This window comes from Stappia sp. (assembly GCF_048268045.1).
Taxonomy (GTDB): domain Bacteria; phylum Pseudomonadota; class Alphaproteobacteria; order Rhizobiales; family Stappiaceae; genus Stappia.
Map to the genome: position 1 here is coordinate 55,742 of NZ_JBLWWG010000006.1, position 225,033 is coordinate 280,774.

A 225,033-nucleotide genomic window follows, 5' to 3' on the forward strand; every position below is an offset into this window, starting at 1 on the left:
CGAGCCGACCTGCAGACCGGTGATGGTGATCACCGGAACCATCGTGTTCTTCAGCGCGTGGCGGAAGTTGATGCTGCGCCGGCTGAGGCCGCGGGCGCGGGCGAACTTGATGTAGTCGGTGCGGATCACCTCGAGCATCTCGGAGCGGACGAGACGCATGATCAGCGTCATCTGGAACAGGCCGAGGGTGATCGAGGGCAGGATCAGCGCCTTGATGCCGCTCCATGTGAGCAGGCCCGTACTCCACCAGCCGAGCTGGACGACATCCCCGCGCCCGAAACTCGGTAGCCATTGCAGCGTCACCGAGAAGACGAAGATCAGCAGGATGCCGATGAAGAAGGTTGGCAGCGAGATGCCTATGAGGGAGACCGACAGGAACAGCTTGGACAGCAGGCTGTTGCGGTTGAGGCCGGTGTAGACGCCCATTGGAATGCCGACCACCAGCGCGAAGATCGCCGACATCATCGACAGCTCCAGCGTCGCCGGCAGGCGGCGGCCGATCAGCTCGGAGACCGGTTGGCGGAACTGGTAGGAGGTGCCGAAGTCGAACTGCGCGGCGGAGACGATGAAACGGCCGAACTGGACGATCACCGGATCGTTGAGGCCAAGCCGCTCGCGCAGCGCCTCGCGTTGCTCGGGAGTCGTCTCGATGCCCACCATCTGGTTCACCGGATCGCCGACGAAGCGGAACAGGGTGAAGGAGATGAGGGCCACCGTGATCATCACCAGAATGGCCTGGATGAGGCGGCGAATTGTGAAGGCAAGCATGGGGTGAGACGTCCTGCGCCAGGAGCTCGTCAGTCACGGCGACCGCGAAGGATGCGATCATCCGTATGAACGGCCCGACGGGTTTCCGCCGGGCCGCAGTCGGTGCGACGCGGGGCCGCTTACTTCTTCACCACCCAGCGGAAGATGAACTGGTTGTCGGCGCGCTGGACGAGCGACAGCTTGTCCGAAACGCCCCAGGCCAGGCTCTGCTGGTGCAGCGGGATGTGCGACACCTCGTTGTGGAGAATGGTGAAGGCCTGCGCGATCAGGTCGTCGCGCTTGGTCTTGTCGTTCTCCTTGAGGATCTCGGCGGCGAGCGCGTCGACTTCCTTGCTGCAGTAGCCGCCGAGGTTGAACGGGCCACCCTTGCCCTTCTCGTCGCGGCAGCCGGTGATGTTGTGCAGCACGTTCCAGCTGTCGAACGAGCTGGGCGTCCAGCCGAGCAGGTAGAAGGAGGTGTTATAGTTGTTGGATGCCAGCACCTTGGCGAAATACTGCGCCTTCGGCTGGGCGTTCAGGTTGATCTTGACACCGACGCGGGCAAGGAAGGCCGCGACCGTCTGGCAGATCGCCTCGTCGTTGACGTAGCGGTCGTTCGGGCAGTCCATGGTGACGGAGAAACCGTCGGGATAGCCGGCCTCGGCGAGCAGCTTCTTCGAGGCTTCCGGGTCGTAGGGATAGCGCTCGAACTCGTCGGAGCGGGAATAGAGCAGCGGCGAGATCAGCAGCGACGTCGGGTTCGACATGCCACGCATGACCTTGTCGCGGATCGCGTCCATGTTGATCGCCTGGTAGAACGCCTTGCGCACGCGCACGTCCTTGAAGGGGTTCTTGCCCTTGACGTTCGAGTCGGTCAGCTCGTCGCGATGCTGGTCCATGCCGAGGAAGATGGTGCGCAGCTCCGGCCCGGTCATGGCGCTGGTGGTGGCGTTCGACTCAACGCGCTGCACGTCCTGCACCGGGATCGGATAGACCATGTCGAGCTCGCCGCTCAGCAGGGCGGCGACGCGGGTCGCATCGGAGGCGATCGGCGTGAACTCGACGCGGTCGATGTTGCCCTGGTTCTGGTCCCACCAGTTGTCGTTGCGCTCGTAGATCGTGCGGATGCCCGGCTCGTGGCTGACCAGCTTGTAGGGGCCGGTGCCGTTGGCGTGGAGCGTGGCGAAGTTCGGCGTGGTGTCGGAGGCGGAGTTGACCTTGACCGCGTCATGCTCCTCCGTCCACTCCTTGTCCATGATGTACCAGGTGTCCCATTCGTAGTGGAGAATGGGGTTGGGTCCCGGCAGGAGGAAGTCGACGGTATAGTCGTCGATCTTCTCGACCTTCACGTCCGCATTGATGCGGCTGGTCAGGTCCGAGCCCTCGGAGCGCACGCGATCGGCGGAGAAAACCACGTCATCGGCGTTGAAGTCGTTGCCGTTGTGGAACTTCACGCCCTTGCGCAGGTGGAAGCGCCAGCGATTCGGCTCCATGATCTCCCAGCTCTCGGCCAGCGCCGGCTCGATCGCCAGGTCCGGTCCGCGACGGGTCAGTCCCTCGTAGATGTTGCCCTGGGAGCTGAGCGTGAAGGTCTCGTTCAGCGAATAGGGATCGAGCTGGTTCAGCGTTCCCTGGAAGGCGAAACGAAGCGTTTCGGCGGAGGCCGCCGATGTCATCAGCGAAACGGCCAGCGCTGCCGCGGCTGTAAACTTCAGTATGCGCATGTAGTCCCCTCTCGATGTCTTTCAGACATTCTATGGTGCAACCCCGGTCCGTGGTGCGACCGCTGATCCGCGGCGCGGCGTCGATGCGCCGAACCTGCATTTTGGCAGGAAGGCGACCGGTTTGCCGCATCGATACCGACGCCTTTCGTTCGGGCGCCGGATGTCACCCTGAAGACCCATCTAATCAAGCTCCGCCGCCGCCGTCCAGCACCGCATTGTGGATATTTGCGATGGTGGCGTGAGAAGCCTAACGCTTGGGTTTTGTTGCCCTCTTGCGGAAACCCTACCGGGCGAGGTCGCCGATCAGCCTGGCGACGAAGTCTTCCCCTGCGGCAAGTTGGGCGATGTCGATGAACTCGTCGGGCTGATGCGCCTGGTCAATGGAGCCGGGGCCGCAGACGACGGTCGACAGGCCGCGGGCCTGGAACTGGCCGGCTTCCGTTCCATAGACCACCATGTGCACGCCGTTGTCGCCGGTCAGGCGGCGTACGAGCCGTTCTGCGGGACCGTCGCTCTCCTGGCTCAGCGGCGGAACGTCGGCGAGCCGCTCGACGGCGATGCCGGCGTCCGGGTGCACGGCCTTCATTGCCGGCACGATGTCGCGGGTGAGGAAATCGTCGAGGCGTTCGAGCCACATCTCCAGATTCTCGCCGGGCACCGTGCGGATGTCGGTCATGAAGCTGCAGGAGCGGGAGACGATGTTGGCGGCGGTGCCGCCCTCGACGAGGCCGCAGTGCAGCGTGGTGAAGGGCGGGTCCATGTCGAGCGCGGGATCGGCCGCGGCCTGGTTGGCGCGGGTCTGGTCGTCGAGCCAGGTGATGACGCGGGCGGCGGCGGCGACCGCCGAGACGCCGCGGTCCCACTGGCTCGAGTGCACCGAGTGGCCGGTCGCCGTCACCTTGATCAGCGCCGTTCCCTTGTGGGCGGTGATGACCTGCATCATGCTCGGTTCGCCGACGACCACCATCTCCGGACGCGGGCCGTCGGCCAGCATCGCATCGATCATCGGTGGCGCGCCGAGGCAGCCGACCTCCTCGTCATAGGACAGGGCGATGTGCACCGGGCGCTTGAGACCGGCGGCGACCATGTCCGGCACGGCGGCGAGCGCCACGGCGGCGAAGCCCTTCATGTCGCAGGCACCCCGGCCATAGAGACGGCCGCCGTCCTCCCACAGGGCGAAGGGGTCGCGCGACCACGCCTGTCCTTCCACCGGGACCACGTCGGTATGGGCGGAAAGCACCGTGCCGCCGTCGACGGCCGGGCCGACCACGGCATGGAGCGAGGCCTTCTGCCCGGTTTCGTCGAGAACGCGGCGGGAGGCGATGCCATGGCCGGCGAGATAGTCCTCGACGAAGGCGATCAGGTCGAGGTTGCTGCTGCTCGAGACGGTCGGGAAGGCGACGAGACGCGCGAGCATCTCGCGCGCCGAATAGCGGGTGGCCATGGGCATGATCCGTATCAGCTTGCGCCCTGGGTGGCGCGGGAGAGGGTGTCGGTGAAACCGGCGGGCGGGTCGAGTGCGAAGACGTGCAGCGGATCCTTGCGGCCGCGGATCGCGATCTCCGCTTCCCCTTCTGGATCGCATGTGTAGCCGGCCGCTTTCAAGACGTCCTGAGAGACGACGAGGGCGCGGCCGAGGTCCTTGGAGGCGGTTTCCAGCCGGCTGGCGGTGTTGACCACGTCGCCAAGGGCGGTGATGCGCGCCGAGGCGCCCTTGTTGTCGACAGCGCCGATTCGGCCGAGAATCACCGAGCCGCAGTGCAGCCCCATTCCGATCCGCAGCGGCGCCTCGAGTTGCGGCTTCAGCTCCGCGTTGAGCCTTTCCATGCTCTCGGCGATGGCGTTGACGGCGGCGAGCGCGTTGCGGGCGCCGGCCTGCAGCCCGTCGTTCATGCCGAAGACGGCCATCACGCCGTCGCCGATGAACTTGTCGACATAGCCGCCGCAGGCCTCGATGGCGCGCGCCGTCTCGCCGAGATAGCGGTTGAGCAGGAAGACAACGTCGTACGACAGGCGGTTTTCGGCCATGCCGGTGAAGTTGCGCAGGTCGACGAAGAGGATCGCGACCGGTTGCTCGACGCCCCAGTGGTAGGCGTCGGCGCTCGTCCCGCTCACGCGGCCGACGCCGCGCGCGGGCACCAGCGGCTGCACCACGAGCGGCGCGGTCGGGCGGATCTGGCAGGCGAGGCGGACGCTTTCGTCGGCGCCGATGCGCTGCAGCACGCGCGCCTCGGTCGTGGACGGGGTGGGCAGCGTATCGGCGCCGTCGAGGATGCGCGTGCGGCAGGTGGAGCAGCGGGCGCGTCCGCCGCAGACGTCCGCATGGGGGATGCCGTTCATGCGGCTGATTTCCAGCAGCGTCGGCCCGGGCACCACCTTGAGCACCCGGCCGCCGGGATAGGTGATCTCGATGGTGTTGCGGATGCGGCGGATGAGGATGCGAATCAGGATGACGGCGAGTGTCGCGGCCAGCAGGCCCAGGAACCCGTTGCGCAGGGCGCCGATCAGCGGGTCGGACCAGGAGGTCATCTCGCGGTTCAGCGGGAAGGGCACGTTCTCCGTCAGCTTCAGCCGCCGCGCGGCGCCGATCCAGCCGAGCGTGGCGAGCGCCGGCACGAGTACGGCGAAGGCGGCCATCGCCGGCATGAAGCGGCGGTAGCTGGGATAGGTGCGCAGCCAGAAGTGCAGGCCGATCATCGCGTGGGTCCACACGATCAGCATCAGCAGCGTCTGGTTGAAGGCGACGCCCGGCCACAGCACGGTCAGCGTGTTGCGGTAGCTGTCGTCATAGCCGAACATGTCGTTGAGCGCGCCGGTTCCCATCACATGCGGGATCAGCAGGTAGGGCACCGACAGGCCGAGAAGCAGCTGCGCCCATTGCCACAGCGGCAGGCGGAAGGTGCGCCTGCGGGCGGTTTTCCACAACGCCAGAGCGACATGGACGACGAGCGCGGCGATGAGCACGACCTCGCCGAGCGGATTGCGCCAGATTGCGAGAAAGACGACGCGTCCGGCCTCCATCGCTTCGAGCGAGTAAAGGCCGAGCATGTGGTTGAGGAAATGGGTCAGGGCGAAGCTGAACAGCGTCAGCCCGCTCCACAGACGCAGCTTCTGGCGCAGCGGCGCGCCGTCGGGTGTGGCGCGGGTGGCGCGGGTGGCGCGCTTGTCCGGCGCCTTGCGGGTGTTGTCCTGCGTGCCTTGGCCTGTCATCCCGGTCTCCCTGCCGGCGGGTGCGCCGCCGCCGTCCCGCAATCGCAAGCTTGACCGAACGGCTGTCGTCTCGCCATCCTGAAGTTGCCCGGGACGGCGAAAGGGCCGTTTGCGCGAAAGGGAACGCAATGTCTGCGACGCTCTACGGAATTGCCAATTGCGACAAGGTGAAGAAGGCGCGGGCCTTTCTCGACGAGGCCGGCGTCGCCTACGTCTTCCACGACTACCGCAAGGCCGGTGTCGATGCCGCCCTGGTGGCGCGGTTCTGCGACGCCTTCGGCTGGGAGGCCGTCGTCAACACCCGCGGCACCACCTGGCGCAAGCTTTCCGAGGAGGTGCGTGCCGGCGTTGTCGACGAGACCAGCACCATCGCCGTTCTCGTCGACAATCCCTCGGCCATCAAGCGCCCTATCCTGGAAGCCGGTCACCAGTGGCTGATCGGCTTCGATCCCGCGTCCTGGTCGGCGCTCGGTTGAGGCCTCCCGTCGCGCGGGCGGGTGCCTGAGGCTCCTCAGGGCTTCCAGATCCGCGCCATGTCGAAGGCGGCGATGTCCTGCAGCAGCTCGACGAAGCCGCGGGCGGCGTGGTCGAGCGAGGCCTCGCCCTTGGCGGGGCTGGCGGCGGCGGCGTTGCCGACCGTTCCCGCCGGGTTGAGGTCCTGTGCCTTCCAGCCGAACTGGGCCGGGCCGTGCGCGCGCAGATGCTTGAAATCCTTGATGAAGTCTGTCTGGCTCGAAGGGAAGTCCGCGGCCCGCTGCATCTTCACCAGATCGGGGCGCAGGTGCAGCATGATCGAGGTCTCGATGTCGCCGCCGTGGATGCCGTAGGTGAATTCCTCTGCCGGGAACAGGCCGTGCGGCTGGCCGAATCGCGACCAGCCGGTCGCCGTCACCAGCATGTCGAACTTCACCCGCAGCTCGCGCGCGACGATGTCGATCAGCGGCACGTTGCCGCCGTGGGAGGTCACCAGCACCAGCTTGCGCACGCCGGCGCGGTGCACGCTCTCGCCGATTTCCTCCCAGGCCCGCGTCGCCGTCTCCCAGGAGAGCGTCAGCGTGCCGGGGGAGGAGATGTGCTCGTTGGACTTGCCGATCGCCTGCACCGGCAGAAACGTCACCGGCAGGCCGTGCGGAAGCAGTTCCAGAACGCGGGCGATCTGGCCTTCGGCGATGCAGGTGTCGGTGAAGACAGGCAGATGCGGCCCGTGCTGCTCGATCGCGGCGACCGGCAGCACGGCGACCCAGTCCGAGGTGTCCGCCGTGGCGAAATCATGGGCGCTCATTTCGTGCCAGAAGCGGCGGGGCAGGTCGGTCATGATGGTCACTCGTCAAAAATCGGGTGGCGCGCCCGATCGATGCCGGGCGCGGGAGAGGTTGCGCCGACCATAGCGCCGGCGTGGCCTGTCGTCACCGGGCCAATCGAGGCTTTCGGAAAAACTCGGCAGGCGGACGCCCGCGCTGCCCGGGCACGGCGTGTCAGAGCGCCTCCAGGAAGCGCTTTGCAGCGGCGCCGTGCTCGTGGCGCAGGCGGGCGACATCCATGTTGAGCGGGGCGGCGTCGGCCACCTTCCAGTCGCCGCCGACCATGACGCGGTCGGCCGAATGGGCGCCGCAGAGGATCAGCGCGGCGAGCGGATCGCCGGCGCCGGAGAAGCGCAGCTCGTCGAGCTTGTAGAAGGCAAGGTCGGCCTGCCTGCCCGGCTCGATCACGCCGATGTCCTTGCGCCCCAGACAGCGGGCCGAACCCTCCGTCGCCCAGCGGTAGGTGTCCTGATGGGTGATGCTGGCCGCGTCATAGGTTAGCCGGTTCAGCATCAGCGCGTGGCGCAGGCTTTCCATCAGGTTGGAATTGTCGTTGGAGGCTGAGCCGTCGACTCCGAGACCGACCGGACAGCCCGCCGCCTCGAGCTCCCTGGTGCGGCACTGGCCGGAGGCCAGCGTCATGTTGGACGTCGGGCAATGGCAGACGCCGACGCAGGCGTGGCCGAGCCGGCGTATCTCGTCGTCGTTGAAATGGATGCCATGGGCGAGCCAGACGCGCTCGTTGAGCCAGCCGCATTCCTCCAGATAGTCGACAGGACGGCACTGGAAGTGGTGCAGGCAATAGTCGTCCTCGTCGATGGTCTCGCCGAGATGGGTGTGCAGCCGGCAGTCGAAGCGTTCCGCCAGCGCCACGCTCTCGCGCATCAGCCGCTTGGTCACGGTGAAGGGCGCGCATGGAGCGAGGGCGACCTGGATCATGGCGCCGTGCGAGGTGTCATGGTAGCGCGACAACACCCGCTCGCAGTCGGCCAGGATGGTGTCCTCGTCCTGCACCACCGTGTCCGGCGGCAGGCCGCCGTCCTTCTGGCTGAGGTTCATGGAGCCGCGCGTTACCGTCATGCGGATGCCGAGGCGGGTGGCTTCCTCGACCTGGATGTCGATGGCGTTCTCGAGCCCGTCCGGAAACAGGTAGTGGTGGTCGGCCGCGGTCGTGCAGCCCGACATGAGGAGTTCCGTCAAGGCCAGCCGCGTGCCGAGGCGGAAGGTCTCCGGCGTCACGTTGCGCGCCCAGATCGGATAGAGCGACGTCAGCCAGGGAAAGAGTTCCTTGTTGATCGCGCTCGGATGCGCCCGGGTCAGCGTCTGGAAGAAGTGGTGGTGGGTGTTGACGAGGCCGGGAATGACGACGTGGGAAGAGGCGTCGAATGTGTCGTCGACGGGGGCGGAGGGCGCTGCCCCATCGGGCAGGCATTCGGCGATGCGGCCGTCCTCGACGACGATGCCGCCTCCGGCGTTTTCGGCCAGGATTGCGAGCGGGGACTTGATCCAGGTGCGCATGTGTCGGGTCCTGTTGGCTGGTCGACCTGCAGGCTTGGCTAGCGGTTTCCTCGACCGCCCGAGTTCCGCACAGGGGAAAACCTCATTTTCGAGCTGGGTTCAGACGCGCTCGCGTCTGGTTCAGGCGTGTCCGCCGCCTGCCCGGCCAGCCTAGCAGAGGCGGCGGGCAGGCGGCAACGCGCGCGCTCAACCGGCGGCCAGCACCTCGACCTCGACGAGGAACTCGGGGCGCGTGAAGCCTTCGACGATCATCAGCGTCGAGGCCGGCGGCGGGTTTGCGACGACCATGTCACGCACCTTCATGTAGCCCGCCATGTGCTCGCGGCTGGTCACATAGGCGTTGATGCGCACGATGTCGGTGAAGGACATGCCGGCTTCGGAGAGAAGCTTGCCGACGTTCTCGAAGCAGATCCTGGTCTGGCTTTCGACATCGGGCGGGATTTGGAGTGCGTTGTCGATGCCAAGCTGGCCGGAGCACACCAGAAGCCTGGCCCCCGCGGGCACCTCGACGGCATGGCTGTAGCGGGCAAACGGGGCGGCGATCGACGTCGGTGTCACAGGCCTGTTCATATGTCTCCTCGGGCGGTTTGCGGAACGGGCGGCGCGCCCTCCCGCTTCGAAGCGCCTATCCAAACGCAGGTTGGGGCGAATGAAAAGGCCGTGCCGGATTTTCCGTTGGGGCAGTTGGCGTGACGCGGAAACGGGCGTCGGGAAAACGGTCTTGCCGCTTTTTTGTGCTGCGATCCTGGGCTAATGTTCGCGCTGGTCCGGGGGCGGGCACGAACCCTTCCCCGGAGGGGAGGGCGCGGGCTGGCATGTCACTTGCTTTCGTGGACTCCCTGACGGGCAGCCGCGTCGTCGGCGGACGAAATGTCCGCGCACGACCGGGCGATCCGGCATGGCGACAAAGGCGACCGGGCGGCGCGATGCGCGACCGGGCGGACGAGACACATCTTGCGGAGGCGGACAGCGAAATGCGGACGGATCGAATGACAGGACTTGCCGGCAGGCTCGGCGCTCTCGCGGGCGGCACGGCGCTTGCCCTCGCACTTGGCGGCGTCACCGGCGCGGCGGCGCAGGAGAGCGTCACCTTCGGCACCAACTGGCTCGCCCAGGCCGAGCACGGCGGCTTCTACCAGGCCATCGCCGACGGCACCTATGCCGCCTGTGGCCTCGACGTTTCGATCGTTCCCGGCGGTCCGCAGGTCAACAACCGCGCGCTGCTGCTCGCGGGCAAGATCGATTTCCAGATGGGCGGCAACATGCTCCAGGCGTTCTACGCCAAGCGCGAGGGCATTCCGGTTGTGGTAGTGAGCGCCATCTTCCAGAAGGAGCCGCAGGTCATCATCACCCATCCGGGCAAGTATGAGAGCTTCGAGGCGATGGCCGGCAAGGCGCCGCTGCTCATCGGCGACAACGGCTTTGCCTCCTACTACCAGTGGATGATCTCCGAGTACGGGTTCACCGTCGACCAGCGCAAGCCCTACACCTTCAACCCGGCGCCCTTCCTGGCCGATCCGGCAGCCGGACAGCAGGGCTATGCCTCCTCCGAGCCCTATGCGATCCAGCGCGAGGGCGGCTTCATGCCGGACATCTACCTGCTTGCCGATTACGGCTTCAGCACCTACGCGACCACCATCGAGGTGATGGCCGACACGGTCGCCAACCGCCCCGAGGTGGTGCAGTGCTTCGTCGACGGCTCGGCGATCGGCTGGACCAATTATCTCTATGGCGACAACAGCGCCGCCAACGAGATGATCATGAAGGCCAACCCGGAAATGACGGCCGATCAGATCGCCTTCTCCATCGACAAGATGAAGGAATTCGGCATTGTCGATTCCGGCGATTCGGAGACGATGGGCATCGGCGCCATGACCGATGAGCGCCATGCCGACTTCTACGCCAAGATGGTCGCCGCCGGCGTCGTCGAGGCCGGCATCGACATCAAGGACACCTACACGCTGGACTTCGTCAACAAGGGCGTGGGCCTCGACGTGAAGAAGAAGCTCACGGGCAAGTGAGCGCGCCGACACTGAACGAGAATGACCGCCTGCCGGGGACATCCCCGGCGGGCCTCCTGCCGGGTGAGGCGGCCAATGCGGCCGCCGGCCTTCCGAGAACCGTCGAAAACGGAGCCCGCATGCCGGCGCCGATTGTGTCAATCGACCATGTGTCGAAAACCTTTTCCAATGCCACCGTCGCGCTGAAGGACATGACGCTCGACATCGGTCAGGGGCAGTTCGTCAGCCTGCTGGGCCCCTCGGGCTGCGGCAAGTCGACAGCCCTCAGGATCATCGCCGGGCTTTCCAGTCCGACGTCCGGCCGGCTGAATTGGCCCGACGCCGCACGGCCGGGCGAGCGGCGCAAGGGGGGCGAGGATCACGAGATCAGCTTCGTCTTCCAGGAGCCGACGCTGATGCCCTGGGCGACGGTCTTCGGCAACGTGCACCTGCCGCTGAAGCTCAAGGGGCGTTCCGCCGCCTCGGCGCGGGCCGAGGTGATGGAGGCGCTCGACATGGTCGGGCTCGCCGATTTCGCCGACAGCTATCCGCGTGAACTGTCCGGCGGCATGAAGATGCGCGTCTCCATCGCCCGCGCGCTCGTCACCAAGCCGAAGCTGCTGCTGATGGATGAGCCCTTCGCGGCGCTGGACGAGATCACCCGCTTCCGCCTCAACAACGATCTGCTGCGGCTTTGGGGCGAGTTCGGCTGGACGGTGATCTTCGTGACCCATTCGGTCTTCGAGAGCGTCTATCTGTCCAACCGCATCGTCGTCATGGCGGCCCGCCCCGGGCGGGTGGTTGCCGATCTGGCCGTCGATGCGCCTTATCCGCGCGACGAGGAATTCCGCACCTCGCACGCCTATTCCGACCATTGCCGCCTCGCGTCCGACGCGCTGCACGCGGCAATGGGCGCAGACCATGCCGACGCGTGAGCGGCGGCCGATCGGGAATGACCGCATGAGCGCTGCCCTGGATACTCCCTCCGCCGCCCCCTCGGACACGGTGCCGCTCGATCCGCTCGAGCTGCGCAAGGCGCGGATGGCGCGTTTCGAGAAGATCGCCCGCTGGATCCTTCCGGTCATCGTCATGCTGGCGACGATCGGCCTCTGGCAGTGGTACGTCGATGCCTACAAGGTGCCGCATTACATCCTGCCGGGTCCCGACCGGGTGGTGACGGCGCTGGTGCAGGACTGGCCGACGCTGTGGCCGGCACTCCTGGTCACGATCGGCATCACCATGGGCGCGCTGTTCATCGCCACGGTCGGCGGCGTCGGGCTCGCGGTGCTTTTTGCCCAGTCGAAATGGGTGGAGATGTCGTTCTTCCCCTATGCGATCATCCTGCAGGTGACGCCGGTGATCGTCATCGCGCCGCTGATCTTCATCTATGTGCCGTCGAAGCTTGCCGGGCTTCTCATCTGCGCCTGGATCGTCGCCTTCTTCCCGATCCTGTCGAACACGACGCTGGGGCTGAACTCGGCGGACCACAACCTGCGCAACCTGTTCCAGCTCTACGGGGCGACGCGCTGGCAGACGCTGCGCTATCTGCGCCTGCCGGCCGCGCTTCCCTATTTTCTCGGCGGGCTCAGGATCGCGGGTGGCCTGTCGCTGATCGGCGCCATCGTGGCCGAGTTCGTCGCCGGCACCGGCGGCATCGGTTCGGGCCTTGCCTTCCGCATTCTGGAGGCAAGCTACCGGCTCAACATTCCGCGCATGTTCGCCGCCATCCTGCTGATCTCGGCAACCGGCATCGTCATCTTCGCCTGCCTCAGCGTGCTGTCGCACCTGATGCTTCGGAGCTGGCATGAGAGCGCAATCAAGCGAGACAGCTGATCCATGACAGCATTTCAGGAGCTGACGATCCCGGAAGGGGCCTTCGCGCTCGTCAACGCGACGGTTCCGACGGCGTTGACCGGCGGCACGATCAACCATTGCGGCGACGGGCTCGGCCGGGCCGCGCTCCTGGTCGAGCGTGGCGAGGTCGTCGCGGTGACGCCGGATGCGGCGCTTCTCGGGCGCGACGAGCTGCCGCGCGTCGATCTTGACGGCGGGCTGGTCCTGCCCGGGTTCGTCGACATGCACACCCATCTCGACAAGGGCCACATCTGGCCGCGCAGGCCCAATCCGGACGGCAGCTTCGCGGGCGCGCTGCAGGCCGTCGGCGAGGACCGTCCGGCGCGCTGGAGCGCCGACGACCTGCGCCGGCGCATGGAGTTCGCCCTGCATTGCGCGCTTGCCCATGGCACGGTGATGCTGCGCACCCATCTCGACAGCATCGCGCCACAGGACGCCATTTCCTGGCCGGTGTTCGCCGAACTGCGGCGCGACTGGGCCGACCGGATCGACCTGCAGGCCTCGGCGCTCTTCGGCGTCGACTGCCTGCTCGATCCCGCCTTCCTGCCCTCCATCGCCGACCGCGTTGCGTCGGCCGGCGGGGTGCTCGGCGCGGTCACCTATATGGTCGACGGCCTGCAGGAGCATATCGACGCGCTGTTTTCGGCCGCCGAGGCGCGCGGTCTCGATCTAGACTTCCATGTCGACGAGACCGGCGATCCTTCGGCCCGTTCGCTGGCGATGATCGCCGAGACCGCGCTGAGGCGCCGGTTTCCCGGTCGCATCGTCTGCGGTCACTGCTGTTCGATCGCGCGCCAGGAGAGCGGGGAGGCGGAGCGCACGCTCGATCTCGTCGCCAGGGCGGGCATCGGCGTTGTGACGCTGCCGATGTGCAACATGTACCTTCAGGACCGGGTCGCCGGGCGCACGCCGCGCTGGCGCGGCGTGACGCTGCTGCACGAGATGAAGGCGCGCGGCATTCCCGTCGCCGTCGCCTCTGACAACACCCGCGATCCGTTCTACGCTTACGGCGATCTCGACATGGTCGAGGTGTTCACCCAGGCGATGCGCATCCTGCATCTCGACCATCCGGTCGGCGACTGGATCCGCACCGTCACCGCGACGCCGGCGGAGCTTCTCGGCGATCCGACGCGCGGACGCATCGACGCGGGCCTTCCGGCCGATCTCGTGCTGTTCGCCGCGCGTGACTGGAACGAGCTCTGCGCCCGCCCGCAAGGCCCTCGCCGCGTGCTCAGGGCGGGCAGGGAAATATCCCGGGAGTTGCCCGACTACCGGGAACTCGACGATCTGATGGAGCAGACCCATGTTTGACATCGCCGCGCTGAAAGCGGATCTCGACGGCCTCGCGATCGAGGACAACGCGCAGATCGTGCGGCAGAAGAGCCGCGACTTCTTCTGGTATTCGCCGGTGCTGAAGCGCCAGCTCGAGGATGTCACCGGCGACATCGTCGTCACCGCCCGCAGCGAGGCGGAGGTGATCCGCGTGCTCGCCGCCTGCTACGCGCGCGACATCCCGGTGACGACCCGCGGCGCCGGCACCGGCAATTACGGTCAGGCGATGCCGCTGTCGGGCGGCGTCGTGCTCAATCTGGCCGAGCTCAACAGGATCGTGGAGGTCGGCACCGGCTACGTCCGCGCCGAGGCCGGGGCGATCATCTCGGCCATCGATGACGCGACGCGCGCCAGCGGCCAGGAACTGCGCATGCATCCCTCGACCTACCGCACGGCGACCGTCGGCGGCTTCGTCGCCGGCGGCTCGGGCGGCATCGGCTCGATCAACTGGGGAGGCCTGCGCGACTTCGGCAACATCCTGTCGCTGAAGGTGGTGACGATGGAGGCGGAGCCGCGGGTGCTGACGCTTTCCGGCGCGGACCTGCACAAGGTCAGCCATGCCTATGGCACCAACGGCGTCATCACCGAGGTGACCATGCCGCTGACGGCGGCCTATGACTGGGTCGACGTGCTCGTCGCCTTCGACGATTTCGCCGGCTCGGCCCGCTTCGCCGATGCGCTGGGCAACCAGGACGGGATTCTCACCAAGGAGATCGCGCCGATCGCCGCGCCGATCCCGCACACCTACTTCCTGCGGCACCGCAAGTTCCTGCGCTCGGACCAGTCGGTGTGCGCCGTCATGGTGGCCCCCTTCGCCATGGACGCCTTTGCCGCCTTCACCGCGCGCCAGGACGCGGCGAGCATTGTCTATCGTTCCGACACCGCGAGCGAGGAGGAGAGCAAGGGGCTTCCGCCGGTCTGCGAGCTGACGTGGAACCACACCACCTTGCGCGGGCTCAGGGTCGATCCCTCGATCACCTATCTCCAGGTGCTCTATCCCTTCCCCAACCATGTGCAGAAGGCGGTGCAGCTTGCCGAGCTCTTCGGCGACGAGGTGATGGGCCATCTGGAATTCGTGCGCTTCGACGGCCGGATCACCTGCTTCGGCCTGCCGATCGTGCGCTACACCTCCGAGGAGCGGCTCAACGAGATCATCCGCATCCACGAGGAGCACGGCTGCCCGATCTTCAACCCGCACCGCTACACGCTGGAGGAAGGCGGGATGAAGCAGACCGATTCGGTACAGCTCGCGTTCAAGCAGGAGGCGGATCCCAAGGGACTGCTCAATCCGGGCAAGATGATCGCCTGGGAGAACCCGGACTTCGACTTCTCGTCGAACCAGACGTTCCTGTTCCCGGGGCTGGCGCGCTAGGCAGCCGGAATGCGCGTCCTCCTCATCCATGCCCATCCGGTTGAGACGAGCCTGTCGGCGGCGCTGCGCGAGCAGTGCGTGCGCTCGCTCGTCGCCGCCGGGCACGAGGTGGAGGAACTCGACCTCAACGCCCGCGGCTTCGATCCGGTGCTGAGCCGCGAGGAGCGGCTTTGCTACCACGACACCACGGCGAACCGGAAGAACGTGGAGGCGGAGGTCGAGCAGTTGCTCAGGGCCGAGGCGCTGGTGCTTGTCTATCCGGTGTGGAACTACGGGTTCCCGGCGATCCTGAAGGGCTATTTCGACCGGGTGTTCCTGCCGGGCGTTTCCTTTCGGCTGGAGAACGGCAAGGTGGTCGCGAACCTGCGCCACATCCGCAGGCTCGTCGCGGTGACCACCTATGGCGGCTCGCGGTTCCGCGCCTTTCTTGCCGGGGATCCGCCGCGCAAGATCGTCTGCCGGGTGCTGCGCGCGCTCGTCGCGCGGACCGCGCGGCTGTCCTATCTCGCCCTCTATGACCTCAATCGCGCCGACGACGCGCGCCGCGCCGCCTTTCTTGCTCGCGTCGGCGCGAAACTGAAGGACCTTTGATGCGCGTTCTCTTGATCTTCTGCCACCCGTCCAGCGACAGTTTCGGCGCGGCATTGGCCGCGACCGTGCGCGCGGCGCTCGACGAGGCCGGTCACGAGGTGCGCTTCACGGATCTCTACCGCGCGAACTTCCATCCCGCCCTCGGCGAGGCCGAATGGCGGCGCTACGAAAACGCGGAGCTGAACCGGCTCGGCATCGAAGGCCATGTCGAGGACATCGAGTGGGCCCAGTCGCTGGTTTTTGTCTATCCCACCTGGTGGTACGGGCTGCCGGCGATGCTGAAGGGCTATCTGGACCGGGTCTGGGTGCCGCATGTGACCTTCACGATGCCGACCGAGACGACCTCCATGCGCCCGCGCATGCAGCACATCCGCAAGATCGCGGTGGTGACGACCTGCGGCGCGACCTGGTGGCTGTCGAAGCTTGTCGGCGAGCCCGGCCGCAAGACCGTCCTGCGCGGCATTCGCGCGCTGTGCGCACCGTTCTGCCGCACCCGCTATCTTGCGCATTACAAGATGGACAGTTCGACGCCGGAAAGCCGCAAGGCCTATCTGGAAAAGGTGCGTCGGACGATGGCGCGCTGGTAGGAACGGGTTCGTTTCACCCAATGCGAAGCCGCCTGAAAACCTTTGCTTGGCGGCGGGCGATGCCGCAAAATGATGCGCGAGCGCAGGAATTCGGCCAGCCGGCAAGCCGAAGTCATGTCGTGTCATCAAGCGTTCATTTGCCGGCATTAGAAAGCCGATCATGGCGTTCAACCACAAGAAAAGCGTGACGTTTCGTCTTTCCCAGGCGGCAAAGGCCCATCGTTCGCGCGCTGGCACTCACCTCTCCCGGATCGGCCTCCATCCGGGGCAGGAAGCCGTGCTCAAGGTTCTGTTCGAGATGGACGGACAGACCATGAGCCAGCTTGCCGCAGCCCTTTCCGTGCAACCGCCGACGGTCACGAAGATGGTGACCCGGCTTTCGGCCCAGGGGTTCCTGCGCCGGGCTTCGTCCGAGACCGACGGGCGGCTGGCGCGGGTGTTTCTCACCGACGAAGGTCGCGGTCTGGTCGATACCATCGACAAGGCATGGAAGCGGCTGGAGCGCGAGGCGCTGGCGGGCATGGACGACAAGGACCGCAAGAAGCTGCGCAAGCTTCTGCGCCAGGTCGAGAAAAACCTCGGTTCCCGCTCCGCCGATGATGCTGAACTCGACGCCGAGGACGCGGCCGAATAGGCGCATGCGGGACCCCGTTCCCGGGCGAAACGCGCGCGAGGGCCGAGAGCTCTCCCCGCACCGGCCGCTGCGCGCGCTGGCCCGTTCCTGACCCTGCCCCCTTCTTGACGAGGCCGATTGACGAGGCCGACATCGGCCCCGCGCTCGGCGCACCTTTGCGGCGCCCGGCCGCTCTCGTCTCGCCCCACCTCAGCCCCTACATACATTCCCCCCGCGGGGCGTCCGGTCACCCGAAATCAGCCGGATGCCAGTCCCGTCAGATGCAGTGTGAGGCCGGCGAGCGCGCTTGTTGCGACCACGGTGGCGACGCCGCGTTTCAGGGCGAAGAGCAGCACCGCCGCAAGGATCGCCAGTACCAGGGCCGCACCGTCCAGGCTTGTCGGGTCGGGCAGGTCGAGCCGAAGCGGGCCGAGGTCGACCGGCATTCGGCGGACGAAGAGGACGTTGGTCGCGAACCACAGGGCGAGATCGAGGATCGTGCCGACCACGGCCGCCGTGATCGCCGCCAGCGCGCCGGCCATCCAGCGCACCCGGTGCAGCCGCTCCACATGCGGAGCGGCGAAGAGCACGAACAGGAAACTCGGGGCGAAGGTGACCCAGGTGGTCATGGCGGCGGCAAGGATGCCGCCGGCGAGTGAGCGGTCGGCGAAGACCTCGCGCCAGCCGCCGAGGAAGCCGACGAATTGCGTCACGAGAATCAGCGGACCGGGCGTGGTTTCGGCCAACCCCAGCCCATCGAGCATTTCACTGGCGCTGAGCCAGCCCTTCGCCTCGACGGCGACCTGGGCCATGTAGCTGAGCAGCGCATAGGCGCCGCCGAAGCTCACCAGCGCCATGGTGGAGAAGAAGCCGGCAATGTCGACGAGCGCATTGTCGGGGGAAAGCAGCAGCGCGGCGAGGGCCACCGGCATTGCCCAGAGCGCGATGCCAAGGGCAAGCCCGCCAAGACCGAGCCCCGTGCGGGGGGCCGGTTCCGCGGACGGTGAGGCGGAGGGAGCCCGCGTCCGCGGGCCAAGCAGCGCGCCAGCCAGGGCGGCTGCGGCGATCACCAGCGGGAACGGCAGGTCGAACAGGCGCAGGGCGAGAAACGCCAGTCCGGCGACGGCCCAGGCAAAGGGCGAGGCGAGGGCGCGCTTTGACAGGCGCATCAAGGCCTGGACGATGATCGCCAGCACACCCGCCTTGACGCCGAAGAACAGGCTCTCGATCAGCGGCGCGCCGCCGAAGCCGACATAGACGAGGGACAGGGCAAGCATGAGCAGCGCGCCCGGCAGGATGAACAGCAGCCCGCTCACCAGGCCGCCGCGCAGGCCGCCGGTCAGCCAGCCGCAATAGGTCGCGAGCTGTTGCGCCTCGGGTCCGGGAAGCAGCATGCAGAAGTTGAGCGCGCGCAGAAAACGTTCTTCGCTGATCCGTCCGCCCTCGTCGACGAATTCGCGGTGAAGCAGCGCGATCTGCGCGGCGGGGCCGCCGAAGGAGAGAAGTCCGACGCGCAGGGCCCGCCGGGCAAGCCAGGAGAGATCGTCGGGCGGTGTTGCGGAGGTGGCGGTCGCCATTTCACGGTCCTGGATGGCGCGCCTCGGCGCGGGTTGAACGCAGCGCATAGCCGACCTGCATTTCCGTACCATGACAAGCCGTGCGATTGCGGAGACACTCAAATCGATTTAATACGACAAATCGCAGCGGTCGACGGCAGGCGGAAGGCGAGGGAGGATCCCTGGGCGTTCGCGCCGCGCAAGATGCGGGCCGGGCCGGCATTGCAGCCGACGGCGCGCGCGATCCTGACATTCGCAGGCCGGGCGTTTTAAGGCCGGACGTTCTAGGGAAGGTTCTCGCGCTTGGATGCCCCCAACAAGACAGACGGCGGACGCCTCGGCATGATCCCCGAAAGGTTCGTCGGCATCGCGCTGATTTCCTTCGCGTTCCTGTGTTTCTCCGGTCTCGATGCGACGGCAAAGTTTCTTGGTCGCACGCTGCCGGCCGAACAGATCGTGTGGATGCGTTTCGTCACCCATGTCCTCTATGCGACGGTGCTGTTCCGGCTCTGGTCGAACATGCACGTCTTCCGCAGCCGGCGGTGGGGTCTGCAGATCCTGCGGGCGCTGTGCCTGCTCGGCTCGACGCTCTTCAATTTCTTCGCCGTGCGCTACCTGCAGCTTTCCGAGACGGTCTCGATTATGTTCGCCGCGCCTTTCGTGGTGACGGCGCTGGCCGGGCCGCTGCTGAACGAATGGGCGGGGCTGCGGCGCTGGATGGCGGTGATCGTCGGCTTCATCGGCGTGCTTGTGGTGACGCGGCCGGGCGTTGGCGGGCTCAACTGGGCAGCGCTCCTGTCGGTCTGCTCAATGCTGAGCTATGCGCTCTATGCGCTGTTGACGCGCATGCTTGCGCAAACGGATTCGGCGATGGGCATGCTGGTCATTTCCGGCGTCATTGCCTCGCTCGCCATGACGCCTTTCGGCATCGCCTCATGGACGGCGCCGCCCGATGCGCTGAGCTGGGTGCTGCTGCTGTCGACCGGCGCCTGGGGCGGCATCGGTCATTTCGCGCTGATCCGCGCGCATGTGTTGGCGCCGGCCTCCGTGCTGGCACCCTTCATGTACACACAGCTCGTGTGGATGATCGCGCTCGGCTATCTGGTCTTTGCCGATGTTCCGACCGTCTATACGCTGATCGGTGCGTCGATCGTGGTCGCCTCGGGCCTCTATATCCTCAACCGGGAGCGGAAGGTGGCGAAGACCGGACCGGCGCTCGCCGATACCGGCATCCACGACGACTGAGCCGTCCGCCGGCCGGACGGACGAGCGGACACTTGTGCGCGCAGGCGATCTGCGGGACCCTTCTGGACAGGCGAGCGGACGCGAGGATGGACGGCTCGACGCGGAAACCGGACGACATGACGGACAAGAGCGCGGATACGGCTGGCGACGGCGGGCCCCTCGGCGGGGAGGCGGGCCCGGAAGCGGATCCGAAGACCGGCGCGGCGGCGGCCGGCCGTCGTCTGACGCTTGGCGATCTGGCGCTGGCGCTCGGCGTTTCCACGGCGACGGTGTCGCTGGCGCTGCGCGACAGCCCGCTTGTCGCCGAGGCGACGGCGACGCGCATCAAGGAACATGCCCGCAAGGTCGGCTACATCTACAACCGGTCGGCGGCGGCGCTGCGCACCGCGCGCTCCAACATGATCGGCATTGCCGTCCACGACATTCTCAATCCCTATTTCGCCGAGGTGTTCAGCGCGCTTGAGGACGAGCTCGGCCGCGAGCGCCAGGTCGTGCTGATCTGCAACCACCGTGACGACGTGCGCCGGCAGCGCGATTTCGTCGACACATTGATGCAGCACCGGATCGACGGGCTGGTGCTGTGCGCCTCCGTCGGCACCGCGCCGCAGGAGATCCGCGCGCTGGTCGAGGCGGGGGTGCCGGTGACACTGATCTGCCGGGACGTGCAAGGCGCGGGCGCGCCGGTGGTGCGCGGCGACGATCTCGCCGGCGGACGCATGCTCACCGAGCACTTCCTGGCTCAGGGGCACCGGCAGATCGCCATGGTCGGCGGGCGCAGGGCCAGCTCGGCCGGCCATGAGCGCAATCTCGGCTGGAAGCAGGCGCTGGAGGCCGCCGGCCTCGATCCGGAGACGCAGATCGATATTCCCGAGCTGATGACCCAGGCCGACGGGCGCGACGTGGTGCCGGCGCTGCTGTCGGCGCGCCCGCGCCCCTCCGCGGTCTTCGCCTTCAACGATCTCGTCGCCTACGGCATCCTGTCGGCTCTGCGCCGGCAGGGGGTCGAGCCGGGCGCGGAGATGGCGCTTGCCGGGTATGACGACACCGACGGGGCGGCAAGCCGCACGCCGTCTCTGACCTCCGTGTGGAACAGCCCGGACGAGATCGGCCGCCAGGCGGCGGAGCTGATGCTGCGCCAGATCGGCGGTGAGCGGGTTGGCGAGGAGCGCCGGCTGATCCTGCCGGAGTTGCGCATTCGCGAGAGCTCGCCGCCGCCGCCTTCCGCCGTCTAGTGTCCTTCACCCTTCAACATCACACCCACGACAAACCACTCAGAAAGGGATCCCTCATGGCGCTTGCCGACATTCTCATGCTCGGTCGCATGCTGCCGGTCGTCGAAGAGACGCTTGCCAGCCGGTTCACCGTCCACAAGGTCGGCCGCGATGAGGTCGCCTCCCTCGATCCGGGCCTTGCCGCGCGGATCGCGGGGGTTGCCTGCGGCGCGCATGTCCCGGTCGACGCGCCGCTGATCGACCGGTTGCCGAAGCTTGAGATCGTCGCCAACTTCGGCGTCGGTTACGACAGCGTCGACGCCGCCCATTGCGCCTCGAAGGGCATCTGCGTCACCAACACGCCGGACGTCCTGTCGGAAGAGGTCGCCGATACGGCGCTCGGCCTGCTGCTGATGACGGCGCGCGAGCTCTCGGCCGCCGAGCGCTACCTGCGCGCCGGCAACTGGGTGGGCAAGGGTCCCTATCCGCTGACCGCCGGCACGCTGCGCGGGCGCAAGCTCGGCATCCTCGGTCTCGGGCGCATCGGCAAGGCGATCGCGCGCCGCGCCGAGGCTTTCGGCATGGAGATCCACTACCACGGACGCAGCCGGCAGGCGGATGTCGCCTATCCCTATCACCCGACTCTGGCGGGCATGGCCGAGGCCTGCGACACGCTGATGGTGGTGGCGCCGGGCGGCGCGTCGACGCGCGGCATCGTCGACGCCGGGGTGCTGAAGGCGCTCGGGCCGCAGGGCATCGTCATCAATGTCGGGCGCGGCACGGTGATCGACGAGCCGGCGCTGGTCGCGGCGCTGGCCGACGGCACGATCCTGTCGGCCGGGCTCGATGTCTTCGCCGAGGAACCGAAGGTTCCGCAGGCGCTCATCGACATGGAACGCGTCGTGCTGCTGCCGCATGTGGGATCGGCCTCGCGCCACACCCGCGATGCCATGGGCCGGCTCTGCGCGGAGAACCTGATCTCCTGGTTCGAGACAGGCCAGCCGGTGACGCCGGTCGCCGAAACCCCCTTCGAGCGGAAAGTCTGAACAAGCTTAACGGAGTGTTAAGGCGTCCCTTGCACACTGGCAATCTGCGAGCGCGCCTCCTGCGCGCCCGCCTTGTCAGGAGGGTACGTCATGCGACAGGATGCGAGGGAACGGCTCGGCAGGGTCGGCGCGGTCTTGTCCTTTGCGCTGTTCTCGCTGCTTTTCTTCGGCACGGCGGTCACCTTCTCGGGGCCGCTTGAGCGCTCGGTTGCCGGATCGTGGCACCTCCTCGACGAGGTGAGCGGCAAGGGCTGTCGTCTTGAGCTGCGCACCGCCGTCCATCCGGCGGCCGTCTCCGCGCCGGCGTTTCGCGTCGATGCCGGCAATTGTCGCGGCGTCTTGCCGGGTGCCGCGGACATCGCCGCCTGGAAGGCGCTTCCCGAAGGCGGCCTGTTGCTCGTCTCCGGGGCCGGCGACACGGTCGCCGCCTTCGACGTGGGCGAGCTGGACGGGTTGATCTCGGTCGCGCCGAGCGGTGTGTTCCTGCTTTTGACGCCCGAGCATCCGATGGCGCTTTCGGCGCTCATTCCGGCAGCCAGCCCGCGTATGTGACCAAAAGAGGCGGTCCGGGCGCGATCACCGCGCCCGGCCTTTGCCGCCGTCAGGGCGTTTGCGTGCCGAGGAATTCCTCCATGCGCTTCAGCGCGCGGGAGATGTTCTCCGCCGAATTGGCGTAGGACAGGCGGATATACCCTTCCCCGAGAATGCCGAAGTCCGGCCCGCCGATCACCGCCACGCCGGCCTTTTCCAGCAGCGCGCCGGCAAGCGGCTTCGCCTTCCAGCCCGTCTCCTTGATGTTGGGGAAGGCGTAGAAGGCGCCCATCGGCTCGCGCGCGGAGACGCCTGGCAGCGCGTTCAGCCCCGTGACCACCAGCTTCCGCCGCTTGTCGAACTCGGCCATCATCTGCGTCACCGCGTCCTGCGGCCCGGTGAGCGCGGCAAGGCCGGCGAACTGCGCCGGCGCATTGACGCAGGACCAGCAGTTGACGGCGAGCTTGCGCGCCTTGTCGAGCAGCGCCTGTGGCCACACGGCATAGCCGAGCCGCCAGCCGGTCATGGCATAGGTCTTGGACCAGCCGTCGAGCAGGATCAGCCGGTCGCGGATCTCCTCGTAACCGTAGAGCGAGCAGTGCTGCGCGCCCTCATAGGTCATCTGTCCGTAGATCTCGTCGGAGAGGATGGCGATGTCGGGTCGTCCGGCGAGGCCGGCGACGAGCTTGTCGATCTCGGCCTTGGGGGTGACGCCGCCGGTCGGGTTCGCCGGCGAGTTGAGGATCACGAGCCGGGTGTTCGGCGTCAGCAGCGAGAGCGTCTCCTCGGCGGAGAAGGCGAAGTCGTTCTCCTCGCGGATGGGGATCGGCACCGGGTTGGCGCCGGTGAACTCGATCATCGAGCGGTAGATCGGGAAACCGGGATCGGGATAGAGGATGTCGGCGCCGGGTTCGCCGAACATCAGGATCGCCATGAACATGGTGACCTTGCCGCCCGGCACGATCACCACCTTGCCCGGGTCGACGGGCGCGCCGGTGCGTTTTTCCACGTCGGCGGCGACGGCCTCGCGCAGCGGCAGGATGCCGGTTGCCGGCGTGTAGCCGTGCTCGCCGTCGCGCAGCGCCTTCACCGCCGCCTCGACGATGTGGTCGGGCGTGCGGAAATCGGGCTGGCCGATGCCCAGATTGATGATGTCGCGGCCCTGGCCGGCAAGCTCGGTCGCCCGCGCCAGCACGGCGAAGGCGTTCTCCTCGCCGATTCGGGTGAAGGCCTCGATGGTTTTCAGCATTGTTCCTCCCGCCGGACGCGCGATGCCGTCGCGCGACCCGGATTTGATCGTGATATCGTCTTTCGTGTTTTAGCCGGGCACGCGGGCGTGCGAAACTCCCCGCGCGCCGCCTGATGGCGGCGGACGCGCGAAAGAGGAGGAACAGCCCGGATGCCGGAGGAAATCGCCGTCGTTCATGTGGATACGCCCGTGGGCATCCTCGAGGTCGCCGAGCGCGACGGGGCGGTCGTACGTGTTGGCTGGGGGCGCAGCCGCGCGCCGGACGAGACAGCGCTGCTGGGCGAGGCGGTGCGCCAGCTTCATGCCTATTTCGATGGTGCGCTGAAGAGTTTCGACCTGCCGCTGAAGCCCGCGGGCAGCGCCTTTCAGCGGCAGGTCTATGACGAGATGCTGGCCATTCCCTATGGCGAGACACGCACCTACGGCGAGATTGCCAAGCGGCTTTCCACCCACGGCCAGCCCATCGGCCAGGCGTGCGGCGCCAATCCGATCCCGGTGATCATACCCTGCCACCGGATCCTCTCGGTCACCGGCCTTGGCGGCTATTCCGGGCGTGGCGGGCACGACACCAAGATCGCCCTGCTGCGGCTCGAGGGCGGCTATCCCTTCCTTGTCTAGGCGTCGCGCGCCGGCGCCTTTCCCAAGCGCTTTGCCAAGCGGCGAAGTTTTCTGTAGTCCGGTGGGCAAGACACCCCATATCCTCGGGCAACGGCCGCTTCCGCGCACAGGCTGCGGGCGGCACCCCCAGGTCGAACACGTTCAGGCAGGCCAATGACCCTTTCCCAGGACAACAAGATCCCCGTCACCGTGCTGACCGGCTATCTCGGTGCCGGCAAGACGACGCTTCTCAACCGTATCCTCACCGAGGCGCACGGCCGCCGCTACGCGGTCATCGTCAATGAGTTTGGCGAGATCGGCATCGACAATGATCTTCTCGTCGAATCGGACGAGGAAATCTTCGAGATGAACAACGGCTGCATCTGTTGCACCGTGCGTGGCGATCTGATCCGCACCGTCGAGAACCTGATGAAGCGCAAGGGCTCCTTCGACGCGATCCTGGTCGAGACGACCGGCGTCGCCGATCCGGCTCCCGTCGCCCAGACCTTCTTCATGGACGACGATGTGCGCGCCAACGCCAAGCTCGACGCGGTCGTCGCCGTCGTCGATTGCCGCCACGTGCTGCAGCGTCTCAAGGATACCGAGGAGGCGGAGGACCAGATCGCCTTCGCCGACGTGATCGTGCTCAACAAGACCGACCTCGTCACCGCTGACGAGCTGAAGGCGGTGGAGACACGGATCAACACCATCAACCCCTATGCGGTGCTGCATCGGGCGGAGCGCTGCAATGTGCCGCTCGACGCCGTGTTGAACCGGGGGTCCTTCGACCTCGAGCGCATCCTCTCGCTCGACCCGCACTTCCTCGCGGAGGACGACCACGATCACGTCTGCGGCCCCGATTGCGACCACGATCACGATCATGGCCACGACCATCATCACGATCATGGCCATCACCACCATGACCACGATCATCATCACGACCACGATGCGCCGCATTCGGTGAAGAGCGTGTCGATGACGACCGGCGAGCTTGATCCGGAAGTGTTCTTCCAGTGGATCGGCGCGGTCACCCAGACACAAGGGCCGAACATCCTGCGCCTCAAGGGCATCATGGCGTTCAAGGGCGATCCGCAGCGCTATGTGGTGCAGGGCGTGCACATGATCATCGAGGGCGATCACCAGCGCGACTGGAAGGACGGCGAGGAGCGCCGCAGCCGTCTCGTCGTGATCGGCCGCGAGCTCGATTTCGAGGCGCTGGAAACCGGCTTCAAGGCCTGCGAGGCCGACTGAGCATGGTGACGGTCGCTCCCCTCGATCCGGGGTCCTATGTTGTTTCCGCGAGCTTCCTGAACGACACGCCCGCCTTTGCGCTGGGCGACGGCACCGTGGTGCTGCTGGGCGCGGAGGGCGAGAAGCGGGTGCAGGTTCATGGCGGCGGGCTTCTCGCCGCCGCGCGCACGCAGCCGGGCGATGCGCTGGTCACCGGCGGCGATGACGGAAAGGTTTGCCGACTTACTGCCGAGGGCGTCGTCGAGATCGTCGCCGATCTTCCGCGCAAGTGGATCGATCTGGTCGCCTGCGGACCGCAGGGCGCGGTCGGCTTCGCCGCCGGTCGGGTTGCCTATGTGGTTGCCGGTGCGGGCGCGCCGAAGGAGTTCCCGCAGGGGCGCGCCGTCGGCGGCATCGCCTTCGCGCCCAAGGGGCTTCGCCTTGCCATCGCCCGTTACGACGGGGCAACGCTGGTCTGGGTCAACGCCAGCGGCGCGCCGCAGGACCTCGAGTGGAAAGGCGCGCACACCGGCGCCGCCTTTTCGCCGGATGGCAAGTATCTGGTCACCACCATGCAGGAGAACGCGCTGCACGGCTGGCGGCTTGCCGACGGGCAGGACATGCGCATGACCGGCTATCCGTCGAAGGTGAAGTCGATGAGCTGGTCGGCGCGCGGCCGCTATCTGGCAACCTCGGGGGCCAATGCCGCGATCTGCTGGCCGTTCTTCGGCAAGACCGGCCCGATGGGCCAGCAGCCGCTGCAGCTCGGGGCACGCTCCGACCAGATCGTCACCCAGGTCGCCTGTCATCCCGGCGAGGAGGTGGCGGCCATCGGCTATCAGGATGGCATGGTTCTGGCGGTTCGCTTCGGCGACGCCCAGGAAGTGCTGCTTCGCCGGCCGGGGGCCGGTCCGATCAGTTCCTTGTGCTGGGACAAGGGCGGCCTGCGCCTCGTCTATGGCAGCGAGGCGGGCGAGGCGGGTGTCATCTCGCTTTAGGGCGAAGGCATCGAAGAGGGCGAAAGAGGAGAGGAACAGCGGCATGATCGGACGAAGTGTCTTGATCCTCGTCGCGCTCCTCGGCGGGGCGACGACCTCGCAGCTTCCCGAATTCGCGCAGCAGTACCGGCAGCGTCTTGGCGGGGCGATCGATGCGCTTTCGCAGGTGGTCGACGAATTTCGCGAGGATGCGCGGGCCAACGGCCTGAGCGCCGACGAGGCGGTGATGGTGCTGTCGAGCGCGTCCGACCGCCTTGTGCGGGCGCGGGGCGAGCGCATGGGCCATACCATGGCGCGGCTTTCGCGCCTGGAGACCCAGCGCGCGGCGTTCAATTCCGCCGGCCCCTTCGCGCGGCTCGCGGTGCTTGGCGAGAACATCGATCCGGATCTCGCCCGGGCCACCCTTTCGGATTTCGAGCCCGCCGTGCCGGTCACCTCGGAAGGGGCGATTTCAGCTGGCGGCGGGTTTCTCACCGTGCTCTTCGGAGGCGGTCTCATGGGACGGGCAGTGCGGCGCAGACGTCGCTCGGCATGATGCGGCGCGCTTTTCGGCGGCCGCGATCGGGAGGTGTGAATGGACACGCTCAGCAGGATGCGCTGCTTCCTGAAGGTCGTCGACGCGGGCGGCTTCTCGGCGGCGGCGCGCGAACTCGGACGGTCCAAGGCGCTGGTCTCCAAATATGTGAGCGAGCTGGAAGACGAGCTTGGCGCGCGGCTCTTGAACCGGACGACGCGGCAGATCTCGATGACCGAGGTCGGCCACGCCTTCTACAAGGAGGCGAACGACATCCTGACCCGGATCGACGATCTCAAGGCCTCGGTGCAGAACACGCATCAGGCCGCGCGCGGTACGCTCAGGGTGTCCGCGCCGCGCTCGATGGGCGATGACTTCATCAACCCGGCGGTGATCGCCTTTCTGGAGAGGGAGCCGGAGATTTCCGTCGACCTTCGGCTCGAGGACCGCTTCGTCGATCTGGTGGAGGAAGGCTTCGACGCGGCGATCCGGGTGTCGGAACTCACCGATTCAAGCCTGATCGCCCGCAAGCTCGCGCCGCTGCGCACCGTGGTCTGCGCTTCGCCGGAGGCCATCGCGCATTTCGGCGAGCCGCATCATCCGCAGGATCTGGCGGAGCGTCCCTGCATCATCGACAACAACTACCGCTTCCGCAACAACTGGCAGTTCGAGGGCGAGGCCGGCCGGTTTTCGGTGCCGGTCACGGGCCGGGTCGAGGTCAATTCGGCCCAGGCGGCGCGTCTTGCCGCTCTGCACGGGCTGGGGTTCCTGCGCACGCCCTATCCCTTCGTTCACTCCGACATCGTCGAGGGGCGTCTGGTCGAGGTGCTGCCGGGCACCCACCCGGACGGCCAGGCGATCCACGTGGTCTATCCGCACCGCCGGCATCTTTCCGGCAAGGTGCGCGCCTTCGTGGACTTTCTCTCCGAATGGTTCGCCGAGAAGCGGCGCGAGGGCCAGATCTGCTGAGCCGGTCGGCCCGCGGCGCTTCGCCCGGGCCTCTTCAGTCGCGTCGTGCGGTCAGCCGTTCTTCCGCAATGCTGTCGGCGACAGCCTGGGTCGGCGTGTCGGTCGCGTCGGCGCGCTCGAAGATATGGGCCAGCGTCGCGCCGATGGCGACCACCTTGTCGCGCACCAGCCTGTCGTCGCCGCCGGGGCTGGCCAGCGCGATGGAGATCACGCCGCCGGCGTTGATCGCGTAGTCGGGCGCGTAGAGCACGCCGCGGGCGCGCAGCGCCGCGTCATGGCGCGGTTCGGCAAGCTGGTTGTTGGCGGCGCCGGCGATGACGGGAGCGCCCAGCTCGGCGATTGTCCGGTCGTTCAGCCCGGCGCCGAGGGCGCAGGGGGCGAAGACATCGGCGGCGACGGCATGGGCCTCGTCGGTGGCGCAGGCGGTGGCGCCGAACTCGGTGACGGCCCGTTCCACCGCCGGAGCGTGGATGTCGGCGACAACGAGCTTGGCGCCGGCCTCGTGCAGACGGCGGGCGACATCCATCCCAACATGACCGAGGCCCTGGACGCAGACCGTGCGGCCCTTGAGATCCTGTGTGCCGAAGCGGTGGCCGAAGGCGGCGCGGATGCCGACGAAGACGCCGAGGGCGGTGTAAGGCGAGGGGTCGCCGAGGCCGGTGGCTCTGGTGCCGCGCACATGGGCGGTGCGGGTTGCGACCTGCTCCATGTCCGCGGCCGTGATGCCGACATCCTCCGCCGTGACGTAGTGACCGCCGAGACGGTCGACGGCGTTGCCGAAGGCCGCGAAGAGCGCGGACGTCTTGTCCTTGCGCGGGTCGGCGAGGATCACGGCCTTGCCGCCACCGAGGTCAAGGCCGGCGAGCGCGTTCTTATAGGTCATGCCGCGCGACAGGCGCAGCGCATCGGTGAGCGCGTCGGCGTCGCTGGCATAGGTCCACATGCGGCAACCGCCAAGCGCCGGGCCGAGGCGGGTCGAATGGACCGCGATGATCGTCCTCAGTCCCGACGCCGCGTCGAAGCCGTGGACGATCTGTTCGTGGCCATCGAATTCCGGGTGATCGAAGACACCGGCGAAAGTCGCCGCGACCTTCGGCGAGAGCGGAGCGTTCATCGTTTCCTCCTCGGGATCTTTTCCTCGCGGATGGCCGCCGGCTCGCGGGGCGAGCTTGTCCCCGGGGGCGCACGGGCTCCTCTGCGCCCGCTTTCGGCGCATCCGCCAATCTCAGGGAAGGATGCGCCAGGTTGTCCGGAATTTGCATTTTTTCGATCCGGAAATCGCACAAGAATTGTTCGTTCTGTTTCGAAATTGTCGAGATTGTCGCGATTTTGTTTCTTGTCTCGCGGCCTGTCCGGCTTCGCCTTGCTGTCGCCGCGAAGAGGGAGAATATGCGCAGGACTGGAGCGTGATCGGTCGGGAAGGGTGGCGAGAATGTTGCGTTGGGTCTCAGGAGCGCTTGTTCTGACGGCGTTGGGCGCGGGCAGTGCGGCGGCGCATCCGCATGTCTTCGTCGAGGCGCGCTCCGAACTCGTCTTCGACGGGGACAAGCGGCTTTCGGCGGTCCGTCACGTCTGGCAGTTCGATGAGGCGTTCACCGCCTTTGCGGTGCAGGGGCTGGATGCGGATGGCGACGGCAAGCTGACCCGCGAGGAGCTGCAGCCGCTGGCGCAGATCAACGTCGAGAGCCTGTCGGAATACGACTTCTTCACCTATCTGACGCAGGGCAAGGCTACGGCGGTCGCTTTCGGCGAGCCGCAGGAATACTGGCTCGACTTCTACGGTGGCCGGCTGACCCTTTTCTACACGCTGCCGCTGGCCAAGCCGCTGGTGATGGACGCCAACACCATCACGCTCGAGGTCTTCGATCCGAGCTATTTCGTCGCCTTCGAGATGTCGCAGGAAGATCCCTTCGAGATGGTCGCGGCGCCGTCCACCTGCTCCCTCGACTTCAAGCCGCCGCCGCCGCTCGATCCGCAGACGGCGACGACGCTGGCGCAGATCCCGGCCAGCGAGCGCGAGATTTCACCCGACCTGATGCAGGTGACGGAGACGCTTTCCAACAGCGCCACTGTGGCCTGCAAGTGAGAGAGAGCCTGCCCTCATGAGATCCTTCAAGCTGCGCGATGTGGCGGTGGCGGTCGCGCTTCTCGCCGTTTTCACCCTGGCGCTGCCGTCCGGCGCGGCGCTGGCGGCGCCTTCGCCCTTCGGCGTCGGTCTGCCGGAGCAAAGCATTGGCCCATCCGGGGTTTTCTCCGGCTTCTTCATGTGGGTTGCGGCCCAGCAGACGGCCTTTTATTCGGCGCTGACGGCGGCAATCAAGGAGATGAAGGCCGACGGCACCGCCGGCTGGTGGCTGATGGGGCTCTCCTTCGCCTACGGCGTCTTCCATGCGGCCGGACCCGGCCACGGCAAGGCGGTGATCTCCTCCTATATTCTGGCCAATGGCGAGACGCTGAAGCGGGGAATTCTGCTGTCCTTCGCCTCGGCGCTGGCCCAGGCGGTGACAGCGATCGTCCTGATAGGGCTGGCCTCGATCCTGCTGCGCATGACCTCCATCGCCATCACTGAAACGACGCGCTGGTTCGAGCTCGGCTCCTATTTCGCCGTCATGCTGCTCGGCGTCTGGCTCGTCTGGCGAAAGATCGTCAGGCCGATGATCCCGGTCCGCCGTCCGGTGGCGCTCGGCGCCCAGGTCGCCTGTGCCGTCGACCACCATCACGCGCACTCTCACGATCACGGCCACAGCCACAGCCACGATCACGCGCATCACGGCCACGATCATGCCCATGACGATCATAGCGGCCACGATCATGGCGGGCATAACCACCACGACCACGCCGGTCATGGCCATGGTCACGCAGCGGAGGACGCCTGCCCGAGTTGCGGTCATGTTCACGCGCCGCCGCCCGAGATGCTGGAGGGCCGGTTCTCGCTCGCCCGCGCCTGGTCGGTGATCCTGGCGGTCGGGCTGCGCCCCTGTACCGGTGCGCTGGTGGTGCTGGTCTTCGCGATTTCGCAGGGTCTCTGGCTCGCTGGCGTCGGCGCCACCCTGGCGATGGCGGTGGGAACGGGCGTGACGGTCTCGGCGCTGGCGACGCTGGCGGTGATGGCCAAGGGCGCGGCGCTCCGGATCGCCGGCGGCGGCGGAGCCCATCGGGTTCACCGTTTCGCCGAGGCGGCCGGCGCGCTCCTCGTTCTGTTCCTTGGCACGTCGCTCTTCGTCGCGGCCGTCGGCTGGGGCTGAGGGCTCCCGGTCGGCTGAACAGGCAACCGCAAGATCAGGCGGCCGCCGCCCTGCGGGCCGTCCTCTGCTCGCGGTGAATGACGTAGAGCCCGGCCGCGACGGTCAGGCCGATGCCGGCTGCGGCGATGCCGTCCGGCAGGTCGCGGAAAATGAGCCAGCCGATCAGCGTCGCGAAGGGGATTTCCAGATACTGCATGGGGGCGAGCGTCGCTGCCGGCGCCAGCCGCAGCGACCACGTCATCAGCAGGTGGGCGACCGTGCCGAGCACGCCGATGGCGAGCAGCAGTGCCAGGCTCCTCGGGGTCGTGGCGAGCTCGTCGAGCGCTCCCGAAAGGCCGGTTTCCCAGCCGAGCGCGCCGGCAACCGCGATGGACGGACCCAGGATCAGAACGGCGACGACGCCGCTCACCGCCTGGAGGGCGATCGGGTCGGTGGCCTTGGCGACCTGCCGGGTCACGAGCATGAACAGCGCGAAGGCGGCGGCCACGGCCAGCGGCAGCAGCGCGGGGGCGCCGACCTCCGCGTAGTTCGGCCGGATGACCAGCAACACGCCGATGAAGCCGACGAGGCAGGCGCCCAGCCTGTAGGGGCCGACATCCTCGCCGAGAACGAACTTGCCGAGCAGCAGCATCATGAACGGCATGACGAAGGCGATCGCGATCGCATCGGCCAGCGGCAGGAAGCGCAGCGACAGGAACATGGCGGCGATGCCGATGATGTGCAGCACGGTGCGCAACACGGTCAGGCGGAAGGTGCGCGGGGGCATGGCGAGGCTGAGCCGGCTCGCCCAGGCGAGCGGCACCAGGATCACGGCCTGCATGAGGAAGCGGGCGAGGATCATGAGCCCGAGCGGCAGCGTCTCGCCCAGGATCTTGGCGACGGAATCGCCAAGCGGGGCAAGGATGCAGAAGCCGAGCATGAGCAGCATGCCGACAAGCGGCCGATCGGAAATCATCCTGTCACCTTAGGTGCACGGCGAGCGCAAGGAAAGCCTCCAGGTTGTACCCCGGTTGCATGTCGCGGCCGCTGGCGATGCGCGGGGTTGGTCACCGCGCCGAAAAGGCGGAGTTTCAGGCGGGGGGAACCGGCTGCCCGTCGCGGCCGAGCTCGATGGGCTCGCCATGCGGTGTGGCGGCCGCCGCACGCTCCCACGCCTGCCTGCGGGCCGAAAGGCGGTCGGGCGTGGTCACCGAGCGGGCGGTGACGATGCGCTCCAGCGCCACCAGCCAGTGGCTGTAGTAGCTGTCGCCGCAATCGGGATCGCCGGCTGCCTGCGCCTCGCGGATCGCGGCGGAGAGCGTTTCGGCCCATTCGCTCCAGGTGAACAGCCCCTGCTCGTTGAGAGAGACGGCCAGTGCAAAGGCGCGGGCCTCCCAGGGGGCGCTGAAAACCGGTTCGCCCTCGCGGCGGGGCAGGTTGGCGAAGAGTGTCTCGGGCGGATGGTTCACGGGCGCTTCGCTTTCAGGCATGGACAAGATAGGCCTCCCAGAGGTCGGCGCGAACGGACAGGGAAGGGTCGGTGTCCTCTCCCCAGATCTCGGGTCCGTCGAAGGCGACGCCATAGAGCCAGGTCGGGTTCTCGCCGGTGCCGGCGGCGTTGCTGTCGGGAAAGACATGGGCTCCGTGCACCGCCTCGATGACGCCGACATGGCCGCGCAGGTAGCGGGGAATGCGGGTGTGGCCTTGCGGGTGCATGTTGCGGGCGCGTACCCGGTCGCCGACGGCAAAGCGGGCCGGAGCTTGCGGCTCGCGCTCGCTCGGGCCGCCTTTGGCCAGCGCGGCGGCGACGGCCTCGGCGGCGAGAACGCGCTGCGTCGGCCGGCTCGCGTGCAGGCTGCGGCCGGCGTCGATCTCGTCGCGACGCACGAGATCCCGTTCGGCAAGCAGCTTTTCCAGGCCCGCCAGCCAGATCTCGTAGTAGCTGAAGGAGAGGTAGTCGACCGGCGGCAGGCTCTCACGCGCGAACCGCGAGGCATCGAGGCTCCATTCGCCGGTGGCGCCCATGGCAAGCGTCACGGCGAGTGCCCGCCGCTCCCATTCGGCATGAAAGACCGGCTCGTTGGCTTCCGGCACGACCGGGCCGAAGCTCATCATGCCGCCGAGGTCCTGCGCACCGTTCATCGCGCGGCCTCCCCGGGCTGCAGCGCCATGCCGGTGCCGATCATGCTGTCGCGGGTGACAAGCGCTGCAAGCGCTTCCTCGCTCCAGCCCTCGGTGCCCTCGGGGCGCATGGGAATGACGAGGTAGCGGATCTCGGCGGTCGAATCCCAGACGCGGATTCCCGTCTCGTCGGGCAGGGCGACGCCGAAATCGTCCAGAACGCCCCGCGGATCACGTACCACCTTGGCCCGGTAGGGGGCGGACTTGTACCAGACCGGCGGCAGGCCGAGCACCGACCACGGGTAGCAGGAGCACAGGGTGCAGACGACCATGTTGTGTTCCTGCGGCGTGTTCTCGACCGCGACCATGTGCTCGCCCTGGCGGCCGGTGTAGCCGAGCGAGGCGATGGCCGCCGTGGCGTCGCGGCGAAGCCAGTCGAGGAACTCCGGATCGCTCCAGGCCCGTGCGACCACATGAGCACCATTGTGCGGCCCGACCTTGGTCTCATAGGTCTCGATCAGCACGTCGAGCGCCTTGGGATCGACGTAGCCCTTTTCGACCAGGATCGATTCCAGCGCTCGCACACGGGCATCGGTGGGCGAGATCTCCGACCCGTGGTCGTGGTCATGGTCGTGAGAATGATTGTGCGAATCATGTGCCATGGGCGGCCTCTTGCGTTGGGGCGGCGGTGCGGGCCGCCGGCGTGTCATTCGGCGGCGGCTTGCGTGTTTGCCTGCGCCATGCGTCGGCGCAGCGCGTCGCCGAAGGCGGCGAACAGCCGCGAGGAGGCGGCGTCGCTGCCGACCCAGTATTCGGGGTGCCACTGGGTGGCGATGGCAAAGCCGGAGGCGCCGGCCACCGACACGGCCTCGACCGTGCCGTCGTCCGCGGTCGCCTCGACGACGAGGCCCGGCGCGAGCCGGCCGATCGCCTGACGGTGCAGCGAGTTCACCTCGACGCGCGCATCGCCGAGGATATCGGCGAGCCGGCCTCCGGCGCGCACCTCGACGTGATGGGCGAGGGCGAAGCGTGTGTCCTGGTCGCCCTCCGCCGGGGCGCGGTGATCCTGCCGGCCCTCGAGCTCCTGCACCTCGGCGACGAGGGTGCCGCCAAGGGCGACGTTCGTTTCCTGAAGCCCCCGGCAGATGGCGAAGAACGGCAGGCCGCGCTCGAGCGTGCGACGGATCAGCGGCAGCGTCGTGGTGTCGCGACGCTGGTCGTAAGGGCCGTTCCTGTCGCTCGAATCGCCGCCATAGAGCGCCGGATGGACATTGGAGCGCGATCCCGTGAGAAGAACGCCATCGACCCTGTCCAGGACGGCGTCCAGATCGATCGCGGGGCCGAGCGAGGGCAGCAGCAGGGGCATTGCGCCCGCGCCCTGTACCACCGCCTCGAGGTAGGAGGAGGGCGCTGCGTGCCAGACGTAGCCGTCGACTTCCTTCACGTCGCAACTGACGAGAACAACGGGTGCGGACATGGGAACTCCTGTGGAGCCGGTATCTTGCGTCGCGTCTGGCCGACCTGCAGCGTCACGCAAGCGATGAGATTGCGGAGATTAGCGAACGGGACGATCTTGTCCACCGCCGCGCCTCGAAGACGATGCGGGGACGTGCATTTTCCCGCTCCGGTAGCGGCGCGAAAAAACTCGCCCCGGCGGCCGGTGGCCTTGTGTCGTCGGGGTATATGCGGTTTATATCACGGTCAAAGTGTCTTTTTGCGAAAGGCGCTTGGCAATGTCGCGCGACAGCGGTTGCCGACATGAATTCGAGAGTTGAGGATCTCGACAATTCCCAAGGGAGGGGACACATGGATCGTCGTTCATTTATCAAGAAGGCTGGTCTCGCGGGTGTTGGCGCCGGCGCCGCCACGCTTGCCGCGCCGGCCATCGCGCAGGGCAACCAGACCTGGCGCATGGTTACGACCTGGCCGAAGAACTTCCCCGGCCTCGGCGTCGGCGCACAGCGCCTCGCGGACCGCATCACCGCCGCGTCCGGCGGCCGGCTGACCGTGCAGGTCTATTCCGCCGGCGAGCTGGTGCCGCCGCTGCAGTCGCTCGACGCGGTCATCGACGGCTCGGCCGAGATGAGCCATGGCGCCGCCTACTACTGGCAGAACAAGAGCCCGGCGCTGTCGTTCTTCACCGGCGTTCCCTATGGCATGACCTCGCGCGAGCTGACGGCGTGGGTGCGCTACATGGGCGGCCAGGAGATCTGGGACGAGATCTACGACCAGTTCGGCGTGCAGGGCTTCCTGTCGGGCGACACCGGCACCCAGGCGGGCGGCTGGTTCCGCGACGAACTCAAGGGGCTTGAGTCGGTCAAGGGCCTGCGGTTCCGTACACCGGGCCTCGGCGGCCGGGTGTGGGAGAAGCTCGGCGCCACCGTGACCAACATGGCCGCCGGCGAGATCTTCCAGGCGCTGCAGTCGGGCACGCTGGACGCGGCCGAGTTCGTCGGCCCGTACAACGATCTGGCGCTCGGCTTCTACCAGGTGGCGAAGAACTACTACTTCCCGAGCTTCGTCGAGCCGGGCCTTGCCACCGAGCTCGTCGTCGACAAGGCCAAGTACCAGGCCCTGCCGTCCGACCTGCAGGCGATCGTCAAGGACGCGTGCCAGGCCGAGTACGACCAGGTCGCCTCGGACTTCTACGCCAACGATCCGCGCGCGCTGAAGACGCTGGTCGACGACCATGGCGTGATCGTGCGTCAGTTCCCCGACGACATCATGGAAGCGGGCGCCAAGGCGGCCGAGGAGATCCTGATGTCGCTGCGCGATTCGGACGATGCGCTGACCAAGAAGACGACCGAGAGCTTCATCGAGGCGCTCAACATCCTGCGCACCCGCACCGAGGGCACCGACGGCGCCTTCGTCGAGGCCCGCAAGAAGTACTTCAAGATCTGAGGTCTCATCCGGCCCGCACGCGGGCCTGGAAACGGAAAACCCCGGCCGCGAGGCCGGGGTTTTTTGTTGGGTGCGTCGTCCGTCCGTGGCGCCAGGGCGTACCCCGACGCCGGGGGCGTTCAGCTATAGATCGCGCGGGGAAGCCAGGTGGCGATCTCCGGGAACATGAACATGATCGCGATGGCGAGCATCTGCAGCAGCACGAAGGGCAGGACGCCCTTGTAGATCATTGCCGTCGACACCGAGTGGGGCGCGACGCCGCGCAGGTAGAACAGCGCGAAGCCGAAGGGCGGCGTCAGGAACGATGTCTGCAGGTTGACGCCGACCAGGATGCCGAGCCAGACCGGATCGACGTCGAGCGCCAGCAGGATCGGCGCGGTGATCGGGATCACGATGAAGATGATCTCGAAGGTGTCGAGGATGAAGCCCAGCAGGAACATGATGAGCATCACCACCGCGACGGCGGCGAGCGTGCCGCCGGGCAGGTTCGACAGGAACTCGTGCACCAGGTTGTCGCCGCCCATCAGGCGGAAGACGATGGAGAACACCGAGGCGCCGAACAGGATGATGAACACCATGCAGGTGATCGTCGCCGTGGCGGTCGCCGTCTCGCGCAGGACCGAGAAGGACAGCCGCCAGCGTGCCGCCGCCAGCACCGTCGCGCCGACAGCGCCGACGGACGCCGCTTCCGTCGGCGTCGCGACGCCGCCGAGGATCGAGCCGAGGACGGCGAGGATCAGCAGCAGCGGGGGCAGCAGAGCGACGACGATCTCGCCGAGCAGCTCCGACTTTTCCTCCGGCGGAACCGGGGTCGCGGGGCACGATTGCGGATCGACGATCGCCTTGAACACGGTGTAGGCGAGATAGAGGCCGACGAGCAGCATGCCCGGCAGGATCGCGCCGGCGAAGAGATCGCCGACGGAGACCGGAACCGGTGCGAAATTGCCCTTGGCCATCTGCACCTGGGCATTGATGCCCGAGAGCATGTCGCCCATGAAGATCAGCACGGTCGAGGGCGGGATGATCTGACCGAGCGTGCCGGACGCACAGATGACGCCGGTGGCAAGGCGCGGGTCGTAGTTGGCCCGCAGCATCGCCGGCAGCGAGATCAGGCCCATGGTGACGACGGTTGCGCCGACGACGCCGGTGGAGGCGGCCAGCATCGCGCCGACGATGATCACCGACATGCCGAGGCCGCCGCGCATGTTGCCGAACAGCTTGCCCATGGTGAGCAGGAGCTGCTCGGCGATCTTCGAGCGCTCGAGCATCACGCCCATGAAGATGAACAGCGGCACGGCGACCAGCACCTCGTTGGTCATGTAGCCGATGTAGCGGTTGGCGAGGCTGCCGAAGTTGGACGGGTCGAAGACGCCGAACCACATGCCGAGCGCGCCGAACAGCAGCGACACGCCGGCGAGCGTGAAGGCGACCGGGAAGCCGAGCAGCAGAAAGCCGATGATGCCGAAGAACATGAGCCCCGAAAGGAGCTCGCCGATAAGGACAGGATCCATCAGGCTTCCGCTCCCTGCTTGAGGATGCCGGGGGTCTCGTAGCGCAGCCGCTCCGGCAGCATCTCCTCGTTCCCGGTGAGCACCAGCACGGAGCGAAACACCATGGCGAGGCCCTGAAGCGCGACGAGGGCGGCGAAGGCGATGATGAAGCTCTTCAGCACGAACAGGCCGGGCATTCCGCCGACATTGGCCGAGGCCTCATGCAGGCGCCAGGAGCGGCTGACGAAGGGCCAAGCGTAGCTGTAGACCACATAGGTGAACGGGAAGAGGAAGAGGAACACGCCGATGAAGTCGACGATCGCTTTCCGCCGCACGGTGGCGGGGCGGTAGAAGATGTCGACGCGGACATGGTCGTTTCGCAACAGGGCGAAACCGGCGACGGCAGTGAACATCGCCCCATTCAGCCAGACGTAGAGATCCTGCATCCAGACGAAGCTCGTGGCGAAGACATAGCGCTGGACCACGACAGTGAAGCAGATCACGACGATGGCCAGTGACAACCACGAAAAGATGGCGCCGATCAGGGCGTTGAGCCCGCAAATGGCGCGTACGGCAAAGGCAAGCGCGCGCACGGGATCAGGCCCGTTCACGCGTCGAACGACGCGCTTTCTCGAGTTTCATCACAGACCCTCTTTGCATTTCCCCCGGAAGGATGCCGGCGTTTTCACCGTTTCACCCAATTCCTCATTGTTGACGGCGAGTTGCTTAGCAGCTTTGGCGCGAATGCAAAAGCAAAGGCGACGGAATGCCTGCTGAAATTGCGGGCGCTGCGCGGTGTTTTCAGGCCCGCCGCCGGCGCGACAACCGGCGGTGGCGCGGGGCACTTTCGCCCCTTCCGGGCGCCTGTCGTGTTGCCTGAGAGGCAGCTTTCATTGCCTCGCTCCGGTGGAATTCGATTGACGGGGCGGGGGCTTGGGCATGAACCTCGGCAGGTCCGGCGTCGCGATGCGCCGGCAGGGAGGGGAATTTCACATGGCACGCAACACGGTCACGCTGGACGACAAATACGATCTCGACAAGGAGCGCGTTTTCCTGTCGGGGACGCAGGCGCTGATCCGGCTGACACTGATGCAGAAGGCGCGCGACCGGCTCGCCGGGCTGAACACGGCCGGCTATGTCAGCGGATACCGCGGCTCGCCGCTCGGCGCTCTCGATCAGCAGTTCCAGAAGGCCGCGCGGGTGCTTGCGCCGGCCGATGTCGTCTTCCGGCCGGGAATCAACGAGGACCTGGCGGCGACGGCGCTGTGGGGCACGCAGCAGGCGCAGATGCGCGGCGAGGGGCGTTTCGACGGCGTTTTCGGGATCTGGTACGGCAAGGGACCCGGCGTCGACCGCTCGGGCGATGCCTTCCGTCATGCCAATCTGGCCGGCACCTCGCCCCATGGCGGCGTGCTGGCGCTGATGGGCGACGATCATACCTGCGAGAGTTCGACCACGGCGCATCAGTCGGAATTCGCCCTCGTCGACGCGATGATGCCGATCCTCAACCCGGCCGGCGTGCAGGAGATCCTCGACTTCGGTCTCTTCGGCTGGGCGCTTTCGCGCTACGCCGGGGTCTGGGCCGGGCTGAAGCTGGTCAAGGACAATGTCGAATCAACCGCCTCCATCGAGGGTCATGGCGACCGGGTGCGCCCGGTGCTGCCCGACTTTCCCTTTCCCCCCGGCGGCGTCCATATCCGGCCCTCCGATCATCCGCTGACGCAGGAAGCAAGGCTGCATGAGGTCAAGCTGCCGGCGGCGCGGGCCTTCATCGACGCCAATCCGCTCGACAAGCTGGTGCTTTCCGGCGGCCGCCGGCCGCGCATCGGCATCGTTTCCACCGGCAAGAGCTTCCTTGACGTGCTGGAGGCGCTCGAACATCTGGGCATCGACGAGGTGGATGCCGCCGATTTCGGCCTGGCGCTGGTGAAGATCGGCTGCACCTGGCCGCTGTCCGCCTCGCGCATGCGCGACTTCGCCCGCGGCCTGGAACTGGTCATCGTGGTGGAGGAAAAGCGCGGGCTGATCGAGCCGCAGCTCAAGGAGATCCTCTACGGCCTGAGCGACGCGCCGGCGATCGTCGGCAAGACGGACGAGCACGGCGAGGTGCTGTTTCGCGCCCCCGCGGCACTGGAGCCGGTGGACATCGCGCTGGCCATCGGCCGACGCCTGAAGGAGCGGTTTCCCTCGGAGCGCCTGGCCGCGCGCGTCGCCGAGCTTTCGTCGCGCCGCCAGAAACTCGCCGAGACCCAGGATGTCGCCGTTCGCAGCCCGTATTTCTGCGCCGGCTGCCCGCACAACTCGTCGACGCGGGTGCCCGAGGGAAGTCGCGCCTATGCCGGCATCGGCTGCCACTACATGGTCCAGTGGATGGACCGGTCCACCGAGGGCTACACGCAGATGGGCGGCGAGGGCGCCAACTGGATCGGCGAGGCGCCCTTTTCGCGCACCGGCCACGTCTTCCAGAACCTCGGCGACGGCACCTACAATCATTCGGGTGCGCTGGCGATCCGCGCGGCCAAGGCCGCCGGCGTCAATGTCACCTACAAGATCCTCTACAACGATGCGGTGGCAATGACCGGTGGTCAGGCCCATGACGGAGGACTGAAGGTTGACGAGATCGCCCGGCAGGTCGCCGCCGAAGGCGCGAGACGGGTCGTTGTCGTCACCGACGAACCGGGAAAATACCCGGTTGCGACCGCCTGGCCTTCCGGGACGTCGATCCATCATCGTGACGAACTCATCGAGGTCGAGCGGGAACTGGCAAAGGAGCCGGGCCTGACCGTGCTTCTGTACGACCAGACCTGTGCGGCGGAGAAGCGCCGGCGGCGCAAGCGCGGCCTCTTCCCCGACCCGGACGAGCGGATTGTCGTCAACGAACTGGTTTGCGAGGGCTGCGGCGATTGCGGCGTGCAATCGAACTGTGTGGCGGTGCAGCCGCTGGAAACCGAGTGGGGGCGCAAGCGCACCATCGACCAGTCGTCCTGCAACAAGGATTATTCCTGCGTGAAGGGCTTCTGCCCCTCCTTCGTCAGCGTGCGCGGTGGCGTGCTCAAGGGCCGCACGGCGCTGCCGCCGAAGGCTCCGGAGGTGCCGCAGCCCGCGATCGAGCCGCTGACGCGGACCTATGCGGCGATGATCACCGGCGTCGGCGGCACCGGTGTCGTGACCGTCGGCGCGGTGATCGGCATGGCCGCCCATCTCGATGGGCTCGGCTGCGGCATCATCGACATGGCGGGGCTGGCCCAGAAGGGCGGCGCGGTGACGAGCCACCTGAAGCTGGCGCCGCGCCCGGAGGACATTTCCGCCATCCGCGTCGGTCCGGGTAGTGCCGACCTGGTGCTTGGCTGCGACATCGTCGTCGCCGGTTCCGCCAAGGTGCTTGGCGCCATGCGCCCGGAAACGGCGCTGGCGGTGATCAATACACATGAGACCCTGCCGGGCGATTTCACCAAGAACCCGGACTTCAGCCTGCCCGGACGACGGCTCGTCGCCGCCATTTCGGCCGCCGCCGGCGAGGGGCGAAGCCACTTCCTCGACGCCACGGAGATCGCGGAGGCACTGTTTGGCGATGCCATCGCCGCGAACATGTTCCTGCTCGGCTACGCCTGGCAGCTTGGCGGGGTGCCGCTGAGCCTGGAGGCGCTCGAGGAGGCGATCCGCCTGAACAAGGTGTCGGTGGAGATGAATCTTTCCGCCTTCGCCTGGGGCCGCGCCGCGGCTGTCGACCCGGCTTGTGTCGATACCGCCCGGCCGAAGCTGCCGGAGGGCCTGCCGCACCGCCGCCTGTCGGAGGGGTTGGAGGAGATCGTCGCGCGTCGGGAGGCGTTCCTGGCCGACTATCAGAACGCGGCCTACGCCAGGCGGTACGGCGAACGTATCGCGCAGCTTCGCCAGCGGGCGGATGGTCTTGGAGAGACCGGGACGGCGATTGCTGAAACCGCGGCGCGCCAGCTCTTCCGGATGATGGCGATCAAGGATGAATACGAGGTCGGGAGGCTTCATTCGGCCCCGGCGTTCGAGGCGCAGCTTGCCGAGACCTTCTCCAGTTACGAGAAGCTGGAGTTCCATCTCGCCCCGCCGCTGTTCTCGCGCCCCGACAAGCGCACGGGTCGGCCGGCCAAGCGTCGCTTTGGTCCGTGGGTCCGTCCGCTGTTCCGCTTTCTCGCCTTCGCGCGCGGCCTGCGGGGCACGGCCTTCGACGTGTTCGGGCGCACGCAGGAGCGAAAGATGGAACGGGCGCTGCGCGATGAATACGAGGCCATCGTCGATGAGGTGGCGGCGAGCGTGACCGCCGAAAATGCCGAGGCGGCACTGGCGTTGCTGGCCTATCCGGAGCGGATCCGCGGCTTCGGCCCGGTCCGCGCGGAAGGGGCGAAGCTGGCGCAGGCCAAGCTGCCCGGGCTTGTCGCAGCGTATCGGTCGGCGCGCAAGTCGTCGGATCTCGCGGCTGCCGAGTGAGGAGAATCCGCAAGATCGTTGCGGTCCGGACGCTGTTCCGGGCCGCATCTTCTCATGACTTGGCGTGCGATACCGGAGGTTGTCTCAGGATTGTATTTTGAAATTACGTGCATTTAACAGTGTAATTCGGCTACGCTCGCCGGGGTTTCCAGGGAGGACGACCGATGAGTGCAGTGCGCATCATTGTCTGTGCTGTTGTTTTTGTTGTGGGGATGACGGCGCTTGCCAGCGCCCATGGCGGCGGATGTCGCAAGGACAGCCCGCCGGGCAAGTGCTGCCACGCCGGCTCCAAGCCTTATCATTGCCATTGATCGCGGGAGCTTGCCTTGGCGGCGGTCAGCCGCCCCAGTCGACCTGGGTCGTCAGCATGTAGCCCGAGCCGTAAATGGTGCGGATCAGCGGCGGCTCGTCAGGGCGCGTCAGTTTCTTGCGGATGCGGGAGATGCGCACGTCGATTGCCCGGTCAAGAGTGTCATCGCGTCCGCCATGCTCGAGCAGATAGTCGCGCGAAAGCACGCGCTTGGGCGCGCGCAGCAAAGCGCCGAGGAGTGTCGCCTCGCCGGTCGACAGGAAGGTCTCCTCGCCCTCCGGAGAAACCAGGCGGTGCGAGCCGGGCTCGAAACGCCATCCGGCAAAGCGGGCGATGTCGAGCGGCTCCGCGTCTCCGGCGGTTGGAGACGCCGTGGCGCTGCGGCGCAGCAGCGAGCGCACCCGGGCGACGATCTCGCGCGGATCGAAGGGCTTCACCACATAGTCGTCGGCGCCGAATTCCAGCCCCATGATCCGGTCGGAGGCATGGCTGCGCGCGGAAAGCACGAGGATGGGGACCGGGCCGGTGGCGCGGATGCGGTTGATCGCCTCGAGGCCGTCCATGTCCGGCAGGCCGAGATCGAGGATCACGGCGGCCGGCGAGGCCGTGTCGAGGGCGGCCAGCGCCGTGTCGGCATTGGCGAAGGCGGCGGTGCGGAACCGGTAGCCGGAAAGGGTTTCCGCCAGCAGGCTGCGGATGTCGGCCTCGTCCTCGACGATGAAGATGAGGGGCTCGGCGGTTGTCGTGTCCTGCGCGGCTGTCGTCATCGGGACAGGATCTCGCTCATGGTGCGGGCAAGCAAGCCCGCAGCGAAGGGTTTCGACAGGATCGGGCAGTCGGGGAGCGGCGCGCCGCCGTCGGTGCCATCGCGATAGCCGCTCATCAGCGCGATCGGCAGGCCGGGCCGTGCGGCGCGGATCTTCTCCGCCAGCACCAGCCCGCTCATCTGGCCGGGCATCACCACGTCGCTCAGCACGGCGCGGATATCGCCGACCTCGGCGACGAGTTCGAGCGCGTCGTCGGCCTCGCCGGTGACGAGGACGGAATAGCCGAGGACGCAGAGCTGGTCGCGCACCACGTCGGCGACGGCGGCGTCGTCTTCCACCAGCAAGACCAGTTCGCCGTTGCCGTGGCGCGTGCCCTGTGTCTCGTCGGCACCGTCGGCCACGGCCGCGTCGGCTGTGACGGGCAGCAGCACGCGGATCTCCGTGCCGTGGCCGCTTCGGCTTTCGATCGACACGCAGCCTCCCGAGCGGCGCGCAAATCCGTAGACGGTGGGAAGGCCGAGGCCGCTTCCCGTGCCGAAGGGCTTGGTCGAGAAGAACGGGTCAAAGGCCTGCCGGCGGACGTCCTCGCTCATGCCGGCGCCGGTGTCGCAGACCAGGATGCGGGCGTATCGCCCGGGCGCGATGCCGAGCGATGCGGTTTTGGCCGGGGAAATCTCGTCCTCCTCCAGGCGGACAAGGATCGTTCCGCCGGAGGGCATGGCATCGCGGGCGTTGAGAACGAGATTGACGAGCGCGTTCTCGAACTCGGACGGGTCGACCCGTACGGGTGGATCGGCGTCTCCGGTCTCCAGCGAAAAGGTGATGCCGCGCGGCAGCGAGCCGGAGAGCAGCCCTTCCATGTTGGCGAGAAGGGCGGCAAGGCGAACCGGCTTGCTGTCGGCGGCGGTCCCCTTCGCGAAGGCGAGCAGGCGGCGGGTCAGGTCGGCGCCGCGTTGGGCCGCCTGGAGGATCGGGTCGATGTGGCCGGAGAGATCCGGCATCGCGGGAATATCGGCCTTGCGCCGCAGGCTGAGCACGTTGCCGATGATGATGGTCAGCAGGTTGTTGAAGTCATGGGCGAGCCCGCCGGAGAGCTGGCCGACGGCCTCCATGCGCTGGGCCTGGGCAAGCGCTGTCTCGGAGCGTTTCTGCTCCGTCACGTCGAGCGAGAGAACGAAGCAGCCGAGTGTCCGACCGTCGGCGGTGCGGTCGGGGATCAGGGTTGAGCGCATGTGCGCGATACGGCCGGTCGCGCGGTTGCGCGCGTATTCGTAGGAAACCGCCTGGCCGGTGAAGGCCCTGGCGATATGCGGTTCCAGCTCGGGATAAAGCTCGGGGCCGATGATATCGGCGACCGGGCGCCCGACCAGGGATTCCACCGTCTGGTCGAACCACTTGGCATAGCGGCGGTTGGCGAAGCGGTAGACCGGGCCGGGGCCGACATAGGCAATGAGCGCGGGCACGCTGTCGGTGACCAGACGCAGCCAGTCCTCGCTCTGGCGCAACTGGCGGGTGCGTTCGGCGACGGTGCGTTCGAGGTTCGCCTGATGTTCGCGCTCGCGGGTGATGTCGGTGTAGGTGGTAACGAAGCCGCCGGTCGGCAGCGGTGCGCCCGTGACGAGAACCACCTGGCCGTCCGGGCGCACCCGCTCGAAGGAATGCGGCTCGAACAGCCGCGCCCGCTCGACGCGGCGGGCGATCATCTCGGCGATGTCGCCGTCGCCGTATTCGCCGCGCGCGGCATTGACCTCGAGAAAGGCGGACAGCGGCGCGCCGCGGTGAGCGAGGTGCATGGGGAATTCCAGCATCTCGAAGAGCTGACGGTTCCACGCCACGAGCTGAAGCTGCGCGTCGAAGACCGAAAACCCCTGATTGATGTGATCGAGCGCGGCCTGGAGGAGGTCCAGGCGGTCCCGGTAGAGATCACCGCTGGTCATGACGGGGAGTGTATGCAAAGCGCGGCGGCTGTCGAACGAAAAGGCGGCAACCTGGCGGGGTGCGCTGAAACAATTCGAAACAGTTCGCACATATTGGCGCAACGTCGCCGCAATAGCGTTTCCTCAAGCGCATGACCAGCGTCAATCGCGAGCAAGTCCCGTCGATACAATCGATGCTTGTTCGCGGAGGAGGGCGGTGGTCAGATAAGCGCACAGAATGACGAGACCCCGAAAAATCGGGGCGTCCAGAGGGGAAGAAACGCAATGGCAGGGTCGCCCGTCACCGAGCGCCTCGGTGAGGACACCTTTCCGAAAATTCTCCTGCGCAACGCCAGTGTCTTCGCGGACCGTCCGGCAATGCGGGAGAAGGATTTCGGAATCTGGCAGGTGTGGACATGGGCCGAGGTGCTGGAGGAAATCCGCGCCTTTTCCATCGGACTTCGCGATATCGGCTTCGCCCGCGGCGACAGGATCGCCATCATCGGCGCGAATCGGCCGCGGCTCTACTGGGCCATGGTCGCGGCGCAGTCGCTGGGCGGCGTGCCCGTCCCGCTCTATTCGGACTCCGTCGCCGAGGAGATGGCCTTCGTGCTCGAGCACGCCGAGGTCCGCTTCGCCTGCGTCGAGGACCAGGAGCAGGTCGACAAGGTCCTTTCCATGTCGCAGAGCCTGCCCCGCCTCGAACATGTCGTCTACGACGAGCCCCGCGGCCTTCGCGACTACGACCACGCCCGGCTGCATTCCTTCGAGGAGCTGCAGAAGGCGGGCAGGGCGACGCTGGCCGACGACGCCGGCAGGGAAGCCGCCTGGCTCGAGGATATCGCCGCCGCACAGGGCCGCGACATCGCCGTCATGCTCTACACCTCCGGCACCACCGGCCGTCCCAAGGGGGTGATGCTCTCCTTCGACAATCTGGTCATCTCGGCGCGCAACGGAAACGCCTTCGATCGCCTCGACGAGACGGAGGAAACGCTCGCCTACCTGCCGATGGCCTGGATTGGCGACCACGTCTTCTCGCTGGCCCAGGCCTATACGGCCGGGTATTGCGTCAACTGCCCGGAAAGCCTGGAGACGGTGTTGTCCGACCGGCGCGAGATCGCGCCGACCTATTTCTTCGCGCCGCCGCGCGTCTTCGAGGGCCTGCTCACCCACATCATGGTGCGCATGGAGGACGCCAGCCGCCTCAAGAAGCGCATGTTCGACTACTTCATGGGGGTGGCGCGCCGGGTCGGCGAGAAGATCCTCAACGGCGAGAGCGTGGCGACCACGGACCGGCTGCTCTACGGGCTCGGCGAGATCCTGGTCTACGGGCCGCTGAAGAACCAGATGGGCTTCACCCGCATGAAGGTCGGCTACACCGCCGGTGAGGCGATCGGGCCGGAGATCTTCCGCTTCTACCGGGCGCTGGGCCTGAACCTGAAGCAGCTCTACGGCCAGACGGAAGCCAGCGTCTACATCACGATGCAGCCGGACGGCGAGATCCATGGCGACACGGTGGGCACGCCGGCGACCGGCGTGGAGCTGAAGATCGCCGACAACGGCGAGGTGCTCTACCGCTCGCCGGGCGTCTTCGTCGGCTACTACAAGAACGACGAAGCAACGCGCGCGACCAAGACCGAGGACGGCTGGGTGCTGACGGGCGACGCGGGCTTCATCGCCGACAACGGTCACCTCAAGATCATCGACAGGGCGAAGGACGTCGGCAAGCTGTCCGACGGGGCCTTGTTTGCGCCGAAATACATCGAGAACAAACTCAAGTTCTTTCCCAATATCAAGGAAGTGGTGGCCTTCGGCGACGGTCGCGACTTCTGCGGGGTCTTCGTCAACATCGACCTGACCTCGGTCGGCTCCTGGGCGGAGCGGAACAACGTCAATTATGCCTCCTATCAGGAGCTGGCCGCCCATCCGCATGTCTACGAGATGGTGCGCGAGCATGTCGACCAGGTGAACCGGGATCTCGCCGGCGAGCCGATGATGGCGGGGTCGCAGGTCAAGCGTTTCCTGATCCTGCACAAGGAGCTCGACGCCGACGACGGCGAGCTGACGCGGACCCAGAAGGTGCGCCGCTCCTTCATCGCCGAGCGCTACGCGCCGCTGATCGAGGCGCTCTACGACGGCTCCACTTCGAAGCACGTGCGCACCGAGGTCACCTATGAGGACGGGCGCAAGGGTGGCATCGAGGCGACCGTCGAGATCCGCGACATGACGCTCTATCCGGTGACGCCGGGCGGGATGAAGGAGGCCGCGGAATGAACGCCCCAGTCGATCCGGCACGCATGGCCGGCTCCCCTTCCGGCGTCCGGCGCGGCGACGTGCTGCTGGCGGTGGACAGTGTCTCGCTCTCCTTCGGCGGCGTGAAGGCGATCACCAATATTTCCTTCGATATCCGCAAGGGAGAGGTGCGCGCAATCATCGGCCCGAATGGTGCGGGCAAGACGTCGATGCTCAATGTCATCAACGGCTTCTACCATCCCCAGGAAGGCACGATCACCTGGCGCGGCGAGGTGCGGCGCAAGATGAAGCCCTATGAGGCGGCAAGCCAGGGCATCGCCCGCACCTTCCAGAATGTCGCCCTGTTCAAGGGCATGACGACGCTCGACAACATCATGACCGGGCGCGGCCTGAAGATGCGCAGCAACTTCTTCTGGCAGTGCCTGTACTGGGGGCCGGCGCTGAAGGAGGAGATCGAGCATCGCCGCAAGGTGGAGGAGATCATTGACTTCCTCGAGATCCAGGCGATCCGCAAGACGCCGGTTGGGCGGCTGCCCTACGGGTTGCAGAAGCGGGTCGAGCTTGCCCGCGCGCTTGCCATGGAGCCGGAGCTGCTGCTGCTCGACGAGCCGATGGCGGGCATGAATCTGGAGGAGAAGGAGGACATGAGCCGCTTCATCCTCGACGTCAACCAGCAGTTCGGCACGACAATCGCGCTCATCGAGCACGACATGGGGGTGGTCATGGATCTGTCCGACCGGGTCGTGGTGCTCGACTATGGCCGCAAGATCGCCGACGGGCCTCCCGAGGAGGTGCAGTCGAACCAGGATGTGATCGACGCGTATCTCGGGGGGGCGCATTAATGGACATGCTCTACAACATATTCATCGACCCCTTCGTGCAGATGGTCGGCGCTCCGGACTTTCTGATCCAGGTGGTCTGGGAAGGCTTCGTCGCCGGCGTGCTCTACGCCCTGATCGCGCTCGGTTTCGTGCTGATCTACAAGGCTTCGGGCGTCTTCAACTTCGCGCAGGGCATCATGGTCGTGTTCGCCGGCCTATCCCTGGTCGGCCTCCACGAGAAGGGGGTGCCGGCCTGGCTGGCGCTGATCCTGGCGATCGGCATCATGGCGATCCTCGCCGTGTGCATCGAGAAGTTCGTCATGCGGCCGCTGGTCGGACAGCCGGACATCATCCTGCTGATGGCGACCATCGGCATGACCTACTTCCTGATTGGTCTTGGCGAGGTCATCTTCGGCGGCGAGCCGAAGCAGATGATCACCTCCGAGCTCGGCCTGCCGACCGGCTCGACCGCCTTCGAGATAGGTGATCGCGGGCTCGTCATCCTCCAGCACATCGACATCGCTGCCGCGGTCATCGCGCTGCTGATGGTCGGCAGCCTCGCTGTCTTCTTCAACCGCACCCGTATCGGCCGCGCCCTGCGCGCTGTCGCCGACGACCATACGGCGGCCCTGTCGGTCGGCATCTCGCTCAATCAGATCTGGGCGATCGTCTGGTTCGCCGCCGGCATCGTCGCACTCGCCACCGGTATCATGTGGGGCGCACGCTCGGACGTCTCCTTCGCACTCGAGATCGTGGCGCTGAAGGCCCTTCCGGTGCTGATCCTGGGCGGTTTCACCTCGATCCCGGGTGCCATCATCGGCGGGCTGATCATCGGTATCGGCGAGAAGGTCGGAGAGATCTACTGGGGTGGCCTGGTAGGGGGCGGTATCGAGAGCTGGCTCGCCTATGTGATCGCGCTGCTCGTCCTGCTGTTCCGGCCGCAGGGCCTGTTCGGCGAAAAAATCATCGAGCGGATCTGAGGAGCACGTCATGTTCTATCGTGAAGCCGGCCAGTACAAGACGACCTACGCGGCCGACCAGCAGATCTTCCCGATCCGCCAGGACCGCATCGGCGTTGCCGTCATCCTCGTCCTCGCGCTTCTTCTGCCGATGGTGGCGAGCGAGTTCGTGCTCTCCGCTGTCGCCATTCCCTTCCTGGTCCTGGCGCTGGCGACCATCGGTCTCAATATCCTGACGGGCTATGCAGGCCAACTGTCGCTGGGTACCGGCGCCTTCATGGGGGTCGGCGCGTACAGTTGCTACAAGCTGGTGACCATCTTCCCCGAGGTGAATGTCGTCGTTCACATCCTTCTGTCGGGGACCTTCGCCGCCGCCGCGGGTGTCGTTTTCGGCCTGCCGTCGCTGCGCATCAAGGGCCTCTATCTCGCGGTGACGACACTTGCGGCGCAGTTCTTCCTCGAGTGGTGCTTCATCCGCATCCCGTGGCTCTACAACTACAATTCCTCCGGCGCGATCGAGGTGCCAGGGCGCGAGATCATGGGCACGCTGATCACCGGCCCGGCGGCTGGCGCCGGCGCCCGCTACTACGTGGTCCTGGCGATCGTCGTGGTGATGACGCTGCTCCTGAAGAACCTGATCCGCGGGCGCATCGGCCGGCAGTGGATGATGATCCGCGACATGGACATTGCCGCCGAGCTGATGGGCGTTCGGCCGCTGATCGCCAAGCTCTCGGCATTTGCCGTGTCGTCCTATGTGTGCGGCGTCGCCGGCGCGATGTTCGTGTTCTTCTATCTTGGGGCCTCGGAACCGGCGGTGTTCTCGATCACCCTGTCGTTCCAGGTTCTGTTCATGGCGATCATCGGGGGCCTCGGCTCGCTGGTGGGATCCTTCTTCGGCGCGGCGTTCATCTGGATCCTGCCGATCCTGCTGCGCGTCGGCTTGCCGGCGCTCGGCGTCGACGTGGCCGCCGAGACCGTCTTTCAGGGCGCGCAGATGACCATCGGTGCGCTCATCATCTTCTTCCTGATCGTCGAACCGCACGGGCTGGCCCGGCTGTGGGCGATCGGAAAGGAGAAACTCAGGGTCTGGCCGTTCCCGTACGCGTGATCAGGGAGGATCCGCGGGGAGGGTGACCCTCAGACAGGCCATCGGGGCGCAAGCCGGACCCAGGTCCGGATGGCGAGACCCCCGGGGCAAGGCTCCGCAAGGGGCGCGAATGGGAGGAAAGACATGCGCATGAGAACTCTCCTGGCGGGATCGGTCCTGGTGGGCCTGGCGGCGTCCTTCGCTGCTCCGGCCGTCGCCGAGGATTCCGTCTACATCCAGCTGCCGACCTATCGGACCGGCCCCTATGCCGGATCGGGCATCCACATCGCCAACGGCATGTCCGACTACCTGGCGATGGTCAACGAGCGCGACGGCGGTGTGAACGGCGTCAAGATCGCCTTCGACGAGTGCGAGACCGGCTACGACACGCAGAAGGGCGTGGAGTGCTACGAGCAGGCCAAGGCCAAGAACACGCTGGTGTTCAATCCGTGGTCGACCGGCATCACGCTGCAGGTCATCCCGAAGTCGTCGGTCGACAAGATCCCGGTTCTGTCGATGGCTTACGGCCTCTCCGCGGCGGCCGACGGCAACACCTTCCCGTGGGTCTTCAATCCGCCGGATACCTACTGGGACGGGCTCTCGGCAATCGTCAAGTATATCGGCGAGCAGGAAGGGGGCATGGACAAGCTCAAGGGCAAGAAGATCGGCTACATCTTCCTTGACGCAGGCTATGGGCGCGAGCCGATCCCCCTGCTCGACAACCTCGCCCAGAAGTATGGCTTCGAGGTGCTGCAGTACCCGGTACCGGGCAAGGAGATGCAGAACCAGTCCTCGCAGTGGCTCTCGATCCGTCGCGACCGTCCCGATTATGTCGTGATGTGGGGCTGGGGCGCCATGAACCCGACCGCCATCAAGGAGGCGGTGAAGAACCGCTTCGACATGTCGAAGTTCATCGGCGTGTGGTGGGCCGGCGGCGATGAGGACGCACGGGCTGGCGGCACGGGCACCAAGGGCTACAAGTCGGTCAGCTTCAACAATGTCGGTGCCGACTATCCGGCGATCCAGGACATCAAGAAGCTGGTGGTCGACGCGGGCAAGTCGCAGACCCCGCCGAGCACGCTTGGCGAGAACCTCTACAACCGCGGTGTCGTCAACGCGGTCTACATGGTCGAGGCGATCCGCACCGCCCAGGAGATGACCGGCAAGAAGGTGATCAATGCCGAGGACATGCGCGTCGGCCTGGAGAACCTGAAGATCGACGAGGCACGCCTGGAGGCCATCGGCCTGAAGGGCATGATCGCGCCGCTGGAGATCACCTGCGCCAACCACTCCGGTCACCACCCGCTGTTCATCCAGGAATGGGACGGCGAGAAGTGGGTCCCGGCGACCGACTGGTTCTCGCCGATGACCGAAGAGGTGACGCCGATCCTGATGCAGGCCTCAAAGGACTATGCCACGTCCAACGCGCCGTGGCCGGCGCGCGCGGATGCCTGCCCGGCGAAGTGATCGCAGCGGCATCAATGCAAGAACCCCGGCCCGCGGCGACAGCCGCGGACCGGCAGCAGACCCGCCGGCCCGAGCCTGGAAAAGCCCGGGCCGGCCCGCCCAACGACCAGCGCCGGAAGAGTGACATGGACGCCACCGCACGACAGAGCGAAACGGCCGCTTCGACGATCCTCGCCGTGAACAACATCGAGGTCATCTACAACCACGTGATCCTCGTTCTGAAGGGCGTCTCGCTGACCGTGCCGGAGGGCGGCATCGTTGCGCTTTTGGGTGCGAACGGCGCCGGCAAGACGACGACGCTCAAGGCCGTGTCGAGCCTGCTGCAGGCCGAGCGCGGCGACGTGACCAAGGGGTCGATCACCTTCAAGGGCGAACAGGTGCAGGCGTTGTCGCCGAGCGACCTGGTGCGCCGCGGCTGCATTCAGGTCATGGAGGGGCGGCATTGCTTCGGCCACCTGACCATCGAGGAAAACCTCCTGACGGGAGCCTTTACCCGGCGTGACGGCGACGCGGCGGTGCGCGCCAGCCTGGAGAAGGTCTATGCCTATTTCCCCCGCCTCAGGGAGCGCCGCTCCAGTCAGGCGGGCTACACCTCCGGCGGCGAGCAGCAGATGTGCGCGATCGGTCGCGCGCTGATGAGCCGTCCGAGCATGATCCTGCTTGACGAGCCGTCGATGGGCCTTGCCCCGCAGCTGGTCGAGGAGATCTTCGAGATCGTGCGCGAGCTGAACCAGAAGGAGGGGGTTTCCTTCCTGCTGGCCGAGCAGAACACCAATGTCGCGCTGCGCTATGCCACCTACGGATACATTCTGGAGTCCGGGCGCATCGTGCTCGATGGCGAGGCGAAGGCGCTGCGGGAGAACGAGGACGTGAAGGAATTCTACCTCGGCGTCGGTGGCGAGGGGCGCAGATCCTTCCGAAACGTGAAGCACTACAAGCGTCGCAAGCGCTGGCTGGCGTGATGTCGGCACGGCAATGGCGGCCTTGCCGCTGCGCATTCAAAGCAAGGGTTGAGCCATGAGCGAGCGGTATTTTGACGAGCTTGAGGTCCGTGATCCTGACGAGCGCGAGGCGGATCTGTTTCAGCGCCTGCCCGACCAGATCGCAAGGGCGGTGGAGTTCGCCGCCGGCTGGGCCGGTCATCTCGGCAAGATCGAGCCGGGCGCGGTGCGCGACCGGGCGGCGCTGGCGCGCCTTCCGGTGCTGCACAAGTCCGAGCTGATGAGCGCACAGAGGGATGAGCCGCCCTTCGGCGGTTTCGCCGCCGGCAAAGTGTCGCAGATGAACCGCATCTTCATGTCGCCCGGACCGATCTGGGAGCCGCAGGGCGAGGGCGCCGACCCGTGGAACGCGGGGCGGGCGTTTCATGCCGCCGGCTTCAGGCCGGGCGACATCGTCCACAACGCGCTGTCCTATCACCTGACACCGGGCGGGTTCATCCTCGACCACGGCGCCCGCGCGGCAGGCTGCGCGGTGTTTCCCGCCGGCGTCGGGAACACGGAAATGCAGGTGGAGGCGATCGAGACGCTGAAGCCGACAGGCTACGCGGGAACGCCGGACTACCTCAAGGTGTTGCTCGACAAGGCGCAGGAACTCGGCCGCGACGCCTCCTCCCTTCGCAAGGCGCTGGTCTCGGGCGGTGCATTGTTTCCAAGCCTCAGGGCGGAATACGCGGCGCGCGGGGTCAAGGTTCTGCAGGCCTATGCGACCGCGGACCTGGGCGTCATCGCCTATGAGAGCGCGGCGGACGAGGGCATGATCGTCAACGAAGGGGTGATCGTGGAAATCGTGCGTCCGGGCACGGATACGCCGGTGCCCGTTGGCGAGGTCGGCGAACTCGTCGTCACCAACTTCAGCCGCAGCTACCCGCTGATCCGCTTCGGCACCGGCGATCTTTCGGCCGTGCTGCCGGGCCGCTCGTCCTGCGGGCGCACCAACATGCGCCTCAAGGGCTGGATGGGGCGGGCCGACCAGCGCACCAAGATCAAGGGCATGTTCGTCGACCCGCAGCAGGTCGCCCAGATCCTGCTGCGCCATCCGGAGGTGGCGCGGGCTCGGCTGATCGTCGAGCGCCGGCAGGAGCAGGACGTGATGCGGCTTGCCTATGAAACCGATGCCCGGGCGGAGGGGCTCGACGACGCGCTGAAGGCGACCATGCGCGAGATCACCAAGCTGTCCGGCTCGGTCGAGCGGATCGCGCCGGGTGAGCTTCCCAACGACGGCAAGGTGATTTCCGACGAGCGTTCCTACGACGCCTGAGGCACTGGCGTGCGCCTGCCTGTGAATGCGCGTGTCGCCAGGTGTTGCGACACCCACCGGTTTCGTCCTATGCAGGAAGTGCGCGATACCGGCGCGGGGAAATTGCAGGCGCAGCTCCATGACCACGCTCGACAGCCCGGAGAACGAGGCCTTCATCCTTCTGGTTGAGGACGATCCGGATGATGTGCGCCTTATCGAGATGGCGCTCAAGGCCTCATCGGTGCCGGTGAGGATCAACACCGTCGAGGATGGCGCGGATGCTCTGGCGTTTCTGGACGCGCAGGGCGACGCTCTTCCCGATCTCGTGCTTCTCGACCTCAATTTGCCGGTGATGAGCGGAACGGAGTTTCTCGGCAAGCTTCGGGCCCACACAAACCTCAGCGCCCTTCCTGTCTGCGTGTTCACGACCGCCGACGATGCGGTGACGATACGCCGTGCCTACGCGGCCGGCGCCAATGCCGTGGTCACCAAGGCCGACAGCCTTGCCGGCATGAGCGAGGTGCTCAACACCATCGTCGAGTTCTGGTTCAAGGTGGCCGAGCGCTACCGGCACGTGTGATCGTGCCTGCTTCGGCCTGGACCTCCTACAGATAGAAGATATCGTCCTCGGCGGTCGCATCCGGCTCCGCTGCGCGCGGCGGCTCTTCCTCGACCGGCTTGGCCGTGCCCTTCGGCACGCGGAGCTTCGCCCTGGCCGGCGCGGCGCCAAGCACCGCTTCCACATGCGACTTCAGGCTCTTCAGCGAGAAGGGCTTGGCCAGCACGGAATGCGCGTCGAGATCCGCGGCAAGCTTGAGAAGCTCCAGGTCGACATCGGCGCAGGAAACGATCACCGGAGTCACCGCCAGGCGCAGACGCTCGTCCGCCCTGAGACGCTTGAGGAAGCGCATGCCCTCCAGGCGCGGCTGCCGCCACTCGAGCAGCACCAGATCAAAGCCCTGGGCTTCAAGAAGGCGCTCGCCAGCCTTGACGCCGGCTGCCTCCTCGACGTGCCCGAAGCCGAGACGCTCGAGCATTTCGCGGATGAGACGGCGCGCCGGAGCGCTTTCCTCGATGAGAAGGATCCTGTGTTTCCGCAAGGTTCCACCAAACTACGTAAATGCATTCACCGCCGGATATACGCCCCGGCCGACTCAAAAAAACACGCGCCGCGCGCCAGGCAACAAATAGTCTTTCCGGCTAAATTCCGGGTTAAGGGCGTGATGCAAATTACATCGTAATTAATGCCAATATTTTTGGCTGCGTCATTGCGCCGCGTGTCGAGGCGATCCTGTCGGCCCGGCCTTGCGTATGAAAAGTTCAGCAAGACCATGTGGACGCAGAGGTGCGTCTGCCTTAAGTGCGGCGAGACGACGGCGTCGGCGTTTTCGAGCCGCAAGCGACCAGGAGCGACACGGAAGATCATGAACGCGGACAGCACTACCCAGGCCGGGACCGAAACTGGAGACGACACGAGGGCGCGCGAGATGGGCCGGATCAGGCTTCCCGCCGCGCATCCGCCGGTCAAGGCCGGTCGCATCGGTGTGCTTCTCGTCAATCTCGGCACGCCGGACGGCACCGATTTCCGCTCCATGCGCCGCTACCTTCAGGAGTTCCTCACCGACAAGCGCGTGATCGAATGGCCCAAGGCGCTCTGGTATCCGATCCTCTACGGCATCGTGCTCAACACCCGCCCGAAGAAGTCGGGCAAGGCGTATGAGGAAATCTGGAACAAGGAACTCGACGAATCGCCGCTGCGCACGATCACGCGCGCCCAGTCCGACAAGCTCGCCGCCGAGCTTGCCGGCGTGGACGACCGGATCGTCGTCGACTGGGCGATGCGGTACGGCAATCCGTCGATTGCCTCGCGGCTCGAGCATCTGCGCGAACAGGGCTGCGACCGCATTCTGGCGTTCCCGCTCTACCCGCAGTATTCCGCCTCGACCACGGCCACCGTCAACGACGTGATCTTCAAGGAGCTGCTCAAGCTGCGCTGGCAGCCGGCATTGAGGACCGTGCCGCCCTATCATGACGACCCGGCCTATGTGGATGCGCTGGCCGAGTCGATCGAGACGCATCTCGCCGGCCTCGATTTCGAGCCTGAGGTGGTGATCACCTCCTATCACGGCATTCCGCAGTCCTATTTCAAACGGGGCGATCCCTATCACTGCCATTGCCAGAAGACGACGCGGCTGCTGCGCGAGCGGCTCGGCTGGAGCGAGGAGCGGCTGAAGCTCACATTCCAGAGCCGGTTCGGCCCGGAGGAGTGGCTCCAGCCCTATACGGATAAGACAGTCGAGGCGCTGGCGAAAGCGGGCACGAAGCGCGTTGCCGTGCTCAATCCGGGTTTCGTCGCCGACTGCCTGGAAACGCTCGAGGAAATTGCCGGCGAGGTTGGCGAGATCTTCCACGAGAATGGTGGTGAGCATTTTGCCCATATTCCCTGCCTGAACGACAGCGATCCGGGCATGCGCGTAATCCGTTCTGTCGTGTTGCGCGAGCTTTCCGGCTGGATCTGAGGTCAGGAGCGGACGCCGACCCTTCTCGGGGTCGGTCCGCGCGGGCTTGCAGTTCGCGCGTGAGCGCGTACATCATGCCCCGCGCGCACCCTTGCGCGCCAGCCACGCGCGGGGCCGAGCCGCGTTCTGGAGGATCGCGGAATGCCTGAAGGACTGATCGGACCGGATCTGGTCGTCGTCGGCCTGTTCGTGCTGGCCGTCATTGTCGTCATCGCCGGCATCAAGACGGTGCCGCAGGGCTACAACCTGACGGTCGAACGTTTCGGCCGGTACCGCAAGACGCTGCAGCCGGGCCTCAACTTCATCATTCCCTTCGTCGACCGTGTCGGCCGCAAGATCAACATGATGGAGCAGGTGCTCGACGTTCCCTCGCAGGAGGTGATCACCCGCGACAACGCGTCGATCACGGCCGATGGCGTCACCTTCTATCAGGTGCTCGACGCGGCCCGCGCCGCCTATGAGGTCTCGGGGCTGGAGAATGCGATCCTCAACCTGACCATGACAAACATCCGCTCCGTCATGGGCTCGATGGACCTCGACGAGCTGCTTTCCAACCGCGACGAGATCAACCTGCGCCTGCTCAAGGTCGTCGACGCGGCGGCCAGCCCCTGGGGCGTGAAGATGACCCGCATCGAGATCAAGGATATCAACCCGCCCGTCGACCTCGTCGACGCGATGGGCCGGCAGATGAAGGCGGAGCGCGAGAAGCGGGCTTCGATCCTCGAGGCGGAAGGCAAGCGCCAGTCGGAGATCCTGCAGGCGGAAGGCGAGAAGCAGTCGCTTATCCTGCAGGCCGAGGGACGGCGCGAGGCGGCATTCCGCGATGCCGAGGCGCGCGAGCGTTCGGCCGAGGCCGAGGCCAAGGCGACCCAGCTCGTCAGCGAGGCCATCGCCGGCGGCGACGTGCAGGCGATCAACTATTTCGTTGCCAACAAATACGTGGAGGCGCTCGGCCAGTTTGCACGCTCGCCGAACCAGAAGCTGCTGATCCTGCCGACGGAAACCACCGCCATCCTGGGATCGCTCAGCGGTATCGCCGAGATCGCCCGCGACGCGTTCGGATCCGACGACAAGCCGCGCCGCAGAGGTGGCGTGCCGACAGCCGGTGCCCGCCCGACCGACCGCGGCGAGGGTTGAGCGATGGTGCTGCAGCGGCTGGTGTCCGAGCTTGGCCCCTGGCTCTGGTGGATCATAGGGCTGGTTTTGCTCGGTCTTGAGGTGCTGGCGCCGGGCACCTTCTTCCTGTGGTTCGGATTGTCGGCGCTGGTCGTGGGAACGCTGGCGATCTTCGTCGACGTCGGCTGGCAGGCGGAAGTCCTGCTTTTTGCGGGGCTGTCGCTGGCAAGCCTGCTCGCCGGCCGCGCGTTGCTGCGCCGCTACCCGGACGAGGGCGGAGAGCCGCATCTCAATCGGCGCGGAAGCCGGTTCGTCGGGCAGACCTACGTCCTGCGCGAGCCGATCCTCGATGGCAGCGGCCGCATCGCCATAGACGACACGGTCTGGCGCGTGCGCGGCCCGGACGCACCGGCGGGAACGCGGGTGCGGGTGCTCGCGCTCGACGGCTCGACGCTGCTGATCGAGCACGCGGACTGAGAAGAGGTCGGCGGCTTACGGTGTGTGCCCGAGCGGCAGCGGCGGGTCTTCCTTCATCAGCAGGATGCCGATCCGCCGGTTGGCGGCCAGATAGGGGTCGTTGGGAAACAGCGGCTCGGTGTCGGCCTTGCCGACCACGCCGTAGAACCGGTCGGAGGGAATGCCGTAGTCGGAGAGGATCTGGCGCGCGGCGTTCGCCCTGTCGGCGGACAGTTCCCAATTGGTGTAGCCGGGATTTGTGGTCAGGCCGCCGGAGGTCGTATGGCCCGTGATCTGGATGCGGTTCGGCATCTGCGCGATCACCGGCGCCATGCGGGCGAGCAGCCGGCGGGTCACCTCATAGGGATACTTTGATCCTTCCGGGAACATGGACCGGCCGTCCTGGTCGACGAGGGTGATGTTGAGCCCCTCGTCGCTTTCCTCGAGAATGATGTTCGAGGAGATTTCGGTGATGTCGGGCATTTCCTGCCAGGCCTGACGCAGCGATGCAGCCGCCGTGGCGAACTGGCGGGGCTTCTCGATGTCCGTTTCCCGGGCATCGTGGGTGTCGGCCTCCGGTCCCTGCTTGCGCCGCTCTTCGTGCATCTCGGAGGCGAAGTCCGAATCGAAGTCGTCGGGAACCTGTGACACGTCCTTCATGTACTCGCGTACCGGAATGCCTTCGATTTCCATGATGCCGTTGCGCCGTGAGCTTTCCTTGATGCCGAAGGCCTCGCGCATCGAACCGGCGACGATCTGGAGCTTCTGCTTGTCCTGGATCGAAAAGGAAATGATGAGCACGAAGAAGCACACCAGAAGCGACATCAGGTCGGCGAAGGTGACGAGCCACTCCGGGGCGCCGCCACCGCCTTGCTGCTTTTTCTTGGCCATCGGTCAGCGTGTCCTTTCCGGCCGTCAGGCCGCCTCGGCGAAGTCGGCGCGGATCTTTTCGGGCAGGTAGGCGATCAGCATGTCGCGGATCAGCGCCGGGCTCTTGTTCTGGCGGATCTGCATGACACCGTCGATGACCAGGGTCTGGTTGACCTCCTCGGTGTCGAACTTGGAGTCGAGCTTGTCGACGATCGGCAGGCAGACGACGTTGGAAATCAGAGCGCCGTAGAGTGTCGTCAGCAGCGCGATGGCCATGGAGGGGCCGATGGTCGAGGGATCGTCCATCGTCGCCAACATCTGCACCAGGCCGACCAGCGTCCCGATCATGCCGAAGGCGGGAGCGGAATCGCCGAGCGCCTTGAAGACCTTCTTGCCCTCGCCGAGCCGATCAAGGAACAGATCGCGCTCGCGTTCCATCGTTTCCTTGATGAAATCCATCTCGTAGCCGTCGGCGATGTACTGGACGCCCTTGGCCAGCGTTGCGTCGCTGACCTCGACGCTTTCCAGACCAAGCGGACCGGACTTGCGCACGGTGTCGGCGAGGCGCGTGATTTCCTCGATGAGGTCGCGCGGGCTGGTCTTCTTATGGGTGAAAGCGACCTTGCTGCCGACGATGAAGGCGCTGCCGATGCCGGAAAGTGGAAAGCGCACCAGCGTTGCCGCGAGGCCGCCACCCACCACGATGAGGACGGATGGGATGTCGATGAACTGCGAGATTGTGCCGCCAAGCAAGATGGCGATCAACACGACCACGAAGGCCGCAACGATACCGATGATCGAACCTAGATCCATGACCCTACAGTGCTCCGGGGCGATGAAACCCGTCTGTGCGAATGGAGCAATCTTAGGGTGGGGGTCGCTAATCAATCCCTAAGCGCGTAGCGTCAACGGTGCTGACGTCGCGAAATGCACACGCTCAGCCCGCGGATTCTCGATCATGGTAAACGAAAGGCTTCCGGAGGAACCCCTGATCGCAGGGGTCAGGCGACGCCGTGGCGAAGCAGGTCGTGCAGGTGGATGATGCCGACCGGGCGGGCGCCATCGACCACGAAAACGGCCGTGATCGAGACGCGGTTGATGAATTCCATCGCCGAGGCCACAAGCATGTCGGGCGGGATGGTCTTCGGATTCCGCGTCATGACCTGGCTCGTGGTCTTGTCGAGGAAGTCGTTGCTCAGGTGGCGACGCAGGTCGCCGTCGGTGATGATGCCGACAAGGTTTCCGGCCTCGTCGACAATGCCGAGAATGCCGAATCCCTTCTGGGTAATGAGCACGATTGCATCGCGCATCGGCGTGTCGGCGGCGGCGAGCGGCAGACGGTCATCGCGGTGCATGATGTCGCGGGCATGCAGCAGGCTGGCACCAAGGCGGCCGCCGGGATGGTAGATCTTGAAGTCCTGCGCGGTGAAGCCGCGGGCCTCCAGCAAGGCGATGGCGATGGCATCGCCCATGGCCATCTGCAGCACGGTGGATGTGGTCGGGGCAAGTCCGTGCGGGCAGGCTTCCTCGGCCCGGGGCAGGGCGAGGACGATGTCGGCGGCCTTGCCGAGCGCGCTCTGCGGGCGGGAGGTGATGGCGACCAGCGGCACCTTGAAGCGGCGGGTGTAGGCCAGTGTCGCGGCCAGCTCCTGCGTTTCGCCCGACCACGACAGGGCCACCACCACATCCTCGTCGGTGATCATCCCGAGGTCGCCGTGGCTGGCTTCCGTCGCGTGGACGAAGAAGGCCGGCGTGCCGGTGGACGCCAGCGTCGCGGCAATCTTGGCGCCGACGTGTCCGCTCTTGCCGATGCCGGTGATGATGACGCGGCCGCGTGCGCCGGTGATCGTCTCGATGGTCTGGCGGAACGGCTCGGACAGGCCGTTGGCAAGAGCGTCGCGGAGCGCCTCCATGCCACGGATTTCCGTCTCGATGGTACGCAGGGAGGAGGCTCGGGGCTGGGTCGCAGCCGCCGTATCGGACGATTGGAACGAGGAGGTCGCCACAGGCACGCTCATCCTTTTGGTGCGGATGTTTGATGCCCCTCATACGCGCCTTGACCCGGATCGGCAAGCCACAGGCTCTCTCCGGCAACCCTCCGTTAACCTTAACGGACCATTATCACCCCACAAGCGTGGCGTGGTGTGCGCTGGCGACAGATCCCGATATCAGACGGTTTTCACGGCTTCCCAATGGCGCGTTCCGGCTCCCTCCTTCCGATCCTGCTCGCTGCCCTTGTGGCGGCGGAGGCGGCGCATGCTCAGGACGCGGGAACGGTGGACGCGTTTCCCGCCTTCGATGCCGCCGACGTTGCCGCCCCGGGTCTCCAGGACATCGACGCTCAGGAGCAGGCGCCGCTTGACGGCGCCGAGGGCACGACGCCCGGCGCGCTTTCGTCCGACACGGCGACGCGGGGCACGATCGACGGACTGGCGGCGGGGGCGGGCGAGCGCGCCGTGCCGCTGGCACAGACCGGTCGCGTCGGCCCGGTGCAGCCCTACGCGGAGCGCATGCGCGCCATGCGCCGGGTCACGCCACTTGGTGGTGGCGGCAATGCGAACAGCGTCGTCTTCGACGGCGACACCACGCGGGATGCGCCGAACGGCATTCGCGTCGGATCGTTTCTTCTTTATCCCGAACTCTTCACCGGCATGGGCTGGAGCGACAACCGCGCCGGCGATTCAACCGGAAGCGCAGGAACGCTCTACCGGATCGCGCCGTCCGTGCGACTGCAGTCGGACTGGTCGCGCCACAGCCTCGGCGTCAACCTGCGCGGCGGCTACACCGGCTATCCCGACAGCGACCTGCAGGGCGATCCGAACATCACGGCCGACGCGCTGCTTCGCCTCGAGGTCAACGACCGCACGGAAGTCGATGTCGAGGCGAACTACGGGCTGGCGCTCGAGGACCGTGGCACGGCGGAATCGAGCGGTGGCGAGCAGGACATTCACGAGGCCGGGGCGGGGCTTGCGCTGCGCCGGCAGGTCGGGCTGGTCGGCGCCGAGCTGCGCGGACGTGTAGATTCCACCTTCTACTCGGGTACCGGAGGCGTTGCCCCCGACCGCAACCGCGACAACGCGCTGTTGACCGGGACGCTGAGGCTGGAGGCCAACACTGGCGCGGCCGTCGAGCCCTATGCGGAAGCAAGCCTGCTGAGCCGGCGCTATCTCGAACGCTGCACCAACACGGCAACCTGCTACGACCGTAATTCCGCCGGCTACGGGCTGCGCGCGGGCGTCACATTCGAAGCAGGGGACAAGCTGTCCGGCGACGTCTCCGTCGGCTGGCGCAGCGAGACGCCCGACGACAACCGACTACAAGCGCTGGAGGGCATGACCGTCGACGGATCGCTCGTCTGGTCGCCGGCGCGCCTGACCACCGTGACGGGGCTGCTGAACACCACGCTGTCGCCCTCGGACCTGGCCGGCACGCCGGGCTCGGTCACCTATTCCGGCGACCTGCGGATCGCCCAGGGCTTCTCGGACGCTTTGACCGGAGAAGTCGGTGTCGGGTATTCATGGACGGATTACACGGGCATCGCGCTGACCGAGCAGGAAGCGCGGGCGACATCGGCGCTGACCTATGCGCTGACGTCCAATGTCGCGCTGCAGGGCCGCTATACATTCCGGCGGTTCTCCTCGACGACGCAGGGCGCGGGCTACAGCGCGAGCGAGATCGAGGCGGGACTGAGGTTCCGCCGCTGACGGGGATTACGGGCCGCCTTGCCGAAAAGGCCCGACACTTCAATCCGGGGCGCCTGGGGGGGCGTGAACGCGAGCCGGCCGCAGGGGCGGCGGGACCTCGCAGGGGGATGATCAGGAGTATGCATGTTCGTTTCGCCGCGTGATGCCATGACCAAGACCGGCCGTTCGATGGGGAAGCTGGTCCGGGCAGGGGCCGGCATGGCCGTGCTCGCCCTGTCGGCTTTCGTTTCCCTCGCTTCGGTGCAGCCGGCTGCCGCCGATGCCGCCTTCGACCGCTGGGTCCGCGATTTCTGGCCGCAGGCGCGCGCCGCAGGTGTCAGCAACGACACCTATCGTCGGGCCTTCGCCAATGTGACCCCGGATCCCGATACGATTCGTTTGATGAACAAGCAGTCCGAGTTCGTCAAACCGATCTGGGACTATCTCGACAGCGCCGTTTCCGACACGCGGATCGCGACCGGGCGCGAGATGCTTGTGACCTACGCCCGCGAGCTTGCGGTCATCGAGCAGCGCTACGGCGTCCAGAAGGAAGTCGTGCTGGCGATCTGGGGCATGGAAACCAACTACGGCAGCTTCCGTGGCGAGCACTATGTGGTGCGCGCGCTGGCGACGCTTGCCTATGCCGCGCCGCGCCGCCGCGAGTTCTGGAACAAGGAACTGGTGACCGCGCTCAAGATCATCCAGGACGGGCATGTGCGCCCCGAGAACATGGAAGGATCCTGGGCCGGTGCGATGGGGCACACCCAGTTCATGCCGTCGAGCTGGAAGAGCTATGCGGCCGACTATGACGGCGACGGTCGCAACGACATCTGGACCAACGTGCCGGACGCGCTCGCCTCGACGGCAAATTACCTGAAGCGCCATGGCTGGCAGTCGGGCAAGACCTGGGGCTACGAGGTGGTGCTGCCGCGCGGCTTCAACTATGCGCTCGCCGATACCGAAAAGACGCTCGGATCCTGGGCGAACCTGGGGATCCGGCGTCCGAACGGCCGTTCCTTCCCGCGCCCCTCGGACGATGCCGAGCTGGTGCTGCCGGCCGGCGCGTCGGGGCCTGCGTTTCTGATGCTGCGGAACTTCTTCGTCATCAAGCGCTACAACAATGCCACCGCCTATGCGCTCGCCGTTGGCCATCTCGCCGACCGGGTGCGCGGCGGCGGCGATTTCGCCCAGCCCTGGCGCCGTGACGCGCTGCCGTTGTCGCGCAGCCAGACGGAAGAGCTTCAGACCCTGCTGAACCGTCGCGGCTTCAATGTCGGCTCGGCGGACGGCAAGGTCGGTCCGGCAACGCGCCGGGGCATCCGTTCGTTCCAGCACGCGGCGGGACTGATCCCGGACGGCTATGCGTCCGAGGCGCTGCTCGCGCGGGTGCGGGCGGGAAGCTGAGGCGAGGGACGCGGGCTTGGACCAGGGTCCGCGTTTCCGCTATTGTCGCGCCATGAGACGGTTGAAGATGCCCTCCCTCGCATCCATCGCGGATGCGCCCCTGCGTCGGAGCGTTCTCCGGGCGCTCGCTGGCGTTGTGGCGCTTGCCTTCGTGTTCGCCGGCCTCGCGTCGGTGTCGGGCGAGGCGCTGGCCCAGAACGGCCGGCCCATCGTCGGGCAGAACGACAGCCGCGGCGGCGGGTTCCATCCGCTTTCGCCGCTGTTGCGTCTCTTTGGCGTCGAGCGCCGCAGCCGCCCGCGCTTGAAGGAGCAGAAGCCGGAACGTCCCGCCCGCAGCACAATTCGCGAACCGGCCAAGCCGGTCATCGTCCAGGTGCCAAAGGAAGCGGATGCGCGCGTTGTTCTGGTCGTCGGGGATGGCCTTGCAAACGAACTCGCCGAGGGGCTCGAGGCGACCTACTCGGAAATCCCCTCGGTCAAGGTGGACAAGCTGATCTTCTCGGGATCCGGGCTCACCCGGCCGGGGACGGTGGATCCCGCCGACCGGCTTCGGGCCGTGCTCCAGGGGCGCAAGGTCGCCGTGGTGGTGGTGCTGATCGGCGCGGAGGACACGCGCGACATCGAACAGGGCGGGTCGGCCGCCGCCTTTCGCAGCGATGCCTGGGATGCCCTCTACGCCCGGCGGATCGACCAGCTCGTCGCCGCGGCGCGCAGCCTTCGCACGCCGCTTGTCTGGGTGGGGCTGCCACCTCCCTCGGGGCAGGCGAAGCGGGCCAATTTCGGTCACATCAACACGGTCTCCAAGGCGCGGGCGGAGGCCAACAACGCCATCTATGTGGATGTCTGGGACGTGTTCCTCGACGAGAACGGTGGCTATACGTCTTTCGGTCCTGACGTTGAGGGCAAGCGCCGGCGCCTGCGCGACGGCGACGGGATCGGCTTCACCTGGCCCGGTCGGCGCAAGCTTGCCTTCTTCGCCGAGCGCGCGGTTGCGCGCATCCTCGGCTCTTCCGGTGCCTATGCCTTCGAGGGGGTGGAAGACGACCCCAATTTCATCGTCCTGACCGGGCGGCTCGGAGCGCCGGAGACGGAGCTTGCCGGCGGCGAGAACGCCCGCAACGAGCCGGTGGCGGAGACGCCGCAATATGATCTGATCGTGCAGGGCGTCGCGCTGCCTTTCGCGGAAGGGCGGGTCGATGACTTTCGCAGCGACAAGAAGCAACTCCGGTAAAACCGCTCCCATCAGGGGTATTGCCTAGTTTTCTCTTTCTTCATGTTTCTCGATCACGGTCAGGCACAAGGCTTTTCCAGGGTTGAGAGAATGAAGACGCGACATTCCGTAATTCCGTCCCTGACCGTTCTTGGGCGATTCATGCTCCTGGTCGGCTCCGCGGCAATGATCATGCTCGCGGGAACGGGCTATTCCTTCTATGTTTTCCGCCATTCCGTCGTCACCGCGCTGACCGATCCCGAGCAGGCCAAGGTGCTGTTGGGCGCGGGCGCTGGCGCGGGACTCGACGCGCTCATTCTCGGCCGGATGGTGGAGATCGCCATCGTTTGCACGCCGGTCGGCATCGCCTTTCTTGCGCTTGCCTTGTGGCTTGCCCTCGGTGTTCGCAAGCCGCTGAAGGAGCTCCAGGGCGGCCTGGATGCTCTCTCGCAGGGCGATTTCGAGATCTCCATCGCTGGCGCTGAGCGCGGCGACGAGATCGGCGCGATTGCCCGTTCCGTTGCTGAATTCCGTGGCAAGCTCGCCGAAAAGGCCGAGCAGGACGCCCGGCGGACACTTCAAGAGCAAGAGCGCCGGGCGATCGAGCGCGGCGAGACGCTGCGCAAGGTGGCCTCGGACTTCGAGGGGACGGTCGTCGGCGTCGTCGAACGCCTCGGCGAGGCGGCTCGCTCCGTCGGCACGATCTCGCAGCATCTCGACGGAGCCGTCGACGATGCGGCCAGCGCGGTCGAGGCGGCCTCGGATTCCTCCCAGCAGGCGTCGAGTTCGGTCGAAACGGCTGCCGAGGCGGCGGAGGAGATGACCCAGTCGATCCTCTCGATCGGGCGCGAGATGGAGCAGGCCGCCGAAATGGCGCGTGTCGCCGTCGACGAGGCCCGCTCCACGGACACCATCGTCGGCCGCCTCGCAGACAGCGGCCGGGCCATCGGCGAAATCATCGACCTGATCAAGCAGATCGCGGACCAGACCAACCTGCTTGCCCTCAACGCGACCATCGAGGCGGCGCGGGCCGGCGAGATGGGGCGCGGCTTCGCGGTTGTCGCCAACGAGGTGAAGACCCTGGCAGGGCAGACCTCGCGCGCGACGGAGGACATTTCCCTGCAGGTGGAAGAGGTGCAGCAGGTGTCCGAGCAGGCGGTCTCGGCGATCCGCTCCATCGCCGGCACCGTGGAGCGCATCCACGTCATCTCCAGCACCATTCTCGATGCGGTGCAAAAGCAGATGGCTGCGACCGGAGAAATCACCCAGAGCGTCGACTTCGCCACCCAGAACACCCAGTCGGTCGCTGCCAACATGGATGCGCTGACGCGGGCCAGTTCCTCCACGCGCACGGCGACGGACGAGATCCGCACGGCAACGAGCGAGCTTGCCGATCTTTCGGGAAGCCTGCAGAGCCAGGTGGGCGGCTTCCTCAACAGCATCAGGGCGAGCTACGACGACAAGGCGGCCTGAGAAGCGCCGACAGTTTCACTGGTCGACTATGAAAAACGGCGCCGAGGGGCGCCGTTTTTGTAGTTTGAGGCAGGTGTCCGTCCCGCTCGCGGGCGCTGTCTTCAGCGCGGCAGGTTGGATGCGCCGGTCAGGTGCAGGTCGATGGCGCGGGCCGCCTGACGGCCTTCGCGGATCGCCCAGACGACGAGCGACTGGCCGCGACGCACGTCGCCGGCGGCGAACACACCGTCGATGCTGGTCTTGTAGTCGGTCGTGTCGGCCTTGATGTTGCCGCGCCCGTCCCGATCGATCTCGCCTTCGAGCTCCTTGAGATAGGTGCCCTCGAGCGGACCGGCGAAGCCGATGGCGATCAGCACCAGCTCGGCGCGCAGGATGAACTCCGAACCCTCGATCGGGCGGCGCTTCTCGTCCACGCGGGCGCATTTCACGCCGATGACGTGGCCGTCCTCGCCGACGATTTCGAGCGTCGCTGCTGCGAACTCGCGCTCGGCGCCCTCGGCCTGCGAGGAGGACGTGCGCATCTTCGTCGGCCAGTACGGCCAGACGTTGAGCTTGTCTTCCTTCTCAGGCGGGCGCTGGCGGATGTCGAGCTGGGTGACGGACAGCGCGCCCTGGCGGAACGACGTGCCGACGCAGTCGGACGCGGTGTCGCCGCCGCCGATGACGACGATGTGCTTGCCGCCGGCCCAGAAAGGCTGCTCGGCCGAGACGTCCTCGCCACCGACGCGGCGGTTCTGCTGGACGAGGAACGGCATGGCGTACATGCAGCCGGCAAGGTCCTGACCGGGAAGCTCGGGATCACGCGGGCGCTCGGCACCGGCGGTGATGAGCACGGCGTCGTGGCGCTGGCGAAGCTCGTCCACCGTGATGTTGACGCCAACATCGGCGCCATAGTGGAAGACGACGCCCTCGCCCTCCATCTGCGCGACGCGGCGGTCGATGTAGTGCTTTTCCATCTTGAAGTCGGGAATGCCGTAGCGCATCAGGCCGCCCGCCCGCACGTCACGCTCGTAGACGTGAACCGTGTGGCCGGCGCGGGCCAGCTGCTGGGCGGCCGCCATGCCTGCGGGGCCAGACCCGACGATGGCGACCGTCTTGCCGGTGCGGAACGGCGCCGGCTCGGGCTTGATCCAGCCTTCGCTCCACGCCTTGTCGGCAATGGCCTGTTCCACCGTCTTGATGGCGACCGGCACATCCTCAAGGTTCAGCGTGCAGGCTTCCTCGCACGGCGCGGGGCAGATGCGCCCCGTGAACTCGGGAAAGTTGTTGGTCGAGTGCAGGTTGCGCGCCGCCTCTTCCCAGTCGCCGTTGTAGACCAGGTCGTTCCAGTCCGGGATCTGGTTGTTGACCGGACAGCCGACAGGGCCATGGCAATAGGGAACGCCGCAGTCCATGCAGCGCGCTGCCTGACGCCCGACATCCTTGTCCTCGAGCGGCAGCGTGAATTCCTTGAAGTGGCGAATGCGGTCGGAGGCCGGCTGGTACTTCTGCTCCTGCCGGTCGATCTCCAGGAAACCGGTGACTTTTCCCATATCGTCGTCTCCCTTACTCGGCCGCCACCAGGCCGAGCCGCTTTTCTTCCATTTCCCTGAGGGCGCGGCGGTACTCGACCGGCATCACCTTCACGAATTTCGGACGGAACTCGTCCCACTTGTCGAGGATCTCCTGAGCCCAGGCGGATCCGGTGTGGGCGATGTGGCTGGCAATGATCTGGCGCAGACGTTCGTCATCGTGGCGGGTCATGTCGGCCGAAAGGTCGACGCGCCCCTTGTGCTCGATGTCGCCGCCGTGGTGGTGCAGCTTCTCCAGGAGGTCGTCCTCCTCCGGAACTGGCTCGATGTCGACCATGGCGAGGTTGCAGCGCGAGCGGAACGAGCCGTCCTCGTCGAGCACATAGGCCACGCCGCCCGACATGCCCGCGGCGAAGTTGCGCCCGGTCCAGCCGAGCACGACGACGACGCCGCCGGTCATGTACTCGCAACCGTGGTCGCCCACGCCCTCGACCACCGCGATGGCGCCCGAGTTGCGCACGGCGAAACGCTCGCCGGCGATGCCGCGGATGTAGCACTCGCCCTCGGTCGCACCGTAGAGCACGGTGTTGCCGGCGATGATCGAGTAATCCGGGTCTGCCGAGCTCTTCGGGTTCGGCCGGATGACCAGCTTGCCGCCGGCGAGCCCCTTGCCGACATAGTCGTTGGCGTCGCCCTCGAGCGTCATCGTGATGCCGCGCGTGAGGAAGGCGCCGAAGGCCTGGCCGGCGGTGCCGGTGAGGCGGATGTCGATGGTGCCCGCCTTCAGGCCCTTGTGGCCGAAGCGGCTGGCCACCGCGCCCGACAGCATGGCGCCGGCGGAGCGGTCGACGTTCTGGATGGTTTCCTCGATGACGACGGGTTCGCGGCGCTCGAGCGCCGGCTCGGCGGCGGCGATAAGCCGACGGTCGAGAATGTCGTCGATCGGGTGAACCTGGCGCTTGGTCCAGCGCTTCTCCTCGGCCGGGGCGTCCGGCACGTGGAAGATGCGCGAGAAGTCGAGACCCTTCGCCTTCCAGTGCTCGATCAAGGGCGAGCGGTCGAGCAGGTCGGCGCGTCCGACAAGCTCGTCGAAGCGGGAGATGCCCATGGCCGCCATCATCTCGCGAACTTCCTCGGCGACGAAGAAGAAGTAGTTGACCACATGCTCGGGGGCACCCTTGAAGCGCTTGCGCAGCACCGGATCCTGGGTGGCGATGCCGACCGGGCAGGTGTTCAGGTGACACTTGCGCATCATGATACAGCCGGCGGCGATCAGCGGCGCGGTGGAGAAGCCGAACTCGTCGGCTCCCAGGAGCGCACCGACGATCACGTCGCGGCCGGTCTTCAGGCCGCCGTCGACCTGCAGGGCGATGCGCGAGCGCAACCCGTTCAGCACCAGCGTCTGCTGGGTCTCGGCGAGGCCGAGTTCCCAGGGGCTGCCGGCGTGCTTGATCGAGGTCAGCGGCGAGGCGCCGGTGCCGCCGTCATAGCCGGAAATGGTGATGTGGTCGGCACGCGCCTTGGCAACGCCGGCGGCAACCGTGCCCACACCCACCTCAGACACCAGCTTGACCGAGATATCGGCGGCCGGGTTGACGTTCTTGAGGTCGTAGATGAGCTGCGCCAGATCCTCGATCGAGTAGATGTCGTGGTGCGGCGGCGGCGAGATCAGGCCGACGCCCTGTGTCGAGTGGCGCACCTTGGCAATGACCGCGTCGACCTTGTGGCCGGGCAACTGTCCACCCTCGCCGGGCTTGGCGCCCTGCGCGACCTTGATCTGGATCATGTCGGCGTTGACCAGGTAGTCGGTGGTCACGCCGAACCGGCCGGAGGCGACCTGCTTGATCGCCGAGCGCATCGGGTTCCGGGAACCGTCGGGGAGCGGATTGTAGCGCTCCGGCTCCTCGCCGCCCTCACCGGTGTTCGACTTGCCACCGATCTGGTTCATCGCAACCGCGAGCGTCGAATGCGCCTCGCGCGAGATCGAGCCGAAGGACATGGCGCCGGTGGAGAAGCGCTTGACGATCTCCGCTGCCGGCTCGACCTCGTCGAGGGGGATCGGCTTGCGTCCGTCCTCGTCCGCCGACTTGATGTGGAACAGGCCACGGATGGTGAAGCGGCCGTTCTCCTCATTGGTCTCGCGGGCGAACTGGCGGTACATCTCCGGCAGGTTGCCGCGCACGGCATGCTGGAGCGAGGCAATGCCGTCCGGCGTCCACATGTGGTTCTCGCCGCGCACGCGGTAGGCGTAATCGCCGCCGACCTCGAGCGAGCGGCGCAGCACCGGAACGTCCGCGAAGGCGGTCCGGTGGCGGTTGGTCGTCTCCTCGGCGACCTCGGCAAGGCCGATGCCCTCGATGATCGTCGCCGTGCCGAAGAAATACTCCTCGACAAAGCTGCTGGAGAGGCCGACCGCGTCGAAGATCTGCGCGCCGCAATAGGACTGGTAGGTGGAGATGCCCATCTTGGACATCACCTTGAGGATGCCCTTGTCGATCGACTTGATGTAGCGATAGACGACCTCGTCGGCGTCGACCTCCTCGGGGAAGTCGAGCTCGGCGTGAAGCTGCAACAGCGTCTCGAACGCCAGATAGGGGTTGATCGCCTCCGCGCCATAGCCGGCCAGCACGCAGAAGTGATGCACCTCGCGGGCCTCGCCCGTCTCCACCACGAGACCGACGGAGGTCCGCAGACCCTTGCGAATCAGGTGGTGGTGCACGGCGGCGGTCGCCAGCAGCGCCGGGATCGGAATGCGGGCGCGGCTGAGCAGGCGGTCGGACAGGATGATGATGTTGTAGCCGTTGACGACAGCCCGTTCGGCGCTGGCGCAAAGGTTGTCGAGAGCCTCGCGCATGCCATCGGCGCCACGTGCGACGTCATAGGTGATGTCGAGCGTCTTGGCCGAGAACTGGTTGTCGGCGATGTCGCCGATGGTGCGGATCTTCTCCAGGTCGTCGTTGGTCAGGATCGGCTGGCGAACCTCCAGGCGCTTCGACGTGGCGAGACCCTTGAGATCGAACAGGTTCGGCCGCGGCCCGATGAAGGACACCAGGCTCATCACCAGCTCCTCGCGGATCGGGTCGATCGGCGGGTTGGTGACCTGTGCGAAGTTCTGCTTGAAATAGGTGTAGAGCAGCTTCGGCTTGTCGGAGAGCGCGGAGATCGGCGTGTCCGTGCCCATCGAGCCGATGGCTTCCTGACCGACGGTGGCCATCGGCTGCATCAGCAGCTTGATGTCCTCCTGGGTGTAGCCGAAGGCCTGCTGGCGATCGAGCAGCGTCTCGGCGGCGACCGGCGCGCGCCCGCGGACCGCCGGCATTTCCTCCAGCACGATCTGGGTGCGGTGGAGCCAGTCCTTGTAGGGGTTGGCCGTCGACAGCTGACGCTTGATCTCGTCATCCGAGATGATGCGGCCTTCCTCGAGATCGATGAGGAGCATCTTGCCCGGCTGCAGGCGCCACTTGCGGATGATGCGTTCCTCCGGCACCGGAAGCACGCCGACCTCGGACGACATGATGACCATGTCCTCGTCGGTGACGATGTAGCGGGCCGGGCGCAGACCATTGCGGTCGAGCGTTGCGCCGATCTGGCGACCGTCGGTGAAGGCGGCGGCGGCCGGCCCGTCCCAGGGCTCCATCAGGGCGGCGTGATACTCGTAGAAGGCACGCAGGTTGTCGTCCATCAGCGGGTTGCCGGCCCAGGCTTCCGGGATCAGCATCATCGCCGAATGGGCGAGCGAGTAGCCGCCCTGGACGAGGAACTCCAGTGCGTTGTCGAAACAGGCGGTGTCGGACTGCCCCTCGTAGGAGATCGGCCAGAGCTTGGAGATGTCATCGCCGAAATGCGGCGATGAGACGCTCGCCTGACGCGCCGCCATCCAGTTGACGTTGCCGCGCAGCGTGTTGATCTCGCCGTTATGGGCGACCATCCGGTAGGGGTGCGCGAGCTCCCAGGACGGGAAGGTGTTGGTCGAAAACCGCTGGTGCACCAGCGCCAGCGCCGACGTGAAGCGCTCGTCCTTCAGGTCCTTGTAATAGGCACCGAGCTGATAGGCGAGGAACATGCCCTTGTAGACGAGCGTGCGGCTCGAGATGGAGACGATGTAGAAGCCCGCGCCACGCGCCTGGGTCTGCGAGCGCACCGCATTGGAGATGACCTTGCGCAGGACAAAGAGGCGACGCTCGAAGTCGTCCTGGGTCTGGCAGCCACGGCAGCCAATGAACACCTGGCGGGAGACCGGCTCGGTCGCTGCGATGTCGGGCGCCTTGGACAGCGAGGAATTGTCGACCGGCACGTCGCGCCAGCCGAGGAACTCCTGTCCCTCTTCGCCGATGACGCGCTCGATGATCTCCTCGCACTGGCGACGCAGCTCCGCGTCCTGCGGCAGGAAGATGAAGCCGACGCCGTAGTTGCCGGGCGCGGGCAGGGAGACGCCGAGTGCTGCGGCCTCCTCGGCAAGAAATGCGTGCGGGATCTGCACCAGCATGCCGGCGCCGTCGCCCATCAGCGGGTCCGCACCGACCGCGCCGCGGTGGGTGAGGTTTTCCAGGATCTGGAGACCGTCGCAAATGATGCGATGCGATGCCTTGCCCTTCAAGTGGGCGACGAAGCCGACGCCACAGGCGTCGTGCTCGCGGTCGGCACGGTAGAGGCCCTCGCGGCCCGCAGTCTCTCGTGCGTCGCGTTTCGCCGTGGAAAGGGTCGCGTTTGCCGTCGTCGCGGCGGCATGGTCCCGGGCCTCGATGGTCACGTCGGTCCTTTTCATGTCAACCCTCTCCTTGTCGTCGGTCAGCGGTGCGTCCTTCTCCGTTCGGGTCGCGCGAGATTGTGCGCGGCTCGTGCGGCGAACAGGCGAATGCCCCGACGCTGACCCTATTGAAGCGGTCCGGCCCCCGGCCTGTTTGCCGGTGCGGGAACGGTCCCGCGGGCGTCGCGCCTCGTTATACCCCCTGACCGGCGTGTCGCGCCGGTCTATCCGGACCCCCCGGATCCGCATGACTTGACGTCCCATCCACCGTGCCGTCCTGCCGGACAGCGCCACGCATGCTGCGCGACGCCTTCCTTTTAGCACAGACGCCCGCATGGCATGACCGGCCGGGAGTGGCCGTTTTCATGACACGCGCATGACGGTCACCAACGTCTTCCTAGCGGAGGCGAAGGGCTTCGTCACGCGGCCGCGCATTCGCGCGGATGGGGTCATTGTCTCGATAGGACAGTATGGCTGTCCTATCGAGCGGAGGCGAACAATGCCAGATTTCCGCATGGGGGGCAAGCGGCATAATCGCCCGTTCCGACCTGTTTCTTTCGAAAAGTTCGGAGAATTTGTCACAATCGGCAAGTCCGGCCGTGCCTTCGGCAATTTTCTGTCCGCGTGGGGTGCGGGAAAATTGCAGGCTTGCAAGCGGGCGATGGCTGGTCCTAGATCGCCAACATGATCTTTGCAAGCGACAACTGGGCAGGCGCCTCGCAGCCGGTGATGGATGCGTTGACCCTGCACAACGACGGATCCGCGCCCGCATACGGTCGCGATCCGCTCACCGAGCGCGTCCGCACGCGCTTCCGCGATTTCTTCGAACGCGACGTTGATGTCTACTTCACGGCGACGGGAACGGCGGCGAACGCGCTGTCGATGGCCGCCTGCGCCAGACCCGGCGGGCTGGTCCTCACCAGCGAGCTGGCGCACGTCTATTGCGACGAGTGGGGCGCGGCCGAGTTCTACACTCACGGCATGAAGATGGTGCCGGTGGAGACCGTCACCGGCAAGGTCACCTTGTCCGGCGTGGAAAAAGTGCTTGTCCAGAATCCGGACAGCAGCCGCTTCGGCCGGCCCACGGCATTGAGCCTCACGCAGGCGAGTGAATGCGGAACGGTCTATAGGCCGGAGGAGATCGTCGAGCTGACCCGCATGGCGCGGCGGCGGGGGCTTGTCTGTCACATGGACGGCGCGCGCTTCGCCAATGCGGTTGCCCATCTTGGCGTCAGCCCGGCCGAGATCACCTGGAAGGCGGGGATCGATATCCTCTCCTTCGGCGGCACCAAGAACGGCTGCTGGTGCGCCGAGGCAATCGTCGTCTTCAATCCCGACAGCGTTCGCGACATCGCCACTCACAGGGCACGCGCCGGGCATCTCTTCTCGAAGTCGCGCTTCGTGGCGGCGCAGTTCGACGCCTATCTCTCCGGCGATCACTGGCTCGGCCTCGCGCGTCATGCCAATGCCGCCGCCCGACGTCTTGCCGAGGGCATCTGCGCCCATCCGGGGACCCGCCTTGCCTGGGCTGCGGAGGCGAACGAAGTCTTTCCCGTCCTGTCCTTCGAGCAGATCGAGCGGCTTCGCGAGGGCGGTGCGGAGTTCTATGAATGGTCCCGCGAGGGATGCGGCGACAAGGAAGCGGTGGTGCGGCTGGTCACGAGCTTCCGGACCACGGATGCCGAGGTGGACGGGTTCCTCGCGCTGCTGTGAGGCGCGTTTCGGAAATCAAACGAAGAAACGCCGGCCGGGGATCCCGGTCGGCGTTTCTTTTGGCCCAAGAGACTCTGGCGTCATTCGCCCTGGGAGGGGGGAGGCGAACGATGCGCTGTCGTCGGGCTGTGGGTGTTTGACGGCAAGCCGTCAGGTCAGTTGACCGCACCTTCGATCTGGCGTGCCGTGTCGGCTCCGCCGCCGATCTCGATACGGCGCGGCTTCATCGCCTCCGGGATCTCGCGGGAGAGATCGATGTGCAGGAGGCCGTTCTCAAGGCTCGCACCCTTGACCTCGACGAAGTCGGCGAGCTGGAAGCGGCGTTCGAAGGCACGTGCGGCGATGCCGCGGTAGAGCACTTCACCAGCCTCATTCTCCGAAGAGCGATCACCCTTGACGGAGAGAACATGCTCCTTCGCCTCGATGGTGAGGTCGCCCTCGCCGAAGCCGGCTACCGCCATCGTGATTCGATAGGTGTTCTCGCCGGTGCGCTCGATGTTGTAGGGCGGGTAGCTCGGCGTGTCCTGGGCGGAGTTGTCGAGCATGGAGAAAAGGCGGTCGAAGCCCACGGTGGAACGGTAAAGCGGGCTGAAATCCATATGACGCATCGTTTTGTCCTCTCATTGAGCAACAGGTGATGTTCGACCTTTCCGCGTTCGCCGCCACCTTGGGCCGGCATGTCGGGATCGGTCCTGCGCGGGCCCTTCAGTGGCGCCCGCGTTGAATTAGGTGGGGGTCTGTTCCGGCTCTTTCAAGAGGGGGTTGGTGCCGCCAGATGACAGCCGAAAGGACGCGAGAGCGGGCGCGCTGCGCAGTGCCTCGAGCGGGTTTTTCAAATGAACGGAAACTGAACGGCGGCTTCCGCTCCCGTTCAGCGGCAAGGAGGCATTGTCACTCCATCAACACGGCGCACCAGCGCCTCAATCCGGAGAGAAGACAATGCTGAAGACCCTTCTTGCCACCGCCGTCGTCGGTCTCGCCCTTGCCGCCCCAACCGCCCAGGCCCTCGAGGCACGCCCGCTCGCTGCGCCCGCCGTGGCCACCGCCGGAGCCTCCGTCGAGCTTCAGCTCGTCGGCAATCGCGGCAACTGGGGGCGGGATCGGGGCCACCGCTGGGGACGCCATCAGCGGCTCGATGTGCGCCAGGTCGTCAACCGGCTGCACCGCCACGGCTACACCCGCGTGAGGGCCGTGCAGCCGCGTGGCAATGTTTTCGTGGCGAAGGCCTTTTCCCGTCGCGGCGGCATGCAGCGCCTCGTCGTCGATGCCTACTCGGGTGATATCGTCGGGCGCACCGCCATTCGTCCGCGCCGCGGCTGGTAACGGCGCGAGCGCATCTCCAGGATGAGGGCCGCCGGTGTTGAGCCGGCGGTCTTGCTCCTGTATGACGAGCCTTGTGGAAATGGCGCGCGATGTCGCGCATCCGTCGCAGGGGATGCATGGTGGTTCGAACGGAACTTTTCGATCATCCCGGCAATCCCGTGCCAGAAGGTGCTGTCTGCGCCATCGTCGAAACACCGGATCGGGTGCGCCTGCGCACAGCCCGGTGGATGCCGACGGCAAGCCCCTTGCGCGGCACCGTCACCCTGATCCAGGGGCGGGCGGAATTCATCGAAAAATACTTCGAGACCATCGCCGACCTGCGTGCCCGGGGATTTGCCGTCGTCACCTTCGACTGGCGTGGGCAGGGCGGGTCCGAGCGAAAGCTGCGAAACCGCCGGCGCGGCCATGTGCGCGATTTTTCCGAATATGTCCGGGATCTGGAGACTGTGGTTTCCGGGGTGACGCTTGCCCATATGCCGGGACCGCATTACGCGCTCGCCCACTCGACCGGCGGGCTGGTGCTGATGCTGGCGGCATCACGCATGCGCACCCGGTTCGAGCGCGCCGTGCTGACGTCCCCGTTGATCGGGCTCGGCAAGGTCGGCGTGTCCCAGCGGGTGGTTTGTCCGCTGGCGAATTTTCTGGCGCGGATCGGGTTTTCCAGGGCCTTTGTGCCGGGCGGAAAGCCGAAGATCGTCTTTCCGTTCGAGACCAATCCCCTCACGTCCGACGAGAGGCGCTTCCGGCGTGGCGAGGCGGTGCTAAGGGGGGCTGACGATCTGGAGATCGGTGCCCCGACAATCGGCTGGCTGGCGGCGGCCTGCCGTGCCATGCGGCGCCTGTTCGATCCGTCCTTCGGTCCGGCGATGACCTTGCCGACGCTGATCGTTTGCGCCGGGCAGGATGCAATCGTGTCGGCCCGCGCGGCGGAGGCCTTCGTCCGCCAGACCCGTGTCACCAGCTTTCTGGAGATCGCCGGCGCGCGGCACGAACTGCTGATGGAGGACGACCTCTACCGCGACCAGTTTCTCGCCGCCTTCGATGCCTTTGTCGCCGAGGGTGCGCTTCTGTCCGCTTAGGGGAGGGCGCCGTCAGGCGCCGACGCGAGCGAGGCGGGCGAGCACCTTGTCGTGCAGCCGCCTGTCGCCCGAGGCGACGATCCTGCCACCCTCGGCAGGCGAGCCGCCGGTCCATGTGGTGACGATGCCGCCGGCGCCCTCGATGATCGGAATCAGCGCAACGATGTCATAGGGCTGAAGGCCGTTCTCGACGACGAGGTCCGCCTGGCCGGCCGCGACCATTGCATAGCCGTAGCAGTCGGTTCCGAAGCGGGCGGTGCGCACCGTCGTCTCGATCTCCAGATAGGCCTCCAGCTCCGCGCCCTCGAACAGGCGTGGGTGGGTGGTGCAGAAGATCGCGTCCTCGAGGCGCTCGCAGGGGCGCGTCTTGAGGGGCATGCTGGTGTCGCGGTAGCGGCACCAGGCCGTCTTGCCGTCGCCGTAGAAACGTTCGCCGACATAGGGTTGGTCCATGACGCCGAAGACCGGAGTGCCTCCTCTCTTCAGGCCGATCAGGGTGCCCCAGGTGGGCAGTCCGCAGATGAAGGCGCGGGTTCCGTCGATCGGGTCGAGAACCCAGACGTGGTCCGCATCGAGACGCACGCTGCCGTGCTCTTCGCCCAGGATGCCGTGATCCGGGTAGGTCTCCTCGATGAGGGTGCGCAAGGCCGTCTCGGCGTCGCGGTCGGCAACGGTTACCGGGTCGAAGCCCTGAGACAGCTTGTTGTCGATGGCCGAGATCCTGCGGAAATGCGGAGCGATAACGGCGCCGGAGGCTGCTGTGAGGCGGTCCGCGAAGGCGGCGAGTTCGGCTGTCGTCGGCATCGGCATTCGGTCCTTCCGTCCATGGCAGTCTCGGGCGCGGCGTCGCCGGCGTGATCGTGCGAGGTGCCAGTCGCTTGCGCGAATTCGCGCCTTCATTCGTCCCGGTGGTGGTTTAAACGGCGGCACGGGGCGAAGTCGAGAGGAAAGCGCGCGACTTTATTCAATCACCTGACAGAACCCAATATTCTGATTTTTAAGCGGTTTGACGTCACGCCTATTTTCTGGGCAGGCACTGCGTCGAATTTGGCGTTGACTTTGGTGCGCTGCAGGGAGAAATTGTTGCAGTGCGATATGGTTCTTCCAGATCGCGCCGCCCTCCTTGGGCGTTTCCTCCCTAGACTCGGGCCGCGCCTCGCAAGAGGCCGGCCCTTTTTTCTTGCCCGGACCATCTCGCAGGTGCGAGATGGTGCCCGCCGGAGGCGGGCTCCTGACGCCTGTCGCGGGGGGCGTTTACTCAGCGGCGAGCGTGTCGGGAAACAGCGCTGCGTCGGGGATGGAGACGATCTCGCTGGCGAAGGCCCGTAGATCCGCTGCGAGAGCTGCAAAGCCCGGCAAGGGCAATGTCGCCCCCTCATCCATGTATAGCCCCCGGTTGATCTCTATCTGCAGCGCATGGAGGCCCTTCGCGGGCCGGCCGTAGTGTTCGGTGATGAAGCCGCCGGCGTAGGGCTTGTTGCGGCTGACGCGATAGCCGAGCCCGGTGAGGATCTCCGCCGCCGCGTCCACCAGCGGTTGGGCGCAGCTCGTGCCGTAACGGTCGCCGAGAATGAAGTCCGGCCGTGCGCCGCCCTCCGCGCCGCGCACGGCCGAGGGCATCGAGTGGCAGTCGATCAGCACCGCGAAGCCGAAATCGACGTGGGTGCGCGCCAGCAGCCGGCGCAGGGTCTGGTGGTAGGGCTTGTAGATCGTCTCGATGCGGTCGAGCGCCTCGCTCACTTGCAGGCGCCCGCGGTAGATCTCCTGGGCCTCGCCGACGACGCGGGCGATGGTGCCGAGCCCTCCGGCGACCCGAATCGAACGGCTGTTGGCGTAGGGCGGCAACCGGTCGTCATACATCCTCGGGTCGAGTTCGTAGGGTTCGCGGTTGACGTCCAGAAAGGCGCGGGGAAAGCGTGCCCTCAGCAAGGGGGCGCCAAGGCCGACGACCGGTTCGAACAGGTCATCCACAAAGGCGTCTTCCGAGCGACGGATCGCGTTGCTGTCGAGGCGGGAGGCGGCGAGAAAGGGTAGCGGGTAGTGGCGGCCGGAGTGGGGCGAGTTGAAGACGAAGGGTACGCGGTGCTCGGCCGGTTGAAGGATTTCGAAAGGCTCGACCTCCGCAAATCCGTTCACCACATACATGCTCGCGCGTCCCTTGCCTGGGCATTCGTCTGACCGGCTTTCGTCAGGCCGGCGTGCGGCCCGTGGCCCATCAACCGGGCCCCATGAACCGGGAGGTCGCCCTTGCGTCCGGCTGTTCTATTTGCCCTCGAATCGACGGCAATGTCCACAAGCTCGGCTGGAAATGGCCGAAGGCGGCACGGCCTTGGCGGTTTCACTGGATGTTTACCGGCGATGGGCCTTATAAGCGGACGGGAACGATGTGCCAAAACGGGATTGGGCACGGGCCCGCGCAAGACCCGCGCGGGCATCTTCAGGATCCTGAAGCGGGATGCAGGCGCGCCGCCATCCGGGCCGGACGGTCGGACGGGCGGCCTGGCAGCACGGACGGAAGAAATGGCACGAATCCTACTCGCGGAAGACGACAACGACATGCGCCGCTTTCTTGCCAAGGCATTGCAGAAGGCGGGCTATGATGTCGTTTCCTTTGACAATGGCAAAAGTGCTTATGAACGACTACGTGAAGAGCCGTTCTCGCTGCTTTTGACGGACATCGTCATGCCGGAGATGGACGGCATTGAACTGGCGCGACGCGCAACCCAGCTCGACCCGGACCTCAAGGTGATGTTCATCACCGGCTTCGCGGCGGTTGCGCTCAACCCGGATTCCCAGGCCCCCAAGGATGCGAAGGTGCTGTCCAAGCCCTTCCACCTGAAGGACCTGGTCATCGAGGTGGAAAGGATGCTGGCGGCCTGAGTGTGCCGCCGCATTGGCCCCTCGCGGTCCCGTGTCTGGCGGTCCCGGGTTTTCCACCGAAGTTGTGGGCAACGAAGAAGTTTTAGATCGGGGCTTGCACCGCTTCCAGAACCCCGTTATATGCCTTGCCACCGCAGCCGCTTGTCGGCAACTTTCCGGACTGATCCCGGTCGACCTTACGGTCAAAGGGAAACGAATTTCAGGTTCGGGCGTGTAGCTCAGCGGGAGAGCACTACGTTGACATCGTAGGGGTCACAGGTTCAATCCCTGTCACGCCCACCATTTTATCCGCCGTCACAAGGTCAATGACCGGATGGCGGGTCCGGCCAGACAGCTGGTCGGGGCCGTGTCGCGCCGCGCGGGCTTTTGCCTGGCGCGCGCCCGCCTCGAGAAGCGGACTGGCCAACCCTGGCAGGATGGCTCTCAGGAGCCACCTGCGGCCGAACGGACCGGTGCCCCGGCGCCACCAGATGAACAAACGGATGCCGCCGCCAACGCGGCTCTGTTTACGGAGACTGGAACGATGAAGATCAAGAATTCGCTCAAGGCGTTGATGGGCCGGCATCGCGACAACCAGATGGTCCGTCGCAGGGGTCGCGTCTACATCATCAACAAGAAGGCTCCGCGCTTCAAGGCGCGCCAGGGCTGAGGCCCCGGCTACGGGCTTTCATCCGACTTCTTCGCAAAGTCATTGACGACCGCGTACGGCAGGCCATACTTGCTGCTATGCGGTCGTTTTTCTTGTTTTCACTCTTCCTTGCTCTTTCCGGCGCTGCCCTTGCCCAGGACGGTGGGGGAGGCATTGTGCCGCCCGAATCGATGCCTCCTTCCGTCGACGACTTCGATGCGCCGACCACGGCGGTGGAGCCCCCGGGTGGTCCCGGCCCAGCTGTTCCCGAGGAAAAGCAGAGCGGAACCGAACTCGACCGTCTCTTCGCACAACTGAGCGAGACGGACGATCCCGCACAGGCGAAGCCCGTCGTCCTGCGCATCCAGCGCATCTGGATGCGCTCGGGAAGCCCGACGGTCGATTTGCTGATGGCCCGCTCCGCCGCCGCCCTCAAGGGGGGGGATCTGGCGCTTGCGCTCGACCTGGCGGACATGGTGTCCCGCCTCGCCCCGAACTTTGCCGAAGGGTGGAACCGGCGCGCCACGATCAATTACCTGCGTGAGGACTACGGCCGCGCGCTCGTTGACATCGAGCGGACGCTGGCGCTCGAGCCGCGCCACTGGGGCGCCATGTCGGGGCTTGGTATTATCCTGCGGCGCATGGGGCGCGACGACGAGGCGCTGGCGACCTTCAAGGAAGTCCTCAAGCTCAATCCAACGAGCGAGAACGCGCGCAAGGCCGTCGATGCACTCTCGGAGCAGTTCGCAGGCGAGGACGCCTGACGGGCATCCGCAGGCCGATCCCCGACGTATGAGAAGGCAGGCGGTGTACCCGCCCTAGGCCCGTCAGGGCCCGCCGCCGTTCCAGAACCCCTTCCAGGCAGGATTGCATGGCCTCCGGTCTCTCGCTCACGCTTCTCGCCGTCGCTGGCATTCTCGGCGCGCTTGGCCTTTCCGCGCAGGTCATAGGCCGGGCGGCGGAGGCAAAATATCCGCCGGTCGGACAGATCCATTTGGTCGCGGGGCAGGGTATCCACGTGCTCGACCAACGGCCGGAAGACTGGAGGCCGGGAGATCCGACGCTGGTTTTCCTGCATGGGGCGAGCGGCAACCTGCTCGATATGCGCATGGCGTTCCTCGAGCCCTTGTCGAGACGCGGCTACCGGATGATCTTCGTCGATCGTCCCGGCCATGGCCATTCGGAGCGCGGTGGACCGGGCATGTATTCCCCGGCGCGGCAAGCGGAGGTCGTTGCCAGTCTGCTCGAAGGACTGGGGATCGACAGGGCCGTGGCCGTCGGTCACTCCTGGGGAGGGGCCGTCGTCGCCCAGCTTGCCCTGCAGGAGCCCGACCGGATCAACGGGATCGTCTTCATCGCGCCCGCGACCCATCCCTGGCCCGGGGGGGTGAATTGGTACTACACGGCTTCGACCGCTCCGATCCTCGGTCCGCTCTTCGCCTACACGCTGGCGCCGAATGTGGCGGCACTCGTTGCGCCGAGCGCCGTCGAAGGGGTGTTCAGCCCGGAGGCGGCCCCGCGTGACTATGGTGAGAGAATCGGGTTGGCGCTTCTGTTCCGGCCGGCGAGTTTTCTCGCCAACGCGCGCGATGTCGGCCATTTGAAGGGCGAGGTGGAGAAGGCCGCACCGCTCTATCCCAACATCCTGCAGCCCGCGGCAATCGTCACCGGTGATGCGGATACGGTGGTTCTGCCGGAGATCCACTCGGCCGGACTGTTGCGCGATCTGCCCAACGCCTGGCGGGTCGATCTTCCGGGGGCCGGCCATATGCCGCATCACACCCGAACGCAGGACGTCATCGCCGAGATCGACAGGGTCGTGGCCAAGGCATTTCCGAACTTCGAGCCACCAGCGACCAGCAGCCTTGCGAAAACGAAAAAGGCGGCGAGAACGCCCGCCGCCTGATCCCGATCATGTTGAGTGCCGCGTGCGCGACCAGCTGTCAGAGGCTGCCGAGACCGTCGCTGCCGACAAAGGCGATGCGCAGCATATTCGTCGAGCCGGGGGTGCCGAAGGGAACGCCGGCCGTGGTGATGATGCGCTGGCCGGGCCGGGCGAGACCTTCCTGATACGAGATCTGGCAGGCGCGGTTGACCATGTCGTTCTCGTCGCGGGCATCGTCCGAAACGACGCAGTGCAGGCCCCATGCGAGCGAAAGCCGCCGTGCGGTGGAGACCACGGGCGAAATCACGATCACGGGAACGGCGGGGCGCTCGCGCGAGGCGCGGATGCCGGTCGCGCCCGATGTCGTGTAGCAGACCACGGCGGCGAGATTGAGCGTCTCGGCGATCTGGCGTGCCGCGGCGGCGATGGCGTCCGAGCCGGTCGGCTCGGGCTCCGGGCGCTGCGCCTGGATGATGCCGCGATAGGTCGGGTCGCGCTCCACCTGGCAGGCGATGCGGTCCATGGTCTCGACCGCCTCGATCGGAAACTTGCCGGCGGCGGACTCGGCGCTGAGCATCACCGCGTCCGCACCCTCGAACACGGCGGTGGCGACGTCGGAGACCTCGGCGCGCGTCGGGACCGGCGCGGTGATCATCGATTCCAGCATCTGCGTTGCCACGACGACCGGCTTGCCGGCGCGGCGGCAGGCCCGCACGATCTGCTTCTGGAGGCCGGGAACCTGCTCCAGCGGCATCTCGACGCCGAGATCGCCGCGGGCGACCATCAGCGCATCGGACAGGTCGATGATCTCGGCGAGGCGTTCGATGGCCTGCGGCTTCTCGATCTTGGCGAGAATGCCGGCCTTGCCACGGGTGACCTTGCGCACCTCGGCCAGATCATCGGGGCGCTGGATGAAGGAAAGCGCGATCCAGTCGGCGCCTGCCGCCAGCGCGGCGTCGAGGTCCTTGCGGTCCTTCGGCGTGAGCGCGCCGACCGGGATCTCGGTGTCGGGAACGCTGACGCCCTTGCGGTTGGAGAGCTTGCCGCCGACCTCGACCACGGTGGTGGCGCTCGTCTTGTCGCAGGCGGTCACGCGCAGGCGGATCTTGCCGTCGTCGAGCAGCAGCCGGTGGTCGGGCTCGAGAGCCTGAAGGATCTCGCGGTGGGGAAGGTGGACGCGGGAGGCGTTGCCAGGCGTGGTGTCGCTGTCGAGAACGAAGGTGGCGCCGTTCTCCAGAACGACGGAATCACTCTCGAAGGTTCCAACGCGCAGCTTCGGGCCCTGGAGGTCGGCGAGAATTGCGATCGGGCGGCCAACCTTGGCCTCGACGCCACGAATCATCTCCACGAGCGTGTTGAGCTGCTCGTGGTTTGTATGGCTCATGTTGATGCGGAAGACATCCGCGCCGGCCATGAACAATTTTTCGATGATATGCGGTTCGGACGAGGAGGGGCCAAGAGTTGCCAGAATCTTTACCCGCCTGTCGCGCTTCATTGTCCGCCTGTCCCTGCTTGAACCGGTTCCGTGAGCTGAACTGTCCAGCTGCTCTGTTCGCCGGTGTCGATTTCGAAAAAGCCCGTGCGCTCGTAGCCACGGGCGACGCAATCCTCAATCCCGCGAATGGTGAATTCCTTTTCGCGGGTGCACATGAAGGCACGACCGCCCCATTCGCCGAACTGGTCGTAGTCAACGGCATAGATGTAATAGAACCGTGACACGAGGCCGCCGGCGACGAGGGTTTCGCAGGTGTTCGCGGGCAGGTTCCACCAGCCCTCGGTCACCCAGTCCTTGTCCTCGCGATACCCGATCGCGACGCCAACCTGGCTTTCGGTCTTGTTGCAAAGGCGCAATTCAGCCCGCGCGGGCGTCGCGCCGACAAGGCTCAGCGAAAACAGTGCAAAGACGGCTGTCAATAAGAAGCCGGCCGCGCACCGCAGCGATGACCGCCGTACCGAACCTTCTGCCGTGGTGCGCCGTTGCCTTGCGGCTGTTCTCATCATTCGATTACTCGTGCCACCACCCTGCGCGGGATCTTATGGCTGACCTGCGTCTGTGTTGTCAATGATGACAGCCCTGAAGTCATTGACGTTGGTGAAGGTCGGGCCGGGTTGCAACAAATCACCCAGAAAGCCGAAGAAACTCGTGCTGTCGTTTCGCTCCAGAAATGAGGCGGCATCATGACCCATCGCCTTTGCCCGGGCAAGGGTTGCGGGGGTCACGAAGGCGCCGGCCGGATCATCCGCGGCGCCGCTGCCGCCGTCGGTTCCGTCCGTGTCGCCGGCCACCGCGCCGATTGCCGGATGGCCATCGAGCGCAAGGGCGAGGGCGAGGGCGAACTCCTGGTTCGGACCGCCGCGGCCATCGCCTTTGATGGTGACGGTGAGCTCGCCGCCGGAGAGCAAGACGGCGCGCCGGCCTTCCCGCGCGCACGCCTTCGCCGTTTCCGCCTGGGTGCGCGCGACATCGCGCGCCTCGCCCTCCAGGCTGTCGCCGAGCTGAACTGCCTCATAGCCCTCAGCCTGAGCGATGCGCGCGGCCGCCTCGAGCGACAGCGCAGGGCGGGCCACGATCTCGAAGCGGGTGCCGTCGAAGAGCGTATCGCCGGGTTTCGGCGTCTCGTTGGCGGGATCCTCGAGGGCGCGACGGATGGCTTCGGGCGCGTCTGGCGCGTAGCGCTCGAGCAGCGCGCGGGCGTCCGAGAGCGTTGTCGGATCGGGAAGCGTTGGACCCGAGGCGATGGCGACGGCGTCATCGTGCGGAACGTCGGAGATGGCGAGCGTCGTCATCATCGCTCCCTTGCCCCGGGCGGCGGCGAGGCGGCCACCCTTTATCCGCGACAGATGCCGCCGCAGCGTGTTGATCTGGTCGATGGTGGCGCCGGAGCGCAGCAGCGCGCGGGTCAGCGCCTGCTTGTCTGCGAGCGACACGCCAGGCACAGGCGCGATCCAGTTGGCCGATCCGCCGCCGGACAGCAGCACGACAACATGGTCGTTTGGCCCCGCCGATGCGGCGAGCGCGAGCACCCGCTCGCTCGCCTCGACGCCAGCGGCGTCGGGAACCGGGTGTCCGGCCTCGACCAGCTCCAGCCGGCGTAAGGGGCGGGCGTAGCCGTGACGGGTGACGCAAAGGCCTACAAGACGGTCGGGAGCGAGGCCAAACCGGTCGAGATAAGTGGTTTCGGCGACCTGCATCATGGCGCCGCCGGCTTTCCCGGCGGCGAGAAGGATGATGCGCCCGCCGGGCTCGGGCTTCGGCAGATGCGCTGGCAGGCAGGTCTCGGGCCGGGCCGCGTCGACGGCGGCCTCGAACAGCCGGGCGAGCATGGGTCTTGTGTTGCGTGTGGCGTCGGTCTTGCTCACCGGCGGTTGTCCTCCCCGTTTTCGTGTCGCATGGCGTCAGGTCTTCAACGCGCCGGAGCGCGCGGCCGTGCCACGTAGATCCCTGCGAGGATTACCGCTCCGCCGGCGACCTGCAAGGCGCTCAGGGATTCGTTGAGGATGAAATAGCCGACGGTTGCGGCGGCAACAGCCTCAAGGAAGATGACAAGCGCGGAAAACCCCGCCGATACGGTGCCGAGTGCATAGGAGAGCAACCCCTGGCCGCCGGCATGGCTGACGAAGGCCAGCAGGCACAGCATGGCGACGCCGCTTGCGCTGTGGGGCAGGAGGTCGCCCTCGAGTGCCCAGGCGGCAAGCAGCAGCGCCAGCGCCGTGACGACGGAGGAGCGGAAGAGCAGCAGGCCCGGAGAGACGCCGCCGGATCCGCGTCGGGCAAAGCGGATCGCCAGGAAGTAGCTGCCGAAGAACAGAGAGGTCACCAAGCCGTAGAAGTCGCCAAGCAAGCGGTCCGGCGCGAAGGCAAGGCTGTCGCCGACGAGAAACAGCGCTCCGGCAAGGCAGATGCCAAGGCCGGCGAGCATGGCGCGTGTGACGGGTTCCCGGAGCACCAGTCCGGACGCCAGCATCACCCACAGCGGCGCCAGGGTCGCCAGCAGCGTGGCGTTGGCAGCGGTCGTGTTGACGATGGCGAGATGCCAGAAAATCAGGTCGCCGGCGAAGACGAGGCCGGCGATCATCGTGGCGATGTTCCAGCTTGCCGGTTCTCTTTCCGGCGTCCTCTCAAGCCGCGCCCAGGCGGCCAGAACCGGCAGAGAGAGCGCCACCCGCCAGAAGGCGCTTGCGAGCGGGCCAACCTCGGCATGGCGCACGAAGACCGGCGATATGCCCATGGCCATGGCGCCGGCGACCAGCGCGGCAAAGGCCAGAATCATGCGGTCGTCGGGGGAGGCTGTGGAGGATCGTAACGTCATGATGTCCGGTGTTGTTCGCGTTCTGCGTGCCGGTTCGTCGCACGGCACGCAAACTGGCGTCCGGCGACGAACCCTACGCCGCATGGCGGCGGCTGTCGCGCATTTTTGACGCTGCGTTCGCGGCGACCGGCGTTTGCGGTGAGCAGCGGGGGCAAGTGAGCGATTCGGGTTGCAAGGATGCGCGCGATATGGTCCAGACGCGCTGAGCGACGGGGAGCCGCCGCCTTCGCTCTCCCGCCAATTCGGGCGCGGCCTGGTCCGCGCCAACCTGCCTCCGACGGATCCTGCCCGATGACGTCCCCGATCTCCGCAGCCTTTCCCCCGTCGCCATCTCCAGATGAAACGCCGGTCGAGATCGTGCCGGGAGATCCGGCGTGCGGCCTGCTGCTGCTGTGCGATCACGCCAGCAACGCACTGCCGGCGCGCTATGGCTCGCTGGGGTTGCCGGAAAGGGAGTTGCAGCGGCACATCGGTTTCGATATCGGCGTGCGCGGCCTGACGCTGCGGCTGGCGCGGGCTTTCGGCGCGCCGGCGCTGCTGACCACATTCTCGCGGCTGCTCATCGATCCGAACCGTGGCGAGGACGATCCGACGCTGGTCATGCGGCTTTCGGACGGTGCGATCGTGCCCGGCAACGCCCATCACGACGCGGCCGAGCGCGAGGCGCGCCTTGCCGCCTATCATCGGCCCTATCATGCCGCAGTGAGCTCGGCGATCGATGCGGCGCAAGCGGCGGGTCATCGCCCGGCCATATTGTCGATCCACAGCTTCACGCCGGTGTGGAAGGGGGTGTCGCGCCCCTGGCATGCCGGCGTTCTCTGGGACAGGGACCCGCGCTTTGCCGTTCCGCTCATCGAGGCGCTGCGGCAGGAGCGGGATCTGGTCACCGGCGACAACGAGCCTTACGACGGGGCATTGAAGAACGACTGCATGTACCGCCATGGCACCTCACGCGGCATCGCCCATGCGCTGATCGAGGTTCGTCAGGACCTGATCGGGGATGAGGCCGGTATCGACGCCTGGGCGGCGCGGCTCGAACCGATGTTGCGGCGGATCATTGCCAATTCGCCCGCCTTGCGCGAAATACGGCACTATGGCTCGCGTAGCGACGACGCCTGACGCGCCCGGGCAGCCCTGAAACCCGACAGGAGATCCACATGGCCGAGATCGATGAGACGACACGCATAGAGCTGGAGGCGGCCGCGTTCCGCCGGCTGGTCTCGCATCTGCGCAATCGCACCGACGTGCAGAACATCGACCTGATGAACCTTGCCGGATTCTGTCGCAACTGCCTGTCCAACTGGTACCGGGACGCGGCCGAGGAGCGGGGCGTGACGCTCGACAAGGAAGCGGCGCGCGAGATTATCTACGGCATGCCCTATTCGGACTGGAGGGCGTTGCACCAGACCGAGGCGGGCCCCGACAAGCAGGCGGCCTTCGAAAAGGCAAGGCCGAAACACGACTGAGGCAGCGGCGACACGGGACGGTGTGAATATCGTTCCGTTTTCGTTCCGGCTTCTTGCAACGGGCGGGAAATCCGCGCATTCAAGGGGCGAAGGATCCGGCCTCGCGTGGGGAGCCGGCAACATATTCGAAGTTCACCCCCAGACAGCAGTGCGGGCGCGGCCCGTCGCTGCACCGACGAAGGAGACGAGTATCCATGTCCGATCCAGGCGGCGTCGCCGGCGACCAGCTCCGTGCATTTGTCGAACGCATCGAGCGTCTCGAGGAAGAGAAGAAGGTCATTTCCGACGACATCAAGGACGTCTATGCCGAGGCCAAGGGCACCGGCTTTGACGTCAAGATCCTGCGCAAGATCATTTCCCTGCGCAAGAAGCAGCCGCACGAGCGGGAAGAAGAGGACGCGATCCTCGACCTCTACATGCATGCTCTCGGCATGACGGGCCCGGCGAACGACGCCTGAGCCTCTTTCGAGCGGAACCGTCGCGCGTCGGCGGTTCCGCGAGGCTATGTGGCCGCGCCGCGAATCGCGCCGGCCGATGTCGCGCGGTCTGGTTTCCGGCAGAGCCGCCCCACCGATCCATCACCCTTTTTGCAGTCGTGAGTGGCGTGAGTGCGAGTGTGGCCGCGCTGCGTGGGACTTGTTGCGCGCCAAGGGAACCGCAAAATGAAAACGGCGCGCTCCTGTCGGGGCGCGCCGCTGTCGTTTTTGGAGAGACTGTCGTCGAGGCTCAGAGCGCCTTGACGATGCCCTCGGTCATCTTCTTCGCATCGCCGAAGAGCATCATCGTCTTGTCGAGGAAGAACAGCTCGTTCTGGATGCCGGCGTAGCCGGAGCCCATGCCGCGCTTGACGAAGAGGACCGTGCCGGCCTTGTCGACGTCGAGGATCGGCATTCCGTAGATCGGCGAGCTCGGATCGTCACGCGCGGCCGGGTTGGTCACGTCGTTGGCACCGATGACATAGACGACGTCGGCCTGCGAGAACTCGGAGTTGATGTCGTCGAGCTCGAACACCTCGTCATAAGGCACCTGCGCCTCTGCCAGCAGCACGTTCATGTGACCGGGCATGCGGCCGGCGACCGGGTGGATGGCGTATTTGACCTCGACGCCTTCCTCCTTGAGCACGTCGCCGAGCTCGCGCAGCGCGTGCTGAGCCTGAGCGACCGCCATGCCGTAGCCGGGCACGATGATGACCTTGGACGCATTCTTCATGATGAAGGCCGCGTCCTCGGCGGAGCCCTGCTTGACCGGACGCTCCTCGCCGCCGTCACCGCCGCCGGCCGTCACGGAGTCGCCGCCGAAGCCGCCGAGAATGACGGAGATGAACGAGCGGTTCATGCCCTTGCACATGATGTAGGACAGGATGGCGCCGGAAGAGCCGACAAGCGCGCCGACGACGATCAGCGCCATGTTGCCCAGCGTGAAGCCGATGCCCGCCGCTGCCCAGCCGGAATAGGAGTTGAGCATCGACACGACCACGGGCATGTCCGCGCCGCCGATCGGGATGATGATCAGTCCGCCGAAGATCAGCGAGGCGATGACGATCAGCCAGAAGACGAAATGGCTTTCGGTCTGGACGAAGACGATGACCAGCAGGACGATCAGCGCCGCCATGGCGATGTTGATCGCGTGCCGACCCGGCAGCATGATCGGCGCGCCGGACATGCGTCCGTCGAGCTTGGCGAAGGCGATGACCGAGCCGGTGAAGGTGATCGCGCCGATTGCGACGCCGAGCGACATCTCAACCAGGCTGGCACCATGGATCGATCCGGTCTCGCCGATACCGAAGGCCTGCGGCGCATAGAGCGCACCGGCGGCGACCATCACCGCCGCCATGCCCACCAGCGAGTGGAAGGCTGCGACGAGCTGCGGCATGGCGGTCATTGGCACGCGCTTGGCGATGACCGCGCCCGCGCCGCCGCCGATGGCGAGGCCGAGCACGATGAGCGCCAGCCCACCGAAACCGGGAGCCGCCGTCAGCAGCGTCGTGATGATGGCGATGCCCATGCCGGACATGCCGAGGAAGTTGCCCTGGCGCGAGGTCTCGGGGCTGGAAAGCCCGCGCAGCGCAAGGATGAAGAGAACGGCCGAAACAACGTAGAGGACGGCCGTGACATTGGCGGAAAGCATCGTGTCCGGTCTCCTACTTTTGCTTCTTCTTGTACATGGCGAGCATGCGCTGGGTGACCAGGAAGCCACCGAAGATGTTGACGCTCGCCATGATCAGCGCGAGGAAGCCGAAGCCGCGGGCAAAGCCCGCACCCTCTGCCGCCAGATCCGCGCCGACGGCCAGAAGGGCGCCAACGACGATGACGCTCGAGATGGCGTTGGTCACCGACATGAGTGGTGTGTGCAGGGCCGGGGTCACCGACCACACCACGTAGTAGCCGACGAAGATCGCCAGCACGAAAATGGTGAACTGGAAAACGAACGGGTCGATCGCCCCGCCCGTCGCCGCGGAGGCGGCGTGGGCGATGGACTGGCCGACGCCGCCCGAGATCTGGTCCGCATAGCCCTGCGCCGCGTCGGCGGCGGCCTGGGCCGCTTCGGCCGCCTCACGGGCGGCCCCCGCTGCGGCTCTGGCGCGCTCGAGCGCGTCCGTGACGTTGATGTCCGACATGTCGCTCCCCCCTTATTCGGATTTCGGCGCGAAGGCCGGATGGACGACGGCGCCGTCGTGCGACAGCACAGTCGCCTTGACCAGCTCGTCGTCCCACTTGACGGCGATGGCCTTGGCTTCCTTGTCGATCATCGTCTCGGCGAAGGCGACCAGGTTCTTCGCGTAGAGTGCGGAGGCCGAGGCGGCGATGCGACCAGGCATGTTCAGGTGCCCGACGATCTTGACGTCGCCAGCCTTGGCGATCTTGCCCGGCTTGGATCCCTCGACGTTGCCGCCGCGTTCGACCGCCAGATCGACGATCACCGAACCCGGCTTCATCGAGGCGACCATCTCCTTGGAGATCAGCTTCGGCGCCGGACGACCCGGGATCAGCGCGGTGGTGATGACGATGTCCTGCTTGGCGATATGGCTTGCCACCAGTTCGCCCTGCTTCTTCTTGTATTCGTCCGACATTTCCTTGGCGTAGCCGCCAGCGGTCTCGGCCTGCTTGAACTCATCGTCCTCGACGGCGATGAACTTGGCGCCGAGCGATTCCACCTGCTCCTTGGCAGCCGGGCGCACGTCGGTTGCGCTCACCACCGCGCCGAGGCGTCGGGCTGTGGCGATCGCCTGAAGGCCGGCGACACCGGCGCCCATGACGAAGACACGGGCTGCCGGCACGGTGCCGGCGGCGGTCATCATCATCGGCATGGCGCGATCGTATTCGCCAGCGGCGTCGATCACCGCCTGATAGCCGGCGAGGTTGGCCTGCGACGACAGAACGTCCATGACCTGGGCGCGGGTGATGCGCGGCATGAACTCCATGGCGAAGGCGGACAGGCCGGCCTTGGCCATCGCTTCGACCTCTGCCTTGTGACCGAAGGGATCCATGGTCGCGATGACGATGGCGCCCTTCTTGATCAGGGCGATCTCGTCGGCGTTCGGACGGCGGACCTTCAGCACCATGTCGGCGTCGGCGAGCGTCGCCTTCGCGTCGGGGGCGATGGTGGCGCCTGCGGCCTCGTAGTCGGCGTCGAGGATGCGCGACAACTGGCCTGCATCCTTTTCGACCGAGACCTCAAAACCGAGGCCGACGAATTTCTTGATGGTGTCGGGCGTCGCGGCGACGCGCGTTTCACCGGCCTCGCTCTCGCGGGGCACTGCGAGTTTCATCGATTGAGTCCTCCCAGGCTCTGGTGTGCCAGCGGGTCAGGGGGCCTGATCAGGCGGTGACGATGATCGAGGCAAGGCCTGCGAGCACGAAGACGCCCGCGGAAGGGATCCACCCCTTGTCGCCAGCCGCAAGGCCGATGGCCGCCGCTACCAGCGTCGCGATAAGCGCGATCCAGCCGAAGAACACGCCAGCACCGCCACCGAAGCTGAACAAGATCAGGCACAGCACGACGTTCAGAACGGCGATCGAGCCGACCTTGGAGAAATTGATGAAGCCGGCGTATGTACGATCGTGCTCGGCATAGTCCATTGCGGACGAGGTGTTTTCGGCCATGGGTCCCCCTATAGGTGCCTCTAAGTCATAGGTGGGCGTACTTATAACAGAGACACACCTGCGGGCAACGCGCTGATTTCGGGCGCGGATGGCCAAGACGCCGACCGTTGGGGAAGCGGCGGCGTGCGGTCGGCGCCGCCGCCGGGCTTCGGGCCGCGCCCGTGATCAGGTGGCAAGGCCCGCGTCGGCGAGCGCGGCGTTCTGTCGTTCCGCCACCAGACCGCCGTCGAACGCGGCGATCTGTTCGTTGAACAGGCGATGGAAATTGAGTTCGGCGCGCAGATGCAGAAACACGCCCCCGAGCCCGATGGCGGCGCGGTCCATGAAGACGAACTCGCGCGGCACCCGGACCGGGCCCTTTTCCTTCAATGCCTGGTGCACGCGGAAAGCCTCCTTGCGGCCGTACTCCGCGGCGCTGACTCCGTCGGCGATGGAGCGCACCCGATCCGTCAGCAGCGGGCCATAGATGAAGCGTGCCCAGATGTTGAGGATCTCGATCAGGTCTCTGGTCAGGCCGGTAAAGCCCCAGCGTTCGTATGCGGAGACCACGCGTGCCTCGTCGTCTTCGAGAAGTCCCTGGTAGAGATCGACGACGCCTGCGACGAAGGAGGGCGGGAAGACGCGGATGCAGCCGTAGTCGAGCAGGTTGATGCCGGAGGGGACGCCGTCCTCGGAAAAGACGGTGTAGTTGCCCAGGTGGGGATCGCCGTGGATCACCCCGTAGTGACTGAAGGGGTGCCACCAGGCGTGGAACATCGCCTCCGCGATCCGGTTGCGATCCTCCAGGCCGTGGTCCTTGAACGACAGCAGCGGGGCACCTTCGAGCCAGGACATGGAGAGCAGCCGGCCGGTCGACAGGTCGTCGCGCACGTCCGGAACACGTATGCGCGCCTCGCGCGCGAAGATGCCGCGATAGACGGCCATGTGCCGCGCCTCGCGCACGTAATCGAGTTCCTCGCGGACGCGCTCGGAAATTTCCGTCGCGATCTCACGGGTGTCGATTGCGGGCTGCATCCGCCTGTGCACGGAAAACAGCAGTCCGAGTTGGCGCAGATCAGCCTCAACCGCCGAAGCCATGTCGGGGTACTGCAGCTTGCACGCAAGTGCCTCTCCGTCCGTCGCCACGGCCTTGTGCACCTGTCCGAGCGAGGCGGCTGCGGCGGGTTCCTTGTCGAAGCTTGCGAAACGTTCCTGCCAGCGCGCTCCAAGCTCGGCCTGCATGCGCCGTTTGACGAATGCCCAGCCCATCGGCGGGGCGGCGGACTGTAGCGTGGCGAGTTCGGCGGCATATTCCGGTGGGATCGCGTCGGGAATGGTGGAGAGAAGCTGGGCCACCTTCATCAGCGGCCCCTTGAGGCCGCCCAGTGCCTCGGCAAGCTCGCGCGCCTGCTTGGCGTCGTCGATCTCCATGCCGAAAACGCGCTTGCCGGCGAGTTTGGCCGCGAGACCGCCCATGTTGGCGCCAACCCGGGCATAGCGGCCGAAACGGGCGCTCAGACGGTTCTGTTCGCGGTCGCGGGGCGGGCGAGATGGCATGCCTGTATCCTCGGGATTGGCGGCGGGCTTGCCCCGCGATGAAAACGTGTACGCAGCCACGGATATAGCGGATCGTCGGGCGCCGATAGGGGACGATCAGTCGCGCTGGCTCATCCTCGCCTGCGCCGCCAGGTGGCCGGCGATCCGGTCACGTTCGTCGCTCAGTCCCTTGTAGGCGAGTTGGGCGGGGTCGAGCGCCAGCAATTGTTCGCGCAGTCCGGCCGCGAGCCGCATGCCGTCGGGATGGCCGGCGAAGGCGGCAACCGGGTCGTGGTGGATCTTGATGGTGAACAGGATGTCGCCGCAACCGGGCAGGCGGCGCAGGGTCTGGCGTTCGACGCGCACATGAAGTCCCTCGCGCGGCGCTCCGTCCATCCGTGCCGCGTCGATCCGCTTCGGCTTTGGGTGATGCAGTTCGGCGCCGGAATAGAGCGACCAGTTGAGCCGCCAGCTCGGCCGGTCGACGGCGAGATTGTCGAAGATGCGGGCAACCATCTGCCCCATGCGCCCGTCGTTGAAGCCCGGGACGGTCTCGTGGATCTCGCGCATGCTGCGGCCGAACTTCTCGACCAGCGACCAGGAGGAGGGGAAGCACAGGGCGGCTGCGGCAAGCCGGTGGCCGTCCGCGCCCTTGCGCATCAGGACGAGATCCTCCTGCACGAGGCGGGCGGCGGCTGCGATCGGGGCTTCATCGGCTGCCGTTCGCGAGATCCGTCGGCCGGCGGGTGTGACAGAGATCGCGTCGCCGTCGCGATGATAGATGCCGGGAAACCGGGCAGGGAGATGGTCGAAGAGAAGATCGAGCACCTCCTGTTGCGCCGCCTGCGTTCCCGCTTCGGCGAGAAGGACGGGGGCTCCCGCCCCGGCGAGGAGCTCATCCTTGCGCGCCAGGTGTTCCGCCAGCCGGTCGTCGGGCTCGATCCAGTCGGCGAGGTCGAGCGGCATCAGCCCGACCGTGAAGGGGCGGGCTGATCCGTCGTAGGGCGTGTGAAGCAGGGGCGTGGGCGCGACGCTGCCGGCAAGGGCAGGGGGATTTGTCCCTGGCCGTTGCTCTCCGCCCGCCGCGCCCGACCCGCTCATGCGTCCATCTTTTCCAGTTCGTCGATGAAGCCGGAGATGACCGACAGGCCCTTCTGCCAGAAGGTCGGATCGGTGGCATCCAGCCCGAAGGGCGCCAGAAGCTCCGAATGGTGCTTGGTGCCGCCCGCCGAAAGCAGTGCGAAATACTTGTCCTGGAAGCCCGCTTCCGCCTCCTCGTAGACCGCGTAGAGCGAGTTCACCAGGCAGTCGCCGAAGGCATAGGCGTAGACGTAGAACGGCGAATGGATGAAGTGCGGGATGTAGGTCCAGTAAGTCTCGTAGTCCTTCGACAGGCGGATTGCCGGGCCGAGGCTTTCCGCCTGCACGGACATCCACATGTCGCAGAGTTCGCCGGAGGTCAGCTCGCCCTGCCGGCGGCCGGCATGGACCTTGCGTTCGAAGGTGTAGAAGGCGATCTGGCGCACGACCGTGTTGATCATGTCCTCAACTTTGCCGGCGAGCAGGATCTTGCGCTTCTGCGGTGTCTCCGCGTTGGCGAGCAGGGTCTTGAAGGTCAGCATCTCGCCGAAGACGCTGGCGGTTTCGGCCAGCGTCAGCGGTGTCGGGGCCATCAATGCGCCGTTGGGGGCGGCGAGCACCTGATGAACGCCGTGGCCAAGCTCATGGGCAAGGGTCATCACGTCGCGGGTGCGGCCCTGGTAGTTGAGCAGGACATAGGGGTGGGCGCTCGGCACCGTGGGATGGGCGAAGGCGCCCGGCGCCTTGCCTTCGCGCGCCGGAGCGTCGATCCAGCCTTTGTCGAAGAAGTCGCGGGCGATGTCGGCCATCTTCGGCGAAAAGCGGCCATAGGCGCCGAGCACGGTCTCGCGCGCCTCGTCCCAGGGGATCTGGCGCGTGTCGGCGGAAGGAAGCGGCGCGTTGCGATCCCAGAAGTCGAGGCTGTCCCGGTCGAACCAGCGCGCCTTCAGCGCATAGTATCGGTGCGACAGGTCCGGATAGGCGCCGCGCACGGCCTCGACCAGGGCGTCGACGACCTCGCGCTCGACCCGGTTGGCCAGATGCCTGCTGTCGGCGATGTCCTCGAAACCGCGCCAGCGGTCGGAAATTTCCTTGTCCTTGGCGAGCGTGTTGGTGATCAGCGTGAACACCGGGAGGTTTTCCCGAAAGGTATCGGAGAGCGCATGGGCTGCGGCTTCGCGTTTTTCGCCGTCGGAATCCTGCATCAGGTTCAGCGTCGGCTCGAGCGGAAGCGTGTGTCCGTCGACGTCGAACCGCAGGCCCGCCATGGTCTCGTCGAAGAGCCTGTTCCAGGCAGCCGACCCGCTCAGCGACTTTTCATGGAAGAGCTGTTCGATGCGGTCCTCGAGCTGGAAGGGGCGCGCCTTGCGGATGTCGTCGAGCCAGGGCCGGTAGTGCGCAAGATCCGGGTCGGCGGCGGCCGCGTCGAGCACCGCGTCGTCGATGCGGTTGAGTTCGAGGGCGAAGAAGATGAGATGCGTGCTTGCCGTCGTCAGCTTGTCCTGAACGTCGCCGTAGAACTTCTGCCGCACGGGGTCCGTGGTGTTGCCGGAGTAGAAGAGACCGGCATAGGAGGCGAGCCGGCCCATCAGGTCGTCGAGTGACTCCATTTCGCGGATCGCGCCGGCGAGCTCGGTACCGGAGCGCCCGGCGATCTCGGCGAGCCTGCCCTTGTAGCGGCTCTCGAAGGCTTCCGCTTCGCGGAGGCTGCGCTCCAGGTCCGCGGCGACTTCAGGGGCCTCGTGGGAGGAATAGAGGTCGGCGAGATTCCACTCCGGCAGGTCGCCGAGCGCGCCTGCCTTCGCCGAGCCCGCCGAGGGGCCGGGGGCCGCGATGAGACGGAAGCGATCGTGGCGTTGTGTGGAAGATAGGTCGCGGGTCGACGTCATGCTCTCTCCGGAACGTTGCCGGCCGGGCCGTACCTTGCGGGCCCGGCGGCCAGTGAATTTGTCGGCTCCCGGTCGCCCGGGATGTTGTCTCTCTGGATATAGGGGTTTGTCGCGGCGTTAAAGAGGAGAGGGCAGCGCCTGATCGTCGCTTATGCCTGCCGCCGGCGTGGCGCGCTGGCCGCGCATGGACGATTTGTTTACCGCGGCAGGACTAATCTGCCCCGAATTGAAACACCTGAGCTCCGCAACCTGGGGCTCGCATGCGAGGCCGCACGAGATGATCCCCACCAGCGGACGCATCCTCATCGCCGACGACGATCCGGTCCAGCGCCGGCTGCTGGAAGAGGCGGTTAAGCGTTTCGGCTACCGGGCGCGCTGCGTGGAAAACGGCGCGGAGGCGGTGGCGCTGCTTACCGGCCCGGAAGGCTCCGACGTCGACCTGCTGATCCTCGATCTGGTCATGCCCGAGCTTGACGGCATGGGTGTCATCGCGAGGCTGCGCGAAGCACGGGTCGCAATTCCGATCATCGTGCAGACGGCGCATGCCGGCATCGACACGGCGGTCAACGCCATTCGCGCCGGCGCACAGGACTTTGTCGTCAAGCCGGTGTCGCCCGAGCGGCTGGAAGTGGCGATCCGCACCTTCATGCGCATGTCGGCGCTCGAGGGCGAGATCACCCGCATCCACAAGCAGTCGAGTGGCACCTTCACCTTCGACGATATCGTCACCCGATCCGAGGCGATGGACCGGGTGATCCGTGTCGGCAAGCGCGCGGCCGGTTCACAGATCCCGGTGTTGATCGAGGGCGAATCGGGCGTCGGCAAGGAGCTGATCGCGCGCGCCATCCAGGGCACCAGTGAGCGCAAGGCGCGTCCCTTCGTCACCGTGAACTGTGGCGCGATCCCGGAAAACCTGGTGGAATCGATCCTTTTCGGGCACGAGAAGGGAGCCTTCACCGGTGCGGTCGACAAGCATGTCGGCAAGTTCCAGGAGGCCCATGGCGGCACGCTGTTTCTCGACGAGGTCGGCGAACTGCCGCCGGAGATCCAGGTGAAGCTCTTGCGGGCTCTGCAGGAAGGCGAGATCGATCCGATCGGTGGCCGCCGTCCGGTCAAGGTCGATTTCCGCCTCATCTCTGCGACGAACCGCCGGCTGATCGATCTCGTCAAGGACGGCAGCTTCCGTGAGGACCTCTACTACCGGCTCAACGTCTTCCCGCTGTGGCTGCCCCCGCTTCGCGACCGTCGCGAGGATGTTCCCGATCTTGTGCGCCACTTCCTCGCCCGTTTCGCCGCCGAGGAGGGGCGTCCGCACATCGGATCGGTGGCGCCGGATGCGGTTGCCATGCTTCAGGCCTACGACTGGCCCGGCAATATCCGCCAGCTCGAGAACGCAGTCTTCCGCGCGGTCGTGCTGTGTGAGGGCAATCACCTGACGGTGGATGATTTTCCGCAGGTCCAGTCGGCCGTGCAGCAGATGCGCTCTGGTCCGAGCCGCCCGCTCGCTTCGGGGGCGGAGCTTTCCGGCCACCAGATCTCGGCTCAGGTGTTGGCTCCGGTGATGGCGGTCCAGGCGCATCCGGTGGGGCTGTCGGGCGCGTCCGCGCGCGATACCGCCGGTGCCGCGAGCGACCCGATGATCGGCACGGCCATTCCGCTTGGCGCGGGGGACGCCGCGTCGCCCTTCGGTTTCATTCGCAGTCTCGACGAGGAAGGGCACATTCGTTCGCTCGCCGATGTCGAGGCCGACATGATCCGGGCGGCGATTGAACACTACGGCGGGCGGATGACCGAAGTCGCGCGTAGGTTGTCAATCGGGCGCTCAACTCTCTATCGCAAGTTGAAAGACTATGGCCTTGAGGCAACAGACGAGGCGGAGGCGGCAGAATAGGGGGCAAGCGCGAGCGGCTCTGCCTTGCAATGGCCGCGGCCTGCAGGCTTCCTAGGCGAATCACAGCGCAACGCCCTTCGGCCCGGTTCCTCCGGGCCCCGTGCCGACAGGAAGAGCAGTCCATGCCGTTTGCCCGCGCCACCGCCCGCCATTCCAGCCGTGTCCTGCCGGTGTCCAGCGCGCTCTCTGGCGTGAGTCGCACCGTTCTGGCAGCGGTTGCCGGGGTCGCGCTGATCTCATGCCCGGCGCTTGCCAACACTGTTGTCTCTGGCAGCGCGCCGGCGGCAGCCTCCGCCGTCGACAGCGTTGTGCCGGCGCCCGACGCCCTTCCCGAAGCGGAGGCGAGCGCGCGTGAAACGCCCGCCGAGGCACGCCTGCTGGAGCGGATGCTGCGCGAAGGCGAGGGCCTGTCGCAGGCGGACGCGGAGCTTTCCTTCGTCACTCCGGCGCGTCGCAAGGCGATCCTTTCCGTTTATCAGGCGCGGGACTTCGCGCCGCTTTGGAGCGCGCAGGCGAGCCCGAGCCTGGCGGCGCGCGGCCTCCTGGTGCGTCTGCGCCATGCTGACCGGGACGGGCTGCGCCCGGCCGACTACGCGCTTCCGAAAGACCTCGCCAGCACGGCGGGCACGCTCGACGAGGCCACCGCCGCGCGTTTCGACGTGCTGCTGTCGCTGGCTCTTGTCGCCTATGCCGACCATGCCCAGGCGGGACGGGTCGAGCCGGAGAGCCTGTCCAAGCTGACAACGGCGAAGCCGACCCATCCCGATATCGCGGCAGCGCTGGAAAGCATTGCCTCGGCCAATGACCCGGTCGTCGCGCTTGACGGCTTCAACCCGCCGCAGGACGGTTTTCAGGCGCTGCGGCGCAAACTTGCAGAGCTGACCAGGCCGGGCGCGGCGGACGAGCGTCCGCCGGTCGTACCGGACGGCAAGGTGCTGAAGCTTGGTGTCAGTGACGAGCGGGTCGTGGTGCTGCGACAGCGCCTAGGCCTTGCGGAGGCTCCGGACGCCGAGGCGGCGGAGCCGGTTGCGGCGGTGTCGACAGACGGCGAAACCGCGCCGCAGGACGAGGATGTCGTGCAGGCGCTGGACGCGTCGATGACGGATCCCGCCTTCTACGATGAGCGGGTGAAGCAGGCGGTTGCGGATTTCCAGAAGGACAACGGCCTGCATCCGGACGGCGTCGTGGGCCCGCGCACGCTTCTCGCTCTCAACGCGGTCTCCGACGACGGCATGGCCGTTTCCGACGTCATCGCCAACATGGAGCGCTGGCGCTGGATGCCGCGCGATCTCGGCACATTCCACGTCTTCGTCAACATTCCCGAGTTCAAGGCGCGCCTGATACGCGACGGGCAGCCTGTCTATGAGACCCGCGTCGTCGTCGGCAAGCCGCAGAACCAGACGCCGGTTTTCTCTGACGAGATGGACCACGTCATCGTCAATCCCTACTGGAACGTGCCGTATTCCATCGCCTCGCAGGAGCTTCTGCCGGCGGCGCGGGCGAATTCCTCCTATCTGGCGAGCCGCAACTACGAGGTCGTCTCCGGCGGGCGCGTGGTCGATGCCTCGGCCATCGACTGGAGCGGGGTAAACCTGCGCTCGGTGCGCATCCGCCAGCGGCCGGGTGGCGGCAATGCGCTCGGCAAGATCAAGTTCATGTTCCCGAACCGGCATTCGGTCTACCTGCACGACACGCCGTCGAAGAGCCTGTTTTCGCGCTCGAGCCGGGCCTTCTCGCATGGTTGCGTCAGGGTGCAGGATCCGTTCGACTTCGCCGATGCGCTTCTTCAGCTCGACCCGCGCTGGGATGCGAAGAAGCTCAAGGCAATGATCGGGGGGCAGGAAAAGCGGGTCGATCTCAGCAGCCGGATCCCGGTGCATCTGGCCTATTTCACGGCCTTCGTCGATGAGAACGGGCTGCTTCAGCGGCGCCCTGACATCTATGGACACAACGCCACGCTGACCAAGGCTCTCGGCATCGACGGCTGGCAAGACTGGCAGCGTTTCGCGGTCGTGGTTCGCCAGGCTCCGCCCGCGCCGGTTCAGGCGCGCAAGGAGACCGGCGAGAGCAGGAAGGCGGAGGCGCTGTCCATCAAGCAGCAGCGGGCGAAGCTGATGCAGCTTCGCATGCGCGGCGGCAACGACATGTATCGCTGAAGCGGCTGGTCTGGCCGGGTCATCGGGCGAAACGGCATATTTGTTGGCGCGGACAAGAGGGTTTGCCGCTTTTTTTCGGAATTGATGCGCATTTGCCACGATTTGCGCTCAATTTTGAATACGGTAAAGGCTTCTTAACCTAGGTCCCTTACATCAGTCCAATTGGGGGGCGGATGTCGGCGGCACCGCCGATGAAATATGCGAGACTGACATTGCTCGAGGCATGGTTCTCCCTGCGGGGTCTTCGCGTCTGGGCGTCTGCGATGATGATCGCGGCCGCGTGCCTGATCGCGCTTCCGTTCACGGCTTCGACAGCCGCGGCCGAGACGCGGACGCTGAAGCTCTACAACACCCACACGCATGAGCGGGTTTCGATCACGTTCAAGAAGAACGGGCGCTATGTCTCCGAGGGACTGCGCGAGCTCAACCGCTTTCTGCGCGACTGGCGCCGCAACGAGGTCACCAAGATGGACCCGGCGCTGTTCGACCTGATCTGGGAAGTCTATCGCGACGCCGGCGGCTCGGAGCCGATCCATGTCGTGTCGGGCTACCGTTCTCCCGCCACGAACAACATGCTGCGCGGTCGCTCCCGTGGCGTCGCCAAGAAAAGCCAGCATATGCGCGGCAAGGCGATGGATTTCTTCATTCCCGGCGTGAACCTCGCCAAGCTGCGCGCCACGGGCCTGCGCAAGGAAATCGGCGGTGTTGGTTTCTATCCCACGTCGCGTTCGCCTTTCGTGCACATGGACACCGGCTCGGTGCGGCACTGGCCGCGGATGACCCGGACCCAGCTTGCCCGTGTCTTCCCGCGCGGCGACACCATTCACATTCCCACCGACGGCAAGAAGATGCCGCGCTATGCGGAAGCGCTGGCGCGTCACAAGCCCGGCTCAAAGAGCTCAACGCGTACGATGGTGGCAAGTGCCGCGCCGAGCGCGTCCGCGCGTAGCTCCGGCGACCTCGAGCGTGGCGGCGCTGCCCGTCGCGCCGGCCTGTCCGGCAACCAGGGCCCGGGCCTGATCGCGCGTCTGTTTGGCGGCGACGAGGACGAGGGCGATCAGAGCGCACCGACGCCGCCGGCCCCGATCCGCAGCCGTATTGCCGCAGCTCCCGAAGCCGCACCGGTTCCCGCTCCCGCACCCGCCGACGCGCCTCCGGGCGTGAAGGTGGCCGAGGTTGAGGCGCCGGCGACGGCGGAACCCGATCCGGTCGTCATCGCCCAGGTGCTGCCGCGCCTGAAGCCGGCGGGCTTTGCCGCCGTGGTCGCTGCTGCCCGTGCCGGCTCCGTTGCACCGGGGACGCTTGAGGCGCAGGCCCAGCGTCTCGCCAGCGGCCTTCCGCCCGTCGATGCGCCGGCAACCGCCGCTGAACGTCCTCTCGTTGTGGCCTCCGTGGCGCCTATTGCAAAGCCGGCCGAACTGCGGCAGGGCCCGGTTCCCCAGCAAGCCGCGCGCAGCGCCGTGCCGCGTCCTGCTCCGGCCGACGCCGCCTCGGCAATCGCCGCCGTCACTGGCGGCACCGCGCCGCAGCGCAAGCCGCAGACCGACCTCGGTGGCGCGACGCTGGCCTTCGCGCCGTCCTCGAGCATGGCGTCCGCCTCGGCGCTTCCGTCCGCGCCTGTCGGTGTACCTCAGCGGCGCGAGACCCGTGGCAAGGCCGACGCTGCCTCGCTGGCCGGCCGGCTGCCGGACCCGATCATTCGCGATCCGTTGGCCCGCTTCGCTTCGTTGCCGGATCGCTCGCTTCCCGACCTGATCTCGGGAACAGTGAACACGCGCACCTTGACCTTCGCGCAGTTGCGTCATCCGAACCAGCGTCGTCTCGAGCTGCTGCTCGCGCCGGGCGGTCGGGTCTACGCCAATCGTTTCTCGGCGGCCCATAGCTCCGGCTCTCCCCGCTCGGATCGCTTCGAGGGGCCGGCGGTGGTGATGTTGCCGGTGGTGTCCTTCCAGTAAAAGACCATCTTCCCGGTCTCGTGCGACAACGAAAAACGCCCGCGGTCCGATCCGGACAGCGGGCGTTTTTCGTTTCGATCTCGCGGATCGCGGGAGGCCTTGATCAGCGGCTTCGGCGAGAAGATTGCGGGGCCCCGCGCGGAGCGTTCGCCCGTTCTCCTCAGCGGGCGGGCAGTGCCGCGGAGGTTCCGCGGTCGATGCGGCCGAGGCCTTCCTTGGCAATCGTGTTTGACGGGTCGATGCCGAGCGCACGGGAATAGGAGCGGCGCGCATCCTTGGTCTGGCCGGTGGTCTCGAGCGCGAAGCCACGGTTCGCCCATGCGACGGCGGAGCGCGGGTCGCGGTTGACGGCATCGGAGAGATCCGAGAGCGCTGCCTTGGGATCGTTCAGCGCCAGATACGACAGGCCACGGGCGATGTAAGGCTCGGCCGCGTTCGGATCGAGACCGATGGCGGTCGCGAAGTCTTCGACGGCGCGGGTGTGGTTGCCCTGGGCCTGATAGATCAGGCCCCTGTTGTGGAAGGCGCGGGCATTGCTCGAATCAAGCGCGATCGCGGCATTGAAGTCGGCGAGCGCCAGATCGTTGCGCCCGAGCGAACGATAGGCATTGCCCCGCCCGACGAGCGCGGCGTCATAGTCCGGCTTGATGCGCAGGGCTGCGCTGTAGTCGTTGACGGCCGCCTGCAGATTGCCCATGCGCCGATAGACGAGAGCCCGGTTCGCATAGGACTGGTAGGAGTTCGGCTCAAGCTTCAGCGCGGTGTTGAAGTCGGCGATGGCCTGGTCGTAGCGGCCGGCGCGTCCGTAGGCGATGCCCCGGGTGTTGTAGGCGCTGGCGTCACGCGGATTCGATTCAATGACAGCGTTGAGGGAATCGATGTTGGCGGTCGAGCCGGCCGACTGGTCGATCTGGACGCCGTTGGAAAAATTCGAGGACTGGCAGCCGGCAAGCGCCAGCCCGCCGGCCAGGAGCGCCGCGAGCATCGTAGGGCGAGGTCTGTCGGCGCTCCGGAAATCGGTGCGCCGGGCATCCGCCTCGATGAAAAAATCAGCCCGCGCTGTCGCTTTCCGCATTGCCGCTCCTGCCCCTTGGCTCCTGTCGCACGAAGATCAGCCGTGCCTTGCCCGTTTGCCGTCATCACATGCCGGGCGAAAGCCGTTCGTCGCTGCCACCCATCCTGAACACGCATAATGACCGATTCGGGCCGAAACCCGACAGTACGCAGGGCGCGCCGTTGCAACGCCACAAACGCAAACGGACCAACCGCGTAGCGGATTGGCCCGTCTGAAACGTATCATGTTGCGGCGAGCCGCCCGTATGGCTCGCGTCGGCACGCGAGACGGGATATCGGCACCGACTGACCGGTAGGCCTGTGACGTATTCCGCCGCAGCCCTGGCCACGTTCGCGAGAACACGTGCCACCGAGGTAGCCCGCTGCGCAAACACTGCCAAGTTCCGTCCCTGAGAACGGACATGGCGTGGTCGCACCTTGTCCTGGAAACGCTTGAGGCAACCCCCGCATCACCGCGCCGCCCGTGCAGGCAGCGCAGAAAGGCGATTAGCGGCGGGGAGCCTTGCTCGGCAGCAGACCTTCGCGCTGGGCGCGCTTACGCGCCAGCTTGCGAGCGCGGCGCACGGCCTCGGCCTTCTCGCGAGCCTTCTTTTCGGAAGGCTTCTCGTAGTGGCCGCGAAGCTTCATCTCGCGAAAGATGCCTTCGCGCTGCATTTTCTTCTTCAGCGCCTTGAGCGCTTGATCGACATTGTTGTCGCGGACCAGAACCTGCACGCGTTTCTTTCCCATCAAGTTTGCACGAGATGCTGCAAGGCATCCGGCGCTGGATCTCGTTCAGTGTGATTCGGAAGCGAAACCGGACGAAGTCGAAACAGACCACCATCCGTAAGGGGCAGCCGTTGCACATGATGCCGGCGGCGCCGCTTTCACGTCGCTAATCAGGTGGGTTAGTTAGCAGAGGAGTTCCGGCTTGTCCACCGCCATGAGTGGCGAAATTGCCGCTTTTCGCGCGCTTGCGGGCTTCATTGTCGCCAGCAGGGGGCGGGCAAAGCGCGGGGAACGCGCCCTTCCACCCGCCAGCCTCGCGGGTGGACATATGCAGTTGGCGGGGATACCAGACACCAACGGATCGCAGTCGGGTCCGGGCGGCCGGCGGCGCGCGAGTTTGCGCTTCGCGACGGCCATTTCTCGGAGTTGATGACATGGCGGATGCACCGTCGCAATCCACCTTTGGCGGCGGCTCGCCCGGCCAGCCGGAACCGGGCGGCAGTCCGCGGAACTGGTCTGAGTACTGGCGCTGCGAGCTTCGCCCGACGCTGTCGCTCGGCTTGCCCATGGCCGGGGCACAGGTCGCGCAGATTGCCGTCAACACCACCGACGTCCTGATGATCGGCTGGCTCGGGGCGACCGAGCTTGCCGCCGCTGTGCTCGCGTTCAATCTCTACATCGTGGTCTGGCTCTTTGGTATTGGCGTGCTGCAGGCGGTCATTCCGCTCGCGGCGCGGGCCCGGGGCCAGAAGCGGCCGCGCGATCTGCGCCGTGCCGTGCGCATGGGCTTCTGGTTCGTGGCGATCTACTCGCTGCCGGTGATGGTGCTTCTCTGGTTCACGGAGGACCTGCTGCTGGCGTTGGGTCAGGCGCCGGACGTTGCCGCGCTGTCGGGCCAATATATGCAGGTGATGCTCTTCGGCTTTATGCCCTCGTTGATGACCATGGCGCTGCGCAGTTTCATCTCGGTGATGGAGAAGGCGCAGGTGGTGCTCTGGGCGACTATCGCCGGCGCGATCGCCAATGCGATCTTCGATTATTGCCTGATCTTCGGCCATTTCGGCATGCCGCGCCTGGAACTCATCGGTGCGGGCATCGCCTCCGTGGGAACGGCTACGGTGACCTTCCTGCTGCTTGTCGTCTGGTCGGCGCGTGACCGCCAGCTTCGCCGCTATGCCATTTTCGGCCGCATCTGGCGCTCGGACTGGCCGAAGCTGGCCGAGATCGTCCGGCTCGGCTGGCCCATCGCCGTGACGCTGCTGATGGAAGTTGCGCTCTTTTCCGCTTCTTCGGTGATGATGGGGTGGATCGGCACGATCCAGCTTGCCGCCCATGGCATCGCCCTGCAGCTTGCCTCGATCACCTTCATGGTTCCGCTCGGCCTTGGCCAGGCGGCGATGATCCGCATCGGGCTTGCCGCGGGACGGCGCGACCTGGGCGCTGTCGGGCGGGCAGGCTGGACGGCGCTTGCCGTTTCGGGTGCGTTCATGGGCGTTTGCGCCATCATGCTGTGGGTCATGCCGGAACCCTTCGTGCGGTTGTTCCTCGATCTGAGAAATCCCGACGCCATGCAGGTGCTGACAATCGGCATCAGCTTCGTGTTCATGGCCGCGCTGTTCCAGATCTTCGACGGAGCGCAGGTGGTTGCCGGCAACATCTTGCGTGGGCTTTCCGACACCAAGGTTCCGATGGTGATCGCCGTCATCGGGTATTGGGGCGTCGGTTTCACGCTTGCCTATGTGCTGGGCTTCACGCTCGATTTCGGCGGACTTGGCATCTGGGCCGGTCTTGCGAGCGGGCTGGCCCTTGTCGCCGTCGTCTCGATCTGGCGTTTCGCGCAGCGCGAACGCTACGGTCTCATCTAGCGGCGGGCGTGCCGCGACATGAAAAAGGCCGGCGCATCATCGCCGGCCTTTTTTGTGTTCAGGGTGCGGTTGCCGTCAGGCGCGCAGCGGGCGCAGCCGGTTGACGTGGCCCATCTTGCGGCCCGGGCGGGTCTCGGCCTTGCCGTAGAGGTGCAGGCAGGCATCCGGCTCGGCCAGGATTCCGGCCCAGCCGTCGACCTCGTCACCGATCAGGTTTTCCATCACGACGTCCGAATGCCGTTCGGCACTGCCGAGCGGCAGCCCGGCAACGGCGCGCATGTGCTGTTCGAACTGCGAGACATGGCATGCGGCCTCAGTCCAGTGACCGGAGTTGTGCACGCGCGGGGCGATCTCGTTGACGAGGATGCGCTGAGCGCTTCCCTGCGGGAGCACGAAGAGCTCGACGCCGATGACGCCAACGTAGTCGAGCTTGTCGCAGACCGCCTCGGCAAGCCCGCGCGCCTCGGCGGCAAGCCCACCATCGATCTGCGCCGGCACGGTCGAGGTCTTGAGAATATGGTCGCGGTGAATGTTCTCCGCCACGTCATAGGCGCGCAGGGTGCCGTCCATGCCACGGGCCGCGATCACCGATACCTCGCGCTCGAACGGGACGAAGGTCTCCAGGATCGCAGGTGCCCGGCCGATCCGCTCGAATGCGCCGGCGGCGTCCTGGGGGGTGCGCAGGAGGGTTTGGCCCTTGCCGTCGTAGCCCATGCGCCGCGTCTTGAGGATGCCCTTGCCACCAAGCTTTTCGAGCGCGGGAGCCACGGCGGCGGCCTCGTCGATGGCAATGAAACCGGCGACCGGGATGCCGGCCTCGCGCAAGAAGGTCTTTTCGTGAAGCCGGTCCTGCGAGACGGCAAGCGGGCGGGGGCCCGGGCGCACGGCCACCCGTGCAGCCAGATGGGCTGCGGTGGGGCCGGGCACGTTCTCGAATTCGTAGGTCACCACATCGACCGATGACGCGAAGAGCTCCAGCGCCGCGGTGTCGTCGTAGCCGGCGATCGTATAGGTCGTGGCCACGTCGAAGGCCGGGCTTTCCGGGTCAGGGCAATAGACATGCGTCTTCAGACCGAGTGGAGCGGCGGCAAGCGCCAGCATGCGACCGAGCTGGCCGCCGCCTAGAATACCGATCGTGTCGCCGGGCACGAGCCGGCGGGTGTCGAGAGAATCGCTCATCGTGGGTTCCGGTCAGTCTTCGTCGACGGGTCGTTCGGCGACGGCATCGCGCTGGCGGGCGCGCCAGTCGTCGAGCCGCGCGGCGAGGCCGGCGTCGGTGAGGGCAAGGACGGATGCCGCCAGCAAGGCCGCATTGACCGCGCCCGCGCGGCCGATGGCCAGAGTGCCGACCGGAATGCCGGCTGGCATCTGGACGATGGAGAGGAGGCTGTCCTGTCCCTTGAGGGCGCGGGATTCGATCGGCACGCCGAATACCGGAAGCGGGGTCATCGAGGCGGCCATGCCCGGTAGGTGCGCGGCGCCGCCAGCGCCGGCGATCACCACCTTGAACCCGGCGTCCCGTGCCGTGCGGGCAAAGTCGAACAGTCGCTCAGGGGTGCGGTGGGCGGAGACGATGCGGGCGTCGTGGGAAACGCCGAGCGCGTCGAGCGTCTCGGCCGCATGCTTCATCGTCGGCCAGTCGGACTGGCTCCCCATGATGATGGCGACCTGCGGCGTCTTGTCTGTCATGCCCACCCCTTGGATGTCGTGGCCCCTCGGGCCCTCAGGAAGGCTCCGCACTATAGGCAGCACGCGCCCGCACGCAAGGGCGAAGCGCGGCCGCGATGCGCGGCGGGTACCCCGTGTGCGCTCTGAAAGCCGGGGATGACGTTTTCAGGCGATGATGTCGGGCAGGAGCCTGTCCTCAAGGGTCGTGATGCGATCCTTGATGCAGAGCTTCTTCTTCTTCAGCCGCTGAAGTTGCAATGCGTCAGAGCGGCCGGTCTGTGTCATGGCGTCGATCGCCATATCGAGATCCCGGTGCTCCTGTCTGAGCTTCGCCAGCTCGATACGCACCACCTTGTCATCGAGCTCGCTGCTCATCGTCGCATCCATGCCGCCACTCCATACGCCGTGCGCCAAATATGCCATGACGGGTCACCGGGCACCACATCCTGCCGCAGGCGCGGCAATGCCGGAGAGTTCTCTGCGCCATGATGTCGCGCCACGGCCCGTCCTGAGTTGGAGGATAGCGCGAGGACGGCGCGAAAGGTAGGGGAATGCCGCGCCGCACGCGATGTCTCGCGTTTTTGCCTCTACGGAAAGAATTGGCTAACGCAGCCTTCGAACGGCGACCTGAACCGTTCGACAGCCTCGTTTTCCTGTGTCACACTCCTGTCGTCAACGCGAAGACAAGGAGGAATAAATGTCCCTTCAGTCGCATCTCGTCGAACTGCAGAAGCGTCACTCCGACCTCGAGCGCAAGCTTGAGGAAGCGATGCGCCACCCGAGTTCGGATTCACTCGAGATAGCCTCGCTCAAGCGTCGTAAACTACAGCTCAAGGACGAGATCGCGAGGATCAACTCCTCCGCGACAATTCACTGAAGTCACGCCTTGACGACAGTTGGCCTTCTTCCCCCCGATGAAGGCCCAGAAGACCAGAAGCCGCGGCATAGCCGCGGCTTTTGTCTCTGTGGGACGGTGACTTTCCGGGTCAGACGGAGCGGGCCATTTCGCGCAGCACGAACTTCTGGATCTTGCCGGTGGAGGTCTTCGGCAGTTCGGTGAAGACGACGGTGCGGGGCACCTTGTAGCTGGCCAGATGCGTGCGGCAGAAGGCGATGAGTTCCTCCGCGCTCACGCTGGCATCCTGCCGAAGCTCGACGAAGGCGCAAGGCGTCTCGCCCCACTTCTCGTCGGGTTTGGCGACAACGGCGGCCCCGAGCACGTCCGGGTGCCTGAACAGCGCTTCCTCCACCTCGATGGAGGAAATGTTCTCGCCTCCGGAAATGATGATGTCCTTGGAGCGGTCCTTGAGCTGGATGTAGCCGTCCTCGTGCAACACGCCGAGGTCGCCGGAGTGGAACCAGCCGCCGGCGAAGGCCTCCGCCGTCGCGTCCGGGTTCTTCAGATAGCCCTTCATCACCACGTTGCCGCGGAACATGACCTCGCCGAGCGTCTCGCCGTCGGCGGGCACTGGCTCCATCGTCAGCGGATCGCGCACACTCAGGCCTTCGAGGGCCACGTAGCGCACACCCTGGCGGGCCTTCAGCGCGGCCTGCTCGGCCGCGGGGCGCTGGTTCCATTCGCCCTTCCATTCGTTGACGACGGCCGGGCCGTAGACCTCGGTGAGGCCGTAGAGATGCGTGACGTTGAAGCCCGCCTCGCGCATCGCGGCGAGCACGGATTCAGGAGGCGGGGCGGCAGCGGTGAAGAAGTCCACCGCCCGGCCCTCGAGGTCTCGCTTGTCGGACTCGGGCGCGTTGAGCAGCGTCGACATGACAACGGGCGCGCCGCACAGATGGGTGACGCCTTCCTCCGCGATCAGGTCCCAGATCGGTTTCGGACGAACCCAGCGCAGGCAGACATGGGTGCCCGCCACAACCGAGATCGACCAGGGGAAGCACCAGCCGTTGCAGTGGAACATCGGCAGCGTCCACAGGTACACCGGGTGGCGCCCCATCGCGGCGGTAAGGATGTTCGCCTGGGCCAGCAGGTAGGCGCCGCGATGATGGTAGACGACGCCCTTCGGGTTGCCGGTGGTGCCGGAGGTGTAGTTGAGCGAGATCGCGTCCCACTCGTCCTCGGGCAGCGACCAGGCGAAGTCCGCGTCACCCGAGGCGACGAACTCCTCGTAGTCGCGGCTGCCGAGTTTCTCTCCCGTTTGCGGGAATTCCAGGTCGTCATAGTCGATGACGACCGGCTTCACCGTGGCAAGCGCCAGGGCTTCCTTCATGACCGGCGCGAATTCCCGGTCGGTGATGATGAGCTTCGTCTCGGCATGGTCGAGCTGGAAGGCGATGACCGCCGCATCGAGGCGCGTGTTGAGCGAATGCAGCACCGCCCCGGTCATCGGCACGCCATAGTGCGCCTCGAGCATCGGAGGGGTGTTGGAGAGCATGGCCGTCACCGTGTCGTTCTTGCCGATGCCCTGGCGGGCCAGGGCCGAGGCGAGCTTGCGCGCGCGCTCGTAGAACTCAGCGTAGGTGCGGCGCTGGCGTCCGTGGACGATGGCGACCTGCTGGGGAAAGATGTCTGCGGCGCGCGCCAGGAAGCTGAGAGGCGAAAGCGGCGTGTGATTCGCCAGGCATTTGTCGAGATCGCGCGTGTACGGATTGCCGGTTGCGGCCATGTGGTGTCCCTCGCTGCCGGTGTCCTGTCGCCCCGGCTTCGTCTTTTCCTTGCAGGTCAACAAAGCCGCAAAAGCACCGCACTTTCAACCGGTACCATTGGCTGGTGTGGTTTGCACCGTCAGGCGAGGATGCCGACGATCCCGTCCCACAGCAGCTTGCAGCCGATGATGCCGACCGCCGCGTAGGTGATCCGGTAAAACAGGGCGGCGTTCACCCGCTTCACCAGCCAGACGCCGGCCAGCGTCGCGAGCGGGGCAAGCGGCAGCAGCACGGCCGAGGTGGCGAGGTTCTCCGCATCGAACTGGCCGAGCGCGGCATAGGGAATGAGCTTGATCGCATTCATGGTGGTGAAGAACACGACGGAGGTGCCGGCCAGGCGCACCGGGTCCAGCCGTAGCGGCAGCATGTAGATCTGGTAGGGCGGGCCACCGGTGTGGCTGACGAAGCTGGTGAAGCCCGACACCATGCCCCAGAAGCGCCCGACCCACGGGCGATGCGGGCGCGGCTCGCGCGCGCGCGCGCGACCGACGAAGGCGTTGAGCGCGAACAGCACGGCGACGATGCCGACGAGCAGGCGCACATGCGCGTCGCTGACCACGGCGGCCGTGAAATAGCCGACCGTGATGCCGATCAGGGCGCCCGGCAGCAGGATCCTGAGGCTCTCCTTGTCGAAGTTGCGCCAGTAGGCAATGAGCCCCGACCAGTCCATGACGACGAGGATCGGCAGCATGATGCCGGCCGCCTGCACCGGAGGAATGAAGAGGCTCATCAGCGGTACGCCGAGCAGGGACAGCGGTCCGCCGAACCCGCCCTTGGCGAGCCCCACGAGCAGGACCGCCGGAATGGCGGTCATGTAGAATGTCGGATCTGAGATCGGGTGCACGAAGGCTGTGTCCGGATGGGCGGCGTGCCGCTGGGAGGAGGGCGATTTGCCGGCGCCATCCTAAGCCCGGCTGTCGTTGCTAAGCAAATCTCCCTATCGCCGAACGTCTGAGCGGGCAAGGCTTGCCTTTGCGAGGCTCCTCTTGGCACAACAGGAACCGTCGGCTGCCGGAGGGGCGCCCGCCCGTGGGCGGGTGGCGGGATATCGGACGACACGAGGGCGGGCCGGTTCGCGGGCCGGCCGGGAGACGAAGGCGCCGGCGACAATCCGGCAGGGAGGATGATGACGATGGCCAGCCGCTATCACGAGATCTATCAGGCATGGCAGCGCGATCCGGAGGGCTTCTGGGCCGGAGCCGCCGCCGAGATCGACTGGTTCAAGCCCTGGGACAAGGTCTTCGATCCCGAGCTTGGCAGCTACGGCCAGTGGTTCGCCGGGGCGGAGTGCAACACCTGCTACAATTGCCTCGACCGGCATGTGGAGCGGGGCCGTCCGGGTCAGCCGGCGATCATCTACGACAGCCCGATCACCGGCCGAAAAGCGGTTTACAGCTATCAGGAGACGCTTGACCGGGTGAATGCGATCGCCTCGGTGCTTGCCGATCACGGCGTCGAGAAGGGCGACCGGGTCATTGTCTACATGCCGATGATCCCGGAGGCGCTGATGACGAAGCTCGCCTGCGCGCGGCTGGGCGCGGTTCATTCCGTGGTGTTCGGCGGTTTTGCCGCCAACGAGCTGGCCACCCGCATCGACGACGCCAGGCCGAAGGCCATCGTCGCCGCCTCCTGCGGCATCGAGCCTGGCCGGATCGTCGCCTACAAGCCGCTTCTCGACGAGGCGATCCGTCTTGCCGCGCACAAGCCCGAGGGCTGCTTTGTGTTCCAGCGCGCGGAGGCCCAGGCTGAACTGGCCGAGGCCCGCGACCGCGACATGGGGACGCTGATGGAGGCTGCGCTCGCGCAGGGGCGCGAGGTCGCCTGCGTTCCGGTGAAGGCGACCGACCCGCTCTATATCCTCTACACGTCCGGCACCACCGGTCAGCCGAAGGGCGTCGTGCGCGACAACGGCGGCCATATGGTCGCGCTCAAGTGGTCGATGACGAACCTCTATGGCGTCGAGCCGGGAGAGGTGTTCTGGACCGCCTCGGATGTCGGCTGGGTCGTCGGGCATTCCTACATTCTCTATGCGCCGCTGCTTCAAGGGGCGACCACGGTCGTCTTCGAGGGCAAGCCGGTGGGCACGCCGGACGCCGGTGTTTTCTGGCGGGTGGTCAGCGAGCACAATGTCGTGGCGCTCTTCACCGCGCCAACGGCCTTCCGGGCGATCAAGAAGGAAGACCCGTCCGGCAAGCTGATCGGTGACTATGATCTTTCCTCGTTCCGCACGCTGTTTCTCGCCGGGGAGCGCGCCGATCCGGACACCATCGTCTGGGCGGAGGAAAAGCTCGGTGTGCCGGTCGTCGATCACTGGTGGCAGACGGAAACCGGCTGGGCCATTGCCGGCAATCCGGTCGGGCTCGGGATGCTGCCGGTCAAATACGGATCTCCGACAGTGCCGATGCCGGGATACGACGTGCACATCCTGGACGACGCCGGCCATCCGCTGCCGGCCGGCGCGCTTGGCAATGTGGTCGTCAAGCTGCCGTTGCCGCCGGGCTGCCTGCCGACGCTGTGGCATGCGCCGCAGCGCTTCCACGACAGCTATCTCGCCGAGTTCCCCGGCTTCTACAAGACGGCCGACGCCGGGGTCATGGACGAGGATGGCTATCTCTTCATCATGTCGCGCACCGACGACATCATCAATGTCGCCGGCCACCGCCTGTCCACCGGGGCGATGGAAGAGGTTCTGGCGAGCCATCCCGATGTTGCCGAGTGTGCCGTCGTCGGCATCGCCGACGCGCTGAAGGGGCAGGCGCCGTGCGGCTTCGTGGTGCTGAAGGCTGGCGTCGAGCGTTCGCACGGAGAGATCGAGGTCGAACTCGTGCGTCTGGTGCGCGAGCGCATCGGTCCGGTCGCCGCCTTCAAGCTGGCGCTCACCGTCGAACGGCTGCCCAAGACCCGCTCCGGCAAGATCCTGCGCGCCACCATGCGCCAGATCGCCGACGGGACCGAGGTCCGGATGCCAGCGACCATCGACGATCCGGCCATTCTGGAGGAGATCGAGGAGGCGCTGCGCGACCGGGGCATCGTCGTGGGGGGCTGAAACGCAGGGGCGGGCCCCATCGACAAGGGCGGTCCGCTCGGCCTATGGTCGCCGCAATGATCCGGTGCGCGTCACCCGCGCGCCGGGCCAGATCCCTTTGTTAAAGACGCATGAGGATCCCAGTGTCCCTGGAAAACAAGGTAGCCATCGTGACCGGCGCTGCCGGCGGTATCGGGCTTGCCATCGCACGGCGCTTTGTCGCCGATGGCGCGAAGGTCGTCATCGCGGATGTCGACGATCAGCGCGGCGAGGAGGCCCTGGCCGAGCTGAAGGCGCAAGGTGAGGCGCATTACGTCCACTGCAACGTCGCCGAGAAGCTCGATGTGCGCAATCTGGTCGCCGCGACGCTCGACACGTTCGGGGATATCGACATCCTCGTGAACAATGCCGGCATCGTCGCCGGTGGCGAACTGCTGGAGTTGGACGAGGCCGATTTCGACCGGGTGCTCGGCGTCAACCTCAAGGGCGCGTTCCTGTGCACCCAGGCTGTCGGCCGCCATATGGTCGATAGGGTGAAGGCAGGCGGCAAGCCCGGCTCGATCATCAACATGTCGTCGGTGAACGCGGTCTTCGCCATCGCCAACCAGGTGCCCTATTCGGTCTCCAAGGGCGGGCTGAACCAGCTCACCAAAGTTTCCGCTCTGTCGCTTGCGCCTCACGGCATTCGGGTCAACGCCATCGGGCCGGGCTCGATCATGACCGAGATGCTCGCTTCGGTGAACTCGGACAAGGCCGCGCGCCACCGGGTGCTGTCGCGCACGCCACTCGGCCGGGTGGGCAACCCTTCCGAGATCGCCGGCGTCGCCGCCTTCCTTGCCTCGGATGATGCGAGCTATGTCACCGGCCAGACGATCTATGCCGATGGCGGCCGGCTGCCGCTCAACTACACGGTTCCGGTCGCCGACGACGACTGAGCCTGGCGAACTGTTTGTTGTTTTGAGCAGAACAAAGGCCGGGCAATCGCCCGGCCTTTTTGCATTTCCGATGAGCCATCGCGGGGCGAGGGTGTGGTGCTATTCGGCCGCTGCGTCGTCGCGAGCCCGGTCGAACGCCTGCGCGCCCGTCTCGAACTGGAGCTTGGCGAGTTTGGCGTAGAGGCCGCCGGCGGCGACGAGCTCCGCATGGCGCCCGGTCTCGACGATGCGCCCTGCGTCCATCACCAAGATGCGGTCCGACTTGAGCACCGTGGCAAGGCGGTGGGCGATGACCAGCGTCGTGCGGCCGCGCATCAGGCGCTCCAGGGCTTCCTGCACCAGCGTCTCGTTCTCCGCGTCAAGGGCGCTAGTCGCCTCGTCGAGGAGCAGCACCGGCGCATCCTTGAGGATGGCGCGGGCAATGGCGATGCGCTGGCGCTGGCCGCCGGAAAGCGTCACGCCGCGTTCACCGACGAGCGTGTCGTAGCCGTGTTCCATCGCCTGGATGAAACCGTCGGCAGAGGCAAGCCGCGCAGCCGCCTCGATGTCCTGGCGGTCGGCGCCCGGTCGGCCGAAAGCGATGTTGTCGGCAATCGTCGTGCCGAAGATCGTCGTGTCCTGCGGCACCAGCGCGATCTGCCGGCGCAGGGCAAGCGGATCCAGCGCCTTTAGGTCGAGGCCGTCGAGGCGAATGCTGCCGTCGGTCGGATCGTAAAAGCGCATCAGCAGGTGGAAGAGGGTCGATTTGCCTGCGCCCGATGGACCGACGACGGCGACCGTCTCCCCGGGGGCGACGGTAAGGTCGATGCCGTTGAGCACCGGCAGGGAAGCGCCGCGTCCATAGTCGAAGCGTACACCCTCGAAGGCGATTTCGCCGCGGGCGCGCTCGGGAAGTTCCGCCGGCTTTGGCGGGGCGGAAATCTCGGGGCGGATCCGCAGCAGCTCCGACAGGCGTTCGGCCGCGCCGGCCGCCAGCGAGATTTCGCCCCACACCTGGCTGAGCTCGCCGAGCGCGCCGGCGGCGAAGATCGAGTAGAGCAGGAACTGGCCAAGCTCTCCGGCCGAGATGCGTCCGGCGAAGACGTCGCTCGCGCCGACCCACAGCACGGTGACGACGCTGGAGGCGATGACGAAGATGGCGAAGGCCGTCAGGATGGCGCGTGACAGGATGGCGCTGCGCGCCGCTCCGAAGGCCTCCTCGACGGAGCCGGCGAAACGCTCGCCCGCGTGACGCTCGTTGGTGAAGGCCTGCACCGTGCGCACCGCGCCGATGGTCTCCGTGGCATAGGCGGAGGCGTCGGCGAGCGTGTCCTGGGCATGGCGCGAGCGGCGGCGCACCGAGCGGCCGAAGGCGATCAGCGGCAGCACGATCACCGGGATCGCGGCGAGCACGAAGAGAGACAGGCGCGGACTGGAAATCACCATCATCGCCACGGCGCCGAGGAACATCACCAGATTACGCATGGCAATGGAGGCGCTGGCGCCGACGGCGGATTTCACCTGGGTCGCGTCTGCGGTCAGTCGGGAGATGATTTCGCCGGACTTGGCGCTGTCGAAATATCCGGGGGAGAGAAAGACCACATGCGAGAAGACGTCCGAACGGACGTCCGCGACGATGCGCTCGCCAAGCGTGGTGACCAGATAATAGCGCAACGCCGAGAACGAGGCGAGCGTCGCGGCAACGGCGATGAGCACCGTGAAGTAGTTGTTGACCAGCGAGGGATCGTCAGCGCCGAAGCCGAAGTCGATCATCCTGCGGATCGCGATCGGCAGCACCAGCGTCGTGGCGGAGGCGCCGACCAGTGCGAACAGCGCGAGCGCGACGCGCCCCTTGTACTTGCGCAGATAGGGCAGAAAGGTCGCCAGCGGGCGCAGGTCCCGCCTTCCGGGGCGGTCGGGCGAGGAGGGGGAGCCGTATCGGGACACGCGGGTGGTTCTCTTCCTTGTCTGGTCGCTTCACCGGGCCAAGCGCCACGGTTTGCAAATGCAGTGTGGTCGGGCGACCATATCGGCTGGACAGCCCAAGGCCAACCGGGGCATGAAGGACAAATCGGCGCAAGGCCGCCGGGGGAGAAACCGATGCGTGTCCTGCGGGGTGCAGGACGCGCATTCCGCCCGGCAAGCTGTCGCAGGATGCGCGGCGGCCCTTGTCTTGGCGCAGCGGATGGGCTATAGGCTCGCGCGCAAGGTTTCGGATCGTGTGCCCGCTGCGGCACGCGGTCTTCCATCGTTTGCGCCACCGCCATCCGGGATGCGCACTTTCGCTATTGCGAGGGTCCGGAGCATGACGGCACCGCAGACGGCAGTCAGCAACACGAAAGCGCCGCGCCTCCCCAGGCCGGTGTCCGCCGTAGCCACGGGGACGACAAGATGAAGAATGACATTCATCCCGACTACCACACCATCAAGGTGGTCATGACCGACGGCAGCGAGTTCGTCACCCGCTCCACCTACGGTGCAGAGGGCGAGTCGCTTCAGCTCGACATCGATCCGCGCACCCATCCGGCCTGGACCGGCGGTGACCGTCAGCTCATGGACCGCGGCGGCCGCGTCTCGCGCTTCAAGAGCAAGTACGCGGGCTTCCTCGGCAACTGAGCCGGCGGCAGCCAGCCCGCACGCCGCGGGCACAGCATGGAACACGAAAACCCCCGGTCATCGGCCGGGGGTTTTCTTTTGCGCCTGCCCGGTGCGGCCGGGACGGCAGCCGAACGCGAGGCGGTAACGAAAAATGCCGCCCGTTGAGGAACGGACGGCATCGCATCGAATTGGGCTTTGTGGTCGAGCCAGGCGTCTGCCTCGTCCCGGTCGCCGGGGTGGGGCGGGGCTGCCGGATGCTAGTGGCCGACAGTGCCGAAGGCGGCGTTGAGGGCGTGAAGCTGGGCTGCGACAGGATTGCGCGAGGCCGCGGCCGCTTCCTTGCGGCGGCTGTCCTGGATCATCCTGTCGAGATGGACGATGCGCTCCTGCAGGCGCACGGAGCGCTCGATCAGCGACTTCAGCATTTCGGGAAGCTCTTCCCATCCGCTGCCGTCGCGGCTCGGCGACACGCCGTCCAGCCGCACCTTGTTCTTCTCGCTGCCGGCCTGTTCGGTCGACATCTCGCCCTCGTTGACAGCGCGCTGTAGCAGAAGCCAGGAGGCCATCTGCATGAGCCGGGTGGTCAGCCGCATGGATTCGGTCGCATAGGCAAGCGACGCCGCGCGCGGCAGGGACTTGGATTCCGCACGGCCGTCGCCATCCAGATAAGAGGCCGTTTCCTCGACGAGGCCCATGCCGTCGCGAAAGAGCGCGGAGAAAGTCTCCGAATTTGCCAATCGCTCGGCGAAATCGATGGTTCCGCCTGCCTGCGATGCGTGCCGGTCCGTCATGTGCCTGCGTCTCCTGTTAACACCTTCCCATCCGCGCCGGTTCTCTTTGTCCCGTTCGTCGCGCCCCTTTCGGGACGTCTCGAAACGGGTCGGCAGTCTGTTTGTGCCGTTTTGAACCGATTGCGCGGGTCTTGCACCACTATCGCAAGCATCGTGCCAGGGCCGGACGGAAGGAGCCTGGGCACGTCCCCAAGGGATACACTGTCGGGCGACGCAAAAAAAGAGCCGCGGAGGCCGCGGCTCGAAGTCATTAACAGGGAGGCGTCAAACAGAGTGGACAGGAGCCACTCGAAATCCAGATGACTGGATATCCACTGTTATGATTTGGAAAGCTTAATAAATAGTAAATGGTTAAAAGTGTATATATTGCAGTAACTTTTACGTAGGGGCAGATACGGGGCTCGAAGCCTGCCTGAAGAGTTCGCCTTCCGTCTATTTCCGGAACAGGGCGTCTGCGGCGGCACGCACGCCGCCGCGCGCGTCGAGTTCGCGTTCGACGCGCGTGATCTCCTGCCCGAGCGCTTCGATCCGCGCCTCGAGTTCCGATACGGACAGGCGCGCCAGGTCCTCGCCCAGCCTCGCGACACTGGCCGCTGCCTTCATCGCCTCGTTGTCCTCGAACATCTGTTCCTCCCGCTCCCGGACATCAGGGGAGGGGCAAGGATGCAGGCCTTCGATGGCAGACGTCAATTGTCAGGCCGTGCGGACTTGCGTAAACCGGGGGCATGCGAACAGGCGGCCGCCCGCCGGAGCGGGGGCCGTGAAACGATTCCGGAGGACTGTTCATGGCTTCTCACCCCTCGATGATGACCGCGATCGGCTACAAGTCGCCCGGCGGACCGGATGTTCTCGCCGCCGAGACGCGGCCGGTGCCTGCCCCTGGCGAAGGCGAGGTCCTGATCCGGATTGCCTGTGCCGGCGTCAATCGACCCGACGTGATCCAGCGCAAGGGGCTCTATCCGCCCCCTCCCGGGGCCACCGATATTCCGGGCCTTGAGGTCGCCGGCGAGATCGTCGGGCGCGGCCCCGGTCTCGGCGAGGCGGCGCATCTTGCGCTCGGAGCGAAGGTCTGCGCGCTGGTGCCGGGCGGCGGTTATGCGGAATATGTGTGCGCACCGGCCGGCAGCGTTCTGCCGGTTCCCGACGGATTGTCGATGGAACAGGCCGCCGCACTCCCGGAAACCTTCTTCACCGTGTGGAGCAACGTGTTCGACCGGGTCGGCCTGAAGGCTGGCGAGCGCTTCCTTGTCCACGGTGGCACGTCGGGTATCGGCACGACGGCGATCCAACTCGCCAAGGCCTTCGGCGCGGAGGTCTTCACCACGGTCGGCTCGCCGGAGAAGGCGGAGGCCGCGCGCAACCTTGGTGCCGATCATGTGATCGACTACAACGCGCAGGATTTTGTCGAGGAGATCCAGACGATCACCTCGAAGGAGGGTGTTCACGTGATCCTCGACATGGTTGGTGGCGATTATGTCGAGCGCAACTGGGCGGTGGCCGCCGTCGAGGGGCGGATCTGCCAGATCGCGACGCTCAACGGCACTTCGCAGGAGGTGAATTTCTCCAAGCTGATGGTCAAGCGGCTGATCCACACGGGCTCGACGCTGCGCGCGCGAGATGCAGCGTTCAAGGCGGCGATCGCCAGCCAGTTGAGGGAGAAGGTCTGGCCGCTGATCGCTTCGGGCAAGCTTGGCCCGGTGATGGATTCGACCTTCGACCTGGCCGACGCGGCGGGTGCGCACCGACGTATGGAAAGCTCCGGCCACATCGGAAAGATCGTGCTCAGGGTGCCTTCCTGAGCGTGATCCGTGTTTGATTTCGGGAAGCGGAAAGCGTATAAGCCTGAAGTTCCCCTCTTATGCTAGAGAAGAGTTTTAGTCTTTGCCGTGTCCTGCGCTTGTCGGGACCCCGGTGGAGCGAACAGGAGGCTTTTACACATGGCGACCACACCCTTGATGCCCAAGGCGACGGCCGTGTGGCTCGTGGATAACACGTCCCTCAGTTTCGTCCAGATTGCCGATTTCTGCAAACTGCACCCCCTCGAGGTCAAGGCGATTGCCGATGGCGAGGCGGCGCAGGGCATCAAGGGCCTCGATCCGGTGATGTCCGGCCAGCTCAGCCGCGACGAGATCGAGAAGGCGCAGGCCGATACGGGGCATCGCCTGAAGCTGCAGGAAAGCCGCACCCGCGTTCCCGAGGTCAAGCGCAAGGGACCGCGCTATACGCCGGTGTCACGCCGCCAGGATCGCCCGAACGCCATTCTCTGGCTGGTGCGCAACCATCCGGAGATCAAGGACGCCCAGATCATGCGTCTCGTCGGCACCACCAAGCCGACGATCCTCGCCATTCGCGAGCGTACGCACTGGAACTCCAACAATCTGACGCCCAGCGATCCGGTGACGCTTGGCCTGTGCAGCCAGATCGAGCTGGACATGGAAGTCGAGAAGGCGTCGAAGAACCTGCCGCCGCGCCCCGAGGGCGATCCCGGCGCCGAGACACTGCTTCCCGCCGACGAGACCACGTCCGAGGATGCGATGGCTGCCGCCTTCGCCCGTCCGGCGCCGTCCCGGCCGGAAGAGGAAGAGATCGACGCCGATGCCGTTTTCGCCAAGCTCAACTCCCTCAAGGGACGGGCAGACGAGGAGAACGAGGAAGAGGAGGAGCGCTGAACGCGCTCTTCTTCCATCCGCGAACGCAAAAAGGCCGCCCGGCGATCCGGGCGCCCTTTTTTGTTGTGCCGGGCTGTTCGCCGCCTGGTGCTTGCTTCAGCGCTCGGTGAGCTTCAGCTCGATGCGCCGGTTGCGGGCGAATGCCTCGTCGCTGTCGCCATCCTCGAGCGGCTGATACTCGCCGAAACCGGCGGCGACCAGACGTTTCGGATCAACTCCCTGGTCGATCAGGTAACGGACGACGGAGATGGCGCGGGCGGCGGACAGTTCCCAGTTGTTGCGAAAGCGCCCGGTGCCGGAAAGCGGGCGCGAATCGGTGTGTCCGTCGACCCGCAGCACCCAGTTGATTTCGGGCGGGATCTGGACGGCGAGTTCCTTGATTGCGTCGGCGAGCTTCTTCAGCTCTTCCTCTCCCTCCGGGTTGATCGTGTCGGCGCCGGAAGAGAACAGCACCTCTGACTGGAAGACGAACCGGTCGCCGACGACGCGAATGTCGGAGCGCTGGGAGAGGATCTCGCGCAGCCGGCCAAAGAAATCCGACCGGTAGCGGGAGAGTTCCTGCACGCGCTGGGCCAGGGCCACGTTCAGCCGGCGGCCGAGATCCGCAATCTTGGTCTGGCTCTCCCGGTCGCGGGTCTCGGATGCCTCGAGTGCATCCTCCAGCGCCGCGATTTGCCGGCGCAGCGCAGAGATCTGCTGGTTGAGCAGCTCCACCTGCGACAGGGCGCGCTGCGACACGCGCTTTTCCGCGTCGAGCTGACTTTCCAGCGTCGCCGCCGCGCCGCCGGCGCGGTCGGCCTCGCTTGAGGAGCTGTCGAGCAGCCCCTGAAGCCGGTCGCGCTCGGATTGCGCGGCCCCGAGATTGGCCGACATGGTTGCGATCGTGTCCTGCAGGTCGCGGCCCGAGGCGCGTTCGAGCGCAAGCAGTTCGGTCAGCTCGCTGATCTGCGCGTTGAGCCGGTTCAGTACCGTGTCGCGGCCCGAGAGTTCCTGGCTGAGGAAGAACTGGGCGATGACGAAGACCGACAGCAGGAAGATGATGACAAGCAGGAGCGAGGCCATGGCATCGACGAAGCCCGGCCAGTAGTCGGTGCGCGTCTCGCGACGTCTCATCCGCGAGCCGGCCATGTCAGCGGCCTCCGGTGGGGGGCGTCATCAGCGGCCCTCGTCGCGTATGCGCTCGAAGACGCCGGACATGCTGCGCAGGAGTTGCTCGATGCGCCGCTGCTGCTCTGCCTGTTCGTCCGCCCAGTCGCGCATCATCTGCTGCTCGCTGCGCACATGCTGGACAAGACCCTGGATGCCCTCGGCGAGGTTGGCCATGGCCAGCGCCGCGTTGCGCCCGGTGCCGCCGCCTCCACCTCCACTGCCGCTTTCGGCCATGCTGTTGCGCAGGTTGTCGATGGCGATCCGAAGTTCGACGAAGCCGCTGCTGCCCGCGCCCGAACCGTCCTCCGGCTCGATGTCGGTCAGTGTCGAGAGCCAGTCCTCGAGCTCGTTGTAGAAGCGGTTCTGCGCCTGGCTCGCCTGCAGGTCGAGAAAGCCGAGGATCAGGGAGAAGGTGAGGCCGAAGAGCGAGGACGAGAAGGCGGTTCCCATGCCGGCGAGCGGTGCCTCCAGCCCGGCCTTGAGGTCCTCGAAGATGACGCCGGCGTCTCCCGAGCCCACGTCGAGGCTCTGGATGGTGGCATTGACCGAGCCGACGGTCTGCAGCAGGCCCCAGAAGGTGCCGAGCAGACCGAGGAAGACGAGCAGGCCCGTCAGGTAGCGGGAGATCTCGCGCGCCTCGTCGAGGCGCATGCCGATGGAATCGAGGATCGAGCGGGTGGTGGCGGGAGACAGGATGGTGTCGCCGGCGCGGTTGCCGAGAAGTGTCGCCATCGGGGCGAGCAGCACCGGCGGACGGCGAACCTCGATCCCGGGGTCGCCAAGGCGAAAGCCATTGACCCAGTTGACCTCCGGCACCAGCCGGATGACCTGGCGAATGGCAAGCAGGATGCCGATCGCGCCGGTCGCAACGATCAGGCCGTTGAGCCCCGGGTTGCTCATGAACGCGGATGCGATCTGGCGGTAGAGGATGAGCGCGAGAAACGCGACCACCGCCAGAAAGATCGCCATGCGGATCAGATAGACCCAAGGGCTGGACAGGCTATACGGATCATAGGCGCGCGCCATGTCGGCTTGCTTCTCCCTGTTGCGACCGTGCCCCTTGATAGCGTGATTTTTCCCGGGCTGGAAACCCGTAATCTCGGAAGTCCTCGCGGCTCAGGCGCCGATCTTGGAGAGAAGCGCCTGGAGCTGGTTGCGGACCTGCTCGTTGCCGGCCACGATCGAGCTGGTTCCGAACATGTCGTTGCCGCCCTCGATGTCGCTGACGAAGCCGCCGGCCTCGCGCACCAGGAGGATGCCGGCGGCCATGTCCCAGGGCTTGAGGCCGTGCTCCCAGAAGCCGTCAAAGCGGCCGGAGGCGACCCAGGCAAGGTCGAGCGCGGCAGCACCGCAGCGGCGCAGGCCGGCGACTTCGCCCATGATGTGGCGGATTTCCTTGAGCGAGCGTGCGTGATCGCCAACGCCGAGGAAGGGGATGCCCGTTCCGATGACGCAATCGGGCAGCGACTTGCGGGCCGCGACGCGCAGGCGGCGGTCGTTCATGAAGGCGCCACGGCCGCGCTCGGCCGTGTAGAGCTCATCCATGATCGGGTTGTAGATGACACCGGCGACGATCATGCCCTCGCGCTCCAGCGCGATGGAGACATTGAAGATCGGGATGCCATGCAGGAAGTTGGTGGTGCCGTCGAGCGGGTCGACGATCCAGCGATGATCGGGATCGTTGCCGGGGATCTCGCCGGACTCTTCCATCAGGAAGCCGTACTCGGGCCGCGCCTTCTGCAGTTCCACGCGCACGATCTTCTCCGCGGCGATGTCGGCGGCGGAGACGAAGTCGCTCGGCCCCTTCCTGGACACCTGCAGGTTCTCCACCTCGCCGAAATCGCGGGCGAGGCTGCGGCCGGCCTTGAGGGCAGCCTGGACCATGACGTTGAGCAGAGCGGAGCGGGACATTGTGCTTACCTGAAAGAAGTGCGGGAGGCGGAGGGCCGGGCTGCGGCCGGAACGGGAGAGCTGGCGTGCACGGGTGACGTTGCCGTCCGCGCGTGCACGCCAGCGGAGGCTGGTGTCAGTCGGCGCGGCGGACGTATTCGACGAGTTCGGTGTCGACGATGATGCGCTCACCTGCGGTGATGAACGGCGGCACCATGACACGCACGCCATTCTCGAGGATGGCGGGCTTGTAGGACGAGGACTGGGTCTGGCCCTTGACCACGGCGTCGGCCTCGGTGATCTCCAGCGTCACATACTGCGGCAGCGAGATGCCGATCGGGCGCTCGTCATGCATTTCGAGCGTGACCATCATGCCGTCCTGCAGGAAGGCAGCGCGCTCGCCGACGAATTCGGACTGAAGCTCGATCTGCTCATAGGTCTCGGTGTTCATGAACACCAGCATGTCTTCCTGCGGATACAGGTACTGGAAGTCCTTCTGCTCGAGACGCACGCGCTCGACCTTGTCGGCGGAGCGGAAACGCTCGTTCAGCTTGCGCCCGTCGATGAGGTTCTTCATCTCGACCTGGGCGAAGGCGCCGCCCTTGCCGGGCTTGACGTGTTCGACCTTGACGACGGCCCAAAGCGTTTCCTGGTGCAGCAGGACATTGCCGGGCTTGATTTCATTGCCGTTGATTTTCATGACTTCGGACTCGTCTGTCGTGTCTTTTGAAACGCGGTGTCGTTCGAAACCCGGTTCCGGTCCGGTGACGCGACGGCGCCCGGCCCGTCCGGAATGCGCCATGCGATTCCAGGCCACTCCCGAAAAACGGGGAGGGCGACGAATTGCGGCACGATGTTCGGTGCGCGCCTGTGCACCACACTTCCGGGCGCTGATCAAGCAAAAACGCGGTTTCGGGCGGTGTTGCGCCTGTCGGTCAGGGCGTGGTCGCGGCCTCGTCGACGGCGAGCTTGTCGACCGGCAGGGAGTAGGTTCGGGCGAAGGTGCGGGCCTTTTCCATTTCCTCCTGTGTGAGGCCGGAGAGCAGCGCGTCGAGCTCCAGGTCGGAGACGCCCGAGGCGCGCGCGGCCAGATGCCACCCGGCGGCGGCCTGCGCGTCCGCGGTTCGGCCGCGGCCATAGGCGTAGACGCGGGCGAGCCGGTTCATGGCGACCGGGTTGCCGGACTTGGCGGCGCGCTCGAACCAGTCCGCGGCCTCCGCCTCGTCCGGGGCGACACCGCGCCCGTTGAAGCGCAGGATGCCGTAGCGCACCTGTGCGCCGACATGGCCCTGACGGGCGGCACGCCCCATCCAGAAGGCTGCCTGCGCCTCGTTGCGGATGTCGGCGGGGCCGTCGAGATAGAACTGGGCGAGCTGGAAGCGCGCGTCCATGTCGTCGAGTTCCGCCGCCTGCTTCAGCAAAACCAGCGCCTTATCCGGATCGAACGGACGCCCCTCGCCGGTGCGGTACAGGCCGGCGAGATTGTAGATCGCCTCGGGGATGCCCTTGTCGGCGGCGATCTGGAACATGTCGCCTGCCGCCTTTTCGTCCTGCGGCACGCCGATGCCGTTGAGCAGCATCAGTCCGTAGCGCAGGGCCGCCTGCGGGTTTCCGTTCGAGGCGGCCAGCGAATACCAGCTTGCCGCCTTTTCCGCGTCGCGCGGCAGGCCGCGCCCGGTCTCGTACAGAACGCCGAGAAGGGTCTGCGCGGCGGTGTCGCCGGCCTCGGCGCGCGGCGTGGCAAGGCTGAGGGCGGTGAGATACCAGCCCCGCTGGAAAGCGCCATAGGCGAAGTCGACGCTCTCGCCCTCGGCCTGCAACGGCAAGGGTGGCGTAGTTGCGATCGGGGGCAAGAGGACCTGCTTTTCCTCGCCCCTGCCGGAGGCGCCCTTGGGTCGGCCTGGAATCAGGCTCTCCAGCGTCGGCTGCCTGATCGGCGCGCCGGTGAAGGGGGTGGAGGCCTCATCCTTTGCCGTGGCTTCTGTTGCGGTCCCGGCGGCGGGTGCGTCCTTGGTCGCGGCAGCGCCGGCCGTAGCTGCCGGCGTGGCTGCGCCTGTCGCCGCCGGTTTCGCGGCGGGCGCCGGCTCGTTGGATGCAGGGGCAGGGGCAGGGGCAGGAGAGGGCGCAGGCACCGGAGAGGGGGCCTGAACGGTGGCGGCCGGCGCGGCCGTCGTGTCCTCGGCGCGCACGGGCAGACCGGCGGCAAGCACCGGTGCCAGAGCGAGAGCGATCAGGAGGACGCGACGGGGGGCGCTCATCAGCCGGCTGCCTCGGGAAGGTCGTGGCGGGAAAGCACGTCGTTTGCCTGGCGCACCGCGTCGGCTGCTCCGTCCGCATGGTCCCAGACCGCCTCGCGCAGGGCGACGAAGTCGGCGCCCGTCGCCGCGCAGGTCTCGACGCCGGAAAGATCGGTGCCGCACAGGGCGACGCAGGGCGTCTCGAAGACCTTCGACCACCACTCCGCGAAGTTCAGTGTTTTGGCGTGCGGATCCGGTTCCGGGGCGAGCTCGAGCAGACCGAAGAGCACATAGTCGACGCCGACCTCGGCCAGCGTCATCGCGTCATGGCGGGTGCGGACCTCGCCGGACCCGACGATGCCGTTGGGGCGGAACGTCTCGAGTGCCCGCTCCAGGTCCTCGCCGCCGGTGTCGATATGCACGCCGTCGGCGCGCGCCCGGCCGGCGGTGCGCGTGTCGTTGCGCAACACCACGGCGGCTCCGGCCGCCTGGGCCATCGGCACGACGCGCTCGGCCAGCTTCTGGAAGGTACCGTCGTCGAGGCCCGTGTTGACGAGCATCAGGCAAGCGACGTCGCCGCCGGTCAGCGCCTCGGCGAGCCGGTCGGGAAAGCTGTCCGGGTCGAGCGTCGTCGGCGAAATCAGATAGAGGCGCGGATGCACGATGCGGCGTCTTTCCTGTTCGAGGGTCGCCTGCCCGAAGGCGGGAGACCGTGGATATGGCATGGTCGCCGATCACGGCGAAAGCTTGACGGAAAGGGCGGTCCCGTCAACGCGAAATCGCCACGCGGCAGGACTGCCGCGTGGCGAGATGTCAGACCAAGGTGCTCTGCGCCGGACCCGAAGGTCCGGCGAAGCGGCATTGCGGCATGGGAAGGCTCAGGCCTTCTCCAGGTCCTTGCTCCATTCGCCACGCGCGGCCAGGCCGTTCATCTTCGCGCGGTGGAGGAAGGCGGCCTGCGCGGCCGGGATGTTGGCGTCCTTGCCGCTCCAGGCCTTCAGCGCCGACTGCTGCAGCGCGCGGCCGTAGGAGAAGGTGAGCTTCCACGGCAGGGTCGCGCCGGCGTTCATCAGATGCAGATGCTCGCTCGCCTCCACGTCCGACTGGCCGCCGGAGAGGAAGGCGATGCCCGGCACGGCGGCCGGCACGGTTGCCTTCAGGCAGCGCACGGTCAGTTCGGCCACTTCCTCGGCCGAAGCCTGGAAGGCGGCGTTCTTGCCCGGCACGATCATGTTCGGCTTGAGGATCATGCCTTCGAGCAGCACGTCCATCTGGAACAGCTCGGCAAAGACCGTGTTGAGCGTCCACTCGGTGACTTCGTAGCAGGTCTCGATGTCATGCGACGCGGAGGGGCCGTCCATCAGGACTTCCGGCTCGACGATCGGCACGATGCCGGCTTCCTGGCAGAGCGCCGCATAGCGGGCCAGCGCATGAGCGTTGGTCTGGATGCAGGTGCTCGACGGCAGGCCGTCTTCCTCGTTGATGTCGATGACACCGCGCCACTTGGCGAAGCGAGCGCCGAGCTCGTAATACTCGGCAAGGCGCTCGCGCAGCCCGTCGAGGCCCTCGGTCACGGTCTCGCCCGGGAAGCCGGCCAGCGGCTTGGCGCCCTTGTCGACCTTGATGCCGGGAACAGCACCGGCCTTGCGGATCATCTCCACGAAGGGCGTGCCGTCGGCTGCCTTCTGGCGCAGCGTCTCGTCGAAGAGAATGACGCCGGAGATGCAGTCGGTCATCGCTTCGGTGCTGGAGAACAGCATCTCGCGATAGGCGCGGCGGTTGTCCTCGGTGTTTTCGACGTTGATCTGGTCGAAACGCTTGCCGATCGTGCCGGTGCTTTCGTCCGCTGCCAGAATGCCCTGTCCGGTGGCCACCATGGCCTGGGCGATATCCTCGAGACGCTCACTCATAAGGCTCGTCCTTCTTCCCTTGTGCATTGCCGCGCCCTTTGCGCGGGGTCTTATTATCAAGAGCGCGGCGGTTCACAAGCCGCTTGCTCTGCGTCTTTAAGACAATGTTAACCGGCAAGCGCCGTGACGCCTGGCAGTTCCTTGCCCTCGAGCCACTCGAGGAAGGCACCGCCGGCGGTTGAAACATAGGAAAAGCCCTCGGCCGCTCCCGCATGATTGAGGGCTGCGACCGTGTCGCCGCCACCGGCGACGCTGGTCAGCAGGCCGTCCTTGCTGCGTGCGGCCGCATGGCGGGCGGCGGCAACGGTCGCGGCGTCGAAGGGGGCGATCTCGAAGGCACCGAGCGGGCCGTTCCAGACCAGCGTCCTCGCCTTGTCGATGGCCGCCTTCACGGTCTCGATGGAGGCCGGGCCGACGTCGAGGATCATCGCATCGGCGGGAACCGCATCGATGGAGACGGTCTCGTTGTCGGCGTTTGCCTTGAACTCCCGGGCAACGACGGCATCGACGGGCAGCACGATCTCGCAGCCGGCGTCGCGTGCGCTCTCCATGATCTTCCTGGCGGTGTCGGCGAGGTCATGCTCGCACAGCGACTTGCCGACGTCCTTGCCCTGGGCGGCGAGGAAGGTGTTGGCCATGCCGCCGCCGATGACGAGCATGTCCACCTTTCTCACCAGATTGTCGAGCAGCTCGATCTTGCTGGAAACCTTGGCGCCACCGACGACGGCCAGAACCGGGCGCACCGGGGTCGTCAGGGCGGCGGCAAGCGCCTCAAGCTCGGCCTGCATGGTGCGGCCGGCATAGGCTGGCAGCCGTCGGGCAAGCCCCTCGGTGGAGGCATGGGCGCGGTGCGCGGCGGAAAAGGCATCGTTGACATAGAGATCGCCAAGCACGGCCAGCGCGTCGGCGAAGGCCGCATCGTTCTTCTCCTCGCCGGCGTGGAAGCGGGTGTTTTCCAGCAGCGCCACGTCGCCGTCAGCGAGCCCGTCGACCACGGCCCTTGCGGTTTCACCGATGCAGTCGGTGGCGAAGGCGACCGGGCGGCCGAGCAGATCGGTCAGCGCGGCGGCGACCGGGGCAAGGCTCATCTCGGGAACGGCCATGCCCTTGGGGCGGCCGAAATGGGCGAGAAGCACGACGCGGCCGCCTTTTTCGGACAATTCGCGGATCGTCGGCAGCACCCGGTCGATGCGGGTGGTGTCGGTCACGCGGTTGCCGTCCATGGGGACGTTCAGGTCGACGCGCACCAGCACGCGCTTGCCGGCGAGGCCGTCGAGATCGTCGAGGGTCTTGAATCTCATCAGTCGCTCTCCGGATGCTGGATGCGTTTTGTGTCGCAGGAATTCTGGATTGTGTGCGCGAAAACCGGTTCGCGCGGGCATGGCTGCGGCCCGGCGGAGCGGTTTGCGCGTCCTGGCCTGGCCGGATGCACGGCCGGGCGGATCGTGGGATCCGCCCGGCCGCGTCGATCAGATGGTCTTGGCGAGCGCCACGGCCGTGTCCGACATGCGGTTGGAGAAGCCCCACTCGTTGTCGTACCAGGTCAGAATACGCACGAGGGTGCCGTCCATGACCTTCGTCTGGTCCATGTGGAAGACCGACGAATGCGGGTCGTGGTTGAAGTCGCTGGAGACCAGCTTTTCGTCGGTGAAGCCGAGGATGCCCTTGAGCTTGCCGTTGGCGGCCTTGCGGATGGCCTCGTTGACTTCCTCGACGGTCGTGGCGCGCTTGGCGACGAACGTCAGGTCGACGACCGAGACGTTCGGCGTGGGAACGCGGATGGAGACGCCGTCGAGCTTGCCGTTCAGCTCCGGCAGGACGAGGCCGACAGCCTTGGCCGCGCCGGTCGACGTCGGGATCATGGACAGGGCCGCCGCGCGGGCGCGGTAGAGGTCCTTGTGCATGGTGTCGAGCGTCGGCTGGTCGCCGGTGTAGGAGTGGATCGTCGTCATGAAGCCGCTCTCGATGCCGATGGCCTCGTTGAGGACAGAGGCGACCGGAGCCAGGCAGTTGGTCGTGCAGGACGCGTTGGAGACCACGAGGTCGGCGCTCGTCAGCGCGTCATGGTTGACACCGTAGACGATGGTCTTGTCGGCGTTGGTCGCCGGGGCGGAGACCAGCACGCGCTTTGAGCCATTCGCCAGATGCGTGGCGGCCTTGTCGCGGTCGGCGAAGATGCCGGTGCATTCCATGGCCACGTCGACGCCGAGCTTGCCCCACGGAAGCTCCTTGGGGTCGCGAATCGCGGTGACCTGAATCGGGCCGGTGCCGACGTCGATCGTGTCGCCGTCGACCGTCACGGTGCCCGGAAACCGGCCATGCACCGAATCATAGCGCAGCAGATGCGCGTTGGTCTCAACCGGGCCGAGATCGTTGATGGCGACGACCTGGATGTCGGTGCGGCCCGATTCCACGATGGCGCGCAGCACGTTGCGCCCGATGCGACCAAACCCGTTGATGGCAACCTTCACGGTCATGAGACTCTCCCCGTTGGCGGGCGGCGCTCCGCCCCCTTTTACTGTCCGCGGCCGTTGCGGCTCGCGGAACCTGCGGCCGCCGCGCATGGCGCGGCCGGCCCGAGTGCCGAACATGTCGCCACGGCGACGCGGGTCTCTTTGTCCCGTGTCGTCGTGGCGGATCCTTGCATCACTTCGCGAGGCGTTCCTTGACGGCGGCAACCGTCGCCTCGGCGGTGATGCCGAAGTGCTTGTAGAGCTGCTCGAAGGGGCCGCTCGCGCCGAAGCCGGTCATGCCGACGAAGATGCCGTCGGCGCCGATGATCCAGTCCCAGCCCATGCGGATGCCGGCCTCGATGGCGACGCGCACCTGGCCCTCGCCGATGATGTCGGCGCGGTAGTCCTCCGACTGGCGGGCGAAGCGCTCCATGCAGGGCACGGAGACGACGCGGGTGGCGATGCCCTCGGCGGTCAGCGTCTCGTAGGCTTCCATGGCGATGCCGACCTCGGAGCCCGAGGCGAAGAGCGTGACCTTTGCGGTGTCGCTTGCATCGGCGACGACATAGGCGCCGCGCGCGGTGAGGTTCTCTTCCTCGAAGCTCTTGCGCACCGGCGCCAGGTTCTGACGGGTCAGCGCCAGAACGCTCGGCGTCGAAGTCGCCTCGAGGGCGAGCTGCCAGCACTCCAGCGTCTCGGTCACGTCCGCCGGGCGGAAGAAGTCGAGGTTGGGGATGGCGCGCAGGGCTGCGTAATGCTCGACCGGCTGGTGGGTCGGGCCGTCCTCGCCGAGACCGATCGAATCATGGGTCATGACGTGAACGACGCGCAGGCCCATCAGCGCCGCGAGGCGCATGGCCGGGCGGGCGTAGTCGGAGAACGCCAGGAACGTTCCGGAATAGGGGATCACGCCGCCATGCAGGGTCATGCCGTTCATCGCGGCGGCCATGCCGTGCTCGCGGATGCCCCAGTGCACATAGCGTCCGGTGAAGTCGTCCGGGGTGATCGCCTTGGTCGCGGCGGTGCGGGTGTTGTTGGAGCCGGTCAGATCGGCCGAACCGCCGATCGTCTCCGGCACCGTCTCGGTGATCGTGCCGAGCACGTATTCGGAGGCCTTGCGCGACGCCATGGTCGGCTTGTCCTGGGCGATCTGCTTCTTCAGCGCCTGCAGCGCGTCGCCGAGGCCGGAGGGCAGGTCGCCGCGAAGACGGCGCTCGAACTCGCCACGCATTTCGGCATCGGCGGCCGCGAGGCGCTTTTCCCATTCCTTGCGGGCCTGGCCGGAACGCAGGCCGGCGATGCGCCAGGCGTCGAGAATGTCGCTGGGCACATCGAAGGGCTCATGCGCCCAGTTCAGCGCTTTGCGGGTGGCGGCGAGCTCCTCGGCGCCGAGCGGCGATCCGTGGACCTTTTCGCTGCCGCCCTTGTTCGGCGCGCCGAAGCCGATGGTGGTCTTGGCGGCGATCAGCGTCGGGCGGGTGTTCTCGCGCGCGCTCTTCAGCGCGGCGGCGATGGCGACCGGGTCGTGCCCGTCGACCGAGACCGTGTCCCAGCCGCTCGCCTCGAAGCGCTCGATCTGGTTGGTGCTGTCGGTGAGCGAGATCTTGCCGTCGATGGAGATGCCGTTGTCGTCCCAGATGACGATCAGGCGGTTGAGCTTCAGATGGCCGGCGAGGGAGATCGCCTCCTGGCTGATGCCCTCCATGAGGCAGCCGTCGCCGACCAGCGCGTAGGTATAGTGGCTGGTCAGCTCGGCGCCGAAGGTCTCGCGCAGGTGGCGTTCGGCCATGGCCATACCGACGGCATTGGCGAGGCCCTGGCCGAGGGGGCCGGTCGTCGTCTCGATGCCGGCGCCGTGGCCGTATTCAGGGTGGCCGGCGGTCAGCGCGCCGATCTGGCGGAAGTTCTTGAGCTGGTCGAGGGTGAAGTCCTCGGAGCCAAGCAGGTAGTGGACCGCGTAGAGCAGCATGGACCCGTGGCCGGCCGACAGCACGAAGCGGTCGCGGTCGGGCCAGTTCGGGGTGGTCGGGTCGTAGTGCATCACCTGGGTGAAGAGCACCGTGGCGATGTCCGCTGCGCCCATCGGCAGGCCAGGATGGCCCGACTTGGCAGCCTCCACGGCATCGGCGGCGAGAAAGCGGATCGCATTCGCCATGCGATGGTGCTTGTCGAGGTCGGTCATATGATTTCCGTCTGTCCCTGTCGGCGGCCCGGGGAGGGCTGTGCAGTCCCTGGTTTCATCCCGCATCGCCCTGCACCCTTCGGGTGCCGGCGCGTTCTGCCGCGGCGTCGGCCCGGACGATCGCGTCCGGGGCCGCATGGCCACGGCTGCCGGGGTCCACAGGACCCTCCGGCGAGGCAGGCCGACAAATATCAGGAACCTTGGGCGAGTCAACAAAGCGGATGGCGCGTTGTCCCTCGGATCGTCCCGATCTCGCATCCCTGGCAAAGGAATGCTATAGGCACTTTTCCGGCGTGGGGCCGGAAGCGCGCACGGGTGGCCCGGGGAACCGGTGAAACGCCTTGCGTTCGCGGGCCGCAAGGCCAGAATTCCGGCATCGGGTGTGCGATAGGGCGATGGACGAGATGACTTCTCGCAAGGGCGAAAAGCCGGCGGCTGGCGCGGTCGACGCGGCGCTCGACCGGCTGTCGCGCGCCGTCGACCGTCTGGAAGCGGCCGTCGAACGGCGGCTCGATGCCGATACATCGGTTGTCGGGCTGCAGGAAGAGGTGCAGCGCCTCGGCGAGGATCGCTCGGCGATGGCGTCGACGCTCGACACCGCGGAGGCGCGCGTCGCGCGTCTCGAGGACGCCAACCGCGAGGTGTCGCGTCGTCTCGTATCGGCGATGGAATCGATCCGCTCCGTGCTTGAAACGCACGGCGGCTGAGCGGCGGCTGGAGAAGGCGAACATGGCCCAGATCATCGTCACCATCAACGGACGCAGCTTCCGCATGGCCTGCGACGACGGGGAGGAAGAGCGCCTGACGGCGCTGGCCCGCCGCTTCGACGAGAGCATCGACACGCTTCGCGGCAGCTTCGGCGAAATCGGCGATCTGCGGCTTACCGTCATGGCCGGGATCATGGTCACCGACGAACTGGCCGAGCGCGAGCGCCGGCTGAAGGCGCTGGAGGACGAGGTCGCGGGCCTGCGCGATGCGCGCGCCGCCGCTCTCGACCGCACCGCCCAGTCGGAGACCGATCTGGCCGATCGCATCGCGGCTGCCGCGCAGCGCATCGAAGGTATCGCCGACGGGCTGGTGAAATCCCTGCGCCCATCCGAAAGCTGAGCCGTGCAAACGGCTGAAACACTGGCTTTTCGGCGCTGTGCGCGCGGGTTCTGCAAAACGGGTATTGTTTTTCCGACCGACGCAACCCTATATCGGGATTGGCGTGGCTGCGCGGTTCGTCGGGAGACATATCCCCGGGGCCTTACGCATCCCTAGGGAGCTGTACCTCCCCCGACCCGTGGGTTGGGAGAAACGGCGCCCACCTACACAGTAGGTTTCCCGGGATTGCAAACTCCAACGGCCGAGGTGGCCACGTCATTCCACCTCCCCCTTGTCCTTTCCTTCACTTCCTCTGTTCGCCGTCCCGTTTCGCGGCGGTTCCCGGCTCCTTGCGCAGGGCGTTGTTGCGCGTTCATCGCAGCGGGGACCGGCGCTTGCGGACTTCTCCTCCGGGCGTCTTCCAGCTATCGCGTTTGCGGACCTGTTGACGAGGTTTGCGACGCCGTGCCGCGAATCGCCTCGCGACGGTTTTCCTTCCCCCCATTGTCGGATATGCACGGGGAAGGAGGCTGGCCAGCGGCCGGCCGCGGCACGATGCGTACGATATCAAGGAGGCGGGAAGCCATGACCGGACTGTCGGCAAACCCTTCCAGCGCCCATCCGCGCGATGCGGTGGAAGAGCTGCGAGCGGAAAAGGCGCGGGTGCGCGCCATGGCGCTTGCCGCGCGCGCCGGGCTTGCGGCTGAAGCGCGCATCGAGGCAAGCCTTGCGCTTGTCGATCATGTCGAGGCGCTGGGCTTTGCGCCCGGGAGCGTGGTGTCCGGCTTCTGGCCGATCCGTGACGAGATCGATCCGCGTCCGCTGATGGATGCACTGCGGGCGCGCGGGCATGCGCTGTGCCTGCCGGCAATCGTCGATGGCGAGCTTGTCTTCCGAAGGCTGACCCGGGACACGCGGCTTGTGCGCGCCGGCTTCGGCACGGTCGAGCCGCCGGCGGATGCCGGCGATCTCGCGCCGGACTGCATGCTGGTGCCGCTTGCCGCCTTCGACGGGCGGGGCGGGCGGATCGGCTACGGACGGGGATATTACGACCGGGCGATTGCCCGGCTTTCGGCCGATGCGGGGCGCGCGCCCGTCACGGTCGGGCTGGCGTTTCAGGTCCAGCAGGTGGCGCGCGTGCCGGAGGAGGCGCACGACCGCCGTCTCGGGCGGGTGCTTTGTGAAACGGGTTTCGTTGCGCCTTTCGGCGGCGACGGGACAGGAGAGTGACGATGCGTTTGCTGTTTCTGGGTGATCTCGTCGGCCGCAGCGGCCGGCAGGCGGCCGTCGATGTGTTGCCCGGGCTGGTGGAGGCGAACGCGATCGACTTCGTCATCGTCAACGGCGAGAACTCCGCCGCCGGCTTCGGCATCACCGAGGCCATCCTTCAGGAGGTGCTCGATGCCGGCGCCGATGTGGTGACCACCGGCAATCACATCTGGGACCAGCGCGACACGCTGGTCTATATCGAGCGGCAGGACCGGCTGATCAGACCGGTCAATTTTCCCTCCGGCACGCCTGGGCGCGGCGCCAACATCTTCACCGCGCGCAACGGTGCGCGGGTGCTGGTCGTCAACGCCATGGGCCGGGTGTTCATGGACAGTCTCGACGATCCCTTCACCGCCGTGGAGCGGGTGCTGGATTCCACGCCGCTTGGCGAGGTGGTCGACGCCATCGTCATCGACATGCATGCCGAGGCGACGAGCGAGAAGCAGGCGATGGGGCATTTCGTCGACGGGCGCGCCTCGCTTGTCGTTGGCACGCACACCCATGTGCCGACCGCCGATCACCAGATTCTGCCCGGCGGCACCGCCTACATGAGTGACGCGGGCATGTGCGGCGATTACGATTCCGTGCTTGGCATGGAGAAGGACGAGCCGATCTCGCGCTTCCTGCGCAAGATCCCCTCTGGGCGGTTCACGCCGGCCATGGGCGATGCCACGGTCTGTGGCGTGGCGGTGGAGATCGACGACAGGACGGGGCTTGCGGAGACGGTCGAGCCGCTGCGCCTCGGCGGCCGACTGGCCCAGGTGCTGCCCACCGGCTGGAAGGCCTGCTGAAAGGGGCCGAGCCATTCTGCCGCGCGATGTTTCGCGACGCCGGCGGCTGCGCTGGATTTTTGACGGCGGCGGCCTTATAACGCGCCGATCCGCGACAGGCTCGCTTCCTGCGCCCGGGTTTCCTGTCGTCCATCCCGTCGTTGCGGACGGAGAGCGGACACGGCGGGCGGACCTTGCAGGCAGGATGCGGCCGGGCGCGCGCCGGCACCCGCGATGGCTCGCGAGGCTGCATGTTGCGCAGCGTCCCGCCCTCCCGTTCGGGGGGCGGACAGTCCGCGGAGCGAACAGCGGATTTCAGGATCGAACCAGGAAGCGACATGGCCGGACATTCCCAGTTTAAGAACATCATGCACCGCAAGGGCCGCCAGGACGCGGTGCGCTCGAAGATCTTCTCGAAGCTGTCGAAGGAGATCACCGTCGCTGCGAAGATGGGCGGACCGGACATCAACGCCAATCCGCGCCTGCGCCTTGCCGTGCAGAACGCCAAGGCGCAGTCCATGCCCAAGGACAACATCCAGCGCGCGATCAACAAGTCGCAGGCGGGTGACGACGACAACTACGAAGAGGTTCGCTACGAGGGCTACGGTCCGGCGGGTGTCGCCGTGATCGTCGAGGCGCTGACCGACAACCGCAACCGCACCGCCTCCAACGTGCGCTCCTACTTCTCCAAGTGCGGCGGGTCGATGGGCGAATCCGGCTCGGTCGCCTTCATGTTCGACCGGGTCGGCGAGATCGTCTATCCGGCGTCGGCCGGCAGCGCCGACGACATGCTCGAGGCCGCCATCGAGGCGGGCGCGGATGACGTGCAGTCGGACGAGAACAGCCATGTGATCATCTGCGCCTTCGAGGATCTGGGCGACGTCTTCAAGGCGCTCGAGGCGACGCTCGGCGAGGCCGAGACCGTCAAGACCATCTGGAAGCCGCAGACGCTGACGCCGGTCGATGCCGACAAGGCGCAGACCATGTTCAAGCTCATCGCCATGTTCGAGGACGACGACGACGTGCAGAACGTCTTCTCCAACTTCGACGTGGATGAGGAAACGCTGGCCAAGCTGACGGCGGCGTAACAGGCTTTCCGGCGGAAAATCTCCGCCTCTTCGAGGAACAGCAAACGGCCGGGCTCGCCCGGCCGTTTCGCGTCTTGCCCGGCACCTGCGGCGGTCACGACGGCGCCTGACAGACTTGCCGGGGGCGTTGCGCGAACGCTGCCGAAACCGAGGGAAAGGCGGGCTCCGCGCTGTTCCTCTGGTCTTGGCGCGCGAAAGGCGTTACCGATTTGTTCCATGACAGCGGCGATTCGAATCCTGGGGATCGACCCCGGCCTCCGGCGTACCGGTTGGGGCCTTATCGAGGTCCAGGGCAACCGGCTCGGCTTTTGCGCGAGCGGCACTGTCGTCTCCGACAACAAGCTGCCGCTTTCCGACCGCCTGCGCCAGCTCCATGACGGGCTGCAGAAGGTGGTGGGCCAGGCCGATCCCGATGAAGCGGCGGTCGAGCTGACCTTCGTCAACAAGGACGCGGGCGCGACGCTGAAGCTTGGACAGGCCCGCGGCATTGCCCTGCTGGTTCCCGCCCTCAACGGTCTTTCCGTAGCCGAATACGCGCCGAACCTGGTCAAGAAGACCGTGGTCGGCACCGGACACGCCGACAAGGAACAGATCCGTATGATGGTCAAGGTGCTGATGCCCAAGGCAACATTCAATTCCGACGATGCCGCCGACGCGCTCGCCATCGCCATCTGCCATGCCCAGCATCGCAACCTGCCGGCGCTCGCCCGTCTTGCCGGAAAGGGCGCGGCATGATCGGCAAGCTCAAGGGGCAGGTTGACGAGATCGGCGAGGATCACGTCCTTCTCGACGTGCATGGGGTCGGCTATCTGGTCTATGCGCCTGCGCGCGTGCTTCAGGGGTTGCCCTCGCCCGGCGAGGCGGCGGTGCTTCATATCGAGACCATCGTGCGTGAGGACCTGATCCGGCTCTACGGATTTTCCTCGGCCACCGAGAAGGCATGGTTCCAGCTCCTGATGACGGTGCAGGGGGTGGGGGCGAAGGTCGCGCTCGCCGCGCTTGGCGTGCTCCGGGCCTCGGAGATCGCCAATGCCATAGCGCTCGGTGACACGGCGACCATCGCCCGCGCGCCGGGCATCGGCAAGCGGGTGGCGGAGCGCATCGTCTCCGAGCTCAAGAGCAAGGCCCCGGCCTTCGCCAGCGTCGAACCGGGCACCATCTCCGTGTCGCAGCAGGCCCAGGCGGCGGTCACCACGAATGTCGGCGATGCGGTTTCCGCCCTGGTCAACCTTGGCTACCAGCCGGCGCAGGCAAGCGCCGCCGTTGCCGCGGCTGTAAAGTCGGCGGGCGATGAGGCCGAGACCGCGACGCTGATCCGTCTCGGTCTCAAGGAGCTTGCCAGATGAGCGAGCAGGACGGCGCCCGCCTCGTGACGCCGGAAAAGCGCGGCGACGAGATCGACACCACCATGCGCCCGCAGGCGCTGGAGGAGTTTGTCGGCCAGGCGCAGGCGCGCGCCAATCTCAAGATTTTCATCGGCGCCGCCAAGGCGCGCGGCGAGGCGCTCGACCATGTGCTGTTCGTCGGCCCGCCGGGGCTTGGCAAGACCACGCTGGCCCAGATCATGGCGCGCGAGCTTGGTGTCAATTTCCGCGCCACCTCGGGTCCCGTCATCGCCAAAGCGGGCGATCTTGCCGCGCTGCTCACCAATCTCGAGGAGCGCGACGTGCTCTTCATCGACGAGATCCACCGGCTCAGCCCGGCGGTGGAGGAGGTGCTCTATCCGGCGATGGAGGACTTCCAGCTCGACCTGATCATTGGCGAGGGCCCGGCGGCCCGGTCTGTGAAGATCGATCTCGCCCGCTTCACGCTCGTCGCGGCGACGACGCGGATCGGGCTGCTGACGACACCGCTGCGCGACCGGTTCGGCATTCCGGTGCGCCTGCAGTTCTACACGCCCGAGGAACTGGAGTTGATCGTCACGCGCGGGGCGCGGATCCTCGGGCTCGGCATCACCGAGGACGGCGCGCGCGAGATTGCCCGCCGCGCCCGGGGTACGCCGCGCATCGCCGGTCGCCTGCTGCGCCGGGTGCGTGATTTCGCCGTCTTCGCCGGACAGGACACGGTCGACGCGGCGATCGCCGACCGGTCGCTGACCCAGCTCGAGGTCGACAGCGCCGGGCTCGACCAGCTCGACCGGCGCTATCTCAACCAGATCGCGCTGAAGTTCGGCGGTGGGCCCGTCGGCATCGAGACCATCGCGGCAGCCCTGTCCGAGCCGCGCGATGCGATCGAGGAGATCGTCGAGCCCTATCTCATTCAGGAAGGCTATATCCAGCGCACGCCGCGCGGGCGCATTCTCACCGCCCAGGCCTTCCACCATATGGGCCTTGCCGTGCCGGAGGGATCGGGCGCGCCGCAACTGGGACTCTTTTCCGATGACCGCGAAGGGTGAGGGCGCTGGCGACTGGCCGGATCTCGCTGGCCGCCTGACGGGCGAGGGACATGTCCTGCCCGTGCGCGTCTATTATGAGGACACGGATTTCTCCGGTGTGGTCTATCACGCCGCCTATCTGAAGTTCGCCGAGCGGGGACGCTCGGATTTTCTCCGCCTTTGCGGCATCCATCACGCGGCGCTCGACGCCGGCGCGCATGGAGAGCGGCTTGCCTTCGCGGTGCGGCGCATGGAAATCGACTTCCTGGCCCCGGCCCGCATCGACGACCTGCTCGAGGTCGAGACCCGGCTGACGGAGGCCCGCGGCGCCCGTCTCGTGCTCGATCAAAGGGTGCGGCGCGGCGGCGACACGCTCTTTCACGCAAGCGTGATCGTGGCTGTCATTTCTTCCGAGGGGCGGCCGCGCAGGCTGCCCGAGGGCCTCGCCGCCCGCCTCCGGTAGCCTGCCTGAGGCGGTCTTAACGCGGAAGTAACCTTAATCCATGCTTAATGCCGCTGGTTTTCGGCGGAAACAGTCCCAGTTTCGCCAAATTCGCTCGCCAAGCAGGCAGGTAACTCAGCGGCTGAATGACAGGCCCGAACCTGCGGGCATCCGGCAACCGGGCCCATCCTGTGACGGGCATCGGAAAAGGTTCGCGTCAAGCACGCAGTGGTATCGGGCAAGAGGTCCAGACATAGATGAATCCGGTGGAACTCGCACAATCGACCCTCGCGGCGCCGCAGGGCGATCTTTCTTTCTTCGCGCTCTTTCTTCAGGCGCATCTGGTGGTCAAGCTCGTCATGCTCGGCCTGGTTGCCGCATCCGTGTGGTGCTGGGCGATCATTGTCGACAAATGGCTGCTTTACACCCGCACCCGCCGGCAGATGACCCGGTTCGAGACGGTGTTCTGGTCCGGCCAGTCGCTGGAGGATCTCTACCGGACGCTGTCGGGCAGGGCCAACCACGGCATGTCGGCGCTGTTCATCGCGGCCATGCGGGAATGGAAGCGCAGCCATGAGTCGGCCAAGCCGGCCATCGCCAGCCTGCAACAGCGCATCGACCGGGTGATGGACGTCACCATCGCCCGCGAGGCCGAGCGCCTTGAGGCGAGACTGCTGGTGCTTGCGACGGTTGGCGCGGCGGCGCCCTTCATCGGCCTGTTCGGCACGGTCTGGGGCATCATGACGTCGTTCCAGGCGATCGCCGCCTCGAAGAACACCAATCTGGCAGTGGTCGCGCCGGGCATCGCCGAGGCGCTGCTCGCGACCGCGCTCGGACTGCTCGCGGCCATTCCCGCGGTCATTGCCTACAACAAGCTGTCGTCCGACGCGTCCAAGCTCTCCGGCCGGATGGAAGGCTTCGCCGACGAGTTCTCCGCGATCCTGTCCCGTCAGATCGACGAGAGGGGCTGAGCCATGGGCATGCAGATGGGCGGCGGCCGGGAGGCGTCGGGCGGGCGTCGTCGGCGGCGGCGCAGCCAGCCGATGAGCGAGATAAACGTCACGCCCTTCGTGGACGTGATGCTGGTGCTGCTGATCATCTTCATGGTCGCCGCACCGCTTCTGACCGTGGGCGTGCCGCTCGACCTGCCGGAGACGCAGGCCAAGCCGCTCGACGGCGTGAGCGAGCCGATTTCCGTCTCGGTCGCCGCCGATGGACGCGTTTACATTCAGGAGACCGAGATCGATCCGGAGGAACTCATCGCCAAGCTCGAGGCCATCGCCAAGGGCGGCTACGAGGAGCGCATCTTCGTGCGCGGCGACGCGAACACCGACTACGGCACGATCATGAAGGTCATGGCCCGCATCAGCGCCGCCGGCTACAAGCGGCTGGCTCTGGTGACGCTCGAGGAGCAGCAGTAACGCCATGCGCGTCGGGCTCATCGCATCGACCGCCGGCCATCTGGCCGTGCTGCTTTGGGGGGTGATCTCGTTCCCCGGTGCGAAGCCGTTCGAGGTGCCGCCGGTGGACACGCTGCCGGTGGATCTCGTGCCGATCTCCGAAGTCACGCGCCTGCGCATCGGCGAGAAGACGGCCGAGGTGCGCGAGGTCGAGGCGACGAAACCGGCCGAAAAGCCGGCGGAAAAGCCGCAGCCGGCCGAAAAGCCCAAGGCGGCCAACGACGCGACGCCTGCGCCGTCCGCACCCGAGCCCCAGCCCACACCGCAGCCGCCCGCCCCCAAGGAGCCCGCACCTGCGCCGAAGGAGGTGGCACCGGCCCCCAAGGAGCCCGCGCCGGCACCGCGCCAGGCGGAACCCGCACCGAAGGAACCGGCCCCAGCCCCCAAGGAGCCCGCGCCGAAGGAACCGGAGCCGGCTCCCAAGGACGAGCCCAAGCCGCAGACGACGCCCGAGCCGGCGGAGAAGAAGGCGGAAGCTCCACCGCCGCCGAACGTGCGCCCGCGCTCCAAGCCGACCCCGCCGCCGCAGCCGGCGCGGCAGGAAAAGCAATTCAATCCGAACGACATCGCGGCTCTTCTCAACAAGGTGGAGCCGTCGGGTGGCGGCGCGCCGAACCGCTCGGACACGCCCGCCTCGCTCGGCAGCCGCGAGGGCCTGAGCGGCGTTACCATGAGCCAGTCGGAACTCGACGCCCTGCGCGCGCAGATCCAGCAGTGCTGGAGCCCGCCCGTGGGCGCGGCCGGCGCCAATGACCTGACGGTCAAGCTCAAGGTGTCCTTCACGCCGGACGGCAACGTCGACCGGCGTCCGGAAGTCATGAACTCAAGCGGCAACCCCTCCTTCGGGATTGCCGCGGAAAGCGCGCGCCGGGCGGTGCTGCGCTGCGCTCCCTATTCCATGCCTTCGGCCAAATACGATGTATGGAAGGAAGTGATCATCAATTTCGACCCGCGCGACCTGCTTGGCGGCTAGGCGCGCGACGAGCGTGGCGCCGCGGATGCGGATGCGCACGAATGTGGGACAGACGGTGTTGCGATACCGCGATGCCGGAATGCAAGAGCACGAGTGAGGGAGCTCGACCTATGACGAGACAGGCAGCATTCGGCGCCCGCCGGGGCCTCGCGCGGCTCGCGGCCGTCGTCTTCGCCGCAGCCATCCTGACCGCGGGCCTTTTGCCCGCGCCGTCCGCGCAGGCCGTGGTGGAGATCGACATCACGCAGGGCAATATCGAACCCCTGCCGATTGCCATTCCCGCCTTTTCCGGCGGTGGCAAGGAAGACAAGCTGGCGGCCGAGATCAGTGGCGTCATCCAGGCGGACCTGGTGCGTTCGGGCCTTTTCAGGGCGATCGACCAGGCGAGCTTCATCGAGACCAACGTCAGCGTCAACGCGCCGCCGCAGTTCGCGTCCTGGCGTCCGATCGGTGCGCAGGCGCTGGTGGTGGGGGCGATCGACCGGCAGGCCGACGGGCGCATCCGCGCCGAGTTCCGGCTGTGGGACGTCTTCTCCGGTCAGCAGATGCTCGGCCAGCAGTTCTACACCAGCTCCGACAACTGGCGCCGCATGGCCCATATCATCGCCGATGCCGTCTATGAGCGGCTCACAGGCGAGAAGGGCTATTTCGATACCCGCATCGCCTTCATCGACGAGACCGGGCCGAAGGACAAGCGCGTCAAACGGCTGGCGATCATGGACCAGGATGGCGCGAACGTGCGCTATCTGACCAACGGCAGCGATCTCGTGCTGACGCCGCGCTTCTCGCCGTCGCGCCAGGAAGTCACCTACATGGCCTATGCGGGTGCGGATCCGAAGGTCTATCTGCTCAACATCGAGACGGGCCAGCAGGAGGTTGTCGGCAATTTCCCGGGCATGACCTTCTCGCCGCGCTTCTCGCCCGACGGGCAGAAGGTGGCGATGAGCCTGCAGCAGGGCGGCAATGCCAACATCTTCGAGATGGACCTGCGTTCGCGCCGCACCACGCGGCTCACCAACACGCCGGCCATCGACACCAGTCCGTCGTTCTCGCCCGATGGCAAGCGGATCGTCTTCGAGTCCGACCGGGGCGGCTCGCAGCAGCTCTACGTGATGGACGGCAATGGCGGAAATCCGCAGCGCATCAGCTTCGGTCCGGGGCGCTATTCGACGCCGGTCTGGTCACCGCGTGGCGATCTCATCGCCTTCACGAAGATGCATCAGGGCCGGTTCATGATCGGCGTCATGCGTCCCGACGGTTCGGGCGAGCGTGTCCTCACCGAAGGCTATCACAACGAGGGCCCGTCCTGGGCTCCGAACGGCCGCGTGCTGGTGTTCTTCCGCGACACGCCGGGGGCCAACGGTGGCCCGCAGCTCTGGACCGTCGACCTGACCGGTTATCACGAGCAGCGGGTGCCGACTCCGGCCTTCGCCTCGGATCCGGCCTGGTCGCCCTTGCTGGAATAGGCTGTGAGGTCTAGGCTTGGGCTCCCGCTCGGGCCTTGTCGTAAAGGGTTCGTTAACCACGTCGGTGAACGCGTGCTTAACCAGTTTCACTGTAGAACGGTTTACCCTGTCGGGGCGGTGGGGATCAGGAGTACGAGTTGATGATGACCTTTGGTATGCGGGGCCGCGGACTGCGTGCAGCCCTTATCGTTGCGGGCGCACTGGCATTGTCCGCCTGCGCGCAGACCAAGCCGGAAGGCCTGACCGGCAATGTTCAGCCGGGCACGGGTCAGGACTTCGTGGTGAACGTGGGCGACCGCGTCTACTTCACCAACGACCAGACCTCGCTGTCGTCGCAGGCGACGGCGACGCTGGACAAGCAGGCTCAGTGGCTTTCCAGCTATGGCCGCTACACCGTGACCATCGAGGGCCACGCCGACGAGCGCGGCACGCGCCAGTACAACATCGCGCTCGGCGCCCGCCGTGCCGATGCGGTGCGCAACTACCTCGTGGCGCGTGGCGTTTCGGCGAGCCGTATCAAGACGGTGTCCTACGGCAAGGAGCGGCCGGTGGCCGTGTGTAACGACGAGAGCTGCTGGTCCCAGAACCGGCGCGCCGTCACGGTCCTGAACAACGCCGGCAGCTAAGCCGGTTCCGGTGCGCGCAACAGTTTCCACGGCCGGGGGCGCAAGCTCCCGGCCGTTTTGCATTTGTGCACCCTCCGGTGCAGGCTGGCCCGGCAAGCGGTGGCGCTTCCGCCAAAATTTGGCCGAAGTCGCGTCGCCCTGTGCTACGCGTTCGCCCAGGCTGCCCGTGGCGGCCGAACGGAGGAAAGCATGACGCAAGTGAGGTCCATCATGAATGCGCAGGCCCTGGGTCGCGTGCTTGTGGTGCTGGCTGCCCTCGGGCTGCTGCCGGCACCGGCGAGCGCACAGCTCTTCGGCTCCAGCTCGCGCGACGATGGCGAAACGGTGGTTCGTATCAATCAGGTCGAGGAGCAGATGCGCACCCTGACCGGGCAGGTGGAGGAACTGAGCTTCCAGATCCGCCAGCTTCAGGACCAGATTCGCCGAATGCAGGAAGATACCGAATACCGTCTGCAGCAGCTCGAGCAGGGCGGCGGCGGCAAGAAGCGCTCGGACGCCGGTGGCGGCGCGTCGTCGCAAAGCCTTGCCGGGCGCGACAGCTACGGCCCGGCAAATGCCGGGACACTCGGCCAGTTGCGCACCGATAGCGCCGGTCAGCCGGTCGAGGGCCAGGGTTCGGGCGACGCGGAATTCGCCGAGGCCGGCACCTATCAGCAAGAGCAGGGCGGCCTTGGTGCCGGTCCGCTCGACCTGTCGGCGCTGGCGCGCGGCCAGTCCAGCGCGCCGTCCGGCGGCGCGGGCTACGATCCGGCGGTGCCGGGCTCCGGCGCGGCGACGCCTCTGTCTTCTGGCGGTTCCGGCACGGAGGGCGCTTCCGGTTCGCACGAGCGCAAGCAGGTGTCGGCCCTGGAGGGCGGCCAGCCGCGCGACGATTACGATGGCGCCTATTCGATGATGATGGCGGGAGATTACGGCGGGGCCGAACAGGGCTTCCGGCGCTTCCTGTCGTCGCATCCCAACGATCCGCTGGCCGCCAACGCCCAGTTCTGGCTCGGCGAGAGCTATTTCGCGCGCAAGCAGTACCGCGACGCGGCGGATGCGTTCCTCAAGAGCTACACTGACTATCCCGACAGTTCCAAGGTCACCGACAGCCTGCTGAAGCTCGGCCTGTCGCTGAAGGGCATCGGCCAGAAGGATGCCGCCTGCGCCACCTTCTCCGAACTGCTGACCAAATATCCCGGCGCGCCGACATCGGTGCGGGCCGAGGCACAGTCCCAGAAGCAGGCCGGTGGCTGCCCTGCCTGACGACGGCGGGGCCGGACCTCTTGGCGACGACGAGGCGGATGCCGCCTTCGGCCTGTTCGCCGGCCATCGTCGTTTCGCACTGGCCGTTTCCGGCGGCCCCGACTCCCTTGCCCTTCTTCATCTCGTCGCCGGCTGGCGCGCCCGACAGGCGGAACCGCCCGACGTTCATGTGTTCACCCTCGATCACCGGCTGAGGCCCGCCTCCGAAGCCGAAAGCGGGCATGTGGCCGCGCTGTGCCGCGCCCGCGGGCTGCCCTGCCGCATTCTGCGGTGGGAGGGTGAAAAGCCCACGACCGGGCTTCAGGCAGCCGCCCGCGCCGCTCGCCAGCGGCTGCTGGGGCAGGCCGCCGCGCAGGCGCGGTGCAGCGCGCTCGTCCTTGCCCATCATCTCGACGATCAGGCCGAAACTTTCCTGCTCAGGGTCGCACGCGGCAGCTCCCTGCACGGGCTCGCGGCCATGCGCGCCCACAGTGCCTGGCCACGCGGCGACTTGCCGGATCTTCCCGTCCTTCGCCCGCTGCTCGGCTTTGCCAAGGCGCGGCTGATCGCGACCTGTCGCGCCGCCGGTCTTGCCTATGCCGAGGACCCCTCGAACGACAACCCCTCCTATGCGCGGGCGCGGCTGCGCCGGGCGATGCCCGGCCTTGCCGAGGCCGGCGTCACCGCCGCCCGCCTGGCCGAGACGGCGGCGGTGCTCGCCCGCGCGGCGGCCGTGGTCGATGCACGGATCGACGCGGTTCTCGCCGACGCCTGCCGGCAGCATCCCGCCGGCCCGCTCCGGCTCTCCCTGGAGGCTCTATCGGACCTGCCCGAGGCGTTTCGGCTGCGGCTTTTGGAGCGGTTGCTGGGGATTATCGGGACGCGCGGCTATCCGCCGCGGCGCGAACGGCTCGAACGCTTCGCCGCCACCCTTCTGGCGGGCGAGGGGCGCGCCCAGGCGACGCTTTCAGGCGCTGTCGCGCGGCGGGAGGGGCGGTGGCTTTTCCTGTGGCGGGAGCCCGGTCGACAGGGCATCGCCGGTGCCCGCCATCAGGGGCCGGGGGCTTTTCTCTGGGATGGCCGCTTCCTGCTGGAGATCGCCGGAACGGCCGTTGTGGAGGTGTTGACGCTTGCCTGCTGGCGCAACTCGGGTGGAGCAAAAGAGGCGGAAAGGCTTGGCATTTTGCCCCCCGCGCTTCCGCGCGACTGGCCGGCGGCGGCATTCGCGGCGGCTCCCGTGCTGCGTCTGCGTGCAGCCGATGGAGGCGTTTTGGGGCTTCATTTCCCCGGGCTCGGGGCATCGGGTGGGGGGAAAGACCGGGACGGCGGATACGTCGATCTGCGCCCCGCGCGGTCCGTTCTCGCGGCGCCTGGCCGTGCATACGCGACGGAAGTCGCCGAAATGCCGCCGGAATTGGCGGATACTTAAGAAAATCGAGAGAGGTTTCACCTCATCCTCCTCCCTCACCTTGGCAGTTGGCCCGGGGCGACCTATCTTGCTCCTAGAGCACCCCAATCGCAGCGCACACCGCCGCATGGCCGCGGCGAAGGAACCGTAATGAACGCCCACTTCCGCAATTTTGCCCTCTGGGTCATCATCGGCCTCCTGCTGATCGCCCTGTTCCAGCTGTTTCAGCGACAGGATCAGCGCACGGTCGGCACCGACATTCCCTTCTCGCAGTTCCTGAACCAGGCCGAGCAGGGCGATGTCAGCGAGGTGACGATCCAGGGCCAGCTGATCACCGGCGAGTTCCGCAGTGGCGCGAGCTTCCAGTCCTACGCGCCCGAATCGGCCGGCGAATACGTCGAGCTGCTTCGCTCCAAGGGCGTGCGGATCAACGCCCGCCCGCCGTCCGAGAGCTTCTCGTTGCTTGGCGCCCTGATCTCCTGGTTCCCGATGCTGATCATTCTGGGAATCTGGATCTTCGTCATGCGGCAGATGCAGGGCGGCGCCGGCGGCAAGGCGATGGGCTTCGGCAAGTCCAAGGCGAAGCTGCTGACGGAGGCGCACGGCCGCGTCACCTTCGAGGACGTCGCCGGCATCGACGAGGCCAAGGAGGATCTCCAGGAGATCGTCGAATTCCTGCGCGATCCTCAGAAGTTCCAGCGCCTCGGCGGCCGCATTCCGCGCGGTGTGCTGCTGGTCGGCCCTCCGGGCACCGGCAAGACGCTGACCGCGCGCGCCGTCGCTGGCGAGGCCAATGTTCCCTTCTTCACGATCTCCGGTTCGGACTTCGTCGAGATGTTCGTCGGCGTCGGTGCCAGCCGCGTGCGCGACATGTTCGAGCAGGCCAAGAAGAACGCACCCTGCATCATCTTCATCGATGAGATCGACGCGGTCGGCCGTCATCGCGGTGCCGGCCTCGGCGGCGGCAATGATGAGCGCGAGCAGACGCTGAACCAGCTCCTCGTCGAGATGGACGGCTTCGAGCCGAACGAAGGCGTGATCATCATCGCCGCGACCAACCGTCCTGACGTGCTCGATCCCGCGCTGTTGCGTCCGGGCCGTTTCGACCGCCAGATCGTCGTGCCGAACCCCGATGTGACGGGCCGCGAAAAGATCCTCAAGGTGCACATGCGAAAGGTGCCGCTGGCGCCGGACGTCAACGTGCGCACGCTGGCGCGCGGAACCCCCGGCTTCTCGGGTGCGGACCTGATGAACCTCGTCAACGAGGCGGCGCTTCTTGCCGCCCGGCGCGGCAAGCGCCTCGTTACCATGGCCGAGTTCGAGGACGCCAAGGACAAGGTGATGATGGGCGCCGAGCGCCGCACCCTGGTCATGACCGAGGAAGAGAAGAAGCTCACCGCCTATCACGAGGCCGGCCACGCGCTCGTTGCGCTGCACATGCCCGCTTCCGATCCGATCCACAAGGCGACGATCATTCCGCGCGGCCGCGCGCTCGGCATGGTCATGCGCCTGCCGGAGAAGGACCAGGTGTCTCTTACCCGCGCCAAGTGCAAGGCCGACCTTGCGGTGGCCATGGGCGGGCGCGTCGCCGAGGAGATGATCTTCGGCTACGAGAAGGTGACTTCGGGCGCCTCGGGCGACATCCAGATGGCGACCAAACTGGCGCGCGCCATGGCGACCCAGTTCGGCATGTCCGACAAGCTCGGGCCGCTGCTTTACGGCGAGAATCAGGAAGAGGTGTTCCTCGGCCATTCGGTCGCCAAGAACCAGCACGTCTCCGAGGACACCCAGCGTGTCGTCGACACGGAGATCAAGGCCTTCGTCAATCAGGGCTATGAGACCGCCAAGCGCGTGCTCGGCGAGCATGAGGACCAGTTGCATCTGATCGCCAACGGCCTGCTTGAGTACGAGACGCTGTCGGGCGACGAGATCAAGGGCCTGCTCGATGGCAAGCCGCCGGTGCGCGAGACCGACGATGACCAGCCGGCGACCCGCGTCTCCGCGGTGCCGAAGACCGGTGCCAAGCGCAAGGGGGAGGGCGATGCCCCGACCGGTGGCATGGAGCCTCAGCCCCAGGGCTGAGACACCCATCGCACCACGCGACTTCTGCAAAGGCCCGGTGGAAACGCCGGGCCTTTGTTACTTTTGAAAACAAAATTTGAACCTCTTTCACCGAGCTTGGTGATACATCAAAGGGGCGCGGCGGCATTGGCGCCGCACTGCCCGCAGCGGCGGTTTGACCGTGCGGCGCATCTCCTGCGCCCGCGGAGTGGCCTTTCGCGGGAAAGGCGCCCCGGACTGAATGTGCCCGCGACGACGCGGGCCCCGGATCGAACGGACATGTCATGACACGCAAGTATTTCGGAACCGACGGCATTCGCGGCACGGCCAATCGCGCGCCGATGACGCCGGACATCGCCCTCAAGGTGGGCATGGCCGCGGGGTTGTCGTTCCGCAACGGCGCCCATCGGCACCGTGTGGTGATCGGCAAGGACACGCGCCTGTCGGGCTACATGATCGAGAACGCGCTTGTCGCCGGCTTCACCGCCGTCGGGCTCGACGTGCTGCTGCTCGGCCCGATGCCGACGCCGGCCGTCGCCATGCTGACCCGCTCGGTCCGGGCCGATCTCGGCGTGATGATCTCCGCTTCCCACAATCCCTATCAGGACAATGGCATCAAGTTCTTCGGGCCGGACGGCTATAAGCTGTCCGACGATGCGGAGCGGGAGATCGAGGCGCTGATCGATCAGGATCTCTCGGGCAAGCTGGCGACGCCGGAGCAGCTTGGCCGGGCCAAGCGCATCGACGGCATGCGCGACCGCTATATCGAATTCGCCAAGCGCACGCTGCCGCGCGAGCTGAGCCTCGCGGGCTTGAGGATCGTCGTCGACTGCGCCAATGGCGCCGCCTACAAGGTCGCCCCGGAGGTGCTGTGGGAACTCGGCGCGGAGGTCATCCCGATCGGCGTCGATCCGAACGGCTACAACATCAACCTCGATTGCGGGTCGACCGACACGGACGCGCTGTGCCGCAAGGTGCATGAAGTGCGCGCCGACATCGGCATCGCCCTCGACGGCGACGCCGACAGGGTGATCATCGTCGACGAAAACGGCCAGGTGGTCGACGGGGACCAGCTCATGGCCGTGGTTGCCCAGTCCTGGCACGAGGACGGACGGCTCGCGGCCTCGGGCATCGTCGCCACGGTGATGTCCAACCTCGGCCTGGAGCGCTATCTCGGAGGCCTCGGCCTGTCGCTTGCCCGCACCAAGGTGGGCGACCGCTATGTGGTCGAGCACATGCGCCAGCACGGCTACAATGTCGGCGGCGAGCAGTCGGGCCATATCGTCCTGTCCGACTTCGCCACCACGGGCGACGGTCTTGTCGCCGCCCTTCAGGTTCTGGCCTGCGTCGGCAAGCTCGACCGGCCCGTTTCCGAGGTCTGCCGTCGCTTCGATCCGGTGCCACAGATCCTGCGCAACGTGCGCTATTCCGGATCGCGCCCGCTGGACGACCCGGCGGTGAAGGCGGCGATCGAGGATGGCGAGAAGACGCTCGGCACGTCCGGCCGTCTGGTCATTCGCCCTTCCGGCACCGAGCCGCTGATCCGCGTCATGGGCGAGGGCGACGACGCCGGCGTCGTCCGGGATGTCGTCAGCCGCATTGTCGATGCCGTGACCCGCGCCGCCGCCTGAGCAGCCCGGCCGCCGGCTTCAAAAGACCGGCCGCTCAGGCGGCCGGTTTCGCGACAATTCTTAAAAGCCTCTTAAAGTCTTGTGGATCTGTTGCGTTTCGCTGCAGGGAAAGCTGCGATCTTTACCTTGTATTAACGTAAAAGGACGCGGTTAATTTTTACGGTTAAGTTGGCCTTAAGCATTTTCCCGCAAAACTGCATTGTGTTTCACGTAGGCGGCCGGCGCGAGTAGTTGGGATCGGACGCATTCAACGAGGACCGAGACATGAGCAGCCATTTTTTCAAGTTGTCCCTGGCTGGCGTCGCGATGATCGTCTCGTCAGCCGTCCACGCAGCGGACATGCCGATTCCGGTGATCGAGCACGTCCCGCAGGTGCCTGTCGTCGAAGGCGGCTGGTATCTGCGCGGTGACATTGGTTACAAGATCTACCAGGCCCCCAGCGTTTCCTATGGCGCACTGGACTTCAGCAACGAGAAGCTGAACAACACCGGCATGATTGGCGCCGGTGTCGGTTATCGCTTCTCCGACTATCTGCGCAGCGACGTGACGCTGGACTACGAGTTCCCGGCGAAGTTCCGCGGTCATGCCCCTTGCGCCACCTGCGGCGTCGGCGGCACGTCCGGCTTTTCTTCGGAGACCGCCAAGATCGACGTGCTGACCATGCTGGTCAACGGCTATGTCGACATCGGCACCTGGGCGGGCTTCACGCCCTATCTCGGCGCCGGCGTCGGTGTGTCGCGCGTGTCGACCTCGAGCATCAAGTATTCCAATCCGGACGGCACCAGCGGCCGCTACCCGGGCGACAGCACCTGGAACTTCTCCTGGGCGCTGATGGCCGGCGGCTCCTACGCGATCGACCAGAACTGGGCGATCGATGCCGGCTATCGCTACCTTAACATCGGCGACGCCTACTCGAAGAGCTTCAGCACCGGCGGCGTCAACCCGTCGCGCAAGATCGCCTACAAGGATCTTCAGGCCCACGAGTTCCGCGTCGGCGTGCGCTACACGTTCGACTCGACGCCGGCCTATATTCCCGACACCGTCGTCGCGCGGTACTGATCCGCACAGCAACGAAACAAAAGGCCGGGCCTCACGCCCGGCCTTTTTTGTGTTGAAGACGGAAAACCTTGCGGCAGCGCGATCAACGCCCGCCGCCCCACAGTGTTCCGCTACCGCTGCCGCCCCACGCTCACGCCAGCATGCGCGGGCGGCGGATGGGGCTGTCTCACCGCGCTGGCTCGACCGCGCCAGCCGAATGACGACAGTCACATGGGCCACCGACGCCGGAGCGCCGTGCGATCGCGGATCCGCATCGGCTGCAAGGACGCCGGACACTGGACGCGAGGCTTCTCAGATCGTGGAAGCAGATCGGGCAGCGATATCCGGCAGCGCGCGGCAACAGCGCCGCGCAGGAAGGGCATTTTCGAGGAAGGTAACGGCTCATGACATCCACTCGTCACGGGAACAGAACAGCGCCGGAGCGCTCGGCCTCAGGGTCCCGGAAGGGTGGTCATGGCCTTGTCAGCGCATCGACTCTTTCCTTCCGGGTCGGGCATGGGCTTCGGTGTGCCTCTTGAATGTCGGCATCATTCAGGCCCCGGGCCTTTCGCCGGTGTCGCCGGGAGCCACATCCAGAACCGTCAGAACGCGCCGCTCGCCGTCTCTCGTGTCCCAGTGGAGGGAAGCCCCCACGGCAAGGCCGATAAGGGCAACGCCGATCGGCGTCAGTACGGAAATGCGGCCGCACGAAATGTCGGCGTCTCCCGGCCAGACGGGGGTCACGGTCTTCTGCTGTCCGGTGCTTTCGTCGCGGTAGGTGACCGAACGGCCGATGGCCACCACGTTGGGCGGAACCTTGGCGGCCGGAACGACGCGGGCGCGGTCAAGCTCACTCAAGAGCCGCTCGCCGAGGTCGGGATTGCGTTCCGCCGCCGCTTCCGCGAGAGCCTCGAGCTTGGAGACGCAATCCGCGCCGATGACGATCTTGGGAGGCCTGGAGGCTTTTCGTGGGGAGGCATGTTGGTTCTGCATTGGATACTCCATGGGGCGCGCTGAATGCGCGAAGAGATGCGTTGTGGCCGATGCCGTCGGCGACGGCGGCTATGGGAAAAAGGGTGGATCAGTCAGTAAGCGAGCGCGGAAAACCAGCCCCGGATCGGGGCGCGCGCGGAACCTGCGGTGAACGCCGCAGTCAGCTTTGATGAAGCTGAGCTAAGGGCGTAGGGACAGACAGGAAGAAAGCCCGCCGGCTACATTCGAAGGTCAGCATGCCTTTGGCATCTGACGATCAAAACCGGGCCTGGAATGTTCCACGTCATTCCGGAGCAATCGGGAATGTCGGGCCGCGTCGCAGGTTGGTGATTTTTGTTGCAGACATCAATTGTCTCCCGAGGTCCTGAGGACCAGGCCGTACTCTTAGAAAATCAGGCACCCGGGATGGCAGAAGCAAAAAGTTATCCGTAACCAGCCCGGGGCACCGGGCGGTTCAGAAGTAAATTCCCAAAAATATACGACAAGCTATACATCCTTCGGAACATAGGCATTTGCGAAGTGTTGTCAATGGACCTGAAGCGGGGCTGGCAGACGGTTCCGTCGCGTCTCCATGGGGAGATGACATGGTCGCGATGCGTTCCGCTGGCAAAAGGCTGTGGAGGCGATCGGCGGCATTACCCGTATGCGCCCCTTCCCGAGAGGCGCGGGTGCCTGTTTCAATCACATGCCGACATGCTCTTTTTGATGGTCTCGAGGTGCGTCGACATCAGGAGCGCGGCCCGGTCCGGGTCACGATCTTCGATCGCATCCACGATCCGCTCATGCTGATCGCTGTGAGTTGTCAGGAACGCGAGCGTGCCAATTCTCTGATAGGTTCTTTCCCAGTGTCTCTGCCAGGCGACGCGGCGGCGGACGCCGGAAAGGTAGATCAGAAAGCCGGACAGGATCGGGTTGCCGGTAATCTGCGCGAGAGACCGGTGGAACATGTCGTCCGACTGTTCGCATGCGGCGCGGTCTTGTGCGCAACGGCCGATCCTGATCCTCTCGCGGAGCAACGCCACGTCGCCGGCATCGGCGTGGCGGGCCGCCTCGGCGGCCACCATCGGCTCCAGCAGCATGCGCGCGCGCATCACGTCGGGAGGCGTCGCCCCCTCGATCAGCAATGTGTCGCGTATCGGGAGACCACGGGGGCGCGTGCCCCGAAAGGTGCCCTGGCCGACGTGGCGCCAGATCTTGCCCTCGCTCTCCAGGATGGCCAGGTGCTTCCTCAAGGTTTGCCGGCTGCAACCAAGCCGGCGCGCCAGATCGCGCTCGGCGGGAAGCCGGTCGCCGATTTCCAGCTCTATCAATACCTTGGCGAGTTCGCTGTTCAGTTCGATCAGGGGGCACCTCGATGTCGCCGTCGTCTCTGCGAACCAATTTGCAGACCAATATGAAAAGGTGCAAGGCCTCGCGCATGTGATGACAGGGCAGAGCCGAGCATGACCGAAATTCTCTTGCTGTTGATCGCCGGCGGCGCCGCCGGGTTTCTCAACGCCGTCGCCGGTGGCGGGACCTTTCTTAGCCTGCCCGCACTGATCTATGTCGGGGTGCCGCCCATCAGCGCAAACGCGACGTCCACGTTCATTGCCTTGCCTGGATATCTGAGCAGTGCCTGGGGCTTTCGCCATGACATGCGGGCGGAAGGTTCGCTGGGGCTGAAGGCCGTCATCGCGACAGCCGCCGCTGGCGGCATCATCGGCGCGTTGCTGCTGATCATGACGCCCGGGGAGGCTTTTCTATGGATCATTCCGTGGCTGCTGCTGCTGGCAACCGCGTTGTTCGCCGGCGGGCCATTCCTGCTGAAGATGCTGCGCCAGCGTGCCAAGGGGGATGCCGGGCCACTTGTTTCCGCCGCCGCCATATTCGCGATTTCGGTCTATGGCGGCTATTTCAATGGCGGTCTGGGGATCATCCTGCTTGCGACTTTCGGGCTGCTCGGACACGTGAACCTGCACGGCATGAACGGCTTGAAAAACGTGCTGTCCGCCGTGCTGTCGTTCATTTCGAGCCTGGCATTCGTCGGCGCGGGGCTGATCGCCTGGGAGCAGGCATTCGTCATGGCGGTGAGTGCGACCCTGGGCGGCTACGCCGGAGCGCGCCTCAGCCGGAAAATCGTACGCACCGATCTGTTGCGCGGGTTCGTGACCCTCGTCGGGGCAGCCATGACGCTTGCGTTCTTCCTGCTGTGATCGAGGGGAGGGTGCGCTGCTCCTGACCGCCCCGTCGGGCGGTATTGTTTGAAGGTGTTATTTTCCAATATCTTGATCCTATGACGCGGGCCCCTGCGCGCCTGATGACGTGCGTTGGGATTTTTCTCTTCCGGGTGCCCTGCCAGGGTCGGCCGGCTCTCGCAGGCCTATTTGTCGCCGCCAGCTGCTGCGGTTTTTCCGCCCGTTGACGACGCGGACTCCCGCTGGCCCGAGGTGGTCGCCCTGCTCCTCATTCCGGGTGCGGGAAGGGCTGCGGCTGCCTCGAGCCTCGCGGCGTATCGCTCCTGGCGAAAAGCAACATCACGACGGGTGAATTCCGCAGAAATTCGCGATTTTGAACGCGGCCGCGCCGTGCCCGATGTGCGGCGCACAACAAGATTTTCTTGACTGTATTGTTCCAGTGCATGAAAAAAAGTTCATGATAGTGAAACAGGTAGAAAATCTCCTCGCCATTCTGGACCTCTTCGCGAAGGTCCGTCGGCCGCGCACGCTGTCCCAGATCAGCGAGGCTCTCGGCTTGCCCAAGTCGTCGACCTTCAACCTGCTGGAGACCCTGGAAGCGCGGGGGTTCATTTACGAGATGCGGGCCTGGGGCGGTTACTACCCGACCCGGCGGCTGCTGGCTTTGGCGCAGGAGATCGCTCGCAACGATCCCTTTGCGGACCGTCTGCGGCCGATCCTTGAGCAGCTGCAGGAGCAGACGGGCGAGACGGTGCTTCTGGGGCATCGGGTGGATGGCGAGGTCGTCTACCTGGAGGTCATCGAATGCCAGCACCCGGTTCGCTACTTTGCGCAGGTCGGTGATCGGCGGCCGGTGCAGGTGACCTCCGGCGGCAAGGCGATCCTGAGCTGCTACGGCGCCGAGGAGCGTGCCGAGTTCTTCTCCAAGCTGATGTTCGAGAGATATCGCGACGCCACGTTGCCGGATGCCGCCGCGGTCGAGGCGGATATTCAGGACTCCATGGCCCGCGGCTGGTTCGAGAACCTCTCCGAGTTCACTCCGGACGTCCTAGGTGTCGGCATGCCGGTCGAGCTGCACGGCGAGCGGCTGGCGATCTCCGTGGCAGGTCCGAATTATCGCCTGCTCGAGAAGAGGGCGGAGCTTGCCGCCCGGATCGGCGAAGCGATCGTGCAGATCAAGGACCTGTTCGAAAACCACTCCGCATCGGGCAAGGCCGCCGAAGCCAGGACGCCCACCAACAAGGTGAAAGCGAAATGATCCGACGTGTCTCGCTCGCACTCGCGCGCTACGAGGCGATGCTCCTTGCGCTCGGGGCCGTCTGCCTCTTCAGCATGATGGTGCTGGTCTTCGTTGATGTGACGATGCGCTATCTCTTCAACAGCCCGCTCGGATTTTCCTACGACCTGATCTCGCTTTACCTCATGGTCGGCGTCTTCTTCTTTTCCCTGTCCGACACTCTGCGCCATGACGAGCACGTGCGGGTCGACATTCTGTACCTGCGCTTCCGTCCGGCCACGCGCGCCCTGGCGGACCGCGTCAGCTACGGCGCGAGCGGATTGTTTTTTGCCGCCATGTTGTGGACCGGCCTCGTGCGCGCCATCGACAGCACCGCCAAGGGCGAGGTGATGGCCACCGTCGTGCCCTGGCCGGTCTGGGTCGCGTACTGGATCGTACCGCTTGGCACTGCCCCCATCGTCCTTCTGTGCCTGCTGCGCTTCATCCGGCCGCCCCAGGAGGACTAGCTCCCGCCTGGTCTGCCTTTCTCACCTGGCTGGTTGCCAGCCGCTTGGCCGGGGCGTTGGCAGTGTGCGCCGCCCTCCCACAAGACACATAACAAATTCCAAGGGAACGCCATGACGCCGCTGCTGATTATAGGTCTGCTGTTCGTCCTTCTTGCCATTGGAACGCCGGTGGGCTTTGCCCTGGCCATCTCCGGTGTCGCGGGCCTGTTCTCCCTGGCCGGCATTGCGGCGACCATTGGCGTCATCGAGACAACCCCGTTTTCGGTGGCCAATTCCTATGAACTCATCACCATTCCCATGTTCATCCTCATGGCCGAGCTGGTCGTGGCGAGCGGTATCGCAGATGGCCTGTTTCATGCCATGAGCGTCTGGATCGGTCGGGTGCGGGGCGGTCTTGCGGTTGCGACCGCCCTTGCGGGAGCCGGCTTCGGAGCCATCTCCGGATCAAGCACGGCCTCGGCGGCCGCGCTCTCCGCCACCTCCATCCCGGCCATGATGAAAGCGGGCTATGAGCCGCGTTTCTCCTGTGGCGTGGTGGCGGTCTCCGGCACGCTTGCCATGCTCATCCCGCCCTCCATTGCGCTGGTGCTCTATGGGCTGATCGCCGAGGTTTCCATTGCCGATCTGCTTATCGGCGGGGTCATTCCCGGCATCCTCGTCACCCTGGCCATCGTGGCGACCGTCTATGTGCTGCTGTGGCGCGATCCCAAGCTCGCGCCGGAAACCCGCTCATACTCCCTGCAGGAGAAGCTCGCCGCCCTGCGCGAGGTGGGGCCCATGCTGGCGCTGCTCTTCCTGGTGACGGGCGTCATCTATCTCGGCGTCGCGACCCCCACCGAAGCGGCTGCGTTGGGTGCGTTCGGCGCGCTCGTCCTCACCGGGGCGGTTGGCAAACTCTCCTTCAAGATGTTGCAAAGGGTGCTTGCGCGCTCGGCCCGCGCGACCTGCATGATCCTGATGATCGTCATCGGCGCGCACATCTTCGGCTTCTATCTCACGCTCAGCCAGGTCACCCAGAACACGGTCGGCTTCCTCACGGGGCTCGATACGTCCCCTTACGTGATCATGGCGTTGATCGTGGTCGTTTACATCCTCCTGGGCTGCTTCATGGACCAGCTGGCCATCCTGATCCTGACGGTTCCCATCGCGGTGCCGGCCATCACGGCGCTGGGATTCGATCCGGTGTGGTTCGGCGTGGTGGTGGTCGTCACCGCGGAGGTGGGGATGATCACGCCGCCACTGGGTCTCAACGTCTTCGTGGTCGCGCGCTATAGCGGCCGGCCTCTCGAAGAGATCTTCGCCGGCATCGCCCCCCATGTTGTCGCCCATCTCGTCGTCATCGCCGCGCTGATCGCGTGGCCGAGCCTGGTGCTCTGGCTCCCGAGCACAATGAACTGAACATGAAGGAGAAGATCATGACCTCTTCGCCGAATAGATACTTCGTCCGCGAGGCCGACGTCAGAACCTATTCGCCCGCCAACCACTCCGGCACCGTGAACCGCCGCCTTATCGGCCGCGAGACCGTCGGTGCGGAGCAGCTGGAAGTGGTGCTTGGCACCATCGAGCAGGGGCAGGGCGCCCACCCCCATCACCACGATGGCATCGAGCAGGTCTGCTACATGCTTGCCGGCCAGGCTCGCGCCGAGGTCGGCGGCGAGGAAACCATCCTCAATCCGGGCGACACCTGCTTCTTTCCCGCCGGCATGGAGCACGTCTTCACTGCGATCAGTGAAGAGCCTGTTCGTGTCCTCGTCGTCTACGCGCCGCCGTACGCGGAAAAGGTCTGAGACCTTTTGCGCGCCCGAACCCGCGCACCTGAGCAATCAACACCAAGAAGATGCCTGAGAAGAGCTCGGCAAGAGCCCCCAAGGGTACCCCCGATATTTCCTAGGAGGAACACACTCATGAAGACCCTTACCCGACGCCTCTGCCTGCTTGCGGGCGTGGCGGCCCTTGCCCTCGGCCCCATCACCGCCCAGGCTGCGGACGTGACGCTGAAGCTTGCTGACAGCCTTCCCGCCGGTCACTCCATCACGAAGAACGCCACGGCCTTCTTCTTCGAGAAGGCGAAGGATGCCTCCGGTGGCAAGCTCGACTTCCAGCATTTCCCCGCCCAGCAGCTCGGCAAGGCCAAGGACCTGCTGATGGTCACCCAGACCGGTCTCGCCGACATCGGCTACATCGTCCCGAGCTATGTGTCGGAGAAGATGCCGCTCGGAGCTGTGGCGGAACTGCCCGGCGGCTTCAAGTCGTCCTGCGAAGGGGCGATGGCCTACTGGCAGCTTGCAAAGCCCGGTGGCATGCTCGACGAGCTGGAGTTCAAGCCGAACGGGGTGCGCGTGCTGTATGTGGTGGCGCTGTCGCCCTACCAGGCCATCTTCTCCGAGAAGGCGGACTTCAAGGGCTTCGAGGATTTCAAGGGGCGCAAGATCCGCTCCAATCCGGGGCCCATGGAATTGGGGCTGGGTAATCTTGGTGCCGTGCCGATCCGCATGACGCCGCCGGAAATCTTCGATGCCATGACCAAGGGCACCATCGATGGCGCCCTTCTTCCCTACACCTCGACCTTCTCGTACGGCCTCGACAAGGCGGTCAAGTCCGCCACCATCGGCCAGAACTTCGGCACGGTCGGCATCACGTATTCGATCAACCAGAAAAAGTGGGAGAGCCTGCCCAAGGATATTCAGGAGGCTCTCACCAAGGCTGGCGAGGAGACCGTGTCGCACGCCTGCGCGATCTTCGATCAGGAGGAGAAGGAGCTTGCGGGCAAGCTGAAGGAGCAGGGCACGCTTCTGGTGGAGTTCACGCCGGACCAGGAAAAGATCCTGTCCGAGAACTTCGACACCGTCACCAAGGAGTGGGTCGCGAACCTCGAGAAGCGCGGTGAACCCGCCGAGAAGGTGCTTGCCGCCTTCCGGGCCGCAGTTGCCTCCCAGCGCTAAGCCGCTGTTCGACAAGGGCGGGAGGGCTGTCCTCCCGCCCGCGCCTTTCGGCCGGCACCGGCCGCCGGGCGCTTTCCTTTCGACTGACAATCCGGAGCTGCACAATGGCGGGCTTGTATTATGAAGACTTCGAGCCGGGGCGGGTGTTCGACCATGCGATCACCCGCACCGTGACCGAATACGACAACATGATGTTTTCCTGCCTGACCATGAACCCGCAGCCGCTCCACATCGATCGGCATTTCGCGGCCAAGACCGAGTTCGGCCAGCCTCTGGTGAACAGCCTTTTCACCCTCGGTCTGATGATCGGCATCACGGTGGCGGACACGACGCTCGGCACCACGATCGCCAATCTCGGCATGAGCGACATCCGGTTTCCCAAGCCGGTGTTCCAGGGGGATTCCCTGCGCGTCCAGACGCTGGTCGTCTCCAAGCGCGACAGCAGGTCGAGGCCTGAAGCGGGCCTGGTGGAATTCGAGCACAAGGCGTTCAACCAGGACGACGTGGAGGTGGCCGTCTGCCGCCGCCAGGCCTTCATGCGCCGCCGGCCGAAGGGGGACCGTGATGTCGCCTGAAGGCCCGATACGGCCAGAGCCGCGCTCCTATCTGTTCGTGCCGGGAGACGCTCCTGCCAAGATGGCCAAGGCCGTCCGGGGCGGTGCCGATGCGCTGATCCTGGATCTCGAGGATTCCGTTGCACCGGCCCGCAAGGACGCGGCCCTGCGGGAGGTCTGCGGGTTTGTGGCTGCGGCCGCAGACGGCCCGCGTCCGCTCCTCTATGTTCGCCTCAATGGCACCGAGCCCGCGCGTGCGTTGGCCGAGCTTGCCGCGCTTCCGCTTGGCCCCCTGGCGGGGATTGTCTGGCCCAAGCTCACCTCCATTTCACAGCTCGATCCCGTCTCCCATGGCCTTGATGCCCTGGAGGCCCGCGACGGCCTGCGGCGCGGTCATGTGGGCATTGTCGGCATCGTGACGGAAACCGCGGCCTCGCTTCTTGCGGGCGCGGATCTCGGCCGGGGGCATCCGCGCCTTCAGGGCTATACCTGGGGCCTGGAGGATCTCTCTGCCGATCTGGGGCGCGCGCCCTTGCCCGGGCGGACTGACGCGACCCGCATGCTCGCCGCCCACGCCCAGACCTTCTGCCTTCTCGCGAGCGTCGCGGCCGGCATCACGCCCATTGATGCCGTCGATCCGAATTTTCGCGATCTCGACGTTCTGACTGCGGATTGCCGGCGCTCCGCCGAACTTGGCTTTCGCGCCCGGATGGCGATCCACCCGGCCCAGCTTGCGCCCATACACGAGGGCCTTGCTCCGTCCGCCGAGACCCTCGACTGGGCGCGCCGGGTGCTGGAGCTTGCCGCCGAAAACCCCGATGGTGCCGCCTTCCAGCTCGACGGCCGCATGGTGGACCGTCCTCATATCAAGATCGCCCAGACCCTCCTCTCTCGGACAATGGCTCCATGACCCCGCTGCTCTCAGGCATCCGCGTCATCGACATCACCTCGATCGTGCTCGGCCCGTTTGCCGGGCAGGTGCTCGCTGATCTCGGTGCCGAAGTCATCAAAATCGAACCGCCTGCAGGCGAACTGTCGCGTTCCGTCCATCCGGTTTCCCAGGCCGGTGACAGCGCGATGTTCGTGAACAACAACCGCAACAAGAAGAGCGTTGCGGTGAACCTCAAGTCGGCCGAAGGCAAGGACGTGCTGCGCAGGCTCATTGCCTCGGCGGATGTCCTTCTGCACAACATGCGGGTGGACGCCATCAACCGGCTGGGCTTCGGCTTCGAGGCGGTGAAGGCGATCAATCCGCGCATCATCTATTGCTCGGCCATCGGCTTCGGCCAGGATGGCCCCTATCGTGATCGTCCTGCTTTTGACGACGTGATCCAGGCGGCGAGCGGGCTTGCCATGCTTCCCACCCACGCCGGCGGCGACCCCGCGTATGTCCCCAGCGTGGTGGCCGACAAGGTGGCCGCGCTCTATGCCTCCTACGGCATCCTTGCGGCGATTGCCGGCCAGGCCCGCGGGCAGGTTGAAGCGGTGGAGGTGGAAGTCCCCATGTTCGAGGCGCTGGTGGGTTTTCTGCTCAACGAGCACCTTGCCGCGGCCACGTTCTCCGAGGCCCCGGAAGGGGCCGGCTATCACCGGCTGTTCTCGCGCAACCGCAAGCCCTACCGCACCAGCGATGGCTGGGTCGCCGCGCTGCCTTATACCGGAGAGCAGTGGCGGCGCATCCTGGTGGAGATCGGGCGTGAGGATGTCACCAGAGAGCCCTGGTTCGAGAACGCGGGGGCGCGCAGCCAGCGGGTTGACCTGCTGTACGGTTATCTCGCTGCTGCGGTTCTGGACCGGCCCACGCAGGAGTGGCTCGACACGTTCGAGCGGCTCGACATCCCCTATTCCAAGGTCAACGATCTCGACGACCTTCTGGCCGATCCGCATCTGGAGGCGGTGGGGTTCTTCGCCCCTGGCGGACAAGCGGCGATCGGTGCGCAACGCGCGCTGCGCCAGCCTGTGGTGTTCCGGGGACCGAAGCCGGCACCGGACCGGCCGGCCCCCGCGGTGGGCGGCGATACGGCAAGCATTCTGACAGAGCTCGGCTTCTCGCGGGAGGAGGTGGAGCGGCTGCACAGGGATGGCGCCATAGGGCGCACGCAGGAGGATGACGCGTGAGAGAAACGACAGACGAGGACTACGGCAGGATCGGGACCGGGTTCTTCTTTGAAGACCTGAGTGTCGGCATGCGCTTCCGCACGGCCGGGCGCACGCTTACGCAGGCGGATCTGTCCGCCTTCTGCAACCTCACATGGCTCACCGAGGAATTGTTCACCAATGCGGCGCATCGCGCCGAGATGGCGCTGCCCGATCAGGTCGTGCCCGGTGCTCTGGTCTATGGTTTCGCGGAGGGGCTGCTGCTGCCGATGATGCAGGACACGGGCCTGGCCTTCCTGGAGGCCGATGTGAAGGTGAAGGGCCCGACCGTGGTTGGGGACACCATCACGGTGTACTGCGAAGTGGTCGAGGCGCGGCTTACCTCCAAGGGCGGCAGGGGGCTGGTGCGCACATTCAACTCCGTGCGCCGTGCCGACGGAACGGAACTGCTGACCTACAATCCGTTGCGCATGATCAAGGCGCGCAGCGCCGGGTGAAGCGGTGCGGTGGCATGCTGAGCAGTTCTCCGTTCGAAGGCGCACCTCGTTGCTCTACCGACCTTGCCGTCCGATTTTCGGGGAGGTGCTCAGCTATCACGCGCCGTGGGAATAAGTTGAGAGTGCCTGAGCCGGCTCTTGTGCCGCACCTGCCAGTATGTTCCGGCCGAGACGGCAAGATCCTGCATGGCGAACTGCGGTAGCTCTTGCGGTTTTCCGGGGGCTCGGCTATCCACGTCAGTGGGACACCCCTCCCCAACGAGGGGCATCTATCTGAGAGGATAGCACATGAGCGAGCATGCAAAGCCGGCCGTCGCGCCGGAGAATCCCCGTTTTTCCTCAGGACCTTGCGCCAAGCGCCCCGGCTGGTCCGCCGCGGCGCTCGATGACGCTCCGCTTGGCCGGTCGCACCGCGCCAAGATCGGCAAGTCGAAGCTTGCCGAAGCCATCGAGCTGACCCGCGAGGTGCTTCAGGTTCCCCAGGACTATCGCATCGGCATCGTTCCGGCCTCCGACACGGGCGCCATGGAAATGGCCATGTGGTCGCTTCTCGGCCCGCGTGGCGTCGACGTGCTCGCCTGGGAGAGCTTCGGTTCCGGCTGGGTGACGGACGTCGTCAAGCAGCTCCGGCTTTCCGACGTGCGCGTCCTCGAGGCCGGCTATGGTGAGATCGTCGACCTTGCCGAGCCCGATTTCTCCCGCGATGTGATCTTCACCTGGAACGGCACCACCTCGGGCGTGCGCGTGCCGAACGCGGACTGGATCCCGGCCGACCGCGAGGGGCTGTCGATCTGCGATGCGACCTCGGCGGCCTTCGCCCAGCCGCTCGACTTCGCCAAGCTCGATGTCGTCACCTTCTCCTGGCAGAAGGCGCTGGGCGGAGAGGGCGCGCATGGCATGCTCATCCTCAGCCCGCGCGCTGTCGAGCGGCTCGAGAGCTACACGCCGGCCTGGCCGATGCCGAAGATCTTCCGCATGACCAAGGGCGGCGAGCTGATCGAGGGCATCTTCAAGGGTGAAACGATCAACACGCCCTCCATGCTCTGTGTCGAGGACTATCTCGATGCGCTGAAGTGGGCGCGCGACATCGGCGGCCTGAGCGCTCTGATCGCGCGTGCCGACGCCAATGCCGGAGCCATCTCCGACTGGGTGGCGCGCACCGGCTGGGTCGACTTCCTGGCCGCCGATCCGGCGATCCGCTCCAACACCTCCGTCTGCCTCAAGATCGTCGATCCGCGTGTTGCGGCTCTGCCTGACGACAAGCAGGCGGCCTTCGCCAAGGCGATGGCCTCCGCGCTCGAGAAGGCCGGCGTGGCGCTCGACATCGGCGCCTATCGCGATGCGCCGAGCGGCTTCCGTGTGTGGTGCGGCGCGACGGTCGAAACCTCCGATGTCACGGCCCTGCTGCCGTGGTTCGACTGGGCGTTCGAGGCCGAGCTTTCCGCGCTCGGCCAGGCCGCCTGATCCGTTTCCATCGTCACGTTTCGCTGATCCCTCACGGCCCTCCGGCGCGCATCGCGCGCCGGATCCGGAGCCGCAGAGGCATAGCACGGAGAATTCCAATGGCTCCCAAGGTCCTGATTTCCGACAAGCTTTCGGCTGCTGCCGTCGCCATTTTCAAGTCGCGCGGCGTCGAGGTCGACTATGAACCCGATCTCGGCAAGGACAAGGACAGGCTCCTGTCCGTGATCGGCAAATATGATGGCCTGGCCATCCGGTCGGCCACCAAGGTGACGGAGAAGCTTCTGGCCGCGGCCGGCAATCTCAAGGTCGTCGGTCGCGCCGGCATCGGTGTCGACAACGTCGATATCCCGGCCGCCAGCAGCCGTGGCGTGATCGTCATGAACACGCCCTTCGGCAACTCGATCACCACCGCCGAACATGCCATCGCGATGATGTTCGCGGTTGCTCGACAGATCCCCAGCGCCGATGCCTCCACGCAGGCCGGCAAGTGGGAGAAGTCGAAGTTCATGGGCGTCGAGCTGACCTCCAAGACCCTTGGCGTGATCGGCTGCGGCAACATCGGCTCGATCGTCGCCGAACGGGCCATCGGCCTGAAGATGCGGGTCATTGCCTTTGATCCGTTCCTCTCCGACGAGCGGGCGCTGGATCTCGGCGTCGAGAAGGTGGATCTGGAGACACTGTTCGCGCGCGCGGAGGTCATTTCCCTGCACACGCCGCTGACCGACAAGACCCGCGACATCATCGATGCTGAAGCCATCGCGAAGATGCGCAAGGGCGTCATCATCATCAATTGCGCCCGTGGCGGGCTCGTCAACGAGCAGGCGCTGCGCGCCGGTCTCGACAGTGGCCAGGTCGGCGGTGCCGGCGTTGATGTCTTCGTCGACGAGCCGGCGACGGAGAATGTGCTTTTCGGCGCGCCCAATCTGGTGTGCACGCCGCATCTGGGCGCCTCGACCTCCGAGGCCCAGGAAAACGTCGCCCTGCAGGTCGCCGAGCAGATGTCGGACTACCTGACCAAGGGCGCTGTTTCCAACGCGCTCAACATGCCCTCGATCTCCGCCGAGGAAGCGCCGCGCCTGACGCCCTTCGTCAAGCTGGCCGAGCAGCTCGGCTCCTTCGCCGGGCAGGTGACGGAGACCAGCATCACCGGCATTCGCCTCGAGTATGAGGGCGAAGTGGCGGAGATGAACGTCAGGGCGCTGACCTCTGCGGCGCTGACCGGTGTGCTGCAGCCGCTGCTTCAGACGGTGAACATGGTCTCTGCCCCGATCCTTGCGCGCGAACGCGGCATCCAGGTCGAGGAGGTGCGTCGCGGCCAGGCCGGAGCCTATGAGAACTACATCCGCCTGACGGTGAAGACTGAGCGCCAGGAGCGCTCCGTCGCCGGCACCGTCTTCGCCGACGGCAAGCCGCGCGTCATCCAGGTGAAGGGCATCAACATGGAGGCCGAACTCGGCGACCACATGCTCTACATCACCAATGAGGACAAGCCCGGCTTCATCGGTCAGCTCGGCACGCTGCTGGGCGAGGCCGGCGTCAACATCGCCACCTTCAACCTTGGGCGCCTGAGTGCCGGCGGCGACGCGATCTGCCTCGTCGAGGTCGATGGCGAGGTGCCGGCGGCCGTGCTCGAAACGCTCGTTGCCCTGCCGCAGGTCAAGCAGGCCAAGCGTCTGCGTTTCTGATCCCTCAGGCTTCTTCCCCGCCTGACGAGAAAGGCCGGATCGGTTTCCCGATCCGGCCTTTTTCATGTCTGCGTCTGCAACGCCGGGTGTCGCCGGGGCTGGCGTCAGCCCGCCTTCCAGGCGTCGATCGCCTGATCGACGGCGCGGGTGCCGGGCGTGCCCTTTTCCAGGGTCAGGATGGCGCGCTTGCCGTTTTCATAGAGCATCGGAATGTCGATCCAGCCCCGATCGCGCAGCAGCGACAGATTGCGCTCCTCCTCGTCGGGGAGGTTGGACAGCGCCACCCAGAAATAGCCGGTGTCGACCTTGGCCGATGCGCCGATCAGCGCCTCGCCACGGGCTTCCTCGGTCGGCTTCATGACGAGGCCGGGCACGTCCTGGACGCCGCCGCCGGCGAAATTGGGCGGCAGGTTGAAGCGGATCTCCAGCAGGTGGCTTGCCGGCAGGGAGCTGTCACGATTCGGGTGCAGCGTCAGGTTGGCGTCGATGTTGCGCTCGGGCACCTGCACGCGGATCTTCAGCACCGTCTCCTTGCGGCCATCCACGGTTTCCTCGGAGAGGTTCCAGATGGTCTGGCCGGAGGAGGCCTGGCCGGCGCTGCCGGGCTGCGCGCCCTCTTCGTAGAGAATGGCCCGCTGTGCGACGGCGGTCGCCTGATCGGCGTTGGCGGATGCCGCCGGTGCCGGTGCCGGCGTCGTCGCGGGGGCTGCCGGTGTCTCGCTTGCCGCCGGCGTCTCCGGGACGGCCGGGGTTTCAGCCTGTGCCTGCTGGTCGGCCGGAGCCACGGGGGTCTCGGTGGCCGTGGCCGGCTGCTCCTGGCCCGTCGGGACGGCTGCCTGCGAGGTCACGTCGCGGCTCGCCTGCGGTGCTGCGCTGGTCACGCCCTCGGGGGTCGACGGGGTGATGCGCGTGGTGGAGACGCTGCGGGCGTCGGGGGCGACCGCCGTTTCGCCGTTCTCCAGCAGGCGGGCGGCGTTCTTGCGCGGGGTGTCGGCATTGGTGCCGCCGTCCTGCGGTCCGGGTGTCTGCGTGTCCGCGGGGGTGCCGGTGGAAGCCGTGTCGGAGCCGTCCGTGCTGTCGCCACCGGCGAACAGGTTCATCACCGCCTCGCGCTGCGAGTAGCCGACGGCGGCCGCGCCGACCAGCAGCAGGACCACGGCGACGCCACCGAGGATGCCGGGGAGACGCGAGGTCCGGATATGGCCCTCATAGCCGGCAAGAGCCGGCTGGCGGCCGGCTCCCAGACCGTTTTCGTCCTTGTTGCGGCCGCGCGCCCTGGTGCGTGGCGTGTCCGTGCCGGCGGCGGGGCCGGCAAGGCTCGGCTCGCGCTTGTCCGTCCTGCGGTTGTCGTCACGCGCCGTCGACTGGGGATCGTCGCGGCGCGGCGTGGCGCGCAGGCCCTCGTTGCCGGCGGCAATCGTGCTGTCGGCTCCCGGCTGGACGCGCTTGTTGCCTGTGACGGCCGGCGCATCGGCGTCCGCCGGTTTTTCGCGTTCCGGCGCGCGCGGCGATGCAGTCGGCTGTGCAGCGGGTGCGCGCGGTGCGGCTGGCTGAGGCGCCTGTGCGGCAGGCTCAGGCGGCTGCGGTGCGGCGACCTGGGGGGCGGCGACGGGCGGCGGCGCGGCCGGCGGCGGCGCGGGCTGAGGCTCGGCCGGTTGGGCCGCGGCCGTCGGCGGTGGGGTCGGTGTCGCCGGCCTTGCGCTCGAATAGCCACCGAGCGTGTCGCGGGCGGCCTCTGCCTCCACGCGACGGATACACTCTTCCAGACGAAGCTGCTCGGAGGTGATATCCGAGGGCGAGAGTGGTGGATCGTAGGCCTTGAGCTGGGCAACGATGGCTTTGCGGGCGCGCTGATAGATCTCGCGCCGGGCCGCTCCCGTGTTTTCAGGGAGCGCGGCCACGGTTTTCTTCAAAACCGGATAATAATCTGCCATGTGTTCAACTCGTGATCGCCGCATATGGAACCGGCGCACGCGGCGCCGGAACGGAGTTCAACGCTTAATCCTGAAACGGATTCTGAACAAGGATTGTGTCATCCCGTTCAGGCGAGGTCGAGAGCAATGCGACCGGCGCGCCAATGAGTTCCTCGACGTGGCGCACGTATTTCACCGCCTGCGCCGGAAGATCGGCCCAGCTGCGCGCGCCCTCCGTCGATTCCTTCCAGCCCGGCAGCGTCTCGTAGATCGGCTTGACGCGGGCCTGCGCGCCCTGGGAGGCGGGCAGGTGGTCGATGCGCTTGCCGTCGAGCTCATAGGCGACGCAGATCTTGATCTCGTCGAGGCCGTCGAGCACGTCGAGCTTTGTCAGCGCGATGCCGTTGATGCCGTTGATGCAGCAGGACTGGCGCACCAGCACCGCATCGAACCAGCCGCAGCGGCGCTTGCGGCCCGTCACCGTGCCGAACTCGTGGCCGCGGGTGCCGAGGAAGTTGCCGACCTCATTGTCCTGCTCGGTCGGGAAGGGGCCTTCGCCGACGCGGGTGGTGTAGGCCTTGGTAATGCCGAGCACATAGCCGATGGCATTGGGGCCGACGCCGCTGCCGGCGGCCGCCTGGCCGGAGACGGTGTTGGACGAGGTGACGAAGGGATAGGTGCCGTGATCGATGTCGAGCAGGGTGCCCTGCGCGCCCTCGAACAGGATGCGCTTGCCTTCCTTGCGGGCGGTGTCGAGCAGCGCCCAGCCGGCCTTCATGAACGGCAGCACCTTGTCGGCCACCGTCTCCAGCTCCGCGTAGATCGTCGCCGGCTCGATCTCCGGCTCGCCGAGGCCGCGGCGCAGGGCGTTGTGATGGGTGAGCAGGCGCTCGATCTTGGCGGGAAGCGTCTTCAGGTTGGCGAGATCCATGATGCGGATCGAGCGGCGGCCGACCTTGTCCTCATAGGCAGGGCCGATGCCGCGCTTGGTGGTGCCGATCTTGGTGCCGGCGGCGGCGGCCGTCTCGCGCAGGGCGTCGAGCTCGCGGTGCAGCGACAGGATCAGCGTGGCGTTGTCGGCGATCGCCAGCGTTTCGGGCGAGACGTTGACACCCTGTTCCGCCAGACGGGCAATCTCGGCGACCAGCGCATGCGGATCGATGACGACGCCGTTGCCGATTACCGAGAGCTTGCCGCGCACGACGCCGGAGGGAAGCAGGGAGAGCTTGTAGCTGACACCGTCGATCACCAGCGTGTGGCCGGCATTGTGCCCGCCCTGGAAACGGACGACCACGTCGGCCAGCTCCGAAAGCCAGTCAACGATCTTGCCCTTCCCCTCGTCTCCCCACTGAGATCCGACGACGACGACATTGGCCATGGCATGTCTTCCCTGAAAAGATGAACTCGAGTGTGGCGGCGCCGGGCGCTCGCGCACACGAAAAACCCCGGCTTTCTGACCGGGGCGTTGCGAACGGACTATAACGACGCTTTCGCGCCCTGACGAGCCCTCTAGTGGGTCGAAACCGAGATTTGCAGGGCTTTGGCGCGTGCGAGCTCAGTCCTTGCGCGGCTTTGCCGGCTTCTGGCCGCCCGCGAGGCGGAAGATCACCGGCGAGGTGCGCAGCAGCCAGACGAAGCGCTTGCGCTGGCTGGCCGGCACGGCGTCGCGGGTGAAGAGCCGGGCGGCGAGGAAGGCGACGAAGGACAGGTGCAGGCCGCCTGTGTAGAGGAAAAACGCCGAGGGCCCGAAGCGGTCCATCACCGCCGAGGCCAGCAGCGGCCCGACCATCGCGCCAAGGGCGAAGAACATGCTGAGACCGGCGGCCAGCTCGACGAACTGGCCCGGCCCCGCGTGGTCGTTGGCGTGTGCGGCGGAGAGCGAATAGAGCGGCAGCGCGAAGCCGCCGAACAGGAAGGCGCCGAGGAAGATCGCCGCCGGCGCGGTCATGCCCGACAGGAACAGGCAGGAGACGCCGGCGCCGACGGTTGCCAGCATCAAGACCCAGCGCCGGTCGATGCGGTCCGAGGCCCAGCCGAGCGGGTACTGGAAGATGGCGCCCGCCACCACCCACAGGCTGATCAGCAGCGCCAGGCCGTCGGTGTCGAGGCCGACGCCTTCCGCATAGACAGGGCCGACCGTGCGGAAGGCGCCGTTGGTCAGGCCGATGGTCAGGCAGCCGACGGCGGCGACCGGCGATATGCGCCAGATGGAGAGATAGTTGATCCGTGTGGTGTCGGAAATCGGCGGGTTGCCCTCGCGCGCCAGCGACACGGGCACGAGCGCGGCGCAAAACAGCAGGCCGATCATCACGATGATCTCCGGCCCGCCGCCGCCGAAGGCCGGCAGCAGGAACTGGCCGCCGGTGATCGCGCCGAGGTCGACGATCCGGTAGACGCTGAGAATGCGGCCGCGCTCGGCGTTGGAGGCGAGCGCGTTGAGCCAGCTTTCGAGCACCATCGCGGTGCCGCAGAAGGCGATGCCGCTGACAAGGCGCGACACTGCCCAGGCCGCGCCGGCCGGCGTCACCGCCAGCGACAGGATGGCGATGGCGTTGATCGCGGCGAAGGCGGAGAACACGCGGATGTGGCCGACCCGGCGGATCAGCAGCGGCGTGACGAGCACGCCGAGAATGAAGCCGGCGTAATAGGCGGAGCCGAAGACGCCGATGGTCGTGTCGGAGAGCCCGCCCAGCCGGCCGCGCACCGCGATCACCGTCATGGCGACGCCATTGGCGCCAAGCAGCAGCGCGGCCGCCACCAGCAGCGGCACGAGGCGGGTCAGCAGCGGCCGTGTCGCGCCGGCCGCGTCTGTCGGGGTGTGGGAAGGGACGTCAGGCATGGCGGAGGGCGATTCGCGTGGACGTTCCCCGGAGACTGGCCGCTGGCGGCCGGCCGGGCAAGCGTTTCCGGGCCGCGGTCGCTGGTTTGCAGGGGCGAAACACTCGCCGTCCGCCGCCGGGCTCGGCTTTCGGGTCGTCGGCCGGGCGGTTGCCCCTGTAGCTTGCGCGTAGATCGGCGGAGCGACGCCCCAAGACCGGAAATGTTTCCATGACACTGCGAAACTGGCTTTTGCTGCTGACCCTGTCGGTCATTTGGGGAGCGACGTTTCCTGTCGCCAAATACGCGGTGGCGGAGATCCCGCCGCTGGTTCTGACCTTCTTGCGGGTATTTCTCGCCGCGCTGTGTCTGCACCTTGTGCTGATCGTGCGCGGCATCCGCTTTCCGGTGACGCCGCGCCTGTTCGCCGCCTTCTGCCTGATGGGGCTTCTCAACAACGCCATTCCCTTCTCGCTGATCTTCTGGGGGCAGACGGTGCTGCCGGCGAGCCTCGCCTCGATCCTCAACGCCACCACGCCGATCTTCACCGTGCTCGTCGCCGCGCTGCTCTTTCGCCAGGAGAAGCTGGCTGCCCACCGTGTGGCCGGGATCGTTCTCGGCTTTGCCGGCGTCGCGGTGCTGCTTCTTCCCGGCATGGATGGCGCGGTGCTTGAGGGCTTCAGCGGGGCGCCGCTGTGGGCGGAGGCGCTGTGCCTGGGCGCGGCGCTGTCCTACGCCTTCGCCGCCTCCTTCGCGCGGGTCTTCCGGGGCATGCCGGTGCTGGTTTCCGCCGCCGGTCAGCTCACAGGCTCCAGCCTGCTGATGCTGCCGCTCGCCGTGCTGCAGGGCACGGGCGCGCTGAGTTGGGGGGCAGCGGACACGATGTCGTGGGATCCGGCGGCGACCGGCCTCGTCGCATGGGTTTGCGTGATCGCCCTCGGCGTCGCCTGTACCGCACTGGCCTATCTGATCTACTTCCGCCTGCTGATGGACGCGGGCGCGACCAACGCCTCGCTCGTCACCCTGCTCATTCCGGTTTCGGCCTGTCTCATCGGCATTTCGGTTCTGGGCGAACGCCTCGAGATGCCGCAGGTGGCGGGCATGGCGCTGTTGCTGCTCGGCCTTGTCGTGCTCGACGGTCGTGCACTTGCCTTCGCCTCTCGGCAGCGGCGGTCGCCCTCCGCGCGCGGCTAGGTCGCAAACCTCAGACAGGCGTTCTTGGCGCGGCGAGAATGACCGCTGCACCGAGAACGCACAGGGCGGCCCCGGCAGCGTCCCAGCGGTCCGGGCGGATGCCCTCCACGGCCCACATCCAGACCAGCGAACTGGCGATATAGACGCCGCCGTAGGCGGCGAACGCCCGGCCGGCGGCGGAGCTTTCCACGAGCGTCAGCAGGAAGGCGAAGAGGGCAAGCGACAGGCAGCCGGGCACCAGCCACCACGCCGGCTTGTCGAGCCTGAGCCATGCCCAGAAGGCGAAGCATCCGGCGATTTCGGCAAGTGCCGCACCGAGATAGACGGCAGCGGTGAGGGCGGTTGTCTGCATGGTCTCCTCGCGCTCGTGGAGCGGTTCACGCCGGCGCGGCGACGGCCATCGCGTCGATGCGCTCGGCGAAGCGGTCGTAGAAGTCGTGAAGCGCCGCCGGGGCGAGGGCGCGGCAGCTGGCCAGTCCGGCAAGGGCCCGTGCCACGTCGTTCGCGTCGATGGCGTCGACGAGCCTGGCATGCGCGTCGGCCAGCGTCTTGAAGGCCTCGGTCGCCGCGTGGTCGGCGTCGCCAACCAGGGCGAAAAGCTTGATCGGCGTGGTCTTTCCCTTCAGCGGGATCGCGCCCGCCTCCAGGAAGGCGAAGTCGGCGGCGGCGCGGGCGGTGTCCTCGGACACGACGCAGTCGGCGCCCACCGCCTTGCAGCTCGATTCGATCCGCGCCGCCACGTTCACCGCATCGCCGATCACCGAATAGTTGAAACGGCGGTCGGAGCCCATGTTGCCGACGCAGGCCTCGCCGGTGTTGAGGCCGACGCCGATCCGGACCGTCTGGGTTGCAAGCCCGCGGGCGCGGAAGCGGAAGGCGTCGGCTTCGTTGAGCCTGTCGACGGTGCGCACCATGTCGAGCGCGGTGCGGCAGGCCAGGCGGGCATGGTCGGCCACGTCCATGGGGGCGTTCCAGAATGCCATGATGCTGTCGCCGATGTATTTGTCGATGGTGCCCTCGCGTTGCTGGATCTCTTCCGACAGGGGCGAGAGCAGCGCGTTGAGAAAAGCGACGAGGTCGGTCGGCGTGAGCTGTTCGGAAATCGGTGTGAAGCCGCGCACGTCCATGAACAGGATCGTCATGTCGCGCATCTCGCCGCCGAGCTTCAGTCCGTCTGGCGAGGCTTCCAGCCGCTTGACCATCTCGGGCGCGAGATACTGGCCGAAGGCGGCGCGCACGAAGCGCTTCTCCCGCTCTGTCAGGAAGTAGAGCAGGGCGGTCGCCGCCGCGTAGACGACGAAGAGATTGACGGCGGTTGGATAGATCGGGTCGAGCAGCAGGCCCTGGTTCCTGAAGAAATGGATGGCGCCGCCGTAGAGGATCGCGGCGAGGATACCGCCGATGGCCGCCGCCCAGATCGCGCCGAAGGCGAGCACGAGGCCGATCACCGCAAGGCCGAGCAGGAAAGTGGCGATGATCTCGGCCCCATCGGCCCAGTCGGGCCGGGACAGGAAATCGCCGGAGAGGATCTGCTCCAGCGCCTGGGCGTGGATCGAGACACCCGGCACCAGCTCGCCGAGCGGTGTGGCGCGGATATCGTAGAGCCCGACCGAGGAGGTGCCGACGAGGATGATCCGCCCCTCGATGAGCGGTGCGATTGCGGCGCGCTTTTGCGGATCGAGCACATCGGCGGCCGAGACGTAGCGGTCGGCGCGGTCGGCGTTGAAATAGACCCAGAATTCACCGCGTTCCGTTGTCGGAAAGGGGAAGTCTCCGACCTTGATGTCGGTGACCTTCGGGGGCCCGACGCCGATCTCGCCGCTGGCGTCGGAGGTGCGCACGATGAAGCCGCTCGCCCCCTGCGCCACCCTGAGGGCCTCCATGGCCAGGCTCGGGTAGACCCTGGTTCCGTCGGTGAAGAGCATCGGCACCCGGCGCACGATGCCCTCGGTGTCGCGGGCAGACAGGCTCACCGCGCCGTTGCCGGCCGCTGCCGCCTCGAGCACGGGCAGGCTCGTCAGGGTCGATGCGAAGGCGGGCAGTGCGTCGGTCGGGTCGCTGCCGGCAAAGGCGGTGCCGGCCTTGAGCGCGGGCGTCGAGCCGCCGTCGCCGGACAGGACCGCATAGCCGAGAACGACGGGGGCACCGGCAATCGCCCTGGCAAAGACCTCGTCCGTGTCGGGCAGGCTTTTGGCGAGGGCATCGGGAAGTTCCGTGCCGGTCGCGCCCTCGCGGGTCAGCTCCGGCAGATAGCGGTGCGGTGACAGGCGGTCGGGCTCGGCGAAGATCACGTCATAGGCGATGGACGCGGCCCCCATTCCGGCAAGGGCAGTGGTCAGTTCGCCGAGCCTGTCGCGGCGCCAGGGCCACTGGCCAAACTTCGCCAGGCTCTTTTCGTCGATGTCGACGATGCGCACCGGATAGTCGGCCTCGGTGCGCGGCCACAGGCGCTGGTAACCGTCGAAGCCGAGCAGGCGGATGGAGGTGACGAAGCCCGGATCAAAGGCGCGCAGTCCGGTGACGAAGACGAGGAAGAAGCCGGCCACGAGGCCGATCAGAAGCCGCTTGCGCCGCGTGATCCGCATGTTTCCCCCGGCCGGTTCCAAGGCCTTCCCGCACTCCGGCCGGAGGGCTCCCCGTCGGCGGCTTCAGGGTAGGCAATGGTTGCGGGCCACGCAAGCAGACCCGCGCGCCTGGCGTGGCGGCCTGGCGCGACGGGGCATGCCGGCGGCAAGCCGGCTTGCTGTCGCGTTGCCCGGTTCGGCGCGCTCAGCTCGGCGCGGCAAGCTCGGCCGGGCGCCGATCCAGCTCCCGGGCGCTCTTCTGCACGGCCTTTTGCACCTTTTCGAAGGCGCGAACCTCGATCTGGCGGACGCGCTCGCGGCTGACGCCGAACTCGGTGGAGAGGTCCTCCAGCGTCATCGGGTCTTCCGAGAGGCGGCGGGCCTCGAAGATCCGCCGCTCGCGCTCGTTGAGGACGTCCAGCGCCTCTCCCAGCATCTTGCGGCGCTGGCCGAGTTCTTCCTGTTCGGCAACGATCTTTTCCTGGTTGTCGCTCTCGTCGACGAGCCAGTCCTGCCATTCGCCGCTGTCGGCCTCGGCGCGGATCGGGGCATTGAGCGAGGCGTCGCCGGCCAGGCGCCGGTTCATCGAGATGACCTCCTTCTCGCTGACGCCAAGTTTCGTCGCGATTTCAGAGACCTGCTCCGGCTTCAGGTCGCCCTCCTCGAGCGCCTGCAGCTTGCCCTTGAGGCGGCGAAGGTTGAAGAACAGGCGCTTCTGGTTGGCGGTCGTACCCATCTTCACCAGCGACCAGGAGCGCAGGATGTACTCCTGGATCGAGGCCTTGATCCACCACATGGCGTAGGTCGCGAGGCGAAAGCCCTTGTCGGGCTCGAAGCGCTTGACCGCCTGCATCAGGCCGACGTTGCCCTCCGATACGACTTCGGAAATCGGCAGGCCGTAGCCGCGATATCCCATGGCGATCTTGGCGACGAGACGCAGGTGCGACGTCACCAGACGCTCGGCCGCGGCCGGGTCGTCATGCTCCTTGTAGCGCTTGGCGAGCATGTATTCTTCTTGCGGTTCCAGCATCGGGAACCGACGGATCTCGTCGAGATAGCGGCTCAGGCCGCCTTCTCCGGAACTCAGGGCCGGAATGTTCTGGGCCATGACTGCACCCCTTCCTTGCTTCGGCCCACGCGATTGCGGCTTCCTCCCTCCCCGGGAGCGAAGTGCCTGCGTCAGGGCCTGACGATCCCTCCGGCACCGTCGGTCGCGTTGTTTCGCGGCGAAAGGTGCCCTCGTCGGGCATCCGAAAACCGGCGCCCTGTCGGCGCGCCGGTCTCCCAATATAGGGATGAAAGCGACAAAAACACGGCCTGAATTTCGAAATTATGTCGCGGGAATTGCCCGAATTGCAGCGAGAAGGGTCGCCAGATCGTCGGGCAGCGGGCTCTCGAAGCGAAGCGTCTCGCCGGTCTCGGGGTGAGCGAAGGCGAGCAGGCCGGCGTGAAGCGCCTGCCGGGGGAAGGCATCGACGGTCGCGCGGATATCCTCGGGCAGGCGTGCCGACTTGGTGCGGAAATGCGCGCCATAGTCCTGGTCGCCGATCAGCGGGTGGCCGATGTGGGCCATGTGGACGCGGATCTGGTGGGTCCGGCCGGTTTCCAGCCGGCAGGCGAGCAGCGAGGCCAGAGGCGGCGCGTCCGGCGCGCCGAAGCGTTCGCGGACCTGCCAGTGGGTAATGGCGTTGCGTCCGGAGTTGGCGCCGACGACGGCGATCTTCTGCCGATTGGCCGAGGAGCGGGCGAGATTGGCCTCCACTGTCCCCTTCAGGCGCGAGGGCGCGCCCCAGACGAGGGCGGTGTATTCCCGCTCCAGCGGGCCAGTGCGGCCGTGGTCGGCGAATTGCGCCGACAGCACCTTGTGCGCCGCGTCGGTCTTGGCGACGACGAGCAGGCCGCTGGTGTCCTTGTCGATGCGGTGGACGATGCCCGGCCGCTTCACGCCGCCGATGCCGGACAGGCTGTCACCGCAGTGGAACAGCAGCGCGTTGACCAGCGTGCCGGCCCAGTTGCCCGGACCGGGATGAACGACCAGCCCGGCGGGCTTGTCGATGACGATCAGGTGCTCGTCCTCGAAGACGACGGAAAGCGGGATGTCTTCGGCTTCGGGCTCCGCCGGCTCGGGCGCGGGAAGCTCCAGAACCAGTGTTTCGCCCGCGTTGACCCGGTATTTTGGCTCGACTATGGTCCGCCCGTCGACGCCGACCTGGCCCGCGCGGATGAGGGACTGGATGCGGCTGCGGCTCAGATCCTCCACATGGCGGGCAAGACAGGCATCGAGACGGCCTCCGGCCTCGTCGGCCCCGACCGTGATCTCGCTCCGCCCGGCGTTCGGGCTTTCTTCTTCAATGGATATCGACATGACACACCCGGACCTGGACGACGATCGCGACAAAGAACCGCCGCTCGATCCGGCGGCGCAGAGATTGCAGGCCAAGCTCAAGCGTCTGCTCGCCATTTCGAGCCTCGTGATGGGGCTCGGCTTCGTCGCGGTGTTCGCCGCGATCCTCTACAAGCTGAATGAGGGCGGCGCACGTCCGGACGGCGCCGGTATAGCGGCAACCATCGTTCTCGACAAGGACGAGCGCGTCGAGGGGCTCGCCATGCAGGACGGACGCATGGTGCTTCTGGTCAAGCGCGGCGAGGCTGCCCGCCTCGTCTATCTCGATCCGGCCACCGGACAGGTGCTCGGCGAGACAACCTTCGTCTCGCGCTAGGCGACGATGCGATTCCGGTTCGGGGCGCGCGTCGCCCCGAACGCCACGCCAAATGACGCCCCGTGTGTCGCAAGTGCGTTTTCCCGGGTTATCCACTGCCGTTGCGGCCTTCTTTCGAGGCGCTGCCACGCGGCAAGGGAGGGGCGGAAATGGCGGATCCGCGCGGCTTCGCCCGGGCTCTTCCTCGCGGTCCCCGGGCAGCCGGCAAAAAAGTCGACAAATTTCCGTTCGACGGGCTTGCAATCCCCTAAGGCAGGGGTTAGACACCGGCCTCGTTACCAACGACCTGCCGGCGCCCCCATCGTCTAGCGGTCTAGGACGCTGCCCTCTCACGGCAGAAACAGGGGTTCGAGTCCCCTTGGGGGTACCATTTTTATTCCAGCGCCATGCGCTGTGAAGCGCGGTCGCGTACGCTTCCCAGGAACTGACATCCCTGCGGCGCGCAAACAGCGGGTCCGTCGGCGTATGACCTTCGCGCACGTGTTGGAACGTCTCATCAAATCATGAGCTTGGCCTGATCGACCAGCGTTTCGCGCGCGGTCGCTTTGCCGTATCGCGGTGCCGTTCTCCGTCAGGCCGTGAAGGCTTCGGACCAGGACGATCTGGGTCGTGACGGTCTCAGGTCGCTGCGATGTCAGGCGGAGAACACCAGCGTGGTTGCTTATTTCTCGCTGGCGCTGCTGCGCCGCGAGGGCTGTGCCGGGCCCGGCAGGATCGGTGCCTGGGGCTGCTGCGAGCGCGCGTTCGCATCCGCCTTCATCCGTCCGCGCGCGGCGCGGATGCGCGCTGCGAGCGATTGCGTGCGCTCGCCGGTCTCTTGGGTGCCGTCGCCGCGTGCGGCCCGCTCCTGAGGCTTTTCTGGTGTCTCAGGCGCCGCCGATGTCGCGTCCCCGGTTTTCCCGGCCTTGGCCGCTTCCTCAATCTCAACCTCAACCTCCGGCTCGGCGACGGCGTCGCGGGGGAGGAAGGCGTTCGCGTCCTGGGCCGAAGTGGCTTCGACGGCGGAAGGTGTTTCCGCCAGCGTGGAGAGATCCTCGTCGGTGCCGATGGCGGCGACGACGCCGGCCGCGAGTTCGGCAAGCTGATCGCGCAGCGCGCGCATGTCGTCGTTGCCGTAGAGTTCGGCGCGCAGGCGGGCGTTGTCGGTCTCGAGTCTGCGGGTGCGGTCGAGAACGCCGGCGGCCGATCCGCCGTCCCCGGCCTCGCCATCGTGTTCCGCCTGCTGTTCGGCAAGGATCGACAGGCGGGCGATTTCGGCCTGGGCGGCGACAAGTTTCGATTCCGCCGCGAAAAGCCGGTCATCCCGGTCACGCATGCCCTTGCGCATGCGGGCGAGGTCCTCGCTTCCGCGTGGCTGCTCGCCGGTGTCGGTGGCGCGATCGGCCGAGCGCTGGGCGCGCTCCAACTGGCGCTTGAGGGCCTCGATCTCGGTCTCGAGACCGGAAACGGCGGAGCGATGCGCGGTGCGCTCCGCTTCCCGGGCCGCCTCGATCTGTGCCGTGTCGGGAGACTGGTCGCTAATGCCCTCACCGGCCACGGAGGGGGCTTCAGGCGGGCGGGCGGTTTCCTCGGCCGCGGACACGAGGCGCTGCACCGTGCGTTCCAGCTCGCGGATGCGGGCCCTGGCGCGGGCCAGGGCTTCCTCATGGTCTGCCATCTCGCGGCGCAGGGTGTCTTCGCGCGCCATCGCCTCCGAAAGCGCCTGCTCGCGGGCGCCAAACTCCTTGCGAAGATCGCTGGCGACATGCTCCGCCCGGTCGCGGGCGATGCGGTTTTCGGCGGCGCTGCGTTGCAGCCGCTCCACGCCGGCCTCGAGCCGCCGGTACTCGACGGCGTGGGCGGCGCGCAGCGCGCCGATTTCGGCGCGGGTCTCCGCGTGGGTCATCGGGCTGGTTGCCTCGACGGCGCGGCGCGTCAGGCGTACGGCGCGGCGCCAGATGGAAGGCATGATCGCGATGGCCAGAAGACCGGCGATGCAAAACCCGAGCGCCACATACATCGCCGCTTCGATCAAGACGGTTCACCACTTTCTGCAGGATCGTGCAAGATCCGCCCCGTCCGCCATCGCTCCAGCACTTGTGCGCGGGCGGCAGCGGCAAGGGCAGGACGGGCGGAAAAGCCCCGTGCAAGACACCTTACGGTTCCCGCCCTTGCTTACCTGACGCGGGCGCGCGCGCCAAGCCGGCAGGCCGTATCCTGTCGTTTTTTCGGAGGCTGCGGCCTGGCAGCCACGCCACGGGGGCACCAGTGGCGGTCCCTCGCGGCGTGGCGGATCCCGGCCTTGCGGCTCAGAACGGGTTCCAGGTGGGCTGCTCGGTGAACTTCAGATAACCGACGTTGACGCCGAGACGGGCGCCCAGTCCGGCCCGCACCGGAACCACGTAGATGTCGTGGTTCGACAGCACCGTCATGCCGAAGCCGCCGATCAGATAGGCCGAGCCGTTGACGCCGACATAGCGACGGTACATGGCCGACGTATCGGGCAGATTGTAGATCAGCATCATCACCCGGGCGCCGTCGCCGCCGATGTCCCAGCCGAGCGAGGGACCCTGCCAGAACACCTTGTGGGTGCCGGCGTTGCGGGTGAAGAGCTGGCCCTCGCCGTAGCGCGCGCCGGCGATGATCGCGCCGGAGCCTTCCTCGCCGAGCACATAGCCGTTCGGCTGCCCGTACTGCTGCACGGCACGCTCGATGACGGAGGCGAGGCCGCCCGACACTTGGCCGAAGAAATGGTGGCCGGCGTTGACCAGCTCGCCCTGACTGTATTGCTCGGGAGCCTGCTGCGCGCGGGCGGCGGGGGCGGCCGCGAGCACGAGAAGGGAAACAAGAAGCGCAAGCGACAGCGCCACCCAGGGCGCCGGGCCGGCATTGCGCCGCATTGCCGCGACAGACGAGACTGCTCGTTTGGAACTCATGTGGTCAGGTCCTTCCCGCTTGCTGACGTTCAATCGCGTGACGCTTGCCGCACCAGCGTCACGCTTCCCGTTCCGGTGCGTTGCGCGGCCCGTCCGGCCGCCTTCCCGCGCTCCCCGTGCGGATCCGCTGGAAACGTGCCGGCAAGACCGCCCGTCAGGAATTGCCGCGGTTGCGGCTGCGGGCGAATTGAAGGCACAGTCGATCCGATGCGGAGGCGGGACTGATTCGGTGTCAGAGTGTAAGAGAAATCGGAAGACATTGTGGAGGCCGCGCGGCGACGTGCAGGCACCGCGTATTTCCGTAGCGTTCGTGATGCTTGTACTGGCGTTGACCGCCTGCGCGTCCGTCGCGCCCGCCAGGGCTCTCGACTATGCCACCGACCCGATGCGCGGCTATGCGCTCGACGGGCGCGACCCGGTTGCCTATTTCACCGAGCACCGGGCGGTCGCGGGCAACGAGAAACTCTATTATTCGTGGCGCGGCACGAACTGGCTGTTTCGCAACGAAGGCAACCAGGCGGCCTTCGTGAAGGCGCCGCACGTCTATGCGCCGGCCTTCACCGGCTGCGATCCCCACGCGCTCGCGCAAGGGTTTGCCGTTGACGGAAATCCGGGGATCTTCGCCCTGTTCGACGGCAGGCTTTTGATCTTTCATTCCGACATCAACCGGTTCCTCTTCCTGGCCGACCCGGACGAGAGCTGGCGGGTGGCGGAGGACAAGGCCGAGCGGCTGGGCTGCATCCCGTGACGGCGCGCGAGACGGCTGGCCACGAGAGCGTGCCCCGTCGTGCCCGTCGATGCCTTGGCAGCGCCGAATCCCGGGTGTAACGCTTTTTCACGGCCTGCGAATCGCGCTGGCCGACGCCAGCTTCTCGAGGACGACCGAATGACCTCCATCGACGATCTCAGCGCCCTGGATCTCGCCGCCCTTGTCGCCAGCCGGGTATGTCACGACATCATCTCTCCGGTGGGAGCGATCACCAACGGGCTTGAAGTGCTCGACGAGGAGAATGGCGAGGACATGAAGGAATTCGCCATGGACCTGATCCGCAAGAGCGCGCGGCAGGCCTCGGCGAAGCTCCAGTTCGCCCGCCTTGCCTTCGGCGCCGCCGGATCGGCCGGCGCGGAGATCGACCTTGGCGACGCCCATTCGGTGGCCGCCGGTTTCCTTGCCAATGAAAAGGCCGACATCGCCTGGGAAGTGCCGCGCCTGCTCATGGCGAAGAACCGGGTCAAGCTGCTGCTCAACCTGATCCTGCTCGCCAACCAGTGTGTGCCGCGCGGCGGCCTGATCACCGTCTCGATGACGGGCGAGGCGTCCAATCCGACTTTCGAGTTGAAAGTAACGGGATCTACAACCAAGGTTCCTTCGCTTGTTCTTGACCTAACGTCCGGCCGCGAGCCGGAGAGGATCGATGCACACACGGTGCAGCCGGTTTATACGATCCTTCTTGCACGCGAGTCGGGCATGAATTTAGAAGTCATTAAGCAAGATGACGGAGTAAGAATTACTGCGACCGCTAAAGACTGAACTCGTTGCAGCCTTGCTGGAAAGATTTCAGCCTATCTTAACAGTTTGACGCTCATTGTTCGACGAACGGGATGGGGATCCGGGTGCAGGCCCGGGTCTAGTACCAGTAACCAGTCGGGTGAGCGTTGCCATGGACGACCTGCTTAGCGAGTTCCTTACAGAAACGAACGAGAGCCTCGATGTCGTAGACGTCGAGCTTGTGAAGTTCGAACAAGAACCTAACAACGCGAAGATCCTCGATAACGTCTTCCGTCTGGTTCACACCATCAAGGGGACCTGCGGGTTCCTCGGACTTCCCCGTCTCGAAGCGCTGGCGCATGCCGGCGAGACGCTGATGGGCAAGTTCCGCGACGGCGCCTCGGTGACCCAGGAAGCGGTTTCGCTCATCCTGTGCTCCATCGATCGCATCAAGGAGATCCTTGCCGATCTCGAGGCGTCCGGCGGCACCGAGCCCGAGGGCAGCGACGACGATCTCATCTCCGAACTCGAGCGCATGTCGCTGTCGGCAGTGACCGGCGACGCGGCTGTCGCCAAGGCGGCCGAGGCCGCTGAGAAGGAGGCTGCGGCCGAGACGGTCGAACAGTCTCTCGAGCGCCCTCTGCGTGTGGGTGAGGTGTCTCTCGACGAACTCGAGCGGGCGTTCCGCGAGGCCGAGGTCGAGGTCGACCTTCCGGTCGGCGCGGAGCCCGATGTCGCGGCCGAGTCGATGCCGGCTCCCGTGGCCGCCGCGGCTGCCGCCGCAGCCGTCGCCGCGGTCAAGGAAGAGGTGAAAGCCGCTTCCAAGCCGGTCGCCAAGGAAAAGGAGCCGGAGGAGAAGGGCGAGAAGAAAGCGTCCGTTTCCAGCCAGTCGATCCGCGTTGCGGTCGAGACGCTCGAACATCTGATGACGATGGTGTCGGAGCTGGTGCTGACGCGAAACCAGCTTCTCGAGATCTCCCGCCGGCACGAGGATTCCGAATTCAAGGTTCCGCTGCAGCGCCTTTCCAACGTGACCGCCGAGCTGCAGGAAGGCGTCATGAAGACGCGCATGCAGCCGATCGGCAACGCCTGGCAGAAGCTGCCGCGTATCGTGCGCGATCTCAGCCAGGAGCTGGACAAGCCTATCGAGCTGGAGATGATCGGCGCCGATACGGAGCTTGATCGCCAGGTTCTGGAGCTGATCAAGGATCCGCTCACCCACATGATCCGCAACTCCGCCGACCACGGTCTGGAGATGCCGGTCGACCGCCGCGCGGCCGGAAAGACGGAAAAGGGCACGATCACCCTTTCCGCCTATCATGAGGGCGGCCACATCATCATCGAGGTCAAGGACGACGGCCGCGGCATCGACGTGGACCGGGTCAAGGCCAAGGTTCTCGAGCGCGGCCTCGCTGGCGAGGCCGAACTGGAGAAGATGACGGATCAGCAGATCCACAAGTTCATCTTCCACGCCGGCTTCTCGACGGCGGCCAACATCACCAGCGTGTCCGGCCGTGGCGTCGGCATGGATGTGGTGCGCAACAACGTCGAGCTCATCGGCGGCTCGATCGACCTGCGCTCGGTTCCGGGGCGCGGCTCGAGCTTCATCATCAAGATCCCGCTGACGCTCGCCATCGTCTCGGCGCTGATCGTCGAGGCCGGGGGCGACCGCTTCGCCATCCCGCAGCTTTCGGTGGTCGAACTGGTGCGGGTGCAGACCAACTCGGAGCATCGCATCGAGCGCATCAAGGACACACCGGTCCTGCGCCTGCGCAACAAGCTGCTGCCGCTCGTCCACATGTCGCACCTGCTTGGCTTCGACAGCCCGGATGCCGGCACGGATATCGATGACGACACCGGCTTCATCGTGGTGATGCAGGTCGGTAGCCAGACCTTCGGCGTGGTCGTCGACGGGGTGTTCCACACCGAGGAAATCGTCGTCAAGCCGATGTCCTCCATGCTGCGCAACCTGACCATGTTCTCCGGCAACACCATCCTCGGTGATGGCGCGGTGATCATGATCATCGATCCCAACGGCGTCGCCTCGGCCATGGCAAGCCATGCCTCCAGCGTGGTCGCGGAGACCGAGCGCAAGGAAATCGAAGAGGCGATCACCGCATCGCTCGACGGCCAGAGCAGCGTCTCGATGCTTCTCTTCCGTGCCGGTTCGCCGGAGCCCAAGGCCGTGCCGCTGTCGCTGGTCACGCGTCTGGAGGAGTTCGAGGTCTCCAAGATCGAGCATTCCAACGGCCGCGACCTGGTCCAGTACCGCGGTGCGCTGATGCCGCTGGTCTACATCGATCCGATGCAGACCCGCCGCGGCGAGGGCACCCAGCCGATGCTGGTCTTCTCGGATGCGGGCCGCTCCATGGGCCTCGTGGTCGACGAGATCGTCGACATCGTCGAGGACCGGATGAACATCGAGGTCGGTTCCGACCGGCCGGGGGTCCTCGGGTCCGCGGTCATCAAGGAGCGCGCCACGGAGATCATCGATCTGGGCTACTACCTGCCGCAGGCCTTCGAGGACTGGTTCATGCGCAAGGAGATGGACATCTCCGCGCTGACCAAGAAGGTGCTGCTGGTCGACGACAGCGCGTTCTTCCGCAACATGCTGACGCCGGTGCTCAAGGCGGCCGGCTACGATGTGACCGCGGTGACGGGCGCCCGTCAGGCCTTCGATCTGCTGGAGAATGGCGACATGTTCCACGCCATCGTCAGCGACATCGAGATGCCGGAAATCAACGGCTTCGAGCTTTGCGAGTCCCTGCGGCGCGACCCGCGCTTCCGCAAGATCCCGATCCTGGCGCTTTCGGCGGTCGTCTCGCCGGCCTCGATCGAACGCGGACGCCAGGCCGGCTTCGACGACTATGTCGCGAAGTTCGACCGTCCGGGCCTGATCGCCTCGCTCAAGGATATGTTCTCCGGTGAATTGGAGATTGCGGCATGAAACACAATGACAACATCTCGGCCGCCGCGGCAGACACGATCCAGTATGTGACCGTGTTCATCGGCGGGCAGCTTTTCGGACTTCCCATCTCCCAGGTGCACGATGTCTTCGTGCCGGAGAGCGTGACACGGGTGCCGCTTGCGGCACCCGAGGTTGCCGGTGTCCTCAACCTGCGCGGCCGCATCGTCACGGCGATCGACATGCGCAAGCGCCTGCACCTGCCGAACCGCGACGAGAATGCGCAGGTGATGGCGGTCGGCATCGAACACAAGGGCGAGAGCTACGGTCTGGTGATCGACAAGGTCGGTGAGGTGCTGCGCCTTTCCAACGAATCGCAGGAGCCGAACCCCTCCAACCTGGACAAGCGCTGGGCGGAAATCTCCGGCGGCGTGCACAGGCTGGATGGCAAGCTGATGATCATTCTCGACATTGGTCGCCTGTTCGGCGTCATGTTCGAGCCGATGGCCGCGGCCTGACCATCGGTCCGTTGTTCTGACTTGCCGGAAGACGGCACTCGGGAGCAAGCAAGATGAAACACTGCCTCGTCGTCGATGACTCCAGCGTGATCCGCAAGGTCGCCCGCAGAATTCTCGAAGACCTTTCCTTCGAGATCTCCGAGGCCGAGAACGGCCTCAAGGCCCTTGAGGCCTGTCGCAAGCGGATGCCCGACGCCATTCTTCTCGACTGGAACATGCCCGAGATGGACGGCCTCGAGTTCCTTCTGTCGCTTCGTAAGGAAGAGGGCGGCGAAACGCCGATCGTGGTGTTCTGCACCACGGAGAATGACGTCGCCCACATTACCAAGGCGATCCGTGCCGGGGCCAATGAGTACATCATGAAGCCGTTCGACAAGGACATCGTGGAAGCCAAATTCCAGGAAGCCGGGCTTCTCTAGGACACGGGGCCAAAAGGCATGATCGTTCAATCTCCGGCGCGCCCCACTGGCGGCGCGTCACAGCTGGATTGCGTCCGCGTCATGGTCGTGGATGACTCCGTTGTCATTCGTGGCCTGCTCAGCCGCTGGATCGAGGAAGATCCGGCCCTGAAGCTGGTCGCCTCCCACCGCAACGGCCGGCTCGCCGTCGAAGACATCGAGCGTTCCGATCCGGACGTGGTGGTGCTCGACATCGAAATGCCGGAGATGGATGGCCTCACCGCGCTTCCGCTCATGCTGAAGAAGAAGCGCGATCTGATCGTCGTCATGGCCTCGACGCTGACCCGCCGCAACGCGGAAGTCAGCCTCAAGGCCCTCTCTCTGGGCGCTCAGGACTATGTCCCCAAGCCCGAGAGCCAGAGCCAGATCTCGACCTCGATCGACTTCCGGCGGGAGCTCATCGAGAAGGTCAAGGCGCTCGGCCATCGCAAGGTGCGCATGCGCACCACGGGCCGGACGATGAGAGCCTCGACCACTGCCGGCCAGACGACCGCGCAGCCCCCGGTTTCTCGCCTGGCATCCGCCCAGGCCGGCTACACAAGACTTGCCGCACAGCCCTCGGCCGCCGCAGCGGCCGGCATCATCACGCGCTCCTATTCGAGCGTTCGTGCCCGGGTGCTTGCCATCGGCTCGTCGACCGGTGGTCCGCAGGCGCTGCAGCAGCTCTTTACCGATATCGGCAGCGCGATCGGCGATGTTCCGGTGCTGGTGACCCAGCACATGCCGCCGACCTTCACTGCCATTCTCGCCGAACACCTGGCCAAGGCGTCCGGGCGTCCGGCGCGCGAAGCGGAGAACGGCGAAGTGCTCAAGCCCGGCCATATCTACGTCGCGCCGGGCGGATTGCACATGGTGGTCGAAAAGGAGGGAACCAATACGGTCGCCCGACTGCTCGACACGCCGCCCATCAATTTCTGCAAGCCTGCCGTCGATCCGATGTTCGACAGCGTGTCCAAGGTCTTCGGCTCCGCGACGCTTGCCGTCGTGCTGACCGGGATGGGCCACGATGGTGCGGTCGGCGTGCGCACGATTGCCGCCGGTGGCGGCAGCGTGATCGCCCAGGACGAAGCCTCGAGCGTCGTCTGGGGCATGCCAGGTGCAGCTGCCAATACCGGCCAGTGCAGCGACATCCTGCCGATTTCCCGGATCGGTCCGAAAGTTGCCGGATTGCTGAGTGGAGGCTCCAGGTGATTGCGTCCCAATTCGAATTCCTGCGGCAGTATCTGAAGACCCAGTCCGGTCTCGTGATCACGCCGGAGAAGCAGTACCTGGTGGAAAGCCGCCTTCTGCCTGTGGCACGCCGTCATGGCCTGCCGGGGCTGTCGGAGCTGGTCCAGGCCATGCAGCGTCCCGGCGCCAGCCAGATCGCCAGCGACGTCGTCGAGGCGATGACCACGAACGAGTCGTTCTTCTTCCGCGACAACACGCCGTTCCAGCACTTCCGTGAGGTCATGGTTCCGGCCATGCTCAAGGCGCGTGCCGACCGGCGCTCGGTGCGGATCTGGTGCGCGGCCGCCTCCACCGGCCAGGAGCCCTATTCGCTGGCCATCTGCCTGAAGGAGATGGCGCAGAAGATCGGTGGCTTCCGCTTCGAGATCATCGGCACCGACCTGTCGAACGAGGTGCTCGAGAAGGCGCGCAACGGCATCTACAGCCAGTTTGAGGTGCAGCGCGGCCTGCCGATCCAGATGCTGCTCAAGTACTTCACACAGAAGGGCGATCTCTGGCAGGTCAACCCGGACATCCGTTCCATGGTGCAGTGGCGCAAGCTGAACCTGCTCGAGAACTTCTCCTCGCTCGGCACGTTCGACATCGTCTTCTGCCGCAACGTGCTGATCTATTTCGACCAGCCGACCAAGATCGGGGTTCTTCAGAAGATCTCCAAGCAGATGGCGCCGGACAGCTATCTTGTGCTGGGCGCGGCGGAAACGGTTGTCGGCCTTACCGATGCGTTCCGTCCGGTCAAGGACCTGCGCGGTCTCTACCAGCCGTCCGCTGCCGCCGGGGCCGGCGGTGCGCCGCTGACCGCGCGCTCGCGCTTTCAGGTTGCCGGCTGAGGCGGATCTTCCGCTCGATCGCAAACGATCCAAGGGGCCTCGCCGATCCGGCGGGGCCCTTTTTTGTTGGCCGGATCTGCCGGCTGGCCGTCACGTCGTGGCTGCGGCCTCGGCGCGGAATGTATCGAGCAACATCTTTCCCGCATCGCGCACATGGTCGGCAAGCAGCGCCTCGGCGCGGGCGCTGTCGCGGGCGCGGCAGGCATCGAGCAAGGCGCGGTGCTCGCGGTTGGAACGGTCCGAATAGTCGAGCCGGCGGATGGCGATCTTGAGGTAGCGATCCGCCGCGTCGTTCAAGAGGGCGATGTGGGCGAGCAGGCGCGGGCGGGCACAGGCCTCGTAGAGCGTCAGATGAAACGCCTTGTTGAGGCGCCCGAACTCGGACAGCGACGCGCTCTCGAGCTCGTTCTGGATCACGGCCGCTCTGTCGATGCGGCTGTTTGAAAGCTCGGGAATGGCCAGGCGCAGCGCCATCGTCTCCACCATCGCGCGCATCTCGTAGATTTCGTTCAGATCATCGAGATCGATGGGCGCGACGGCCGCGCCGCGGTTGCGCACCATCTCGACGAACCCCTCCGCCTGCAGGATGCGAAGAGCCTCGCGCACGGGCATCCGGCTCGTGCCGAAGAGGGCGGCGAGCTGCTCCTGGCGCAACGGCGCGCCGGCCGCCAGCTCCCCGCCGATGATGCGCTCGCGCAAACGGTCGGCAATCGCCCGGGTCTGGTCGTCGCCCCCGGAGCGCGAAGGCTGACCGGTCGCGCCGGTCGAACTGCTTGCCAAGATCTCCGTCTCCCGCATGTCCGCAGGCCCTGCCAGAAGCTCCGCCTGCGCCGTTTGACAGGGCTCTATCATTTTCGTATTCATAATTGCAAATTGGATCCAATATAGGTGATGCGATGACAGTTTCGAGATTGCGCGACATTCCGGGCATCAATGTTGACAAGATGGGCAATGCCGCCGACGCCATCGGCGACCCGGACATGCTGCGTCTGGAGAATCTGGACACGGACATCGCTCCGCCGCCGGCGGCGGTCGCGGCGACGCTCGCGGCGGTGACCCGCGACGCGGCCAACAGCTATCTGCCCTTCCTTGGCATCCATGAACTGCGCCGAGCGGCGGCCGCGCGGGTTTCCGCCGACACTGGCGTCACCTTCGATCCGGAAAGCCAGTGCATTGTTTCAGCCGGTGGGTTGAGCGGCGTCCTCAACGCGCTGCTGGCGGTTCTGGAGCCCGGCGACGAGGTGATCATCACCGACCCGGCCTATGCGGGCCTTTTGAACCGCATCCGCCTCGCCGGCGGCGTACCCAGGCTCGTGCCGCTCGTCGTCAGGGACGGAGGCTGGCGGCTCGATCTCGACGCGCTGGCGGCCGCGCGCGGACCCCGGACGCGGGCGATCCTGACAATGAGCCCGTCGATGCCATCGGGCATCGTTCACAGCCGCGAGGAATGGCAGGCGATCTGCGATCTTGCCGTGGCGGCGGATGCCTGGCTCATCCATGACGCCGCCATGGAGCGCATTCTCTACTCGGATCAGCCGATGCTGCACCCGCTTCACTTCGACGGTATGGCGCAGCGCACGATCACCGTCGGCAGCGTCTCCAAGGAATACCGCATGATCGGCTGGCGGGTCGGCTGGATCCTCGGTCCGGCGGGGATCATCAACGACATTGGCCTCGTCAGCCTGAGCAATGTGGTCTGCCAGGTCGGTATCGCCATGCCGGGCGCGGCGGCAGCACTGACAAGCGCGGACGACGGCATCCAGGGGGCGGTGGCAGCCTGGCGCGGGCGGCGCGATCTCATCCTGAGGGAACTTGCCGACCTGCCCGTCATCAGGCCGGACGGCGGCTGGTCGCTGCTGATCGATACGGTGGCGCTCGATCTGGCGCCGACGCGGGCGTCGGAACTGCTGCTGGAGCGTGGTGGCATCGCGGCGACGCCAATGACCGGCTGGGGGGAGGCGGCGTGCGCCGGGCGCTACCTGCGTTTCGTCTTCGCCAACGAGCCGGAGGCGCGGCTGACCGGCATCCGCGAGCGGGTGCGGCGGGCCTGGGCGCTCTGAGAGAGAGCGGCTTTGCCCTTCATTCGGTCGATGCGCAGTGGCGTATAAACGCGAAAAAGCCCCGCTTTGGCGGGGCTTTAACACGTCCGGCGGGGACAGCCGGTCAGGGACGGTCGCGCGAGCTCCCGACCCGGCCGGTGACGGCCGGTGTCAGGCAGTCCGGTCGACCTGTCTCAGGCGGCCTTTTCCTCGGGCTCGCGCAACACATAGCCGCGGCCCCAGACCGTCTCGATGTAGTTCTTGCCCGCGGTCGCGGCTGCAAGCTTCTTGCGCAGCTTGCAGATGAAGACGTCGATGATCTTCAGCTCGGGCTCGTCCATGCCGCCGTAGAGATGGTTCAGGAACATCTCCTTGGTCAGCGTGGTGCCCTTGCGCAGCGAAAGGAGCTCCAGCATCTGGTACTCCTTGCCGGTCAGGTGGACGCGCTGGCCAGCGACCTCGACAGTCTTGGTGTCGAGATTGACGACCAGATCGCCCGTCGTGATGACCGACTGGGCATGACCCTTGGACCGGCGGACGATCGCATGGATGCGCGCGACCAGTTCGTCCTTGTGGAACGGCTTGGTCATGTAGTCGTCGGCGCCAAAGCCGAGACCGCGCACCTTGTCCTCGATGCCGGCAAGACCCGAGAGGATCAGGATCGGCGTCTTCACCTTGGAGACGCGCAATGTCCTGAGAACCTCGTAGCCCGACATGTCGGGCAGGTTCAGGTCAAGCATGATAATATCGTAATCATAGAGTTTGCCGAGGTCGATACCCTCCTCGCCAAGATCCGTTGTGTAAACGTTGAAGTTTTCAGACTTCAACATCAACTCGATGCTCTGCGCCGTGGCGCTGTCATCCTCGATCAACAGGACACGCATACCAATCCCCTTTGTTTGCCTATCCTGGGCAAGACGCGCCGGTGGTAACGCCTTCCGGTGCGAAGGACTGCGATTAACCTCGACTCACTGTGTGAGACAATGGTTAACAAATTCTGATTCACACCTGCAAGCACCGATGAGACAAGGTTGGAAATCTTTTCCAACAACCTGAAAAACCTGCGGAAATCCTGTCCGTAAATTCTTCAAGTTTCACATTAATAAGCCGCATCAAACGACTCAAGTGACTCAATCTCTACGCCGGTCACGGTTCCCAGGACGGCTCACCATCCAGAAATCCCTCACGATTAGGATTAACCAAACTCGTAAATGATAGGTTACCGTAACGCCGATTTCGCAATCGCGTCTTAAGGGAGTGTTGAGGGTCGCATGGAGCCATTGTTCGCGGAGCTCGAGGCATTGATGTCGGCGGAGATCTACGGTCGCGTGGTGTCCGTGCAGGGATTGCTGCTGGAAGTGGCCGGCCCAATTCACGAAATGAGTGTCGGCGCGCTGCTGGCGGTGGAAAGCGGGGAAGGCGGCGCGCCGGTCTTTGCCGAGGTCGTCGGCTTCCGCGAGGGGCGGGCGCTGTGCATGCCTTTCGCCGGTCTCGAGGGCGTGCGCATGGGCTGCCGGGCGGTGCTGGCCTCGCGCGAGAGCCTTTCCCATCCCTGCGAGGGCTGGCTCGGGCGCGTGATCAACGCCATGGGTGATCCCATCGACGGGCGCGGCCCGCTGCCGAGCGGCGGCGTGGCGCGGCGCCTGCGTTCAACGCCGCCGCCGGCCAACGAGCGCGGCCGCGTGGGGCCGCCGCTCGACCTGGGCATTCGCGCTCTCAACACGTTCGTCACCTGCTGCCTGGGGCAGCGGATGGGCATCTTCGCCGGTTCGGGTGTCGGCAAGTCGGTGCTGATGTCGATGATCGCGCGCAACATGGCCGCCGATGTCGCCGTGATCGGCCTTATCGGCGAGCGCGGCCGCGAGGTGCAGGAGTTCATCGAGGACGACCTGGGAGAGGAGGGGCTTGCCCGCTCCGTCGTGGTGGTGGCGACCTCGGACGAGAGCGTGCTGATGCGCCGCCAGGCGGCCTATCTGACGATGACGGTGGCGGAGCATTTCCGCGACGACGGCAAGAATGTCATGTGTATGATGGATTCGGTGACCCGTTTCGCCATGGCGCAGCGCGAGATCGGATTGTCCATCGGCGAGCCGCCGACCTCCAAGGGCTATACGCCGACGGTGTTCACCGAGTTGCCCAAGCTGCTGGAGCGCGCCGGCCCGGGCCGCGGCGGCGTCGGTTCGATCACCGGGCTGTTCACGGTGCTGGTGGAGGGCGACAACCACAACGAGCCGGTGGCGGATGCGGTGCGCGGCATTCTCGACGGCCATATCGTCATGGAGCGGGCCATCGCGGAGCGCGGCCGCTATCCGGCGATCAACGTCTTGAAGTCCGTGTCGCGCACCATGCCGCGCTGCGTGCCGGAGGCGGCGGTGCCGGTGCTGCGCAAGGCCAAGGCGCTGATGGCGACCTATTCCGACATGGAGGAACTGATCCGCCTGGGTGCCTACAAGCGCGGCTCCGATGCGCTGGTGGACGAGGCCATCCGCCGCCATGACCCGCTGGAGACCTTTCTGGGGCAGGGCAAGGGAGAGGCGACGTCGCTGTCGGCGGGCTATCTCGAACTTGCCAACCTTTTGGAAATGACTCTCGGATAGCGTGTTTGCGGTAGAGGGAGTTTTGAGTAATGAAGTCGCGTGAGAGTCTCATTCGTCTGAAGCAGTTCCAGGTCGACGAACGTCGCCGGCAACTGGCGCAGATCGAATCGATGATCGACGAATTCAAGCGCATGGCGCAGGAACTCGACGATCAGATCGTCTCGGAGCAGCAGCGCGTCGGCATCACCGACGTGGGCCATTTCGCCTATCCGACCTTCGCCAAGGCCGCGGCGCAGCGTCGCGACAATCTGCTGAATTCCGCCGAGGAACTGAACGGGCAGCTCGAGGCGGCCCGCGAGGACCTGCGTGCCGCGCTGGAGGAGCTCAAGAAATTCGAGCTTCTCGAGGAGCGCGACCAGATGCGCGATCGCAACGAGCGCGAGGCGGCCGAGCAGGAAGAACTCGATGAGATCGCCGGACGTCGTCAGGTGCAGTCCTGAAAGGATGACCCGGACGTCGACCCCTGAACCGCCGGTCCGCGCTTTGGACCGGTGACGCCGTCGGCCAGGCGCGATTCCGGCCGAGTTGCTTTCCCCCAAATTCCCAGCATCTGGACATTGGCCGCCGCGCGCCGCGGTTGCCATTGCAGCTTGCGCGTGGGATCAAGCCCGCCATGTGGACGATCAGACATTCCGAATCGGGCGACGCGCCGCTGGCCATCGAGATCTGGCGCCGGTCGGTCGATGCGACCCATGACTTTCTCGCCCCCGAAGACCGGGCGGAGATCGAGGAGATGGTGCGCGGTTTCCTGCCCGAAGTACCCCTGACCTTCGCCGAGGCGGAGGACGGGCGTGCCGCGGGCTTCATGGTGCTGAGCGAAGGGCATCTCGAGGCGCTGTTCATCGACCCGCAGATGCGCGGACGCGGTGTGGGGCGGGCCCTCGTGGAACACGCGCTTTCCCGGTTTCCCGCGTTGCTGACGGATGTCAACGAGCAGAACGCCCAGGCTGTCGGCTTCTATGAGCGTATGGGCTTTTCGGTTGTCGACCGATCGCCGCGCGACGACCAGGGCAGGCCCTATCCGCTCCTGCACCTGCGGCACGGCGCCGCCGCGCGCGGCTGAGATCCCCGGACCTGACGAAGACATGTGGCGCCGGGTACGCGTCGCCCCTATGTTCGCTTCGCGTTCCAATCGGAGACTTCGCTTGCGCCGCCTGTTCCTGTCGCTCCTGCTGCCGGTCGCCACGGCTGCCTTCGTGCTCGGGCTGATCCTTCCGCTCATGGAGCTCGAACGGCTCTATGTGTTCACCGACCGGCCGAGCCTGCTGCAGTTGCTGCAGGGGCTTTGGAGCGATGGCGAGACGTGGCTGGCAGCGGTCGTCGCCCTGTTCTCGGTGATCTTCCCGGCAGCCAAGATCGTGGCGCTGCACGTTGCCGTCGTCTCAGAGCGCTCCGGCTTCGCGCTGACGCTGCTGCATGCGCTCGGCAAGTGGTCGATGATGGACGTGATGCTGGTCGCGCTTGTCATCTTCGCCGCGAAAACAAGCGGCTTCGCCAGCGCCGCGACGCTGCCGGGTCTGTGGTGCTACGGCGCCGCGGTGGTCGCCAGCGCGCTCTCGGCCGCCCTGGCGCGGCGCTGACGTGCCGCCGGCGGACGGGCGGAGAGAACCGTCACGAAAGACTGGCGTCGGGGGGTTCGGTCCCCGGGGAAGGGGCGTTTTTCGAGGCGCCGCCGTCGGCGTTCGTGTCGGCATTCCGGCTTTGGCGATAGGCTGACAGCCAGCGCACGGCCTGGCTCTCCGGCAGGCGAAGGTGCTTGCAGCGCAGATGGGCGAGGCCGAGGAACACCTGGTCGGTGGTCTCCGCCCGCAACGCCAATGCGATCATGTCCTCGATGCCAGCCTGGAAGATGGCGTGCTGCACGGTCTTGAGCGGCGTCTCGGTCTTGCGGCCAAGAATCTGGAAGGCGTCATTGATCCGTCCCTCAGCCAGCAGCACCAGGATCATCGAGCCGAAACGGTAGTCGCCACGCTCGACCAACCGCCATATCTCGTCCACGTCCGTCGTCTCGAGGAAGATCGAGAACCGGCGTTGCAGATCCTGGCGTATCTCCTCGGGTGCCGTCAGGTCGCGGGGGTCCGTGCCGGCCATCACCGCCTCGAGACGCAGGCGGGTCGCGGCGTTGACGTGGGGGATCAGCCACTCGCAGATGAGCGGCGTCAGGTCGGGCCGTTCGCTCATGCGCTCGCGCAGCGGGGCGTCGGAGAGGGAGCGTTTCGCCAGCGTCCGCAGTGCCCAGTCGGACAGCGGGCTCTGGACGTTGCCGGCGACGGCGCGCCAGACTTGGGGCGAGCCGCGCTCAACCAGCGTGTCGGACACCCGGCACGGCATGCCGACGCGCTTGGCGATGGAGGTCAGGTGCGACTGCGGCATGCGCCGGGCAAGCTTCAGCAGATCGGCCTCGTTGAGGCTCGGGCTTAGCTCGAGCATGGGCGCGGCGATGGTGATGTCGTCGCAGGCGAGCCGATAGGCCACCTTGTTGGGCGTGTCGCTCCAGGGGGCGATGCGCCGCGAAAGGCGTGCGCGCTCCTCGCGGCCGGAGTTGTCGAGAAGCTTCAGGATGATATCGCAGTAGAGTTCGAGTTCCGCGTCCGTGTGCCGGCCAACGCGGTCCAGAAAGATGTCGGCGACGCGCTGCAGCAATCGGCCGCGCGCTTCGGGGGATGGATTTCTGGCTAGCTTCAGCAATGCTTCGAGCATCGTGGGCCTTCGTCGTTCGCTCCCGAGCGTATCATTTTCATTGTTACCAAGGTGTTGCAATGAATGCTCAAATTCTCTCGCAAGAGAAACTGGCGCGGGACATGTCAGTTGTCGCGAGGCGCAATCCATGGCAAGCACGGCAGGGTGCACGGTCGGATCGATTGCTTTTCCCAAGACGACCCCGTGCGAGACCGAACGGAATTCTCGAGCCCTTTCAGGCGAAACCGCCGGGAGGGCGAAACCGACAGGATCATCCCGGGCGCGATCGTCCGGGCTCCGCCGTCCAGCTGGCGCAAGGCGTCGCGGGACGGCGAACCGACAGGAGACCTCTATGCTGAACGGGCATCATCTCGTCAACGGAACGTGGGTTGCATCGGAACGGACCTTTGCGCCGCTCAATCCGGCCACCGGCGAGGAACTGTCGCCCCGCGTGGGTGACGCGGACGCAGCGCTCGTGGGCAAGGCGGCGGAAGCCGCGGAGGCCGCCTTTGCCGACTATGCCGCCCGACCGGCCAGCGACAGGGCGGCCTTCCTCCGCCGCATCGCCGACGAGATCGAGGCGCGCGGCGCCGAAATCACCGAGCGCGCGCAGCAGGAGTCGGCCCTTCCGGCGGCACGTCTCGAGGGCGAGCGCGGTCGCACCACCGGGCAGCTGCGCTTCTTCGCCGACTGGATCGAGGCCGGCATCTGCTTCGACGCGCGTGTCGATACCGCCCAGCCCGACCGCAAGCCAGCGCCGCGCCCGGAGATCCGCTCCATCCTGCGACCGCTTGGCCCCGTCGCCGTCTTCGGCGCATCCAACTTTCCGCTCGCCTTCTCCACCGCCGGCGGCGACACGGCCTCGGCGCTGGCCGCCGGCTGTCCGGTCGTGGTGAAGGGGCATCCTGCCCATCCGGGAACCAGCGAGATCGTCGCCCAGGCGATCCTGGTCGCCATCGAGGCGTGTGGGATGCCGGCAGGCGTCTTCAATCTGGTGCAGGGCTCCGGCCATGAGGCCGGTGGCGAGCTCGTGCGCCATCCGCTCATCCAGGCCGTTGGCTTCACCGGATCGCTGCGCGGCGGACGGGCGCTCTTCGACATGGCCGTCTCGCGGCCGCAGCCCATCCCCTTCTATGGTGAGCTCGGTAGCGTCAATCCGGTCTTCGCGCTTCCCGGCGCGCTCGGCGCGCGCGGTGCCGAACTCGGCGCCGGCTGGGCCCAGTCGCTGACCATGGGCGTCGGCCAGTTCTGCACCAATCCGGGCGTCGTCGTGGCGCTCGAGGGCGCGGGGCTTTCCGACTTTCTCCAGGCCGCCGACGAGGCGCTGACCGGCGTGTCCGCCCAGTCGATGTTGACCGGTGGCATTGCCAAGGCTTATCGGGCTTCCGTGGGTCGGCTTACCAAGGCCTCCGGCGTCACCGGCCGCCGCATCGGCGAGGAAGCCGGGGGCAGCGCGGTGCTGCCGGCGGTGTTCGAGGTGAGCGCCGAGACCTGGCTCTCCGACAGCTCGCTGCACGAGGAGATGTTCGGCCCGGCCGCCGTCGTCGTTCGCTGCAAGGATACCGGCGAGATGGCCGACGTCGCCCGCGGGCTGGAGGGTCAGCTTACCGCGACCGTGCTGATGGAAGATGGTGATCTCGACGCGGCGCGTGCGTTGGTGCCGGTTCTCGAACGCAAGGCGGGCCGTCTGCTTCGCAACGGCTTTTCCACCGGCGTCGAGGTATCTCACGCGATGATGCACGGTGGCCCCTATCCCGCGTCCACCGACGTGCGCTCGACCTCGGTCGGTTCCCGCGCCATCGACCGGTTCCTGCGTCCCGTCGCCTACCAGAACTTCCTCGAGGAGATGCTTCCCGAGGGACTTGGCGGCAATGACGGTGGGCCGCGCCTGGTTGACGGCAAGGCTCATTCGGGTACGTAAAAGAGCGGACCGGATCGCGGGCGGCCCCAGTCGCCCGCGACGTCCATTTCAGTTCCGTCGCTCAGGAGTTCATATGCGGTTCCCCGGTTGGCTTGCGCTTGTCCTCTTCGTCCTCGGCCTGTCGGTCGTCCAGTTGCCGATCCCGGCCGGGGCCCAGACCGCGGGCACGGACAGCACGGATGCGGCCTCGCAGCCGGCAGCCTCCGGTGTCGCGCCCTCACAAGCCCAGGCGGCGGCGCTGTTGCAGCTGTTGCAGGATCCGGGCGCGCGCAATGCGCTGATCGAGTATCTGGGCGGGAAGCCGAGCGGCGCACCGGGCGCTGCCCCAGCTCCGGCGAGCGATGGTCAGGCCGTTGCCCCAGGCGGGGTCGCCCAGAGCGAACCGGCGGCGGAGGGGGCCTCCGGTGACCAGGAGCCGGCGCGCGATGCGACGATCGCGCTGCGGATCGCCGAGCTCACGCAAAAAATGATCAACGAGGGGCGCGGATATGCCGAACAGATCCTGCGCGCCTTCACGACGTTGCCGACGGCGCTTTCCTACAGCAGCCGGGCGAATTGGGACCGCATCCAGGAGATCGTGATCCAGATCGCGCTGATCGCGGGTTCGCTCATGGTCATCGTGTGGCTGCTGCGGCAGGCATCCGACATGCTGTTTCGGCGCCTTATCGGCGACGGCGAGGGGATCACCGTGCTCAAGCGCGCGTTGCTGCTGCTGCTGCGCGGCGTCAGCGAGTTCGTCGTGGTCGGCATCGCCATCGGCGCGGGCTACGGGGTTGCCATGGCGACCGGCTCGACTCATGGCGAGGTGGAGCTGTTCGAATCCCTGATCCTGAACGCCTTCTTCTTCGTTCAGGTGGCCAAGATCGCGACCCGCTTCGCGCTCAGCCCCAAGTTCAGTTCCTTGCGCCTGGTGCCGCTCGATGACGAGCAGGCCTACTACTGGCGCTTCTGGTTGTTCATCATCTACAACCTGCTCGGCTACGGCGTCATGGTGGCGGTGCCGGTGATTTCCCGCAACATCTCGTTCCTGCTCGCCGATTCCGTGCGGATGATGATCGTTCTGGCGGCGGTTCTGATTGCGATCTTCGCGGTTCTGCGCAACCGCGTCGCCACCCGCGACCGCATCCTCGACTATGCCGGGCGGCAGAGCAATGTGCTGGCGAGCGGCCTGATCGAGGTGATGGGCCGGATCTGGCACGCGGTGGCGATCTTCTACGTGCTGCTGCTGCTTTCGGTGTGGCTGTCGCGCCCGTTCGACGCCACCGCCTTCATGGTGAAAGCCACGGCCTTCTCGGTTCTCTCGGTGATGATTGGCACGCTGGTGTCGCTGATGCTGACGCGGGCGATCACCGACGGCGTGCATCTGCCTGAGAACGTCCACCAGCGCCTGCCGTTGCTCGAGAGGCGTCTCAACGCCTTCGTGCCGCGCGTGCTGTCCATCGTGCGGTTCCTGGTGTTCGTCTGCGTGTTGCTCGGCATCCTGCAGGCATGGGCGGCTGTCGATGTGATGAGCTGGTTCGGCTCCTCCGACGGGCAGGACTGGGTCGGTCGGCTCGTTTCGGCGCTCATTGTCGCCTTCATCGGCTTCCTCATCTGGCTCGGCATCATGTCCTGGGTCGACCTGCGGCTCAATCCGCGCGGCCGCCTGCCGACCTCGCGGGAGAAGACGCTCTTCGGGCTTTTCCGCAATGCCTTCACGATCCTGCTGCTGGTGATGATCGCGCTGTTGGCTCTGTCCGAGCTCGGGGTCAACATCGGGCCGCTGATCGCCGGTGCCGGTGTCTTCGGTCTGGCGATCTCCTTCGGCTCCCAGAAGCTGGTTCAGGATATCATCACGGGTGCGTTCATCCAGTTCGAGAACGCCATGAACGAGGGCGATGTCGTCACCCTGGGCGGTGTCACGGGCACCGTGGAGAAGCTGACGATCCGTTCGGTGCGGCTGCGCGACCTCGATGGCGCGGCGCACATGATCCCGTTCTCGACCGTCGACCGGGTGGCCAACTTCATGCGCGGCTACGGCTATCACGTCGCCGCCATCGGGGTCGCCTACGACAGCGACATCACCGATGTGAAGATGGCGATGCATGTCGCCTTCGACCGGCTCAAGGAAAGCGAGGCCGGGCGCGACATCCTCGATCCGCTGGAGATGCATGGCGTCACCACGTTCGGCGACAGCGCGATCACCGTGCGGGCCCGAATCAAGACCCTGCCGGGCTCGCAGTGGGCCACCGGGCGCGCCTACAACGAGTATCTCAAGGCGGTCTTCGACGAACGCGGCATCGAGATCCCGTTCCCGCAGGTCACCTATCATGTGTCGAGCCCGTCGGCGGAAGGCGGCGAGCGCGCCGCCGATACCCCGTCGCTGCCGGGCGACGACGTTCTCATCGAGGCGAAGCCGGCCAGCAGCAGGTCCAAGAAGGATCGCGACATTCCCAGCGAGGACGAGCTCTGATCCAGCCCGGCGAAGCGGGAAATGCAGGTCATTTCAGGAACGGGCGCGCCAGGAATGGCGCGCCCGTTTCGCGTGGCCTGACGGCGGCGGCGGGTGCCTGGGTCGCGTTGCGTCGCCGGCGGAATTCTGGAAAAATTTCGCTATAATTTCCAAAAGAAGAAATATCGCACCGGTTGTGAGTGGGTTCGACAGCGACTAATCTTCGGCCAAGGCCCAAGAGCCAGGAATCCGCTTCCCCATCTCAGTGAAGCGGGAAAACGAAAATGGCGGGCCGAGATCATTCAGGGGAGAGTTTGCATGTTTGTTCGCCGCACCATGAAAACGGCGCTCATGGGCGCCAGTCTTGCGGTCCTGATGGCGTCCGCAGCTTCGGCCAAGACGCTGGTCTACTGCTCGGAAGGGTCGCCGGAAGGCTTCGATTCCGCGCTTTACACCGCAGGCACTACGTTCGACGCGTCGTCCAAGCCGGTCTACAACCGCTTGGTAGAGTTCAAGCGCGGCACCACCGAGGTCATCCCCGGGCTCGCCGAGAGCTGGGACATCTCCGAGGACGGCAAGGAATACACCTTCCACCTGCGCAAGGGCGTCAAGTTCCAGACCACGTCCTTCTTCACGCCGACGCGCGATTTCAACGCGGACGACGTGCTGTTCTCCTTCGGGCGCCAGCTCGACAAGGAGCATCCCTGGCACCAGTACACATCCGGTGCGGCCTGGGAGTATTTCGACAGCATGTCGATGCCCGATCTCATCAAGGAGATCGTCAAGGTCGACGACCACACGGTGAAGTTCGTGCTCACGCGCCCCGAGGCGCCGATGGTGGCCAATCTGGCCATGGACTTCGCCTCGATTTTGTCCGCTGAATACGCCGACAAGCTCGCCGCCGACGGCCGCAAGGAGATGATGAACCAGGAGCCGCTCGGCACCGGTCCCTTCGCCTTCGTCGGCTACCAGAAGGACGCGGTGATCCGCTACAAGGCGCATCCCGACTACTGGGGCGGCAAGCAGCCGATCGATGACCTCGTCTTCGCCATCACGACCGACGCGGCCGTACGCCTTCAGAAGCTGAAGGCGGGCGAATGCCATGTCATGCCGTATCCGGCCCCGGCCGATCTGGACGATATCCGTGCCCAGAACGACCTGAAGCTCATGGAGCAGCAGGGCCTCAACGTCGGCTATCTGGCCTATAACACCAAGCAGGCGCCCTTCGACAATCCGAAGGTCCGCAAGGCGCTGAACATGGCCATGAACAAGCAGGCCATTCTCGACGCGGTGTTCCAGGGCTCCGGCCAGGCGGCGAAGAACCCGATCCCGCCGACGATGTGGTCCTACAACAATGCCGTCAAGGACGACCCGTACGATCCGGAAGCTGCGAAGAAGATGCTTGAGGAAGAGGGCGTCACCGACCTCAAGATGAAGCTTTGGGCGATGCCGGTCCAGCGCCCGTACAACCCGAACGCGCGCCGCATGGCGGAGGTCATCCAGGCCGATTACGCCAAGGTTGGCGTCGAGGCGGAGATCGTCTCCTACGAGTGGGGCGAGTATCTGGCCCGCTCCAAGGAAGCCGACCGCGACGGTGCCGTGCTGCTCGGCTGGACCGGCGATAACGGTGATCCCGACAACTTCCTCGCCGTGCTTCTGGGGTGTGACGGCGTCGGCGGTTCCAACCGTGCGCAGTGGTGCTACCAGCCGTTCGAGGATCTGATCCAGAAGGCCAAGGTCGTCTCCAGCAAGGCGGAGCGCACGGCGCTCTACGAGGAGGCGCAGACCGTCTTCAAGGCGCAGGCCCCGTGGGCGACCATTGCCCATTCGGTCGTCTTCATGCCGATGTCGGCGAAGGTCGAGGGCTACGTCATGGACCCGCTCGGCGGCCACTGGTTCGACGGCGTCGACATCGCGGAGTAATTCCGCGGTCCCGAAGAGGAGCCGCCGGCGGCACGGCCAGGAGATCTTCCAGGCAGACGTGTCCGACCGGCGGGCCCGACACCCCGCACCGGCCCCTTGCGGCCGGTGCGGGCGCATGGACGGTATCCCATGATCCGCTTTTTCCTCAGCCGGCTCCTGCTGCTCGTGCCCACCTTTCTCGGTGTGTCGTTGGTGGCTTTCGGTTTCATTCGTCTGCTGCCCGGTGATCCTGTTCTGCTGATGGCGGGCGAGCGGGGGCTTTCTCCCGAGCGCTACCAGAAACTGATGGAGCAGTTCGGCTTCTCCCGCCCGATATGGGAGCAGTATCTGGACTATCTCGGCGGCATTCTTTCCGGCGACCTCGGCACGTCCATCGTGACCAAGAAACCGGTGGTCACCGAATTCCTGACATTGTTTCCGGCCACCGCCGAGCTTGGCCTCTGCGCCATCATCATCGCCATTGTGGTCGGCATTCCGATCGGCATCCTCGCGGCGGTGAAACGCGGCAAGGTCGTAGACCAGACGGTGATGGGCGTGGCGCTCGTCGGCTATTCGATGCCGATCTTCTGGTGGGGCCTGCTGCTGATCATCCTGTTTTCCGGCATCCTGCAATGGACGCCGGTGTCGGGACGCATATCGCTGCTCTACTTCTTTCCGCAGCCGACCGGCTTCATGCTGATCGACAGCCTGCTTTCGGGGCAGAAGGGTGCGTTCCAGTCGGCGGCGAGCCACCTGGTGCTGCCCTCCATCGTCCTGGCCACGATCCCGCTGGCGGTGATCGCCCGCCAGACGCGCTCGGCCATGCTCGAGGTGCTGGGTGAGGATTATGTGCGCACCGCGCGCGCCAAGGGACTGGCTCCGCTCAGGGTCATCGGTCTGCACGCGCTCAGAAACGCACTGATCCCGGTGATCACCACCATCGGGCTGCAGGTCGGCGTGCTGCTCGCCGGCGCCATCCTGACGGAGACGATCTTCTCCTGGCCCGGCATCGGCAAGTGGATGGTCGACAGCATCTCGCGGCGTGACTATCCGGTCGTGCAGGGCGGCCTGCTGATGATCGCCGCCATCGTGATGCTCGTGAACCTGACGGTCGACCTGCTTTACGGTCTCGTCAATCCGCGCATTCGACATACCTGAGACGGGACAGAGCAATGACAGAAACCTCGAAACCCGTTTCCATCGAAGCCGAAAGCCGCAACGCCACACGGCAGATGCTGGTGGAGTTCTGGTTCTATTTTTCCCAGAGCCGAGGCGCGGTGATCGGCCTGGCGATCTTTGTGCTGCTGGTTGTCGTGGCGCTTGCCGCGCCGCTGGTTGCGCCGCACGATCCGGACCTGCAATATCGTGACGCGCTGCTCGTGCCGCCCTTCTGGGCGGAGGGCGGCCGGGCCGCTTTCCTGCTGGGAACGGACGCTGTTGGCCGCGACATGCTCTCGCGGCTGATCTTCGGTGCGCGTTTCTCGCTCTTCATCGGCGTTGTCGTCGTTGTCATCGCGCTGACCGGCGGCATCGTCCTGGGTCTGGTCGCGGGCTATTTTCGCGGCTGGGTCGATACGGTCATCATGCGTGTGATGGACGTCATCCTGGCGTTTCCATCTCTGCTGCTGGCGCTTGTGCTGGTCGCGGTGCTGGGTCCCGGTCTGGTCAACGCGATGATCGCCATCGCCGTCGTGCTGCAGCCGCATTTCGTGCGGCTGACGCGTGCGGCGGTGCTGAGCGAGCGAACCCGCGACTATGTGGCCGCGGCCCGGCTTTCAGGCGCCGGCCACCTGCGGCTGATGTTCAAGACGATCCTGCCGAACTGTCTGGCGCCGCTGATCGTGCAAGGCACGCTGTCCTTCTCCAACGCGATCCTCGACGCGGCGGCGCTGGGCTTCCTGGGCATGGGCGCGCAGCCGCCGACGCCGGAATGGGGCACGATGCTGGCCGAGGCGCGCGAGTTCATCCTGCGCGCCTGGTGGGTTGTGACCTTCCCGGGTCTCGCGATCCTGATCACGGTGCTGGCGATCAACCTGGTCGGCGACGGGCTGCGAGACGCCCTCGATCCCAAGCTGAAGCGGAGCTGAGACGATGCCTCTTCTCGAAATCCGCAACCTCAGCGTCGAGTTCGACACCGCGGCCGGGCCCTTCCGGGCGCTGGACGGGGTCGACTACACGGTTGAAAAGGGTGAGGTGCTCGCCATCGTCGGGGAATCCGGCTCCGGCAAGTCGGTCGCCATGCTCGCGGTGATGGGGTTGCTGCCGGACACGGCGACCGTCACGGCCGACATGATGGCATTCGAGGGCACGGACCTCAGAACGCTTTCGGTCCATGCCAGGCGGCAGATCATCGGCAAGGACATCTCGATGATCTTTCAGGAGCCGGTCGCCAGCCTCAACCCGTGCTTCACGGTCGGCTTCCAGCTCGACGAGGTGCTGAAGACGCACACGGACATGAACCGCCGGCAACGGCGCGACCGGATGGTGGAGCTGCTGAACGCGGTGGGCATTCCCGATCCGGCAAGCCGGCTCGATGCCTTCCCGCACCAGATGTCGGGCGGTCAGTGCCAGCGTGTGATGATCGCCATCGCCACCGCCTGCCAACCCAAGCTTCTGATCGCCGACGAGCCGACCACGGCGCTGGATGTGACCATCCAGAAGCAGATCCTCGACCTGCTTGGCGATCTCCAGCGCGACCACGACATGGGGATGATCATGATCACCCACGACATGGGTGTCGTTGCCGAGACCGCCGACCGGGTGGTGGTGCAATATCAGGGCAAGCAGATGGAGGAAGCCGACGTGCTGAGCCTCTTCGAGACGCCGACGCATCCCTATACCAAGGCGCTGCTTTCGGCTCTGCCGGAGAACGCCAAGGGGGACCGGCTGCCGACGGTGGCCGACTTCGCCGAGACCTTTTCCGCTGACATGGAGGCCCGCCGATGAGTGCCCCCATCCTCAAGGTGCGCGACCTCAAGCGCGACTATGTGGTCAGCGGCGGCATGTTCGGAAAGCCGAGCCTGTTGCATGCGGTCAAGGGCGTCAGCTTCGACGTGGAGCGCGGATCGACGCTGGCGGTGGTGGGCGAATCCGGGTGCGGCAAGTCGACGCTTGCCCGGATGCTGACGATGATCGATCAGCCGACCTCCGGCACGATCGAGATCGACGGCAAGATGATCGACATCTCCCGCCACCGCGTGGGGCGAGAGATGCGTCAGGCCGTTCAGATCGTGTTCCAGAATCCCTATGGCTCGCTCAATCCGCGCCAGAAGATCGGTGCGGTCCTCGAGGAGCCGCTGTTGCTCAACACGTCGATGAGCGCGGCCGAACGGCGCGACGCGGCGCTGGCGATGCTGGAGAAGGTCGGGCTCAAGCCGGAGCATTACGGCCGTTACCCGCATATGTTTTCCGGCGGCCAGCGGCAGCGCGTCGCCATCGCGCGGGCGATCATGCTGAAGCCCAAGCTGCTGGTGCTCGACGAACCGGTTTCCGCGCTTGATCTCTCCGTGCAGGCGCAGATCCTCAATCTGCTTGCCGATCTCCAGGATGAGTTCGGCCTCACCTATGTCTTCATCAGTCACGACCTGTCGGTGGTACGCTACATCGCCGACATGGTGATGGTGATGTACTTTGGCGAAGCGGTGGAATACGGCACGCGCGACGAGGTTTTCGGGGACCCCAAGCACAGCTACACGAAGACGCTTTTCGCGGCGACGCCCAGGGCCGATGTCGCGAGCATCCGGGCGCGGCTCGCCGCGCGCGGGGCTGCCTGATCCGGCACCGGACGAGGCGATGGCAAGACTTCCGCTCTGGAGCGCCGTGCCTCTTCTCGGGGTCAGCCAGATCGTTGGCTACGGCAGCCTGTTCTATGCGGTTGCGCTGACGGCGCCACGGATCTCCGATGAGTTCGGCTGGTCTCGTGCGACCGGCCTCGGCGGCTTTTCGCTGGGGCTTGTCGTGGCCGGGCTTGCCTCGCCGGCCGTGGGTGCCGCTGTCGGGGCGCATGGCGGGCGGCGGGTCATGGCGAGCGGGTCGCTGCTGGCGGCAGTCGGCCTTGCCGCGCTGTCCGGCGTCGGCGGTCTTGTTTCCTATTATTGCGTCTGGGCGGTTCTCGGCGTCGCCATGGCGATGACGCTCTACGATCCCGCTTTCGCGACGCTGGGCGGGATCTATGGCAGGCGGGCGCGCTCGCGCATAACCGCGCTGACGCTCATCGCCGGCTTCGCTTCGACGCTTGCCTGGCCGGCGACCCACTGGCTGATCGAAAGCCACGGCTGGCGTGGCGCTTATCTGGCGTTTTCCCTTGCAACGCTTGCCATCGCCTTTCCGGCGCATCTGCTGTTGCCAAGGCGGGGAAGCGGCCTTGGCGAGTCCCCGGACAGGGACGCTGACACTGCCCAAAGCGGGCAGGCGGCCGAGTTGGCACCGATGATCGTCGATGAGCGATACAGACGTGCCGCATTCGTGCTGGTCAGTTTGGCGATCGCCGCCAACGCGTTTCTGTTCATCGGCCTGTCGGCGCATCTGCTGGCGCTCTTCGAGGATCTGGGCCTGTCGGCGGCGGTCGCGGTTGCTGTCGGCACGCTGATCGGTCCGTCCCAGGTTGCGGCACGGGTGGTGGAGTTCGTCTTTGCGCGTCGCATTTCGCCGCTGGGGGTGGGCATCGTGTCGGCGGCCATGCTGCCGGCGGCCTTTCTCGTGTTGCTGGTGGGAGGGGTGACGCCGCTTTCGGCCGCTGTCTTCGCGGTGATCTACGGTGGGGCGAACGGACTTGTCACCATCGTGCGCGGCACGCTGCCGCTCGCCCTCTTCGGGGCGGAGGGCTACGCGTTGCGGCTTGGCCTGATCGCCCGGCCGGCGCTGATCGTGGGGGCGGCGGCGCCGTTCGCGCTGGGGGCGGCGGTCGATGTGGGTGGTTCGGGGATGGGACTTGTGCTGGCGTTTGCGGCCGGATGTCTGTCGCTCGCCGCCATGTCGGGCATTGCGGTCGTGCGGGCGCGCGCCAACAGGAATGCCGGCGCGGCGGTCAGCTTCCCGGGCCGGTGAGCGTTTCGGCCTGGCGGCGCAGGTTGTGGAGCAGGTCGTGGGCCCGGGCGCGCGCCGCGTCGACGTCGCCGGCGGCAATCGCCTGCATCACCTCCATATGGTGCCAGGCGGCGGAGTTGAGGTCCGCCTCGCCGAAATACCGGTACCAGAAGCGGCGCGAGTGGGTTTGCAGCGGCGCGACGACGCGCGCGGCAAAGGGGTTGCAGGCGGCAATGGCGACGATCTCGTCGAAGATCTTGTCCTGGCGCAGGAACTCGGAAATGTCCTTGCAGGCGGCCGCATCGCGCATGGCGACCGCACACTCCGCCAGCCGGTCGCGCTGCGGACGGCTGGCCAGACGGGCGGCGGAGCCGGCGAGAAGGACTTCTATCGCGTGGCGGGCATCGAGGACGCGGGCGAAATCGCCCGGGCTTATCTCGCTGACCAGAATGCCCAGACGGGGGCGGATGGTGACGAGACCTTCCCAGGCGAGCCGTTGGATCGCCTCGCGCACGGGGGTGCGGCCCATGTCGAGCGCGGCGGCGAGCCTGTTCTCGGTGATCGCGGTTCCCGGCGCGAGGTCGAGTGTCACGATGCGTTCTTCGAGCGCCCGATAGGCAGTGGTCGCCCGGCTTTCCTCCTCCTGGACCGCCTCCGTCGGTGCGCGCCCGGAGACGAGGCGTTCCAGTCCGGGGCCCGTCACCTGGCGGGATCGGCTTGCACCGGGGGCGCGGCTCGTGGCCTTGCGTTCCGCGAGACTGCGCGCCGCCGTGCCGCGCTGCCTGCCTTCGTCGCTGCCGTTGGTGCCGCTCATCCTGTCCCCGCACGTCTGCCGAATACGTCCCGTCTCTTGATATATCAGTTGTTGACATAAAGGAAGCTGCGTGAAATTCTTCGCTCGACACCTGATATATCAGGTTCAAGCCAAACTCTGGGCAAGGAGCGATCGGCCATGTGGCGGGGCATTTTTCCGGCGGTTACCACCAAGTTCACCGAGGCCGACACGCTTGATGCGGTCGAGATGGAGCGCTGTTTCGCGCTGCAGATCGATGCCGGCGTTGACGGTCTCATCGTCTGCGGCTCGCTCGGCGAGGCGATGGCGCTGGAGCCGGAGGAAAAGCTCGAGATCCTGACGCTCGCAAAATCGGTCGCGGGCAAGCGACCGGTGATCATGACCGTGTGCGAGAGCTCCACCCGGCGTGCCGCGAAGGCGGCGGAGGCGGCGGCCAAGGCAGGCGCCGACGGGCTGATGGTGCTGCCGGGCGTGCCCTATCGCTCGGCGCCGCGGGAGACCCTCGGGCACCTTTTGACGGTGACGCGGGCCGCCGGTCTTCCGATGATGGTCTACAACAACCCGGTCGCCTATGGCGTCGACGTGACACTCGACATGTTCGAGGAGCTCGCCAGCGAGCCGCTTGTCGTCGCGATGAAGGAATCCACCGACGACATTCGCCGGGTGAGCGAGGTGATCTCGCGCTTCGGCACGCGTTTCGACGTCTTCACCGGTGTCGACAATCTCGCGCTCGAGAGCCTGCTGATGGGCGCGACGGGCTGGGTCGCCGGTCTCGTCGTCGCCTTCCCGAAGGAGACGGTCGCGATCTGGAAACTGGTACAGGCCGGTCGCCTCGAGGAGGCGCGCGACATCTACCGCTGGTTCCGCCCGCTGCTCGACCTCGACGTCTCCACCAACCTCGTCCAGAACATCAAGCGGGCGGAGGTGCATGCGCTCGGGTCGAACGACCGCTGCCGCGCGCCGCGGCTGCCGCTCGCCGGTGCCGAGGGCAAGCGGGTCGACGATATCATCAAGGCGGCTCTTGCGGTTCGCCCGGCTTTGCCGATGATCTGACCATCGGGCACGCGACGCCCGCGGGGAGGAAACATGAGCGCAGTGCCATCGGTTCACATTCTGGGTGCGGGGATCGTCGGCCTTGCCGCCGCCGCGATCCTGGCTGCTCGTGGCCATGAGGTGACGCTGATCGACCGGGGAGAGCCGGGAGCGGCCACCTCGCGTGGCAACGCCGCCGGCATCGCCTGGACGGATGTATCGCCGCTGGCCTCGCCCGGGATCTGGCGCAAGGCGCCGGGCTGGTTGCTCGACCCGCTCGGCCCGTTGTCGCTGCGCCCGTCCTATGCGCCGGCGTTCCTGCCCTGGATGCTGCGGTTCCTCGCCGCCTCGCGCCCCTCCGCCTGGCGTCGGTCGGTCTCGGCAATCGCTGCGCTCAACGCCACCGCGCTTCCCGCCTGGGAGCGGCTCTGGGCCGAAACGGGCACCGGCGGAAGACTGTGTTCGCACGGCTGTCTCGACGTCTTCGACAAGCCGGCCGAGGTGGCGCGGGCGCGTCCGGGCTGGCAGCTCCAGCGCGACCACGGTATCGAGGTGCGCGAGCTATCCGGCGCGCAGATCCGGGAGATGGAGCCGGACCTGGGGCCGACCGTCGCCGGCGGCGCCTATATTCCCGGCTGGTCCCATGTCGACGATCCTTTCGCTCTGTGTCAGGACATCGCCGCGCATTTGCGCGCGCGCGGTGTCCGGTTCGTCGACGGCAGCGTCGAGAGCCTCGCCCCGTCCGAGAGCGGCGTGCGGATCCGGCTTGCCGGCGGCGAAGAGATTGAGGCGCAGAGGGTTGTGATCGCCTGCGGGGCATGGTCGCGCAAGCTCGCGGGCGGGCTTGGCGAGGATGTGCCGCTCGACACGGAGCGCGGCTACAACATCACCGTGCCGGAGCCGGGCGTTTCGTTCCGCCGCTTCATCATGCTCCCCGGCTACGGCTTCGTGCTCTCGCCCCTCGCTCCGGGCCTGAGGATCGGCGGCGCGGTGGAGTTCGCCGGCCTCGACGCCCCGCCCAACTGGGCGCGGGTCGACGCGCTGGTGACGCGGGCGCGCAAGGTGGTTCCGGGCCTCAATGCGGCGGAGGGGACACGCTGGATGGGGTTTCGCCCCTCGCTTCCCGACAGCCTGCCGGTCATCTCCCGAAGTTCTGCCTCTCCGCATGTCTTCCATGCCTTCGGCCATGCCCATCACGGGCTGACGCAGGCGGCGACGACGGGCGAAATTCTTGCCGACATGATCGCCGGGCGGGCGCCCGCGATCGATCTTTCCCCTTATTCCGTTGGCCGGTTCTGAGCGGCCGCATTCAAGGTGCCCGACATGGCGCGTCATACGTTCTTCTGCATCGATGGTCACACCTGCGGCAACCCGGTGCGACTGGTCGCCGGCGGCGGGCCACTGCTGTCGGGCGACAGCATGCTTGCCCGGCGCGCCGATTTTCTGTCCCGCTACGACTGGATCCGCACCGGGCTGATGTTCGAGCCGCGCGGCCACGACATGATGTCCGGGTCGATCCTCTATCCGCCGACGCGCGAGGATTGCGACATCGGCGTGCTCTATATCGAGACCTCGGGCTGCCTGCCGATGTGCGGCCACGGCACCATAGGCACGGTGACCATGGCCATCGAGGAGGGGCTGCTCGCGCCGAGGACGCCGGGCACGGCGCGGCTGGAGACCCCGGCTGGCCTCGTTCTCGCCGACTACGCGATGGAGGATGGCTTCGTCACGTCGGTGAAGCTCACCAATGTGCCCTCGTTCCTTGCCGCAAGGGATCTCGAGATCGACTGCCCGGAACTCGGGCGGATTGTCTTCGACGTCGCCTATGGCGGCAACTTCTATGCAATCGTCGAGCCGCAGAAGAATTTTCCCGGTGTCGGTTCGATTGAGGTCGACAAGCTGGTGGCGATCAGTCCCTTGCTGCGCAAGGTCCTCAACGAGACCTTCGAGATGGTGCACCCGCTGGACGAGCGCATCCGTGGCATCACCCACATCCAGTGGACCGGGCCGGCAACGCAGGCGGGGGCCGACGCGCGCAACGCCGTCTTCTACGGCGACAAGGCCATCGACCGCAGCCCTTGCGGCACGGGGACATCCGCGCGCCTTGCCCAGCTTCACGCGCGCGGGCGCCTCAAGGTCGGCGACAGCTTCGTCCATGAAAGCGTCATCGGCTCGCTCTTCCGGGGCGGGGTGAAGGAGGAAACGCGCGTCGGTGATCTTCCGGCGATCGTGCCGACCATCGAGGGCTGGGCGGTGAAGACGGGGACGTCGACCATCACGCTCGACGAACGCGACCCCTATATGGCCGGCTTTTCGGTAACAGGCACGGGCGTGAAGCTGCATCCGCGCCCATGAGGCGCGAAAGGCGGGTGCCAAACCGGCGGCGAAGCGGGTAGACAGGAAGCGAACGAAACGGGAATCGCTTCATGGACTGGTCACCGCAGCAGGAACAGGCGCTCGCCGAGACGGCGCGCTGGCTGAAATCGCGCGACAAGCAGGTCTTCCGCCTCTTCGGCTTTGCCGGGACGGGTAAGACGACGCTCGCCCGGCATCTCGCCGAAGGCATCGACGGCGACGTCGCCTTTGGCGCCTTCACCGGCAAGGCCGCGCATGTTCTTCGCCAGAAGGGGTGCGACGGGGCGACCACGATCCACGCCATGATCTACCGTCCGCGCGGGCGCAAGGACGAGGCGAAGGACGAGGACGAGGGGGCTTTGAGCTTTTCCCTCAACCGCGAGAGCGTGGCGGCCAAGGCCTCGCTCATCGTCATCGATGAATGCTCGATGGTCGATGAGGATCTGGGCCGCGATCTCCTGTCCTTCGGCACGCCGGTGCTGGTGCTTGGCGATCCTGCCCAGCTTCCCCCGGTCAAGGGCGGTGGCTTCTTCACCGACGCCGAGCCCGACATCATGCTCTCCGAGGTGCACCGGCAGGCGCGCGACAATCCGATCGTGCACATGTCGATGGTCATTCGCGAGGGCGGTACTCTTGACCACGGCACCTATGGCGAGAGCCGGATCATCTCGCGCCGGGATATCGATGCGCAGGCGATCCTTGCCGCCGACCAGGTGCTTGTCGGAACCAACCGGACGCGCCGGCTCTACAACGGCCGTATCCGCGAGCTTAAGGGCTTCACCACGCCGATGCCGGCGGTCGGCGACAAGCTGGTGTGCCTGCGCAACGACAAGACCAAGGGCCTGCTCAATGGCGGACTGTGGACGGTGGAACGGCTCAGGCCGTCGCGGGGCAACACGATCCGCTTCGACGTGCGTCCCGAGGACGAGGCGGGTGGCAAGTCGAGCGTCGCGGTAAAGGTGCTTCCGGCGCTTTTCGAGGAGGGTTCGGAGCAACTTCCCTACGCGATGCGCCGGCGTTCCGACGAGTTCGACTATGGCTACGCGCTCACTGTCCACAAGTCGCAGGGCTCGCAGTGGGATGACGTGGTGCTCTTCGACGAGAGCTTTGCCTTCCGGGATTTCCGCGACCGCTGGCTCTACACGGCGGTAACCCGCGCGGCGCATTCCATCACCGTGGTACGCTGACGCCTTCGTCTCGCCGCATCTGTGGACCCGTCTGTGGGCAAGGGTGCGGGGGAGTGGAAGAGCGACGCAGGCCGGCTTAAGACCGAAGCCGAAGCGTCCCCAACAGGCCAATGCTATGACCGACAACACCGAGCTGCTTTCCGAGATTTCCGCCGCCGCGCCGCAGGCGAAAAAGGCATCGGCCCTGCCGGCTGAGGTGTCGGCGAGGATCGCCGTGCGCATCGCCGGCGAGCTGTCCTGCCGGCCTGAACAGGTGTCGGCGACGGTGGAGCTGCTCGATGGCGGGGCCACGGTGCCCTTCGTCGCCCGCTACCGCAAGGAGGTGACGGGCGGTCTCGACGACACCCAGCTGCGCACGCTCGAGGAGCGACTTACCTATCTGCGGGAGCTGGAGGAGCGCCGCGTCGCCATTGCGAAGTCGATCGACGAGCAGGGAAAGCTCGATCCGGATCTGGCGGGCAAGATCCTCTCCGCCGAGACCAAGGCGCAGCTCGAGGATCTCTATCTGCCCTTCAAGAAGAAGCGGCGGACCAAGGCGCAGATCGCCCGCGAGGCGGGGCTCGAACCGCTTGCCGACCTGTTGATGGCCGATCCTTCCCGCGATCCGCAGAAGGAAGCGGCGGGCTTCGTCGACGCTGACAAGGGCGTGGCCGACGAGAAGGCGGCGCTCGACGGCGCGCGCCAGATCCTGATGGAGCGTTTCTCCGAGGATGCGGCGCTGGTCGGCCGGCTGCGCGATCACCTCAGGCGCGGCGGCGTCGTGCGGTCGCGCGTCGTCGAGGGGCAGGAGACGGCGGGCGCCAAGTTCTCCGATTATTTTGATTACCGCGAGAAATGGGCCGACGTGCCGAGCCACCGGGCGCTTGCCCTGATGCGCGGGCGCAACGAAGGCGTGCTGGCGCTTGAGCTGGCCGTCGACGAGGAGGACCCAGGCCCTGTGCGGCCGGTGGAGCGCATGGTGATGCATGCCGCCGGCATCGAGGACAAGGGGCGTCCGGCCGACAGGTGGCTTGTGGAATGCGCGCGCTGGGCGTGGCGGGTCAAGCTGTCGCTGCATCTCGAACTCGATCTGATGAACATGCTGCGTGAGCGCTCCGAGGAAGAGGCGATCCACGTCTTCGCGCGCAACCTCAAGGACCTGTTGCTGGCCGCGCCAGCCGGTCACAAGGCCGTTCTCGGGCTCGATCCGGGCATCCGCACCGGCGTCAAGGTCGCGGTTGTCGACGGGACCGGCAAGCTGGTCGAGACGACGACCGTCTATCCCTATCCGCCGCGCAACGACGTCGCCGGCACGCGGGCGGCACTGCTGGCGCTGATCGCACGCAACAAGGTGGCGCTGATTGCCATCGGCAACGGCACGGCGAGCCGGGAGACGGACCGGCTGGTGCTCGATCTTCTCGGCGACATTCCTCCGGCGGCGCGTCCGGTGAAGGTGGTGGTGAACGAGGCGGGTGCGTCGATCTATTCGGCCAGCGCGTTGGCCGCGCGCGAATTCCCCGATGTCGACGTGTCCTTGCGCGGAGCGATCTCCATCGCCCGGCGGCTGCAGGACCCGCTCGCCGAACTCGTCAAGATCGAGCCCAAGTCCATCGGCGTCGGCCAGTACCAGCACGACGTCAACCAGACGAAGCTTGCGCGCGCGCTGGACGCCGTGGTCGAGGATGCGGTGAACGCGGTTGGCGTCGACCTCAACACCGCCTCGGCGCCGTTGCTGGCGCGTGTCTCGGGTCTGACCTCGATGCTGGCGGAGGCGGTTGTCTCTCATCGGGACGCGGAAGGTGCCTATCGCAGCCGCAAGGATCTCCTGAAGGTCGCCCGTCTGGGCCCCAAGGCCTTCGAGCAATGCGCCGGCTTCCTGCGCATTCCAGGCGGCGAGAACCCCCTCGATGCCTCATCCGTTCACCCGGAGGCCTATCCGGTTGCCTCGCGCATCGTGAAAGCGTGCGGACGGCCGCTCGGCGACGTGATGGGCAACGGCAACCTCCTGAAGTCGCTCGATCCGGAAAGCTTCGTCGACGAGACCTTCGGTCTGCCGACGGTGCGCGACATCATTGCCGAGCTGGAAAAACCCGGCCGCGATCCGCGCCCGGAATTCAAGACGGCGAAGCTTGCCGATGGCGTGGAAACCATGGCCGATCTGCGGCCCGGCATGTCGCTGGAGGGAACGGTGACGAATGTCACCAATTTCGGTGCCTTCGTCGATATCGGCGTGCATCAGGACGGACTTGTCCATGTTTCGCAAATCGCCGACCGTTTCGTGCGCGATCCGGCCGAGGTGGTGAAGGCTGGCGACATCGTTCGGGTTCGCGTTGTCGAGGTTGACATGCCGCGCAAGCGCATCGCGCTCTCCATGCGCAAGGATGGCGGGGCGGAGGCGGCGGAGCGCTCCTCCGGCGGTCAGAGAGACGCGCGGCGCGACGGCGGCGGTGGCGGACGGGGCGGCGGAGCGGGCGGCCCCGGAAAGGGCGGCCGGCCTGGCGGCGGATCCTCGGGCGGGCGGCGCAACGACCGCGGCGGGAAGGACGCATCGCCTGGTGGCGATGGTGCGATGGCCGCGGCACTCGCGGCGGCTTTCAACAAGAAGAAGCGCTGATTTTCAAAAAAAAGCAAAAAGGGCGTGGCGGAATTTCCGCCGCGCCCTTTTTTGTCATTCGAAGGTGGCGCCGATCTTCGGATCGCCGGGCAGTCCCTCATAGGTGAGGGTGATGCTCATGCCGGGCTTCATCGGGTGAAGCGGGCCAATGGAACCGACGGAGACGTAGTCGCCCGGCTTCAGGGACTTTCCCTGTTCCTTGAGCTTGGCGGCGACCCAGATGACCGCGTTGAGCGGGTTGCCGAGCACGGCCTTGCCGGGGGCCTCGGACAGGACCTCGCCGGTGGCGCTGTCGGTGAGCTTCGCGTTGAAGTTCGCCATCATCTCGGTGCCGACGTCGCCTTGCGGAATGGCGATGACATTGCCCATCACGCCCTTCCACGCGCCGACGTTGATCGAGGTGATCGCCGGGCCGTCGAGCTTGTTCTCCTTGGCGACGACCAGGGCGGGAAGCTCGATGAAGGGGCGCACGCCGGAGATGGTTCTGAGCACCTCCTCCGGTGTGGTCGCGTCGTTGACGGCCGGGTCGGCGATCTCGACGATCAGGTCAGCCTCGAAGAGCGGGCGGCCCGCCTCGGAGGCGCTGACCGTGGCGCCGTCCTGCAGGAACATGTCGCGCAGCATCGTGCCGAAGACGGGTTCGCTCACGCCGAAGGCTTCCTGCGCCTTGGGCGAGGTGAGCCCGGCCTTGTATCCCGCGACCGGGCCGAGATCCTTGCTCAGCCGCTGGACGATCTTGTCCTGGGCGCAGAGGGCATCTTCCATCGACCCGCCGGCGGCGACGGGCGCCGGCGTCGGCGCGGCTTGCGCGCGCGCAGCCATGAAGGCGTCGATCGCGCTGTCGTCGGGGCATTCGGCGTTTGCGGGATTTGCGAAAAAGAATGTGGCGCAGAGCGCCAGAGCGGCCTTGCGGAGGCCGGCATCGGTGGGCGTCATCGGGTCTCCTTCCCTTCGCGGGTGTCGCGACGAGGGGAGAGTGCAACTGCGGCCCTTCAATGGCAAGAGCGACCGCCGCACCAAAAGCGGCGCGGCGGTCAGCAACTTATTCGGCTTCGTCGGCCGAGCCGGAATTGAGCAGCGAGTAGCGCTCGACGCCGAGCTTGCCGAGGAGATCGATCTGGGTCTCGAGGAAGTCGATATGGCCTTCCTCGTCAGCCAGAAGCTCCTCGAACAGCTTCATCGAGACGTAGTCGCCCTCGGCGTGGCAGATATCGCGGGACTTGGAGTAGGAGGCACGCGCATCGTACTCGCCGGCGAGATCGGCCTTGAGCACTTCTTCCACATCCTGACCGATGCGCAGCGGCGAAACCTTCTGCAGGTTCGGATGGCCCTCGAGGAACAGGATGCGGGCGATCAGCTTGTCGGCGTGCTGCATCTCCTCGATGGATTCTGCACGCTCCTTGGCGGCGAGCTTGGTCAGTCCCCAGTCATCCAGCATGCGGTAGTGCAGCCAGTACTGGTTGACGGCGCCGAGCTCCAGAAACAGGGCCTCGTTCAGCCGCTCGATGACTTTTTCACTGCCTTTCATGACACACTCCTTGTTGGATGGGCACAGGTCCATCGGGGGGCCTTCGAAGCCCGGAATAGGCGAGGCGACACCGTGCCGACCGGGCCTGTCGAGACCACATTAGAATAATTCCAAAAAGATGTGAAGGGGCTTTCCCGTTCATCCACCGGCACATGCGCAAAGGGGGCGGGACCCGCGACAGCAGAAGTGAACCGCTGGCGCATTCCCTTCGTTTAAAGTCAGGAAGGCTGCGCCGGAATGCGACATGGCGCGCCCACCCTGGCCAGAGAAAGACAGAGCATGAAGTACGCCATCGCCTACATCGCGACATCCCTTGTCTTCCTCGCGGTGGACTTTGTGTGGCTGACGCGGGTTGCGGTCGGCTTTTATCGTGACAGGCTTGCTCACCTGATGGCCGACGAGGTGAGGATCGGCGTTGCCGCGGGGTTCTATCTTGCCTATGTGGCCGGCATCGTCATCTTCGCGATCGCCCCGGCGTTCCGCTCCGGCCAATGGACCGACGCGCTGCTCTACGGCGTGCTTTTCGGCTTCTTCGCCTATGCGACCTACGACATGACCAATCTCGCGACCCTGCGCAACTGGCCGATTTCGGTGACGGTGGTCGACATCGCCTGGGGCGCGACGCTGACCGGCGTTTCCGCGCTTTGCGGCTATCTTGTTGCCCGCAATTTTGCCTGATCGGACGCTGCGGAAGCCTGCGCGCATCCGCGCCAACCGTCGATGGCGACTTGCATTTGCCCGCCCGCTTCGCCCAATCTGGCCCGAAAGGCACCTGAGGGATGGTGTCGCCAACGGGAGGAAGCAGAATGGCTGGAGCGGGCGACGTTGCCCTGATCACGGGTGCATCGGCAGGTATCGGCAAGGCGACGGCGATCGCCTTCCTGAAGGCCGGCTACAGGACCGTGCTGGTCGGCCGACGGGGAGAGCTGCTGGAGCAGGCAATCGCGGAATCGGGCGTTGACGCTGCAAATGGCCTGGCGGTCGCCTGCGACGTGACAGACCCTGTTGCGGTGGACGACCTCTTCGGCGCCATCGAGGATGCTTTCGGCAGGCTCGACGTGGTCTTCAACAATGCGGGCGCCGCCGTGCTGTCGACGCCCATCGGCGATCTCTCCTATGAGGACTGGCGTCGGGTGGTGGGCGTCAATCTCGACGGATCGTTCCTGATCGCGCGCGGCGCCTTCAACATGATGCGCAAGCAGTCGCCGCAGGGCGGGCGGATCATCAACAACGGTTCGATCTCGGCCTATGTGCCGCGTCCCGGCTCCGTGGCCTATACGGCCTCCAAGCACGCGGTCACCGGCCTGACGCGCTCGATCTCGCTGGACGGGCGTCCCTTCAACATCGCCTGCGGCCAGATCGATATCGGCAACGCCGCCTCGGAAATGACCGAGACGATCCAGAAGGGCGTGCCGCAGGCCGACGGTTCGATCAAGCCTGAGCCGGTGATGCATGTCTCCAACGTCGCCAACGCGGTGCTGCACATGGCGAGCCTGCCGCCGGAGGCGAACGTGCAGTTCATGACCGTGATGGCGACCAACATGCCCTATATCGGGCGCGGCTGAAGAACGACCAAGCAGGAGGGCGGGCGCCATGCCCGCCCGTGTCGCAGCCGTGTCTCACACGGTGAGATGGGCGCGCACCTCCGTTTCATCCAATTCGTTGCGGCTGCCGGCGAGCACCACCTCGCCGCGGTCCATCACGGCGAAGCGGTCGGCCAGGTCCCGGGCGAACTCGAAATACTGTTCCACCAGCACGATGGCCATCTCACCGGTGTCGCGCAGGAACGAGATTGCCCGGCCGATGTCCTTGATGATCGAGGGCTGGATGCCCTCCGTCGGCTCGTCCAGCAGGAGAAGGCGCGGACGCATGACGATGGCGCGGCCAATCGCGAGCTGCTGCTGCTGGCCGCCGGACAGGTCGCCGCCGCGGCGCGACAGCATGGACTTGAGCACGGGGAAAAGCTCGAAGACGGTGTCGGGCACCTTGCGCTCGGCGCGCGGCAGGACGGCGAAGCCGGTCTCCAGGTTCTCGCGGACGCTCAGGAGCGGGAAGATGTCGCGGCCCTGGGGCACCAGGGCGATGCCCTTGCGGGCGCGCTGATAGGGGGAGAGGCGGGAAATGTCCTCGCCATCCCAGCGGATGGCGCCGGCGGAGACCGGCTGCTGGCCGGCGATGGCGCGCAGCGCCGAGGTCTTGCCGACGCCGTTGCGCCCGAGCACGCAGGTCACCTTGCCGACCTCGGCGGAAAAGCCCACGCTTTTCAACGCTTGCGCCGCACCGTAGTGCAGGTCGATGGATTCAACGCTCAGCATGGGAACTCTCCCGCCAATGCGGTGTCGTCAGCGGCCGAGATAGACATCGATCACCCTCTGGTCGGCGGAAACATGGTCGAGCGACCCTTCGGCGAGCACCGAGCCCTCATGCAGGACGGTGACCTTCACCCCGAGTGCCCGCACGAAGGTCATGTCGTGCTCGACGACGACGACCGAATGGCTCTTGGCGATGTCGCGCAGAAGGTCGGCGGTTGCCGCCGTCTCGGCGTCGGTCATGCCGGCGGCGGGCTCGTCGACGAGCAGCAGCTGCGGGTCCTGCGCCAGCAGCATGCCGATCTCCAGCCACTGCTTCTGGCCGTGGCTGAGATCGCCGGCAAGGTCGTCGCGCCGGCCAGTGAGCCGCACCAGATCAAGCAGCGCGTCGATGCGCGCCTGTTCCTCGGTACTCGTGCGGTGGAACAAGGTGGCGAAGGGCCCGCGCGGCGCCTTCAGCGCCAGGCCGATATTGTCTTCCACCGTGTGGCTTTCGAAGACGGTTGGCTTCTGGAACTTGCGACCGATGCCGAAGCCGGCGATCTCCGCCTCGTCATGGCGGGTGAGGTTGATCATGTCGCCGAAGCGCAGGTCGCCGGAGTCGGGTCGGGTCTTGCCGGTGATGACGTCCATCATCGTGGTCTTGCCCGCCCCGTTGGGACCGATGATGGCGCGCATCTCGTTGCGGCCGATGACGAAGGAAAGGTTGTTGAGCGCCTTGAAGCCGTCGAAGGAAACGCTGACGCCGTCGAGATAGAGGAGGGTTTCCGCCTTGGACATGGATCTCACTCCGCCGCCTGGTGGCGCGGCGCGGCGGAATTGGCCGCGTCGCTGTTGTCGGGGTTCCTGGCGGATGGATCTCCGCTGCCGCGTTTCGGCAATCGCGCCGCGAGCGATCTGGCGACGCCGACGATGCCCTTTGGCAGGAACAGGGTGACGGCGACGAAAAGGGCGCCGAGCGCGAAAAGCCAGATCTCGGGGAGCGCGGCGGTGAACCAGCTCTTGGCGAAGTTGACGAGCACGGCACCGAGGATCGGGCCAATGAGCGTGCCGCGCCCGCCGACGGCGACCCAGATCACCGCCTCGATGGAATTCGCCGGGGCAAACTCGCCCGGATTGATGATGCCGACCTGCGGCACGTAGAGCGCGCCGGCGAGGCCCGCCATCATGGCCGAGACCGTCCAGACGAACAGCTTGTAGTGCTCGACACGGTAGCCGAGGAAACGGGCGCGGCTTTCCGCGTCGCGCACGGCGATCAGCACCTTGCCCAGTCTGGAGCTGGTGATGGCCACGGCGAGCAGCAGGCAGCCGGCGAGCGCCAGGGCGGAGGCCGCGAACAGGCCGGCCCGGGTGGCGCTGGACTGGACGTCGAAGCCGAGGATGTCCTTGAAGTCGGTCAGCCCGTTGTTGCCGCCAAAGCCCATGTCATTGCGGAAGAAGGCCAGAAGCAGCGCATAGGTCATCGCCTGGGTGATGATCGACAGATAGACGCCGGTCACCCGCGAGCGGAAGGCGAACCAGCCGAAGGTGAAGGCAAGCAGTCCCGGCACGGCAAGCGCCATCACCATGGCGAAGGGGAACATGTCGAAGCCGTACCAGTACCAGGGCAGTTCCTTCCAATCGAGGAACACCATGAAGTCGGGAAGGATCGGGTCGCCGTAAACGCCGCGCGTGCCGATCTGGCGCATCAGGTACATGCCCATGGCATAGCCGCCGAGGGCGAAGAAGGCGGCATGGCCGAGCGAGAGGATGCCGCAGTACCCCCAGACCAGATCGAGCGCGAGGGCAAGAAGCGCGTAGGTCAGGTATTTGCCCATCAGCGTGACGGCATAGGTGGGCACATGCAGCGGATGGTCGGCGGGGAGCGCCAGGTTGAGCACCGGCACGAGAACGGCGGCCGCGAGAATGACCAGAAGGGCCGCGAGGCGCCCGCCGGTCAGGCCGCCTGAGAGATGGCGCAGGATCATGGGCGAGGGCTCCGGATGCGGTGGGGCGGACGGCGAGGCGAGGGGCTCGCGCTCATGCTTCCACCGCCCGGCCCTTTTGCGCGAACAGGCCGCGCGGGCGCTTCTGGATGAACAGGATGATGAAGACGAGAACCAGGATCTTGGCCAGCACCGCGCCGGCGAAGGGCTCCAGGAACTTGTTTGCGATGCCGAGCGTCATGGCGCCAAGCAGTGTCCCCCAGAGATTGCCGACGCCGCCGAAGACGACGACCATGAAGCTGTCGATAATGTAGGACTGTCCAAGGTTGGGCGAGACGTTGTCGATCTGGGACAGCGCCACCCCGGCGATGCCGGCGATGCCGGAGCCGAGGCCGAAAGTGAGCGCGTCGACCAGCGGCGTGCGGATGCCCATCGAGGCGGCCATGCGCCGGTTCTGGGTGACGGCGCGCACGTTGAGCCCGAAGCGGGTGAACTTCATCGCGACGAGCAGCGCGGCGAAGACCACCAGCGAGAAGACGACGATCCACAGGCGGTTGTAGGTGATGGTGAGCTGGCCGATCTCGAAGGCGCCCGACATGAAGCTCGGGTTGCCGACCTCTTGATTGGTGGGGCCGAAGATCGAGCGCACCGCCTGCTGGAGGATCAGCGACACGCCCCAGGTGGCAAGCAGGGTTTCGAGCGGCCGGTTGTGGAGAAAACGGATGATGCCGCGTTCGATGGCGATGCCGACGAGGGCGGCGACGAGGAACGCGGCCGGAAGCGCGACAAGCAGCGAATAGTCGAAGAAGCCGGGGGCCAAGCTCCGGAACAGGTCCTGAACGACGAATGTGGTGTAGGCGCCGAGCATCACCATCTCGCCATGCGCCATGTTGATGACGCCCATGACGCCGAAGGTAATGGCGAGGCCGATCGCGGCGAGCAGCAGCACCGAGCCGAGAGAGATGCCGAACCAGATGTTGCGGGCCGCGTCCCAGACAGCCTGGAGCTTCTGCACGCGGGCAATGGCGGCCTGCGCCGGCGCCTGCAGGCTTGCGTCGGGTCCGTTGGCGACCGCGGTCAGCAGCGACAGCGCATCACGGTCGCCGCGCTCGGCGAGCGTTTCGAGAGCGGCGCGCTTGTCGCTTTCCGGCAGGTTCGAGGCAAGGACAGCGGCAGCGCGGGCCTCGCGCATCGCCTTGGCGACGGTCTCGGAGGTTTCCGCCGCCAGCGCGGCGTCAAGCGCGGGGATCGCCTCGGCGTCCTGCGCCTTGAACATGGCATCTGCCGCTGAAAGGCGCACGGCCGGATCCCCGGCTCTCAGGGTAAGCCCGCCGAGCGCGGCGCGGATCGTCCGGCGCAGGCGGTTGTTGACGCGGATCTTGTCGGCGGCGCCGCGCGATACCTCGCCGAGATCCTCGCCGGTCAGCGGGTCCGTGAGCCGGTAGGATGTGCCGGAACGCTTGGCGACGACGGCGCGACCATCGGATTTGCGGATGTAGAGGTCGCCGTCGGACAGGGCCTCGAGCGCGGGGACGACGGCCGGGTCTCCGGTGGCGGCGAGCGCCGAGACCTGGCGCTGGGTGTCGTCGAAGGAACCTTTGCCAAGCGCGTCGACAAGCGGGCGAAGCGCGCTCGTGTCCTGCGCCCAAGCGCGCGGCGCGCCAAGCGCGAGCAGGCCGGCGAAGAGGCAGAAGAAAAGCCCGAGGCGGAGGCCGGCTGCCGGGTGCGGGGCCGGAAGGCACGAGGCGGGGGCAGCTTTTGCGGGAAGGCCTGTCACGGTGATGTCGGTCACGGCGGGTCCTGTCGCGGGCGGAAAAAGACGGGAGGCGGCTGAAGGGGGTAAGGAGGAGGCGGGTCTTGCGCCCGCCTCCCTCCCCCCCTGGATGCGGGGTCGGGTTAGCTGCCCGATCCGCCGCACTTGCCCGTGGCCGTGTTGAAGTTTCCGCAGGACAGCGGCTTGCGCCAGTCGGAGATCAGGTCCTTGGAGCCTTCGAGATAATCGGACCAGGCGTCGCCGACGACGAGGCCGGGGGTCTCCCATACGGTCTCGAACTGGCCATTGTCCTGGATCTCGCCGATCAGCACCGGCTTGGTGATGTGGTGGTTCGGCATCATGGCCGAATAGCCGCCGGTCAGGTTGGGAACCGAGACGCCGACGATGGCGTCGATCACTGCGTCCGGGTCGGTGGTGCCGGCCTTCTCGACCGCCTTCACCCACATGTTGAAGCCGATGAAGTGAGCTTCCATCGGATCGTTGGTGACGCGCTTGTCGTCGCCGATGTAGGCCTTCCAGGTGTCGATGAACTGCGCGTTGGCCTCGGTTTCGACGGACTGGAAGTAGTTCCAGGCGGCCAGATGGCCGACGAGCGGGCCAGTGTCGAGGCCGGCCAGTTCCTCTTCGCCGACCGAGAAGGCGACGACCGGAATGTCCTCGGCCTTGATGCCGGCGTTGGCCAACTCCTTGTAGAAGGGGACATTGGCATCGCCGTTGATGGTCGAGACCACGGCGGTCTTCTTGCCGGCCGAGCCGAAGGCCTTGATGTCGGACACGATCGTCTGCCAGTCGGAATGCCCGAACGGCGTGTAGTTGATCATGATGTCCTCGTCCGCCACGCCCTTTGCCTTGAGATAGGCCTCGAGGATCTTGTTGGTGGTGCGCGGGTAGACATAGTCGGTGCCGGCGAGAACCCAGCGCTCGACGCCCTCATCGTTCATCAGGTAGTCGACGGCCGGGATTGCCTGCTGGTTGGGGGCGGCGCCGGTGTAGAAGACGTTGCGCTGGCTTTCCTCGCCCTCGTACTGGACGGGGTAAAACAGCAGCGAATTCAGCTCCTCGAAGACCGGCAGGACCGACTTGCGCGACACCGAGGTCCAGCAGCCGAAGACGGCGGAGACCTTGTCGACCTCGATCAGCTCGCGTGCCTTCTCGGCGAACAGCGGCCAGTCGGAGGCCGGGTCGACGACGACCGCCTCGAGCTTCTTGCCAAGCAGGCCGCCCTTCTTGTTCTGCTCCTCGATGAGCATCAGCATCGCGTCTTTCAGAGTGGTCTCCGAAATGGCCATGGTGCCCGACAGCGAGTGCAGGATGCCGACCTTGATCGTGTCGTCTTGCGCAAAAGCGCCAGTGAAGGCGGTGGAAGTCATGAAGGCGGCGAGAGCCAGGCCGGCAATGGAAGTCCTGTTACGAATTTTCATTGTTTTCCCCTCTGTCAGTCTCCCCCGGAGAACCAGACGGACAGAGAAGATCAAGATGCGTGCCAATTTTCCGCGGAGCGGGGATTTTGCGCTAGGGCGTTGAATCCGCGAGGCTCCCGGCTGGATTGGCGGAAATTTTCCGCTTTGCGCAAGTTTTCGTGCCGCGCACAATGCGTTTGCACAAGAGTGCGGCGCAGCGAGATTTTGCCTAAAATATACTCAAAATCAAATATGACGCAGGGTCTTCAAAGGTGACCCCGACGGGTGTTGCTGAAATGGGTCATGGCTTGCGGTCTCCCACCACGCCACTGGCGACGAGCGCCTCGACTTCCTCCGGCGCCATCTCGAGCACGCGGGTGAGCACGTCGCGGGTGTGCTCGCCCAACAGCGGCGGCGCGACCTTGTCGTTGACCGGGGTTTTCGAGAACCGCAACGGGCTTGCGACGCCCGGCACGGTGCCACCGCTGCCGTGGGGCAACTCGTTCCGGAGCCCGCGTGCCTTGGCCTGGGGTTCCTCGAACACTTCCGCGATGGCGTTGATCGGGCCGCAGGGGACGGCGGCAGCCTCCAGAACCTCGATCCATGCGCGGGTGGTGCGGGTCTTGATGATGTCGGCGATGACCGGCACGAGGATCTCGCGATGCTTCACCCGGTCGCGGTTCAGCGTGAAGCGCGGGTCGGCGGGAAGGTCCGGCCGGCCAGCCACCTCACAGAAGCGCACGAACTGGCCGTCGTTGCCGACAGCGAGGATCAGGTGGCCGTCGGCGCTGGCAAAGGCCTCGTAGGGCACGATGGCGGTATGGGCATTGCCCATGCGCACGGGTGAGGCGCCGGAGACAAGATAGCTGAGCGCCTGGTTTGCGAGGGAGGCGACTTGAACATCGAACAGGGCGATATCGAGGTGCTGGCCCTCGCCGGTGCGCTCACGGTGGGCGACCGCGCCGAGAATGGCGATGGTGGCGTTGAGGCCGGTGAGAACGTCAGCAAGCGCCACGCCGGCCTTCTGCGGTCCGCCGCCGGGCAGCGCGTCGCGCTCGCCGGTCACCGACATGAGCCCGCCCATGCCCTGGATCATGAAGTCGTAGCCGGCGCGTGCGGCATAGGGGCCGGTCTGACCGAAGCCGGTGATCGAGCAATAGATCAGGCCTGGGTTGGCCCTGGAAAGGCTGTCGTAGTCGAGGCCGTATTTCCTCAGGCCGCCGACCTTGTAGTTCTCGACGAGAATGTCGGACTTCCGGGCAAGCTCGATGATGAGGGCGCGCCCCTCGTCGCTGGCGATGTCGACGGCGACCGACTTCTTGCCCCGGTTGGCGGCCATGAAATAGGCGCTCTCGCCGGCGGCGGGACCGTCCTCCACGAAGGGAGGCCCCCAGCCGCGCGTATCGTCGCCGGTGCCGGGACGCTCGATCTTGATCACCTCCGCGCCCATGTCGGCGAGCGTCTGTGTCGACCAGGGGCCGGCGAGGACGCGGGAGAGATCGAGAACGCGCAGATGCGACAGGGGACCGGTCATGGTGGCGGGAAGCCTCCTTCATCGAGTGACGGAACCGGTGATAGCGCCACGCGGGGCAGGGGTCCAACGACTTGCGGGATAGACCCCATTCCTGGCGGTCGTTCGACAGGCGCAAGCAGGGTGAACAAGCCGGTTTTCTTTCGCAGCCCTGCTCTGCTACCAAAGGCGTCGATACGGCGGAGCACGGGAGAGGACCGCAATGAGCTTCAAGGCACTGATCGTGAACAAGGACGAGGCTGGCGCGGTGACGGCGGGCGTCGAGACGCTCGACGAGAGCAGATTGCCGGAAGGCGACGTCACCGTGGCGGTCGAGTATTCGACGCTCAACTACAAGGACGGGCTGTGCCTGGGGGCCGGTGGCGGGCTGGTGCGCACCTATCCGCATGTGCCGGGCATCGACTTCGCCGGCACCGTCACGGCCTCTGACGACGCACGCTACAAGCCCGGCGACAAGGTGGTGCTCACCGGCTGGCGTGTCGGAGAGGTGTGGTGGGGCGGCTACGCGCAGATGGCACGCGTCAAGGCCGACTGGCTGGTGCCGCTTCCGCAGGGCCTTTCGGCCCGCGATGCCATGGCCGTCGGAACGGCCGGGTTCACCGCCATGCTTGCGGTGATGGCGCTGGAGGATCATGGCGTGACGCCGCAGAAGGGACCGGTGCTTGTCACCGGGGCGGCCGGCGGCGTCGGCTCGGTCGCAACGGCGATCCTGGCGCATCTGGGATATG

The 225,033-nt window shown here is 66.4% G+C and carries 202 protein-coding genes, 2 tRNA genes, 1 other RNA gene and 1 pseudogene (2 of these 206 only partly in view); 123 read left to right on the forward strand and 83 right to left on the reverse strand.

Features of this window, described 5'->3' with window-relative positions; genetic code table 11:
- The 4 genes from ACN0WF_RS11155 to ACN0WF_RS11170 all read right to left on the reverse strand — a co-directional run.
- Positions 1-768: the 5' portion of an ABC transporter permease gene (locus tag ACN0WF_RS11155; RefSeq protein WP_417772895.1), read on the reverse strand. Its footprint begins 210 nt before the window's first position; the window shows 768 of its 978 coding nt (coding positions 1-768); its start codon is at positions 766-768; its stop codon lies beyond the left edge, outside the window.
- Positions 769-887: 119 nt separating this feature from the next.
- Entirely contained in the window at positions 888-2,471 is a 1,584-nt protein-coding gene (locus ACN0WF_RS11160; RefSeq protein ID WP_417772896.1) for an ABC transporter substrate-binding protein, read from the reverse strand.
- Positions 2,472-2,754: 283 nt separating this feature from the next.
- Complete coding sequence (gene argE, locus ACN0WF_RS11165) at positions 2,755-3,915, reverse strand: acetylornithine deacetylase (protein WP_417772897.1); 1,161 nt, start codon at positions 3,913-3,915, stop codon at positions 2,755-2,757.
- A 14-nt stretch (positions 3,916-3,929) separates the two neighbouring features.
- Positions 3,930-5,681, reverse strand: a complete 1,752-nt coding sequence (locus tag ACN0WF_RS11170; protein WP_417772898.1) for an adenylate/guanylate cyclase domain-containing protein — start codon at positions 5,679-5,681, stop codon at positions 3,930-3,932.
- Between the two features lie 128 nt (positions 5,682-5,809).
- On the opposite strand from ACN0WF_RS11170, the gene ACN0WF_RS11175 reads away from it, so the two are divergent.
- Positions 5,810-6,157, forward strand: coding sequence for an ArsC family reductase (locus ACN0WF_RS11175; RefSeq protein WP_417772899.1), 348 nt, complete (start codon positions 5,810-5,812; stop codon positions 6,155-6,157).
- 35 nt (positions 6,158-6,192) lie between these two features.
- Here the strand turns inward: ACN0WF_RS11175 and ACN0WF_RS11180 are convergent, their stop codons facing one another.
- The 3 genes from ACN0WF_RS11180 to ACN0WF_RS11190 form a co-directional block, all read right to left on the reverse strand.
- Positions 6,193-6,996, reverse strand: a complete 804-nt coding sequence (locus ACN0WF_RS11180) for a creatininase family protein (RefSeq protein WP_417772900.1) — start codon at positions 6,994-6,996, stop codon at positions 6,193-6,195.
- A 160-nt stretch (positions 6,997-7,156) separates the two neighbouring features.
- Positions 7,157-8,500, reverse strand: coding sequence for an 8-oxoguanine deaminase (locus ACN0WF_RS11185; RefSeq protein ID WP_417772901.1), 1,344 nt, complete (start codon positions 8,498-8,500; stop codon positions 7,157-7,159).
- A gap of 186 nt (positions 8,501-8,686) precedes the next feature.
- Complete coding sequence (locus ACN0WF_RS11190; RefSeq protein ID WP_417772902.1) at positions 8,687-9,070, reverse strand: RidA family protein; 384 nt, start codon at positions 9,068-9,070, stop codon at positions 8,687-8,689.
- Between the two features lie 419 nt (positions 9,071-9,489).
- On the opposite strand from ACN0WF_RS11190, the gene ACN0WF_RS11195 reads away from it, so the two are divergent.
- The 8 genes from ACN0WF_RS11195 to ACN0WF_RS11230 all read left to right on the forward strand — a co-directional run bounded on the left by ACN0WF_RS11195 (position 9,490) and on the right by ACN0WF_RS11230 (position 16,870).
- Positions 9,490-10,521, forward strand: a complete 1,032-nt coding sequence (locus tag ACN0WF_RS11195) for an ABC transporter substrate-binding protein (protein ID WP_417772903.1) — start codon at positions 9,490-9,492, stop codon at positions 10,519-10,521.
- A gap of 119 nt (positions 10,522-10,640) precedes the next feature.
- Positions 10,641-11,435, forward strand: coding sequence for an ABC transporter ATP-binding protein (locus ACN0WF_RS11200; RefSeq protein WP_417772904.1), 795 nt, complete (start codon positions 10,641-10,643; stop codon positions 11,433-11,435).
- A gap of 25 nt (positions 11,436-11,460) precedes the next feature.
- On the forward strand, positions 11,461-12,333 hold the full coding sequence (locus tag ACN0WF_RS11205; protein ID WP_417772905.1) for an ABC transporter permease: 873 nt from the start codon (positions 11,461-11,463) through the stop codon (positions 12,331-12,333).
- Positions 12,334-12,336: 3 nt separating this feature from the next.
- Positions 12,337-13,665 carry a cytosine deaminase gene (locus ACN0WF_RS11210; protein WP_417772906.1) on the forward strand — a complete coding sequence of 443 codons (1,329 nt, stop codon included), beginning with the start codon at positions 12,337-12,339 and terminating at the stop codon, positions 13,663-13,665.
- Complete coding sequence (locus ACN0WF_RS11215; RefSeq protein WP_417772907.1) at positions 13,658-15,058, forward strand: FAD-binding oxidoreductase; 1,401 nt, start codon at positions 13,658-13,660, stop codon at positions 15,056-15,058. Before ACN0WF_RS11210 ends, ACN0WF_RS11215 begins: the two co-directional genes overlap by 8 nt.
- 9 nt (positions 15,059-15,067) lie before the next feature.
- A complete protein-coding gene (locus tag ACN0WF_RS11220; protein ID WP_417772908.1) occupies positions 15,068-15,649 on the forward strand; it encodes an NAD(P)H-dependent oxidoreductase in 582 nt (193 codons plus the stop codon).
- Positions 15,649-16,236, forward strand: coding sequence for an NAD(P)H-dependent oxidoreductase (locus ACN0WF_RS11225; RefSeq protein WP_417772909.1), 588 nt, complete (start codon positions 15,649-15,651; stop codon positions 16,234-16,236). The genes ACN0WF_RS11220 and ACN0WF_RS11225 overlap by 1 nt, the downstream gene beginning before the upstream one ends.
- A gap of 160 nt (positions 16,237-16,396) precedes the next feature.
- Positions 16,397-16,870: a MarR family winged helix-turn-helix transcriptional regulator gene (locus ACN0WF_RS11230; protein WP_417772910.1), complete on the forward strand. Its 474-nt coding sequence runs from the start codon at positions 16,397-16,399 to the stop codon at positions 16,868-16,870.
- 236 nt (positions 16,871-17,106) lie between these two features.
- Here the strand turns inward: ACN0WF_RS11230 and chrA are convergent, their stop codons facing one another.
- Positions 17,107-18,426 (reverse strand): chromate efflux transporter, encoded by a 1,320-nt coding sequence (chrA, locus tag ACN0WF_RS11235; protein WP_417772911.1) that lies wholly within the window; start codon positions 18,424-18,426, stop codon positions 17,107-17,109.
- 321 nt (positions 18,427-18,747) lie between these two features.
- Here chrA and ACN0WF_RS11240 point away from each other — a divergent pair, with 321 nt between their 5' ends.
- The 4 genes from ACN0WF_RS11240 to ACN0WF_RS11255 all read left to right on the forward strand — a co-directional run bounded on the left by ACN0WF_RS11240 (position 18,748) and on the right by ACN0WF_RS11255 (position 22,459).
- Positions 18,748-19,650, forward strand: a complete 903-nt coding sequence (locus ACN0WF_RS11240; RefSeq protein WP_417772912.1) for a DMT family transporter — start codon at positions 18,748-18,750, stop codon at positions 19,648-19,650.
- Positions 19,651-19,766: 116 nt separating this feature from the next.
- Positions 19,767-20,882: a LacI family DNA-binding transcriptional regulator gene (locus ACN0WF_RS11245; protein WP_417772913.1), complete on the forward strand. Its 1,116-nt coding sequence runs from the start codon at positions 19,767-19,769 to the stop codon at positions 20,880-20,882.
- Between the two features lie 56 nt (positions 20,883-20,938).
- Positions 20,939-21,907 carry a 2-hydroxyacid dehydrogenase gene (locus tag ACN0WF_RS11250; RefSeq protein WP_417772914.1) on the forward strand — a complete coding sequence of 323 codons (969 nt, stop codon included), beginning with the start codon at positions 20,939-20,941 and terminating at the stop codon, positions 21,905-21,907.
- Positions 21,908-21,997: 90 nt separating this feature from the next.
- On the forward strand, positions 21,998-22,459 hold the full coding sequence (locus tag ACN0WF_RS11255; RefSeq protein WP_417772915.1) for a hypothetical protein: 462 nt from the start codon (positions 21,998-22,000) through the stop codon (positions 22,457-22,459).
- A gap of 49 nt (positions 22,460-22,508) precedes the next feature.
- Here the strand turns inward: ACN0WF_RS11255 and ACN0WF_RS11260 are convergent, their stop codons facing one another.
- On the reverse strand, positions 22,509-23,687 hold the full coding sequence (locus ACN0WF_RS11260; protein ID WP_417772916.1) for a pyridoxal phosphate-dependent aminotransferase: 1,179 nt from the start codon (positions 23,685-23,687) through the stop codon (positions 22,509-22,511).
- 150 nt (positions 23,688-23,837) lie between these two features.
- Between ACN0WF_RS11260 and ACN0WF_RS11265 the strand changes: the two genes are divergently transcribed.
- From ACN0WF_RS11265 to ACN0WF_RS11285, 5 genes are all read left to right on the forward strand, one after another.
- Entirely contained in the window at positions 23,838-24,305 is a 468-nt protein-coding gene (locus tag ACN0WF_RS11265) for a methylated-DNA--[protein]-cysteine S-methyltransferase (protein WP_417772917.1), read from the forward strand.
- A 153-nt stretch (positions 24,306-24,458) separates the two neighbouring features.
- Positions 24,459-25,535 (forward strand): CobW family GTP-binding protein, encoded by a 1,077-nt coding sequence (locus ACN0WF_RS11270; protein ID WP_417772918.1) that lies wholly within the window; start codon positions 24,459-24,461, stop codon positions 25,533-25,535.
- A 2-nt stretch (positions 25,536-25,537) separates the two neighbouring features.
- The gene (locus tag ACN0WF_RS11275) at positions 25,538-26,512 is read left to right on the forward strand and encodes a WD40 repeat domain-containing protein (protein WP_417772919.1); all 975 of its coding nucleotides are present in this window, start codon (positions 25,538-25,540) and stop codon (positions 26,510-26,512) included.
- Between the two features lie 43 nt (positions 26,513-26,555).
- Positions 26,556-27,047, forward strand: a complete 492-nt coding sequence (locus ACN0WF_RS11280; protein WP_417772920.1) for a DUF2937 family protein — start codon at positions 26,556-26,558, stop codon at positions 27,045-27,047.
- A 39-nt stretch (positions 27,048-27,086) separates the two neighbouring features.
- Positions 27,087-27,995, forward strand: a complete 909-nt coding sequence (locus tag ACN0WF_RS11285; protein WP_417772921.1) for a LysR family transcriptional regulator — start codon at positions 27,087-27,089, stop codon at positions 27,993-27,995.
- A 34-nt stretch (positions 27,996-28,029) separates the two neighbouring features.
- Here ACN0WF_RS11285 and ACN0WF_RS11290 read toward each other — a convergent pair whose 3' ends face one another.
- Positions 28,030-29,109: a Leu/Phe/Val dehydrogenase gene (locus ACN0WF_RS11290; protein WP_417772922.1), complete on the reverse strand. Its 1,080-nt coding sequence runs from the start codon at positions 29,107-29,109 to the stop codon at positions 28,030-28,032.
- 318 nt (positions 29,110-29,427) lie between these two features.
- Between ACN0WF_RS11290 and ACN0WF_RS11295 the strand changes: the two genes are divergently transcribed.
- Positions 29,428-30,081, forward strand: coding sequence for a DUF1007 family protein (locus ACN0WF_RS11295; RefSeq protein WP_417772923.1), 654 nt, complete (start codon positions 29,428-29,430; stop codon positions 30,079-30,081).
- Between the two features lie 16 nt (positions 30,082-30,097).
- Positions 30,098-31,240: a nickel/cobalt transporter gene (locus tag ACN0WF_RS11300; RefSeq protein ID WP_417772924.1), complete on the forward strand. Its 1,143-nt coding sequence runs from the start codon at positions 30,098-30,100 to the stop codon at positions 31,238-31,240.
- Positions 31,241-31,274: 34 nt separating this feature from the next.
- Here ACN0WF_RS11300 and ACN0WF_RS11305 read toward each other — a convergent pair whose 3' ends face one another.
- The 5 genes from ACN0WF_RS11305 to ACN0WF_RS11325 form a co-directional block, all read right to left on the reverse strand.
- Entirely contained in the window at positions 31,275-32,195 is a 921-nt protein-coding gene (locus ACN0WF_RS11305; protein WP_417772925.1) for a DMT family transporter, read from the reverse strand.
- A gap of 115 nt (positions 32,196-32,310) precedes the next feature.
- Positions 32,311-32,709, reverse strand: a complete 399-nt coding sequence (locus ACN0WF_RS11310; RefSeq protein ID WP_417772926.1) for a nitrile hydratase accessory protein — start codon at positions 32,707-32,709, stop codon at positions 32,311-32,313.
- Positions 32,702-33,361, reverse strand: a complete 660-nt coding sequence (nthB, locus tag ACN0WF_RS11315) for a nitrile hydratase subunit beta (RefSeq protein WP_417772927.1) — start codon at positions 33,359-33,361, stop codon at positions 32,702-32,704. Before nthB ends, ACN0WF_RS11310 begins: the two co-directional genes overlap by 8 nt.
- Positions 33,358-34,002 (reverse strand): nitrile hydratase subunit alpha, encoded by a 645-nt coding sequence (gene nthA / locus ACN0WF_RS11320; protein ID WP_417772928.1) that lies wholly within the window; start codon positions 34,000-34,002, stop codon positions 33,358-33,360. The genes nthB and nthA overlap by 4 nt, the downstream gene beginning before the upstream one ends.
- A gap of 44 nt (positions 34,003-34,046) precedes the next feature.
- Positions 34,047-34,817 (reverse strand): gamma-glutamyl-gamma-aminobutyrate hydrolase family protein, encoded by a 771-nt coding sequence (locus ACN0WF_RS11325; RefSeq protein WP_417772929.1) that lies wholly within the window; start codon positions 34,815-34,817, stop codon positions 34,047-34,049.
- Between the two features lie 329 nt (positions 34,818-35,146).
- On the opposite strand from ACN0WF_RS11325, the gene ACN0WF_RS11330 reads away from it, so the two are divergent.
- On the forward strand, positions 35,147-36,241 hold the full coding sequence (locus ACN0WF_RS11330) for a TRAP transporter substrate-binding protein (protein ID WP_417772930.1): 1,095 nt from the start codon (positions 35,147-35,149) through the stop codon (positions 36,239-36,241).
- Between the two features lie 119 nt (positions 36,242-36,360).
- Here ACN0WF_RS11330 and ACN0WF_RS11335 read toward each other — a convergent pair whose 3' ends face one another.
- Positions 36,361-37,752, reverse strand: coding sequence for a TRAP transporter large permease (locus ACN0WF_RS11335; protein WP_417772931.1), 1,392 nt, complete (start codon positions 37,750-37,752; stop codon positions 36,361-36,363).
- Positions 37,752-38,342: a TRAP transporter small permease subunit gene (locus ACN0WF_RS11340; protein ID WP_417772932.1), complete on the reverse strand. Its 591-nt coding sequence runs from the start codon at positions 38,340-38,342 to the stop codon at positions 37,752-37,754. The genes ACN0WF_RS11335 and ACN0WF_RS11340 overlap by 1 nt, the downstream gene beginning before the upstream one ends.
- Before the next feature lie 382 nt (positions 38,343-38,724).
- Here ACN0WF_RS11340 and ACN0WF_RS11345 point away from each other — a divergent pair, with 382 nt between their 5' ends.
- Entirely contained in the window at positions 38,725-42,192 is a 3,468-nt protein-coding gene (locus ACN0WF_RS11345) for an indolepyruvate ferredoxin oxidoreductase family protein (protein ID WP_417772933.1), read from the forward strand.
- A 164-nt stretch (positions 42,193-42,356) separates the two neighbouring features.
- Complete coding sequence (locus ACN0WF_RS11350) at positions 42,357-42,503, forward strand: hypothetical protein (RefSeq protein ID WP_417772934.1); 147 nt, start codon at positions 42,357-42,359, stop codon at positions 42,501-42,503.
- Positions 42,504-42,528: 25 nt separating this feature from the next.
- On the opposite strand, the gene ACN0WF_RS11355 is transcribed toward ACN0WF_RS11350, so the two are convergent.
- Positions 42,529-43,269 carry a response regulator transcription factor gene (locus ACN0WF_RS11355; protein WP_417772935.1) on the reverse strand — a complete coding sequence of 247 codons (741 nt, stop codon included), beginning with the start codon at positions 43,267-43,269 and terminating at the stop codon, positions 42,529-42,531.
- Positions 43,266-45,206, reverse strand: a complete 1,941-nt coding sequence (locus ACN0WF_RS11360; RefSeq protein WP_417772936.1) for a PAS-domain containing protein — start codon at positions 45,204-45,206, stop codon at positions 43,266-43,268. The genes ACN0WF_RS11355 and ACN0WF_RS11360 overlap by 4 nt, the downstream gene beginning before the upstream one ends.
- A gap of 264 nt (positions 45,207-45,470) precedes the next feature.
- Here ACN0WF_RS11360 and ACN0WF_RS11365 point away from each other — a divergent pair, with 264 nt between their 5' ends.
- From ACN0WF_RS11365 to ACN0WF_RS11400, 8 genes are all read left to right on the forward strand, one after another.
- Complete coding sequence (locus ACN0WF_RS11365) at positions 45,471-47,459, forward strand: AMP-binding protein (RefSeq protein ID WP_417772937.1); 1,989 nt, start codon at positions 45,471-45,473, stop codon at positions 47,457-47,459.
- A complete protein-coding gene (locus ACN0WF_RS11370; RefSeq protein ID WP_417772938.1) occupies positions 47,456-48,280 on the forward strand; it encodes an ABC transporter ATP-binding protein in 825 nt (274 codons plus the stop codon). Before ACN0WF_RS11365 ends, ACN0WF_RS11370 begins: the two co-directional genes overlap by 4 nt.
- Before the next feature lie 5 nt (positions 48,281-48,285).
- Positions 48,286-49,239, forward strand: coding sequence for a branched-chain amino acid ABC transporter permease (locus tag ACN0WF_RS11375; protein WP_417772939.1), 954 nt, complete (start codon positions 48,286-48,288; stop codon positions 49,237-49,239).
- 10 nt (positions 49,240-49,249) lie between these two features.
- Positions 49,250-50,326, forward strand: coding sequence for a branched-chain amino acid ABC transporter permease (locus tag ACN0WF_RS11380; protein ID WP_417772940.1), 1,077 nt, complete (start codon positions 49,250-49,252; stop codon positions 50,324-50,326).
- 123 nt (positions 50,327-50,449) lie between these two features.
- Positions 50,450-51,772, forward strand: a complete 1,323-nt coding sequence (locus tag ACN0WF_RS11385) for an ABC transporter substrate-binding protein (protein ID WP_417772941.1) — start codon at positions 50,450-50,452, stop codon at positions 51,770-51,772.
- 125 nt (positions 51,773-51,897) lie between these two features.
- Complete coding sequence (locus ACN0WF_RS11390) at positions 51,898-52,734, forward strand: ABC transporter ATP-binding protein (protein WP_417772942.1); 837 nt, start codon at positions 51,898-51,900, stop codon at positions 52,732-52,734.
- Between the two features lie 55 nt (positions 52,735-52,789).
- Positions 52,790-54,031 (forward strand): phenylacetate--CoA ligase family protein, encoded by a 1,242-nt coding sequence (locus ACN0WF_RS11395; RefSeq protein WP_417772943.1) that lies wholly within the window; start codon positions 52,790-52,792, stop codon positions 54,029-54,031.
- A gap of 118 nt (positions 54,032-54,149) precedes the next feature.
- Positions 54,150-54,590 (forward strand): response regulator, encoded by a 441-nt coding sequence (locus tag ACN0WF_RS11400; protein WP_417772944.1) that lies wholly within the window; start codon positions 54,150-54,152, stop codon positions 54,588-54,590.
- 25 nt (positions 54,591-54,615) lie between these two features.
- Here the strand turns inward: ACN0WF_RS11400 and ACN0WF_RS11405 are convergent, their stop codons facing one another.
- Entirely contained in the window at positions 54,616-55,110 is a 495-nt protein-coding gene (locus ACN0WF_RS11405; protein ID WP_417772945.1) for a response regulator, read from the reverse strand.
- A gap of 387 nt (positions 55,111-55,497) precedes the next feature.
- Here ACN0WF_RS11405 and hemH point away from each other — a divergent pair, with 387 nt between their 5' ends.
- The 3 genes from hemH to ACN0WF_RS11420 all read left to right on the forward strand — a co-directional run bounded on the left by hemH (position 55,498) and on the right by ACN0WF_RS11420 (position 58,122).
- Complete coding sequence (gene hemH / locus ACN0WF_RS11410; RefSeq protein ID WP_417773124.1) at positions 55,498-56,529, forward strand: ferrochelatase; 1,032 nt, start codon at positions 55,498-55,500, stop codon at positions 56,527-56,529.
- A 141-nt stretch (positions 56,530-56,670) separates the two neighbouring features.
- Positions 56,671-57,666 (forward strand): SPFH domain-containing protein, encoded by a 996-nt coding sequence (locus ACN0WF_RS11415; protein ID WP_417772946.1) that lies wholly within the window; start codon positions 56,671-56,673, stop codon positions 57,664-57,666.
- A gap of 3 nt (positions 57,667-57,669) precedes the next feature.
- On the forward strand, positions 57,670-58,122 hold the full coding sequence (locus tag ACN0WF_RS11420; RefSeq protein ID WP_417772947.1) for an NfeD family protein: 453 nt from the start codon (positions 57,670-57,672) through the stop codon (positions 58,120-58,122).
- A gap of 15 nt (positions 58,123-58,137) precedes the next feature.
- Here the strand turns inward: ACN0WF_RS11420 and ACN0WF_RS11425 are convergent, their stop codons facing one another.
- The 3 genes from ACN0WF_RS11425 to ACN0WF_RS11435 form a co-directional block, all read right to left on the reverse strand.
- Positions 58,138-58,992 (reverse strand): OmpA/MotB family protein, encoded by an 855-nt coding sequence (locus ACN0WF_RS11425; protein WP_417772948.1) that lies wholly within the window; start codon positions 58,990-58,992, stop codon positions 58,138-58,140.
- Positions 58,993-59,016: 24 nt separating this feature from the next.
- Positions 59,017-59,784 carry a motility protein A gene (locus tag ACN0WF_RS11430; protein ID WP_417772949.1) on the reverse strand — a complete coding sequence of 256 codons (768 nt, stop codon included), beginning with the start codon at positions 59,782-59,784 and terminating at the stop codon, positions 59,017-59,019.
- Positions 59,785-59,972: 188 nt separating this feature from the next.
- The gene (locus tag ACN0WF_RS11435; protein ID WP_417772950.1) at positions 59,973-60,989 is read right to left on the reverse strand and encodes a KpsF/GutQ family sugar-phosphate isomerase; all 1,017 of its coding nucleotides are present in this window, start codon (positions 60,987-60,989) and stop codon (positions 59,973-59,975) included.
- A gap of 174 nt (positions 60,990-61,163) precedes the next feature.
- Here ACN0WF_RS11435 and ACN0WF_RS11440 point away from each other — a divergent pair, with 174 nt between their 5' ends.
- From ACN0WF_RS11440 to ACN0WF_RS11455, 4 genes are all read left to right on the forward strand, one after another.
- Complete coding sequence (locus ACN0WF_RS11440; RefSeq protein ID WP_417772951.1) at positions 61,164-62,675, forward strand: outer membrane beta-barrel protein; 1,512 nt, start codon at positions 61,164-61,166, stop codon at positions 62,673-62,675.
- 123 nt (positions 62,676-62,798) lie between these two features.
- Positions 62,799-64,058 (forward strand): lytic murein transglycosylase, encoded by a 1,260-nt coding sequence (locus ACN0WF_RS11445; protein ID WP_417772952.1) that lies wholly within the window; start codon positions 62,799-62,801, stop codon positions 64,056-64,058.
- 67 nt (positions 64,059-64,125) lie between these two features.
- On the forward strand, positions 64,126-65,289 hold the full coding sequence (locus ACN0WF_RS11450; protein ID WP_417772953.1) for a GDSL-type esterase/lipase family protein: 1,164 nt from the start codon (positions 64,126-64,128) through the stop codon (positions 65,287-65,289).
- A 141-nt stretch (positions 65,290-65,430) separates the two neighbouring features.
- Positions 65,431-66,741, forward strand: a complete 1,311-nt coding sequence (locus ACN0WF_RS11455) for a methyl-accepting chemotaxis protein (RefSeq protein WP_417772954.1) — start codon at positions 65,431-65,433, stop codon at positions 66,739-66,741.
- A 101-nt stretch (positions 66,742-66,842) separates the two neighbouring features.
- Here the strand turns inward: ACN0WF_RS11455 and ACN0WF_RS11460 are convergent, their stop codons facing one another.
- On the reverse strand, positions 66,843-68,273 hold the full coding sequence (locus ACN0WF_RS11460; protein WP_417772955.1) for a glutamate synthase subunit beta: 1,431 nt from the start codon (positions 68,271-68,273) through the stop codon (positions 66,843-66,845).
- A 13-nt stretch (positions 68,274-68,286) separates the two neighbouring features.
- The gene (gene gltB / locus ACN0WF_RS11465) at positions 68,287-73,017 is read right to left on the reverse strand and encodes a glutamate synthase large subunit (protein ID WP_417772956.1); all 4,731 of its coding nucleotides are present in this window, start codon (positions 73,015-73,017) and stop codon (positions 68,287-68,289) included.
- Positions 73,018-73,375: 358 nt separating this feature from the next.
- On the opposite strand from gltB, the gene ACN0WF_RS11470 reads away from it, so the two are divergent.
- Together ACN0WF_RS11470 and ACN0WF_RS11475 are read left to right on the forward strand one after the other, a co-directional pair.
- Complete coding sequence (locus ACN0WF_RS11470; protein ID WP_417772957.1) at positions 73,376-73,687, forward strand: hypothetical protein; 312 nt, start codon at positions 73,376-73,378, stop codon at positions 73,685-73,687.
- On the forward strand, positions 73,684-74,712 hold the full coding sequence (locus ACN0WF_RS11475) for a threonine aldolase family protein (RefSeq protein ID WP_417772958.1): 1,029 nt from the start codon (positions 73,684-73,686) through the stop codon (positions 74,710-74,712). Before ACN0WF_RS11470 ends, ACN0WF_RS11475 begins: the two co-directional genes overlap by 4 nt.
- A 155-nt stretch (positions 74,713-74,867) precedes the next feature.
- On the opposite strand, the gene ACN0WF_RS11480 is transcribed toward ACN0WF_RS11475, so the two are convergent.
- Positions 74,868-75,320, reverse strand: coding sequence for an Hsp20 family protein (locus ACN0WF_RS11480; protein ID WP_417772959.1), 453 nt, complete (start codon positions 75,318-75,320; stop codon positions 74,868-74,870).
- A 331-nt stretch (positions 75,321-75,651) separates the two neighbouring features.
- Here ACN0WF_RS11480 and ACN0WF_RS11485 point away from each other — a divergent pair, with 331 nt between their 5' ends.
- Both ACN0WF_RS11485 and ACN0WF_RS11490 read left to right on the forward strand, forming a co-directional pair.
- Entirely contained in the window at positions 75,652-76,035 is a 384-nt protein-coding gene (locus tag ACN0WF_RS11485; RefSeq protein WP_417772960.1) for a hypothetical protein, read from the forward strand.
- A gap of 116 nt (positions 76,036-76,151) precedes the next feature.
- On the forward strand, positions 76,152-77,114 hold the full coding sequence (locus ACN0WF_RS11490) for an alpha/beta fold hydrolase (protein WP_417772961.1): 963 nt from the start codon (positions 76,152-76,154) through the stop codon (positions 77,112-77,114).
- A 12-nt stretch (positions 77,115-77,126) separates the two neighbouring features.
- On the opposite strand, the gene hisN is transcribed toward ACN0WF_RS11490, so the two are convergent.
- Together hisN and ACN0WF_RS11500 are read right to left on the reverse strand one after the other, a co-directional pair.
- Entirely contained in the window at positions 77,127-77,918 is a 792-nt protein-coding gene (hisN, locus tag ACN0WF_RS11495; RefSeq protein ID WP_417772962.1) for a histidinol-phosphatase, read from the reverse strand.
- A 450-nt stretch (positions 77,919-78,368) separates the two neighbouring features.
- Positions 78,369-79,259 carry an N-formylglutamate amidohydrolase gene (locus ACN0WF_RS11500; RefSeq protein WP_417772963.1) on the reverse strand — a complete coding sequence of 297 codons (891 nt, stop codon included), beginning with the start codon at positions 79,257-79,259 and terminating at the stop codon, positions 78,369-78,371.
- 375 nt (positions 79,260-79,634) lie between these two features.
- Between ACN0WF_RS11500 and cpdR the strand changes: the two genes are divergently transcribed.
- The 5 genes from cpdR (at position 79,635) to ACN0WF_RS11525 (ending at position 82,528) form a co-directional block, all read left to right on the forward strand.
- Positions 79,635-79,994 carry a cell cycle two-component system response regulator CpdR gene (cpdR, locus tag ACN0WF_RS11505; protein WP_417773125.1) on the forward strand — a complete coding sequence of 120 codons (360 nt, stop codon included), beginning with the start codon at positions 79,635-79,637 and terminating at the stop codon, positions 79,992-79,994.
- Positions 79,995-80,201: 207 nt separating this feature from the next.
- Positions 80,202-80,276 (forward strand) — tRNA-Val (locus ACN0WF_RS11510).
- 241 nt (positions 80,277-80,517) lie between these two features.
- The gene (gene ykgO, locus ACN0WF_RS11515) at positions 80,518-80,643 is read left to right on the forward strand and encodes a type B 50S ribosomal protein L36 (protein ID WP_417772964.1); all 126 of its coding nucleotides are present in this window, start codon (positions 80,518-80,520) and stop codon (positions 80,641-80,643) included.
- 155 nt (positions 80,644-80,798) lie between these two features.
- Positions 80,799-81,386, forward strand: coding sequence for a tetratricopeptide repeat protein (locus ACN0WF_RS11520; protein ID WP_417772965.1), 588 nt, complete (start codon positions 80,799-80,801; stop codon positions 81,384-81,386).
- A gap of 107 nt (positions 81,387-81,493) precedes the next feature.
- Positions 81,494-82,528, forward strand: coding sequence for an alpha/beta fold hydrolase (locus ACN0WF_RS11525; protein WP_417772966.1), 1,035 nt, complete (start codon positions 81,494-81,496; stop codon positions 82,526-82,528).
- A 37-nt stretch (positions 82,529-82,565) separates the two neighbouring features.
- Here the strand turns inward: ACN0WF_RS11525 and pyk are convergent, their stop codons facing one another.
- The 4 genes from pyk to ACN0WF_RS11545 all read right to left on the reverse strand — a co-directional run bounded on the left by pyk (position 82,566) and on the right by ACN0WF_RS11545 (position 86,817).
- Positions 82,566-84,002, reverse strand: coding sequence for a pyruvate kinase (pyk, locus tag ACN0WF_RS11530; RefSeq protein WP_417772967.1), 1,437 nt, complete (start codon positions 84,000-84,002; stop codon positions 82,566-82,568).
- The gene (locus ACN0WF_RS11535) at positions 83,999-84,505 is read right to left on the reverse strand and encodes a DUF1036 domain-containing protein (RefSeq protein WP_417773126.1); all 507 of its coding nucleotides are present in this window, start codon (positions 84,503-84,505) and stop codon (positions 83,999-84,001) included. The genes pyk and ACN0WF_RS11535 overlap by 4 nt, the downstream gene beginning before the upstream one ends.
- A 36-nt stretch (positions 84,506-84,541) precedes the next feature.
- A complete protein-coding gene (locus ACN0WF_RS11540) occupies positions 84,542-85,831 on the reverse strand; it encodes a glycerate kinase type-2 family protein (RefSeq protein WP_417773127.1) in 1,290 nt (429 codons plus the stop codon).
- Between the two features lie 80 nt (positions 85,832-85,911).
- A complete protein-coding gene (locus ACN0WF_RS11545; RefSeq protein ID WP_417772968.1) occupies positions 85,912-86,817 on the reverse strand; it encodes a DMT family transporter in 906 nt (301 codons plus the stop codon).
- 291 nt (positions 86,818-87,108) lie between these two features.
- Between ACN0WF_RS11545 and ACN0WF_RS11550 the strand changes: the two genes are divergently transcribed.
- From ACN0WF_RS11550 to ACN0WF_RS11560, 3 genes are all read left to right on the forward strand, one after another.
- The gene (locus ACN0WF_RS11550) at positions 87,109-87,936 is read left to right on the forward strand and encodes an N-formylglutamate amidohydrolase (protein ID WP_417772969.1); all 828 of its coding nucleotides are present in this window, start codon (positions 87,109-87,111) and stop codon (positions 87,934-87,936) included.
- Between the two features lie 38 nt (positions 87,937-87,974).
- Positions 87,975-88,283 (forward strand): DUF1244 domain-containing protein, encoded by a 309-nt coding sequence (locus ACN0WF_RS11555; protein WP_417772970.1) that lies wholly within the window; start codon positions 87,975-87,977, stop codon positions 88,281-88,283.
- A 194-nt stretch (positions 88,284-88,477) separates the two neighbouring features.
- Positions 88,478-88,741, forward strand: a complete 264-nt coding sequence (locus ACN0WF_RS11560) for a DUF2312 domain-containing protein (RefSeq protein ID WP_417772971.1) — start codon at positions 88,478-88,480, stop codon at positions 88,739-88,741.
- Between the two features lie 268 nt (positions 88,742-89,009).
- Here ACN0WF_RS11560 and ACN0WF_RS11565 read toward each other — a convergent pair whose 3' ends face one another.
- From ACN0WF_RS11565 to ACN0WF_RS11595, 7 genes are all read right to left on the reverse strand, one after another.
- Complete coding sequence (locus ACN0WF_RS11565) at positions 89,010-90,410, reverse strand: NAD(P)(+) transhydrogenase (Re/Si-specific) subunit beta (RefSeq protein WP_417772972.1); 1,401 nt, start codon at positions 90,408-90,410, stop codon at positions 89,010-89,012.
- Positions 90,411-90,423: 13 nt separating this feature from the next.
- Positions 90,424-90,900 carry a proton-translocating transhydrogenase family protein gene (locus ACN0WF_RS11570; RefSeq protein WP_417772973.1) on the reverse strand — a complete coding sequence of 159 codons (477 nt, stop codon included), beginning with the start codon at positions 90,898-90,900 and terminating at the stop codon, positions 90,424-90,426.
- 12 nt (positions 90,901-90,912) lie between these two features.
- Positions 90,913-92,052, reverse strand: a complete 1,140-nt coding sequence (locus ACN0WF_RS11575) for a Re/Si-specific NAD(P)(+) transhydrogenase subunit alpha (RefSeq protein ID WP_417772974.1) — start codon at positions 92,050-92,052, stop codon at positions 90,913-90,915.
- Between the two features lie 49 nt (positions 92,053-92,101).
- Positions 92,102-92,386, reverse strand: a complete 285-nt coding sequence (locus ACN0WF_RS11580; protein WP_417772975.1) for an aa3-type cytochrome c oxidase subunit IV — start codon at positions 92,384-92,386, stop codon at positions 92,102-92,104.
- Positions 92,387-92,551: 165 nt separating this feature from the next.
- Positions 92,552-93,922, reverse strand: a complete 1,371-nt coding sequence (locus ACN0WF_RS11585; protein ID WP_417772976.1) for an ABC1 kinase family protein — start codon at positions 93,920-93,922, stop codon at positions 92,552-92,554.
- A gap of 96 nt (positions 93,923-94,018) precedes the next feature.
- A complete protein-coding gene (locus tag ACN0WF_RS11590; protein ID WP_417772977.1) occupies positions 94,019-95,002 on the reverse strand; it encodes a heme-dependent oxidative N-demethylase family protein in 984 nt (327 codons plus the stop codon).
- Complete coding sequence (locus ACN0WF_RS11595; protein WP_417772978.1) at positions 94,999-96,870, reverse strand: M3 family oligoendopeptidase; 1,872 nt, start codon at positions 96,868-96,870, stop codon at positions 94,999-95,001. The genes ACN0WF_RS11590 and ACN0WF_RS11595 overlap by 4 nt, the downstream gene beginning before the upstream one ends.
- A 277-nt stretch (positions 96,871-97,147) precedes the next feature.
- Here ACN0WF_RS11595 and ACN0WF_RS11600 point away from each other — a divergent pair, with 277 nt between their 5' ends.
- The 3 genes from ACN0WF_RS11600 to ACN0WF_RS11610 all read left to right on the forward strand — a co-directional run bounded on the left by ACN0WF_RS11600 (position 97,148) and on the right by ACN0WF_RS11610 (position 102,872).
- Entirely contained in the window at positions 97,148-98,761 is a 1,614-nt protein-coding gene (locus ACN0WF_RS11600; RefSeq protein WP_417772979.1) for a sigma-54-dependent transcriptional regulator, read from the forward strand.
- A 122-nt stretch (positions 98,762-98,883) separates the two neighbouring features.
- Positions 98,884-100,917 carry a L,D-transpeptidase family protein gene (locus ACN0WF_RS11605; RefSeq protein ID WP_417772980.1) on the forward strand — a complete coding sequence of 678 codons (2,034 nt, stop codon included), beginning with the start codon at positions 98,884-98,886 and terminating at the stop codon, positions 100,915-100,917.
- A gap of 191 nt (positions 100,918-101,108) precedes the next feature.
- Entirely contained in the window at positions 101,109-102,872 is a 1,764-nt protein-coding gene (locus ACN0WF_RS11610) for a DUF882 domain-containing protein (protein WP_417772981.1), read from the forward strand.
- A 160-nt stretch (positions 102,873-103,032) separates the two neighbouring features.
- On the opposite strand, the gene ACN0WF_RS11615 is transcribed toward ACN0WF_RS11610, so the two are convergent.
- Positions 103,033-103,857: a tetratricopeptide repeat protein gene (locus ACN0WF_RS11615; RefSeq protein WP_417772982.1), complete on the reverse strand. Its 825-nt coding sequence runs from the start codon at positions 103,855-103,857 to the stop codon at positions 103,033-103,035.
- 575 nt (positions 103,858-104,432) lie between these two features.
- Complete coding sequence (gene rpsU / locus ACN0WF_RS11620; protein ID WP_029059436.1) at positions 104,433-104,660, reverse strand: 30S ribosomal protein S21; 228 nt, start codon at positions 104,658-104,660, stop codon at positions 104,433-104,435.
- 428 nt (positions 104,661-105,088) lie between these two features.
- Between rpsU and ACN0WF_RS11625 the strand changes: the two genes are divergently transcribed.
- Entirely contained in the window at positions 105,089-106,519 is a 1,431-nt protein-coding gene (locus ACN0WF_RS11625; RefSeq protein ID WP_417772983.1) for an MATE family efflux transporter, read from the forward strand.
- Between the two features lie 75 nt (positions 106,520-106,594).
- On the opposite strand, the gene ACN0WF_RS11630 is transcribed toward ACN0WF_RS11625, so the two are convergent.
- From ACN0WF_RS11630 to ACN0WF_RS11640, 3 genes are all read right to left on the reverse strand, one after another.
- Entirely contained in the window at positions 106,595-107,698 is a 1,104-nt protein-coding gene (locus ACN0WF_RS11630; protein ID WP_417772984.1) for a 5-(carboxyamino)imidazole ribonucleotide synthase, read from the reverse strand.
- Between the two features lie 12 nt (positions 107,699-107,710).
- On the reverse strand, positions 107,711-108,208 hold the full coding sequence (gene purE / locus ACN0WF_RS11635) for a 5-(carboxyamino)imidazole ribonucleotide mutase (protein WP_417772985.1): 498 nt from the start codon (positions 108,206-108,208) through the stop codon (positions 107,711-107,713).
- A 144-nt stretch (positions 108,209-108,352) separates the two neighbouring features.
- The gene (locus tag ACN0WF_RS11640; RefSeq protein ID WP_417772986.1) at positions 108,353-108,562 is read right to left on the reverse strand and encodes a YdcH family protein; all 210 of its coding nucleotides are present in this window, start codon (positions 108,560-108,562) and stop codon (positions 108,353-108,355) included.
- Between the two features lie 322 nt (positions 108,563-108,884).
- Here ACN0WF_RS11640 and ACN0WF_RS11645 point away from each other — a divergent pair, with 322 nt between their 5' ends.
- Positions 108,885-109,064 (forward strand): YdcH family protein, encoded by a 180-nt coding sequence (locus ACN0WF_RS11645; RefSeq protein ID WP_417772987.1) that lies wholly within the window; start codon positions 108,885-108,887, stop codon positions 109,062-109,064.
- Positions 109,065-109,173: 109 nt separating this feature from the next.
- Here the strand turns inward: ACN0WF_RS11645 and ACN0WF_RS11650 are convergent, their stop codons facing one another.
- Positions 109,174-110,811, reverse strand: a complete 1,638-nt coding sequence (locus ACN0WF_RS11650; RefSeq protein WP_417772988.1) for an acyl-CoA synthetase — start codon at positions 110,809-110,811, stop codon at positions 109,174-109,176.
- Positions 110,812-110,930: 119 nt separating this feature from the next.
- On the reverse strand, positions 110,931-111,665 hold the full coding sequence (locus ACN0WF_RS11655; RefSeq protein ID WP_417772989.1) for a sulfite exporter TauE/SafE family protein: 735 nt from the start codon (positions 111,663-111,665) through the stop codon (positions 110,931-110,933).
- Positions 111,666-111,983: 318 nt separating this feature from the next.
- On the opposite strand from ACN0WF_RS11655, the gene ACN0WF_RS11660 reads away from it, so the two are divergent.
- Positions 111,984-113,897, forward strand: coding sequence for a propionyl-CoA synthetase (locus ACN0WF_RS11660; RefSeq protein WP_417772990.1), 1,914 nt, complete (start codon positions 111,984-111,986; stop codon positions 113,895-113,897).
- A 122-nt stretch (positions 113,898-114,019) separates the two neighbouring features.
- Positions 114,020-114,811, forward strand: a complete 792-nt coding sequence (locus tag ACN0WF_RS11665; RefSeq protein WP_417772991.1) for an SDR family NAD(P)-dependent oxidoreductase — start codon at positions 114,020-114,022, stop codon at positions 114,809-114,811.
- Between the two features lie 99 nt (positions 114,812-114,910).
- Here the strand turns inward: ACN0WF_RS11665 and ACN0WF_RS11670 are convergent, their stop codons facing one another.
- Positions 114,911-116,737 carry an ABC transporter transmembrane domain-containing protein gene (locus ACN0WF_RS11670; protein WP_417772992.1) on the reverse strand — a complete coding sequence of 609 codons (1,827 nt, stop codon included), beginning with the start codon at positions 116,735-116,737 and terminating at the stop codon, positions 114,911-114,913.
- 444 nt (positions 116,738-117,181) lie between these two features.
- Here ACN0WF_RS11670 and rpmE point away from each other — a divergent pair, with 444 nt between their 5' ends.
- A complete protein-coding gene (gene rpmE / locus ACN0WF_RS11675) occupies positions 117,182-117,406 on the forward strand; it encodes a 50S ribosomal protein L31 (protein ID WP_417772993.1) in 225 nt (74 codons plus the stop codon).
- Between the two features lie 239 nt (positions 117,407-117,645).
- Here the strand turns inward: rpmE and ACN0WF_RS11680 are convergent, their stop codons facing one another.
- Complete coding sequence (locus tag ACN0WF_RS11680) at positions 117,646-118,179, reverse strand: DUF1465 family protein (RefSeq protein ID WP_417772994.1); 534 nt, start codon at positions 118,177-118,179, stop codon at positions 117,646-117,648.
- Positions 118,180-118,611: 432 nt separating this feature from the next.
- Positions 118,612-118,803, reverse strand: coding sequence for a DUF1192 family protein (locus tag ACN0WF_RS11685; protein ID WP_417772995.1), 192 nt, complete (start codon positions 118,801-118,803; stop codon positions 118,612-118,614).
- Positions 118,804-118,964: 161 nt separating this feature from the next.
- Here ACN0WF_RS11685 and ACN0WF_RS11690 point away from each other — a divergent pair, with 161 nt between their 5' ends.
- Positions 118,965-119,978 carry an NAD(P)H-quinone oxidoreductase gene (locus ACN0WF_RS11690; protein WP_417772996.1) on the forward strand — a complete coding sequence of 338 codons (1,014 nt, stop codon included), beginning with the start codon at positions 118,965-118,967 and terminating at the stop codon, positions 119,976-119,978.
- Between the two features lie 138 nt (positions 119,979-120,116).
- Positions 120,117-120,848: a DUF1013 domain-containing protein gene (locus tag ACN0WF_RS11695; RefSeq protein ID WP_417772997.1), complete on the forward strand. Its 732-nt coding sequence runs from the start codon at positions 120,117-120,119 to the stop codon at positions 120,846-120,848.
- A gap of 96 nt (positions 120,849-120,944) precedes the next feature.
- On the opposite strand, the gene ACN0WF_RS11700 is transcribed toward ACN0WF_RS11695, so the two are convergent.
- The 10 genes from ACN0WF_RS11700 to tkt all read right to left on the reverse strand — a co-directional run bounded on the left by ACN0WF_RS11700 (position 120,945) and on the right by tkt (position 132,669).
- Positions 120,945-121,976 carry a peptidoglycan -binding protein gene (locus ACN0WF_RS11700; RefSeq protein WP_417772998.1) on the reverse strand — a complete coding sequence of 344 codons (1,032 nt, stop codon included), beginning with the start codon at positions 121,974-121,976 and terminating at the stop codon, positions 120,945-120,947.
- A 27-nt stretch (positions 121,977-122,003) separates the two neighbouring features.
- On the reverse strand, positions 122,004-123,023 hold the full coding sequence (locus tag ACN0WF_RS11705; protein ID WP_417772999.1) for a flagellar motor protein MotA: 1,020 nt from the start codon (positions 123,021-123,023) through the stop codon (positions 122,004-122,006).
- 90 nt (positions 123,024-123,113) lie between these two features.
- A complete protein-coding gene (locus tag ACN0WF_RS11710; protein WP_417773000.1) occupies positions 123,114-123,908 on the reverse strand; it encodes an inositol monophosphatase family protein in 795 nt (264 codons plus the stop codon).
- Between the two features lie 115 nt (positions 123,909-124,023).
- Positions 124,024-124,587: an elongation factor P gene (efp, locus tag ACN0WF_RS11715; RefSeq protein ID WP_417773001.1), complete on the reverse strand. Its 564-nt coding sequence runs from the start codon at positions 124,585-124,587 to the stop codon at positions 124,024-124,026.
- A 235-nt stretch (positions 124,588-124,822) separates the two neighbouring features.
- Positions 124,823-126,145, reverse strand: a complete 1,323-nt coding sequence (locus tag ACN0WF_RS11720) for a tetratricopeptide repeat protein (protein ID WP_417773002.1) — start codon at positions 126,143-126,145, stop codon at positions 124,823-124,825.
- Positions 126,145-126,849, reverse strand: coding sequence for a thiamine phosphate synthase (locus ACN0WF_RS11725; RefSeq protein ID WP_417773003.1), 705 nt, complete (start codon positions 126,847-126,849; stop codon positions 126,145-126,147). Before ACN0WF_RS11725 ends, ACN0WF_RS11720 begins: the two co-directional genes overlap by 1 nt.
- A 153-nt stretch (positions 126,850-127,002) precedes the next feature.
- Positions 127,003-128,034 carry a class I fructose-bisphosphate aldolase gene (locus ACN0WF_RS11730; protein WP_417773004.1) on the reverse strand — a complete coding sequence of 344 codons (1,032 nt, stop codon included), beginning with the start codon at positions 128,032-128,034 and terminating at the stop codon, positions 127,003-127,005.
- A 107-nt stretch (positions 128,035-128,141) separates the two neighbouring features.
- Complete coding sequence (locus tag ACN0WF_RS11735) at positions 128,142-129,338, reverse strand: phosphoglycerate kinase (protein WP_417773128.1); 1,197 nt, start codon at positions 129,336-129,338, stop codon at positions 128,142-128,144.
- Between the two features lie 165 nt (positions 129,339-129,503).
- Entirely contained in the window at positions 129,504-130,511 is a 1,008-nt protein-coding gene (gene gap, locus ACN0WF_RS11740; RefSeq protein ID WP_417773005.1) for a type I glyceraldehyde-3-phosphate dehydrogenase, read from the reverse strand.
- A 169-nt stretch (positions 130,512-130,680) separates the two neighbouring features.
- Positions 130,681-132,669 (reverse strand): transketolase, encoded by a 1,989-nt coding sequence (gene tkt, locus ACN0WF_RS11745; protein WP_417773006.1) that lies wholly within the window; start codon positions 132,667-132,669, stop codon positions 130,681-130,683.
- 404 nt (positions 132,670-133,073) lie between these two features.
- Here tkt and ACN0WF_RS11750 point away from each other — a divergent pair, with 404 nt between their 5' ends.
- From ACN0WF_RS11750 to ACN0WF_RS11845, 20 genes are all read left to right on the forward strand, one after another.
- Positions 133,074-133,376, forward strand: a complete 303-nt coding sequence (locus ACN0WF_RS11750) for a DUF4164 domain-containing protein (protein WP_417773129.1) — start codon at positions 133,074-133,076, stop codon at positions 133,374-133,376.
- 22 nt (positions 133,377-133,398) lie between these two features.
- Positions 133,399-133,776, forward strand: coding sequence for a cell division protein ZapA (locus ACN0WF_RS11755; RefSeq protein WP_417773007.1), 378 nt, complete (start codon positions 133,399-133,401; stop codon positions 133,774-133,776).
- Positions 133,777-133,877: 101 nt separating this feature from the next.
- Positions 133,878-134,033, forward strand: a non-coding RNA gene (ssrS, locus tag ACN0WF_RS11760) — 6S RNA.
- Positions 134,034-134,340: 307 nt separating this feature from the next.
- Positions 134,341-134,985, forward strand: coding sequence for a 5-formyltetrahydrofolate cyclo-ligase (locus ACN0WF_RS11765; protein WP_417773008.1), 645 nt, complete (start codon positions 134,341-134,343; stop codon positions 134,983-134,985).
- A gap of 2 nt (positions 134,986-134,987) precedes the next feature.
- Positions 134,988-135,815 (forward strand): TIGR00282 family metallophosphoesterase, encoded by an 828-nt coding sequence (locus tag ACN0WF_RS11770; protein WP_417773009.1) that lies wholly within the window; start codon positions 134,988-134,990, stop codon positions 135,813-135,815.
- 317 nt (positions 135,816-136,132) lie between these two features.
- Positions 136,133-136,882: a YebC/PmpR family DNA-binding transcriptional regulator gene (locus ACN0WF_RS11775; protein ID WP_417773010.1), complete on the forward strand. Its 750-nt coding sequence runs from the start codon at positions 136,133-136,135 to the stop codon at positions 136,880-136,882.
- 216 nt (positions 136,883-137,098) lie between these two features.
- Entirely contained in the window at positions 137,099-137,617 is a 519-nt protein-coding gene (ruvC, locus tag ACN0WF_RS11780; RefSeq protein WP_417773011.1) for a crossover junction endodeoxyribonuclease RuvC, read from the forward strand.
- Positions 137,614-138,228: a Holliday junction branch migration protein RuvA gene (ruvA, locus tag ACN0WF_RS11785; protein ID WP_417773012.1), complete on the forward strand. Its 615-nt coding sequence runs from the start codon at positions 137,614-137,616 to the stop codon at positions 138,226-138,228. The genes ruvC and ruvA overlap by 4 nt, the downstream gene beginning before the upstream one ends.
- Positions 138,225-139,277: a Holliday junction branch migration DNA helicase RuvB gene (gene ruvB, locus ACN0WF_RS11790; protein ID WP_417773013.1), complete on the forward strand. Its 1,053-nt coding sequence runs from the start codon at positions 138,225-138,227 to the stop codon at positions 139,275-139,277. Before ruvA ends, ruvB begins: the two co-directional genes overlap by 4 nt.
- Positions 139,261-139,719 carry a tol-pal system-associated acyl-CoA thioesterase gene (gene ybgC, locus ACN0WF_RS11795; protein ID WP_417773014.1) on the forward strand — a complete coding sequence of 153 codons (459 nt, stop codon included), beginning with the start codon at positions 139,261-139,263 and terminating at the stop codon, positions 139,717-139,719. Before ruvB ends, ybgC begins: the two co-directional genes overlap by 17 nt.
- Before the next feature lie 236 nt (positions 139,720-139,955).
- Positions 139,956-140,669, forward strand: coding sequence for a protein TolQ (gene tolQ, locus ACN0WF_RS11800; RefSeq protein WP_417773015.1), 714 nt, complete (start codon positions 139,956-139,958; stop codon positions 140,667-140,669).
- A 3-nt stretch (positions 140,670-140,672) separates the two neighbouring features.
- Positions 140,673-141,119 carry a protein TolR gene (tolR, locus tag ACN0WF_RS11805; RefSeq protein ID WP_417773016.1) on the forward strand — a complete coding sequence of 149 codons (447 nt, stop codon included), beginning with the start codon at positions 140,673-140,675 and terminating at the stop codon, positions 141,117-141,119.
- A gap of 4 nt (positions 141,120-141,123) precedes the next feature.
- A complete protein-coding gene (locus tag ACN0WF_RS11810; RefSeq protein WP_417773017.1) occupies positions 141,124-142,131 on the forward strand; it encodes a cell envelope biogenesis protein TolA in 1,008 nt (335 codons plus the stop codon).
- A gap of 110 nt (positions 142,132-142,241) precedes the next feature.
- On the forward strand, positions 142,242-143,597 hold the full coding sequence (gene tolB, locus ACN0WF_RS11815; RefSeq protein WP_417773018.1) for a Tol-Pal system beta propeller repeat protein TolB: 1,356 nt from the start codon (positions 142,242-142,244) through the stop codon (positions 143,595-143,597).
- Between the two features lie 155 nt (positions 143,598-143,752).
- Complete coding sequence (pal, locus tag ACN0WF_RS11820) at positions 143,753-144,223, forward strand: peptidoglycan-associated lipoprotein Pal (RefSeq protein ID WP_417773130.1); 471 nt, start codon at positions 143,753-143,755, stop codon at positions 144,221-144,223.
- Positions 144,224-144,412: 189 nt separating this feature from the next.
- Complete coding sequence (ybgF, locus tag ACN0WF_RS11825) at positions 144,413-145,468, forward strand: tol-pal system protein YbgF (protein ID WP_417773019.1); 1,056 nt, start codon at positions 144,413-144,415, stop codon at positions 145,466-145,468.
- On the forward strand, positions 145,452-146,876 hold the full coding sequence (gene tilS / locus ACN0WF_RS11830; RefSeq protein WP_417773020.1) for a tRNA lysidine(34) synthetase TilS: 1,425 nt from the start codon (positions 145,452-145,454) through the stop codon (positions 146,874-146,876). The genes ybgF and tilS overlap by 17 nt, the downstream gene beginning before the upstream one ends.
- A 129-nt stretch (positions 146,877-147,005) precedes the next feature.
- Positions 147,006-148,937, forward strand: a complete 1,932-nt coding sequence (gene ftsH, locus ACN0WF_RS11835; RefSeq protein ID WP_417773021.1) for an ATP-dependent zinc metalloprotease FtsH — start codon at positions 147,006-147,008, stop codon at positions 148,935-148,937.
- A 263-nt stretch (positions 148,938-149,200) separates the two neighbouring features.
- Complete coding sequence (gene glmM, locus ACN0WF_RS11840) at positions 149,201-150,547, forward strand: phosphoglucosamine mutase (protein WP_417773022.1); 1,347 nt, start codon at positions 149,201-149,203, stop codon at positions 150,545-150,547.
- A gap of 264 nt (positions 150,548-150,811) precedes the next feature.
- Positions 150,812-151,606 carry an outer membrane protein gene (locus ACN0WF_RS11845; RefSeq protein ID WP_417773023.1) on the forward strand — a complete coding sequence of 265 codons (795 nt, stop codon included), beginning with the start codon at positions 150,812-150,814 and terminating at the stop codon, positions 151,604-151,606.
- 531 nt (positions 151,607-152,137) lie between these two features.
- Here ACN0WF_RS11845 and rnk read toward each other — a convergent pair.
- The 3 genes and pseudogenes from rnk to ACN0WF_RS11860 all read right to left on the reverse strand — a co-directional run.
- A complete protein-coding gene (gene rnk / locus ACN0WF_RS11850) occupies positions 152,138-152,578 on the reverse strand; it encodes a nucleoside diphosphate kinase regulator (RefSeq protein WP_417773024.1) in 441 nt (146 codons plus the stop codon).
- A 677-nt stretch (positions 152,579-153,255) separates the two neighbouring features.
- Complete coding sequence (locus tag ACN0WF_RS11855; protein ID WP_417773131.1) at positions 153,256-153,702, reverse strand: FadR/GntR family transcriptional regulator; 447 nt, start codon at positions 153,700-153,702, stop codon at positions 153,256-153,258.
- Positions 153,703-153,753: 51 nt separating this feature from the next.
- Positions 153,754-153,888 (reverse strand): annotated as a pseudogene (locus ACN0WF_RS11860) (GntR family transcriptional regulator); the annotation flags it as partial.
- Between the two features lie 132 nt (positions 153,889-154,020).
- On the opposite strand from ACN0WF_RS11860, the gene ACN0WF_RS11865 reads away from it, so the two are divergent.
- From ACN0WF_RS11865 to serA, 12 genes are all read left to right on the forward strand, one after another.
- Positions 154,021-154,770 carry a sulfite exporter TauE/SafE family protein gene (locus tag ACN0WF_RS11865; protein ID WP_417773025.1) on the forward strand — a complete coding sequence of 250 codons (750 nt, stop codon included), beginning with the start codon at positions 154,021-154,023 and terminating at the stop codon, positions 154,768-154,770.
- 355 nt (positions 154,771-155,125) lie between these two features.
- A complete protein-coding gene (locus ACN0WF_RS11870) occupies positions 155,126-156,010 on the forward strand; it encodes an IclR family transcriptional regulator (protein ID WP_417773026.1) in 885 nt (294 codons plus the stop codon).
- Complete coding sequence (locus ACN0WF_RS11875) at positions 156,007-156,495, forward strand: TRAP transporter small permease subunit (protein WP_417773027.1); 489 nt, start codon at positions 156,007-156,009, stop codon at positions 156,493-156,495. Before ACN0WF_RS11870 ends, ACN0WF_RS11875 begins: the two co-directional genes overlap by 4 nt.
- A 111-nt stretch (positions 156,496-156,606) precedes the next feature.
- Entirely contained in the window at positions 156,607-157,893 is a 1,287-nt protein-coding gene (locus ACN0WF_RS11880) for a TRAP transporter large permease (protein WP_417773028.1), read from the forward strand.
- 17 nt (positions 157,894-157,910) lie between these two features.
- Positions 157,911-158,282 carry a cupin domain-containing protein gene (locus ACN0WF_RS11885; protein ID WP_417773029.1) on the forward strand — a complete coding sequence of 124 codons (372 nt, stop codon included), beginning with the start codon at positions 157,911-157,913 and terminating at the stop codon, positions 158,280-158,282.
- 117 nt (positions 158,283-158,399) lie between these two features.
- Positions 158,400-159,437, forward strand: coding sequence for a TRAP transporter substrate-binding protein DctP (dctP, locus tag ACN0WF_RS11890; RefSeq protein ID WP_417773030.1), 1,038 nt, complete (start codon positions 158,400-158,402; stop codon positions 159,435-159,437).
- A gap of 104 nt (positions 159,438-159,541) precedes the next feature.
- Positions 159,542-160,012: a MaoC family dehydratase gene (locus tag ACN0WF_RS11895; RefSeq protein ID WP_417773031.1), complete on the forward strand. Its 471-nt coding sequence runs from the start codon at positions 159,542-159,544 to the stop codon at positions 160,010-160,012.
- On the forward strand, positions 160,002-160,901 hold the full coding sequence (locus ACN0WF_RS11900; RefSeq protein ID WP_417773032.1) for an HpcH/HpaI aldolase/citrate lyase family protein: 900 nt from the start codon (positions 160,002-160,004) through the stop codon (positions 160,899-160,901). Before ACN0WF_RS11895 ends, ACN0WF_RS11900 begins: the two co-directional genes overlap by 11 nt.
- Complete coding sequence (locus ACN0WF_RS11905; protein WP_417773033.1) at positions 160,898-162,109, forward strand: CaiB/BaiF CoA transferase family protein; 1,212 nt, start codon at positions 160,898-160,900, stop codon at positions 162,107-162,109. The genes ACN0WF_RS11900 and ACN0WF_RS11905 overlap by 4 nt, the downstream gene beginning before the upstream one ends.
- The gene (locus ACN0WF_RS11910) at positions 162,106-162,585 is read left to right on the forward strand and encodes a MaoC family dehydratase (protein ID WP_417773034.1); all 480 of its coding nucleotides are present in this window, start codon (positions 162,106-162,108) and stop codon (positions 162,583-162,585) included. Before ACN0WF_RS11905 ends, ACN0WF_RS11910 begins: the two co-directional genes overlap by 4 nt.
- Before the next feature lie 288 nt (positions 162,586-162,873).
- Positions 162,874-164,049 carry a phosphoserine transaminase gene (locus ACN0WF_RS11915; protein WP_417773035.1) on the forward strand — a complete coding sequence of 392 codons (1,176 nt, stop codon included), beginning with the start codon at positions 162,874-162,876 and terminating at the stop codon, positions 164,047-164,049.
- Positions 164,050-164,147: 98 nt separating this feature from the next.
- Positions 164,148-165,734, forward strand: a complete 1,587-nt coding sequence (serA, locus tag ACN0WF_RS11920) for a phosphoglycerate dehydrogenase (RefSeq protein WP_417773036.1) — start codon at positions 164,148-164,150, stop codon at positions 165,732-165,734.
- Positions 165,735-165,838: 104 nt separating this feature from the next.
- Here the strand turns inward: serA and ACN0WF_RS11925 are convergent, their stop codons facing one another.
- From ACN0WF_RS11925 to ACN0WF_RS11935, 3 genes are all read right to left on the reverse strand, one after another.
- Complete coding sequence (locus ACN0WF_RS11925; RefSeq protein ID WP_417773037.1) at positions 165,839-167,668, reverse strand: hypothetical protein; 1,830 nt, start codon at positions 167,666-167,668, stop codon at positions 165,839-165,841.
- A 64-nt stretch (positions 167,669-167,732) separates the two neighbouring features.
- On the reverse strand, positions 167,733-169,025 hold the full coding sequence (locus tag ACN0WF_RS11930; RefSeq protein ID WP_417773038.1) for an adenylosuccinate synthase: 1,293 nt from the start codon (positions 169,023-169,025) through the stop codon (positions 167,733-167,735).
- Between the two features lie 177 nt (positions 169,026-169,202).
- Positions 169,203-170,486, reverse strand: coding sequence for an MFS transporter (locus ACN0WF_RS11935; protein ID WP_417773039.1), 1,284 nt, complete (start codon positions 170,484-170,486; stop codon positions 169,203-169,205).
- Positions 170,487-170,695: 209 nt separating this feature from the next.
- Between ACN0WF_RS11935 and ACN0WF_RS11940 the strand changes: the two genes are divergently transcribed.
- Positions 170,696-171,658: a DMT family transporter gene (locus ACN0WF_RS11940; RefSeq protein WP_417773040.1), complete on the forward strand. Its 963-nt coding sequence runs from the start codon at positions 170,696-170,698 to the stop codon at positions 171,656-171,658.
- 10 nt (positions 171,659-171,668) lie between these two features.
- Here the strand turns inward: ACN0WF_RS11940 and ACN0WF_RS11945 are convergent, their stop codons facing one another.
- From ACN0WF_RS11945 to ACN0WF_RS11960, 4 genes are all read right to left on the reverse strand, one after another.
- Entirely contained in the window at positions 171,669-172,010 is a 342-nt protein-coding gene (locus ACN0WF_RS11945) for a YnfA family protein (protein WP_417773041.1), read from the reverse strand.
- A 25-nt stretch (positions 172,011-172,035) separates the two neighbouring features.
- Positions 172,036-174,243, reverse strand: coding sequence for a CHASE2 domain-containing protein (locus ACN0WF_RS11950; protein WP_417773042.1), 2,208 nt, complete (start codon positions 174,241-174,243; stop codon positions 172,036-172,038).
- Between the two features lie 184 nt (positions 174,244-174,427).
- Entirely contained in the window at positions 174,428-175,330 is a 903-nt protein-coding gene (gene rpoH / locus ACN0WF_RS11955; protein ID WP_417773043.1) for an RNA polymerase sigma factor RpoH, read from the reverse strand.
- 222 nt (positions 175,331-175,552) lie between these two features.
- Positions 175,553-176,587: an RluA family pseudouridine synthase gene (locus tag ACN0WF_RS11960; RefSeq protein ID WP_417773044.1), complete on the reverse strand. Its 1,035-nt coding sequence runs from the start codon at positions 176,585-176,587 to the stop codon at positions 175,553-175,555.
- Here ACN0WF_RS11960 and ACN0WF_RS11965 point away from each other — a divergent pair.
- Together ACN0WF_RS11965 and ACN0WF_RS11970 are read left to right on the forward strand one after the other, a co-directional pair.
- Positions 176,586-176,942, forward strand: a complete 357-nt coding sequence (locus ACN0WF_RS11965) for a hypothetical protein (protein WP_417773045.1) — start codon at positions 176,586-176,588, stop codon at positions 176,940-176,942. The two genes, ACN0WF_RS11960 and ACN0WF_RS11965, sit on opposite strands and share 2 nt — an antisense overlap.
- 294 nt (positions 176,943-177,236) lie before the next feature.
- A tRNA-Glu gene (locus ACN0WF_RS11970) sits at positions 177,237-177,312 on the forward strand.
- Between the two features lie 291 nt (positions 177,313-177,603).
- On the opposite strand, the gene ACN0WF_RS11975 is transcribed toward ACN0WF_RS11970, so the two are convergent.
- Positions 177,604-178,956 (reverse strand): hypothetical protein, encoded by a 1,353-nt coding sequence (locus ACN0WF_RS11975; RefSeq protein WP_417773046.1) that lies wholly within the window; start codon positions 178,954-178,956, stop codon positions 177,604-177,606.
- Between the two features lie 274 nt (positions 178,957-179,230).
- Positions 179,231-179,857: a DUF1134 domain-containing protein gene (locus ACN0WF_RS11980; RefSeq protein ID WP_417773047.1), complete on the reverse strand. Its 627-nt coding sequence runs from the start codon at positions 179,855-179,857 to the stop codon at positions 179,231-179,233.
- A gap of 280 nt (positions 179,858-180,137) precedes the next feature.
- Here ACN0WF_RS11980 and ACN0WF_RS11985 point away from each other — a divergent pair, with 280 nt between their 5' ends.
- The 7 genes from ACN0WF_RS11985 to ACN0WF_RS12015 all read left to right on the forward strand — a co-directional run bounded on the left by ACN0WF_RS11985 (position 180,138) and on the right by ACN0WF_RS12015 (position 187,284).
- Positions 180,138-180,605: a YHS domain-containing (seleno)protein gene (locus ACN0WF_RS11985; protein WP_417773048.1), complete on the forward strand. Its 468-nt coding sequence runs from the start codon at positions 180,138-180,140 to the stop codon at positions 180,603-180,605.
- A gap of 138 nt (positions 180,606-180,743) precedes the next feature.
- Complete coding sequence (gene chpT / locus ACN0WF_RS11990; RefSeq protein ID WP_417773049.1) at positions 180,744-181,388, forward strand: histidine phosphotransferase ChpT; 645 nt, start codon at positions 180,744-180,746, stop codon at positions 181,386-181,388.
- Between the two features lie 130 nt (positions 181,389-181,518).
- Entirely contained in the window at positions 181,519-184,293 is a 2,775-nt protein-coding gene (locus ACN0WF_RS11995; protein WP_417773050.1) for a hybrid sensor histidine kinase/response regulator, read from the forward strand.
- Complete coding sequence (locus tag ACN0WF_RS12000) at positions 184,290-184,769, forward strand: chemotaxis protein CheW (protein ID WP_417773051.1); 480 nt, start codon at positions 184,290-184,292, stop codon at positions 184,767-184,769. The genes ACN0WF_RS11995 and ACN0WF_RS12000 overlap by 4 nt, the downstream gene beginning before the upstream one ends.
- Positions 184,770-184,822: 53 nt before the next feature.
- Positions 184,823-185,188 (forward strand): response regulator, encoded by a 366-nt coding sequence (locus ACN0WF_RS12005; RefSeq protein ID WP_417773052.1) that lies wholly within the window; start codon positions 184,823-184,825, stop codon positions 185,186-185,188.
- Positions 185,189-185,206: 18 nt separating this feature from the next.
- Positions 185,207-186,418 (forward strand): protein-glutamate methylesterase/protein-glutamine glutaminase, encoded by a 1,212-nt coding sequence (locus ACN0WF_RS12010; RefSeq protein ID WP_417773053.1) that lies wholly within the window; start codon positions 185,207-185,209, stop codon positions 186,416-186,418.
- Positions 186,415-187,284 carry a CheR family methyltransferase gene (locus tag ACN0WF_RS12015; protein ID WP_417773054.1) on the forward strand — a complete coding sequence of 290 codons (870 nt, stop codon included), beginning with the start codon at positions 186,415-186,417 and terminating at the stop codon, positions 187,282-187,284. The genes ACN0WF_RS12010 and ACN0WF_RS12015 overlap by 4 nt, the downstream gene beginning before the upstream one ends.
- A gap of 90 nt (positions 187,285-187,374) precedes the next feature.
- On the opposite strand, the gene ACN0WF_RS12020 is transcribed toward ACN0WF_RS12015, so the two are convergent.
- Complete coding sequence (locus ACN0WF_RS12020) at positions 187,375-188,064, reverse strand: GntR family transcriptional regulator (RefSeq protein ID WP_417773055.1); 690 nt, start codon at positions 188,062-188,064, stop codon at positions 187,375-187,377.
- A 116-nt stretch (positions 188,065-188,180) separates the two neighbouring features.
- Here ACN0WF_RS12020 and ACN0WF_RS12025 point away from each other — a divergent pair, with 116 nt between their 5' ends.
- Positions 188,181-189,344, forward strand: coding sequence for a pyridoxal phosphate-dependent aminotransferase (locus ACN0WF_RS12025; RefSeq protein ID WP_417773056.1), 1,164 nt, complete (start codon positions 188,181-188,183; stop codon positions 189,342-189,344).
- A 173-nt stretch (positions 189,345-189,517) separates the two neighbouring features.
- Here ACN0WF_RS12025 and ctrA read toward each other — a convergent pair whose 3' ends face one another.
- Complete coding sequence (gene ctrA, locus ACN0WF_RS12030) at positions 189,518-190,207, reverse strand: response regulator transcription factor CtrA (RefSeq protein WP_417773057.1); 690 nt, start codon at positions 190,205-190,207, stop codon at positions 189,518-189,520.
- A gap of 387 nt (positions 190,208-190,594) precedes the next feature.
- Here ctrA and fliI point away from each other — a divergent pair, with 387 nt between their 5' ends.
- The 4 genes from fliI (at position 190,595) to ACN0WF_RS12050 (ending at position 193,500) form a co-directional block, all read left to right on the forward strand.
- Positions 190,595-191,920, forward strand: coding sequence for a flagellar protein export ATPase FliI (gene fliI / locus ACN0WF_RS12035; protein WP_417773058.1), 1,326 nt, complete (start codon positions 190,595-190,597; stop codon positions 191,918-191,920).
- Positions 191,921-191,949: 29 nt separating this feature from the next.
- Complete coding sequence (gene fliJ / locus ACN0WF_RS12040; protein WP_417773059.1) at positions 191,950-192,360, forward strand: flagellar export protein FliJ; 411 nt, start codon at positions 191,950-191,952, stop codon at positions 192,358-192,360.
- 173 nt (positions 192,361-192,533) lie between these two features.
- Positions 192,534-192,983, forward strand: coding sequence for an acetyltransferase (locus ACN0WF_RS12045; protein WP_417773060.1), 450 nt, complete (start codon positions 192,534-192,536; stop codon positions 192,981-192,983).
- Positions 192,984-193,065: 82 nt separating this feature from the next.
- A complete protein-coding gene (locus ACN0WF_RS12050; RefSeq protein ID WP_417773061.1) occupies positions 193,066-193,500 on the forward strand; it encodes a paraquat-inducible protein A in 435 nt (144 codons plus the stop codon).
- A gap of 31 nt (positions 193,501-193,531) precedes the next feature.
- Here the strand turns inward: ACN0WF_RS12050 and ACN0WF_RS12055 are convergent, their stop codons facing one another.
- Positions 193,532-194,620 (reverse strand): DUF2336 domain-containing protein, encoded by a 1,089-nt coding sequence (locus ACN0WF_RS12055; protein WP_417773062.1) that lies wholly within the window; start codon positions 194,618-194,620, stop codon positions 193,532-193,534.
- A gap of 331 nt (positions 194,621-194,951) precedes the next feature.
- On the opposite strand from ACN0WF_RS12055, the gene ACN0WF_RS12060 reads away from it, so the two are divergent.
- From ACN0WF_RS12060 to ACN0WF_RS12095, 8 genes are all read left to right on the forward strand, one after another.
- Entirely contained in the window at positions 194,952-196,520 is a 1,569-nt protein-coding gene (locus ACN0WF_RS12060) for an aldehyde dehydrogenase (NADP(+)) (RefSeq protein ID WP_417773063.1), read from the forward strand.
- Positions 196,521-196,593: 73 nt separating this feature from the next.
- Positions 196,594-198,972: a mechanosensitive ion channel domain-containing protein gene (locus tag ACN0WF_RS12065; RefSeq protein WP_417773064.1), complete on the forward strand. Its 2,379-nt coding sequence runs from the start codon at positions 196,594-196,596 to the stop codon at positions 198,970-198,972.
- 297 nt (positions 198,973-199,269) lie between these two features.
- Complete coding sequence (locus ACN0WF_RS12070; RefSeq protein WP_417773065.1) at positions 199,270-200,874, forward strand: ABC transporter substrate-binding protein; 1,605 nt, start codon at positions 199,270-199,272, stop codon at positions 200,872-200,874.
- A 129-nt stretch (positions 200,875-201,003) separates the two neighbouring features.
- Positions 201,004-202,011, forward strand: a complete 1,008-nt coding sequence (locus ACN0WF_RS12075; protein ID WP_417773066.1) for an ABC transporter permease subunit — start codon at positions 201,004-201,006, stop codon at positions 202,009-202,011.
- A gap of 74 nt (positions 202,012-202,085) precedes the next feature.
- Positions 202,086-202,940, forward strand: coding sequence for an ABC transporter permease subunit (locus ACN0WF_RS12080; protein WP_417773132.1), 855 nt, complete (start codon positions 202,086-202,088; stop codon positions 202,938-202,940).
- Between the two features lie 4 nt (positions 202,941-202,944).
- Positions 202,945-203,799: an ABC transporter ATP-binding protein gene (locus tag ACN0WF_RS12085; RefSeq protein WP_417773067.1), complete on the forward strand. Its 855-nt coding sequence runs from the start codon at positions 202,945-202,947 to the stop codon at positions 203,797-203,799.
- Entirely contained in the window at positions 203,796-204,626 is an 831-nt protein-coding gene (locus ACN0WF_RS12090; RefSeq protein ID WP_417773068.1) for a dipeptide ABC transporter ATP-binding protein, read from the forward strand. The genes ACN0WF_RS12085 and ACN0WF_RS12090 overlap by 4 nt, the downstream gene beginning before the upstream one ends.
- A gap of 19 nt (positions 204,627-204,645) precedes the next feature.
- Positions 204,646-205,899, forward strand: coding sequence for an MFS transporter (locus ACN0WF_RS12095; protein WP_417773069.1), 1,254 nt, complete (start codon positions 204,646-204,648; stop codon positions 205,897-205,899).
- On the opposite strand, the gene ACN0WF_RS12100 is transcribed toward ACN0WF_RS12095, so the two are convergent.
- Entirely contained in the window at positions 205,880-206,692 is an 813-nt protein-coding gene (locus ACN0WF_RS12100; protein ID WP_417773070.1) for a GntR family transcriptional regulator, read from the reverse strand. The genes ACN0WF_RS12095 and ACN0WF_RS12100 overlap by 20 nt on opposite strands.
- 138 nt (positions 206,693-206,830) lie before the next feature.
- Between ACN0WF_RS12100 and ACN0WF_RS12105 the strand changes: the two genes are divergently transcribed.
- The 5 genes from ACN0WF_RS12105 to ACN0WF_RS12125 all read left to right on the forward strand — a co-directional run bounded on the left by ACN0WF_RS12105 (position 206,831) and on the right by ACN0WF_RS12125 (position 213,838).
- The gene (locus ACN0WF_RS12105) at positions 206,831-207,724 is read left to right on the forward strand and encodes a dihydrodipicolinate synthase family protein (RefSeq protein WP_417773071.1); all 894 of its coding nucleotides are present in this window, start codon (positions 206,831-206,833) and stop codon (positions 207,722-207,724) included.
- Between the two features lie 33 nt (positions 207,725-207,757).
- On the forward strand, positions 207,758-209,002 hold the full coding sequence (locus tag ACN0WF_RS12110) for an NAD(P)/FAD-dependent oxidoreductase (protein WP_417773072.1): 1,245 nt from the start codon (positions 207,758-207,760) through the stop codon (positions 209,000-209,002).
- 24 nt (positions 209,003-209,026) lie between these two features.
- Entirely contained in the window at positions 209,027-210,058 is a 1,032-nt protein-coding gene (locus ACN0WF_RS12115; protein ID WP_417773073.1) for a 4-hydroxyproline epimerase, read from the forward strand.
- A gap of 71 nt (positions 210,059-210,129) precedes the next feature.
- Complete coding sequence (locus ACN0WF_RS12120; protein WP_417773074.1) at positions 210,130-211,245, forward strand: ATP-dependent DNA helicase; 1,116 nt, start codon at positions 210,130-210,132, stop codon at positions 211,243-211,245.
- Between the two features lie 115 nt (positions 211,246-211,360).
- A complete protein-coding gene (locus ACN0WF_RS12125) occupies positions 211,361-213,838 on the forward strand; it encodes a Tex family protein (protein WP_417773075.1) in 2,478 nt (825 codons plus the stop codon).
- 54 nt (positions 213,839-213,892) lie between these two features.
- On the opposite strand, the gene ACN0WF_RS12130 is transcribed toward ACN0WF_RS12125, so the two are convergent.
- Together ACN0WF_RS12130 and bfr are read right to left on the reverse strand one after the other, a co-directional pair.
- Entirely contained in the window at positions 213,893-214,774 is an 882-nt protein-coding gene (locus tag ACN0WF_RS12130; protein WP_417773076.1) for a 2-keto-4-pentenoate hydratase, read from the reverse strand.
- 106 nt (positions 214,775-214,880) lie between these two features.
- Positions 214,881-215,366 (reverse strand): bacterioferritin, encoded by a 486-nt coding sequence (gene bfr, locus ACN0WF_RS12135; protein ID WP_417773077.1) that lies wholly within the window; start codon positions 215,364-215,366, stop codon positions 214,881-214,883.
- Positions 215,367-215,645: 279 nt separating this feature from the next.
- Here bfr and ACN0WF_RS12140 point away from each other — a divergent pair, with 279 nt between their 5' ends.
- Together ACN0WF_RS12140 and ACN0WF_RS12145 are read left to right on the forward strand one after the other, a co-directional pair.
- Complete coding sequence (locus ACN0WF_RS12140) at positions 215,646-216,044, forward strand: DUF2177 family protein (RefSeq protein ID WP_417773078.1); 399 nt, start codon at positions 215,646-215,648, stop codon at positions 216,042-216,044.
- Positions 216,045-216,172: 128 nt separating this feature from the next.
- On the forward strand, positions 216,173-216,931 hold the full coding sequence (locus tag ACN0WF_RS12145) for an SDR family oxidoreductase (RefSeq protein ID WP_417773079.1): 759 nt from the start codon (positions 216,173-216,175) through the stop codon (positions 216,929-216,931).
- Positions 216,932-216,985: 54 nt separating this feature from the next.
- On the opposite strand, the gene urtE is transcribed toward ACN0WF_RS12145, so the two are convergent.
- From urtE to ACN0WF_RS12175, 6 genes are all read right to left on the reverse strand, one after another.
- Positions 216,986-217,681 (reverse strand): urea ABC transporter ATP-binding subunit UrtE, encoded by a 696-nt coding sequence (urtE, locus tag ACN0WF_RS12150; RefSeq protein ID WP_417773080.1) that lies wholly within the window; start codon positions 217,679-217,681, stop codon positions 216,986-216,988.
- Between the two features lie 27 nt (positions 217,682-217,708).
- Positions 217,709-218,455, reverse strand: a complete 747-nt coding sequence (gene urtD / locus ACN0WF_RS12155; protein ID WP_417773081.1) for an urea ABC transporter ATP-binding protein UrtD — start codon at positions 218,453-218,455, stop codon at positions 217,709-217,711.
- 5 nt (positions 218,456-218,460) lie between these two features.
- On the reverse strand, positions 218,461-219,642 hold the full coding sequence (urtC, locus tag ACN0WF_RS12160) for an urea ABC transporter permease subunit UrtC (protein WP_417773082.1): 1,182 nt from the start codon (positions 219,640-219,642) through the stop codon (positions 218,461-218,463).
- Between the two features lie 52 nt (positions 219,643-219,694).
- Entirely contained in the window at positions 219,695-221,275 is a 1,581-nt protein-coding gene (gene urtB / locus ACN0WF_RS12165; RefSeq protein WP_417773133.1) for an urea ABC transporter permease subunit UrtB, read from the reverse strand.
- A gap of 221 nt (positions 221,276-221,496) precedes the next feature.
- The gene (gene urtA, locus ACN0WF_RS12170; protein ID WP_417773083.1) at positions 221,497-222,795 is read right to left on the reverse strand and encodes an urea ABC transporter substrate-binding protein; all 1,299 of its coding nucleotides are present in this window, start codon (positions 222,793-222,795) and stop codon (positions 221,497-221,499) included.
- Positions 222,796-223,075: 280 nt separating this feature from the next.
- Positions 223,076-224,308, reverse strand: a complete 1,233-nt coding sequence (locus tag ACN0WF_RS12175) for a CaiB/BaiF CoA transferase family protein (RefSeq protein WP_417773084.1) — start codon at positions 224,306-224,308, stop codon at positions 223,076-223,078.
- A gap of 199 nt (positions 224,309-224,507) precedes the next feature.
- Here ACN0WF_RS12175 and acuI point away from each other — a divergent pair, with 199 nt between their 5' ends.
- Positions 224,508-225,033: the 5' portion of an acryloyl-CoA reductase gene (acuI, locus tag ACN0WF_RS12180; protein WP_417773085.1), read on the forward strand. Its footprint extends 467 nt past the window's final position; 526 of the gene's 993 nt are visible here — the first part of the coding sequence; the start codon lies at positions 224,508-224,510; the stop codon falls past the right edge of the window.

Excerpts from the sequence above, each read along its gene's own strand:
- ACN0WF_RS11160 (WP_417772896.1), bottom strand. The coding sequence starts at position 2,471 with ATGCGCATACTGAAGTTTACAGCCGCGGCAGCGCTGGCCGTTTCGCTG.
- argE (WP_417772897.1), bottom strand. The coding sequence starts at position 3,915 with ATGGCCACCCGCTATTCGGCGCGCGAGATGCTCGCGCGTCTCGTCGCC.
- ACN0WF_RS11170 (WP_417772898.1), bottom strand. The coding sequence starts at position 5,681 with ATGACAGGCCAAGGCACGCAGGACAACACCCGCAAGGCGCCGGACAAG.
- ACN0WF_RS11175 (WP_417772899.1), top strand. The coding sequence starts at position 5,810 with ATGTCTGCGACGCTCTACGGAATTGCCAATTGCGACAAGGTGAAGAAG.
- ACN0WF_RS11180 (WP_417772900.1), bottom strand. The coding sequence starts at position 6,996 with ATGACCGACCTGCCCCGCCGCTTCTGGCACGAAATGAGCGCCCATGAT.
- ACN0WF_RS11185 (WP_417772901.1), bottom strand. The coding sequence starts at position 8,500 with ATGCGCACCTGGATCAAGTCCCCGCTCGCAATCCTGGCCGAAAACGCC.
- ACN0WF_RS11190 (WP_417772902.1), bottom strand. The coding sequence starts at position 9,070 with ATGAACAGGCCTGTGACACCGACGTCGATCGCCGCCCCGTTTGCCCGC.
- ACN0WF_RS11195 (WP_417772903.1), top strand. The coding sequence starts at position 9,490 with ATGACAGGACTTGCCGGCAGGCTCGGCGCTCTCGCGGGCGGCACGGCG.
- ACN0WF_RS11200 (WP_417772904.1), top strand. The coding sequence starts at position 10,641 with ATGCCGGCGCCGATTGTGTCAATCGACCATGTGTCGAAAACCTTTTCC.
- ACN0WF_RS11205 (WP_417772905.1), top strand. The coding sequence starts at position 11,461 with ATGAGCGCTGCCCTGGATACTCCCTCCGCCGCCCCCTCGGACACGGTG.
- ACN0WF_RS11210 (WP_417772906.1), top strand. The coding sequence starts at position 12,337 with ATGACAGCATTTCAGGAGCTGACGATCCCGGAAGGGGCCTTCGCGCTC.
- ACN0WF_RS11215 (WP_417772907.1), top strand. The coding sequence starts at position 13,658 with ATGTTTGACATCGCCGCGCTGAAAGCGGATCTCGACGGCCTCGCGATC.
- ACN0WF_RS11220 (WP_417772908.1), top strand. The coding sequence starts at position 15,068 with ATGCGCGTCCTCCTCATCCATGCCCATCCGGTTGAGACGAGCCTGTCG.
- ACN0WF_RS11225 (WP_417772909.1), top strand. The coding sequence starts at position 15,649 with ATGCGCGTTCTCTTGATCTTCTGCCACCCGTCCAGCGACAGTTTCGGC.
- ACN0WF_RS11230 (WP_417772910.1), top strand. The coding sequence starts at position 16,397 with ATGGCGTTCAACCACAAGAAAAGCGTGACGTTTCGTCTTTCCCAGGCG.
- chrA (WP_417772911.1), bottom strand. The coding sequence starts at position 18,426 with ATGGCGACCGCCACCTCCGCAACACCGCCCGACGATCTCTCCTGGCTT.
- ACN0WF_RS11240 (WP_417772912.1), top strand. The coding sequence starts at position 18,748 with ATGATCCCCGAAAGGTTCGTCGGCATCGCGCTGATTTCCTTCGCGTTC.
- ACN0WF_RS11245 (WP_417772913.1), top strand. The coding sequence starts at position 19,767 with ATGACGGACAAGAGCGCGGATACGGCTGGCGACGGCGGGCCCCTCGGC.
- ACN0WF_RS11250 (WP_417772914.1), top strand. The coding sequence starts at position 20,939 with ATGGCGCTTGCCGACATTCTCATGCTCGGTCGCATGCTGCCGGTCGTC.
- ACN0WF_RS11255 (WP_417772915.1), top strand. The coding sequence starts at position 21,998 with ATGCGACAGGATGCGAGGGAACGGCTCGGCAGGGTCGGCGCGGTCTTG.
- ACN0WF_RS11260 (WP_417772916.1), bottom strand. The coding sequence starts at position 23,687 with ATGCTGAAAACCATCGAGGCCTTCACCCGAATCGGCGAGGAGAACGCC.
- ACN0WF_RS11265 (WP_417772917.1), top strand. The coding sequence starts at position 23,838 with ATGCCGGAGGAAATCGCCGTCGTTCATGTGGATACGCCCGTGGGCATC.
- ACN0WF_RS11270 (WP_417772918.1), top strand. The coding sequence starts at position 24,459 with ATGACCCTTTCCCAGGACAACAAGATCCCCGTCACCGTGCTGACCGGC.
- ACN0WF_RS11275 (WP_417772919.1), top strand. The coding sequence starts at position 25,538 with ATGGTGACGGTCGCTCCCCTCGATCCGGGGTCCTATGTTGTTTCCGCG.
- ACN0WF_RS11280 (WP_417772920.1), top strand. The coding sequence starts at position 26,556 with ATGATCGGACGAAGTGTCTTGATCCTCGTCGCGCTCCTCGGCGGGGCG.
- ACN0WF_RS11285 (WP_417772921.1), top strand. The coding sequence starts at position 27,087 with ATGGACACGCTCAGCAGGATGCGCTGCTTCCTGAAGGTCGTCGACGCG.
- ACN0WF_RS11290 (WP_417772922.1), bottom strand. The coding sequence starts at position 29,109 with ATGAACGCTCCGCTCTCGCCGAAGGTCGCGGCGACTTTCGCCGGTGTC.
- ACN0WF_RS11295 (WP_417772923.1), top strand. The coding sequence starts at position 29,428 with ATGTTGCGTTGGGTCTCAGGAGCGCTTGTTCTGACGGCGTTGGGCGCG.
- ACN0WF_RS11300 (WP_417772924.1), top strand. The coding sequence starts at position 30,098 with ATGAGATCCTTCAAGCTGCGCGATGTGGCGGTGGCGGTCGCGCTTCTC.
- ACN0WF_RS11305 (WP_417772925.1), bottom strand. The coding sequence starts at position 32,195 with ATGATTTCCGATCGGCCGCTTGTCGGCATGCTGCTCATGCTCGGCTTC.
- ACN0WF_RS11310 (WP_417772926.1), bottom strand. The coding sequence starts at position 32,709 with ATGCCTGAAAGCGAAGCGCCCGTGAACCATCCGCCCGAGACACTCTTC.
- nthB (WP_417772927.1), bottom strand. The coding sequence starts at position 33,361 with ATGAACGGTGCGCAGGACCTCGGCGGCATGATGAGCTTCGGCCCGGTC.
- nthA (WP_417772928.1), bottom strand. The coding sequence starts at position 34,002 with ATGGCACATGATTCGCACAATCATTCTCACGACCATGACCACGACCAC.
- ACN0WF_RS11325 (WP_417772929.1), bottom strand. The coding sequence starts at position 34,817 with ATGTCCGCACCCGTTGTTCTCGTCAGTTGCGACGTGAAGGAAGTCGAC.
- ACN0WF_RS11330 (WP_417772930.1), top strand. The coding sequence starts at position 35,147 with ATGGATCGTCGTTCATTTATCAAGAAGGCTGGTCTCGCGGGTGTTGGC.
- ACN0WF_RS11335 (WP_417772931.1), bottom strand. The coding sequence starts at position 37,752 with ATGGATCCTGTCCTTATCGGCGAGCTCCTTTCGGGGCTCATGTTCTTC.
- ACN0WF_RS11345 (WP_417772933.1), top strand. The coding sequence starts at position 38,725 with ATGGCACGCAACACGGTCACGCTGGACGACAAATACGATCTCGACAAG.
- ACN0WF_RS11350 (WP_417772934.1), top strand. The coding sequence starts at position 42,357 with ATGAGTGCAGTGCGCATCATTGTCTGTGCTGTTGTTTTTGTTGTGGGG.
- ACN0WF_RS11355 (WP_417772935.1), bottom strand. The coding sequence starts at position 43,269 with ATGACGACAGCCGCGCAGGACACGACAACCGCCGAGCCCCTCATCTTC.
- ACN0WF_RS11360 (WP_417772936.1), bottom strand. The coding sequence starts at position 45,206 with ATGACCAGCGGTGATCTCTACCGGGACCGCCTGGACCTCCTCCAGGCC.
- ACN0WF_RS11365 (WP_417772937.1), top strand. The coding sequence starts at position 45,471 with ATGGCAGGGTCGCCCGTCACCGAGCGCCTCGGTGAGGACACCTTTCCG.
- ACN0WF_RS11370 (WP_417772938.1), top strand. The coding sequence starts at position 47,456 with ATGAACGCCCCAGTCGATCCGGCACGCATGGCCGGCTCCCCTTCCGGC.
- ACN0WF_RS11375 (WP_417772939.1), top strand. The coding sequence starts at position 48,286 with ATGCTCTACAACATATTCATCGACCCCTTCGTGCAGATGGTCGGCGCT.
- ACN0WF_RS11380 (WP_417772940.1), top strand. The coding sequence starts at position 49,250 with ATGTTCTATCGTGAAGCCGGCCAGTACAAGACGACCTACGCGGCCGAC.
- ACN0WF_RS11385 (WP_417772941.1), top strand. The coding sequence starts at position 50,450 with ATGCGCATGAGAACTCTCCTGGCGGGATCGGTCCTGGTGGGCCTGGCG.
- ACN0WF_RS11390 (WP_417772942.1), top strand. The coding sequence starts at position 51,898 with ATGGACGCCACCGCACGACAGAGCGAAACGGCCGCTTCGACGATCCTC.
- ACN0WF_RS11395 (WP_417772943.1), top strand. The coding sequence starts at position 52,790 with ATGAGCGAGCGGTATTTTGACGAGCTTGAGGTCCGTGATCCTGACGAG.
- ACN0WF_RS11400 (WP_417772944.1), top strand. The coding sequence starts at position 54,150 with ATGACCACGCTCGACAGCCCGGAGAACGAGGCCTTCATCCTTCTGGTT.
- hemH (WP_417773124.1), top strand. The coding sequence starts at position 55,498 with ATGGGCCGGATCAGGCTTCCCGCCGCGCATCCGCCGGTCAAGGCCGGT.
- ACN0WF_RS11415 (WP_417772946.1), top strand. The coding sequence starts at position 56,671 with ATGCCTGAAGGACTGATCGGACCGGATCTGGTCGTCGTCGGCCTGTTC.
- ACN0WF_RS11420 (WP_417772947.1), top strand. The coding sequence starts at position 57,670 with ATGGTGCTGCAGCGGCTGGTGTCCGAGCTTGGCCCCTGGCTCTGGTGG.
- ACN0WF_RS11425 (WP_417772948.1), bottom strand. The coding sequence starts at position 58,992 with ATGGCCAAGAAAAAGCAGCAAGGCGGTGGCGGCGCCCCGGAGTGGCTC.
- ACN0WF_RS11430 (WP_417772949.1), bottom strand. The coding sequence starts at position 59,784 with ATGGATCTAGGTTCGATCATCGGTATCGTTGCGGCCTTCGTGGTCGTG.
- ACN0WF_RS11435 (WP_417772950.1), bottom strand. The coding sequence starts at position 60,989 with ATGAGCGTGCCTGTGGCGACCTCCTCGTTCCAATCGTCCGATACGGCG.
- ACN0WF_RS11440 (WP_417772951.1), top strand. The coding sequence starts at position 61,164 with ATGGCGCGTTCCGGCTCCCTCCTTCCGATCCTGCTCGCTGCCCTTGTG.
- ACN0WF_RS11445 (WP_417772952.1), top strand. The coding sequence starts at position 62,799 with ATGTTCGTTTCGCCGCGTGATGCCATGACCAAGACCGGCCGTTCGATG.
- ACN0WF_RS11450 (WP_417772953.1), top strand. The coding sequence starts at position 64,126 with ATGCCCTCCCTCGCATCCATCGCGGATGCGCCCCTGCGTCGGAGCGTT.
- ACN0WF_RS11455 (WP_417772954.1), top strand. The coding sequence starts at position 65,431 with ATGCTCCTGGTCGGCTCCGCGGCAATGATCATGCTCGCGGGAACGGGC.
- ACN0WF_RS11460 (WP_417772955.1), bottom strand. The coding sequence starts at position 68,273 with ATGGGAAAAGTCACCGGTTTCCTGGAGATCGACCGGCAGGAGCAGAAG.
- gltB (WP_417772956.1), bottom strand. The coding sequence starts at position 73,017 with ATGAAAAGGACCGACGTGACCATCGAGGCCCGGGACCATGCCGCCGCG.
- ACN0WF_RS11470 (WP_417772957.1), top strand. The coding sequence starts at position 73,376 with ATGACGGTCACCAACGTCTTCCTAGCGGAGGCGAAGGGCTTCGTCACG.
- ACN0WF_RS11475 (WP_417772958.1), top strand. The coding sequence starts at position 73,684 with ATGATCTTTGCAAGCGACAACTGGGCAGGCGCCTCGCAGCCGGTGATG.
- ACN0WF_RS11480 (WP_417772959.1), bottom strand. The coding sequence starts at position 75,320 with ATGCGTCATATGGATTTCAGCCCGCTTTACCGTTCCACCGTGGGCTTC.
- ACN0WF_RS11485 (WP_417772960.1), top strand. The coding sequence starts at position 75,652 with ATGCTGAAGACCCTTCTTGCCACCGCCGTCGTCGGTCTCGCCCTTGCC.
- ACN0WF_RS11490 (WP_417772961.1), top strand. The coding sequence starts at position 76,152 with ATGGTGGTTCGAACGGAACTTTTCGATCATCCCGGCAATCCCGTGCCA.
- hisN (WP_417772962.1), bottom strand. The coding sequence starts at position 77,918 with ATGCCGACGACAGCCGAACTCGCCGCCTTCGCGGACCGCCTCACAGCA.
- ACN0WF_RS11500 (WP_417772963.1), bottom strand. The coding sequence starts at position 79,259 with ATGTATGTGGTGAACGGATTTGCGGAGGTCGAGCCTTTCGAAATCCTT.
- cpdR (WP_417773125.1), top strand. The coding sequence starts at position 79,635 with ATGGCACGAATCCTACTCGCGGAAGACGACAACGACATGCGCCGCTTT.
- ykgO (WP_417772964.1), top strand. The coding sequence starts at position 80,518 with ATGAAGATCAAGAATTCGCTCAAGGCGTTGATGGGCCGGCATCGCGAC.
- ACN0WF_RS11525 (WP_417772966.1), top strand. The coding sequence starts at position 81,494 with ATGGCCTCCGGTCTCTCGCTCACGCTTCTCGCCGTCGCTGGCATTCTC.
- pyk (WP_417772967.1), bottom strand. The coding sequence starts at position 84,002 with ATGAAGCGCGACAGGCGGGTAAAGATTCTGGCAACTCTTGGCCCCTCC.
- ACN0WF_RS11535 (WP_417773126.1), bottom strand. The coding sequence starts at position 84,505 with ATGAGAACAGCCGCAAGGCAACGGCGCACCACGGCAGAAGGTTCGGTA.
- ACN0WF_RS11540 (WP_417773127.1), bottom strand. The coding sequence starts at position 85,831 with ATGCTCGCCCGGCTGTTCGAGGCCGCCGTCGACGCGGCCCGGCCCGAG.
- ACN0WF_RS11545 (WP_417772968.1), bottom strand. The coding sequence starts at position 86,817 with ATGACGTTACGATCCTCCACAGCCTCCCCCGACGACCGCATGATTCTG.
- ACN0WF_RS11550 (WP_417772969.1), top strand. The coding sequence starts at position 87,109 with ATGACGTCCCCGATCTCCGCAGCCTTTCCCCCGTCGCCATCTCCAGAT.
- ACN0WF_RS11555 (WP_417772970.1), top strand. The coding sequence starts at position 87,975 with ATGGCCGAGATCGATGAGACGACACGCATAGAGCTGGAGGCGGCCGCG.
- ACN0WF_RS11560 (WP_417772971.1), top strand. The coding sequence starts at position 88,478 with ATGTCCGATCCAGGCGGCGTCGCCGGCGACCAGCTCCGTGCATTTGTC.
- ACN0WF_RS11565 (WP_417772972.1), bottom strand. The coding sequence starts at position 90,410 with ATGCTTTCCGCCAATGTCACGGCCGTCCTCTACGTTGTTTCGGCCGTT.
- ACN0WF_RS11570 (WP_417772973.1), bottom strand. The coding sequence starts at position 90,900 with ATGTCGGACATCAACGTCACGGACGCGCTCGAGCGCGCCAGAGCCGCA.
- ACN0WF_RS11575 (WP_417772974.1), bottom strand. The coding sequence starts at position 92,052 with ATGAAACTCGCAGTGCCCCGCGAGAGCGAGGCCGGTGAAACGCGCGTC.
- ACN0WF_RS11580 (WP_417772975.1), bottom strand. The coding sequence starts at position 92,386 with ATGGCCGAAAACACCTCGTCCGCAATGGACTATGCCGAGCACGATCGT.
- ACN0WF_RS11585 (WP_417772976.1), bottom strand. The coding sequence starts at position 93,922 with ATGCCATCTCGCCCGCCCCGCGACCGCGAACAGAACCGTCTGAGCGCC.
- ACN0WF_RS11590 (WP_417772977.1), bottom strand. The coding sequence starts at position 95,002 with ATGAGCGGGTCGGGCGCGGCGGGCGGAGAGCAACGGCCAGGGACAAAT.
- ACN0WF_RS11595 (WP_417772978.1), bottom strand. The coding sequence starts at position 96,870 with ATGACGTCGACCCGCGACCTATCTTCCACACAACGCCACGATCGCTTC.
- ACN0WF_RS11600 (WP_417772979.1), top strand. The coding sequence starts at position 97,148 with ATGATCCCCACCAGCGGACGCATCCTCATCGCCGACGACGATCCGGTC.
- ACN0WF_RS11605 (WP_417772980.1), top strand. The coding sequence starts at position 98,884 with ATGCCGTTTGCCCGCGCCACCGCCCGCCATTCCAGCCGTGTCCTGCCG.
- ACN0WF_RS11610 (WP_417772981.1), top strand. The coding sequence starts at position 101,109 with ATGAAATATGCGAGACTGACATTGCTCGAGGCATGGTTCTCCCTGCGG.
- ACN0WF_RS11615 (WP_417772982.1), bottom strand. The coding sequence starts at position 103,857 with ATGCTCGCGGCGCTCCTGGCCGGCGGGCTGGCGCTTGCCGGCTGCCAG.
- ACN0WF_RS11625 (WP_417772983.1), top strand. The coding sequence starts at position 105,089 with ATGGCGGATGCACCGTCGCAATCCACCTTTGGCGGCGGCTCGCCCGGC.
- ACN0WF_RS11630 (WP_417772984.1), bottom strand. The coding sequence starts at position 107,698 with ATGAGCGATTCTCTCGACACCCGCCGGCTCGTGCCCGGCGACACGATC.
- purE (WP_417772985.1), bottom strand. The coding sequence starts at position 108,208 with ATGACAGACAAGACGCCGCAGGTCGCCATCATCATGGGGAGCCAGTCC.
- ACN0WF_RS11640 (WP_417772986.1), bottom strand. The coding sequence starts at position 108,562 with ATGAGCAGCGAGCTCGATGACAAGGTGGTGCGTATCGAGCTGGCGAAG.
- ACN0WF_RS11645 (WP_417772987.1), top strand. The coding sequence starts at position 108,885 with ATGTCCCTTCAGTCGCATCTCGTCGAACTGCAGAAGCGTCACTCCGAC.
- ACN0WF_RS11650 (WP_417772988.1), bottom strand. The coding sequence starts at position 110,811 with ATGGCCGCAACCGGCAATCCGTACACGCGCGATCTCGACAAATGCCTG.
- ACN0WF_RS11655 (WP_417772989.1), bottom strand. The coding sequence starts at position 111,665 with ATGACCGCCATTCCGGCGGTCCTGCTCGTGGGGCTCGCCAAGGGCGGG.
- ACN0WF_RS11660 (WP_417772990.1), top strand. The coding sequence starts at position 111,984 with ATGGCCAGCCGCTATCACGAGATCTATCAGGCATGGCAGCGCGATCCG.
- rpmE (WP_417772993.1), top strand. The coding sequence starts at position 117,182 with ATGAAGAATGACATTCATCCCGACTACCACACCATCAAGGTGGTCATG.
- ACN0WF_RS11680 (WP_417772994.1), bottom strand. The coding sequence starts at position 118,179 with ATGACGGACCGGCACGCATCGCAGGCAGGCGGAACCATCGATTTCGCC.
- ACN0WF_RS11685 (WP_417772995.1), bottom strand. The coding sequence starts at position 118,803 with ATGTTCGAGGACAACGAGGCGATGAAGGCAGCGGCCAGTGTCGCGAGG.
- ACN0WF_RS11690 (WP_417772996.1), top strand. The coding sequence starts at position 118,965 with ATGGCTTCTCACCCCTCGATGATGACCGCGATCGGCTACAAGTCGCCC.
- ACN0WF_RS11695 (WP_417772997.1), top strand. The coding sequence starts at position 120,117 with ATGGCGACCACACCCTTGATGCCCAAGGCGACGGCCGTGTGGCTCGTG.
- ACN0WF_RS11700 (WP_417772998.1), bottom strand. The coding sequence starts at position 121,976 with ATGGCCGGCTCGCGGATGAGACGTCGCGAGACGCGCACCGACTACTGG.
- ACN0WF_RS11705 (WP_417772999.1), bottom strand. The coding sequence starts at position 123,023 with ATGGCGCGCGCCTATGATCCGTATAGCCTGTCCAGCCCTTGGGTCTAT.
- ACN0WF_RS11710 (WP_417773000.1), bottom strand. The coding sequence starts at position 123,908 with ATGTCCCGCTCCGCTCTGCTCAACGTCATGGTCCAGGCTGCCCTCAAG.
- efp (WP_417773001.1), bottom strand. The coding sequence starts at position 124,587 with ATGAAAATCAACGGCAATGAAATCAAGCCCGGCAATGTCCTGCTGCAC.
- ACN0WF_RS11720 (WP_417773002.1), bottom strand. The coding sequence starts at position 126,145 with ATGAGCGCCCCCCGTCGCGTCCTCCTGATCGCTCTCGCTCTGGCACCG.
- ACN0WF_RS11725 (WP_417773003.1), bottom strand. The coding sequence starts at position 126,849 with ATGCCATATCCACGGTCTCCCGCCTTCGGGCAGGCGACCCTCGAACAG.
- ACN0WF_RS11730 (WP_417773004.1), bottom strand. The coding sequence starts at position 128,034 with ATGAGTGAGCGTCTCGAGGATATCGCCCAGGCCATGGTGGCCACCGGA.
- gap (WP_417773005.1), bottom strand. The coding sequence starts at position 130,511 with ATGACCGTGAAGGTTGCCATCAACGGGTTTGGTCGCATCGGGCGCAAC.
- tkt (WP_417773006.1), bottom strand. The coding sequence starts at position 132,669 with ATGACCGACCTCGACAAGCACCATCGCATGGCGAATGCGATCCGCTTT.
- ACN0WF_RS11750 (WP_417773129.1), top strand. The coding sequence starts at position 133,074 with ATGACTTCTCGCAAGGGCGAAAAGCCGGCGGCTGGCGCGGTCGACGCG.
- ACN0WF_RS11755 (WP_417773007.1), top strand. The coding sequence starts at position 133,399 with ATGGCCCAGATCATCGTCACCATCAACGGACGCAGCTTCCGCATGGCC.
- ACN0WF_RS11765 (WP_417773008.1), top strand. The coding sequence starts at position 134,341 with ATGACCGGACTGTCGGCAAACCCTTCCAGCGCCCATCCGCGCGATGCG.
- ACN0WF_RS11770 (WP_417773009.1), top strand. The coding sequence starts at position 134,988 with ATGCGTTTGCTGTTTCTGGGTGATCTCGTCGGCCGCAGCGGCCGGCAG.
- ACN0WF_RS11775 (WP_417773010.1), top strand. The coding sequence starts at position 136,133 with ATGGCCGGACATTCCCAGTTTAAGAACATCATGCACCGCAAGGGCCGC.
- ruvC (WP_417773011.1), top strand. The coding sequence starts at position 137,099 with ATGACAGCGGCGATTCGAATCCTGGGGATCGACCCCGGCCTCCGGCGT.
- ruvA (WP_417773012.1), top strand. The coding sequence starts at position 137,614 with ATGATCGGCAAGCTCAAGGGGCAGGTTGACGAGATCGGCGAGGATCAC.
- ruvB (WP_417773013.1), top strand. The coding sequence starts at position 138,225 with ATGAGCGAGCAGGACGGCGCCCGCCTCGTGACGCCGGAAAAGCGCGGC.
- ybgC (WP_417773014.1), top strand. The coding sequence starts at position 139,261 with ATGACCGCGAAGGGTGAGGGCGCTGGCGACTGGCCGGATCTCGCTGGC.
- tolQ (WP_417773015.1), top strand. The coding sequence starts at position 139,956 with ATGAATCCGGTGGAACTCGCACAATCGACCCTCGCGGCGCCGCAGGGC.
- tolR (WP_417773016.1), top strand. The coding sequence starts at position 140,673 with ATGGGCATGCAGATGGGCGGCGGCCGGGAGGCGTCGGGCGGGCGTCGT.
- ACN0WF_RS11810 (WP_417773017.1), top strand. The coding sequence starts at position 141,124 with ATGCGCGTCGGGCTCATCGCATCGACCGCCGGCCATCTGGCCGTGCTG.
- tolB (WP_417773018.1), top strand. The coding sequence starts at position 142,242 with ATGACGAGACAGGCAGCATTCGGCGCCCGCCGGGGCCTCGCGCGGCTC.
- pal (WP_417773130.1), top strand. The coding sequence starts at position 143,753 with ATGCGGGGCCGCGGACTGCGTGCAGCCCTTATCGTTGCGGGCGCACTG.
- ybgF (WP_417773019.1), top strand. The coding sequence starts at position 144,413 with ATGACGCAAGTGAGGTCCATCATGAATGCGCAGGCCCTGGGTCGCGTG.
- ftsH (WP_417773021.1), top strand. The coding sequence starts at position 147,006 with ATGAACGCCCACTTCCGCAATTTTGCCCTCTGGGTCATCATCGGCCTC.
- glmM (WP_417773022.1), top strand. The coding sequence starts at position 149,201 with ATGACACGCAAGTATTTCGGAACCGACGGCATTCGCGGCACGGCCAAT.
- ACN0WF_RS11845 (WP_417773023.1), top strand. The coding sequence starts at position 150,812 with ATGAGCAGCCATTTTTTCAAGTTGTCCCTGGCTGGCGTCGCGATGATC.
- rnk (WP_417773024.1), bottom strand. The coding sequence starts at position 152,578 with ATGCAGAACCAACATGCCTCCCCACGAAAAGCCTCCAGGCCTCCCAAG.
- ACN0WF_RS11865 (WP_417773025.1), top strand. The coding sequence starts at position 154,021 with ATGACCGAAATTCTCTTGCTGTTGATCGCCGGCGGCGCCGCCGGGTTT.
- ACN0WF_RS11875 (WP_417773027.1), top strand. The coding sequence starts at position 156,007 with ATGATCCGACGTGTCTCGCTCGCACTCGCGCGCTACGAGGCGATGCTC.
- ACN0WF_RS11880 (WP_417773028.1), top strand. The coding sequence starts at position 156,607 with ATGACGCCGCTGCTGATTATAGGTCTGCTGTTCGTCCTTCTTGCCATT.
- ACN0WF_RS11885 (WP_417773029.1), top strand. The coding sequence starts at position 157,911 with ATGACCTCTTCGCCGAATAGATACTTCGTCCGCGAGGCCGACGTCAGA.
- dctP (WP_417773030.1), top strand. The coding sequence starts at position 158,400 with ATGAAGACCCTTACCCGACGCCTCTGCCTGCTTGCGGGCGTGGCGGCC.
- ACN0WF_RS11895 (WP_417773031.1), top strand. The coding sequence starts at position 159,542 with ATGGCGGGCTTGTATTATGAAGACTTCGAGCCGGGGCGGGTGTTCGAC.
- ACN0WF_RS11900 (WP_417773032.1), top strand. The coding sequence starts at position 160,002 with ATGTCGCCTGAAGGCCCGATACGGCCAGAGCCGCGCTCCTATCTGTTC.
- ACN0WF_RS11905 (WP_417773033.1), top strand. The coding sequence starts at position 160,898 with ATGACCCCGCTGCTCTCAGGCATCCGCGTCATCGACATCACCTCGATC.
- ACN0WF_RS11915 (WP_417773035.1), top strand. The coding sequence starts at position 162,874 with ATGAGCGAGCATGCAAAGCCGGCCGTCGCGCCGGAGAATCCCCGTTTT.
- serA (WP_417773036.1), top strand. The coding sequence starts at position 164,148 with ATGGCTCCCAAGGTCCTGATTTCCGACAAGCTTTCGGCTGCTGCCGTC.
- ACN0WF_RS11925 (WP_417773037.1), bottom strand. The coding sequence starts at position 167,668 with ATGGCAGATTATTATCCGGTTTTGAAGAAAACCGTGGCCGCGCTCCCT.
- ACN0WF_RS11930 (WP_417773038.1), bottom strand. The coding sequence starts at position 169,025 with ATGGCCAATGTCGTCGTCGTCGGATCTCAGTGGGGAGACGAGGGGAAG.
- ACN0WF_RS11935 (WP_417773039.1), bottom strand. The coding sequence starts at position 170,486 with ATGCCTGACGTCCCTTCCCACACCCCGACAGACGCGGCCGGCGCGACA.
- ACN0WF_RS11940 (WP_417773040.1), top strand. The coding sequence starts at position 170,696 with ATGACACTGCGAAACTGGCTTTTGCTGCTGACCCTGTCGGTCATTTGG.
- ACN0WF_RS11945 (WP_417773041.1), bottom strand. The coding sequence starts at position 172,010 with ATGCAGACAACCGCCCTCACCGCTGCCGTCTATCTCGGTGCGGCACTT.
- ACN0WF_RS11950 (WP_417773042.1), bottom strand. The coding sequence starts at position 174,243 with ATGCGGATCACGCGGCGCAAGCGGCTTCTGATCGGCCTCGTGGCCGGC.
- rpoH (WP_417773043.1), bottom strand. The coding sequence starts at position 175,330 with ATGGCCCAGAACATTCCGGCCCTGAGTTCCGGAGAAGGCGGCCTGAGC.
- ACN0WF_RS11965 (WP_417773045.1), top strand. The coding sequence starts at position 176,586 with ATGACACACCCGGACCTGGACGACGATCGCGACAAAGAACCGCCGCTC.
- ACN0WF_RS11960 (WP_417773044.1), bottom strand. The coding sequence starts at position 176,587 with ATGTCGATATCCATTGAAGAAGAAAGCCCGAACGCCGGGCGGAGCGAG.
- ACN0WF_RS11980 (WP_417773047.1), bottom strand. The coding sequence starts at position 179,857 with ATGAGTTCCAAACGAGCAGTCTCGTCTGTCGCGGCAATGCGGCGCAAT.
- chpT (WP_417773049.1), top strand. The coding sequence starts at position 180,744 with ATGACCTCCATCGACGATCTCAGCGCCCTGGATCTCGCCGCCCTTGTC.
- ACN0WF_RS11995 (WP_417773050.1), top strand. The coding sequence starts at position 181,519 with ATGGACGACCTGCTTAGCGAGTTCCTTACAGAAACGAACGAGAGCCTC.
- ACN0WF_RS12000 (WP_417773051.1), top strand. The coding sequence starts at position 184,290 with ATGAAACACAATGACAACATCTCGGCCGCCGCGGCAGACACGATCCAG.
- ACN0WF_RS12005 (WP_417773052.1), top strand. The coding sequence starts at position 184,823 with ATGAAACACTGCCTCGTCGTCGATGACTCCAGCGTGATCCGCAAGGTC.
- ACN0WF_RS12010 (WP_417773053.1), top strand. The coding sequence starts at position 185,207 with ATGATCGTTCAATCTCCGGCGCGCCCCACTGGCGGCGCGTCACAGCTG.
- ACN0WF_RS12025 (WP_417773056.1), top strand. The coding sequence starts at position 188,181 with ATGACAGTTTCGAGATTGCGCGACATTCCGGGCATCAATGTTGACAAG.
- ctrA (WP_417773057.1), bottom strand. The coding sequence starts at position 190,207 with ATGCGTGTCCTGTTGATCGAGGATGACAGCGCCACGGCGCAGAGCATC.
- fliI (WP_417773058.1), top strand. The coding sequence starts at position 190,595 with ATGGAGCCATTGTTCGCGGAGCTCGAGGCATTGATGTCGGCGGAGATC.
- fliJ (WP_417773059.1), top strand. The coding sequence starts at position 191,950 with ATGAAGTCGCGTGAGAGTCTCATTCGTCTGAAGCAGTTCCAGGTCGAC.
- ACN0WF_RS12045 (WP_417773060.1), top strand. The coding sequence starts at position 192,534 with ATGTGGACGATCAGACATTCCGAATCGGGCGACGCGCCGCTGGCCATC.
- ACN0WF_RS12055 (WP_417773062.1), bottom strand. The coding sequence starts at position 194,620 with ATGCTCGAAGCATTGCTGAAGCTAGCCAGAAATCCATCCCCCGAAGCG.
- ACN0WF_RS12060 (WP_417773063.1), top strand. The coding sequence starts at position 194,952 with ATGCTGAACGGGCATCATCTCGTCAACGGAACGTGGGTTGCATCGGAA.
- ACN0WF_RS12065 (WP_417773064.1), top strand. The coding sequence starts at position 196,594 with ATGCGGTTCCCCGGTTGGCTTGCGCTTGTCCTCTTCGTCCTCGGCCTG.
- ACN0WF_RS12070 (WP_417773065.1), top strand. The coding sequence starts at position 199,270 with ATGTTTGTTCGCCGCACCATGAAAACGGCGCTCATGGGCGCCAGTCTT.
- ACN0WF_RS12075 (WP_417773066.1), top strand. The coding sequence starts at position 201,004 with ATGATCCGCTTTTTCCTCAGCCGGCTCCTGCTGCTCGTGCCCACCTTT.
- ACN0WF_RS12080 (WP_417773132.1), top strand. The coding sequence starts at position 202,086 with ATGCTGGTGGAGTTCTGGTTCTATTTTTCCCAGAGCCGAGGCGCGGTG.
- ACN0WF_RS12085 (WP_417773067.1), top strand. The coding sequence starts at position 202,945 with ATGCCTCTTCTCGAAATCCGCAACCTCAGCGTCGAGTTCGACACCGCG.
- ACN0WF_RS12090 (WP_417773068.1), top strand. The coding sequence starts at position 203,796 with ATGAGTGCCCCCATCCTCAAGGTGCGCGACCTCAAGCGCGACTATGTG.
- ACN0WF_RS12095 (WP_417773069.1), top strand. The coding sequence starts at position 204,646 with ATGGCAAGACTTCCGCTCTGGAGCGCCGTGCCTCTTCTCGGGGTCAGC.
- ACN0WF_RS12100 (WP_417773070.1), bottom strand. The coding sequence starts at position 206,692 with ATGAGCGGCACCAACGGCAGCGACGAAGGCAGGCAGCGCGGCACGGCG.
- ACN0WF_RS12105 (WP_417773071.1), top strand. The coding sequence starts at position 206,831 with ATGTGGCGGGGCATTTTTCCGGCGGTTACCACCAAGTTCACCGAGGCC.
- ACN0WF_RS12110 (WP_417773072.1), top strand. The coding sequence starts at position 207,758 with ATGAGCGCAGTGCCATCGGTTCACATTCTGGGTGCGGGGATCGTCGGC.
- ACN0WF_RS12115 (WP_417773073.1), top strand. The coding sequence starts at position 209,027 with ATGGCGCGTCATACGTTCTTCTGCATCGATGGTCACACCTGCGGCAAC.
- ACN0WF_RS12120 (WP_417773074.1), top strand. The coding sequence starts at position 210,130 with ATGGACTGGTCACCGCAGCAGGAACAGGCGCTCGCCGAGACGGCGCGC.
- ACN0WF_RS12125 (WP_417773075.1), top strand. The coding sequence starts at position 211,361 with ATGACCGACAACACCGAGCTGCTTTCCGAGATTTCCGCCGCCGCGCCG.
- ACN0WF_RS12130 (WP_417773076.1), bottom strand. The coding sequence starts at position 214,774 with ATGACGCCCACCGATGCCGGCCTCCGCAAGGCCGCTCTGGCGCTCTGC.
- bfr (WP_417773077.1), bottom strand. The coding sequence starts at position 215,366 with ATGAAAGGCAGTGAAAAAGTCATCGAGCGGCTGAACGAGGCCCTGTTT.
- ACN0WF_RS12140 (WP_417773078.1), top strand. The coding sequence starts at position 215,646 with ATGAAGTACGCCATCGCCTACATCGCGACATCCCTTGTCTTCCTCGCG.
- ACN0WF_RS12145 (WP_417773079.1), top strand. The coding sequence starts at position 216,173 with ATGGCTGGAGCGGGCGACGTTGCCCTGATCACGGGTGCATCGGCAGGT.
- urtE (WP_417773080.1), bottom strand. The coding sequence starts at position 217,681 with ATGCTGAGCGTTGAATCCATCGACCTGCACTACGGTGCGGCGCAAGCG.
- urtD (WP_417773081.1), bottom strand. The coding sequence starts at position 218,455 with ATGTCCAAGGCGGAAACCCTCCTCTATCTCGACGGCGTCAGCGTTTCC.
- urtC (WP_417773082.1), bottom strand. The coding sequence starts at position 219,642 with ATGATCCTGCGCCATCTCTCAGGCGGCCTGACCGGCGGGCGCCTCGCG.
- urtA (WP_417773083.1), bottom strand. The coding sequence starts at position 222,795 with ATGAAAATTCGTAACAGGACTTCCATTGCCGGCCTGGCTCTCGCCGCC.
- ACN0WF_RS12175 (WP_417773084.1), bottom strand. The coding sequence starts at position 224,308 with ATGACCGGTCCCCTGTCGCATCTGCGCGTTCTCGATCTCTCCCGCGTC.